Annotated in this window: 187 protein-coding genes, 1 tRNA gene, 1 other RNA gene and 2 pseudogenes (1 of these 191 cut by a window edge); 77 read left to right on the forward strand and 114 right to left on the reverse strand. The window is 63.2% G+C overall.

Going from position 1 to position 206,001, the window contains the following annotated elements:
* The 3 genes from AC0L2R_RS16170 to AC0L2R_RS16180 form a co-directional block, all read right to left on the reverse strand.
* A protein-coding gene (locus AC0L2R_RS16170) for an Hsp33 family molecular chaperone (protein ID WP_473510147.1) crosses the window boundary here: on the reverse strand, positions 1-322 show its start. It extends 689 nt beyond the left edge of the window; only the first 322 of its 1,011 coding nucleotides appear in the window; it begins with the start codon at positions 320-322; its stop codon lies beyond the left edge, outside the window.
* A 162-nt stretch (positions 323-484) separates the two neighbouring features.
* Positions 485-1,396 carry an ornithine carbamoyltransferase gene (gene argF, locus AC0L2R_RS16175; RefSeq protein WP_287140871.1) on the reverse strand — a complete coding sequence of 304 codons (912 nt, stop codon included), beginning with the start codon at positions 1,394-1,396 and terminating at the stop codon, positions 485-487.
* Between the two features lie 16 nt (positions 1,397-1,412).
* Entirely contained in the window at positions 1,413-2,612 is a 1,200-nt protein-coding gene (locus AC0L2R_RS16180; RefSeq protein WP_473510149.1) for an acetylornithine transaminase, read from the reverse strand.
* 355 nt (positions 2,613-2,967) lie between these two features.
* Between AC0L2R_RS16180 and AC0L2R_RS16185 the strand changes: the two genes are divergently transcribed.
* Positions 2,968-3,486 (forward strand): GcrA family cell cycle regulator, encoded by a 519-nt coding sequence (locus tag AC0L2R_RS16185; RefSeq protein ID WP_027155176.1) that lies wholly within the window; start codon positions 2,968-2,970, stop codon positions 3,484-3,486.
* A gap of 119 nt (positions 3,487-3,605) precedes the next feature.
* On the opposite strand, the gene AC0L2R_RS16190 is transcribed toward AC0L2R_RS16185, so the two are convergent.
* From AC0L2R_RS16190 to AC0L2R_RS16200, 3 genes are all read right to left on the reverse strand, one after another.
* Positions 3,606-4,613, reverse strand: coding sequence for a magnesium and cobalt transport protein CorA (locus AC0L2R_RS16190; RefSeq protein ID WP_473510151.1), 1,008 nt, complete (start codon positions 4,611-4,613; stop codon positions 3,606-3,608).
* A 91-nt stretch (positions 4,614-4,704) separates the two neighbouring features.
* Positions 4,705-5,430, reverse strand: a complete 726-nt coding sequence (gene phoU / locus AC0L2R_RS16195) for a phosphate signaling complex protein PhoU (protein WP_027155174.1) — start codon at positions 5,428-5,430, stop codon at positions 4,705-4,707.
* A gap of 202 nt (positions 5,431-5,632) precedes the next feature.
* Positions 5,633-6,904, reverse strand: coding sequence for a sensor histidine kinase (locus AC0L2R_RS16200; RefSeq protein ID WP_473510153.1), 1,272 nt, complete (start codon positions 6,902-6,904; stop codon positions 5,633-5,635).
* Positions 6,905-7,098: 194 nt separating this feature from the next.
* On the opposite strand from AC0L2R_RS16200, the gene ppk2 reads away from it, so the two are divergent.
* The gene (ppk2, locus tag AC0L2R_RS16205; RefSeq protein ID WP_473510155.1) at positions 7,099-8,007 is read left to right on the forward strand and encodes a polyphosphate kinase 2; all 909 of its coding nucleotides are present in this window, start codon (positions 7,099-7,101) and stop codon (positions 8,005-8,007) included.
* A 71-nt stretch (positions 8,008-8,078) separates the two neighbouring features.
* Here the strand turns inward: ppk2 and AC0L2R_RS16210 are convergent, their stop codons facing one another.
* The 3 genes from AC0L2R_RS16210 to AC0L2R_RS16220 all read right to left on the reverse strand — a co-directional run bounded on the left by AC0L2R_RS16210 (position 8,079) and on the right by AC0L2R_RS16220 (position 10,311).
* Positions 8,079-8,825: an enoyl-CoA hydratase-related protein gene (locus tag AC0L2R_RS16210; protein ID WP_084646899.1), complete on the reverse strand. Its 747-nt coding sequence runs from the start codon at positions 8,823-8,825 to the stop codon at positions 8,079-8,081.
* A gap of 15 nt (positions 8,826-8,840) precedes the next feature.
* Complete coding sequence (locus AC0L2R_RS16215; protein ID WP_027155170.1) at positions 8,841-9,479, reverse strand: acyl-homoserine-lactone synthase; 639 nt, start codon at positions 9,477-9,479, stop codon at positions 8,841-8,843.
* Between the two features lie 97 nt (positions 9,480-9,576).
* Positions 9,577-10,311, reverse strand: a complete 735-nt coding sequence (locus AC0L2R_RS16220; protein ID WP_091600335.1) for a helix-turn-helix transcriptional regulator — start codon at positions 10,309-10,311, stop codon at positions 9,577-9,579.
* 291 nt (positions 10,312-10,602) lie between these two features.
* Here AC0L2R_RS16220 and AC0L2R_RS16225 point away from each other — a divergent pair, with 291 nt between their 5' ends.
* On the forward strand, positions 10,603-11,421 hold the full coding sequence (locus AC0L2R_RS16225; RefSeq protein ID WP_473510363.1) for a transporter substrate-binding domain-containing protein: 819 nt from the start codon (positions 10,603-10,605) through the stop codon (positions 11,419-11,421).
* A 64-nt stretch (positions 11,422-11,485) separates the two neighbouring features.
* On the opposite strand, the gene AC0L2R_RS16230 is transcribed toward AC0L2R_RS16225, so the two are convergent.
* Entirely contained in the window at positions 11,486-11,896 is a 411-nt protein-coding gene (locus AC0L2R_RS16230) for a tellurite resistance TerB family protein (protein ID WP_027155168.1), read from the reverse strand.
* Between the two features lie 181 nt (positions 11,897-12,077).
* On the opposite strand from AC0L2R_RS16230, the gene AC0L2R_RS16235 reads away from it, so the two are divergent.
* A complete protein-coding gene (locus AC0L2R_RS16235; RefSeq protein ID WP_473510157.1) occupies positions 12,078-13,727 on the forward strand; it encodes a lysine--tRNA ligase in 1,650 nt (549 codons plus the stop codon).
* Here the strand turns inward: AC0L2R_RS16235 and AC0L2R_RS16240 are convergent.
* From AC0L2R_RS16240 to AC0L2R_RS16270, 7 genes are all read right to left on the reverse strand, one after another.
* Positions 13,690-14,550: a thermonuclease family protein gene (locus tag AC0L2R_RS16240; RefSeq protein ID WP_473510158.1), complete on the reverse strand. Its 861-nt coding sequence runs from the start codon at positions 14,548-14,550 to the stop codon at positions 13,690-13,692. The genes AC0L2R_RS16235 and AC0L2R_RS16240 overlap by 38 nt on opposite strands.
* A gap of 9 nt (positions 14,551-14,559) precedes the next feature.
* Positions 14,560-15,210, reverse strand: a complete 651-nt coding sequence (locus AC0L2R_RS16245; protein ID WP_473510160.1) for a S24 family peptidase — start codon at positions 15,208-15,210, stop codon at positions 14,560-14,562.
* 82 nt (positions 15,211-15,292) lie between these two features.
* Entirely contained in the window at positions 15,293-17,512 is a 2,220-nt protein-coding gene (locus tag AC0L2R_RS16250) for a 3-hydroxyacyl-CoA dehydrogenase NAD-binding domain-containing protein (protein WP_473510162.1), read from the reverse strand.
* Positions 17,513-17,526: 14 nt separating this feature from the next.
* Positions 17,527-18,735 (reverse strand): acetyl-CoA C-acetyltransferase, encoded by a 1,209-nt coding sequence (locus AC0L2R_RS16255; protein ID WP_473510164.1) that lies wholly within the window; start codon positions 18,733-18,735, stop codon positions 17,527-17,529.
* Positions 18,736-18,765: 30 nt separating this feature from the next.
* The gene (locus AC0L2R_RS16260) at positions 18,766-19,935 is read right to left on the reverse strand and encodes an acyl-CoA dehydrogenase family protein (protein WP_128185351.1); all 1,170 of its coding nucleotides are present in this window, start codon (positions 19,933-19,935) and stop codon (positions 18,766-18,768) included.
* Positions 19,936-19,991: 56 nt separating this feature from the next.
* Entirely contained in the window at positions 19,992-21,788 is a 1,797-nt protein-coding gene (locus AC0L2R_RS16265; protein ID WP_473510166.1) for an acyl-CoA dehydrogenase, read from the reverse strand.
* Positions 21,789-22,073: 285 nt separating this feature from the next.
* Complete coding sequence (locus AC0L2R_RS16270) at positions 22,074-22,535, reverse strand: MerR family transcriptional regulator (RefSeq protein WP_023802166.1); 462 nt, start codon at positions 22,533-22,535, stop codon at positions 22,074-22,076.
* Between the two features lie 448 nt (positions 22,536-22,983).
* Between AC0L2R_RS16270 and AC0L2R_RS16275 the strand changes: the two genes are divergently transcribed.
* From AC0L2R_RS16275 to AC0L2R_RS16290, 4 genes are all read left to right on the forward strand, one after another.
* Complete coding sequence (locus AC0L2R_RS16275; RefSeq protein WP_473510168.1) at positions 22,984-26,961, forward strand: peptidoglycan-binding protein; 3,978 nt, start codon at positions 22,984-22,986, stop codon at positions 26,959-26,961.
* A 190-nt stretch (positions 26,962-27,151) separates the two neighbouring features.
* The gene (locus tag AC0L2R_RS16280; RefSeq protein WP_023802164.1) at positions 27,152-28,075 is read left to right on the forward strand and encodes a sulfite exporter TauE/SafE family protein; all 924 of its coding nucleotides are present in this window, start codon (positions 27,152-27,154) and stop codon (positions 28,073-28,075) included.
* A complete protein-coding gene (locus AC0L2R_RS16285) occupies positions 28,075-28,866 on the forward strand; it encodes a TIGR02186 family protein (protein WP_473510170.1) in 792 nt (263 codons plus the stop codon). Before AC0L2R_RS16280 ends, AC0L2R_RS16285 begins: the two co-directional genes overlap by 1 nt.
* Before the next feature lie 108 nt (positions 28,867-28,974).
* Positions 28,975-30,231, forward strand: a complete 1,257-nt coding sequence (locus AC0L2R_RS16290; RefSeq protein WP_473510172.1) for an Hsp70 family protein — start codon at positions 28,975-28,977, stop codon at positions 30,229-30,231.
* Between the two features lie 6 nt (positions 30,232-30,237).
* Here the strand turns inward: AC0L2R_RS16290 and AC0L2R_RS16295 are convergent, their stop codons facing one another.
* The gene (locus tag AC0L2R_RS16295; protein WP_473510174.1) at positions 30,238-31,140 is read right to left on the reverse strand and encodes a LysR substrate-binding domain-containing protein; all 903 of its coding nucleotides are present in this window, start codon (positions 31,138-31,140) and stop codon (positions 30,238-30,240) included.
* Between the two features lie 279 nt (positions 31,141-31,419).
* Between AC0L2R_RS16295 and AC0L2R_RS16300 the strand changes: the two genes are divergently transcribed.
* The 3 genes from AC0L2R_RS16300 to AC0L2R_RS16310 are packed head-to-tail and all read left to right on the forward strand — an operon-like array spanning position 31,420 to position 36,029.
* Positions 31,420-34,353, forward strand: a complete 2,934-nt coding sequence (locus AC0L2R_RS16300; RefSeq protein ID WP_473510175.1) for a molybdopterin oxidoreductase family protein — start codon at positions 31,420-31,422, stop codon at positions 34,351-34,353.
* Positions 34,350-35,084 (forward strand): 4Fe-4S dicluster domain-containing protein, encoded by a 735-nt coding sequence (locus tag AC0L2R_RS16305; RefSeq protein WP_473510177.1) that lies wholly within the window; start codon positions 34,350-34,352, stop codon positions 35,082-35,084. The genes AC0L2R_RS16300 and AC0L2R_RS16305 overlap by 4 nt, the downstream gene beginning before the upstream one ends.
* 9 nt (positions 35,085-35,093) lie before the next feature.
* Complete coding sequence (locus AC0L2R_RS16310; protein ID WP_473510179.1) at positions 35,094-36,029, forward strand: dimethyl sulfoxide reductase anchor subunit family protein; 936 nt, start codon at positions 35,094-35,096, stop codon at positions 36,027-36,029.
* A 6-nt stretch (positions 36,030-36,035) separates the two neighbouring features.
* Here AC0L2R_RS16310 and pdeM read toward each other — a convergent pair whose 3' ends face one another.
* From pdeM to AC0L2R_RS16335, 5 genes are all read right to left on the reverse strand, one after another.
* Positions 36,036-36,752 (reverse strand): ligase-associated DNA damage response endonuclease PdeM, encoded by a 717-nt coding sequence (gene pdeM / locus AC0L2R_RS16315; protein ID WP_473510181.1) that lies wholly within the window; start codon positions 36,750-36,752, stop codon positions 36,036-36,038.
* On the reverse strand, positions 36,749-39,271 hold the full coding sequence (locus AC0L2R_RS16320; protein WP_473510183.1) for a ligase-associated DNA damage response DEXH box helicase: 2,523 nt from the start codon (positions 39,269-39,271) through the stop codon (positions 36,749-36,751). The genes pdeM and AC0L2R_RS16320 overlap by 4 nt, the downstream gene beginning before the upstream one ends.
* A gap of 361 nt (positions 39,272-39,632) precedes the next feature.
* Positions 39,633-40,493: a C40 family peptidase gene (locus tag AC0L2R_RS16325; RefSeq protein WP_473510185.1), complete on the reverse strand. Its 861-nt coding sequence runs from the start codon at positions 40,491-40,493 to the stop codon at positions 39,633-39,635.
* Between the two features lie 32 nt (positions 40,494-40,525).
* Positions 40,526-40,876 (reverse strand): MarR family winged helix-turn-helix transcriptional regulator, encoded by a 351-nt coding sequence (locus AC0L2R_RS16330; RefSeq protein ID WP_023802155.1) that lies wholly within the window; start codon positions 40,874-40,876, stop codon positions 40,526-40,528.
* 66 nt (positions 40,877-40,942) lie between these two features.
* Positions 40,943-42,307 (reverse strand): leucyl aminopeptidase family protein, encoded by a 1,365-nt coding sequence (locus AC0L2R_RS16335; protein WP_473510187.1) that lies wholly within the window; start codon positions 42,305-42,307, stop codon positions 40,943-40,945.
* A gap of 122 nt (positions 42,308-42,429) precedes the next feature.
* Here AC0L2R_RS16335 and AC0L2R_RS16340 point away from each other — a divergent pair, with 122 nt between their 5' ends.
* Complete coding sequence (locus tag AC0L2R_RS16340; protein ID WP_091600344.1) at positions 42,430-43,251, forward strand: tetratricopeptide repeat protein; 822 nt, start codon at positions 42,430-42,432, stop codon at positions 43,249-43,251.
* Between the two features lie 221 nt (positions 43,252-43,472).
* Here AC0L2R_RS16340 and AC0L2R_RS16345 read toward each other — a convergent pair whose 3' ends face one another.
* The 10 genes and pseudogenes from AC0L2R_RS16345 to AC0L2R_RS16390 all read right to left on the reverse strand — a co-directional run.
* A complete protein-coding gene (locus AC0L2R_RS16345) occupies positions 43,473-44,489 on the reverse strand; it encodes a type II secretion system F family protein (protein WP_473510188.1) in 1,017 nt (338 codons plus the stop codon).
* A 12-nt stretch (positions 44,490-44,501) separates the two neighbouring features.
* Entirely contained in the window at positions 44,502-45,515 is a 1,014-nt protein-coding gene (locus AC0L2R_RS16350) for a type II secretion system F family protein (RefSeq protein WP_473490501.1), read from the reverse strand.
* A 29-nt stretch (positions 45,516-45,544) separates the two neighbouring features.
* Positions 45,545-47,059: a CpaF family protein gene (locus AC0L2R_RS16355; RefSeq protein ID WP_473510190.1), complete on the reverse strand. Its 1,515-nt coding sequence runs from the start codon at positions 47,057-47,059 to the stop codon at positions 45,545-45,547.
* 29 nt (positions 47,060-47,088) lie between these two features.
* Positions 47,089-48,372, reverse strand: a complete 1,284-nt coding sequence (locus AC0L2R_RS16360) for a CpaE/TadZ family protein (protein ID WP_208602567.1) — start codon at positions 48,370-48,372, stop codon at positions 47,089-47,091.
* A 49-nt stretch (positions 48,373-48,421) separates the two neighbouring features.
* A complete protein-coding gene (locus AC0L2R_RS16365) occupies positions 48,422-49,159 on the reverse strand; it encodes a CpaD family pilus assembly protein (RefSeq protein WP_473510192.1) in 738 nt (245 codons plus the stop codon).
* 13 nt (positions 49,160-49,172) lie between these two features.
* Positions 49,173-50,690 (reverse strand): type II and III secretion system protein family protein, encoded by a 1,518-nt coding sequence (locus tag AC0L2R_RS16370; RefSeq protein WP_091600309.1) that lies wholly within the window; start codon positions 50,688-50,690, stop codon positions 49,173-49,175.
* Entirely contained in the window at positions 50,687-51,499 is an 813-nt protein-coding gene (cpaB, locus tag AC0L2R_RS16375; protein WP_091600308.1) for a Flp pilus assembly protein CpaB, read from the reverse strand. Before cpaB ends, AC0L2R_RS16370 begins: the two co-directional genes overlap by 4 nt.
* 210 nt (positions 51,500-51,709) lie before the next feature.
* Positions 51,710-52,228: an A24 family peptidase gene (locus AC0L2R_RS16380; RefSeq protein WP_473510194.1), complete on the reverse strand. Its 519-nt coding sequence runs from the start codon at positions 52,226-52,228 to the stop codon at positions 51,710-51,712.
* A 148-nt stretch (positions 52,229-52,376) separates the two neighbouring features.
* Complete coding sequence (locus AC0L2R_RS16385) at positions 52,377-52,559, reverse strand: Flp family type IVb pilin (protein WP_091600306.1); 183 nt, start codon at positions 52,557-52,559, stop codon at positions 52,377-52,379.
* A 337-nt stretch (positions 52,560-52,896) separates the two neighbouring features.
* Positions 52,897-53,148, reverse strand: a pseudogene (locus AC0L2R_RS16390) (GIY-YIG nuclease family protein); the annotation flags it as partial.
* Positions 53,149-53,398: 250 nt separating this feature from the next.
* Here AC0L2R_RS16390 and AC0L2R_RS16395 point away from each other — a divergent pair.
* Positions 53,399-53,654 (forward strand): annotated as a pseudogene (locus tag AC0L2R_RS16395) (transposase); the annotation flags it as partial.
* Positions 53,655-53,825: 171 nt separating this feature from the next.
* Here the strand turns inward: AC0L2R_RS16395 and AC0L2R_RS16400 are convergent.
* Entirely contained in the window at positions 53,826-55,631 is a 1,806-nt protein-coding gene (locus AC0L2R_RS16400) for a GtrA family protein (protein ID WP_473510196.1), read from the reverse strand.
* Positions 55,632-55,759: 128 nt separating this feature from the next.
* Here AC0L2R_RS16400 and AC0L2R_RS16405 point away from each other — a divergent pair, with 128 nt between their 5' ends.
* The 15 genes from AC0L2R_RS16405 to AC0L2R_RS16475 all read left to right on the forward strand — a co-directional run bounded on the left by AC0L2R_RS16405 (position 55,760) and on the right by AC0L2R_RS16475 (position 70,255).
* The gene (locus AC0L2R_RS16405) at positions 55,760-56,746 is read left to right on the forward strand and encodes a glycosyltransferase (protein ID WP_473510198.1); all 987 of its coding nucleotides are present in this window, start codon (positions 55,760-55,762) and stop codon (positions 56,744-56,746) included.
* Between the two features lie 23 nt (positions 56,747-56,769).
* The gene (locus tag AC0L2R_RS16410; RefSeq protein WP_091599960.1) at positions 56,770-57,471 is read left to right on the forward strand and encodes a class I SAM-dependent methyltransferase; all 702 of its coding nucleotides are present in this window, start codon (positions 56,770-56,772) and stop codon (positions 57,469-57,471) included.
* A gap of 4 nt (positions 57,472-57,475) precedes the next feature.
* Positions 57,476-57,835, forward strand: a complete 360-nt coding sequence (locus AC0L2R_RS16415) for a DMT family transporter (protein ID WP_091599962.1) — start codon at positions 57,476-57,478, stop codon at positions 57,833-57,835.
* Between the two features lie 246 nt (positions 57,836-58,081).
* The gene (locus AC0L2R_RS16420) at positions 58,082-58,504 is read left to right on the forward strand and encodes a pilus assembly protein N-terminal domain-containing protein (protein ID WP_473510199.1); all 423 of its coding nucleotides are present in this window, start codon (positions 58,082-58,084) and stop codon (positions 58,502-58,504) included.
* 152 nt (positions 58,505-58,656) lie between these two features.
* On the forward strand, positions 58,657-59,214 hold the full coding sequence (locus tag AC0L2R_RS16425) for a TadE/TadG family type IV pilus assembly protein (RefSeq protein ID WP_023802142.1): 558 nt from the start codon (positions 58,657-58,659) through the stop codon (positions 59,212-59,214).
* Positions 59,215-59,249: 35 nt separating this feature from the next.
* Positions 59,250-59,870 carry a TadE/TadG family type IV pilus assembly protein gene (locus AC0L2R_RS16430; protein ID WP_473510201.1) on the forward strand — a complete coding sequence of 207 codons (621 nt, stop codon included), beginning with the start codon at positions 59,250-59,252 and terminating at the stop codon, positions 59,868-59,870.
* A gap of 229 nt (positions 59,871-60,099) precedes the next feature.
* Positions 60,100-61,332, forward strand: a complete 1,233-nt coding sequence (locus AC0L2R_RS16435) for a phosphopentomutase (RefSeq protein WP_473510203.1) — start codon at positions 60,100-60,102, stop codon at positions 61,330-61,332.
* Positions 61,325-62,233: a bifunctional DNA-formamidopyrimidine glycosylase/DNA-(apurinic or apyrimidinic site) lyase gene (gene mutM, locus AC0L2R_RS16440; RefSeq protein WP_473510205.1), complete on the forward strand. Its 909-nt coding sequence runs from the start codon at positions 61,325-61,327 to the stop codon at positions 62,231-62,233. The genes AC0L2R_RS16435 and mutM overlap by 8 nt, the downstream gene beginning before the upstream one ends.
* 75 nt (positions 62,234-62,308) lie before the next feature.
* Positions 62,309-63,082, forward strand: coding sequence for an enoyl-CoA hydratase (locus AC0L2R_RS16445; protein ID WP_287058618.1), 774 nt, complete (start codon positions 62,309-62,311; stop codon positions 63,080-63,082).
* A 204-nt stretch (positions 63,083-63,286) separates the two neighbouring features.
* Positions 63,287-63,553 (forward strand): 30S ribosomal protein S20, encoded by a 267-nt coding sequence (rpsT, locus tag AC0L2R_RS16450; protein WP_023802137.1) that lies wholly within the window; start codon positions 63,287-63,289, stop codon positions 63,551-63,553.
* Positions 63,554-64,487: 934 nt separating this feature from the next.
* Entirely contained in the window at positions 64,488-65,960 is a 1,473-nt protein-coding gene (gene dnaA / locus AC0L2R_RS16455; RefSeq protein ID WP_023802135.1) for a chromosomal replication initiator protein DnaA, read from the forward strand.
* 333 nt (positions 65,961-66,293) lie between these two features.
* The gene (gene dnaN / locus AC0L2R_RS16460) at positions 66,294-67,412 is read left to right on the forward strand and encodes a DNA polymerase III subunit beta (RefSeq protein ID WP_473510207.1); all 1,119 of its coding nucleotides are present in this window, start codon (positions 66,294-66,296) and stop codon (positions 67,410-67,412) included.
* A gap of 128 nt (positions 67,413-67,540) precedes the next feature.
* A complete protein-coding gene (gene recF / locus AC0L2R_RS16465; RefSeq protein ID WP_473510209.1) occupies positions 67,541-68,695 on the forward strand; it encodes a DNA replication/repair protein RecF in 1,155 nt (384 codons plus the stop codon).
* Between the two features lie 303 nt (positions 68,696-68,998).
* Positions 68,999-69,754, forward strand: coding sequence for a molybdopterin-synthase adenylyltransferase MoeB (locus tag AC0L2R_RS16470; RefSeq protein WP_473510211.1), 756 nt, complete (start codon positions 68,999-69,001; stop codon positions 69,752-69,754).
* An 18-nt stretch (positions 69,755-69,772) separates the two neighbouring features.
* Positions 69,773-70,255 carry a GNAT family N-acetyltransferase gene (locus AC0L2R_RS16475; protein ID WP_473510212.1) on the forward strand — a complete coding sequence of 161 codons (483 nt, stop codon included), beginning with the start codon at positions 69,773-69,775 and terminating at the stop codon, positions 70,253-70,255.
* Between the two features lie 28 nt (positions 70,256-70,283).
* Here AC0L2R_RS16475 and AC0L2R_RS16480 read toward each other — a convergent pair whose 3' ends face one another.
* Positions 70,284-71,285: a 2-hydroxyacid dehydrogenase gene (locus tag AC0L2R_RS16480; RefSeq protein ID WP_023802130.1), complete on the reverse strand. Its 1,002-nt coding sequence runs from the start codon at positions 71,283-71,285 to the stop codon at positions 70,284-70,286.
* A gap of 158 nt (positions 71,286-71,443) precedes the next feature.
* Between AC0L2R_RS16480 and AC0L2R_RS16485 the strand changes: the two genes are divergently transcribed.
* Positions 71,444-72,001, forward strand: coding sequence for an SH3 domain-containing protein (locus tag AC0L2R_RS16485; RefSeq protein WP_027151699.1), 558 nt, complete (start codon positions 71,444-71,446; stop codon positions 71,999-72,001).
* Between the two features lie 70 nt (positions 72,002-72,071).
* Here AC0L2R_RS16485 and irrA read toward each other — a convergent pair whose 3' ends face one another.
* Positions 72,072-72,503: an iron response transcriptional regulator IrrA gene (irrA, locus tag AC0L2R_RS16490; protein WP_023802128.1), complete on the reverse strand. Its 432-nt coding sequence runs from the start codon at positions 72,501-72,503 to the stop codon at positions 72,072-72,074.
* A 242-nt stretch (positions 72,504-72,745) separates the two neighbouring features.
* Here irrA and fabA point away from each other — a divergent pair, with 242 nt between their 5' ends.
* The 3 genes from fabA to fabI all read left to right on the forward strand — a co-directional run bounded on the left by fabA (position 72,746) and on the right by fabI (position 75,438).
* Entirely contained in the window at positions 72,746-73,264 is a 519-nt protein-coding gene (gene fabA, locus AC0L2R_RS16495) for a 3-hydroxyacyl-[acyl-carrier-protein] dehydratase FabA (protein WP_023802127.1), read from the forward strand.
* 128 nt (positions 73,265-73,392) lie between these two features.
* Positions 73,393-74,613 carry a beta-ketoacyl-ACP synthase I gene (gene fabB, locus AC0L2R_RS16500; protein WP_473510213.1) on the forward strand — a complete coding sequence of 407 codons (1,221 nt, stop codon included), beginning with the start codon at positions 73,393-73,395 and terminating at the stop codon, positions 74,611-74,613.
* Between the two features lie 12 nt (positions 74,614-74,625).
* Positions 74,626-75,438, forward strand: a complete 813-nt coding sequence (gene fabI, locus AC0L2R_RS16505) for an enoyl-ACP reductase FabI (protein ID WP_473490519.1) — start codon at positions 74,626-74,628, stop codon at positions 75,436-75,438.
* 143 nt (positions 75,439-75,581) lie between these two features.
* Here fabI and AC0L2R_RS16510 read toward each other — a convergent pair whose 3' ends face one another.
* The 10 genes from AC0L2R_RS16510 to rimP all read right to left on the reverse strand — a co-directional run bounded on the left by AC0L2R_RS16510 (position 75,582) and on the right by rimP (position 87,998).
* A complete protein-coding gene (locus AC0L2R_RS16510) occupies positions 75,582-76,595 on the reverse strand; it encodes a class I SAM-dependent methyltransferase (protein ID WP_473510215.1) in 1,014 nt (337 codons plus the stop codon).
* 91 nt (positions 76,596-76,686) lie between these two features.
* The gene (pnp, locus tag AC0L2R_RS16515; RefSeq protein WP_023802123.1) at positions 76,687-78,834 is read right to left on the reverse strand and encodes a polyribonucleotide nucleotidyltransferase; all 2,148 of its coding nucleotides are present in this window, start codon (positions 78,832-78,834) and stop codon (positions 76,687-76,689) included.
* 406 nt (positions 78,835-79,240) lie between these two features.
* A complete protein-coding gene (gene rpsO, locus AC0L2R_RS16520; protein ID WP_274609416.1) occupies positions 79,241-79,615 on the reverse strand; it encodes a 30S ribosomal protein S15 in 375 nt (124 codons plus the stop codon).
* A 77-nt stretch (positions 79,616-79,692) separates the two neighbouring features.
* A complete protein-coding gene (corA, locus tag AC0L2R_RS16525; RefSeq protein WP_473510217.1) occupies positions 79,693-80,787 on the reverse strand; it encodes a magnesium/cobalt transporter CorA in 1,095 nt (364 codons plus the stop codon).
* Positions 80,788-80,830: 43 nt separating this feature from the next.
* Positions 80,831-81,793, reverse strand: a complete 963-nt coding sequence (gene truB, locus AC0L2R_RS16530) for a tRNA pseudouridine(55) synthase TruB (protein ID WP_473510218.1) — start codon at positions 81,791-81,793, stop codon at positions 80,831-80,833.
* Positions 81,793-82,230, reverse strand: a complete 438-nt coding sequence (rbfA, locus tag AC0L2R_RS16535; protein WP_128169859.1) for a 30S ribosome-binding factor RbfA — start codon at positions 82,228-82,230, stop codon at positions 81,793-81,795. Before rbfA ends, truB begins: the two co-directional genes overlap by 1 nt.
* A gap of 226 nt (positions 82,231-82,456) precedes the next feature.
* Entirely contained in the window at positions 82,457-85,024 is a 2,568-nt protein-coding gene (gene infB / locus AC0L2R_RS16540; protein ID WP_473510220.1) for a translation initiation factor IF-2, read from the reverse strand.
* Positions 85,021-85,671, reverse strand: coding sequence for an RNA-binding protein (locus tag AC0L2R_RS16545; RefSeq protein WP_091599993.1), 651 nt, complete (start codon positions 85,669-85,671; stop codon positions 85,021-85,023). The genes infB and AC0L2R_RS16545 overlap by 4 nt, the downstream gene beginning before the upstream one ends.
* A 38-nt stretch (positions 85,672-85,709) precedes the next feature.
* Positions 85,710-87,305 carry a transcription termination factor NusA gene (nusA, locus tag AC0L2R_RS16550; protein ID WP_023802116.1) on the reverse strand — a complete coding sequence of 532 codons (1,596 nt, stop codon included), beginning with the start codon at positions 87,303-87,305 and terminating at the stop codon, positions 85,710-85,712.
* A gap of 48 nt (positions 87,306-87,353) precedes the next feature.
* Positions 87,354-87,998, reverse strand: a complete 645-nt coding sequence (gene rimP, locus AC0L2R_RS16555) for a ribosome maturation factor RimP (RefSeq protein ID WP_473510223.1) — start codon at positions 87,996-87,998, stop codon at positions 87,354-87,356.
* 321 nt (positions 87,999-88,319) lie between these two features.
* On the opposite strand from rimP, the gene AC0L2R_RS16560 reads away from it, so the two are divergent.
* Positions 88,320-88,484 (forward strand): hypothetical protein, encoded by a 165-nt coding sequence (locus tag AC0L2R_RS16560; protein WP_077377234.1) that lies wholly within the window; start codon positions 88,320-88,322, stop codon positions 88,482-88,484.
* A gap of 81 nt (positions 88,485-88,565) precedes the next feature.
* Here the strand turns inward: AC0L2R_RS16560 and trmB are convergent, their stop codons facing one another.
* The 20 genes from trmB to AC0L2R_RS16660 all read right to left on the reverse strand — a co-directional run bounded on the left by trmB (position 88,566) and on the right by AC0L2R_RS16660 (position 107,220).
* On the reverse strand, positions 88,566-89,267 hold the full coding sequence (gene trmB, locus AC0L2R_RS16565; RefSeq protein ID WP_473510225.1) for a tRNA (guanosine(46)-N7)-methyltransferase TrmB: 702 nt from the start codon (positions 89,265-89,267) through the stop codon (positions 88,566-88,568).
* 26 nt (positions 89,268-89,293) lie between these two features.
* On the reverse strand, positions 89,294-90,607 hold the full coding sequence (metK, locus tag AC0L2R_RS16570; protein WP_473510227.1) for a methionine adenosyltransferase: 1,314 nt from the start codon (positions 90,605-90,607) through the stop codon (positions 89,294-89,296).
* 29 nt (positions 90,608-90,636) lie between these two features.
* Positions 90,637-90,939 (reverse strand): hypothetical protein, encoded by a 303-nt coding sequence (locus tag AC0L2R_RS16575; protein ID WP_473510229.1) that lies wholly within the window; start codon positions 90,937-90,939, stop codon positions 90,637-90,639.
* Positions 90,936-91,355, reverse strand: coding sequence for a helix-turn-helix domain-containing protein (locus AC0L2R_RS16580; protein ID WP_473510231.1), 420 nt, complete (start codon positions 91,353-91,355; stop codon positions 90,936-90,938). The genes AC0L2R_RS16575 and AC0L2R_RS16580 overlap by 4 nt, the downstream gene beginning before the upstream one ends.
* Positions 91,356-91,495: 140 nt before the next feature.
* Positions 91,496-93,088 (reverse strand): apolipoprotein N-acyltransferase, encoded by a 1,593-nt coding sequence (gene lnt, locus AC0L2R_RS16585; RefSeq protein WP_473510233.1) that lies wholly within the window; start codon positions 93,086-93,088, stop codon positions 91,496-91,498.
* Between the two features lie 180 nt (positions 93,089-93,268).
* A complete protein-coding gene (locus AC0L2R_RS16590; RefSeq protein WP_473510235.1) occupies positions 93,269-94,093 on the reverse strand; it encodes an alpha/beta fold hydrolase in 825 nt (274 codons plus the stop codon).
* Between the two features lie 85 nt (positions 94,094-94,178).
* A complete protein-coding gene (locus AC0L2R_RS16595; protein ID WP_473510364.1) occupies positions 94,179-94,664 on the reverse strand; it encodes a VOC family protein in 486 nt (161 codons plus the stop codon).
* 17 nt (positions 94,665-94,681) lie between these two features.
* A complete protein-coding gene (locus AC0L2R_RS16600; RefSeq protein WP_128247969.1) occupies positions 94,682-95,755 on the reverse strand; it encodes a hemolysin family protein in 1,074 nt (357 codons plus the stop codon).
* Positions 95,756-95,782: 27 nt separating this feature from the next.
* Entirely contained in the window at positions 95,783-96,289 is a 507-nt protein-coding gene (gene ybeY, locus AC0L2R_RS16605) for an rRNA maturation RNase YbeY (RefSeq protein WP_473510236.1), read from the reverse strand.
* 76 nt (positions 96,290-96,365) lie between these two features.
* Positions 96,366-97,358, reverse strand: a complete 993-nt coding sequence (locus tag AC0L2R_RS16610) for a PhoH family protein (RefSeq protein WP_287305617.1) — start codon at positions 97,356-97,358, stop codon at positions 96,366-96,368.
* Positions 97,359-97,441: 83 nt separating this feature from the next.
* Positions 97,442-98,851, reverse strand: a complete 1,410-nt coding sequence (gene miaB, locus AC0L2R_RS16615) for a tRNA (N6-isopentenyl adenosine(37)-C2)-methylthiotransferase MiaB (RefSeq protein ID WP_473510238.1) — start codon at positions 98,849-98,851, stop codon at positions 97,442-97,444.
* 99 nt (positions 98,852-98,950) lie between these two features.
* Complete coding sequence (gene olsA, locus AC0L2R_RS16620; protein WP_473510239.1) at positions 98,951-99,751, reverse strand: lyso-ornithine lipid O-acyltransferase; 801 nt, start codon at positions 99,749-99,751, stop codon at positions 98,951-98,953.
* Positions 99,752-99,893: 142 nt separating this feature from the next.
* Positions 99,894-100,388, reverse strand: coding sequence for a ribosomal protein S18-alanine N-acetyltransferase (gene rimI / locus AC0L2R_RS16625; RefSeq protein ID WP_023802102.1), 495 nt, complete (start codon positions 100,386-100,388; stop codon positions 99,894-99,896).
* Entirely contained in the window at positions 100,388-101,077 is a 690-nt protein-coding gene (gene tsaB / locus AC0L2R_RS16630) for a tRNA (adenosine(37)-N6)-threonylcarbamoyltransferase complex dimerization subunit type 1 TsaB (RefSeq protein WP_473510241.1), read from the reverse strand. The genes rimI and tsaB overlap by 1 nt, the downstream gene beginning before the upstream one ends.
* A 181-nt stretch (positions 101,078-101,258) precedes the next feature.
* Complete coding sequence (locus tag AC0L2R_RS16635; protein ID WP_473510366.1) at positions 101,259-102,365, reverse strand: DUF1513 domain-containing protein; 1,107 nt, start codon at positions 102,363-102,365, stop codon at positions 101,259-101,261.
* A 2-nt stretch (positions 102,366-102,367) separates the two neighbouring features.
* Positions 102,368-103,447, reverse strand: coding sequence for an imelysin family protein (locus tag AC0L2R_RS16640; protein ID WP_473510242.1), 1,080 nt, complete (start codon positions 103,445-103,447; stop codon positions 102,368-102,370).
* Complete coding sequence (locus AC0L2R_RS16645) at positions 103,447-105,054, reverse strand: di-heme oxidoreductase family protein (protein ID WP_473510243.1); 1,608 nt, start codon at positions 105,052-105,054, stop codon at positions 103,447-103,449. Before AC0L2R_RS16645 ends, AC0L2R_RS16640 begins: the two co-directional genes overlap by 1 nt.
* 12 nt (positions 105,055-105,066) lie before the next feature.
* Positions 105,067-105,552 (reverse strand): bacterioferritin, encoded by a 486-nt coding sequence (gene bfr, locus AC0L2R_RS16650; protein ID WP_023802097.1) that lies wholly within the window; start codon positions 105,550-105,552, stop codon positions 105,067-105,069.
* Positions 105,518-105,829: a (2Fe-2S)-binding protein gene (locus AC0L2R_RS16655; protein WP_023802096.1), complete on the reverse strand. Its 312-nt coding sequence runs from the start codon at positions 105,827-105,829 to the stop codon at positions 105,518-105,520. The genes bfr and AC0L2R_RS16655 overlap by 35 nt, the downstream gene beginning before the upstream one ends.
* A 98-nt stretch (positions 105,830-105,927) precedes the next feature.
* The gene (locus tag AC0L2R_RS16660; protein ID WP_473510367.1) at positions 105,928-107,220 is read right to left on the reverse strand and encodes an imelysin family protein; all 1,293 of its coding nucleotides are present in this window, start codon (positions 107,218-107,220) and stop codon (positions 105,928-105,930) included.
* A gap of 470 nt (positions 107,221-107,690) precedes the next feature.
* Between AC0L2R_RS16660 and AC0L2R_RS16665 the strand changes: the two genes are divergently transcribed.
* Positions 107,691-108,944, forward strand: coding sequence for an NAD(P)/FAD-dependent oxidoreductase (locus AC0L2R_RS16665; protein ID WP_473510245.1), 1,254 nt, complete (start codon positions 107,691-107,693; stop codon positions 108,942-108,944).
* A 169-nt stretch (positions 108,945-109,113) separates the two neighbouring features.
* Here the strand turns inward: AC0L2R_RS16665 and AC0L2R_RS16670 are convergent, their stop codons facing one another.
* The 12 genes from AC0L2R_RS16670 to ffs all read right to left on the reverse strand — a co-directional run bounded on the left by AC0L2R_RS16670 (position 109,114) and on the right by ffs (position 121,827).
* A complete protein-coding gene (locus tag AC0L2R_RS16670) occupies positions 109,114-110,391 on the reverse strand; it encodes a 4-aminobutyrate--2-oxoglutarate transaminase (RefSeq protein WP_128247975.1) in 1,278 nt (425 codons plus the stop codon).
* Positions 110,392-110,546: 155 nt separating this feature from the next.
* Complete coding sequence (locus tag AC0L2R_RS16675) at positions 110,547-111,296, reverse strand: ABC transporter ATP-binding protein (RefSeq protein WP_473510247.1); 750 nt, start codon at positions 111,294-111,296, stop codon at positions 110,547-110,549.
* A complete protein-coding gene (locus tag AC0L2R_RS16680) occupies positions 111,293-112,126 on the reverse strand; it encodes an ABC transporter ATP-binding protein (protein WP_473510248.1) in 834 nt (277 codons plus the stop codon). Before AC0L2R_RS16680 ends, AC0L2R_RS16675 begins: the two co-directional genes overlap by 4 nt.
* Complete coding sequence (gene nikC, locus AC0L2R_RS16685; protein ID WP_473510250.1) at positions 112,123-113,043, reverse strand: nickel transporter permease; 921 nt, start codon at positions 113,041-113,043, stop codon at positions 112,123-112,125. Before nikC ends, AC0L2R_RS16680 begins: the two co-directional genes overlap by 4 nt.
* A complete protein-coding gene (locus AC0L2R_RS16690; protein ID WP_473510252.1) occupies positions 113,040-114,107 on the reverse strand; it encodes an ABC transporter permease in 1,068 nt (355 codons plus the stop codon). The genes nikC and AC0L2R_RS16690 overlap by 4 nt, the downstream gene beginning before the upstream one ends.
* A gap of 18 nt (positions 114,108-114,125) precedes the next feature.
* Entirely contained in the window at positions 114,126-115,769 is a 1,644-nt protein-coding gene (locus AC0L2R_RS16695; RefSeq protein ID WP_473510254.1) for an ABC transporter substrate-binding protein, read from the reverse strand.
* A 319-nt stretch (positions 115,770-116,088) separates the two neighbouring features.
* Positions 116,089-117,360, reverse strand: coding sequence for a lytic murein transglycosylase (locus tag AC0L2R_RS16700; RefSeq protein WP_473510255.1), 1,272 nt, complete (start codon positions 117,358-117,360; stop codon positions 116,089-116,091).
* A gap of 176 nt (positions 117,361-117,536) precedes the next feature.
* Positions 117,537-118,142, reverse strand: a complete 606-nt coding sequence (gene recR / locus AC0L2R_RS16705) for a recombination mediator RecR (protein ID WP_023802085.1) — start codon at positions 118,140-118,142, stop codon at positions 117,537-117,539.
* A gap of 124 nt (positions 118,143-118,266) precedes the next feature.
* Positions 118,267-119,154 (reverse strand): cell wall hydrolase, encoded by an 888-nt coding sequence (locus tag AC0L2R_RS16710; protein ID WP_473510257.1) that lies wholly within the window; start codon positions 119,152-119,154, stop codon positions 118,267-118,269.
* 238 nt (positions 119,155-119,392) lie between these two features.
* Positions 119,393-119,716, reverse strand: a complete 324-nt coding sequence (locus AC0L2R_RS16715; RefSeq protein WP_065005911.1) for a YbaB/EbfC family nucleoid-associated protein — start codon at positions 119,714-119,716, stop codon at positions 119,393-119,395.
* Positions 119,717-119,810: 94 nt separating this feature from the next.
* Complete coding sequence (locus AC0L2R_RS16720; RefSeq protein ID WP_473510259.1) at positions 119,811-121,625, reverse strand: DNA polymerase III subunit gamma/tau; 1,815 nt, start codon at positions 121,623-121,625, stop codon at positions 119,811-119,813.
* A gap of 105 nt (positions 121,626-121,730) precedes the next feature.
* Positions 121,731-121,827: signal recognition particle sRNA small type (gene ffs, locus AC0L2R_RS16725), an RNA gene on the reverse strand.
* A gap of 365 nt (positions 121,828-122,192) precedes the next feature.
* Between ffs and AC0L2R_RS16730 the strand changes: the two genes are divergently transcribed.
* The 3 genes from AC0L2R_RS16730 to AC0L2R_RS16740 are packed head-to-tail and all read left to right on the forward strand — an operon-like array spanning position 122,193 to position 123,900.
* A complete protein-coding gene (locus AC0L2R_RS16730) occupies positions 122,193-122,612 on the forward strand; it encodes an HIT domain-containing protein (RefSeq protein ID WP_473510261.1) in 420 nt (139 codons plus the stop codon).
* 34 nt (positions 122,613-122,646) lie between these two features.
* Positions 122,647-123,588 (forward strand): NAD(+) diphosphatase, encoded by a 942-nt coding sequence (gene nudC / locus AC0L2R_RS16735; protein WP_473510263.1) that lies wholly within the window; start codon positions 122,647-122,649, stop codon positions 123,586-123,588.
* A gap of 18 nt (positions 123,589-123,606) precedes the next feature.
* On the forward strand, positions 123,607-123,900 hold the full coding sequence (locus tag AC0L2R_RS16740) for a Dabb family protein (protein ID WP_473510265.1): 294 nt from the start codon (positions 123,607-123,609) through the stop codon (positions 123,898-123,900).
* Here the strand turns inward: AC0L2R_RS16740 and AC0L2R_RS16745 are convergent.
* From AC0L2R_RS16745 to AC0L2R_RS16760, 4 genes are all read right to left on the reverse strand, one after another.
* On the reverse strand, positions 123,897-124,547 hold the full coding sequence (locus AC0L2R_RS16745; RefSeq protein ID WP_473510267.1) for a glutathione S-transferase family protein: 651 nt from the start codon (positions 124,545-124,547) through the stop codon (positions 123,897-123,899). The genes AC0L2R_RS16740 and AC0L2R_RS16745 overlap by 4 nt on opposite strands.
* A gap of 93 nt (positions 124,548-124,640) precedes the next feature.
* A complete protein-coding gene (locus AC0L2R_RS16750; protein WP_473510269.1) occupies positions 124,641-125,444 on the reverse strand; it encodes an alpha/beta hydrolase in 804 nt (267 codons plus the stop codon).
* A gap of 44 nt (positions 125,445-125,488) precedes the next feature.
* Positions 125,489-126,352 carry a prephenate dehydratase gene (locus tag AC0L2R_RS16755; protein WP_473510270.1) on the reverse strand — a complete coding sequence of 288 codons (864 nt, stop codon included), beginning with the start codon at positions 126,350-126,352 and terminating at the stop codon, positions 125,489-125,491.
* Between the two features lie 27 nt (positions 126,353-126,379).
* Entirely contained in the window at positions 126,380-127,108 is a 729-nt protein-coding gene (locus tag AC0L2R_RS16760) for a 3-deoxy-manno-octulosonate cytidylyltransferase (protein ID WP_473510272.1), read from the reverse strand.
* A gap of 193 nt (positions 127,109-127,301) precedes the next feature.
* Here AC0L2R_RS16760 and AC0L2R_RS16765 point away from each other — a divergent pair, with 193 nt between their 5' ends.
* The 10 genes from AC0L2R_RS16765 to AC0L2R_RS16810 all read left to right on the forward strand — a co-directional run bounded on the left by AC0L2R_RS16765 (position 127,302) and on the right by AC0L2R_RS16810 (position 137,855).
* The gene (locus AC0L2R_RS16765; protein ID WP_473510274.1) at positions 127,302-127,976 is read left to right on the forward strand and encodes a c-type cytochrome; all 675 of its coding nucleotides are present in this window, start codon (positions 127,302-127,304) and stop codon (positions 127,974-127,976) included.
* A gap of 158 nt (positions 127,977-128,134) precedes the next feature.
* Entirely contained in the window at positions 128,135-130,012 is a 1,878-nt protein-coding gene (locus AC0L2R_RS16770) for an extracellular solute-binding protein (RefSeq protein ID WP_473510276.1), read from the forward strand.
* Positions 130,012-131,898 (forward strand): extracellular solute-binding protein, encoded by a 1,887-nt coding sequence (locus tag AC0L2R_RS16775; RefSeq protein ID WP_473510277.1) that lies wholly within the window; start codon positions 130,012-130,014, stop codon positions 131,896-131,898. Before AC0L2R_RS16770 ends, AC0L2R_RS16775 begins: the two co-directional genes overlap by 1 nt.
* Complete coding sequence (locus AC0L2R_RS16780) at positions 131,885-132,151, forward strand: hypothetical protein (protein WP_473510279.1); 267 nt, start codon at positions 131,885-131,887, stop codon at positions 132,149-132,151. The genes AC0L2R_RS16775 and AC0L2R_RS16780 overlap by 14 nt, the downstream gene beginning before the upstream one ends.
* Positions 132,151-133,245, forward strand: a complete 1,095-nt coding sequence (locus AC0L2R_RS16785) for a microcin C ABC transporter permease YejB (protein WP_473510280.1) — start codon at positions 132,151-132,153, stop codon at positions 133,243-133,245. The genes AC0L2R_RS16780 and AC0L2R_RS16785 overlap by 1 nt, the downstream gene beginning before the upstream one ends.
* Complete coding sequence (locus AC0L2R_RS16790; protein ID WP_473510282.1) at positions 133,245-134,384, forward strand: ABC transporter permease; 1,140 nt, start codon at positions 133,245-133,247, stop codon at positions 134,382-134,384. The genes AC0L2R_RS16785 and AC0L2R_RS16790 overlap by 1 nt, the downstream gene beginning before the upstream one ends.
* Before the next feature lie 139 nt (positions 134,385-134,523).
* Complete coding sequence (locus tag AC0L2R_RS16795) at positions 134,524-134,757, forward strand: hypothetical protein (protein ID WP_236379202.1); 234 nt, start codon at positions 134,524-134,526, stop codon at positions 134,755-134,757.
* Positions 134,757-135,257 (forward strand): type II toxin-antitoxin system VapC family toxin, encoded by a 501-nt coding sequence (locus AC0L2R_RS16800; protein WP_473510284.1) that lies wholly within the window; start codon positions 134,757-134,759, stop codon positions 135,255-135,257. The genes AC0L2R_RS16795 and AC0L2R_RS16800 overlap by 1 nt, the downstream gene beginning before the upstream one ends.
* Complete coding sequence (locus tag AC0L2R_RS16805) at positions 135,254-136,882, forward strand: ABC transporter ATP-binding protein (RefSeq protein ID WP_473510285.1); 1,629 nt, start codon at positions 135,254-135,256, stop codon at positions 136,880-136,882. The genes AC0L2R_RS16800 and AC0L2R_RS16805 overlap by 4 nt, the downstream gene beginning before the upstream one ends.
* Positions 136,883-136,913: 31 nt before the next feature.
* Complete coding sequence (locus AC0L2R_RS16810; RefSeq protein WP_473510287.1) at positions 136,914-137,855, forward strand: 2-hydroxyacid dehydrogenase; 942 nt, start codon at positions 136,914-136,916, stop codon at positions 137,853-137,855.
* Here the strand turns inward: AC0L2R_RS16810 and AC0L2R_RS16815 are convergent.
* Positions 137,852-138,184 carry a hypothetical protein gene (locus tag AC0L2R_RS16815; RefSeq protein WP_027151648.1) on the reverse strand — a complete coding sequence of 111 codons (333 nt, stop codon included), beginning with the start codon at positions 138,182-138,184 and terminating at the stop codon, positions 137,852-137,854. The genes AC0L2R_RS16810 and AC0L2R_RS16815 overlap by 4 nt on opposite strands.
* A 216-nt stretch (positions 138,185-138,400) precedes the next feature.
* Between AC0L2R_RS16815 and AC0L2R_RS16820 the strand changes: the two genes are divergently transcribed.
* Both AC0L2R_RS16820 and AC0L2R_RS16825 read left to right on the forward strand, forming a co-directional pair.
* On the forward strand, positions 138,401-139,411 hold the full coding sequence (locus AC0L2R_RS16820) for a ligase-associated DNA damage response exonuclease (protein WP_473510289.1): 1,011 nt from the start codon (positions 138,401-138,403) through the stop codon (positions 139,409-139,411).
* A 241-nt stretch (positions 139,412-139,652) separates the two neighbouring features.
* Complete coding sequence (locus tag AC0L2R_RS16825) at positions 139,653-141,254, forward strand: cisplatin damage response ATP-dependent DNA ligase (protein WP_473510369.1); 1,602 nt, start codon at positions 139,653-139,655, stop codon at positions 141,252-141,254.
* Between the two features lie 106 nt (positions 141,255-141,360).
* Here the strand turns inward: AC0L2R_RS16825 and AC0L2R_RS16830 are convergent, their stop codons facing one another.
* Positions 141,361-142,593, reverse strand: a complete 1,233-nt coding sequence (locus AC0L2R_RS16830) for a hypothetical protein (protein ID WP_473510291.1) — start codon at positions 142,591-142,593, stop codon at positions 141,361-141,363.
* 338 nt (positions 142,594-142,931) lie between these two features.
* On the opposite strand from AC0L2R_RS16830, the gene AC0L2R_RS16835 reads away from it, so the two are divergent.
* Positions 142,932-143,007: transfer RNA gene (locus AC0L2R_RS16835), tRNA-Thr, on the forward strand.
* 124 nt (positions 143,008-143,131) lie between these two features.
* On the opposite strand, the gene AC0L2R_RS16840 is transcribed toward AC0L2R_RS16835, so the two are convergent.
* Positions 143,132-144,256, reverse strand: coding sequence for a PQQ-dependent sugar dehydrogenase (locus AC0L2R_RS16840; protein WP_473510293.1), 1,125 nt, complete (start codon positions 144,254-144,256; stop codon positions 143,132-143,134).
* Between the two features lie 289 nt (positions 144,257-144,545).
* Here AC0L2R_RS16840 and AC0L2R_RS16845 point away from each other — a divergent pair, with 289 nt between their 5' ends.
* The 3 genes from AC0L2R_RS16845 (at position 144,546) to AC0L2R_RS16855 (ending at position 146,024) form a co-directional block, all read left to right on the forward strand.
* A complete protein-coding gene (locus tag AC0L2R_RS16845) occupies positions 144,546-144,971 on the forward strand; it encodes a globin family protein (protein WP_023802903.1) in 426 nt (141 codons plus the stop codon).
* Positions 144,972-145,036: 65 nt separating this feature from the next.
* Positions 145,037-145,363 (forward strand): hypothetical protein, encoded by a 327-nt coding sequence (locus AC0L2R_RS16850; RefSeq protein WP_027151640.1) that lies wholly within the window; start codon positions 145,037-145,039, stop codon positions 145,361-145,363.
* A 127-nt stretch (positions 145,364-145,490) separates the two neighbouring features.
* Entirely contained in the window at positions 145,491-146,024 is a 534-nt protein-coding gene (locus tag AC0L2R_RS16855) for a DUF2380 domain-containing protein (protein ID WP_473510295.1), read from the forward strand.
* A gap of 75 nt (positions 146,025-146,099) precedes the next feature.
* Here AC0L2R_RS16855 and AC0L2R_RS16860 read toward each other — a convergent pair whose 3' ends face one another.
* The 5 genes from AC0L2R_RS16860 to AC0L2R_RS16880 are packed head-to-tail and all read right to left on the reverse strand — an operon-like array spanning position 146,100 to position 151,382.
* On the reverse strand, positions 146,100-146,930 hold the full coding sequence (locus AC0L2R_RS16860; protein WP_473510297.1) for a dipeptide ABC transporter ATP-binding protein: 831 nt from the start codon (positions 146,928-146,930) through the stop codon (positions 146,100-146,102).
* Complete coding sequence (locus AC0L2R_RS16865; protein WP_287174419.1) at positions 146,927-147,802, reverse strand: ABC transporter ATP-binding protein; 876 nt, start codon at positions 147,800-147,802, stop codon at positions 146,927-146,929. Before AC0L2R_RS16865 ends, AC0L2R_RS16860 begins: the two co-directional genes overlap by 4 nt.
* Positions 147,803-147,804: 2 nt before the next feature.
* The gene (locus tag AC0L2R_RS16870) at positions 147,805-148,722 is read right to left on the reverse strand and encodes an ABC transporter permease subunit (RefSeq protein ID WP_023802898.1); all 918 of its coding nucleotides are present in this window, start codon (positions 148,720-148,722) and stop codon (positions 147,805-147,807) included.
* Position 148,723: 1 nt separating this feature from the next.
* Positions 148,724-149,731 carry an ABC transporter permease subunit gene (locus AC0L2R_RS16875; protein WP_473510299.1) on the reverse strand — a complete coding sequence of 336 codons (1,008 nt, stop codon included), beginning with the start codon at positions 149,729-149,731 and terminating at the stop codon, positions 148,724-148,726.
* Between the two features lie 58 nt (positions 149,732-149,789).
* Positions 149,790-151,382 carry an ABC transporter substrate-binding protein gene (locus tag AC0L2R_RS16880; protein ID WP_473510300.1) on the reverse strand — a complete coding sequence of 531 codons (1,593 nt, stop codon included), beginning with the start codon at positions 151,380-151,382 and terminating at the stop codon, positions 149,790-149,792.
* Between the two features lie 429 nt (positions 151,383-151,811).
* Between AC0L2R_RS16880 and AC0L2R_RS16885 the strand changes: the two genes are divergently transcribed.
* Both AC0L2R_RS16885 and AC0L2R_RS16890 read left to right on the forward strand, forming a co-directional pair.
* A complete protein-coding gene (locus AC0L2R_RS16885; RefSeq protein WP_473510302.1) occupies positions 151,812-153,782 on the forward strand; it encodes a long-chain-fatty-acid--CoA ligase in 1,971 nt (656 codons plus the stop codon).
* A 29-nt stretch (positions 153,783-153,811) separates the two neighbouring features.
* A complete protein-coding gene (locus AC0L2R_RS16890; protein ID WP_473510304.1) occupies positions 153,812-154,573 on the forward strand; it encodes a class I SAM-dependent methyltransferase in 762 nt (253 codons plus the stop codon).
* Here the strand turns inward: AC0L2R_RS16890 and AC0L2R_RS16895 are convergent.
* Both AC0L2R_RS16895 and pgi read right to left on the reverse strand, forming a co-directional pair.
* Positions 154,557-155,279 (reverse strand): HAD family hydrolase, encoded by a 723-nt coding sequence (locus tag AC0L2R_RS16895; protein ID WP_091592927.1) that lies wholly within the window; start codon positions 155,277-155,279, stop codon positions 154,557-154,559. The two genes, AC0L2R_RS16890 and AC0L2R_RS16895, sit on opposite strands and share 17 nt — an antisense overlap.
* 5 nt (positions 155,280-155,284) lie before the next feature.
* Positions 155,285-156,928 carry a glucose-6-phosphate isomerase gene (gene pgi / locus AC0L2R_RS16900; protein WP_473510306.1) on the reverse strand — a complete coding sequence of 548 codons (1,644 nt, stop codon included), beginning with the start codon at positions 156,926-156,928 and terminating at the stop codon, positions 155,285-155,287.
* Between the two features lie 345 nt (positions 156,929-157,273).
* Between pgi and pdxR the strand changes: the two genes are divergently transcribed.
* Positions 157,274-158,767, forward strand: coding sequence for a MocR-like pyridoxine biosynthesis transcription factor PdxR (pdxR, locus tag AC0L2R_RS16905; protein WP_023802891.1), 1,494 nt, complete (start codon positions 157,274-157,276; stop codon positions 158,765-158,767).
* Positions 158,768-158,962: 195 nt separating this feature from the next.
* Positions 158,963-160,552 carry a trimethylamine methyltransferase family protein gene (locus AC0L2R_RS16910; protein ID WP_473510308.1) on the forward strand — a complete coding sequence of 530 codons (1,590 nt, stop codon included), beginning with the start codon at positions 158,963-158,965 and terminating at the stop codon, positions 160,550-160,552.
* Positions 160,553-160,780: 228 nt separating this feature from the next.
* Here AC0L2R_RS16910 and AC0L2R_RS16915 read toward each other — a convergent pair whose 3' ends face one another.
* From AC0L2R_RS16915 to AC0L2R_RS16925, 3 genes are read right to left on the reverse strand one after another with little or no spacing between them, the layout of a single operon-like run.
* Complete coding sequence (locus tag AC0L2R_RS16915; RefSeq protein ID WP_473510309.1) at positions 160,781-161,179, reverse strand: hypothetical protein; 399 nt, start codon at positions 161,177-161,179, stop codon at positions 160,781-160,783.
* Positions 161,180-161,232: 53 nt separating this feature from the next.
* Positions 161,233-162,618 carry a chromate efflux transporter gene (gene chrA / locus AC0L2R_RS16920; RefSeq protein ID WP_473510371.1) on the reverse strand — a complete coding sequence of 462 codons (1,386 nt, stop codon included), beginning with the start codon at positions 162,616-162,618 and terminating at the stop codon, positions 161,233-161,235.
* 5 nt (positions 162,619-162,623) lie between these two features.
* On the reverse strand, positions 162,624-163,436 hold the full coding sequence (locus AC0L2R_RS16925; RefSeq protein ID WP_473510311.1) for a chromate resistance protein ChrB domain-containing protein: 813 nt from the start codon (positions 163,434-163,436) through the stop codon (positions 162,624-162,626).
* Positions 163,437-163,623: 187 nt separating this feature from the next.
* Here AC0L2R_RS16925 and AC0L2R_RS16930 point away from each other — a divergent pair, with 187 nt between their 5' ends.
* A complete protein-coding gene (locus tag AC0L2R_RS16930) occupies positions 163,624-164,043 on the forward strand; it encodes a GFA family protein (protein ID WP_023802886.1) in 420 nt (139 codons plus the stop codon).
* Between the two features lie 180 nt (positions 164,044-164,223).
* On the opposite strand, the gene AC0L2R_RS16935 is transcribed toward AC0L2R_RS16930, so the two are convergent.
* The gene (locus tag AC0L2R_RS16935; RefSeq protein WP_473510312.1) at positions 164,224-166,029 is read right to left on the reverse strand and encodes an IlvD/Edd family dehydratase; all 1,806 of its coding nucleotides are present in this window, start codon (positions 166,027-166,029) and stop codon (positions 164,224-164,226) included.
* Between the two features lie 157 nt (positions 166,030-166,186).
* On the opposite strand from AC0L2R_RS16935, the gene AC0L2R_RS16940 reads away from it, so the two are divergent.
* Complete coding sequence (locus AC0L2R_RS16940) at positions 166,187-166,648, forward strand: SRPBCC family protein (RefSeq protein ID WP_091592917.1); 462 nt, start codon at positions 166,187-166,189, stop codon at positions 166,646-166,648.
* A 141-nt stretch (positions 166,649-166,789) separates the two neighbouring features.
* Here the strand turns inward: AC0L2R_RS16940 and AC0L2R_RS16945 are convergent, their stop codons facing one another.
* Positions 166,790-167,983, reverse strand: coding sequence for an Mrp/NBP35 family ATP-binding protein (locus tag AC0L2R_RS16945; RefSeq protein ID WP_128168292.1), 1,194 nt, complete (start codon positions 167,981-167,983; stop codon positions 166,790-166,792).
* Positions 167,984-168,220: 237 nt separating this feature from the next.
* Here AC0L2R_RS16945 and AC0L2R_RS16950 point away from each other — a divergent pair, with 237 nt between their 5' ends.
* The 7 genes from AC0L2R_RS16950 to AC0L2R_RS16980 all read left to right on the forward strand — a co-directional run bounded on the left by AC0L2R_RS16950 (position 168,221) and on the right by AC0L2R_RS16980 (position 176,081).
* Positions 168,221-168,598, forward strand: coding sequence for a VOC family protein (locus AC0L2R_RS16950; protein WP_091592913.1), 378 nt, complete (start codon positions 168,221-168,223; stop codon positions 168,596-168,598).
* A 97-nt stretch (positions 168,599-168,695) separates the two neighbouring features.
* Positions 168,696-169,595, forward strand: a complete 900-nt coding sequence (locus tag AC0L2R_RS16955) for a LysR family transcriptional regulator (RefSeq protein WP_027151624.1) — start codon at positions 168,696-168,698, stop codon at positions 169,593-169,595.
* A gap of 131 nt (positions 169,596-169,726) precedes the next feature.
* On the forward strand, positions 169,727-170,206 hold the full coding sequence (locus AC0L2R_RS16960; RefSeq protein ID WP_473510314.1) for a formate dehydrogenase subunit gamma: 480 nt from the start codon (positions 169,727-169,729) through the stop codon (positions 170,204-170,206).
* On the forward strand, positions 170,203-171,759 hold the full coding sequence (locus AC0L2R_RS16965; protein WP_473510315.1) for a formate dehydrogenase beta subunit: 1,557 nt from the start codon (positions 170,203-170,205) through the stop codon (positions 171,757-171,759). Before AC0L2R_RS16960 ends, AC0L2R_RS16965 begins: the two co-directional genes overlap by 4 nt.
* A gap of 10 nt (positions 171,760-171,769) precedes the next feature.
* Complete coding sequence (gene fdhF / locus AC0L2R_RS16970; RefSeq protein ID WP_473510317.1) at positions 171,770-174,646, forward strand: formate dehydrogenase subunit alpha; 2,877 nt, start codon at positions 171,770-171,772, stop codon at positions 174,644-174,646.
* A gap of 276 nt (positions 174,647-174,922) precedes the next feature.
* The gene (fdhD, locus tag AC0L2R_RS16975; RefSeq protein ID WP_473510372.1) at positions 174,923-175,750 is read left to right on the forward strand and encodes a formate dehydrogenase accessory sulfurtransferase FdhD; all 828 of its coding nucleotides are present in this window, start codon (positions 174,923-174,925) and stop codon (positions 175,748-175,750) included.
* Positions 175,740-176,081, forward strand: a complete 342-nt coding sequence (locus AC0L2R_RS16980) for a formate dehydrogenase subunit delta (RefSeq protein WP_473510319.1) — start codon at positions 175,740-175,742, stop codon at positions 176,079-176,081. Before fdhD ends, AC0L2R_RS16980 begins: the two co-directional genes overlap by 11 nt.
* A 69-nt stretch (positions 176,082-176,150) precedes the next feature.
* Here AC0L2R_RS16980 and AC0L2R_RS16985 read toward each other — a convergent pair whose 3' ends face one another.
* The 7 genes from AC0L2R_RS16985 to AC0L2R_RS17015 all read right to left on the reverse strand — a co-directional run bounded on the left by AC0L2R_RS16985 (position 176,151) and on the right by AC0L2R_RS17015 (position 183,816).
* Positions 176,151-177,578: a gamma-aminobutyraldehyde dehydrogenase gene (locus AC0L2R_RS16985; protein ID WP_473510320.1), complete on the reverse strand. Its 1,428-nt coding sequence runs from the start codon at positions 177,576-177,578 to the stop codon at positions 176,151-176,153.
* A gap of 29 nt (positions 177,579-177,607) precedes the next feature.
* The gene (locus AC0L2R_RS16990; protein WP_473510322.1) at positions 177,608-178,423 is read right to left on the reverse strand and encodes an ABC transporter permease; all 816 of its coding nucleotides are present in this window, start codon (positions 178,421-178,423) and stop codon (positions 177,608-177,610) included.
* A complete protein-coding gene (locus AC0L2R_RS16995; protein ID WP_473510324.1) occupies positions 178,413-179,378 on the reverse strand; it encodes an ABC transporter permease in 966 nt (321 codons plus the stop codon). The genes AC0L2R_RS16990 and AC0L2R_RS16995 overlap by 11 nt, the downstream gene beginning before the upstream one ends.
* A 94-nt stretch (positions 179,379-179,472) precedes the next feature.
* Positions 179,473-180,471 carry an ABC transporter ATP-binding protein gene (locus AC0L2R_RS17000; RefSeq protein WP_091592894.1) on the reverse strand — a complete coding sequence of 333 codons (999 nt, stop codon included), beginning with the start codon at positions 180,469-180,471 and terminating at the stop codon, positions 179,473-179,475.
* A 191-nt stretch (positions 180,472-180,662) separates the two neighbouring features.
* Positions 180,663-181,814 carry an ABC transporter substrate-binding protein gene (locus AC0L2R_RS17005; protein ID WP_473510326.1) on the reverse strand — a complete coding sequence of 384 codons (1,152 nt, stop codon included), beginning with the start codon at positions 181,812-181,814 and terminating at the stop codon, positions 180,663-180,665.
* 225 nt (positions 181,815-182,039) lie between these two features.
* Complete coding sequence (locus AC0L2R_RS17010) at positions 182,040-182,966, reverse strand: LysR family transcriptional regulator (RefSeq protein WP_023802869.1); 927 nt, start codon at positions 182,964-182,966, stop codon at positions 182,040-182,042.
* A 76-nt stretch (positions 182,967-183,042) separates the two neighbouring features.
* On the reverse strand, positions 183,043-183,816 hold the full coding sequence (locus tag AC0L2R_RS17015; RefSeq protein WP_027151613.1) for a DeoR/GlpR family DNA-binding transcription regulator: 774 nt from the start codon (positions 183,814-183,816) through the stop codon (positions 183,043-183,045).
* 426 nt (positions 183,817-184,242) lie between these two features.
* Between AC0L2R_RS17015 and AC0L2R_RS17020 the strand changes: the two genes are divergently transcribed.
* The gene (locus tag AC0L2R_RS17020) at positions 184,243-185,127 is read left to right on the forward strand and encodes a phosphotransferase (RefSeq protein ID WP_473510328.1); all 885 of its coding nucleotides are present in this window, start codon (positions 184,243-184,245) and stop codon (positions 185,125-185,127) included.
* The gene (locus AC0L2R_RS17025) at positions 185,124-187,577 is read left to right on the forward strand and encodes a GcvT family protein (protein ID WP_473510330.1); all 2,454 of its coding nucleotides are present in this window, start codon (positions 185,124-185,126) and stop codon (positions 187,575-187,577) included. Before AC0L2R_RS17020 ends, AC0L2R_RS17025 begins: the two co-directional genes overlap by 4 nt.
* A gap of 115 nt (positions 187,578-187,692) precedes the next feature.
* On the opposite strand, the gene AC0L2R_RS17030 is transcribed toward AC0L2R_RS17025, so the two are convergent.
* Positions 187,693-188,325 carry a class I SAM-dependent DNA methyltransferase gene (locus AC0L2R_RS17030; protein WP_473510332.1) on the reverse strand — a complete coding sequence of 211 codons (633 nt, stop codon included), beginning with the start codon at positions 188,323-188,325 and terminating at the stop codon, positions 187,693-187,695.
* Positions 188,326-188,484: 159 nt separating this feature from the next.
* Between AC0L2R_RS17030 and AC0L2R_RS17035 the strand changes: the two genes are divergently transcribed.
* Complete coding sequence (locus AC0L2R_RS17035) at positions 188,485-189,387, forward strand: phosphotransferase (RefSeq protein WP_473510333.1); 903 nt, start codon at positions 188,485-188,487, stop codon at positions 189,385-189,387.
* Positions 189,388-189,428: 41 nt separating this feature from the next.
* Here AC0L2R_RS17035 and AC0L2R_RS17040 read toward each other — a convergent pair whose 3' ends face one another.
* The 4 genes from AC0L2R_RS17040 to ilvD form a co-directional block, all read right to left on the reverse strand.
* Entirely contained in the window at positions 189,429-190,349 is a 921-nt protein-coding gene (locus AC0L2R_RS17040; protein WP_473510335.1) for a DMT family transporter, read from the reverse strand.
* A gap of 140 nt (positions 190,350-190,489) precedes the next feature.
* Positions 190,490-190,744, reverse strand: a complete 255-nt coding sequence (locus tag AC0L2R_RS17045; protein WP_023802862.1) for a hypothetical protein — start codon at positions 190,742-190,744, stop codon at positions 190,490-190,492.
* Positions 190,745-190,790: 46 nt separating this feature from the next.
* Positions 190,791-192,101 (reverse strand): amidohydrolase family protein, encoded by a 1,311-nt coding sequence (locus tag AC0L2R_RS17050; protein ID WP_473510336.1) that lies wholly within the window; start codon positions 192,099-192,101, stop codon positions 190,791-190,793.
* Positions 192,102-192,129: 28 nt separating this feature from the next.
* The gene (ilvD, locus tag AC0L2R_RS17055; RefSeq protein ID WP_473510338.1) at positions 192,130-193,974 is read right to left on the reverse strand and encodes a dihydroxy-acid dehydratase; all 1,845 of its coding nucleotides are present in this window, start codon (positions 193,972-193,974) and stop codon (positions 192,130-192,132) included.
* A 277-nt stretch (positions 193,975-194,251) separates the two neighbouring features.
* On the opposite strand from ilvD, the gene AC0L2R_RS17060 reads away from it, so the two are divergent.
* Complete coding sequence (locus tag AC0L2R_RS17060) at positions 194,252-194,725, forward strand: VOC family protein (protein ID WP_292406851.1); 474 nt, start codon at positions 194,252-194,254, stop codon at positions 194,723-194,725.
* Between the two features lie 173 nt (positions 194,726-194,898).
* Here AC0L2R_RS17060 and AC0L2R_RS17065 read toward each other — a convergent pair whose 3' ends face one another.
* Positions 194,899-196,491: a peptide chain release factor 3 gene (locus AC0L2R_RS17065; RefSeq protein WP_473510340.1), complete on the reverse strand. Its 1,593-nt coding sequence runs from the start codon at positions 196,489-196,491 to the stop codon at positions 194,899-194,901.
* Between the two features lie 136 nt (positions 196,492-196,627).
* Between AC0L2R_RS17065 and AC0L2R_RS17070 the strand changes: the two genes are divergently transcribed.
* Positions 196,628-197,704, forward strand: a complete 1,077-nt coding sequence (locus AC0L2R_RS17070) for an NAD(P)/FAD-dependent oxidoreductase (protein ID WP_473510342.1) — start codon at positions 196,628-196,630, stop codon at positions 197,702-197,704.
* Here the strand turns inward: AC0L2R_RS17070 and AC0L2R_RS17075 are convergent.
* From AC0L2R_RS17075 to AC0L2R_RS17085, 3 genes are all read right to left on the reverse strand, one after another.
* Complete coding sequence (locus tag AC0L2R_RS17075; RefSeq protein ID WP_473510343.1) at positions 197,698-199,071, reverse strand: amidase; 1,374 nt, start codon at positions 199,069-199,071, stop codon at positions 197,698-197,700. The genes AC0L2R_RS17070 and AC0L2R_RS17075 overlap by 7 nt on opposite strands.
* A gap of 168 nt (positions 199,072-199,239) precedes the next feature.
* Positions 199,240-200,037, reverse strand: a complete 798-nt coding sequence (locus AC0L2R_RS17080; RefSeq protein WP_473510345.1) for a class II glutamine amidotransferase — start codon at positions 200,035-200,037, stop codon at positions 199,240-199,242.
* Positions 200,038-200,051: 14 nt separating this feature from the next.
* Positions 200,052-200,306: a DUF6356 family protein gene (locus tag AC0L2R_RS17085; RefSeq protein WP_473510346.1), complete on the reverse strand. Its 255-nt coding sequence runs from the start codon at positions 200,304-200,306 to the stop codon at positions 200,052-200,054.
* A 115-nt stretch (positions 200,307-200,421) separates the two neighbouring features.
* Between AC0L2R_RS17085 and AC0L2R_RS17090 the strand changes: the two genes are divergently transcribed.
* From AC0L2R_RS17090 to AC0L2R_RS17115, 6 genes are all read left to right on the forward strand, one after another.
* Positions 200,422-200,892: an Lrp/AsnC family transcriptional regulator gene (locus tag AC0L2R_RS17090; RefSeq protein WP_473510348.1), complete on the forward strand. Its 471-nt coding sequence runs from the start codon at positions 200,422-200,424 to the stop codon at positions 200,890-200,892.
* Between the two features lie 84 nt (positions 200,893-200,976).
* Positions 200,977-201,462, forward strand: a complete 486-nt coding sequence (gene dut / locus AC0L2R_RS17095; protein ID WP_473510350.1) for a dUTP diphosphatase — start codon at positions 200,977-200,979, stop codon at positions 201,460-201,462.
* Positions 201,462-202,118 carry an HAD family hydrolase gene (locus tag AC0L2R_RS17100; RefSeq protein ID WP_287055152.1) on the forward strand — a complete coding sequence of 219 codons (657 nt, stop codon included), beginning with the start codon at positions 201,462-201,464 and terminating at the stop codon, positions 202,116-202,118. Before dut ends, AC0L2R_RS17100 begins: the two co-directional genes overlap by 1 nt.
* An 85-nt stretch (positions 202,119-202,203) precedes the next feature.
* Entirely contained in the window at positions 202,204-203,052 is an 849-nt protein-coding gene (locus AC0L2R_RS17105) for a hypothetical protein (protein WP_473510352.1), read from the forward strand.
* A 69-nt stretch (positions 203,053-203,121) separates the two neighbouring features.
* The gene (locus AC0L2R_RS17110) at positions 203,122-203,925 is read left to right on the forward strand and encodes an isocitrate lyase/PEP mutase family protein (RefSeq protein WP_473510354.1); all 804 of its coding nucleotides are present in this window, start codon (positions 203,122-203,124) and stop codon (positions 203,923-203,925) included.
* A gap of 13 nt (positions 203,926-203,938) precedes the next feature.
* Positions 203,939-204,934 (forward strand): proline racemase family protein, encoded by a 996-nt coding sequence (locus AC0L2R_RS17115; RefSeq protein WP_473510355.1) that lies wholly within the window; start codon positions 203,939-203,941, stop codon positions 204,932-204,934.
* 85 nt (positions 204,935-205,019) lie between these two features.
* Here AC0L2R_RS17115 and AC0L2R_RS17120 read toward each other — a convergent pair whose 3' ends face one another.
* Positions 205,020-205,715 (reverse strand): sulfate transporter family protein, encoded by a 696-nt coding sequence (locus AC0L2R_RS17120; RefSeq protein WP_473510357.1) that lies wholly within the window; start codon positions 205,713-205,715, stop codon positions 205,020-205,022.
* Positions 205,716-206,001 lie beyond the last annotated feature (286 nt).

Raw genomic sequence — 206,001 nt, forward strand, 5'->3', positions numbered from 1 at the left:
CGCGCAGCGCATGCGGCGTGGAAAAATCCGCCACCAGCATGTCGACCGGCCCGTCGGTGCGGGTCTGCAGGATGAACTTGCCTTCGAACTTGAGCGAGGTGCCGAGCAGCACCGTCAGCACGCAGGCTTCCGCCAGCAGGCGGGCGACCGGCTCGGGATAGTCATGACGGCTGAGGATCGCGTCGAGCATCGGCCCGAGCTGGACGGTGCGGCCGCGCACGTCGAGCGGGCCGACCTCGAAGGGCACGACATGATCGTCGCCGGCGTAGCCGAATTCGCCGAGTTTGGGTTGATGTTCAGCCAATTGACGGGTTTCCAACATGACAAAGCTCCGGGGCGCGGCGATGCCGCCCTCCGGGGCGCATGCGTCGAAACGCGCTCGATTTGCGTGATGCGCCTGAGATAGGCATCACGCACTGCCGGATCAAGGCGGCCGGGATCAAGGCGGTCCGGATCAAGGCGGCCGGGATCACAGCGGCCCGGATCAAGCGCCGAGGCACCAGGCCAAAACCGCCTTCTGGGCGTGGAGCCGGTTCTCGGCCTCGTCGAACACCACCGAATGCGGGCCGTCGATGACTTCGTCGGTGACCTCCTCGCCGCGATGCGCCGGCAGGCAGTGCATGAACAACGCGTCGGGCTTTGCCTTCGCCATCAGTGCCGCATTGACCTGATAGGGTGAGAAGACATTGTGGCCGCGAGCACGGTGCTCCTGGCCCATCGACACCCAGCAATCGGTAACGACACAGTCGGCCTCGTTGACGGCCTCCTCGGGCGAGCGGGTGAAGTTCAACTTGCCGCCATGCGCCCTCGACCAGTCGACATGCTTCTGCGCCGGCTCGCTGCCTTCCGGCACGGCGACGTTGAGGTTGAAGCGGAACCGCGCCGAGGCCTCCAGCAGTGAATGCAGCACGTTGTTGCCGTCGCCGGTCCAGGCGATGGTCTTGCCGGCGACCGGGCCGCGATGCTCCTCGAAGGTCATGATGTCGGCCATCAGCTGGCAGGGATGGGTATCGTCGGTCAACCCGTTGATGACGGGGACGGTGGCGTTCTCGGTCAGCTCCAGCAGCCGGTCATGCGACGTGGTGCGGATCATGATCGCATCGACATAGCGCGACAGCACCTTGGCCGTGTCGGCGATGGTTTCGGAGCGGCCGAGCTGCATCTCGGCGCCGGTCAGCATGATGGTCTCGCCGCCGAGCTGGCGCATGCCGACGTCGAAGGACACGCGCGTGCGCGTCGACGGCTTGTCGAAGATCATCGCCAGCACCTTGCCTTCAAGCGGTTTTGTCCGCTCGCCAGCCTTGAGCCTTGCCTTTCGCACGACGGCATCGTCCAGCATAAGGCGCAGATCGCCCTCGGAAACGGCGGAAAGATCGGTGAAATGGCGAAGGCTCATGTGGGTCTTCCGACTGTTATTTCGCCGCAGCCGCGGCGATGGCGTCCGACAGGCCCCGGGCGCCGGCGCGGATGCGGTCGAGCGCCGCATGGATCTCGGCGTCGGTGACGGTGAGCGGCGGCAGCAGGCGAAGAACGTTGTCGCCGGCCGGAACCGCCAGCAGATGCTGGTCGCGCAACGCCATGTTCACCTTGGTGTTGGGCGCGGCGCATTTCAGGCCGAGCATCAGGCCGCTGCCTCTGATGTCTTCGATGACATCGGGAAATTCGTCGGCGACACCCGCCAGCCCCTGCTTCAGCAGCAACGCCTTGCGCTGCACATCCTCCAGAAAGCCGTCTTCCAGCACGACGTCGAGCACGGCGTTGCCGACCGCCATCGCCAGCGGATTGCCGCCGAAAGTGGTGCCGTGCACGCCGGCGGTCATGCCGACGGCGGCCTCGTCGGTGGCGAGGCAGGCGCCCACCGGGAAGCCGCCGCCGATGCCCTTGGCGACAGCCATGATGTCGGGCGTGACGCCAGCCCATTCATGCGCGAACAGTTTTCCGGTGCGGCCGATGCCGCACTGGACCTCGTCGAAGATCAGCAGCAGATCATGCTGTTCGCAGAGTTGCCTCAGCCGCTTCAGCGACTGCGTCGGCACTGGGCGGATACCGCCCTCGCCCTGCACCGGCTCGATCAGGATCGCGGCGGTCTCTGATGTGATCGCCTTTTCGACGGCGTCGATGTCGTCGAAGCCGACCTGGTCGAAACCTTCGACCTTGGGGCCGAAACCTTCCAGGTATTTGTACTGGCCGCCGGCGGCGATGGTCGCCAGCGTGCGGCCATGAAAGGCGCCTTCGAAGGTGATGATGCGAAAGCGCTCGGGATGGCCCTTGACGAAATGGTAGCGCCGCGCCGTCTTGATGGCGCATTCCAGCGCCTCGGCGCCGGAATTGGTGAAGAACACCTTGTCGGCGAAGGTGGCGTCGGCCAGCCGCTCGCCCAGACGGCTCTGCCCCGGAATCTCGTAGAGGTTGGAGACATGCCAGAGCTTGGCCGCCTGCTCGGTGAGTGCCGAGACCAGATGTGGATGGCTGTGGCCCAGCGAATTCACGGCAACGCCGCCGCCAAAATCGAGATATCGCTCGCCCTTGTCGGTGACCAGCCAAGTGCCTTCCCCATGGTCGAAGGCCAGGGGTGCGCGGGTAAAGGTCTCGAAAAGCGCCGAACCGCTCATTATATGCGTCTCCGGAACCGGAAAATCAAAAAGCCGCCAAAGCGGCGGCCTTTGCGGCTTATCGTGTTTTTCGGCCTTGAAGTCAACGAAAACGTCGCGCAAGGACACGCGGCAAGCCTTCCAGCGAGACGCCGGCTCATCAGCGACCGGGCAAGTTGGGGAAAACCGAAAAAACCGATTCGTGTTGGCCCTCGGACTCTTGTCACCGAGTCAGCGCATAAGGTAATTGTAGGTCGAGAAATAACTAGATTTCGTGCGGCGGACCTAATCACCCGATATATGTGGTGTCTGCCCGGCGGAAGCCGGATCGTGGAAGGATTCCGATCGCCGCACATTTCAGCAGGAGCGCGGTCTCATGAATTGGACTGACGAGCGGGTCGAACTTCTTAGAAAATTGTGGTCGGAGGGGCTGAGCGCCAGCCAGATCGCCGCACAGCTTGGGGGTGTCAGCCGCAATGCTGTCATCGGCAAGGTGCATCGGCTGAAACTGTCGGGCCGCGGACGCGCCACTGCCACGCCGGCACGCCAGAAGAAGAGCGTGCAGGGATCGACCGTGCAGAAATCGGTGTCGCGGGCGGCGAGCACTGCGCGGCATATCACCACGTCGATCGGCGCGACCGCGCTGCAGGCGCAATTCGACGCCGTACCGGTGACGCGTCATTATGTCCGTCCGGTCGAGAATGTTGTCGTGCCGATCTCGCGGCATCTGCAGCTCGTCGAATTGACCGAGCGGACATGCAAATGGCCGAATGGCGATCCGCTTTCGGAGGAGTTCCATTTCTGCGGCAACGACGCGGCCGAAACCGGACCCTATTGCAAGTATCACGCCCGCGTTGCGTTTCAGCCCGCTTCGGAGCGGCGGCGGAGCAGATAAGGGAATAAGGGAGTAGGGCAGTATGGGAGTAGGTAAAGATCAGGCTTAGTGAGTGCGACCTTGGCAAGGCAACGCACTACATACTCCCTTACTGCCCTACTCCCTTACTCCCTTCTCTTTCACAGCCAGCCGCTCTTGCGGAAGCGCCAGTAGAGAACCGAGCAGACCAAAATAATCGCTCCCAGAACGACCGGGTAGCCATATTCCATCCTAAGTTCCGGCATGTCGTTGAAGTTCATGCCGTAGATGCCTGCGAGCGCCGTCGGCACCGCCAGGATTGCAGCCCATGAGGCGAGCTTCTTGGTGATCGCCGTTTCCTGGCTCTGGCCAACCAGGAGGCTCGCCTCGAAGGCAAATGCGAGCACCTCCCGCAAGCTGTCGATCTTCTCCTGGACGGTGCGGATGTGGTCGGTGACGTCGCGGAACAGCGGGTGCATGGCCGCATGGATCTGCGGCAGGTCGGCGCTGGTCAACCGGCGGCAGACTTCCACCAGTGGCAGCGCGGCGTTGCGCAGGCGCAAGAGATCGCGGCGCAGCATGTAGAGCCGCTCTATGTCGGAGCCGGCCATCGGCTTCAGCAGAACCCTGTCCTCGATCGCCTCGACCTCGTCCTCGATCTGCTCAAGCACCGGCATGTAGTTGTCGACGATGAAATCGAGAATGGCATAGAGGACGAAATCCTCGCCTTTGGCTAGCGAATGCGGGCAGCTTTCCCAATGCTGGCGAACGGCGGCATAAGAAGTCGACGGACCGTGCCTGACGCTGACGATGTAGCCGGCGCCGACGAACAGATGCGTCTCGCCGAAGGTGACGCGCCTGTCGATCAGTTGAGCCGTGCGGGCAACGATGAACAACGCATCGCCATATTGCTCGATCTTCGGCCGCTGATGCGGATGCTCGGCGTCCTCGATCGCCAGATCGTGCAGGTGGAATTGCGCCTGGACACGAAGCAAGAGGTCGCGGTCCGGTTCCAGCAGGCCGATCCAGACGACATGACCTGGCTTCTTGGCCCATTCGCCGGCTTCCTCGATCGGAATGTCGGCGACACGCCGGCCGGCGGTATAGACGCTGGAAGCGACGATGGCCGATGTCGGCGGGACCGGCGTCAGGTTCCGAACGGTTTCCATCGCTACCTCCTGGAGGCATGGCCTCGGGTCAGGATCAGGAACGTTCGGTAAAGCTTACCCTAAATCAGCAATGGGTTCGAGAGGCAGCCGTTCACTTCGCCGGTAGCGTTGCGGGAAGCACAATCTTGTCTGTCTTGTCGCCCTTCGGCCGCTCGGCCGGCATCTGGTCGCCGGTGACGATGTAGTAGATCGTCTCGGCGATATTGGTGGCGTGGTCGCCGATCCGCTCGATGTTCTTGGCGCAGAACAGCAGGTGCGTGCAGGGCGTGATGTTGCGCGGATCTTCCATCATGTAGGTCAGCAACTCGCGAAACAGCGAGGTGTACACGGCGTCGATCTGATCGTCGCGGTCACGCACGAAGCCGATCTTTTCCACCGAGCGCGACGCATAGACGTCGAGCACTTCCTTGAGCTGCGTCAACGCCAGGTCGGCTAAGGCCGCGATGCCGCGGAACAGGCTGGTCGGCTGGCGCCCTTCTATGACGGCAACCACGCGCTTGGCGACATTCTTGCCGAGGTCGCCGACCCGCTCGAGATCCGCCGAGATGCGGATCGCGCCGACGATCTCGCGCAAATCCGTCGCCATCGGCTGGCGCTTGGCGATGATGATGATCGCCTTGTCGTCGATCTCGCGCTGCCCCTGGTCCAGAACGGCATCGTCGCGGATGACCTTCTGGGCAAGGCCAGGGTCGGCGTTGACCAGGGCCGCAATCGCCTGTTCGACCATGCGTTCGGCATGCCCGCCCATCGCGGCAATGCGCTTCGACAGATATTTCAGCTCCTCGTCATAGGCGCTGACGATGTGCACGGACTGCATGGAGATGCCTTCCAGGGTCTTCTGGTCCGAGTCGTTCCTCGAATCCCCGCTGATACGCTAGCCGGATGACAGAAAAAAGAAACCGTTAGAGCGACGTGCGTCCACTAGGCCACAGAGTAGGCTCTAAAGTCCTGTATCCACGCATCCGGTGGCCCTAAAGTCTTCCGGTACTCGGACCGGCGCGTGCTTAGATAGCGAGGTGTCAGTGCACCGGCAAATGCACCGTGAAAGCTGCGCCGTTGCCGACCTCTGACTTGATCGACAGCCTGGCGTTGTGGCGCGTCAGGATATGCTTGACGATGGACAGGCCAAGGCCGGTGCCCTTCTGGGTCCGGCTGTTTTCGACATCGACGCGGTAGAAACGTTCGGTGATGCGCGGGATGTGCTCCTCGGGAATGCCGGGGCCAAAGTCCCGGATGGCGACGTCGATGCCGGGTTCGGGACCGTCATCGCTGTGGGCAATCGTCACCACGACACGTCCACCCGACTGTCCATATTTGCAGGCGTTTTCCAGCAGATTTTCGAAAACCTGGAAAAGTTCATCGCGATCCCCCGGCACATTGAGTGGTCCTTTCGCGAAATCCCGCTCGATGGCAACGCCGTTTTCCCGCGCAAGCGGACCCAGCGAATCGATGACGCTGTCGAGGGTCTGGCGGAGATCGACCTCGGTTCCCGGCTTCAGATAGGGTTTCATCTCCAGCCGCGAAAGCGACAGCAGGTCGTCGATCAGGCGCGCCATGCGGCCGGTCTGGTTGTGCATGATCTGCAGGAACTGCTCGCGCGCCGCCGGGTCATTGCGGGCCGGGCCGCGCAGCGTCTCGATGAAACCGGAGATCGAGGCGAGCGGAGTTCGCAGCTCATGGCTGGCATTGGCGATGAAGTCGGCCCGCATCCGGTCGATCCGGCGCGCCTCGCTCTGGTCCTTGAAGACCAGCACATAGAGGTCGGTGCCGTGGCCGACCGAAGATGCACTCACGCGATAGGCCCGTTCGACCGGCAGCTTTTCGGTATATTCGACGACGTCCGAAGCGGCGGCGCCCGACAGGATACTGTCCAGCAAGGCCTGCATCTCGGGCGCGCGGAATTTCAGCGACAGCGACATGCCCGGTGCGATGCCGCCGAAGGCGGCGAAGGCGGCGGCGTTGGCATGGACAATCGTCGCGGTGCGATCGAAGATGATCAGCGGATCGGCAACGGCAGCCGCCAGATATTCTCCCGACAGCTGTTGTAGCCCGCCTGCCTCGATCGCCGCGGCATCCTCCGCGGATTGGCGCGCTACGCCGGCCGGCAGCATCGCGGCGGCGAGCAGCAGCACAGCACATGCCAGCAGCACCACATAGAAGGACATGTTTGCGAAACCATAGACCGTCAAGACCGCGACGATGCCGGCCGCAAGCAGCCAGCGGCTGTTCCACAACCGGGTGGCGACGGCTTGCGCCGTGGTTCGCTGTTCTGCGCCGCCCATATCAGCCATTGTCAGCTACTGTCAGCCATTCGCGCCACTGTGCCTCCGTCCCCACCCCCGGCCGGCCGGTTGGAAACTTCCCGCTGACCGGCGCTATCACTAAATCTGCTGCATCGTTCCTTTCGAAAATCGATTCCGATTTTCGGGCCGATGCAGTAAGGCTCCCAATAGCATGAGTCCAGAAGCTGGAAAGGTTCGTCTCGATGAAAAACCCTAGGGAAAATGCCGCCGCGCCTGTTCCAGGTCCGCAAAAGATCCGGATCAACGGCAAGGAGTTCGAGTTCGACATCGAGGATCCCAAGCTTCCTGACTGGATCGAGGACAACAAGCTGACCGCCGGCGGCTACCCCTACGACAAGAAAATGAAAAGCGACGAGTATGACGAGACGCTCGAGCGGCTGCAGATCGAGTTGGTCAAGGCGCAGGCATGGCTGCAATCGACGGGCAAGCGGGTGATGTCGCTGTTCGAAGGACGCGATGCCGCCGGCAAGGGCGGCACGATCTTCGCGCTGCGCCAGTACATGAACCCCAGGACAGCGCGCAACGTGGCGCTGACCAAGCCTAGCCCAACCGAAATCGGGCAATGGTATTTCCAGCGCTATGTCGCGCACTTTCCGACATCCGGCGAGTTCGTCACCTTCGACCGCTCCTGGTACAATCGCGCCGGCGTTGAGCCGGTCATGGGCTTCTGCACGCCGGAGCAGCATCAGAAATTCCTGGACGAGACGCCGTATTTTGAACGGATGATCTGCAACGAGGGCATCCATTTCTTCAAATTCTGGCTGAACATCGGTCGGGAAACACAGCTTGAGCGGTTTCACGATCGCCGCTGGAGTCCTTTGAAGAACTGGAAATTCTCGCCGATCGATATTGCCGGCATCGCCAAATGGGACGATTACACCAAGGCGCGCGATCTCATGTTCGAACGCACCCATAAGGAATTCGCGCCCTGGATCATCATCCAGGCCAACGACAAGCGGCGCGCGCGACTTGCCATCATCCGGCGCATCCTGTTGTCGCTTCCCTATGACGGCCGCGATCTCGACGCCATCGGCAAGGAAGACAAGAAGATCATCGGGGAAGCGCCTTCGTTCCTGGGAAGACAGGCCTGAAGCGCTGCCGCGCGCCCCCAAGGACGCGCGGCACGATTCCGGATATTCCTGTCATTCTGCCGAATGACGTCTCATGCCGCCAGCCGGGCAATCCGCTGCAGCCGCCGCAGTGTGGTATCGTCCTGCAAAGCCTGCTGAAATAGCGAAATCTCCTGGTCGATGCGATCGCAGAGTGCGCCTGTGTCGCCCTTGAGCAGGTCGCGCGTCTGCAGCAGTGCGGCAACCGGCTTCTTGGCGAGTTGCCTGGCTCTGCCAAGTGCGGCTTCCTCGACGTCGCCGACCACGATCTCCGTGACCAGGCCCAGCATCCTGGCGTCCGCGGCACTGAGCGTGTCGCCCAGGCAGAAGAAGCGGAAAGCGCCGGCATAACCGAGTTTCTGCGGCGCCAGGATGCTGGTCGCCGCGTCCGGCACGAGGCCGAAATCGACGAACGGCACCCGGAACGTGCTTTCGTCAGATGCGATCACCATGTCGCAGTGGAACAGGATGGTGCAGCCGACACCGACGGCGTCGCCGTCGACACAGGCAAGGACCGGTTTGGGGAACGTCGCCAACGTGCGGAACATGTCGGTGACGGCAGCGATCAACCGTTGATGCTTGGTGGCGTCGAGGAACTCGGAGAAATCGCCGCCGAGGCAGAAGCAGCCGGCGAGGCCGCGCAGCACCACGACGCGCACATCATCGTCGATTGCAGCTTCGTGGAAGATCCTGGCCAGGCTTTCATAGGCTCGCCCGTCCAGCACCGGCCGGCCGTCATCCGACGACACCGTGACGATCAACGAATGATTGCGGAACTCTGTTTGCGGGTGGATGTTCATGGCTGTCTCCAATTCTCACGAGGCCTGCCTCATTCCGAGCCTGTCGGGATATCCCCTGGCCAGAACCGGCGCGAAATGACTGCGACGCGACCGCACCACCTCAAGCGTGTGCTCGTTGAAGGTGAGCAGTGTGGCGACGACCTGCTGGTTGCCATAGGTGCGCTGGTAGCCAAGCGGTTTCGCCAAGAAGTGCAACTGCAGCGCCCGCAGGACCCACATCGGTTCGAACTCGATGATCACCTGGTTGACATTCCGCTTCAGCCCCCACTCGACGAAGCCGGCAATGAGCTCGGTGCCGACCGTCGAGACGCCGCGCTTGCCGTCACGAAAGCCCGGCGCGACCGCATAGCGGGTCAGTTCCCACACGTTCGGCCCGGATGGCGGCGTGCCTTCAAAGAGGTCCGCCAGCACCTCGGTCAGAAGATGCGCACGCGTTGTCGGCAACATCCGCTGATAACCGGCGAGCTCGCCATTGCGGATGACGAGCTGATGCACCGCCTCGTCATGGTCGAACTGATCGATCTCAAGGCCGTCGGGGCGCTGCAGATCGGTCCACCCCATCTCCTCGACGAAAATCTTGTAGCGTAAGCGATGAACGGCCTCCCAAAGGTCGGGACGTTCCATAAGTTCCTGTGTTGTAAGGGAAAAAAGCATCTGCCGTCTCCTAGGTTCAATAGGAAGATACGGCCGGGCTGTCCCGAGGAAATTACGCGATCACGTAGGCAAGAATTTCTAGGCCGGCACGGCCGAGCTAGCTAATATAGCCGCGCCTTATCGCTTCCGCGACCGCCTGCACCCGGTTGACGGCACCGAGTTTGCTTTTGGCGTTAAGAAGGTGTTTCTCTGATGTGTGTTCCGAAATGCCGAGAATCTGTGAAATCTCCCATTCGGACTTGCCGACGGCGGCCCATTGCATGCATTCGCGCTCACGCGGCGTCAGTTCGACGTGGTGGTCGACGGTCTTGGCCGCCATCGTGTGGATCTGCATGGCGCGGCCAATCGCATAGGTCGCCACCAGCGACACCAGCCCAAAATCGGCGCCCGACAATTCGACGGCCTCGCCGCCCAGCGACACCATGACGATCTGGCCATCGAGCGTGATCAGCGGGAAGGCCAATCCGTCGCGCAGCTTGAATTCGCCGGCGTCGCCCATCACTTCGCCGCTGCTCTTGTCGATGCGGATGCTCTGGGACGCTTCCCGCCACTGGAACGGCGCCTGCAGCTGCTTCATGTGGCTGACAACGGGGTCATGGTCGACATAGTTGCGCGCCACATAGCGCTCCAGCCATTCTCCCGGCCACTCGCAAAGCAGCACATGGTCCTTTTGCTGGCCTCTTGGCGTGCCCGGTTGCGGAACCGTTCCGGCCATCAGCGCCGTCAGGCCGAACTCCGAGGTTATGCCAAGCAGTTTTTCGCAGACCGCGGCCGCCGTATCGGCGTGCTGCAGCTGATCTATGAATTCCAGTGTGCGATCGAAATGGCCCATTGCAACATCTACCCCATGTTGCCTTCCCGCGTTGAGATCAACGGCCCAGTGCTTGACCCGCACTTTGCCCTCGACCCCGGATTACAAACCTGCTCCCCTCAGTTTGCAGCGGCTTGCGGCTACCCTCCAGCCGACCGCCACACATGTTTGCAAGCTCGCCGAAGCATAGCCCTAAATCGGCGTGATGAAATCAAAAACCGTTGTGCCTGTGGCATTTTCGTACCAAAAGCCACATTGGACAGGACAGGGCGGAGCTCGATCGTGGCAATTCGGTGGATGACCATCGTCTTGATGCTGGCAATGACGGGGGCAGCGTGGCTCACGGGAGCGCGTGCCGCGGAGCCGCAAGTGCCGGTGCTGTGGGATGCCAAGGAGCGGCTGCCGAAGCCTGACCTTTCCGCGCTGCCGCGTCTGAGATTCCTGACCACCACCGATTTCCCGCCGTTCAACTTCCTCGACGGGGCGGGCCGCTTGTCCGGCTTCCACGTCGATCTGGCGCGCGCGATCTGCGCCGAACTCGGCATCGCCGAAAAATGCCAGATCCAGGCGCTGCCTTGGGCCGAGCTCGAAGGGGCGCTGCAAAAGGGCGAAGGCGAAGCGATCATTGCCGGCATTGCCGCCACGCCGGAGTCGCGGTCGAAATATGCTTTCTCGCGTTCCTACCTGCAGTTTCCGGCGCGCTTCATCATGCCGAAGGCAAAGGCGCTCACGGAGCCTGTCTTCGACAGACTGCGTGGCAAGCGCGTCGGCGTGGTCGCAGGCTCCGCGCATGAGCGGATGCTGCGCGATTACTTCGGCACCGTCCAGGTCGTTCCTTTCGCGCAGCTGGAAGAGCTCTACGACGGTCTCAAGGCCGGCAAGGTCGACGCCGGCTTCGGCGACGGCATGCGCTTCGCCTTCTGGCTGGGCAGTTCGAATTCCGCAGCCTGCTGCCGCTTTGCCGGCGGTCCCTATCTGGCGCCCGAATATCTGGGGTCGGGCATGGCCATCGCTACCAGGGCCAACGATCCAGCGCTGGCCGCAGCGTTCGACTACGCACTGCAGGAGATTTCGGTGAAGGGCATCTTCGCCGAATTCTATCTGCGCTATTTCCCGGTCAGTTTTTTCTGATCCGGCCCGGTCAGCTTTTTCTGATCCGGCCCGGTCAGCTTTTTCTGATCCGTTGGGGTCTGGATCAAGTCAGCGTGCGCAGGCGAGCCTTGGCAGCACGGGCGATGGCGGCGACGGTGAGCGTGTCGAGATCGAGCTGGCGACGGATAAGCTGCAGCACCCTCACCTCCTCCAGGCGCATTTCGAGGTCGACCGCCGCAACCTCGAAGGCTGCGGCATAGGCGGTGTCAAGCAGGCGCTCGGGCAGTGCTTCAGCGACGTGCGCCAAAACGCCTTCCAACCCGTCCTTTTCGTGCAGCAGCTTCTGGCAGTCCTGGGCGACGCCGACCAGCCGGTCGTGGTCGAAATCCTCGAACACCGGCCATGAGCGGACGACGTCGCCGATCCGCGCCAATTCGACATCGGTCATGTCGCGATCGGACGCGGAGGTTATTACCATCAGATGGATCAGGGCTTCGTGCGGCGGCAATGGCATTTAACAACTCCTCAAACGGGCTCCGAAGTTAGAAACGCGGCACCGACGTCGCAAGGAAAAAGCGCCGCGATCGTTGACGCCCACGGCAGGCACGCCTAGAGACCGGTTGAAACAATCGTCTGGCCCCTTCTTGCGGCCCCTTTTTGCGGCGATGCCGGCGAATAATTTGGAAAACAGTGACATGGCGGGATCAAACATCATCGATCTCAATCCCGAGGTGCTTGCGGCAGCGGCTGAAAGCAAGGCGTGGCCGTTCGAGGAAGCCAGGAAGATCGTCGAGCGCTACAAAGGCACTGACTTTCCCGAGACCGTCCTGTTTGAGACCGGCTACGGTCCGTCGGGGCTGCCGCACATCGGTACTTTCGGCGAGGTCGCACGCACCTCGATGGTGCGCCACGCCTTCCGCGTCCTCACCCGGGACACGGTCAAGACCAAGATCTTGTGCTTTTCCGACGACATGGACGGCATGCGCAAGATTCCGGACAACGTCCCCGATCGCGCCGCACTCGAGCCGCACCTGCACAAGCCGCTCTCGTCCGTCCCCAATCCTTTCGGCGGCGACTATGCGAGCTTCGCAGACCACAACAACGCGATGCTTTGCCGTTTCCTGGACACGTTCGGCTTCGACTATGAGTTCGCCAGCGCGACGGAATACTACAAGGCTGGCCGTTTCGACGACGTCCTGCTGCGCGCTGCCGAACGTTTCGACAAGATCATGGACGTGATGCTGCCGACGCTCGGAGAGGAGCGTCAGGCGACCTACAGTCCGTTCTTGCCGATTTCCCCCAAAAGTGGCCGCGTGCTTTACGTCCCCATGAAGCATGTCGACGCTAAGGCCGGCACGATCACCTTCGACGATGACGGCACCGAAACCACGCTGCCCATAACCGGCGGCAGGGTGAAGCTGCAGTGGAAGCCGGATTTCGGCATGCGCTGGGCGGCGCTCGGCGTCGATTTCGAAATGTTCGGCAAAGACCACCAGACGAATGCGGTGATCTACGACCGTATCTGCAATATCCTGGGCGGGCGCGCTCCCGAGCATTTCGTCTATGAGCTGTTCCTGGACGAGAACGGCCAGAAGATTTCGAAGTCGAAGGGTAACGGACTGACCATAGACGAGTGGCTGACCTACGCGCCGACCGAAAGCCTCGAGCTCTATATGTACCAGCGGCCGAGGCAGGCCAAGAAGCTCTATTTCGACGTCATTCCGAAGGCGGTGGACGAGTATTACGCCTTTCTGTCCGCCTATCGCCGGCAGGAGTGGAAGGAGCGGCTGGGAAATCCCGTCTGGCACATGCATGACGGCAATCCGCCTGTCGTCGACCTGCCGGTGTCGTTCGCGCTGCTGCTCAATCTGGTCAGCGCCTCGAACGCCCAGAACAAGGACGTGCTGTGGGGGTTCATTTTGCGCCACACCTCAGGCGTGACGCCGAAGACCCATCCCGAGCTCGACCGGCTGGCCGAATATGCGATCCGCTATTTCGACGATTTCGTGAAGCCGGCCAAGGTGTACCGGGCCGCCGATGCGGTCGAGCGCGAGGCGCTGACGAAACTGTCCGAAGCGCTCGCCGCATTGCCGACAGATGCCGATGGCGAGGCGATCCAGAATACCGCGCTCAACGTCGCGCGCAAGATCGAGCGCTATCAGGACCATTCGAAGCAGAGCCCGGAAGGCGGGCCAGGCGTCTCCGTCGCCTTCTTCCAGATGATCTACCAGATTTTGATCGGACAGGAGCGCGGCCCGCGCTTCGGTTCCTTCGCCGCACTCTACGGCATCGCAGAAACCCGCGCGCTCATTCAGAAGGCGCTGGCCGGTCAGTTGGCGGCGTAGCCGACGAATCGGTTGGCGGCGTAGCCGCCGCCGAAGGCTCGAGAATCGGCTGCGTCGGCTGCGCTGTGGCCGCAAAGGGGGCTGGCGCCGAAGGCAGGCCGGAGAGACTGGGCGCCGGCCCGAAAATGCCCTTCTTCGCCGTACGCGCCTTCTCGCCGGCCTCGACATAAGGGCCACCTTTGACGGCGCGCGCCCAGCCGTTTTCGATCAACCACTGGCCGACATCCTGGTTGCCGACGCGGCATTCGGCGGTGATCAGGTCGCGGCCGCCCTCGGGTGGCACCGTGCAGACCACCGCCCGACCGCGCAGGAAGGCACGGAACGCCGTTCGCGCCCGGGTGCCACACGTCCAGGACTTGCCGCCGTCGGTGCAAGTTTCGTCCTGCCCGACGATGTCGACCCCGGAAATCGCGACGGAGTAGCCCTTGGCCTCGATCACACCGGCGGCCGATGCAACCGGCTGGAACAGTTTTGTCCCGTTGAAGTCGTCGGGCATTTTCGTTTTGGGCGGCTTGGGCGGTCCGGCCAGCGCCAGCTCACTCAGCGGCGCGCGCGGCTCGACCCGTTCAAGCTCTTCGGGCTGAAGCTGCGGCGGCGCGACGACTTTGGGATCGATGGCCCTGGAATATACCTCCGGCCGTACCACCTTGGGCTGCGGAATCGCTGGTGTGGCGGGCGCTTGGGATTGCGCCGCGATGCCGGCCTGTGCCCGAGCCGCGACGCGCCCATTTTCGTCCTGCAGCACGGCGCGGCCACCGGCGGCAATCACAGCCCCCATTGCCAGGATCGTCAACACCGCGGCGGCTGCATGAACCGGACGCATCGGCGGCCCCTACTGGCTTGCCCAGACAATCCGCGCCACCCATTCGACATCGCGCATCGGGATGTCGCGATCCGGGTGATCGGGATTGAGCGAGACCAGCATGATCGACTTCGCCGTCTGACGGTCCAGCACCTTGGCCATTACCTCGCCAGCATTGGTCTTGACGACGACGCGGTCGCCCTTGCGGGTGGCGGCGCCCGGCTCGACGATCAGCACGTCGCCCTTGCGGTAGAGCGGCAACATGGAATCGCCCTGGACCTGCAGCGCATAGGAGGTATCGGTCGCCCGTGCCGGAAGCTCGATCAGGTCCCAGCCCTGCCCCACGGGAAAGCCGGCATCGTCGAAGAAGCCGCCGGCGCCGGCCTGGGCGAAGCCGAGCAGCGGCACCGAAGATTTCTGTGCCGGCAGAGATCCAGGAACGGTCTTGCCCCGGCCTTCGACCAGTCCGGTGAATTCGTCGAGCGAAGCGCCGGTCGCCTCGATGATCTTGGCCAGCGACTCGGTCGACGGCCAGCGCGGCCGCCCGTCCGAGGACAGCCGCTTCGACTTGTTGAAGGCGGTCGAATCGAGGCCCGCGCGTTTCGCCAGCCCCGACGCCGAGAGCGAATAGCGCTCGGCGAGAGCATCGATGGCGGCCCATACGCGGTCATGCGAGAGCACTTTTGCTCTCCTTCCGAACAGGAAAAAATACCTTCTCCGTTCTAACCGGTGGCCGTGATTTTGTCCACCACCGAAGGCGGCGTCACGCCGCCTTCTTGGCCTCGCTCCTGGCATAGGGATCAAAGCGTTCGTAGAAAGTCTCGCCCTTCTCTGCCATGTCGAGCAGGAGCTTCGGCGCCTTGAACTCGCCGCCGTACTTCTTCTGAAGACCCTTGGCGATCTTGACGAATTTTTTTGCGCCGATGCCGTCGATGTAGGACAGCACGCCGCCGGTAAAGGGCGCGAAGCCGAAGGCGAGGATCGAGCCTACATCGGCCTCGCGCGGGTCGGTGACGATGCCCTCCTCCATCACCCGGGCCGCCTCCAACGCGATGGTGACCAGGAGCCGCTGCTTCAGTTCCCCATAATCGACCTCTTCGGGCGCCAACTGCGGATAGAGATCCTTCAGGTCCGGCCACAGCTTCTTCTTGGCAGGCTTTTGCGGATAATCGTAAAAGCCCTTGCCGTTCTTGCGGCCGAAGCGGCCATACGTGTCGACCAGCGTGTTGATCAGCGCCATCTGCTTCGGGTCGACCGCCTTGTCGCCGACATCGCGCATGGTCTGCTTCATGATCTTCTGCGCGAGGTCGATCGCAGTTTCGTCCGTCAGCGCCAAGGGGCCGACCGGCATGCCGGCGGCCTTCGCCGCATTCTCGATCATCGGCGCCGGAACGCCCTCGATCAGCATCTTGTAGGCTTCCGACATGTAGCGCAGCACGCAGCGGTTGACGTAGAAGCCGCGCGTGTCGTTGACGACGATTGGCGTCTTCTTGATGGCGCGGACGAAGTCGATCGCGGTGGCCAGCGCCCTGTCGCCCGTCTTCTTGCCCAAAATGATTTCGACCAGCATCATCTTGTCGACCGGCGAGAAGAAATGGACGCCGATGAAATTCTTCGGCCGCGCCGAATTCTTCGCCAGCGACGTGATCGGGATGGTGGACGTGTTCGATGCGAAGACCGCCGACGGCTTCAGCACGGCCTCCGCCTTTTCGGTGGCGTCTTTCTTGACGCCCGAATCCTCGAATACCGCCTCGACCACCAGGTCGCAGCCTGTGAGGTCGGCATAGTCCGCCGTCGGCGTGATCAGCGACAGCAGCCTGTCCTTGTCCTCCGGCTTGGCGCGGCCCTTCCTGACCTGATCCGAGATCAGGCTGTCCGAATGCGCCTTGCCCTTGGCGGCAGCGTCCATGTCGCGGTCGAGCAGCACCACCGGAATGCCGGCCTTGGCCGTGACATAGGCGATGCCGGCGCCCATGAAGCCGGCGCCGAGCACGCCGATCTTCTTGAACTTGGTTTCCGGCACGCCGGCCGGGCGACGCGCGCCCTTGTTCAGTTCCTGCAGCGACACGAACAGCGAGCGGATCATCGCCGCCGCTTCCCTGGTCTGCATGATCTCGGTGAAATAACGCTGCTCGATGCGCAAGCCGGTGTCGAACGGCACCAGCAGGCCTTCATAGACGCATTTCAGGATGGCCGCGGCAGCCGGATAGTTGCCATAGGTCTCGCGACGCAGGATGGCGATTGCCGGTGGCCACAGATTGGCGCCGGCCACCGAATAGACCGGGCCGCCGGGCAGCTTGAAGCCCTTCTCGTCCCACGGCGCCACTGGCTTCAAGCCATTTTTGATCATGGCTTTGGCGGTTTCGACCAGCTTCGCCGGTTCGGCAATCTCATGGATCAGGCCCATCGACTTGGCCTTCTGCGGCGACAGCGTCTGACCGGAAGTCAGCATCTGCAGCGCCTGCTGCTGGTCGGTCAGCCGCGGTACGCGCTGAGTGCCGCCGGCACCCGGGAAGATGCCGATCTTCACTTCCGGGAGCGCCATCCTGACCTTGTCGGAATCGGCCGCGACACGGCCATGGCAAGCGAGCGACAGCTCGAACGCGCCGCCCATGCAGGTGCCGTTGATCGCCGATACCCACGGCTTGCCTGAGGTCTCCAGCTTGCGGAACAGGCCGGTCATGTAGCCGGCATTGTCGAACAATGCGTTGGTCGCCTTGTCCAGGTCCTTGGCTTTATCGGCTGCGAACTTCGACAGCATCTTCTGCAGCATGGTGATGTCGGCACCGCCGGAGAACGTGTCCTTGCCGGAGGTGATCACCGCCCCCTTTATCGCCGCATCGCTCGCCACCTTGTCGACGATGGCGTTCAGCTCCAGCATCGCCTCTTCGGTGAAGACGTTCATCGAGCGGTCGGGCATGTCCCAAGTGATCAGCGCGATGCCATCGGCGTCAATGTCGAGGGTGAAATTGGTGTAGCTCATCGGTCTCTCTCCCGTCAGACGCGTTCGATGATCGTTGCGGTGCCCATGCCGGCGCCGATGCAGAGCGTCACCAGCGCGGTGTTCAGGTCGCGGCGCTCCAGTTCGTCCAGCACCGTTCCGAAGATCATTGCACCGGTTGCGCCGAGCGGATGGCCCATGGCGATGGCGCCGCCATTGACGTTGATCCTGTCGTGCGAAATGTCGAAAGCCTGCATGTAGCGCAGCACCACCGAGGCGAACGCCTCGTTGAGCTCGAACAGATCGATGTCCGACAGCTTCATCCTGGCGCGCTTCAGCAGCTTCTCGGTCACGTCGACCGGACCGGTCAGCATCAGCACCGGTTCCGAACCGATATTGGCGAATGCACGGATGCGAGCGCGCGGCTTCAGGTCGAGCGACTTTCCAGCCTTCTTCGAGCCGAGCAGAATGGCCGCCGCGCCGTCGACGATGCCGGACGAATTGCCGGCGTGGTGGACGTGATTGACCTCCTCCACCTCGGGATGCTTCTGCACCGCGACGGCATCGAAGCCACCCATTTCGCCGGGCATGACGAAAGACGGGTTGAGGGCCGCCAGCGATTGCATATCGGTCGAAGGCCGCATGTGCTCGTCATGGTCGAGGATGGTCAGGCCGTTCTGGTCCTTGATCGAGATCACCGAATTCTTGAAGCGGCCTTCGCCCCAGGCTTTGGCGGCACGCTTCTGGCTTTCGACCGCATAGGCGTCGACGTCGTCGCGCGAAAAGCCGTATTTCGTGGCGATCAGATCGGCCGAGATGCCCTGCGGCACAAACCAGCCCGGCAGGCCGACCGAGGGGTCCATGAACCAGGCGCCGCCGGACGCGCCCATGCCGACGCGCGACATCGATTCGACGCCGCCGGCGATGACGATCTCGTCGGCGCCTTGCGCGATCTTGGCGGCGCCGAAATTGATGGCGTCCAGGCCAGAGGCGCAGAAGCGCGAGATCTGCATGCCGGGCGCTTTCGTGTCGTAGCCGGCCTCGAAGGCGGCGGCGCGCGGAATGACAGAGCCCGCCTCGCCGACCGGATCGACGCAGCCGAAGATGATGTCGTCGACGGTGCCGGTGTCCAGCCCATTGCGGTCACGGATCGCCTCAAGCACCTTGGCGCCGAGCCGCACCGCCGGCACCTCGTGCAGCGAGCCATCCTTCTTGCCCCTGCCGCGCGGCGTGCGCACGGCGTCATAGACATAAGCTTCGGCCATTTTCCTGCTCCTTGGTTTGCTGAAAGTCTCTCAGAGAGAGCGCCCGATCAGCAATTTCATGATCTCGTTGGTGCCGCCGTAGATGCGCTGGACGCGGGCGTCGCGGAACATGCGGGCGATCGGATACTCATTCATGTAGCCATAGCCGCCATGCAATTGAAGGCATTCGTCGACGACTTTTCCCTGCAGGTCGGACAGCCAGTATTTGGCCATCGAGGCCGTCACCGGGTCGAGACCACCATCGATATGGCGGGCGACGCAGTCATTGTAGAAGACCCGGCCGATGGTCGCCTCGGTCTTCAGTTCGGCCAGCTTGAACTGGGTGTTCTGGAAATCGATAATCGCCTTGCCGAAGGCCTTGCGCTCCTTGACGTAGTCGATGGTCAACGCCAGCGCCCGTTCGACCATGGCGATGGCGCCAGTGCCGATCTGCAGCCGCTCCTGTGGCAATTGCTGCATCAACTGGACGAAGCCCTGGCCTTCCTCGTGGCCGAGCAGATTGGAAGTCGGCACGCGCATATCATTGAAGAACAGTTCCGACGTGTCGTTGGCCTTGAGCCCGATCTTGTCGAGGTTGCGGCCGCGCTCGAACCCTTCCACCTCGTCGGTCTCGACGACGATCAGCGAGGTGCCCTTGGCGCCCTTCTCCGGATCGGTCTTGGTGACGATTATGATGAAATTGGCGAGCTGGCCGTTGGTTATGAAGGTTTTTGAGCCGTTGACCTTGTACTGGTTGCCGTCCTTTTCGGCGCGCGTCTTGACGCCTTGCAGGTCGGAGCCGGCGCCGGGCTCGGTCATGGCGATGGCGCCGATCAACTCGCCGGTCGCCAGTTTCGGCAGCCACTTCTTCTTCTGCTCCTCCGAGCCGTAGTGGAGGATGTAAGGGGCGACGATCGAATTGTGCAGGCCGATGCCAAAACCGTCGACGCCGACATGGCCGATCGCCTCGATGATGGCGCTCTCATGCGCGAACGTCCCGCCCGAACCGCCATATTCCTCCGGCATCGAGGCACAGAGCAGGCCGGCCGCGCCTGCCTTCAGCCAGCACTCGCGGTCGACCATCTCGTTCTTCTCGAACTCGTCATAGCGCGGCGCGATCTCTTCCGACATGAAGCGGTGCGCCATGTCGTAGAGCATGCCGACCTCGTCCGCCGCCCAGGCAGGTTTGGGAAGGCCGAGGATTTCGGCGGGGTTGGTCATGCTGTTTCTCCCTTGCGCCGACGTCCCCCTCCCCTCGAGGGGAGGGAAAATCGAGCTTAGAACGCTTCCGCCGGCAGTGCCATCAATGTATCGGCGCCGCTGGAGATGCGGGCGAGATGCGCCGACGTTTCCGGCATGATCCGCTCCATGAAGAAGCGCGCCGTCACCAGCTTGCTGTCGTAGAAGGCCGAAGAACCATTGCCGCCATTCGCCAATTTCGCCCCGGCTGCGTTAGCCATCTGCGCCCACATGTAGCCCAGCGCCACCAGGCCGAAGAGGTGCATGTAGTCGGTCGAGGCGGCGCCGGCGTTATCGGGCTTGGCCATGCCGTTCTGCATCAGCCACATCGTCGCCGCCTGCAGATCGTTGAGGCCCTTCTTCAGCGCCTTGGTGAAGGGCGCCATCTTCTCGTCAGTGCGGTTCTCCTCGCAGAATTCGCCGACCTCCCTGAAGAAGGCCTGCACGGCGCGGCCGCCATTCAAGGCCAGCTTGCGGCCGACGAGGTCGAGCGCCTGGATGCCGTTGGCGCCCTCGTAGATCATGGCGATGCGGGCATCGCGCACGAACTGGCTCATGCCGTGCTCTTCGATATAGCCGTGCCCGCCGAACACTTGCTGCGCCATCACCGCGTGGTCGAAACCCTTGTCGGTGAGCACGCCCTTGACCACCGGCGTCATCAGCCCGGTGCAGTCGTCGGCGGCCTGGCGGTCCTTGTCGTCACTGGCGCGGTGGGCGATATCGGACTTGATCGCCGTCCACAGCGCCAGTGCGCGACCGGCCTCGTTGAAGGCCTTCATGGTCATCAGGCTGCGGCGGATATCGGGGTGGACGATGATCGGGTCGGCCTTCTTGTCCGGCGCCTTCGGCCCAGACAGCGAGCGTCCCTGCAGGCGATCCTTGGCATAGGACACAGCGTTCTGGTAGGCGACCTCCGACACAGAAAGCCCCTGCAGGCCGACGCCGAGCCTCGCTTCATTCATCATCGTGAACATGGCTTTAAGCCCGCCATTCGTCTCGCCAAGCAGCGTGCCTTGTGCCTCGTCGTAATTCATGACGCAGGTCGAATTGCCATGGATGCCCATCTTCTCCTCGATCGAGCCGCAGGAGACGGTGTTCTTCTCGCCAGGATTGCCTGATGCATCGAGCTTGAGCTTCGGCACGATGAACAGCGAAATGCCCTTCACGCCTTCCGGCGCGCCGTCGATGCGGGCCAGCACCAGGTGGACGATGTTGTCCGCCATGTCGTGCTCGCCGGCCGATATGAAGATCTTGTGGCCCGAAATCCTGTAGGTGCCGTCGCCGTTGGGAACCGCCCTGGTGCGCAGCAGGCCGAGATCGGTGCCGCAATGCGGCTCGGTCAGGTTCATGGTGCCGGTCCAGACGCCCTCGACCAGCTTCGGCAACCAGAGCGCCTTCTGCTCGTCGGTGCCATGGGTAATGATCGCGGCGATCGCGCCCTGCGTCAGGCCGGGGTACATCATCAGCGACATGTTGGCCGAAATCATATATTCGGAAACAGCGGTATGCACCGCGTAAGGCAGACCCTGGCCACCAAATTCGACGGGTGCGGCCAGCCCCAACCAGCCGCCCTCGCGGTATTGGTCGAAGGCCTCCTTGAAGCCTTTCGGCGTCGTCACCGAACCGTCGCCATGGCGCTCGCAGCCTTCCATGTCGCCGACGCGGTTCAGCGGCTGCATGACATTTTCAGCGAGCTTGGCGCCCTCGGCGAGGATGGCCTCGACCACGTCCGGCGTCGCGTCGGAAAATCCGGGAAGATTGGAATAGCGCTGGTAGCCCAGCACTTCGTTCAGCACAAACAGCGTGTCCTGGACCGGCGCCCTGTAGATCGGCATGCGTTTCCTCCACCATGCGGCCTTGGCCCCGAATCCCCCAATGTGAAGTCAGACGGGCATGCGAACCAATGTTCAGGTCGGAATAGCAAAAGTTGACGTTTGCGTAAACGTCAATTTTTTGATGCGACAAATTATCCCCGCCGCTCGCTCATAGCGTAACGGCGCTGGCCGTAGCCGAACAGATTGAAAAATCCCGACGCAGCCGCCAGACAAACGGAAGAGCCGCGCAGCCAAGCCCCACGCGGCTCTCTCCCAGAAGGCCATTCACCGGAAGCGGGCGAAGAATTACCCGGCGACGCTGGCCTGCGGCGCCGAGCGTTCGCTCAGCATCTGACGCACCGCCGCCATCGAGTTGCTCAACTCGTTGATGGCATCGTCGATCAGAGCCCGCTGCTTCTGCAGGCGGGCAAGCTGCTTCTCCGACTTGTCGAGCGTCAGTCGCAACTGCTTGGTGTTGGAACCGCTGGGGTCGTAGAGGTCCATCATCTGCTTGACGTCGCGCAGCGAGAACCCGACCTTGCGGCCGAGCAGGATCAGCTTCAGCCGCGCCTTGTCGCGACGCGTGTAGAGACGGGTCGAGCCGTCGCGCTGCGGATTGAGAAGGCCCTTGTCCTCGTAGAAACGCAGCGTACGCAGCGTTACTCCGTATTTCTTGGCCATCTCGCCGATGCGGACAAGATCCTCGCCGGCTTTATCGGACATGTCATTGGTATTGGCCGCGGCTTCGCCGGGCGAAACAAGTTTCATGGTCACTGGCTTTCCCCATCTGGTGGCGCCGCGGTCCTGGACCGTGCGTCGCCTGAGTCGAAGCGGGGGCGTGCTTCCACTCGTGGTTTCAACAAACAAAATCGCAAACGGCACAATCTGCACCCTTACGTTTACGTCAATTCTATACCGATAGCCGCCTCACGAAGCAAGGGCGTCGTGCGGGAGGAACTTTTTGCCGCATCCGCCAGCGCACGGCTCGGCCGCGCTTCAGGCGCTCGTCAACATCGTTGTAACTTCTTAAGCTTGGTTAACGCGTTGTTTACCACGTTGGGCGAATTGTGCGCATGTCGGTCACCCGTGTTTATCCTGTAGCGAATTTTTCACGGTTTCGGAGTCCACCGCAGCAAAGCCGCGGCCGCCTTCGTTTCCGGCAGGACTTTGGGAACACTGGTCATAAAGCCAGCAGTGAAACTGAACGGGCGCATCGATGAACAGCAAGCGGTCCTATCTCGATACACTCAACACCGGCCGGCAGCGCAGGCCGCACACCACGCTTGAACAGCTCAACCGTTCCCTGGAAACGCTGGAGCAGCGGCTGGAGCGGACGCGCGAGGACTTGAGCGAACGTCCCGATCCGCGCCGGCTGAGCGCGGAGCCGCGCTATGCCAGCGCCCGGCCCTATGAGGATCCGCGCCCCGCGCAGCCGCCGAAAAGCCCGGCGCCTGCTGCCTTCGACCAGAATTACCAGGCGATCGCCCGCGACATCGACCGCGTGCGCGGCCAGGAAGACGGCGTCGCCGTGGTCGGCAAGATCGCCGGCGAATTGCGCGGCCTGCGCGAGGAACTGCGCCACCAGATGACCGCCGGCCTGCAGCGCGAATTCGAAGCGCTGCGCAACGATATCGAGCGGGCTTTCCAGGCAAGCACCGAGCCGGGTGGCCAATCGGCGGGAGGCAAAGGCAGCGCCGAACTCAGCGTCGAGTTCGAGCGGCTTTCCGGCGCCATCCAGTCCCTGGCCGAAAAGAGCGACGACAGAAGCGTCAACATGCTCCGGCTCGATCTCGAGCAGGTCAAGGCCGCGCTCGACACGTTGGCGCGCGAGGAGAGCGTGCAGGCGGTCGGCCGCCGCTGGGACGAGTTCGACCGCCGCTGGACCGCGTTCGAGGATCGTGTCGATGCCGATCAGCGACAGCGGTCGGACGCACCGGGTCTTTCGATGCTGACCGGACGGCTTGAACAGATCAGCAATGCCGTCAACAATCTGCCGGAATCGCTGTCGCTGCGTTCGCTCGAAGAGAAGGTCCGCACGCTTGCCGGCGCGGTCGAGCATTTCGCCCGCCAGCAGGACAGTCTCGGCAGCAGCACATTGGCAATGATCGACGAGCGGCTGGACGAGATTTCCCGCGCCATCGTCGCCTCGACCGTCGCCGCGCAGGCCAATTCATTCGACCCCGAAGCATTCGAGCGTATCGAGAAGCGGATCGCCTCGCTTGCCGAACAGATCGAGGAAGTGACGCAAGTCCACCCCAGCGGCGAGGTAATCGACCGCCTCAACATGCTGTCGAGCCGGGTCGACGATCTTGCCAGCCGGGCCAATTTGCCTGAGCAGGCGATGGAGCGTCTCGACAAGCAGATCGCGCTTATTGCCGACAAGATCGACCGGGCGCCTGCCATGCCGGACGCCGACTATATCTTCCAGGGACTGGAACAGCGTTTCGACGTGCTGTCCGCCATGATGGAGCGCCGCCAGGGCGACGCGATCGAACAGGGCAACATGCTGTTTCGCGATCTCGAGCGCCGGCTGGACGAAGTTGCCGACAGGCTGGACCAGCGCGTGCCGCAGATCGATGGCGCCGGCATCATGGACGCCCTCGACGCCCGCTTCAGCGCGCTGGCCAAGCGCTTGGAGACGCGCGTTCCCGATCACGCAGGTGAAGCGGCGATCCGTGGTCTGGAAAGCCGGCTCGAAGACATTTCAATCCGGCTGGATTCATCGGCGGCACAAGTCGCCGGCATCGACCCGGCCCTGATCCGCAGCCTGGAAGCGCAGGTCGCGGGCCTGTCGGCGCACCTCTCGAAACCCGGCGCGCCACTGCCGGAATTGGAGGATATCAGCCCTCGGCTCAACGAAATCGAGAAGTCGCTGGCTGGCACCCGCGATTCCATCCTCAGCGCGGCGCGCGAGGCAGCCGAGAGCGCCGTCCGTTCTCTGGCGGGCTCCAGTGCCAACACGGCGGCCGTCTCTGGCCTCGCCCAGGATCTGAAGACGCTCGAAGCACTGACGCGCCGTTCCGACGAGCGCAATTCGAGGACCTTCGAAGCCATCCACGACACGCTGCTCAAGATCGTCGACCGGCTGGGCACGCTAGAAACCGGCGAGCCGGCCGACGCTGTGAGTGAACTTCTGAATACGCAGCCGGCCGAGCCGGACAGCTGGCGCGGCGTGCGATCGTCAAAGATGGCCGTACGTGACGCGCCGTCCATGGACATCGACCAGCCACTGCCGCTGACGGAAGACATGGCCGACCTCGACAGCCATGTCTCTGCCATGATCAGCGATGACTCAAGTTCGCCTAGCGAACCGGGCACGCGTAGCGACCCGGGCACGCGCACGCCGGCCGAAGCCGCAGCGGCCGCGGCCATGGCGGCGCTTGGCGCGGACACGGCAGAAAAAAGCCAGCCGACCGGCGGCCGGAAGTCGATGCTCGGCGGACTGGCGCGCGCCTTCAAGGCCAAGAAGGAGACGATCGTTCCGCCGCTTGCCGGCTCCGCGCCTGATGTCGAGATACCGATTGCCGATCTCGACGAGCCGCTGGACCCGAAGGTTGCCAACCGGCCGCTGGAGCCCGGCTCCGGCCCACCTGACCTCAACGCCATCATGAAGCGCGTGCGCGACGAACGCGGCCCGCCCGGCAGGGCCGGCAATGCCGACGCATCGAAATCCGACTTCATCGCCGCAGCCAGGCGCGCGGCGCAAGCGGCCGCTGCCGAGGCCGACGCTCTCAAGCGGCAATCGACGATGAGGGGGCCGGTGAAGGCGCTCAGGATCGGCGACTTGCTCAAGGCGCGACGCAAGCCGATTCTGATGGCAGCCGCCGCGGTCATGCTGGCGCTCGCCGGCCTGCAATTGGGCAAGGCCTTTGTCTCCGACCCGGTCGAAATGGCCAGCAACGATACGGCGCCGACGGCGGCCGCGCAGCCAGTGGAAACCGCATCGATCGGTACCGTCAACGAGCCGAAGACGGACGCACAAACCGCAGGGGAAAGCGCACCAGGCGGCGCCGTCCGGCAGGCAGAGCCATCCGAATCGGTAGCCGAGGACGACATACCGGCGCAGGCCGCCATCGCCATGCCGTCGGATACCGAAATATCGGCGGATGCCGAAACGCCGATGCACCCAGGGTCCGCGGCCGAGCCTGTTCCTGCGCCAATGGCTTCAACGGCGTCGCCCGATCCGGCGGCGGCGAACATGACAGCGTCGGCACCTGCGGGCTCGACGGCTGCGGACGCCGAACCAATGGCCACCGCCCCGGACGCCACCCCCGCGACCCAGGACATGACCGGCACGGTCACTTCAGCGGATGCTTCGACGGCGGCGGCCACTGCCAAGATTGACATTCCAGCCGATGCCGGCCCGGCTGCCTTGCGTGACGCAGCGGCCGGCGGCGACGCCAAGGCACTGTTCGAGATCGGCTCGCGCTACGCCGAATCGCGCGGTGTCAAGCCAGACATGGCCGCGGCCGCCAAATGGTACGAGAAATCAGCCGAGCTCGGCTTCGCACCGGCGGAATACCGCATCGGCAACTTCTACGAGAAGGGCACCGGCGTCGCGCGCGACGTCAAGAAGGCGAAGACCTGGTACCAGCTCGCCGCTGCGCAGGGCAACGCCAGCGCCATGCACAACCTCGCCGTGCTCTTCGCCATGGCGGCGGACGGCGTGACCGACAATGAATCGGCCGCGCACTGGTTCCAGGCCGCCGCCGATCTCGGCGTCAAGGACAGCCAGTTCAATCTCGGCATCCTGGCGGCGAAGGGCGTCGGCATGAAGCAGAATCTCGAAGAGTCCTACAAATGGTTCGCGCTCGTCGCCAAGACCGGCGACAAGGATGCGGCGGCAAAGCGCGACGAGATCGCCAAGGCGCTCAGGCCCGAGCAGCTCGAACGCGCACGTGCCGCCACGGAGCTGTGGAAGTCAAAGCCGGTCGATCCTGCGGCCAATTCGGCCGATATTCCCGAATCGTGGCAGGACGGCACGCCGCAGACGACCGCCAGCGTCGACATGAAGAAGGTCGTTCAGAACATCCAGCGCATTCTCAACAAGAACGGCTATGAGGCCGGCAATGACGACGGCGTGATGGGCCAGAAAACCAAGGATGCCATCATGGCTTTCCAGACCGACAACGACCTGAAGCCTACCGGCACGGTCGACGAAAAGCTGGTCAAGGCGCTGCTTGCGCGCAAATAACGTCAGATGCGTCGTTTCCGCGACGCCTTTGCCACACATTCGCCTGTTAACTGATTGAGTTGTTTTTTGTTTCGGCGACGTCGCGAGGTTTGACTTCGCCGCGCGGCCGGCGCAAGAACGAGACAGCTTTTTGGCGCGAATGCCCGCAACGGTTGCATTCGTCGAGAGGCAAACTGATCGAGACTGACGGGTGGGCATCTATCTCCCGATCGCGGAAATTTCCGTCAACATCTTCGTGCTGCTGGCCATGGGCGCGGCGGTGGGTTTCCTCTCGGGCATGTTCGGAGTGGGCGGCGGCTTCCTGATCACGCCGCTGCTGATCTTCTACAACATACCGCCGGCGATCGCAGTCGCCACCGGCGCCAACCAGGTCATCGCCTCCTCCTTCTCCGGCGCATTGTCGCACGTGAAGCGCGGCACGCTCGACTTCAAGCTCGGTGGTGTGCTTTTGGCCGGCGGCATCGTCGGCTCGACCGGCGGCATCTTCGTCTTTGGCTTCTTGCGCCGGCTCGGCCAGCTCGACCTGTTCATCTCGCTGCTCTACGTCGTGCTGCTCGGCACCGTCGGCGGGCTGATGCTGGTCGAGAGCGTCAATGCGCTGCGCGCCACGCGCAGCGGCGCGGCACCGGTGCTGAAGAAATCCGGCCAGCACAACTGGATCCACCGCTTGCCGCTGAAGATGCGGTTCAGGGCCTCGAAGCTTTTCGTCAGCGTCATCCCGGTGCTCGGCCTCGGCGCCGGCATCGGTTTCCTGTCGTCGATCATGGGCGTCGGCGGCGGCTTCATCATGGTGCCGGCGCTGATCTATCTCTTGAAAGTGCCGACCAACGTCGTCGTCGGCACCTCGCTGTTCCAGATCATCTTCACCTCGGCCTACACCACGCTGGTCCATGCCACCACCAACCAGACGGTCGACGTCATGCTCGCCTTCTTGTTGATGGCGGGCGGCGTCGCCGGCGCGCAATACGGCGCCAAGGCCGGCCAAAGGCTGCGCGGCGAGCAGCTCAGGGCGCTGCTGGCACTGCTGGTGCTGGCGGTTGCCATCCGGCTCGCCATCGATCTGTTCGTGACGCCGCCCAGCCTCTATTCGCTGTCCGGCGCGGATCCGACCTGATGGCGGGTTTTAGGACGTTCCTGGCCGTTGCCTCGCTGTCGCTGTTCGCCGCCTCGTCACCGGCAAGAACGCAGACGCCGGTTACCGAAAACATCCAGATCGGCCTGTCCACCGACCATGTCTCGATCACCGCCGGCTTTTCCGGCGCCGACCTCACCATCTTCGGCTCATTGGAAAATGCCGACCCGCGTGTCGCGCGCCAGGGGCGCTACGACATCGTCGTCGTGCTTGAGGGTCCGGCCCGGAAGGTCGTCGTGCGCCGCAAGGACCGGGTGCTCGGCATCTGGATCAATCTGGAGTCCGAGACCTTCAAGAATGTGCCGGTGTCCTATTCGGTGGCGACGACGCGGCCGCTGCAGGACGTCACCGATCCCAACAGCTACAAGCAACTGTCGCTCGGCGCCGCCAACATCTACATGCAGCCGGCCGACGCTGGCGACAGTCCGGCGACCATCCAGGAATTCACCGCGGCACTGCGCGAGCGAAAGACGGCGACCGGCCTCTACAGCGTGAATGTCGGCGGCGTGCAGTTCCTGTCGCAGAACCTGTTCCGCGCCACCGTCAGGCTCGCCCCCAATGTTCCGGTCGGCACCCACAAGGCCCGCGCGTTCCTGTTCAAGAGCGGCCTGTTCATCAAGGAAAGCTCCGCCCAGCTCGAAATCCGCAAATCCGGTTTCGAACAGTCGATCTTCCGCGTCGCCCACGATTATTCTTTCCTGTATGGCGTCTTCGCGGTGTCGTTGGCCATGCTGACAGGCTGGCTCGGAAGGCTCGTCTTCCGGAAGGATTAAACTCTTTTCAAAGGCGGTTCCCCTTTTTACGCTCGTGGGTTAGACCGCGACCCCGGCCCGGCCGAACACCGGCTGTCGCTCCCCAAATCAAAAATACAGGACTTTGCGATGCGACCAGCATTCGGCGGTATCGACTTCGGCACTTCGAATTCCACCGTCGGCGTGATCAGGGACGGGCAGCCGCAACTGGTGGCGCTGGAAGACGGCGAGGTGACCCTGCCCAGCGCGGTGTTCTTCAATTTCGAGGACAACCGCACCTACTTTGGGCGCCGCGCCATCGCCAACTATACCGACAGCATCGAGGGTCGCCTGATGCGCTCGCTGAAGAGCGTACTCGGCGGTACGCTGGTCCATGAAAAGACGCGCATCAAAACCCGATCGATCGCCTTCACCGAGATCATCGGTCTGTTCGTCGGCCACCTCAGGAAAAGGCTGGAAGAGGATGCGGACGATACGGTTGAAAGCGTGGTGCTCGGTCGTCCCGTGCAGTTCGTCGACGATGATGCCGAGGCCGATGCCAAGGCCGAAGGTGAACTCGAAAACGCGGCCCGCAGCCAGGGCTTCAAGCATATCGCCTTCCAGTTCGAGCCGATCGCGGCGGCGCTCGACTACGAGCAGAAGGTGACGCGCGAAGAACTGGCGCTGATCGTCGACATGGGCGGCGGCACGTCCGACTTCTCGATCGTGCGGGTCTCGCCGCAGCGCGCCCGCTCCCTTGATCGCAAGGACGACATCCTGGCGAGCCGAGGCATCCACATCGGCGGCACCGACTTCGACCGGCTGTTGAGCATCGCCCATGTGATGCCGCAACTCGGCTACCTCTCGCCGACCAAGGACGGCAAGCGCAACTTGCCGGCCAGCTACTTCATCGACCTGGCGACATGGCAGCGCATCAATCTGGTCTACACCGCCCGCGCGATGACGCATCTGCGCCAGATCCGCTACGAGGCGGAACGCGCCGACCTGGTCGACCGCTTCATCGACATCGTCGAGCATCGTTACGGGCACGCGCTGGCCGCTTTGGTCGAGAGGGCCAAGATCGAGCTGACGGAGCAACCGTCCGCCGAGGTGATGGTCGCGCTGACGGGAGCGAAGTTTGCGACCGAAATTACGCGCGCCGGGATCGACGACACGATCGCCAAGGATATCGAACGGGTGGCCGCGACGGTTGGTGAGACGATCCGCGACGCGCAGGTGAAACCCTCCGACATCCCCGCGGTGTTCCTGACCGGCGGATCGACCGCCATCCCGCTGGCAAGGCAGCAGATACTGGCCCTGGTGCCGCAGGCATCGGTCATCGAAGGTGATATGTTCGGCTCAGTCGGGCTTGGGCTGGCGCTCGATGCGCAGCGGAAATTCGGCTGACCCGGCTTACCCGCGGACGGTCTCGCCGGCCCTCGCGCCCAGATGCGCCTTGAGCGCCATCTGGGCCAGACTTGCCTGCCGGTCACGATGCGTGATCATGGCGAAATCGCGCTTTGGCAGATCGATCGGCACGGCTCGCAGGCTGCCCTCGGCGACCGCGCGTTCGACAACGAGCTCCGAAATGATGGTGGCGCCGGCGCCGGCCTCGACCGCCTGACGGACCGCCTCGTTGCTCGGCAGCACCAGGAATATCCGCAGGTCCGCGAACGAGATCCCTTCGCGGCGGGCAAGATCTTCCAGCACCTCGCGCGTGCCCGATCCGCCTTCCCTGATGATCCAGCGGAGTTCCCTGATATCGGGATGCCCGCGCGAGACTTCGGCGATCTCGGCATGCGAATGCGCCACGACCAGCATCAGGCGATCGACATCGACCTTGGCGCGCCGCAATATGTCCGATTCAGTGCGCCCCTCGACCAGGCCAAAATCAGCCGTACCGTCGAGTACGGTGGTCTCAACCTGCCTGGTGTTGCCGATGGTCACGCTCAGCCTGACGGCGGGATAGGCCTCGTGGAAGGAGGCCAGCCGGCGCGGCAGCCAGTAGCTGGCGATGGTCTGGCTGGCGGCGATGGAAAGGCTGCCGGTGATCGTCTGCGAGACGTGCTCCAGCACGTCGTGGGCGGCAGCCGCCCGTTCGAGCACGGCCTTCGCCTCGGGCAGAAACCTGCGCCCGGTCTGCGCCAGTTCGATGTTGCGACCGACCCGGTTGAACAGCTGGACGCCATGCTGCTGTTCGAGCGAGCGGATGGCGGCCGAGGCGGCCGATTGGGAAATACCCAGCAGTTCGGCCGCCTTGGTCATGTGCCCCCGTTCGGCGACGGCAACGAATATCCGCAGTTGGTCCAGGGTCATGCGGAGAATTAAGAAACAATTTCGATTGGAATTACAAGAGCAACTTGTTAGACGGATCGATTGCTTTGTTCTAATTTTCCCGGCGGAGTTGGAAAAAAATCGCGGCCAACCTGCAACGGGTAGAAAAGTGATCGGGCGGTTCAAATCCTTGTTTGCCCATTGGACCCGCGGTCTGCGGCGTCGGCTTGCCGGCGACCGTTATCATCCGGAAGAACACTACATGCGCGGCCCCGGGCCGAAGACGAGAGCCAAATTCGCAGACCGCAAAAGCCCCGAATCATGAACCACGGACCGCTGCGCGGCGCCAATTCCGCACCGTCCCAACGGTCGCTTGCCGACACCCGCGCGCCCCACGAGGGTGACGGCGTCGATACCTCGCCTGACGTCTCAGACAGCATCGCCAAGACCACCTGCTACATGTGCGCCTGCCGCTGCGGCATCGACGTCCACATCAAGGACGGCAAGGTCCGCTACATCAACGGCAACAAGGACCATCCGGTCAATCGCGGCGTGCTGTGCGGCAAAGGCAGCGCCGGCATCATGCAGCACTACAGTCCGGCCAGGTTGAAGAAACCATTGCTGCGCAGCGGTCCGCGCGGCTCGGGAGAGTTTCGCGAGATCGAGTGGGAGGAGGCCTTCTCGATCGCGACGGAACGGCTTTCGAAAATCCGCCGCACCGATCCGAAGAAACTCGCCTTCTTCACCGGGCGCGACCAGTCGCAATCGTTGACCGGCTGGTGGGCGAGCCAGTTCGGCACGCCGAATTTCGCCGCCCATGGCGGCTTCTGCTCGGTCAACATGGCGGCCGGCGGGCTCTATACGATCGGCGGCTCGTTCTGGGAGTTCGGCGAACCCGACTGGGACAACACCAAATACTTCATGCTGTTCGGCGTCGCCGAGGACCATGATTCCAATCCGATCAAGATCGGCCTTGGCAAGCTCAAGGCGCGCGGCGCCAAGGTGGTCTCGATCAATCCGTGCCGCACCGGCTACAACGCCATTGCCGATGACTGGATCGGCATCCGGCCCGGCACCGACGGCCTGTTCGTATTTGCTCTCATTCATGAGCTGCTGAAGGCCGGCCGCGTCGATCTCGATTATTTGCTGCGCTACACCAACGCCCATGTCCTCGTCATCCAGGAGCCGGGTGCAGCAGATGACGGGCTGTTCGCACGCGACAGCGGCGGCAATCCGCTGGCCTGGGACAGGCTGGCCAAAGTCTCCGTCAGCGCCACCGATAATAGTGCAAAACCGGCGTTGACCGGCAACTTCCAGGTCGATGGCCGCCGCTGCGTGCCGGTCTTCCAGCTCGTTGCCGACCGCTATCTGCAGAAGAGCTATTCTGCCGATGCGGTCGCCGAACGCTGCGGCGTTACCGCCGACACCATCCGCCGCATCGCCGCCGAACTGGCGCATGTCGCCTTCGAGCAGGCGATCGAACTGCCGGTGGCGTGGACCGACTGGGCCGGCCGCCGGCATGAGACGATCAAGGGCCGGCCGGTGTCGATGCACGCGATGCGCGGCATCTCGGCCCATTCGAACGGTTTTCACACCTGCCGCGCCATCCACCTGCTCCAAGTACTCCTAGGTACGGTGGACGTGCCCGGCGGGTTTCGCTTCAAGCCACCTTATCCGCGGTCGGCGCCGCCGGGGCCGAAGCCGGCGGGCAAGGACGTCAGGCCGATGACGTCGCTCGAAGGCATGCCGCTCGGTTTCGTCTGCGGCCCGGACGATCTGCTGGTCGATGACGTCGGCACGCCGATCCGTATCGACAAGGCCTATTCCTGGGATGCGCCGCTGGCAGCACACGGGCTCATGCACACGGTCATCCGTAACGCCTGGGCCGGCGACCCCTACAGGATCGATACGCTGTTGATGTACATGTCCAACATGGCCTGGAACTCGTCGATGAATACCGTCGAGACGATGGCGATGCTGACCGATATGGATGCGTCAGGCGAGTACAGGATCCCGTTCATCATCTATTCCGACGCCTATTATTCCGAGACCGTGCCGTTCGCCGATCTCGTGCTTCCCGACACGACCTATCTCGAGCGTCATGACTGCATCAGCCTGCTCGACCGGCCGATCAGCCACGCCGATGGACCGGGTGACGCCATCCGTCATCCGGTTGTCGAGCCGGACCGCGACGTGCGGGCGTTCCAGACGGTGCTGATCGAGCTCGGCGCGCGGCTCGGCCTGCCCGGCTTCGTCGCCGACGACGGCTCGGCCAAATACCGCGACTATGCCGATTACATCGTCAATCATGAGCGCAGGCCAGGCATCGGCCCGCTCGCCGGCTGGCGCGGCAAGGACGGAATTTTGATCGGCAAGGGCGATGCCAATCCCGACCAGCTTCGGCGCTACATCGACAATGGCGGCTTCTGGCACCACGATTTTGCCGACGACCAGCGCTACTACAAGATGGCCAACCGATCCTACCTCGAGTTTGCCGAGACCATGGGTTTCATCCCGAAGGCCGAGCCGATCGTGTTCCAGCTCTATTCCGAGCCGATGCAGCGGTTTCGCCTCGCCGCGCGCGGCCATGGCAGGGTGCTGCCGCCGGAGGCGGAGCGCAGCCGCATCGAAACCTATATGGACCCGCTGCCGTTCTGGTACACGCCCTTCGAGGAGGCGGTTGTCGACGTTGAGAAATACCCTCTGCATGCGCTGACGCAGCGGCCGATGCACATGTATCATTCCTGGGGCTCGCAGAACGCCTGGCTCAGACAGATCACCAGCCAGAACCGGCTGTTCGTGCACAGCCGAACCGCCGCCGGCTTCGGGCTTGCCGATGACGACTGGGTTTGGATCGAGAGCATCAACGGCAGGGTCAAGGGACAGATCAAGCTGGTCGACGGGGTCAACGCCGACACGGTGTGGACCTGGAACGCGATCGGCAAGCGGCGCGGCAGCTGGGGCCTGAAGGACGACGCGGCCGAATCCAACCGCGGCTTCCTGCTCAACCACATCATCGGCGACCAGACTTCTGCCGATGCGAACGGCAAGTGCTACTCGAATTCCGATCCGGTGACCGGCCAGGCGGCATGGTTCGACCTGCGCGTCCGCATCGTCAAATGCGCGGCTGAAGAAGCCGGCTTCACCGAGCCGCAGTTCGAGCGCTTCCGGCAGCCACCGCATTTCGAGCCCTCGCCCGACAAGCTCAGTTTCGGCGCTGAATTCCGCCGGGCAAGAGAGGCTTCCAGATCATGACCTGCCTTCCCGCCCATACCGACAAGAAGCTCGGCCTGGTCATCGACCTCGACACCTGCGTCGGTTGCCAAGCCTGCGTTACCGCCTGCAAGGAATGGAACACCGGCGGTCACATGGCGCCGCTGACCGACATCGATCCCTATGGCGGCGATGCCGACGGGGTCTGGTTCAACCGCGTGCACAGCTATGAGCACATGACGGAGATGGGTGGGCGCACGGTCAATTTCCCACGCTCCTGCCTGCATTGCGAGACACCGGCCTGCGTCACCGTCTGCCCGACCGGCGCCTCCTACAAACGGGCCTCGGACGGCATCGTGCTGGTCGACGAAGACAAGTGCATCGGCTGCAAATTGTGCAGCTGGGCCTGCCCCTATGGCGCGCGTGAGTTCGATACCGATGTCGGCGTGATGAAGAAGTGCACGCTGTGCGTCGACCGCATCTACAACGACAATCTGGCGGAAGAAGACCGCGTGCCGGCCTGCGTCGCCGCCTGTCCGACCAGCGCGCGGCACTTTGGCGATCTCGGCGACCCGGCATCGGCGATCTCGCAACTGGTGGCCGAACGCGGCGGCGTCGACCTGATGCCCGAACTCGGCTATCACCCGACCAACAAATATTTGCCGCCGCGCGCCCACACGCCGCGCGCTGCATCGGTGCCGGCGCCGAGGCTCGAACTGTTGCGGGTTGAAGGCGGTTTCCTCGGCTGGGTCGATCGCATGCTTTCGCATTGATCAGCATCCATGCATCCAGCCTTCTCCGTCGTCTTCTTCACCACTGCCACGGGCGCCGGTTACGGCCTGCTCGCGCTGCTCGGCGTGCTGGCCGGACAAGGATTTGTCCCGCCTGATTTCTGGCTCGGCCTCGTCGGCATGGGGCTGGCGCTCGGCCTGATCTCGGCCGGCCTGCTGTCGTCGGCCGGCCATCTCGGCCGACCGGAACGCGCCTGGAGAGCATTCTCGCAATGGCGCAGCTCATGGCTGTCGCGCGAAGGCGTTGCCTCGGTCGCGACCTTCGTGCCGGCGGGATTGTTCGCCTTCGGCTGGCTGTTCCTCGGCCGCACAAACGGCTGGGTGGCCGTCGCCGGGCTGCTGGCTGCGGTCGGCGCGGTCGCCACCGTCTGCACCACCGGCATGATCTATGCCTCGCTGAAGCCGATCGCCCAGTGGCACAGCCGCTTCACTTTGCCCGGCTACCTGATCTTTTCGGCGATGAGCGGCAGCGTGCTTCTCAACGCGCTGCTGCAGGGCTTCGCCCTCGGCTCGACTATCGTTCTGACAGGTTGCGTACTGCTGACCTTGCTCGGCTGGGGCTGGAAGCTGGTAAATTGGCGCTACAATGACAGGCTGGAAATCCCGACCAACGCCAACACCGCTACCGGACTTGCCGGCGGTACGGTGCGGTCGCTGGAATGGCCGCACACCGAAGAAAACTACCTGCTCAAGGAGATGGGCTTTCGCATCGCCCGCAAGCACAAGGCGCGGCTGCGCCAGATCACGCAAGTGCTGGCCTTCGCTCTGCCCGTCTTGCTGCTGATTGCCGCATTCGCCTTGCCATGGCCCTATGCGGCGGTGCTGTCGGCACTCGCCACATCAGCCCAATTCGCCGGCATGCTGGTCGAACGCTGGCTGTTCTTCGCCGAAGCGAAACACACCGTCACCCTCTACTACGGCAGGTAGAGCAGCTCAGCCCGGCCGCAGCATCGCGTGGGAAATCGCAAAAATGCGCTCGGTGCCGAGCATATAGGCCATCAGCGTCTCGCGGCGGAACAGCCCGGCATAGGCGCGGTCGAGCACATTGAGCGAGCCGGTATAGGCGCCGAAGGCCGGCATGATCATGCGGCCGCCGTCGCCGGCAAAGCAGCGCCGTCGCACCGAGCGGCCCTGCTGCACGATGCGGGCGCAAGGGTGCAGATGACCTGATACCTCGCCTTCCACTCTCACCGCCGAAGGCTCGTGCCGGAATACGAGAGAGCCTATGGCCAGCTCGCGCACCGTCTCGCCGGGCAAGTCGGCCGGCGCATCCGGGTCATGATTGCCGGCAACCCAGAACCAGTCGCGACCGGCCATCAGCGCTTCCAGCCGTTCGCGAAAGCTCGCATGCATGCGCGCGGCGCCGCCGCCGTCATGAAAGCTGTCGCCGAGGCTGATGACGATCGCCGGCTGATAATCGGCAATCACCGCCTGCAACCGCAGCAACGTCGCACCGGTATCATAAGGCGGGATCAACGTACCGCGCCGTGCCAGCGACGAACCCTTTTCCAGATGCAGGTCGGACACGGTCAGAAGCCGAAGCTCGGGAAAATAAAGCACGCCGCGGCGATCGCAGATCGCACGCTCGCCGGCGATGCCGACAGGATCGGCATCCGCCAGGAGCGCCGTCATGGCGAGTGCGAATGTCATTTCGTCCCCATGGCCTCCTCGACCAGCGTTGCCGCATCCATCAGCAGCGTATCATCGGCCTCGCCATGCACCGGCATCTTGCCGATCTCGAGCATGATAGGGACGGCGAGCGGCGAAATCTGCTCGAGGTCTTTATGCACGATTCGTCCCTGGATACGCGAGAGCATCTCGGCAAGTCTGCTGACATCCAGCAGACCCGTGGCCGCGTCGGCACGCGTCGCCTGCAGCAGGATGTGGTCGGGCTCATGGCTGCGCAGAACGTCGTAGATGAGGTCGGTCGAGACGGTGACCTGACGGCCGCTCTTCTCCTGGCCCGGATGACGTTTTTCGATCAGTCCGGAGATGAGCGCGCAATTGCGAAAGGTGCGCTTCAAAAGCCAGCTGCCGGCCAGCCAGGCTTCGAGATCGTCGCCCAGCATGTCCTGGTCGAAAAGCGCGGCCAGCGACGGTTTCTTCGCCCGCAACATCCTGCCCATATCGGCCAGCGACCAGATGGCAAGCGCATAGTCGGTGGCGACGAAGCCGAGCGGCCTGGCTCCCGCCCGGTCGAGGCGGCGGGTGAGCAGCATGCCAAGCGTCTGGTGCGCCAGCCTGCCCTCGAACGGGTAGGCCACCAGATAGTAGCGGTTGCCGCGCGGAAAGGTCTCGATCAGCAGGTCGTCGCGCTTCGGCAGCACCGATTTGTCGGCCTGGAAGCGCAGCCAGTCGGCGACCTGTTCCGGCAGCTTCTTCCAGCGCTGCGGGTCGTCCAGCATGATGCGGACCTGTTCGGCGAGGTAAGTCGAAAGCGGGAATTTGCCGCCGCCATAATAGGGCACCTTGGCGTCACTGCCGGGCGCATTCGACACGAAGCATTCATTGTCGCGGATGCCCTCGAAGCGCAGCACCTTGCCGGCGAACATGAAGGTGTCGCCATGCGTCAGCGTTTCGAGGAACGCCTCCTCGATCTTGCCGAGAACCCGACCGCCGCGCGAGGCAGAGCCTTTGCTGCCGGCCTTGACATAACGCACGTTGAGCGCCGGCACCTCGATGATGGTGCCGACATTCAGCCGGTACTGCTGGGCGATGCGAGGATTGGACACGCGCCACAACCCGTCCTTGTTCAGGCGGATGCGGGCGTAGCGCTCGTAGTTCTTCAGCGCATAGCCGCCGGTGGCGACGAAGTCGACGACACGGTCGAACGTCGGCCGGTCGAGTTCGGCATAGGGCGCGGCGGTTCGCACCTCCTCGAACAGCGCATCGGCATGAAAAGGCGCGCCGCAGGCGCAACCCAGGACATGCTGCGCCAGCACGTCGAGCCCGCCATTGACCAGCGGCGGCGTGTCCTGGGCGCCGAGATAATTGGCGTCGAGCGCCGCCCGGCATTCCAGCACCTCGAAGCGGTTGGCCGGAATCAGGATCGCCTTCGACGGCTCATCCATGCGGTGGTTGGCGCGGCCGATGCGCTGCGCCAGCCGGCTCGCACCTTTGGGAGCGCCGACATGCACGACCAGGTCGACATCGCCCCAGTCGATGCCGAGGTCGAGCGTCGACGTGGCGACGATGGCACGCAAGGCATTCTCGCCCATGGCTTTTTCGACGCGCCGGCGCTGGGCGACATCGAGCGAGCCGTGATGCAGCGCGATCGGCAAAGTGTCCTCATTGACCCGCCACAATTCCTGGAACAGCAGTTCGGCCTGGCTGCGCGTGTTGACGAACAGCAAGGTCGTCTTGTGTCGCTTGATCTCGCTATAAATCTCCGGTGTCGCGTAGCGGGCCGAATGTCCGGCCCACGGCACGTGCTGTTCCGAGTCGAGGATGGAGATGTCGGGCTTGGCGCCTCCGGTGACGACGATCAATTCGGCCATGCCACCGGGTGGATTCTGGCTGACCAGCCAGCGCCGCAATTCGTCCGGCTCGGCGACCGTCGCCGACAGGCCGATCGTCTGCAAGCCGGGAACAAGGGATCGCAGCCGGGCCAGCCCGAGCGACAGGAGATGTCCGCGCTTCGACGTCACCAAGGAATGCAGTTCGTCGAGCACGACATAGCGCAGATCCTCGAAGAAGCGCCTGGCGTCGGGCGCAGCAATCAGCAGCGCCAGTTGCTCGGGCGTCGTCAGAAGGATGTCGGGCGGGGCCAGCTTCTGCCGCTGGCGCTTGTGCGCGGGCGTGTCGCCGGTGCGCGTCTCGATGGTGAGAGATAGGCCGATCTCTTCCACCGGCCTGCCGAGATTGCGCTCGATGTCGACGGCCAGTGCTTTCAGCGGCGAGATGTACAGCGTATGGATGCCGCGACGCGCCTGCCCTGGCTTTCTCCCTGGCCGCCCGGCCAACTCGGTCAGTGAAGGCAGAAATCCGGCCAGCGTCTTGCCGGCGCCGGTCGGCGCGATCAGCAGAACCGATTGCCCGGCCTGGGCAGTCGCCAGCAATTCTATCTGGTGGGCGCGCGGCGACCAGCCTCTTTGCGCGAACCATTTGAGGAATGGCTCGGGCAAGCGCACGGCGGCATTCTGTTCGGCGAGGCGCGGCTGCTCTGTCACCCGCCAGAGGTAGCGCGGCGCCGTGCAATCGCCAAGCAGAATCGGAACAAAAGGTGATCGTGCGTTTTTCCTTCCCCCCTTGTGGGGGAAGGTGGATTGGCGCGTTAGCGCCAAGACGGATGAGGGGTGTTGGAAGGAATGAGGCGTTGGCGATCCCTGGAACACCCCTCATCCGGCCGCTTCGCGGCCACCTTCTCCCACAAGGGGAGAAGGAAGAACCGCGCCAGGTGGATTGCCGCGAAGCGGCAAGACGAATGGGGCGTGCTGGAAGAAATGAGGCGTTGGCGTTCCCTGGAACACCCCTCATCCGGCCGCTGCGCGGCCACCTTCTCCCACAAGGGGAGAAGGATGAGCGCTTACCTTAAGGCCGCCTAAACCCTGTCGGACCGCCATAGAGATAGCCGATGCGGGCGACGGCCTGCCTGAACCCTTCACGCGAGACCAGCATGGTGTGGCCGTTGGCGTGGATCATCGTTTCCGGGTCGGTCATGACAGCGACATGGCCTTTCCAGAACACCAGGTCGCCGCGCCGCAACCCGGCAAGATCCGGACCCGGGTCGAGCGGCTCGCCGATGGTCGCCGCCTGCATGTCGGAATCGCGCAGCACTTGCCTGCCGGTCATGTGCATCGCCAGTTGCAAGAGGCCGGAGCAATCGATGCCGAAGCCGGAGGCGCCGCCCCACAGATAGGGGGTGCCGAGAAAAGTCTCCGCGACTGCGACATAGTCGGCAGCCGGCTCTCCTAGAGGCCTGAGATGGCCTGAGATGACTGCCTCGCCGGACGGCAGCAACGCATAAAGCGTGCCGCGCGTTTCTGCCGCGCCGGTCACCGTCAGCGCCGATCCCATCGACAGTTGCCCGCTCAGCGGAAGCCGCAAATCAGGTCCCGGATAGAGGAAGGTGCGCGGCACCGAGACGACATGGGTGGGCGCATGGTCCCGTCCGCCCAGCACGGTGTCGGCGACATAGCCGACATAGCCGTCGCGCTCCGACTGGATCCAGGCCCAGCCCTCGGCATCTTCGAAGACGAGGACGTCGTCACCGAACAGGGCTTGCGTGTTGACGCCGGCATCCGGCCGCGGCGCCTTGCGGATATCGGCCACTGCGGCTGAAATCCGCGCTGGCCGCCCGGCGACAAAGCGATCGGCGGCGACCTCGCCCTCCAGCCTGGCATCGGCGAGATCGGAACGGAAGGCGTGAAGGCGGGCATCCCTGGCGGTCAAATCGGCAACTCGGTGTCAGAAGGGCGGTTCGGTCAGATGGGCAATTCCTGGGCTCTGGCGATGATAACATCGCCGAAGCGCTCGACAAAGAGAGCACCTTCCACGGTTCGCTTGACCAGCACGTTGCGCTTGTCGAGCTCATCGCGATGGCGCGAAACCAGCTTCATTGCGCCCATCGTGTCGAGCGCCCGGGTGATCACTGGCTTGGTGACATTGAGCCGCGCGGCGAGCCCGCGCACCGTATGCGGCGGTGGATCGAGATAGATCGTGAACAGGATCGCCGTCTGGCGCATGGTGAGGTCCGGCGCATCGTCGCGCACCTGGTACAGCATCACCTGCTGCCACAGTCGCAAGGCCTGACTCGGGCGCATCGAAATCGACATCCGGCCACAATGACGGCAAATTGTTTCGGTTCCGTTTCAGTCACGAGAATGTCCTGCACCGCACCGTCAGGCGTAGCGTTTCGAGATCACCCTTTCCAGCGCGCGGATGCCTTGCGCCTCGCCGCCGGCGAGACCGTACGGACGATCGGACGGGTTCCAGGCGAAGATGTCGAAATGCGCCCAGGCGGCGGTCTTCTCGACGAAGCGCTTCAGGAAAAGCGCCGCGGTGATCGAGCCGGCGAAACTGTCTGACGTGACATTGTTGATGTCGGCGATCTTCGACGACAGCTTTGCGCCATAGGGTTTCCACAGCGGCATGCGCCACAGTGGATCCTCGACTGCGACGGAGGCCGCAGCCAGGTCGGAGGCCAGCGCTTCATCGGCGGTGTAGAACGGTGGCAGATCGGGACCGAGCGCGACGCGAGCAGCCCCGGTCAAGGTCGCCATGTCGATCAGCAGGTGCGGCTCGTCGTCGTCTGCCAGAGCCAAGGCGTCCGCCAGCACCAGCCGTCCCTCGGCGTCGGTGTTGCCGATCTCGACGGTGATGCCCTTGCGGCTCACCAGCACGTCGCCGGGCCGGAAGGCGTTGCCGGCAATCGAATTTTCGACCGCCGGGATCAGCACACGCAGCCGGACCTTCAGCCCGGCGGCCATGATCATCGAGGCGAGGCCCAACACGTTGGCCGCGCCGCCCATGTCCTTTTTCATCAAAAGCATGCCCGAGGACGGCTTGATGTCGAGACCCCCGGTGTCGAAGCAGACGCCCTTGCCGACCAGCGTCACCTTCGGGGCGTTCTCCGGTCCCCAGATCATGTCGATCAGCCGCGGTGCGCCTGTTGAAGCGCGGCCGACCGCATGGATCATCGGGAAATTCTTCTTGACCAGGTCGTCGCCCCTGGTCACCGACACTTCGGCGTCGTACGTCCCGGCCAGCGTCCGAACTGCCTTCTCCAGCTCGTCAGGTCCCATGTCGCTGGTCGGCGTGTTGACCAGATCGCGCGTTAGGAAAACGCCCTCGGCGATGCGGCGAACGTAAGCCCCTTCAGCGCCGGGCGGCAGCGAAAAACGCAGCGTCTTGCCAGGCTTTTTGCCGTAGCGGGTGAAGACATAGCCGCCGAGCGCCAATGCGATGGCCGCGATTTCCGGCTCGGCCAGTGTGGAGGCGAAATGCCAATCGCCTGCGGGCAAGGCTCTCGCCAGCGCTCCGATGGCAAGCGCGCCTTCGCCGTCGCCCGTGCCGAACAGGGCGCCGGCAAGCGCGCCGTTTTCGTCGGGCAGGATCAGCGTCCGGCCGGCCTGACCGGAAAAGCCGTTGGCCCTCGCCCAGGCGCGCGAGGAGGAGGCAAGCCCTGCCGCATCCAGTCGATCCTTCGCCACCAGATACACCGGCAAAGTGGTCTTCAGTTTTCCCTCGATGAGTTCGACTGGCATTCGATGATCTCCGGCTTCCGAGTCGGCGCTTTTTAACGATCCGTTAGGGTTAACAGAATATTTCTGCGGGAGGGAAGATGGCCACGTAAAAGCCAATTTGACGAATGGAGGCCCTGGTGCAGATGCCGACCAACCGCATGACCAACGCCACGGCCAAGCGGCTGATCACCACGGCGTTCATAATAGCGCTCGCGGCCAGCGTTGCAGGCTGCGGGACCAGCAAGCTGACGACCGGCTCGATCGGACGCCCCAGCGGCAAACCCTTGGAAACCATGTCGGCCGGCGAGTTGCACAAGGCGACGATCGCGCTGGGTCAGTCCTACGCCAAGAACCCAAACGACAAGCGGATCGCGACGAATTACGCCGCGGCGCTGCAAATGGATGGCGACGCCGACCAGTCGCTCGCCGTGATGCGCAAACTGGCGATCGCGCTGCCGAAGGACCGCGACGTGCTCGCCGCCTATGGCAAGGCACTTGCCGCCAACGGGCAGTTCGAGCCGGCGCTCGATGCGGTGCGCCGCGCGCAGACACCGGAATATCCCGACTGGAAGCTGGTGTCGGCGGAAGCCGCTATTCTCGACCAGCTTGGCCAGAGAGACGGGGCGCGCCAGAATTACCGCAAGGCGCTTGACCTCAAGCCGAACGAACCTTCGATCCTTTCCAATCTCGGCATGTCCTATGTGCTGGAAGGTGATCTGCGCACGGCTGAAACCTATATGCGCTCGGCGGCCCAGCAGCCGAATGCCGACAGCCGCGTCCGCCAGAACCTGGCGTTGGTCGTCGGCCTGCAGGGCCGCTTCGACGAGGCCGAGACGATCGCCTCGCAGGAACTGTCGCCCGAACAGGCGCAGGCGAACGTGACTTACCTTCGCCAGATGCTCGCCCAGCAGAACGCCTGGAGCCAGCTCAAGGACCAGGACAAGACAAAGCCCGCCACCAACTGACGGCGCAACGCCATACATATCGATGTTGGCGCTGCCCCTCATTGCCCTGCCGGGCATTTCTCCCCGTAAACAGGGAGAAAGAAGCTGACTGACCATCGGCGCCCTTCCTGCAACGCTTGTCGTTGGCGAAACCGTCGATGACCCGGCTTTCTCCCCGTCACTATACGGGGAGAAATGCCCGGCAGGGCAATGAGGGGCAGCGCCGGCCTGTCAAGAATGCGTTACTGGCTGCTCGACGCCGGCTGGTCGCCGAAAATGCCGCGCTCGCTGACCTGGATGCCGGCGGGACCCAGAATGATGGCGAACAGCACCGGCAGGAAGAACAGGATCATCGGCACGGTGAGCTTCGGCGGCAAGGCCGCGGCCTTCTTCTCGGCGGCGTTCATGCGCATGTCGCGGCTTTCGCCGGCAAGCACGCGCAGTGCGTGCGCCACCGGCGTGCCGTAGCGCTCGGCCTGGACCAGCGCCTGCGACACCGACTTGACCGATTCCAGGCCGGTGCGGCTTGCAAGATTCTCGTAGGCCTGCTTGCGTTCCTGCAAGTAGGAAAGCTCGGCATTGGTCAGGATGAACTCTTCGGCAAGCGCCACCGACTGCGCGCCGATCTCGTCGGCGACCTTACGAAACGCCGCCTCCACCGACATGCCGGATTCGACGCAGATCAGCATCAGATCGAGCGCGTCCGGCCACGCCATCTGTATCGACTGCTTGCGCTTGGTGGCGCGGTTGTTGACATAGAGCACCGGCGCGTAAAAACCGGCATAGGCGACGACGATACAGACGAACAACTTGATGAGAGGCGGCTGCTCCGGCAACCCGCCGAGCACGAACAGATAGATCGCAGCCAGGGCAAAGCCGACAAATGGCAGGATCAGACGGAAGAAAAGGAAACGCGTCAACGGATTCTGCCCGCGGAAGCCAGCCACCTTGAGTTTCTGCAAGGTGCCTTCATCGGCAAGGGCGCGCCTGAGGTCCAGCCGGTCGACAATATTGCGCATGCCGATCGACTGTTGCTCGCGCAGGCCCTTGCGGCGGCGATCGGCATCGAGGGCAAGCCGCGCACGCTGCTTGGCGCGCAGTTCGTCGCGCTCCAGCGCCACCGATTTCATGCGCGCCTTGAGCTGGTTTCCGCCAAAGGCAGGCAGCAGCGTGAACACGGTGGCAAACACCGCAATGCCGACCAGCAGGGCAATCAGAAATGCCGGATCGGTAAGGGTTTTGACGACGTTCTCGGTCATGCGCTCGAAATCCTAAACCTCGAAGTTCATCATCTTGCGCATCACCAGGATGCCGATCGACATCCAGACCGCGGAGCAGCCGAGGATCAGATTGCCGACGCTGGTGGTGAACAAAGGCATGATGTAGTTCGGGCTGGTCAGGTAGACGAGACAGGCGACGACGAAGGGCAAGGCGCCGATGATCACCGCTGACGCCTTCGCTTCCATCGACAGCGCCTGGACCTTGGCCTTCATCTTCTTGCGGTCGCGAAGCACCCGCGAAAGATTGCCCAGAGCCTCGGAAAGATTGCCGCCGGCCTGGGACTGGATCTGGATGACGATGCCGAAGAAGCTCGCCTCGGTGCACGGCATCGTCTCGGCCATGCGCATGCTGGCGTCGGGGATCGACAGGCCCATCTGCTGCGAATCGATGATGCGGCGGAACTCGGTCTTCACCGGTTCGGGCGATTCATTGGCGATCAGGCGGACGGCGTCGTTCAGCGGCAGGCCGGATTTGACCGCACGCACGATGATGTCGAGCGCGTTCGGAAATTCGTTGAGGAACGCCTTGACCCGGCGGGCGCGGCTAAACGAAACGAACCAGCGTGGCAGGCCGAGGCCACCGACCAGCAGCGCACCCGGCAAGACATACAAAGGCGCACCGGCGAAATAGGCAAGAAACGTCAGGACGACGCCGCAAACCGCCGAGTAGAGATAGAAGCGCTCGAGCGAGACCTTCATGCCTGCCTGACGGATCTGGGCCTTCAGGGGCGGCTTTTTGGCGAGGCTCTGGCTGGTTTTGTGCTTCTGTTCGAGGTCCTTCAGTGAATCCTGAACCGATTTGCGCCGCTTGGCCGCTTCCGCCACGCGATCGCGCGAAGCCTTGACGACGGCACCATCCGTCTCGGCGGTCTTGATCGTTTCAAGCCGCCTGCCGACCTGCTTTTCGGTGCTGATCCGGTTGAACAGAAAAGCATAGGCGACCGCGCCGGCGCTGAAGCCGGCGAGCACGATAAATGCCAACACGGTGCCGTCAATTCCAAACATCGGCCTTGGCCCCTACGCCTCCAAATGGATCAGTCAGCGCGTTTCTCCATCGCCTCGAGCGCATTGGCGAGGCGCTGTTCCTCGCCATAGTAGCGGGCGCGCTCCCAGAAATGCGGACGACCGATGCCTGTCGAAACGTGCTCGCCCAGCAGCCTGCCGTTCGCGTCCTCGCCTTTGATGTTGTAGAGAACGATGTCCTGCGTGATGATGACGTCGCCCTCCATTCCGATCACCTCGGTGATATGGGTGATGCGCCGCGATCCGTCGCGCAGGCGTGCGGCCTGGATGATCACGTCGACGGAACCGACCACGATTTCACGCACGGTTTTCTGCGGCAGCGTGTAACCGCCCATCGCGATCATCGATTCGATGCGGTTCAGGCATTCGCGCGGGCTGTTCGAGTGGATCGTGCCCATCGAGCCGTCATGGCCGGTGTTCATCGCCTGCAGAAGATCGAACACTTCAGGTCCGCGCACTTCGCCGACGATGATGCGCTCGGGCCGCATGCGCAGGCAGTTCTTGACCAGATCACGCATGGTCACCTCGCCCTCGCCCTCGAGGTTGGGCGGGCGGGTTTCCAGACGCACCACATGCGGCTGCTGCAGTTGCAGCTCGGCCGAGTCCTCGCAGGTGATGACGCGCTCATCGCGGTCGATATAGTTGGTCAGGCAATTGAGCAGCGTCGTCTTGCCCGAACCGGTACCGCCTGAAATGACGATGTTGCAGCGGACGCGGCCAATGATCTTGAGAATCTCGGCGCCGGGCGGCGAAATGGCGCCGAACTTGACCAACTGGTCGAGTGTCAGCTTGTCCTTCTTGAACTTGCGGATGGTGAGAGCGGCGCCGTCGATGGCGAGCGGCGGCGCGATGACGTTGACGCGGGAGCCGTCGGGAAGGCGCGCGTCGCAGATCGGGCTCGATTCATCGACGCGGCGGCCAACCTGGCTGACGATGCGCTGACAGATGTTGAGGAGCTGCTGGTTATCGCGAAAACGGATGCCGGTCTGCTCGACCTTGCCGTTGACCTCGATATAGACGTCCTTGGAGCCGTTGACCATGATGTCGGCAATGTCGTCGCGAGCGAGCAACGGCTCCAGTGGCCCGTAACCGAGCACGTCATTGCAGATGTCCTCGAGCAGTTCTTCCTGCTCGGCGATCGACATCGCGAAATTCTTGATCGCGATGATGTCGTTGACGATGTCGCGGATTTCCTCGCGCGCGCTTTCGGGATCGAGCTTGGCGAGCTGCGACAGGTCGATGGTGTCGATGAGCGCGGCAAAGACCTGGCTCTTGGTGTCGTAGTAGGTTTCGCTCTTTTGGCGCTGGAGCTTTTTCGGCTCCGGCGCCAATGGCGGCGCCTCGACAGCACGGCGTGCGGGCGGCGCGGCAGACACGCCAGGCGTGCCGGATGACGGCGGCGGTGCGGGTTTGGCGAGAACCGCCGTTTCCGCAGGTTTTGCCGCCGGCGCGGCAGGCGCAGGTGCCGGCTGACGGAATTCCGGGGTGAACCGGCTGCCGTCGTCGCTGCCTCTTTTACCAAACATGATCGATTACCAATTCCGCTCCGGAAGCATCACTTCTTGCCGCGCGAGAGCTTGCCAAGGAGATTGCCGAGGCCCGCTTTCTTTCTTGCCTTGATTTCGCTGCGCCCGGTCAGCACATGCGCAATCTCGTTGATAATGCCGACAACCGGGTTCCTGGCATCCATTTCGCCGAGCATGCGCCCGTTGTTGGCGGCGTTTCCGAACAGCAGCGGCTCGAAAGCAATGACCGACATCGGCGACAGGCCGAGCGAATCGGCGAAGTCGGACGACGAAATCTCCGGGCGCTTCGGCACTCCGGCCTGGTTGATGATCAGCTTCGGCGGCGGATCGTTCGGGCGAAGCCGCTTGAACATGTCGGCCAGATTCTTGGTGTTGCGCAGATTGGCCAGCTCCGGCGTCGCCGTGATCACGATCTCGTCGGCTTTGACCAGTATGTTCTTCGTCCAGCCCGTCCAGACGTGCGGAACATCGAGCACCAGCAGCGGCACGCTGCGCTGCGCCGTGTCGATAAGCTGGGTGAAAGCCTCCGGGTCGAAATCGTAGACCCGATCGAGCGTTGAAGGCGCTGCAAGCAGCGACAGGTGCTCGGCGCACTGGGCAAGCAGCCGATCGAGATAGACCTCGTCGAGGCGCTCCGGTGAGAAAACGGCTTCGGCAATGCCTTGCGCCGGATCCTGATCGAAATTGATGTTGGCGGTTCCGAAAGCCAGGTCGAGGTCGGCGACAACCACTTCCGACTTGAACAGCGACGACATCGCCCAGGCCACATTATGGGCAATGGTCGAGGAGCCGACGCCACCCTTGGCGCCGATAAAGGCGATCGAGCGGCCGATCGGCTCGGCTTCCGGATCAACGAAAATCGTCGAAATCACGCTGACGATATCGGCCATCGATACCGGCGCGATGACATATTCGGAAATGCCGGAGCGGATGAGCTCGCGATAGAGCCCGACATCGTTGTAGTGGCCGATGACCACGACCTTCGAGGTCGGATCGCAGTATTCGGAGAGCTGCGTGAGCTGCTCGAGCAATTGCTTCGGCTCGCTGCGCGATTCCAGCAGGATCAGGTTCGGCGTCGGCGCCGATTGGTAGAACTCGATGGCGGTGGCGATGCCGCCCATATGGACCTTCAGATGGGCCTTGGCCATGCGGCGATCCTCGCCGGCGCGCTCGATCGGATTAGCAACGCCCTCGGTCTCGCAAAATGCCTGGATCGAGATGCGCGGAATCGGCCGCAGCGCCTGCATGGCGGCGACATCCTGCTGCGAGCTTTCGCCGCCGTCTAACCCCGTGTCGTAGGCAAGATTGCTCATTGTCATTTCTTTCCGTGACTTGTCTTCCCGTGACTGGCGCGGCTCAAGCTCAATACTCGACTTCCGAATTGCCGAGGAACTCGTCCGAAATGCCTCGCTCGCGGTAGACGTCGATCACCCCGCTGCGATTTTCTGCGTCGATAACGGATTGCTTGCGGGGCCCGAGCAGATCGGTAGGGTTTGCGATCTGGGCGGCAAGATTGTTCTGATACGAGCAGCCGAAATCGGCATAGTGCTTGTTTTCCGAGGTTTGCAGCAGGTCTTCGGGCCAGCGTCCGCATCTGCCGGTCTGCGCCTTCACCGTGACATAGGCGACGCGGATCGGCGCGGACGCTTCGGGCGAAGCCGACTGGTAGGTGGTGATGACGATCCGGCTGCGGCTGATGCCGCTGGCAATCGCAAGCCTGGCGAAATCGCGACCGGCCGCGGTCGCGGCGATCTCGTTCGCCGAACCGCTCGGGATCGAGATCGTCAAGGTCGGAGCGGCGCTCTTGTCATAGCCATCCAGGAAGCCGAGAAGCGTGTCGCGCTGCGACCCGGTCATGCCGCGATCGCCGGCGCCGACCGGAAGGTCGATCTTCTGGTTTTTCTCGGCAATGACGATCGGATGGTTGGTGCGATAGTCGTCCGGAACAGCGCCGACCGTGATGCTGTCCCGGTTGGCGCAGCCCGCCAGCATTGCGGCGACCGCAACCGCCAGGAGCGGAACGACCGGCTGGCTGATCCGCGACCGGCCGGACCGCATCGCTGCGATGATTGTCCTTGGCTTCAATGCTGACCGAGACATGTCCGCTTCCCCCTTACTTGTAGATGAAGCCGACGACGCCGTGGTAACGGCCGTTGGGCTTGTCGGTCTGCATGGTGCCGTAGACGCGATTGACACGGCCAAGGAACATGCCAGCGCCATCGCTGGCGGCGTTGAAATTGTCGTCCGGCTTGGCAAGGGCGTTGCGCGTCACCGGCTTCACCAGATAGGGCGTAATGATGATGACCAGCTCGGTCTCGTTGCGGACGAAATCCCGGCTGCGGAACAGCGTGCCGAGCACCGGAATCTTGGTCAGCCCAGGCAGGCCGTTGACGGCTTGCCTGATGTCATCCCGTACCAGGCCGGCGATCATCATCGAGCCGCCGGAAGGCAGCTCCACCGTGGTGTCGGCCAAGCGTTTACGGAGCGACAGGACGTTCGTGCCGGGGCTTGTTACACCCTCGGATAAGGATACCGATGCCTCGGTCGTCGGCTCGGAAACCGACGTCCTGACCTTCAGGCTGATGCGGCCGGGAGACAGCACCACCGGCTGGAATTCCAGGCCAATGCCGTATTCGAGCTTCTCGATGTCATACGTCTTCACACCGGTCTGGTTATCGTCGGACACAGCTTGGGAAACGCCGGTCACCATATTGTACTCGCCGCCGACCTTGAAGGTCGCCTTCTCGCCGGATACAGCCGTCAACGTCGGCTCGGCCAGGGTTTTCATGACGCCTGACTGCTCCATGGCGTTGATATAGGCGTCCAGCGTCGAGGTGCCGATAGCCAGGCCAGAGTTCGACAGCGACTTGCCCAGGCCGGTGAAATTGTCGCTCAACGCGCTCCAACTGATGCCATTGCTGCTGCCGCTGCCGATCAGGTTGACGCCGAGCTGCTTCATCACCGAGCGGCTGACTTCGGCCACCGTCACTTTCAGCGTCACCTGGTCGTCGCCGATGATCTGCAGCAGGTTGACGATCTGGCTGACGCGACGCTCGGAATCCGGATTGTCGATGTCGACACCGGCTTCGGCCGAGCCGCCGGAGGCGGTCTGCGAATACTGTCCCGTGGTCGCTTCACCGCCGGACACGAAGATGGTGGCCAGCTGTTCCGCGCGCTTGGCATCCAGCGGAGTGTCCACGGTTCCGGTCAGGACGACGTTGTCGTTCAGCAATTCGACCGTGATGCTCGATGACGGTATGAAGCGCCTGATATAGTCTTCCAGTCCGGCGACGTCGCGTTCGACCGCCAGGTCGAGGCTGACAATCTGTTCGCCATTAGGGCCGAAGACGAAGATGTTGGTGTCGCCGACCGCCTTTCCGAAGAGATAGATGCGCCTGGCGGTGCGGGTCACCGCATCGGCGACCGCCGGGTTGGCGACGAGAATATCGTAGGCATCGCTCGGCAGGTCGATGACCACCGATTTATTGAGACCGAGCTTGACGCGCTGGGTGGCGGTCGAAGCCGACACCTCGGCGCCTGCCGCATTCGCCTCGATGAGGCCATGTGCATTCGTTCCAAGCAGGAACAGGCCGAGAGCCGCAGCCAGTGTGACCGGAGCGTTTAACCTCATTGCCTTGCTCCCACTTCGGAAACTTCGCCCGACTTGATCAGGCGCACTGTTCCGCGCCGGCCATTGCCGGAAACGAGATAGTCGGCCTCGCCCAGATTCTTCTCCTGGGTGTCGGTGATCGACCGCAGCGCCAATGTCAGGCGATCCGCCATCTGCTGGGCGACGGTGATGATTTCCGCCTGCTGCGGTGTCAGTTCCAGCGTCGCGGTCTGGCCGACCCTGGTCCGCTTGCCTTCCTCGTCCTCCTGGATGGTCTGGTCGATCGCCAGGACGCGAATGTTCTTGAGGATGGTCTCGGTGGTAAAGCCGCTGCCGCCGGCTGCCGGATCGGCCCTGCGGGTCATGATGACGTCGACGAAATCATTGGGAAGAATGAAGCCGCCGGCCGACGTGTCGGCCGATACGGCTGTGGCGACGGCCCGCATGCCGGAGGGCAGGATCGACGACATGAAGCTCTGTCCCTCGCCGATCAGCTTGGAGCGCCGCAACGGCTCACCGGCATACATCGCCACACGGGCGACGCCGCCTTTCAGCTTCTCCAGCGCATCGGGCTCCGCGGCGCGGGTTATGAAATTCGCGTTGATGCCGTCGGCCGGCCAGGACTGCCAACTGATGTTGTTCTCCAGCGGACTGCCCATCGGAACGTCGCCGGACAGGACAAGCACGTCCTGCAGCGCGATTGCCGGCGCCTGGGGGCCGGAATCGACGATTTGAGGCGGCGGCGTCGCCACCATGTTTTTTGCGACATATCCTGCGCCACCCGCCGCGGCGACCGCCACGCCCAGAATGATCAGTCGGGATGCTGGCATCTGTCCGAACCTCGTCCTTGGCAAACAAACTAGCCAAGCCGGACCATGCAGCGGCAATCGTCAAAACAAGGTTAATTTAATACTTACGATCGTGATTAATTTAAGGTTTACATAAATTTGAGGCATCGGTCCGGACCGCAAAAAAGGCGGCCAAAGCCGCCTGTTTAAACGCCAAATCGAATGTGAAAGGCAGGCCTGACGCGGGAAGAATCAGGCCGCCAGGCTTGCGAGCGCCCATGCCATCAACGGGGAAGCCGGAAAGGTGAGCAGGCCGCCAATGCCAAGCGCAATGCCATAGGGAACGCCTGATGTCTCGTCGGCGAAATGGCGTAAAAACGGATTGTGGCTTGTGACGGCCGCAAGCGGCGATTTCCGATAGACGAGGATGGCGAGCGTCAGCAGGCCACCGATGACGGTCGAAACCAGGAGGTATTCGACGAGGTGGATGTTCAGCCCCATCCAGACGGCGCTGGCGGCCAGCAGCTTGGCGTCGCCGCCGCCCATGCCGCCGAGCGCGAACAGCCCGAAGGTCACGGCGAGGACCAGGCCGCCGGCGGCAAAATGCCAGCCATAGCTTGCCCAGTCCATGCCAGTCAGCGGCGCGACCAGGGCGAAGACGGCGACAAGCAGCACCGGCACGCGATTGGCGATCGTCATCGACAGCATGTCGGAGATCGCGGCAAAAAGCATGCAGAACGGAAAGACAACGAAGATCAGGGCTTCAAGCATGGGCGCGGCGCCTGTGGTCGAACTGTGCCTGGCCCCAGCCTAGGCATGTCCGACTAACGATTGGTGAGGCCGAAATTTCAAATGGTCCGATACGATTAGATAAGGGCCGCCAGTGCGGCGGCCCTTATCTGGAAACAGCTGAACGCAGTTAGGGGGCGACGGGGGCGTTGGTCACCGCGTTTCCGATAACGTTGAACTTGGTGTTCAGGGCAGTGCCGAGCTGGCCGGCGCCGACCATGATGGCGAGCGCGATGAGAGCGGCGATTAGACCGTATTCGATAGCGGTCGCGCCGGATTCGTCTTTCACAAAACGTGCAATAAGATTAGACATTCGAGAGCTCCTACTCCAGGTGTTACAGCACTTCCGTCAACTTCTCTGTTGGTTGATCGGATGCTGACAATCTATCGAGAAGCTCTTTCGATCGACTTAATAAACAGCCTTACCGATTCCTTTCCGGCTTCGATGACATTGCGTGGTTAACCGCAGACTAAGTGACGCCTATGGACCCGACAGGCGCGGCAGGCTGCGAAAGGCGCAATTTAGCGACCTGGTTCCTCGACACAGTGATGTTGACGATCGGTGATCGGCAGCGAACGTCGATAAATCCCGTCTTTGAGACTAGCGGATGCATCCCCCCTTCGTCATCCCAGAGCGAAGCGACGCGGCGCCACCCCGTTCCGCGAAAAAGCTCGAACCATTCTGGATTGGCCTTCTCGATCAGCTCGATCTTCCACTGGCGCGGCCAGCGCTACAGCGACTTCTCGCGCCGGATGGAGTCGCGAATGTCGAAATGTTCCTCGTACCAGACCAGGCGCTGCACGCCGTAGCGGCTGGTGAAGCGCGAGCCTTCGCCGGATTTGTGCTCCGGCATACGGCGGCCAAGATCGTGCTTCTGGCTCGCGGTCATATAGCCGGTCATGGACAAAGGGTAGCTCGGACCGTTGCGGATGCAAGTGCCGTTCTGGGCCGCTGCATTCTTCGGCTGATGTCACGGCATGGATCCCAGGGTCTGCGCTGCGTCGCTTCGCTCCTTGCTCCGCCCTAGGATGACGAAGACATGGTGGCTTGTGGCTAACCCGGATATCTCACACAGTTGAAGTGCATCGGGGCTGCGAATCAGAGAAAATTGTTTTGCGACAACAGCTTAGCTTTGATCGCGAGGCGCCCCGATGCAAACAGAGTGTAGCGCAGAACAGTTTGATTTTGCACCCGTCGAAAGGCGCGCGGTTGTGGCTGTTTTTGACGGCGGGACGATCACTTCGGATGCCGGCGCGCTTCTGCTGGGGCTGACGGACCGGGCGATCGGACTGGTCGGCCGCTTTGCCCGTTGCTTCACGGACGCGCGCAACGGGGACTTGATCGAGCATGAAGTGGAAGACACTGGTTGGCCAGCGCATCTTCGCCATGGCGCTCGGCTATGAAGACCAAGCAAGATCAGTGCTTTCGCTGCGGTCCGGGCCGTGAGCGAAGGACGGCTGCATCAAAATTCCTGTGTACGCGCAAAATACGGGATGATCGTGGCAGCAAAACATTGATGAAACGTATCGGCACCACTTGCCGAATCGATGATCGTTCGATTGGCGCGCGGCTGCCGGTTCAGTGAACCCGGTAGAGGACGAGTGGCTGGTCCAGCGTCTCCGATATCGGCTCAAGCCAGGACGGAGCGTCCCCCTTGACGATATCCGCCATCAGGCCGTTGGGCGCCCAATCCACCAGCGACCCGGTCTCGTCATTTCCGGGACAGAAGGCGAGCAGTCCGATCTTCTCGCGTCGCATGACTGCATGCGCCTGATCAGGCGTTCCCATGAAGGCATCGAGCACCGCGATATTGCCAGCATTGTTGCGGTGATAAGGCCCTGCGAGAACCCGGTGAGGCGTCGTCGCGATCATCGGTGCGCCAAGGTTCGAGATCGTCAGCACCGTGGTCAGCGGCTGTTGGGCCAGCAAGGCATAAGTTGCATCGGCGGTACAGGACAGTTTGCCCTTGCCGGCGGTTGTGGCGCCAGCGTTCTGCCTCGGCGCGATGGCATTGGCGATCGCATGCGAACCGGCGCTCCATACCAGCGTCAGCGAAATCAGCCAGGCGAAGACCATTTTGAGCGTCGCCTTGGCGGTGCGCCCCTGCGCATCGCGCCTCGCGGCCGCCACCATTGCGGCAAGCGGGATGATGGCGAACGGCAGCGAGAAACTCGTACCGCGTATCTGCCAGACGCTGACGGCGGTGGCTGCCACCAGGAAGCCGAGAAGCATCACTTCAGGCCGTCGCACGCCGTGCCGCAGCGTCGCCGTGACAAGTATCCCCACAGCAATGGCCGGCGTCGCATAATTCTGGGCGACATTCTCGGGTTGCAACGCGACTATGTTCCATAGCGGTTGCGCCTCGGCCACAGAATTCAGCCAAAAATCGCGCATCCTTGGATCGAGTCCGACAAAAGGGTCGCCCAAGCATTGCGGGGCGATCAGGATCGCGGCGGCGCCGACGGCGATCGCCAGGATCAGGAGACCGGCAAGCCGCGCCGGCGTCCCCTTCGAAATAGTGACGGTGGCAGTGGCGGCAAGCCCGAGCCCGCCCAGCAGGGCGACCACAGCCAGCCGTGCCGAATAGGCGTCGCACTGCGCGATCCACCATGACGATGGCGGCACGGTCGCAACGAGCGCGAGAGCGGCCGCGCCGGCGAAGCCAAGGCCGAAACCGATCGCATCGCCGGGACCGTCCTTGCGTGAAAACAACAGCGCCGCCGCCACGCAAGCGCCTGCCACCGCGACATAAGGCGCGGTCTCCATGCCGATCGCCAGCATCAGGGCAGCGCAAACGCCGCTGCCCGCTGCCCTGCGCCATCCGGGCGCCAGCAGCAGCTTCACCATGGCCAGGGCGAACACGACCTGGAGGTTGTGATGGTCCAGCGCCCGCGCGGTAAACAGGCCCATGGCATTCAGCGTTATGGCGCCGATCACCAGCGCCGGAAGCATTGTGTGCGGACCGGCCAGCAACCGCGCCGCCCGGACGATGAGAAACAGCGCCGCGATGCTGAGCAAGGCCGGCCAAAGTATCTCGGCAACCACCTCGCCCGCGGCCATGCTGCCGGTCAGCGCCGCCACTGCCAAAACGATCGCCGCAATCGGCACGTCGACGATGCGCGACCAGTGCATGACGAAGCCGCCGTCCGGCCCCATGCGGTACTGGTGGAGGTCGAACCACGATTGTCCGCCCAGCCAGTCGCGGATCTGCGCCAGCCGCATCATGCTGTCGTTATCGCCGCCAGAATCGAACAATGTCGGGAAACCGGTCGCGGCCTGCGCACCGACCATCACCAGCGCCGCGAGCAGGCTCGTGGCGAGGTCGGCCTTCCAACCTTCAAGACGCGACGGCCGCGCGATAGCGAGCGTGGTGGCGTTGGACATGTCGATGGTTCCGGTGAATTCGTCCCAACTTAAACCTAGCCTTAACGGCTTCAATAAATAGTAAACCTCCAGGTGCGGAGCGGACGCGGACCGGTCGCGGCCCCATTCCACCCCGCCGGAGTTCCACGATGCCACACAGCACGCGTCCCGACCTGACAATCGCGATCCTGATTCCTTGCTACAATGAGGAACAAACCATTGGCGACGTCGTGCGTCGCTTTCGCGAGACGCTGCCGGCCGCAACAGTCTACGTCTACGACAACAATTCGCGCGATCTCACCGCGCTCAAGGCGCGCTCCGCCGGCGCCATCGTGATCCGCGAAGCGCGGCAAGGAAAAGGCAATGTCGTACGGCGCATGTTCGCCGATATAGACGCCGATATCTATCTCATGGCCGATGGCGATGGCACCTATGCGCCGGAAGACACGCCGCTTCTCATCAACACGCTGATCACCGAGCGCTGCGACATGGTGGTCGGCACGCGTCGCGGCGTGACCGCGGATGCTGGCCGATCCGGACATGCCTTCGGAAACCGCATCTTCAACAGCCTCTACAAACGCCTTTTCGGACGCGACTTTACCGATATCTTCTCCGGCTATCGCGCTTTTACGCGACGTTTTGTGAAGAGCTTTCCGGCCGTCTCCGGCGGATTCGAGATCGAGACGGAAATGTCCGTCCACGCCTCGCAGCTCAAACTGCCGGTCGCCGAAATCCTGCTCGACTATGGCCGCCGGCCGGAAGGGTCGTCGTCGAAACTGTCCACCGTCCGCGATGGCGCCAAAATCCTGCTGATGTTCGCGATGCTGATGAAGGAGACACAGCCTTTCCGTTTCTTCGGAGCCATCGCCGCCGTACTCCTGGTTGCCAGCCTGATCCTGATGGCGCCGGTGTTGGTCGAATATTTCGAGACCGGCCTGGTCCCGCGCATGCCGACCTGGGTGCTGTCCATCGGCTTGCTGCTGCTCTCGATACTGATGGCCGTGACCGGGCTCATTCTCGACTCGGTGTCGCGCGGCCGGGCGGAACAGAAGCGTATCTTTTATCTCTCCCTTCCGAATTTCGGCGCGGGCAAAGCCGACGCGATCATCGGCGCCAGCCGCCGCGACGTAGCCTGACGTCCACCATCGGAGCCGCACCCATGAATAGAGAAACCACAAACCGCATCCGCTTCGTCCTCGAGGATGTGCTGCCGCCGATCGTGCGGGACTCCGCCCTGTTCCGGGGCGTCGCCAGTATGGCCTGGGGCGGCCACATCACCCGGCTTGCGGCCTTCCGTGAGCGTGCGCCGTTCCTGACGGCCGATGAATACGAAACGCTCTATCGCGAGCATCCGCGCGTGCATGAGGGCACGGACAATTCCGAAGCCTGCATCGAGCGCATCATCGCCGACACGGTCGGCGACAGCGTCTGCGATGTCGGCTGCGGCACGGGCGTATTGATCAAGCGCATCCGCGAGGCGCGGGATGGCGCCGGCCATTATACCGGCGTCGACTTCGTGGTGGCGGACGCGGCGGCGATCCCCGGCGTCGACTACGTTGCCGCTCGTATAGAATATCTGCCCTTTCCAGATGCGGCCTTCGACACGGTCATCTGCACGCATGTCATCGAACACGTTCTGGAATACCGGCAGGCGATCGCCGAACTGCGCCGCATCTGCCGCACGCGCCTGATCATCGTCGTGCCGCGCGAGCGCGAATACCGCTATTCGTTCAACCCGCATTTCAACTTCTTCCCCTACACGCATTCCTTCCTGCGGGCCGTGCATCCGGTGCCGCGGAATCATGCGTGCGTGGATATCGGCCGCGATATCTATTACTCGGAAGACCGGCTGGAAGCCTGAAGCCGTGGGAGTCTATTCGTTTCCCGTTCTCGCAGGGCTCGTGCTGACGCCTCTGCTGATCTCGGCGGGTCAGGTGCTGTTCAAACTGACCAGCGCGCGGGCCGGCGGCACGGACGTTCCGAGTGTGCTCGCGCTGTTCGCCGACCCTTACCTGATCGCCGCCTTCGCCATATACGGCTTTGGCACCATCGTCTGGATCTATGTGCTGAAATCCGTTCCGCTGACGGTCGCCTATCCGTTCATGGCGCTGACCTTTTGCGCCGTGCCGCTGCTCGCCTGGTCGCTGCTCGGCGAACAACTCAGCCTGCGCTACGGGCTCGGTGCCGCGCTGATCATCGCCGGACTGCTCGTCGTCAACGGTTGATGCCCCTTTAGCTAATCCCCAGCGTCAGACATGGCGGCTGCAGGCCGGCCGGCAGCGCGACCGTCAGTCAAAGAACCTAATTCCCTGTGCAGAGGAACTAGGAGAGGGCGGGCCGCTCCTGGCGATCCCAGCTCCCAGGCGATCAAACTGCCGAGCCGACATCTTCACAGCTCCCCTCCGCTTAACCCTTGCTTCACCAATCTCGTTCATGTTCCGTTGAGCAAATTGCCGCCGTGGAGCGCTTCAATGACCGGGCCGAGATCGTCCTTTCCGTTTGCCGCGCTGCTTGCCGCCACCGCCTTCGTCGTGACGGCTAAGGCCGGCGCCGGCATCGAGGTCACCATGAACCAGGCGAAGATCGTCAAATTGTCGCGCGCTGCCGATACGATCGTCGTCGGCAATCCGGCGATCGCCGACGCCTCGGTGCAGGATGCTTCGACGATCGTGCTGACGGGCAAGGGCTTCGGCGTCACCAATCTCGTCGTCCTCGATCAGGAGGGCCGTCCGATCGTCGACGAGCAGATCACCGTCGTGCGACAGGACGCGTCCTCGGTGCGCATCTATCGACGCGCCGAAATACAGACCATGTCGTGCACGCCGTATTGCGAAAGCTCATATAAAAGCGAGGCGGAGAAGACCTCGGAAGCCGAGATGAGCGCCGGCCAGTAAGCGACCCGACTGTTTCGTCTCGCTGAAAAATCCGCTTCGGTTATCGGCCTGTTAAAACCTCCCCTTCGAATTTAACGATCATCAAAACCGCACTTCAATGGGTTTGCGCTAATGTTGCCCGACACCCCCTAAGGGATCGGCAGGCACGGGACATGAGCAAAGCAGGACGATCAAGCCTTTCAGCGCGCTTCCTTGGCGACCGGCGCGGCAGCACCGCTTTGGAGTTCGCGATGCTTGCGGTGCCATTTGCGCTCCTCGTCTTTGCCATACTGGAGAGCTGCATTTCATTTGCCGGGCAAGAGGTGATGGCCAATATCACCGACGATGTCGCGCGCCAGCTGCGGACTGGCCAGATAAGGCAGGCCAACGTGACCGAGGCGACGCTGAAGTCCATGATTTGCAGCCGGCTGGAGATCATGGTCGCCAAGGACTGCCCGGGATTGGAAGTGGATCTGCGCGCGTATCCGAGCTTCGCCGCTGCGGCCCAGGCGGGCTTCAATATCCAAGACGGCGAAATCGCGTTGACCGGCACGACCCCCTCGACTTTTACGGTATCCCCGGGCTTGGCTGAATCGATAAACATGCTGCGGGTTTTTTACAAATGGCCCGTCATGACCGATTTCATGGCCAAGTCGATGGCCAATCTGAAAGACGGCAACACGCTGCATTTCGCATCGATGACCTGGAAGAACGAGCCGTTCGACGACTGAAAATGCAAACCGCTGCGTGGGAAAAGGACGATAGCATGGGGCGTGCGGGGGCACATATGAGGACCGCTGGGATCTGCGCGAAAGCCATACGGTTCTGCCGTGATCGCCGCGGTGTCGCGGCGGTTGAGTTTGCCTTCATCGTGCCTGTCCTGCTGATGATGTACTTCTTGACCATGGAAGCCTCGCAAGCCATCGAGACCAACAAGAAGGTCAGTCGCATCGGCAGCATGGTGGCGGATCTCGTCACCCAGCAGCAGACCGTCACGCCAGCCGAACTCGATGCGATCATGCAGATCGGCAACTCCACCCTTCAGCCGTACAACCGATCGGACCCGGAAATCATCATCACCGCAATAGAGGTCACGAACGAACCGACGCCGCGGGTGCTGGTCGCCTGGTCACGCAAGATGGTCGGCGACGCCTTCAGTGCCGGCGCCGCCAAGGAATCCATCACCACGGTTCCACCGCAGCTTGGGGTCAAGGGCACGTTTCTCGTTCGCGTCGAAAGCAATCTCGCATACGAGCCGATCATCACCTGGTCGGCGGACAGTGAAAAGCGGCTTGGCTTCAGTTCGGCTTTCAACTCGATATCGATGGGCGAAACCTATTTTCTCAGGCCGCGCAGGAGCCCGACCATTACCTGCGACACCTGCTGAAACGGCGGCGCCCGATCGCCATTGCTATCGGCCCGACAGCACGATGGCTGAGGATGCCTTGCATGTCGCATGTGAGTTCCCTCTCGTTTTCGTCGATCCACGCCGATGCCGGCGACAATTCCACCATCGCGCCCGGATGTGCACACAGCCGTCTGGTTCCGAATTGCCAATGGCGGCGCGGCCGCCTATGTCTGGGCGGACAGACAAACGATAATAATGATCCCCTGCAATGGCGCGCGCCTTCCTTTTTGTTCTCGATTCCTTCGGCATCGGCGGCGCGGCCGACGCAGAGCGCTATGGCGACACCGGTTCCAACACGTTCGGACACATCGCTCGAGCCTGCGCGGAAGGCCGGGCGGATCGCGAGGGGCTGCGCAAAGGCCCGCTTTTCGTACCCAACATGCTCTCGCTCGGCCTGGCGCACGCGGCGAAAACCGCGACAGGATTCTGCTTCGACAGCGGCGGCCTGCTTGCCTCCGCCTTCCACGGCGCGGCGCAGGAGATTTCCAGCGGCAAGGACACGCCGTCAGGCCATTGGGAAATCGCCGCCTTGCCGGTCCGCTTCGACTGGGGCTATTTCCCGGACACGGTTCCCGCCTTTCCAGCCGACCTGACCGAAGCGATCATTCGCGAAGGAGAGGTGCCGGGCATTCTCGGCAATTGCCATGCTCCGGGCACCGAGATCATCGAGCGGTACGGCGAGGAACATGTCCGCACCGGCAAGCCGATCTGCTACACTTCGGTCGACTCCGTCCTGCAGATCGCCGCGCATGAAGTTCACTTCGGCCTGGAGCGGCTCTACGAATTCTGCAAGGTGGTGCGCAGGCTGGTCGATCCCCTGAACATCGGACGGGTGATCGCGCGGCCTTTCATTGGCGAAACCGCCGCCAGCTTCGCACGGACGCACAACCGCCGGGACTATTCGGTGCCGCCGCCCGAACCGACCCTGCTCGACCGGCTGACGGCGCGCGGCAGCCGGGTCATCGCGGTCGGCAAGATCGGCGACATCTTCGCCCATCGCGGCATTTCGGAAGTGCGCAAGGCCGCCGGCAACATGGCGATGTTCGACAAGGCGCTCGGCGCGATGGATGACGCGGGCGACGGCGACCTCGTCTTCGCCAATTTCGTCGATTTCGACACCGAGTTCGGCCATCGGCGCGACGTTGCCGGCTATGCCGCCGCGCTCGAGGCCTTCGACCGGCGGCTGCCGGAGGCGCTTGCACGGCTGAGGGAAGGCGACCTTCTCATCCTCACGGCCGACCATGGCAACGATCCGACCTGGCACGGCACCGATCATACGCGCGAACGCATTCCGGTGATCGGAAGCGGACCAGGCTTTGGCGGCGACATTGGGTTGAGAGCGACGTTCGCCGACATCGGTGAAACCGTCGCCGAGCATCTTGGGTTGGCACGCGGCCGTCACGGCACCTCCTTCTACACAGCGATAGGCGGCCATGCCTGAGTTGCCTGAGGTCGAAACGGTGCGGCGGGGCCTGCAGCCGGTTCTGGAAGGCGCCCGCATCGCCCGCGTCGAGGCGCGCCGGCCCGACCTGCGCTTTCCGTTTCCCGAAAAATTCCTGGAGAGGCTGACCGGCAAGACGATTACGGCGCTCGGCCGCCGGGCCAAATACCTGACGATGCACCTGGAAGGCGGTCCGGTGCTGATCTGCCATCTCGGCATGTCGGGCTCGTTCCGCATCGAAACCTCCGATGGCAGCGGACTACCCGACAGCAGCGAAATGCCGGGCGCGTTTTATCATGAGCGCCCGAAGAGCGCGGTGCACGACCATGTTGTCTTCCATATCGTCTCCCCCCAAGGCGCCCGGTCCCGGGTGACCTTCAACGATCCGCGCCGTTTCGGCTTCATGCTGTTTTCGGAAGGGACGCCTGACACGCATCCGATGCTGGCGGGGCTTGGCGTCGAGCCGACAGGCAATGCGTTGGACGGCGAGCTGCTCGCCTCGCTGCTGAAAGGCCGGAAGTCGCCGCTAAAGGCAGCACTTCTCGACCAGCGGCTGATCGCTGGGCTCGGCAATATCTATGTGTCGGAGGCGTTGTGGCGCGCCGGCCTGTCGCCGTTGCGCGAGGCAGGCACCATCGCAAAGCCTGGAAAGAAGGCCAAACAGCAGCGCGACGCCCTGGCCGAAGCAATCCGCGCGGTGATCGCCGATGCGATCGCCGCCGGCGGATCGTCGCTGCGCGACTATGTGCAGACCGACGGGTCCCTGGGCTATTTCCAGCATTCGTTCGCGGTCTATGATCGCGAGGGCGAGCCCTGCTCCAAGCACGGCTGCAGCGGCCATGTAGAACGCATCGTGCAAAGCGGGCGTTCCACGTTCTATTGCCGGAGCTGTCAGTTGTGACTTAGGGGGTGTAAGCCAGGTGCCAGGGTGAACGATGCCTGATGCAAGGAGATGACCGAGTGAGGAGATACAGTCATGGCCTATGAAACGATTATCGTCGAAACCCGCGGCAAGGTCGGGCTGATCACGCTGAACCGGCCGAAGGCGCTCAATGCGCTGAACTCGCAGGTCCTGGCGGACGTGGTCGCGGCCGTGAACGGCTTCTGCGCGAATGCCGACATCGGCGCGATGGTCATCACCGGCTCCGAAAAAGCCTTCGCGGCAGGTGCGGACATCAAGGAAATGCAGGCGATCTCCTTTGTCGACGCGTATGTGCAGGATTTCTTTATCGGCTGGGAAGAGCTCACCCGAGTGCGCAAGCCCGTCATCGCGGCGGTGGCCGGCTATGCGCTCGGCGGCGGCTGCGAACTTGCGATGATGTGCGATTTCATCATCGCCGCCGACAACGCCAGGTTCGGCCAGCCCGAGATCACGCTCGGCGTCATGCCGGGCATGGGCGGATCGCAGCGCCTGACCCGTTTCGTCGGCAAGTCGAAGGCGATGGACATGTGCCTGACCGGACGGATGATGGATGCGGCGGAAGCCGAGCGTTGCGGCCTGGTGTCGCGTGTCGTGCCCGCCGGCGAATTGCTCGAGGAGGCGTTAAAGGCGGCGGCCAAGATAGCCGATTTTTCGCTGCCGTCGGTGATGATGGCGAAAGAGGCCGTCAACCGCGCCTATGAAACGACACTGGCCGAGGGGCTGCGGTTCGAGCGCCGGCTGTTTCACTCACTGTTTGCACTCGATGACCAGAAGGAAGGCATGGCGGCCTTTGTCGAGAAGCGGAAGCCAAATTTCTCGAACCGGTAGCCAAATTTCTCGAACTGGTAGATGGCGACAACATCAGCCGGGAGCGAGCGACAGCAGCGGCCCAAAAAGAAGGCGAAGCAGCGTTGACGCGCCGGAAAAGCTGAACTATAAGCCGCACCAACCGAGGCGGCCCTGTGGCTGCCCGTTTGTTTTTTGCGCCTTGCGGCATCCCGCATGCGCCCACCAGATCAGAAGAGAGGCATCATGGCCAATACCTCCTCGGCCAAAAAGGCAACGCGCAAGATCGCCCGCCGCACGGCGATCAACAAGAACCGCCGCTCGCGCGTGCGGACCTACATCCGCCAGGTCGAAGAGGCGCTCGCCTCGGGCGACAAGGCGGCCGCGCAGGCTGCTTTCAAGGTGGCTGAGCCGGAATTGATGCGCGCCGCGAGCAAGGGCGTGGTGCACAAGAATACGGCATCCCGCAAGGTGTCGCGCCTGGCCCAGCGCCTCAAGGTGTTGTCGGCCTAACCCGGATATCCGGGCTGATATACCTTTACTAAACTTGTCCTTTTCAGACCCGGCCGCTCGTGCCGGGTTTTTTCGTTTGCCGGCAAGTACTTAAAAAGAAAGCCCGCAAGCAACACCCCGCACGATTTCGAAGTTCGAATTGCTTTGCCGGCATATACCTGCCGGCTGACAGGCGCAGCCGCTGAAAGCGTTCACGGCGAAAATATCAACTGTCGAAAATCACCTTTATTTTTCAAACGGTTGCGGACGGTCATCCACAGCTTGTTCACATCGGGTGCGAGGGATGGGGGACAATTGCCTGTCAAGAAAATTATTTGATAAAATTTCGCGCGACGCGGCCTTTTTCACATTCGCCGGAAAAGGGTTTGAATCACAATGGGTTTGTCAAAACAAGCCAGTGCAACGCAGGCTCCGAACACGTTTGCGCTAACCACATTCCTTAAAAATCCGTTAGTCGTGGCCTTGCCCTATCCACAGCGATTTCGCTAAGGTCTGTCTATCGAGAGGGACGGGCCGTTGGCCCTTAACCCAGCCTGAATCGGCCAGCACAAAATGGCAGAATTCATGACGCGGATCATCTCCGCGTACGGGTTTGGTTTGCCTTTTCGATACGGTAGGGGAATGGCGTAATTGTACATGGCAGATCAATGACGCGCCGGCGTTTCGCCGGGCGGAATTGTATTGCCCTGACATGACCAAAGCGGGCTGGCTCCGAGGAGCCGGCGCCGGTTCCCCGACAATGAGGCGACATCAGCTGCCGGCGGCGGCGATGGTGTCGCTGTGAGGACACGGTCGCCGGAAACATGGATGCAGGAGGCGCATTCCCGGCGGAAAAAGGTACAAAAGGACAAGGAACTCGATCATGCAGAGCGGCATCGAAAGGGAGCTTACGGGCGACCTCCCATTCCCTGGGACCTTAACCGGAGGGGACGCTATGTCGGCTTCCATCGACGCGGAACAAAAGTTCGACCGGGTCAAGGCCCAGTTGAAGGCGCGTCTGGGAACCGAAGTCTATTCGAGCTGGTTCGGGCGCATGAAGGTCGCCGAGGCGTCCCGGGGCATTGTCCGCATCTCGGTGCCCACCGCCTTCCTGCGCTCGTGGATCAACGGCCACTACCTCGACCTCATCGCCGAGCTGTGGAAACACGAGGATCCTGAAATCCTCAAGATCGAGATCGTCGTGCGCACCGCTACCCGCCCGGGGCGCAACGGCGTCGAACCCGAAGTGGCGCCGGCGCGCAAGATGACCAGGCAGGCGCAAACGGCGCTGGCCGCGGGAACAGCGGCCCCCGGCAGGGTGGAGCGGGTACCGGCACCTCGCCCGGGAATGCCTGCCGAGACCGAGTTCCGGCACAATGTGCTCGGTTCGCCGCTTGACCCGCGCTACACGTTCGGCTCCTTCATCGAAGGACCGTCGAACCGGGTGGCCTTCGCCGCCGCCAAGGCGGTGGCGGAATCGCAGTCGAGCGCGGTGCGCTTCAATCCGCTGTTTCTGCACGCGACGGTGGGGCTGGGCAAGACGCACCTGCTGCAGGCGATCGCGGCGGAATCGCTGAAGCAGAATCCGAAATCGCGCGTCGTCTATCTCACGGCCGAATATTTCATGTGGCGGTTTGCCACCGCGATCCGCGACAACAACGCGCTGACGCTGAAGGAGCAATTGCGCGACATCGACCTCCTCATCATCGACGACATGCAGTTCCTGCAAGGCAAGTCGATCCAGCATGAATTCTGCCATCTGATCAACATGCTGCTCGACAGCGCCAAGCAGGTGGTGGTCGCCGCCGACCGGCCGCCGTCGGAACTGGAATCGCTGGAGCCCCGCGTCCGCTCGCGCCTCAACGGCGGCGTCGCCCTCGAAATGTCGGCGCCGGATTTCGCCATGCGGATCGGCATGCTCAAGTTGCGCCTTGCCACCGCCAAGGCCGACGATCAATCGCTCGACATCTCGGAGGAGATCCTCAACCATGTCGCCCGCACGGTGACCGGCAGCGGGCGTGAACTCGAAGGTGCGTTCAACCAGCTTCTGTTCCGCCAGTCGTTCGAACCGCAGATCACCATCGACCGCATCGACGAGATCCTCGGCCACATCTATCGTTCGGGCGAGCCGAAGCGGGTGCGCATCGAGGACATCCAGCGCATCGTCGCGCGCCACTACAATGTGTCGAAGACGGAACTTCTGTCCAACCGGCGCACCCGCACCATCGTCAAGCCGCGGCAGGTCGCCATGTACCTGTCGAAGGTGATGACACCGCGCTCCTTGCCGGAGATCGGGCGGCGTTTCGGTGGCCGCGATCACACGACGGTACTGCATGCCGTGCGCAAGATCGAGGATCTTTCAGGCGTCGACAACACGCTGGCGCAGGAGCTCGAATTGCTGAGAAGACTGATCAACGACCAGGCCTGACCAGCCCGAAAAACAAAAGCGTGTCGCGTCTGGATGGCCGCGACGCGCTCGTTATCTTCGTCCTTATGCACGTCGTTGCCGCAGAACCGCTGCGCACCCTCGGGCCTGACCCGGGCCTGACCCGAGGGCATACTTTTGGGCGACGAGCATTGGCTTGCGGGCTTCGCCGGTTTTATCCCAAGAAAGCCCGCGTAACCGGCCCGAACCGTCAGCGCGGGCTTGCGTTCACCGGTTTTTTCCTGTCAGTTTGTGCAGATTCTGACCTGTTCAGACCTTTCGCGGGTTGTCGCTTGCCGGAGACCCGCTCATTCATTCAAGCGAGCCTGTTTCGTCATGCGTGTTATCCTGGAACGGTCAAATCTCCTGAAGTCGCTCAACCACGTTCATCGCGTGGTCGAGCGGCGCAACACCATACCGATCCTGTCGAACGTGCTGCTGAGCGCCGAAGGCGCCACCCTTGAAATGAAGGCGACCGACCTCGACCTGGAAGTGACCGAAGCCACGCCCGCCAAGGTCGAGCGCAGCGGGGCGACGACGGTTCCGGCGCACCTGCTCTACGACATCGTGCGCAAGCTCGCCGACGGCGCCGAGGTCATGCTGAAGACCGACGAGGACGGCAACGCCATGACGGTGACCTCGGGCCGCTCGAGCTTCCGCCTCCAGTGCCTGCCGCAATCCGATTTCCCGGAGCTTTCGGCCGGATCGTTCTCGCATATCTTCCGGCTCGATTCGGTCGCGCTCAAGGGCCTGATCGAGAAGACCCAATTCGCCATCTCCACCGAAGAGACGCGCTACTACCTGAACGGCATCTACCTGCACACGCATGACGCCGACGGCAAGCTGAAGCTGCGCTCGGTAGCGACCGACGGCCATCGGCTGGCGCGCGCCGAGATCGACGCGCCGGCGGGATCGGAAGGCATGCCGGGCATCATCATTCCGCGCAAGACGGTCAGCGAACTGCAAAAGCTCGTCGATGACCCTGATATCGCGGTGACCACCGAATTGTCCGACACCAAGATCCGCTTCACCATCGGCAGTGTCGTCTTGACCTCGAAGCTGATCGACGGCACCTTCCCGGACTATCAGCGGGTGATCCCGACCGGCAACGACAAGAAGCTGATCATCGACCGCCAGAGTTTCGCCGCGGCCGTCGACCGCGTCTCGACCATTTCGTCCGAACGCGGCCGGGCGGTGAAGCTTTCGATTGGAGAAGGCCAGGTCACGCTTGCTGTCAACAATCCGGATTCGGGCAGCGCCACCGAAGAACTGGCCGCGGATTATTCGTCCGACGCGATCGAAATCGGCTTCAACGCCAAATATCTGCTCGACGTCGCCGCCCAGTTGACCGGCACCGAGGCAAAATTCATGCTGGCGGATGCCGGCTCGCCAACGCTGATCCACGACATGGCCGACGAAACCACGCTCTACGTGCTGATGCCGATGCGGGTCTGATGCATGTCGCGCAAAAGTGTGCAGCGTTTTTGCGATAACGATATGCATAAAACAACAACCTAAAGCGCGTCGCATGAGGCCGGTCAAACGCGGCGCGCTTTAGGCCGGAACGAGGCCATCTTGCTGTCATGACCGGAGTTGCGAAGCAGCCTGAGCACGACCAGCAGACTTATATAAGTAAGCTGTCACTTACCAATTTCCGCAATTACACAACACTGTCGATCGATCTCGATCCCGGCCCGGTGGTCTTTTCCGGTGACAATGGCGCCGGCAAAACCAATCTGCTGGAGGCGATTTCCCTGTTGACGCCGGGGCGCGGCCTGCGCCGTGCGCCTTATGCCGACGTGGCGCGCGAAGGCGGCGACGGCGGCTTTGCCATCCATGCCCGGCTCGATGGGCCGGACGGCCCGGTCGAGATCGGCACCGGCATCGCAGGCGGCGATGCCGCCGAGAGCGGCCGGCGGGTGCGGATCAACGGCGCGGCGGCGCGCTCGGCGGAGGACATGCTGGAATGGCTGCGCGTCGTCTGGCTGACACCGGCGATGGATGCATTGTTCACCGGGCCGGCCGCAGATCGGCGGCGCCTTCTCGACCGGCAGGTGCTGGCGATCGATCCGGGCCACGGCCAGCGCGCGCTCGACTACGAAAAAGCGATGCGCGGCCGCAATCGACTGCTTGCCGAAGGCTCGCGCGATGGCGCCTGGTTCGATGCGATCGAGACGCAAATGGCCGAAACCGGTGTGGCAATTGCCGCGGCGCGTGCCGAACTGGTGCGCCTGCTCACCGCCATGATCGGCAGACTGCCAAGCTCCGGTCCGTTTCCGCAAGCCGACATCGGCCTGTCCGGCGCGCTGGAAAGCGAGGTCACAACCAGCGCGGCTGTCGATGTCGAGGAGCGGTTCCGCCGCGCGCTTGCCGAAGGCCGCGATCGCGACCGCGCCGCCGGGCGCACGCTCGACGGGCCGCACCGGTCGGATCTCGTTGTACGGCACCGGCCAAAGGCGATGCCGGCCGAACTCTGCTCGACCGGCGAGCAGAAGGCGCTGCTGGTCGGCATGGTCCTGTCGCACGCCCGGCTGACCGGCGAGATGTCGGGCATGACGCCGATCCTGCTGCTCGACGAAATCGCCGCCCATCTCGACGCGGGCCGACGCGCCGCGCTGTTCTCGATCCTCGAAGAGCTGAATTGCCAGGCTTTCATGACCGGGACCGATGCGGCGCTGTTTTCCAGTCTCAACGGACGCGCGCAGTTTTTGACCGTCGATCATGGCACGGTTCGGTGAATGGTGAATGGTGAATTGTGAATGGTGAATGGTGAATGGTGAATGGTGAATGGTAGTGAGAGCGCCATTATTTCACTAATCACTAGTCACTACTGAGTGGTCGCTATTCACTATTCACTATTCACTATTCACTATTCACTATTCACTATTCACTATTCACTATTCACTATTCACTATTCACCATTCACTATTCACCATTCACACTATTCAACTGCAGCGCACCCCGATGGGCAAGCCGATGGCAGGCTTTGGCAACGTGCATTACCGCCTGACAAGATTTTTCTCCCGCTATATGGTCCGGCGATGATCACCACCGCGCTCACCAACGAAGAACTCGAACGCTACGCCCGCCACATCGTGCTGCCCGAGATCGGCGGCGCCGGCCAGCAGCGACTGAAGCGGGCTCGGGTCCTGGTCGTCGGCGCCGGCGGGCTGGGAGCGCCGGTGCTTGAATATCTTGCCGCAGCCGGCGTCGGCACGCTCGGCATCGTCGACGACGACAGCGTCTCGCTGTCGAACCTGCAAAGGCAGGTGATCCACGGCACCGGCGCTGTCGGCATGGCGAAGACCGACAGTGCCAAGGCGGCGATCGCCCGCATCAACCCCAACGTCGCCGTGGAACTGCACAATCTCAGGCTGACGGCGGACAACGCCCCTGCCCTAGTCGCCCGATATGACATCGTCGTCGACGGCTCCGACAATTTCGAAACCCGTTATGCGGTGGCCGACGCCTGCGCTGCGGAAAAGCGGCCGCTGGTCCATGCCGCCGTCGGCCGCTTCGACGGCTCGGTGACCGTGCTGAAACCGTTCGAGACCGGCACGGATGGCAGGCCGAATCCGAGTTATCGCGATCTTTTCCCGGAACCACCGCCGGCCGGCCTGGTGCCATCCTGCGCCGTGGCCGGCGTGCTCGGCGTGCTGACCGGCGTCGTCGGCACGCTGCAGGCCATGGAGGCGATCAAGCTGATCGCCGGCATCGGCGAACCGCTGGTCGGCCGGCTGCTGCTTTACGATGCATTGGCCGCCCGCTTCGACACGATCCGCTACAAGAGCAGCTAGAACAAGAGCAGCTAGATTTTGGACAGCCCGGATTCCGTCGCGCAGCTTCCGGCCGATTTCGACCGTTGGGACGAGGTGTTGGCGCTGATTATGCGCGCCTTCGCTGCCATGGATGGCGTCATCGATCCGCCATCCTCGGCGCATCGGCTCACGGTCGAAAATCTCCGGGACAAGGCCCGGCAGGAGACGGGCTTTGCGGCGCTGAAGGACGGCAGGATTGTCGGCTGCGTTTTTGTCCTTGAGCGGGCCAGAGATTTCTATGTCGGAAAGCTCGCGGTCGAACCGGATTTTCGGGGACAAGGCATCGCCAGGCGGCTGATGCAAGCTGTCGAGAATTTTGCCCGCAACCGCGGCAAGCCTGCGATCGAGCTTCAGACGCGGATCGAATTGACCGCGAATCACGCGGCCTTTGCCCGCCTCGGCTTTCGCGAAACGGAACGGACGGCGCACAGTGGCTATGACCGACCGACCTCGATCACCATGCGCAAGGTTCTTTCGTAAGCCTACGCTAACTTACTATGGCAGCCGGTCACGTCCGCAGCGGCAGCACGCGATCCGGCGGCCGATGGCCATCGAAGAAGGCGCGGATGTTGATGATCACCTTCTCGCCCATGTCGATCCGGCCTTCGAGCGTCGCCGACCCCATATGCGGCAACAGCACGACCTTGCCCTTGGCGGCGAGCTTCAGCAATTTGCTGTTCAGCGCCGGCTCATGCTCGTAGACATCGAGCCCGGCGCCGGCAATCTTGCCGTCCTGGATCAGCTTGACCAGAGAGTCCTCGTCGATGATGTCGCCGCGCGCCGTGTTGACGATGTAAGCGGACGGTTGCAGAAGCGCCAGCCGCCGCGCCGAAAGCAGATGGAAGGTCGCCGGCGTCGACGGACAATTGACCGATATGATGTCCATGCGGGCAAGCATCTGGTCGAGGCTTTCCCAATAGGTCGCCTCCAGCTCATCCTCGACCGCGGCAAGCACGCGATGGCGGTTGTGATAGTGGATCGACAGGCCAAAGGCCTTGGCCCGCCGGGCGACGGCGGTGCCGATGCGGCCCATGCCGACAATGCCGAGGCGTTTGCCCCAGATACGCCGGCCGAGCATCCAGGTCGGCGACCAGCCGGCCCATTTCTTGTCGCCGGTCAGCACATTGGCGCCTTCCGCCAGCCGCCGCGGCACCGCCAGCATCAGCGCCATGGTCATGTCGGCGGTATCTTCGGTCAAAACGTTCGGCGTGTTGGTGACGGTAATGCCCTTCTTCGCTGCTGCTGACACGTCGATCTTGTCGACGCCGTTGCCGAAATTGGCGATCAGCTTGAGGTTGTCGCCGGCCTGGGCGATCAGGGCTGCGTCGATTTGATCGGTTATGGTCGGCACCAGCACGTCGGCTTCCTTGACCGCCGCGACCAGTTCCGGCTGCGTCATCGGCCGGTCTTCGACATTCAGCCGGGCGTCGAACAGCTCACGCATGCGGGTCTCGACCGGGTCGGGCAGCTTGCGCGTGATGACGACGAGGGGCCTTTTTCTGCCTACCATTGTTTCCTCGAACCCGACCTCGTTGAGACCTCTTTAACCAAGACAGGCGAAACTGCAGGCCGGTCGCGGTGCCAGTTCTCCATGTAACAAGAGGTTCCGCCGAAGACAAAGAAAAAGGGGCGCCAGGGCCGATGAGCCGGTGCCGAAAGGGAACGAAAGTGTCTGGTTTCGCGTCGCTCCGCCTGGCCCTCAGCGCAGCATTTCTCGGCGCTCTGCTTTATTCCCCGGATGTGGCGGCACAGAATGCGGCAGCACCGACCCAGAGCGTCACGCTCGGGCCGAGCGGCCTGCCGCTGCCGCGCTTCGTCAGCCTGAAAGCCGGCCGCGTCAACTCCCGCGTCGGACCAGGCGTCAACTATTCCGTCGACTGGATGTATATGAAGCCCGGCCTGCCGATGGAGATCATCCAGGAATTCGACACCTGGCGTCGGGTGCGCGATGCCGACGGCTCGGAAGGCTGGATCAACCAGTCGCTGCTTTCAGGTCGCCGCACGGCGATCGTAGCACCCTGGCAGCGCGGCAAAGATGCCCGAATCAACCTGCTCGACGACCCGCAAAAGGATGCCGGCATCGTCGCAATCGTCGAGCCGGGCGCCATGGGCACGATCAAGTCCTGTGACGGCCAGTGGTGCGAAATGACCTTCAGTGGCCACACCGGCTGGCTCGCCCAGTCGCTGGTCTGGGGCGCCTATCCCGGCGAACGGGTCAAGGACTGACTCTTCTTGCCGGTCGAGTCCGGAGGCCGATACCGGCGAAACGGTATCTCACGGCCTTATGACGAGCCGATCACTCGCAGCGTTTGGGGCGCAGCCTCACCACGATATCGACATTGGCGATCTCCATGCCCTCCGGCGGCTCCGGCAGGTTGGAAACCGTGACAGGACCGCTGGCGATGTCAAAAATCCTGTTTTCGCCCTCAATGTAGAAATGATGGTGATCGGAGGTGTTGGTGTCGAAGTAGGTCTTCGACCCCTCGACGGCCAGGATGCGCAGAAGGCCCGCCTGGGTGAATTGATGAAGGGCGTTGTAGACGGTGGCGAGCGATACCGGCACGCCGGCGGCGATCGCCTCCTCGTGCAGTTCCTCGGCCGACAGATGGCGGTCGCCTTTGGCAAAAAGCAGATCGGCCAGCGCAATGCGCTGACGCGTCGGCCTCAGGCCAGCTTCGCGAACCCGCTTGTCCACAGCGACATTTTCCTTCCGGCAGCCCAGATCCATCTATCCGTCCAAGCTCAAGTTTCGCCTCAAGAGCTGCCCAGAACGGCAAAAAACGAACATTGACCGAACCTGGACATAACCCGACATATATTCTGTCGGCCGAATACGATCAATAGCGCGCATTGACCCCGGCAGGCGGGCAGGTTAAGCGCAAACGCCGGTTTCCGGCCGGAAATAGATTGTGTTAGGAACCAACGACAAGGGCGCGCTACCGCCCGGACGATTATTGGGGACGGAGACTGATGGCGGTTTCGAAATCCAGCTACGATTACGAGGAACTGCTTGCCTGCGCCCGCGGCGAGCTGTTCGGACCTGGAAACGCCCAGCTGCCCTATCCGCCGATGCTGATGTTCGACCGCATCACCGAAATCAGCGAGACCGGCGGCGCCTTCGACAAGGGCTTCATCCGCGCCGAGTTCGACATCAAGCCGGACCTGTGGTTTTTCGCCTGCCACTTCATCGGCAACCCGATCATGCCGGGATGCCTGGGCCTCGACGCCATGTGGCAATTGACGGGATTCTACCTCGGCTGGCTCGGCGAGCCGGGCAAGGGCATGGCGCTGTCGACCGGCGAAGTGAAATTCAAAGGCATGGTGACGCCGTCGGTCAAGAAGGTAGAATATGGCGTGGATTTCAAGCGCGTGATGCGCGGCCGGCTGGTGCTGGGTATCGCCGATGGCTGGCTGAAGGCGGATGGCGAACCCATATACGCAGCAACGGATCTCAAGGTGGGTCTGTCCAAGCAATCGGCCGCCGCCTGACCGGCGCCTGCGCAGCGCGGCAAGTCCGCGGGAGGCGCAAAGGAAGCTGTAGAACTTAATTTGCGCATCCTTGTCCGGCAGGTTTCGGTCCGGCAGGTTTCGGGTTCATGCGCTGGAAGGAGTTGCGAATGAGACGGGTCGTAGTGACAGGCCTCGGCATCGTGTCGTCGATCGGCAACAATGCCAACGAGGTGCAGGCCTCGCTGCATGATGCCAGATCCGGCATCAGCTTCTCCGATTCCTTCGCCGAACACGGCTTCCGCTGCCAGGTCTGGGGAGCGCCGACGCTCGACCCCGCCGCGCTGATCGATCGCCGCGCCATGCGCTTCCTATCGCAAGGTGCGGCCTGGAACCATGTCGCCATGGACCAGGCGATCGTGGACGCTGGACTTGGCGAGAACGAGATCACCAATGAGCGCACCGGCATCGTCATGGGATCGGGCGGACCATCGACCAGAACCATCGTCGAGGCCGCTGAAACCACGCTCAAGAACGGCAGCCCCAAGCGCATCGGCCCGTTCGCGGTGCCGAAGGCGATGTCGTCGACCGCTTCGGCGACGCTCGCCACCTGGTTCAAGATCCACGGCGTCAATTATTCGATCTCTTCGGCCTGCTCGACCTCGGCGCATTGCATCGGCAATGGCTACGAACTGATCCAGTGGGGCAAGCAGGACATGGTCTTCGCTGGCGGCCATGAGGACCTCGACTGGACGATGTCGGACCTGTTCGATGCGATGGGCGCCATGTCCTCCAAGTTCAACGACCGGGCATCGGCTGCCTCGCGCGCCTATGACGTCGATCGCGACGGCTTCGTCATTGCCGGCGGCGCCGGCGTGCTGGTGCTGGAAGAGCTCGAGCATGCCAAGGCGCGCGGCGCCAAGATCTACGCCGAGGTCGTCGGCTATGGCGCGACCTCCGACGGCTTCGACATGGTGGCGCCCTCGGGCGAAGGCGCGGTGCGCTGCATGCGGCAGGCGCTGGCGACAGTCTCTTCGCCGGTCGACTACATCAACACGCACGGCACCTCGACGCCGGTCGGCGACTCCAGGGAAATGGGCGCGATCCGCGAGGTGTTCGGCGAAAACATGCCGTTCATCACCTCGACGAAATCGCTGACCGGCCACTCGCTGGGTGCGGCCGGCGTGCAGGAATCGATCTACTCGATCCTGATGATGCAAGGCGGCTTCATCGGCGAGAGCGCCCACATCGAGCAGCTCGATCCGGAATTCGAGGGTATGCCGATCGTGAGAGAGCGCATCGACGATGCCAGGATCGACACCGTCCTGTCCAACTCGTTCGGTTTCGGCGGCACCAACGCAACGCTGATTTTCCAGCGCTATTCCGCATAAGGACAGCCGACCATGGACGGATTGATGAAGGGCAAGCGCGGGCTTGTCATGGGTGTCGCCAACGACCATTCGATCGCCTGGGGCATCGCCCGGAAACTGTCCGAACATGGGGCGGAACTCGCCTTCACCTATCAGGGCGAAGCCTTCGGGCGCCGGGTCAAGCCGCTCGCCGACAAGCTCGGCTCCTCGCTGGTCGTGCCTTGCGACGTCGAGGACAGCGCATCGGTTGCCGCTACCTTCGAGACCTTGGGCGAGGCCTGGGGCGGCCTGGACTTCGTCGTCCACGCCATCGGCTTTTCCGACAAGAACGAGCTGAAAGGCCTTTACGCCGACACCAGCCGCGAAAATTTCGTCCGCACTATGGTCATCTCCTGCTATTCCTTCACCGAGGTCGCCCGTCATGCGGCCGCGCTGATGAGGGACGGCGGCTCGATGATCACGCTGACCTATGCCGGTTCGGTCCGCGTCATGCCGAACTACAACGTCATGGGAGTCGCCAAGGCCGGGCTTGAAGCCAGCGTCCGCTATCTCGCCAACGACTACGGCCCGCGCGGCATCAGGGTGAACGGCATATCCGCCGGACCGGTGCGGACACTGGCCGGCGCCGGGATTTCCGACGCACGCCACATGTTTTCCTACCAGCAGCGCAACTCGCCGCTGCGCCGCACAGTGACCATCGACGAAGTCGGTGGTTCCGCGCTCTATCTGCTGTCCGACCTGTCGTCGGGCGTCACCGGCGAAATCCACTATGTCGATTCCGGCTACCACATCGTATCGATGCCGGCGCTCGACGAGCTGAAGCGGACCGACAGCGGACGAGAGTAATTTCGGCCGCAGAAGATGCCTTAAAGCGCGTCGCGTTTGAATGGATTCATGCGACGCGCTTTAAGTTCTTGTTTATGCATGTCGTTATCGCAAAACCGCTGCGCACTTTTGCGCGACATGCATTGGTCCCGTCAACTCCGCCTTCAGCGGCGCGCCGCGAAAACCTTGAACATGCCGTCGCGGGCAATCTCGGCATGGCTGGAGAAGGCGGCCGCCAGCACCGGCTCGTAGGGAAGCTGGCGGTTCGCCACCACGAACAGCCGACCGCCCGGCTTCAGCGCCTTTGCCGCGGCGCGGATCATGCCGGCGCCGATCTCGGGCTCGGCCGCCCGGCTGCGATGGAAGGGCGGGTTCATGGCGATGGCGCCATAGCGCCGCTCGACCGGCTCGCTCAAAAGATCGATCCAGAAGAAACCGGGTTCCGCCGCTGTGTTGCCGATATTGAATTTCGCCGCCTCCAGCGCATCGAACTCGGCCTCGTAGAGATCGAGCGCCGATATGCCAGGTGAGCGGGCGGCGACCTCGGCCGCCACATAGCCCCAGCCGGCGCAGAAATCGGCAACGCTGCCACGCAGGTCGCCGGGCAGATTGTCGACCAGCAATCTCGAACCTGCATCGATCATGTCGAAAGAAAACATGCCTGGTGCGGTGCGGAACCGATCCTCGACCAGAAGGGCTGGATTGGCGGCGCGAAGTGCCGCTGCGACCGCGGCATCGGCAGGTCGATGAAACCAGAAGGCGATGCCGTGATGTTTCGGCAAATGGCCATCGAGCGGCACAAGCTCGTCGATGCGCTTGCGCAGGCTGGCAATGCCAGCGTCCTTGGCGCCGGCAGCGACAATCGACCCGCCCGGCCTCACACGCTCGACCGCCTCGGCGATGCGCAATTCGTTTTGCCCGCGATGACGGCCGGCAAGCACCAGTGCCGCATCGAAACCTTCGCCCTCCAGGCGCGGCGTGACGGTGAAACCGGCCGCCTGCAGCGCGCGATAATGCGGCCGGAAGCCTTGCACCAGATGCAGTGCTGCATCAAAACCTTCGGGCAGGCGGAAGCCCGGCTCAGCGCCCAGAAAGAGGACACGCTCGCCCTTACGCGGCAAGGAAACAGCCTCCGCCTCGAACGGATGGAACAGTGTCTTCAGCGGCTCAGCGGACATTTTTCGATCTCGAAGTGCAGCTGGCTTGACCAGAAAATGAAAGCGGGCGCGGCCTGTCGGCGCGCCCGTTTCGATTGTTCGGTCAGATCGCTCAGGCGGCGTCTTCTTCGCCGTCGGCCTTTTTGTCACGGGCGATTTCCTTGCCGGTGGCCTGGTCGACGACCTTCATCGACAGGCGGACCTTGCCGCGCTCGTCGAAGCCCATCAGCTTGACCCAGACCTTGTCGCCTTCCTTGACGACGTCCGAAGTCTTGGCGACGCGATCATTGGCAAGCTGCGAGATGTGGACGAGGCCGTCACGCGGACCGAAGAAGTTGACGAAAGCGCCGAAGTCGGCGGTCTTGACGACCGTGCCCTCGTAGATTTCGCCGACTTCCGGCTCGGCGACGATGGTGTGGATCCACTTCTTCGCCGCCTCGATCTCCTTGGCGTTGGACGAAGCGATCTTGACCGTGCCGTCGTCCTCGATGTTGATCTTGGCGCCGGTCTTTTCGACGATCTCGCGGATGACCTTGCCGCCCGAGCCGATCACGTCGCGGATCTTGTCGGTCGGGATGTGCATGACCTCGATGCGCGGCGCGAATTCGCCGAGTTCGGAGCGCGCGCCGGACAGCGCATGGCCCATTTCGCCGAGGATATGCTGGCGGCCGTCCTTGGCCTGATCCAGCGCGATCTTCATGATCTCCTCGGTGATGCCCTCGATCTTGATGTCCATCTGCAGCGAGGTGATGCCGTTGGCGGTGCCGGCAACCTTGAAGTCCATGTCGCCGAGATGGTCCTCGTCGCCGAGGATGTCGGAGAGCACCGCGAAGCGCTCGCCTTCCTTGATCAGACCCATGGCGATGCCGGCGACCGGCTTGGCCAGCGGCACACCGGCATCCATCAGCGCCAGCGAGGTGCCGCAGACGGTAGCCATCGACGACGAGCCGTTGGACTCGGTGATCTCCGAGACGACGCGCAGCGTGTAGGGGAACTGGTCCGATGTCGGCAGCATCGGGCGGATCGCGCGCCAGGCGAGCTTGCCGTGGCCGATTTCGCGGCGGCCGGGCGACCCCATGCGACCGGTTTCACCGACCGAATAGGGAGGGAAGTTGTAGTGAAGGAGGAACTTTTCCTTGTACATGCCGGTCAGCGAATCGACATACTGCTCGTCCTCCCCGGTGCCGAGCGTGGCGACGACCAGCGCCTGGGTCTCGCCGCGGGTGAACAGCGCCGAGCCGTGGGTGCGCGGCAGGACGCCGACTTCGGAGACGATCTTGCGAACCGTCTTCAGATCGCGGCCGTCGATGCGCGAACCGGTGTCGAGGATGTTCCAGCGCACGACCTTGGCCTGGAGCTCCTTGAACACGGTGCCGATCTGCTCGGACGTATACTTGGCTTCTTCGCCTTCTGCGGGTGCGAACGCAGCCTTGACCTTCGCCTTGACGGCGTCGACAGCGGCATAGCGCTTCTGCTTGTCAGTGATCTTGTAGGCATCGCGAAGCTCGCCTTCGACGATCTTCAGCATCTCGGCTTCAAGCGCCGAATAATCCGGCGCGGTGAAGTCACGCGGATCCTTGGCGGCGACTTCTGCCAGCTTGATGATGGCGTCGATCACCGGCTGGAAGCCGCGATGGCCGAACATGACGGCGCCGAGCATCAGATCCTCGCCGAGTTCCTTGGCTTCGGACTCGACCATCAGCACGGCGTCGGAGGTGCCGGCGACGATCAGGTCAAGCTTGGATTCCTGCATCTCGTCGACATGCGGATTGAGCACATATTCGCCGTTGATGTAGCCGACGCGGGCGCCGCCGATCGGACCCATGAAAGGGACGCCGGACAGCGTCAAAGCCGCCGAGGTGGCGACGATCGACAGGATGTCCGGGTCGTTTTCGAGATCATGCTGGACGACGGTGACAACGATCTGCGTGTCGTTCTTGTAACCGTCAGCGAAGAGTGGGCGGATCGGACGGTCGATGAGACGGGAAACCAGCGTTTCCTTTTCGCTCGGACGGCCTTCGCGCTTGAAATAGCCGCCCGGGATCTTGCCGGCGGCATAGGTCTTTTCCTGGTAGTTGACAGTCAGCGGGAAGAAATCGAGGCCGGGTTTTGGTTCCTTCATCGAAACGACGGTGGCGAGAACCTTGGTTTCGCCGTAGGTGGCGAGCACCGCGCCGTCAGCCTGGCGCGCAATCTTGCCGGTTTCGAGGATGAGCGGACGGCCGCCCCATTCGATTTCCACTTTGTGGTGATTGAACATGTCTTGTCCTTCATATCCGGAAAGGGCCGCGCCATTTCATCGTGCGCGAGTGCCCCTTTCCCTTGGCTTCGTTTCTCGGGCAGCCACGGGCAAGACAACGGGAAGCTCGGGTAAATCCGGCGCGGGTGCCGCGCGAGCGTCCTGCAATCCTGCCCCATGACCGTCCATGGGCGGTTTCGAATGGCCCTGTGCTATATCGAAACCGGGTCTGGCCAATCGATCCGACTGGCCTTGCGCATGACCCGAAAACCGCGGCTCTCGGAAATGCCTTGCGCAAACTCAAAGTTTCAGAGCGTCCCATGTGCGCGTCCAAATCGAAGCGCGGCGCTCTACTTCCTTCATTGGAGCAATGGACTGCTCCAATGCGCGACCGGCGGGCTCTCGAAAGAACCCGCCGGTCAATTCGTCAACGGCGCAGACCGAGCTTCTCGATCAGCGTCTGATAGCGCGCGTCGTCCTTGCGCTTGAGATAATCAAGCAGGCTGCGGCGCTGGGAGACGAGAGCGAGCAGACCACGGCGGGAATGGTTATCCTTCTTGTGGTCCTTGAAATGGTCGGTCAGGTTCTTGATGCGCTCGGAAAGGATGGCCACCTGGACTTCCGGAGACCCGGTATCGCCCTTGGCGGTTGCGAATTCACCCATCAATTCCTTCTTGCGCTCGGCAGTAATCGACATCGTGTTTTTCCTTATCTGTTTGAGGAAACGGGACGCCCTCGGCCGGGATGTCGTCCAGCAGGGGCCGGTACAAGCAACGTGGCATTGCACGATGCTGCGGCGCATATAGTGCAATTCAGGCAAAAACACCAGCCCAATTCACAAGCCGGCTTTTTGCTGCACAAACGAAGATTTCGCCTCGGCTAAAGCCACTTCTTCCATCTGAAGAAGGCGACAAGCCCGAGCGCGACAACGGCCATGAACACCAGCGCTGCCGGATAGCCGTATTGGGCCTTCAGCTCCGGCATGTTCCATGGCGAGGCTTCGGGATCGAAGTTCATGCCCCACACGCCAGCGAGAAAGGTGAGCGGGATGAAGATCACCGAGACGATCGTCAGATAGCTGATGACGTCGCTGGTGCGTGCCTGACTCAGCGACAGATGCATCTCGATCAGACCGGTCAGCATGTCGCGCTGGGTTTCGACCAGTTCGATGAGCCGAAGCGAGTGATCGAGCGTGTCGTTCAGGAAGATCTTGGTCTCGGGCTTGACGTAGGGCACGTCGTTGCGGATCAGCGTCGCCAGCGCGTCGCGCATCGGCCAAAGCACCCCCTTCAGCACGTTGGCGTCGCGCCGCAACTCGTGAAGCCGCCGCATCTGGTGCCTGTCCGCCGCGCGCAGCATCTGGTCCTCGATGCTGTCGACCAAGTCGCCGGCGGTCTCGATCGGCGGGAAATAACTGTCGACAATGGCGTCGATCAGCGCATAGGCGAGATAGTCGGCGCCGCGTGAGCGCAGCCGGTTGGGCATCGAGCTTTCGATGCGCTTGCGCACGGGATCGAACGGATCGCCTTCGCGCTCCTGGAAGGTGACGACGAAGTTCCTGCCGAAGAAGACCGCGATCTGCTCGTAGCGATGCGCGGTGACGTCGTCGATCATCCTGACGACGACGAAGGCATGGTCCTCGAAGAAGTCCACCTTCGGCCGCTGGCCGGTGTTGACGACGTCTTCCAGCGCCAGCGGATGCAGGCTGAAAATCCGGCCGATCTCCTCGATCAGCGGGATGTTGGCGAGACCGGTGCAATCGAGCCAGATGACCGGCCATGCGTTGCAATGAGCATTCAGGTCGTTGATGCTGGCATCTTCGATTGTCTCGAATTTGTCGGGCGACATCAGTGTCAGTCGCAGTTCGCTGCGCCGCGCCGCAGGGTCGGCGATCAGTGTGCCTGGTGATGCGCCGATCGGCGGCCGCCGTTCTGTCACCGGCGCCCGCTTCCTGATCGTCTCGGCCTTTGCCATGTGCCCCTCGAATGTACCTCTGATCGAGATTAGACGAGGGGGCTCAGCCGGCAAAGACCCGCTTCGGCTTGAACATGCCTTGCTCGATGGCGCCGATGGCGACCAGCTTGCCGCGCGCCGTGGCGCAGGCTTCCTCGGCTTCCACCGGCGCGTCGCGGCCACGGATGATGACCGGGTTGCCGAGGCGGATTTTTGTTGCCGCGTCGTCGCTGATCGCGATCTGCGGCAGGCAGTCGAGCGCGGCTGACGTGTCGACCAGAAACGCGTCGATGGCGTCGAAGTCGACCGGCACCGTGTCCGCTGAATCCGAACCCTCATCGGGCTGTCCGCCGAATCGGGCGGCTTCCAGCTCGGCGATGGTGACGAAGTCTTCCTGCGTGAACGGCTCGACCTCGATCCGGCGCAGTTCGGCGATGTGACCGAAACAGCCGAGATCGCGGCCCATGTCGCGGGCCAGCGAGCGGACATAGGTGCCCTTGCCGCATTCGACCTCGAAAATGGTGCTGTCAGCACTGTGCTCGATCAGGTCGAGGCGGCCGATCTCGACTTCCCGCGCCGGAATGTCGACCGTCGCGCCGTCGCGGGCAAGATCATAGGCGCGCTCGCCTGCGATCTTGATGGCCGAAAATTGCGGCGGCGTCTGCATGATGACGCCGGTGTATTTCGGCATCAGCAAAAGCACATCGGCTTCAGCCGGACGCTGGTCGGAGCTTTTCGTCACCGGCCCTTCGAGGTCATCGGTCGAACGCTCCTCACCCCAGGCAACCGTGAAGCGGTAGACCTTGGCGCCATCCTGGACATAGGGGACGGTCTTGGTCGCTTCGCCGAGCGCGATCGGCAGCATGCCGGAAGCGAGCGGGTCGAGCGTGCCGGCATGGCCGGCCTTTTCAGCCTGGAACAGCCATTTGATCTTGGAGACGGCTTCGGTCGAACCCATGCCGACGGGTTTGTCCAGCACCAGCCAGCCGGAGATCGGCCGACCCTTCTTCTTGCCGCGACGCGCCACTATTTTTCGTCCTTGTCGTTGTCTTTGTTCTGGTCGCCGATCTGGGCGTCTGGGCCGAGATCGCGCGCCACTTCGGGCGAGTGCAACAATTCGTTGATCTTCTGGAAATTGTCGTAGCTGGTGTCGAGCCGGAAGCGGAATTCCGGCATGTACTTCATCTGCCGGAGCGCGCCGGAAACACGGCCGCGCACGAATTTCGCATGCTTGTTGAGCGCCTCGACCACCGCATCGGCATCACTGGCGCCAAGCGGCGAGACGAAAGCGGTGGCGATCTTCAGATCGGGCGACATGCGCACCTCCGAGACCGAAACCACCGAATTCTCGATCAGCGGATCGAGGATCTCGCCACGTTGCAAGGTTTCCGACAGCGCATGCCGCACCTGCTCGCCGACGCGAAGCATGCGCTGGGATGGACCTGACGTGGTTGAACGGGGCATTTTTCTCTATCCTGAAATCGTGAGGCACGGGATGGGACCGCGCCGCATGTCTCATATGCTTTAAAGCCTGATCCATCCCGATAGAAATCGGGATGGATCAGGCTCTATTTTTTGTTGACCATGATCTTCTCCGAAAACCGGATACCACTTTTCGGGATCATGGTTTAGGCGGCAGCCTTTCGACCACCGCCCGGTCTGTAAATGCTCGAACTCAAGTTGCTCGAACTCAGAGCGTCCTGGTCACCATCTCGACGCGGAAGCACTCGATGACGTCGCCGACGCGCATGTCTTCGTAGTTCTGGAACGCCATGCCGCATTCCTGGCCACCCGGAACCTCCGCAACTTCGTCCTTGAAGCGCTTCAGCGTCTTCAGCGTGCCTTCGTGGATGACGACGTTGTCGCGGATCAGGCGAACGCCCGCACCGCGCTCGACCTTGCCTTCGGTGACACGGCAGCCGGCGATCTTGCCGACCTTGGTGATGTCGAAGATCTCGAGGATCTCGGCATTGCCGATGAAGGTCTCGCGACGCTCCGGCGACAGCAGGCCGGACAGCGCCGCCTTCACGTCATCCACGAGGTTGTAGATGATCGAGTAATAGCGGATCTCGATGCCTGCAGCCGCAGCCGCCGCACGCGCCTGCACATTGGCGCGAACGTTGAAGCCGATGATTGCGGCGCCCGAGGTTTCCGCCAGCGAGACATCGCTTTCGGTGATGCCGCCGGCGCCCGCATGAACGATGCGCGCACGCACCTCATCGGTGCCGAGCTTGTCCAGCGCCGCGCTGATCGCCTCGATCGAGCCCTGCACGTCGCCCTTGATGACCAGCGGGAATTCCTTCAGCCCGCTCGTCTGCAATTGCGACATCATCTGTTCGAGCGAACCACGCTGCCCGGCATGCTTGGCCACCGCCTTCTCACGCGCCAGACGCTGGCGATATTCGGTGATCTCGCGGGCGCGGGCCTCGTTGTTGACGACGGCGAAGCGGTCGCCGGCCTGCGGGGTTCCCTGCAGTCCGAGCACTTCCACGGGCATCGCCGGCGGCGCTTCCTTGATCTGCCCGCCGCGGTCGTTGACCAGCGCGCGCACCCGGCCCCATTCGTTACCGGCAACAAGGATGTCGCCAGGCATCAGCGTGCCGGTCTGGACCAGCACCGTGGCGACGGGGCCGCGGCCCTTGTCGAGTTGGGCTTCGATGACGACGCCCTCGGCGGTGCGGTCCGGATTGGCCTTCAGGTCGAGGATTTCGGCCTGCAGCAGGATCGCTTCGAGTAGCTTGTCGAGATTGGTGCCCTTGGTCGCCGACACTTCGACGTCCAGCACCTCGCCGCCCATCGATTCGACGAAGACTTCGTGGCGCAGCAGTTCCGAGCGCACCTTCTGCGGGTCGGCGTCATGCTTGTCGATCTTGTTGATCGCCACAATGATCGGAACGCCGGCCGCCTTGGCATGGCTGATCGATTCGATCGTCTGCGGCATCACGCTGTCGTCGGCCGCCACTACCAGGATGGCGATGTCGGTCGCCTGAGCGCCACGGGCGCGCATCGCCGTGAAGGCGGCGTGGCCAGGCGTGTCGATGAAGGTGATCTTGTTACCGTTCTTCTCGACCTGATAGGCGCCGATATGCTGGGTGATGCCGCCGGCCTCGCCGGACACAACATTGGCATTGCGGATGGCATCGAGCAGCGACGTCTTGCCGTGATCGACATGGCCCATGATGGTCACCACCGGCGGACGCGGCTCGAGATCCTCGGGACGATCGGCGATGTTGAAGAGGCCTTCCTCGATGTCGGACTCGGCGACGCGGCGAACCGTGTGGCCGAATTCGGTAGCGACCAGTTCGGCCGTGTCGGCGTCGATGACGTCGCCCGGCTTCAGGATCTGGCCCTGTTTCATGAAGAACTTGACCACATCGACGGCGCGCTCGGACATGCGCTGCGCCAGTTCCTGGATGGTGATGGTTTCGGGAAGTATCACTTCGCGCATGACTTTCTCGCGCGGTTCGTTATGCAGCGCGCGCTTGAATTTCTCCTGGCGCCGACGCATCGACGACAGCGAACGCGCACGCGCATCCTCATCGGAAAGTGCGGCATTCAGCGTCAGCTTGCCGCGGCGGCGATCTTCCTCGCCCTTGGTCGGCTTGGCGGGACGCGCCACTTCCGGCGTGACCGGACGGCGCACCGGGGCACCGGCGCCGGTCCGCTTCGGCTTGATGTCCTCGTCGTCGACTGTCGCCAGTTCGGCGGTGAGCGGCGCGCGGCGGCGCGCCTCTTCCTCGGCACGCCGGCGGGACTCGGCCTCGGCCTGCAGCCGGGCTTCTTCCTCGGCTTGGCGGCGCGCGGATTCCTCGCGCTCGCGACGGCGGCGCTCTTCATCCTCGGCGCGGCGCTTGGCCTCGTCGATGGCGCGCTGGCGATCCTCGACGTCGCGCACCTTCGAACCCTCCAGAGCCCGGCGGCGCGCCTCCATCTCATCGCGCGACAATTGGTTCAGCACCATGCCGCCGCGTTCGACCGGCGGCGGAGGCGGCGGCGCCTTGGGCGCTTCCTGCACAACCGGCGCTGCCGCGGCCGGTGGCTTCGGCGTGAAGACGGACACAGGGGCAGCAGCCGGCTCCGGCTTGTCACCGGGCAGCGAGAACTTGCGCTTCTTGGTCTCGACCACGACCGCCTTGGTGCGGCCATGCGAGAAGCTCTGGCGCACGGTGCCCTGTTCCGTACCGGGGCGCTTCAGCGTCAAAGTCTTCTTCGGCGTAACACTCAACGTCTTGTCGTCGCCCGATTTCGTATCGCTCATTCCATATCCTCTGCGGCATCATCTTCGTCAGCAACGGCCGCAAGCATTGCCAGATCGTCCGGGGAACCGCCCCGATACCGGTCGAGCGCAACCATGCGCTTCTGGACCGCCCTGCCCGCGTCTCCCGCGAGAACGGCAGCATGTATCACATTTGTACCCCCCAATGCCAAGCTCAACTCGGCCTCGGAGAAAAGTTTGTAGGCAAGGATGGCGGGGCCACCGAGGTGGACGGTTGCCCGTCGCGCCTGGCTGATCTTGCGGACGCCGTCATCTGACGCCTCGGTCGCATGCAACACGAAAAGCGCCAGCCCGCCACGCACCGCGCTCTCAACCTTGGTGGCGCCGAGCGCGATCGCGCCTGCCTTGCGGGCAAGACCGAGCATGCCCAGAGCGTATCTGGAAAGCAGCCCGTCGACCATGTCGCCGAGGTCGGTCGGCACGGTCACCTGCGCCTTGAAGGCGCGAGCGAACAGGTTTTTCGCTGCCGCCTTGTCGATATGTAGGCGGTCGGCAGTCACCCAGCAACCGCGTCCGGGCAGGTTTTTCTTGATATCCGGAACGACGGCCGAATCCGGGCCGACGACGAAACGGATCAGTTCATCCGGTTCGGCCTGTTTGCGCGTGACGATGCAAGTGCGATCGTTCATCTCGTCCAAGGGCGGCTTGTGTGCGATGCGGTTTCACCTCACGCACCAACGGCTTCGTCAGCCGGCACGTCTTCGGCTGCAAGCTCGTCTTCGGTTATCCAGCCGGCCTTGAGGCGGGCAGCCAGAACCATCTGTTCAGCATCGGCCCGCGACACGCCGTGATTGGCGAGCACGCCCGGGAATACCTTCGTCTCGCCGTCCTTGCGTTCCTTCCAACCGGTCAGATCATCGGCCGCATAGCCGGCGAAATCCTCGATCGTCTTCACGCCGTCCTCGCCGAGCGTCACCATCATGGCGGTGGTCACGCCTGGAATCTCACGCAACTCGTCCTTGACGCCGAGCGCCTTGCGCTTCTCGTCATGCTCGGCTTCGATCTTCTCCAGATATTCGCGGGCGCGAGCCTGGATTTCCGAGGCGGTGTCCTCGTCGAAGCCGTCGATCGACGCGATCTCGTCGGCATCGACATAGGCGACTTCCTCGACGCTGGTGAAGCCTTCGGAGGCGAGCACCTGGCCGACCATCTCGTCGACGTTGAGCGCATCCATGAACAGAGCCGAGCGTTCGACGAACTCCTTCTGGCGGCGTTCGCTCTCTTCCTGCTCGGTCAGGATGTCGATATCCCAGCCGGTGAGCTGCGAGGCGAGCCGGACGTTCTGGCCGCGGCGGCCGATGGCCAGCGACAGCTGGTCGTCCGGCACCACGACCTCGATGCGTTCGGCGTCCTCGTCGAGCACGACCTTGGCGACTTCCGCCGGCTGCAGCGCGTTGACGATGAAGGAAGCGGCCGAAGGCGACCACGGAATGATGTCGATCTTCTCGCCCTGCAATTCGCCGACCACCGCCTGAACGCGGCTGCCGCGCATGCCGACGCAGGCGCCAACCGGATCGATGGAACTGTCACGCGAGATGACGGCGATCTTGGCGCGCGAACCTGGATCGCGGGCGACCGACTTGATCTCGATGATGCCGTCGTAGATTTCCGGCACTTCCATGGTGAACAGCTTCGCCATGAACTGCGGATGGGTGCGAGACAGGAATATCTGCGGACCGCGCTGCTCGCGACGCACGTCATAGACATAGGCGCGGACGCGATCGCCATATTTGTAATTTTCGCGTGGGATCAGCTCGTCGCGACGGATGATCGCCTCACCGCGGCCGAGATCGACGATGACGTTGCCGTATTCGACGCGTTTGACAGTACCGTTGACGATCTCGCCGATACGGTCCTTGTACTCGTCGTACTGGCGGTCACGCTCGGCCTCGCGCACCTTCTGCACGATGACCTGCTTGGCGGACTGGGCGGCGATGCGGCCGAAATCCATCGGCGGCAGCTGTTCGGCAATGAAGTCGCCGAGCTGGGCGTCGGGATTGCGCTCACGCGCCGAGGATATGGCGATCTGCGTCGCATAGTCATCGACCTTCTCGACCACTTCCATCAGCCGCTGCAGCTTCATCTCGCCGGTATTCGGATTGATGTCGGCACGGATGTTGGTTTCCTGGCCATAGCGCGAGCGCGCCGCCTTCTGGATCGCATCGGCCATGGCGGCGATGACGATCGACTTGTCGATCGACTTCTCACGCGCGACCGCATCGGCGATCTGCAGCAGTTCAAGCCTGTTGGCGCTTACAACCATCTTTTTTCTCCCGAGCTTGTTGCCGAGGTTTTGCGCCCGGCAGCCCAATCACATTTCCTGTTCGGTTTCATCTTCCGCGCCCGCTTCCACGCCCTCTGGCGCGTCTTCGGGCTCGCCGCGGCGCTTCTTGGCTTCCTTGCGCGCCCTGTTGTCCTTCGACAGTGCGTCGCGGATAAGGTCGTCGGTCAGGATCAGCCGTGCTTCGGCAATCGCATCGTAGGGCACACGCACCGTCGGCTGTTCGCCATAAGCCGCCTTGTCGCGCTCGATCAGCACGCCGTCCGCGTCGCTCTCGGCGATTTTGCCCTTGAAGCGCTTGCGGTCGGCGACGAGGACCGAGGTTTCCATCTTCACCAGATGACCCGTCCAGGTCGCGAAATCCGACTTGCGGACCAGCGGCCGATCGATTCCCGGCGACGACACTTCGAGATGATACGCCTTTTCGATCGGATCATCGACATCGAGCGCCGGCGACACTGCCCGGCTGACCTCTTCGCAATCCTCGACGGTCATGGTGCCGTCCTCGCGTTCGGCCATGATCTGCAGCGTCAGCCCGTTCTGGCCCGTCAGATGCACCCTGACAAGGCGGAAGCCAATGGTACGCAGAACCGGCTGCACGATCAGCGCGATGCGCGCATCGATGCCGCTTTCGCGGATGATGCGGTCGTCGCTGTCGGGTACCGTTGCCGTCATTCTATTCCTGTCGCTTCGTCGGCGGCCGGAAGGTAACAAAAAAGAGCGGGACCGGGTGGACCCACTCTTCGCCATACCGACCAAGAATTTGAGGCTGATATAGACGATCGCAGCCGTCGTTTCAAGTCCGCATGCAGTCCGTGTCGCTAAGCAGATGAATTGTCCGCATGCAGGGTGGGCGAAACTGTCGGGGGCGGCAGCGTTGCACAGGGCGCATGACGGCCATGCGCCAACGTCCCTGTGATATCAGGCAGTACGCGCCTATCTTTGTTGCGTTGCACAAAATCAATCACGCATTGCAGCAGGCGAAAGGGCATAATCATGACCAACCGCAAGGTTTTCTCGGCTATCGGCGATTTCTTCACCGTGTTCGGCAGCGCCGTCGCCGCTTCGCACGCCGTCGAAGCCGGCCGCAAGCCGCGCGCGCACGATCTGCGCAATCTCGGCATGGATCCGGCCGCCTTCAACAAGATCGGCCGCTTCTAAGTCCGGCGACGCAGGGACGAGGACATCTCTGGTCCTCGTCGACGTCAAAGCGCGCCTAGGCGCGCTTTGAATAGGACTATCTTATCTTCGGACGAAGGTGAGGTAGGCTGGCCGCCGGCCTTCGCGAACGGCCTTCGCCTCGTAGCGTGTACCCGGCCAACCCTTATAGGGCCGCTGCCAGTCGGCTGCCTCTTCAGCCTGCCACGCAAACGCTTCATGTGCCCGGCAGTGCAGCAGCGTCCAGTTCACATAGCTATCGATATCGGACGCAAAGCGGAATGTTCCGCCTGACTTCAGCACGCGCGCGAAACGGTCGAGATTGACCGGACTGACGAAGCGGCGCTTCCAGTGTTTCTTCTTCGGCCAGGGATCGGGATAGAGAAGGTCGATGCCGCCGAGCGAGGCTTGCGGGAGCCAGTCGAGCAGGCGCGTGGCGTCGTCGTCATAGACCCGAAGATTGGCAAGCGGCCGTTCCCTGACCGCCATCATCATCTTGGCCATGCCGTTGACGAAAGGCTCGACGCCGACAAAACCGGTCTCAGGAGCCGCCGTCGCCCGATGCAGCAGGTGCTCGCCGCCACCAAAACCAATTTCGAGATGAATGGCGCGGACATCGGCTTCGAACAGGCTGCGCAAGTCGGCCGGCGGTCCGGCCGTCAGATCAAGCCGGTAAGTGCTAAAACCGCTTTCCAGTGCCGCTGCCTGCTGCGGACGGATGGCCTTGCCGCGCCGGCGACCGAAAAATGCTTCGGTCGCACGGCTTGGCCGGTCTTTCGGATCCATGTCTTCCGGATCTATGGACGCCGCGGCTAGGCCGCGACTGCTTCGGCAGGCGCTTCGGCGAGTGCGTCCTTGAGAGCCTTGGCGAGGTCGGTCTTTTCCCAGGAGAAGGACCCGTCGCGGCCGGCCTTGCGGCCGAAATGACCATAAGACGACGTCTTGGCATAAATCGGCTTGTTGAGATCGAGATGGCGACGGATGCCGGACGGCGACAGATCCATCACGGTGCGCAGCGCCTGCTCGAGCTTTGCCTCATCGACCCTGCCGGTGCCGTGCAGGTCGACATAGACCGACAGCGGCTGGGCCACGCCTATGGCGTAGGAAAGCTGGATGGTGCAGCGATCGGCGAGCTTCGCCGCCACCACGTTCTTGGCGAGGTAGCGGGCCGCATAGGCCGCGGAACGGTCGACCTTGGTGGTGTCCTTGCCGGAAAAAGCCCCGCCGCCATGAGGCGCAGCACCGCCGTAAGTATCGACGATGATCTTGCGCCCGGTCAGGCCGGCGTCGCCGTCGGGCCCGCCGATGACGAACTTGCCTGTCGGGTTGATGTACCAGTTGCAGCTGTCGGCGATCTTCAGGTCGCCCAGCGCCTCGCGAATATAGGGTTCGACGACGTTGCGAACCTTCTTCGAATCCCAGCTGGCGTCGAGATGCTGGGTGGACAGCACGATCTGCGTCACTTCCGCCGCCTTGCCGTCGATATAGCGGACGGTGACCTGGCTCTTGGCGTCCGGCCCGAGCCGGCCGGCATCGCCGTTGCCTTCATGGCGCGCGGCGGCCAGCAGTTCGAGGATCTTGTGGCTGTAGTAGATCGGCGCCGGCATCAGATCCGGGGTCTCGCGGCAGGCATAGCCGAACATGATGCCCTGGTCGCCGGCCCCTTCCTCGCCTTGCCGGTCGGAGGCATTGTCGACGCCCTGGCCGATATCCGGCGACTGGCCATGCAGCAGAACCTCGATCTTTGCCGTCTTCCAGTGGAAACCGGCCTGTTCATAGCCGATTTCGCGGATCGCCTTGCGGGCGGCCGACTTGAACTTCGCCGGATTGACGAGCGGATGACCGGCGGTATCCATCAGGATGTTGCCGGCCTTGTCCTTCTTGAGCAGGGTCTCGGGGACGCGCACCTCGCCAGCGATGATGACGCGATTCGTGGTCGCCAGCGTTTCGCAGGCGACGCGGACCTTCCAGGGGTCCATGCCGGTCTTTCTGGCCTCGCGATAGACCAGATCGACGATCTCGTCGGAGATACGGTCGCAGACCTTGTCGGGATGACCCTCGGCAACGGATTCCGAGGTGAATAGATAGTTTTGCCGCGTCACGGGTGTCCCCTCTTGAAAAATCATCGGCACGCTGCCGATTGGCGCGCCACGTGTTAGCTGTGCCGGGCAGCGCTCGTCAAGCGGTGGGTGCCATTATCTTGTACCACTTTGACCGCCGGCAGGATGCCGCCAGCCTGCCTGGCTCCAGCACGTGCTTTAGCTTCAGCACGTCGTTGAGAAAGACTTTGAGCATGGCTGTCGAGCAAAATCGATCCGCTCTCCTGCATGCCTGCGGGATGTAAATTCCACGATGCGCGAGATCGCAAGAAATTGCCTGCCCGCAATGACGGCTTCGCTTTGTTCGTCTTTTCAAACGGCTGCCCAATCAATCGACCCAGACCAATCTGCGTAATCAATCGACTGCGTCGGAGGAAAGGGCCTTCACAAGCTCGATAACCTTGCGGCGTATCTTCACGTCGGTGATCTTGACGAAGGCCCGGTTGAGTTGAAGACCTTCAGGACTGCCGCAGAATTCGACGGCAGAAGCCATTGATGCATCCTCGGCAAATCCGCGGTTGCCCACGGTCTCCTGGCCCGGCGCGTCCTCGAAAAAGAAAGCGACGGGCACACCCAGTATCGAGGCGATTGCCTGCAAACGGCTGGCGCCAACACGATTGGTACCCTTTTCGTATTTCTGTATCTGCTGAAACGTTATACCGAGGTTCTCGCCCAGCTTTTCCTGGCTCATTCCCAACATATTGCGACGAAGCCTGATGCGACTTCCGACATGGATGTCGATAGGATTCGGCTTCTTCTTGTTTTCTTCTGCCATTTTTTCCTCGCCGAATTTTTCCGGCTTTTTGTGTTTTTTCTGCCCAAAACGAAGCCGGCGGCCAGTGCCCCAACAGAACCGACGTGCTGACTTCGAGAAATTTCAGGCGGTTACAGTATGAGTTTCTAATGTGTCGACTGTCAATTCGCCCGTAGCCGTTGCCTTACATTCATTGTGAAAGCGGCGAGAGCGAACAGCAACATGATCATCAGTCCATTAATGCGTCTTTGGCTGGAAGAAACGATGGCTCGATTGGAAATCGGCACGTGGACATCGATGGCTCCGCGGGCGTCGATTGCCAGCGCGTCGAGGATGTGTCCGCGCGGATCGACGACAGCGGAAATGCCGTTATTGGCTGCACGCAACAATGGCACCCCGTTCTCCACCGCACGAATCTGCGCCTGCCTGAAATGCTGGTACGGACCCGGCGTGTCACCGAACCACGCGTCGTTCGTGACATTCACAATAAGCTCAGCTGACGTTGCGTCAACCGCCACCAGATCGGGAAAGATGACTTCGTAGCAAATGAACGGAAGCACGCGGATGCCGCCGGGCAACGCGATCGGGTGCCGCTCATTGCCCGCCGCGTAGGTTGTCGGCCCGGCGACGAGTTGTTTGAGCCCCAAGCGGCCAAGCAGGTCGGCAAAAGGCAGATATTCGCCAAAGGGCACCAGATGAACCTTGTCGACTGCATCGGCGATTTGACCCTTGTCGTCGATCGCCACCACCGAATTGTAGTACCGCCTGTCGGCATCATCCGCCGACCCGCCTTCCTCCCGGACGACGCCGGCGATCAGCGTCTGGCCGCCGCCAAGCATCTCTCCCAGCGCGGTCAGCGCATCGGGACGTTCGGCGAAAAAAAACGGCACGGAGGTTTCCGGCCACAGGATCAATTGCGGCTTGGCATGACCAGTCTCTGGCGCCTTGGCCGAAAGCCCCATCAGTGTAGCGAAAATCCGGTCGGGCACTGAAGGGTCCCACTTTTCGCTGAGGTCGACGGCCGGCTGCACGATGCGGACGTCGATTGCGCGGGTTGCGGGTTCGACCTTGGCAGCAAGCCTGACATAGCCGAAGCCGACATGGGCCGCGACGAGAACGGCAGCCAGTGCACCCCCAAGGCGGATATGCCGGCGCGCCGCAAGCAGGGCCGGCAAGGCAAAGACGAAGACCGCCAGCGCGTTGATGCCGACCATGCCGGTCACCGACACGCTCTGCATAAGCAAGGGCACCGGCATCGCCGCGTAGCCGACGGCATTCCAGGGAAAGCCGGTGAACAGAAAGTCGCGCAGCCATTCCGCCAGGCCGAAGCCGAAGGCAAGGGCGGCGATGCGGCCGATGTCGTTGCTCCACAGCAGCCGGGCAACCGCTGTCGCGAAGCCATAGAAAAAGGCGAGCGCCAGCGGAATTCCGACCACTGCGAAGGGAAGCGCCCAGGCGAAACTGTCGGCCTCGACCAGGAGTGCTGAGCCGATCCACCACAATCCGGCGAGAAAATAGCCGAAGCCGAACCACCAGCCGACGGCGAAGGCCGGCCGCAAATGCCGGAACCAGCCATCGGAGGCTTCGCCGGTTGCGCCGTCGAGGAGCCAGACCAGCAGCGGAAACGAAACGAAACAGACGGCGAAGAAATCGTAAGGCGCCTGGGCAAGAACCGCCAGCGCACCGGCAAGAAACGCCACAAGCGCGCGGCGCCAGCCCCACAGCAGAATTATCCGGCCGGCCAGGCGCTTCATCGATGCTTCCGAGTCGTGCGAATCACGGCAGAAGATTTATCAGGCCGCAGTCCACGCTCCAAACGGCCATGCTTCAGCCAGGCTGCCGGATTAGGTCTGCTGGATAGGTGGGGCGACTGACGCCGGCAAGATAAGTGTCGCATGTGAATTGTCGCGCAGACCGCTCGTGCCGGTGTATCACTATAATGCGCGCGATAGAAAAGCGTTCAGCCGCTCCAGCACGAGATCCGGGGCTTCGAGCTGAGGCAAGTGACCGACGCCGGGTAATGTTTCAAACGATGCCTGCGGGATCAGCGCATGAAGCGCTTTGCCTCGCTCCAGCGGGATCCATGGATCGTCCTTGCCCCAAATTATCTTTACCGGACACCTGATATCCCCGAACGCCTGCTCGACTTCGGCGGTATATTTTTCGTCGGCTTGCGCGAATTGCCGATAGAAGCTTCCGCGTCCCTCTTCGGCAAGCCACGGCTCGACAAGCTTCTCGAAATCTCCGGGCGCGATGTCATTTACGATCGCCCCCTTGATATATGCTTCCACCACCGCTCTGTGGATATGCGGCGGCAGGCCCAGAAAGGCATCCACATGGCGACCGACATGATCGAAGAACGCCGATCCCCAAGGGCGCATAGCGACGACATTCATCAGGACATACCGCTCGAAGTCGCAGCCATGCAGCAAATGCGCCCGTAGCGTCGTCGCTCCGCCGAAATCATGGGCAACAACGATGGGCTGCTCCAGGTCCCAATGCGCGAGCATCTCGGCGAATACTTCTCCTTGCACGTCGAGTGAGGTGCGTTGCTCCGCGCCTTTGTCCGATCGCCCGTATCCGGGCATATCGTACCAGTGGACACGATACCGCCTTGCAAGATCTGGAATAATCCGATGCCATGAGAACGAAGACCACGGCCAGCCGTGCGCCAGCACAAGTGCGGGTCCGCTACCAAATTGACCCGCTGCCACAGCGCCCGCGGATGTTTCCACGGTCTCATCGAGCTTCCACGACATCAGACATTCTCCTAGTACTCAGGACAGCGTCCGAATGGTTCGCAAACCATGTAGTTCGAGACCGCTTCCCACCCATTGCTGAAATTCAGCCCGAGGATTCTAGTCGGTGCCAGCCTTCAATCTGCAGATCGCCCAGCCGTTCAGCCTCCTCGCGTGGAACAAAGCGTACGGTCTGGGAAAATGTCCAGACGTGACCTTCAGGATCGCGCGCCCTGTACTGCCGTTCACCGTAAAACTGGTCAGCCGGCTCCTGGACGATCTCGGCTCCCGCCGCCCTTGCACGATCGCAGTGGGAATCTAGGCCGTCCTTGAGGCGCACATAAACCGACTGCGTGTTCTTGCCGGCGACCGACGCGGGACTGGCTACATGGTCGGCCCATTCGGAATCGACGATGATATAGCCGTCACCGAACCGCATCTCGGAATGGACGAGCCTGCCATCAGCGTCGCTGACCACCATGCTCGGCTCGAAGCCGAAAGCCTTTTCAAGCCAGATCAAGGCGGCGCGCGGATTCCTGTAGAATATGCCGGAGCCCAAGGTTGAGCGCTTGAACGGATCGTCGACCGTCATCGGGCGAGCGGCGTCTTTCACGCCTGCTCGGCACGGACGGCGCGCCGGCGGCGCTCGCCCTTCTGGGTCTCCACGATGCGCACCCGCTTGACGCGGCGTGGATCGGCGTCGAGCACATGGAATTCGAAGCCGGGGATGGCCTGCACCACTTCGCCGCGGGCCGGGACCCGGCCAAGCGTGTTGAAGATCATGCCGCCGATCGTGTCGACATATTCGCCATGCTCGCCGGCGGCAAAATCCTCGCCGATCATCTTGGCGACATCGTCGATCTCGGCCTTGCCGTCGACGACGAACACGCCCTCGCCGGTCTGGGTGATCATCGGCTCGTCCTCGTCGTGCTCGTCCTCGATGTCGCCGACCACCATCTCGACGATATCCTCGAGCGAGACCAGACCATCGGTGCCGCCATATTCGTCGATGACCAGCGCCATCTGGGTGCGCATCGCCTGCATGCGCCCCATCAGGTCGGAGGCGAGCATCGACGGCGGCACGAAAAGCACCGGGCGGATCAGGGTCAGGTCGCCGATGGTGCGCGTGAGATCGACCTTGGCGAGATCGAGAAGCGTGGCAGGGGCGGCTTTCCTGGTCGTCCTGCTCTTTCTGACGCGGGCCAGCTTGGTGATGTGAGCGAGCACGTCGCGGATGTGGACCATGCCACGCGGGTCGTCGAGCGTCTCCGAATAGACCGGCATGCGGGAATGGCCGGACTGCTCGAACAGTCCCAGAAGATCGCCCAGGTTCGTCGTGATCTCGACCGCCTCGATGTCGGCGCGCGGCACCATGACATCCTCGACGCGAACCTCGCGCAGGCGCAGAATGTTGTTGAGCATGGCCCGTTCGCCGGGCGAAAAGGCGCCGGCATCGCTCGCCGTTTCGGCAAGCGCGTCGGCGATCTCCTCGCGCAGGCTGGTGCCGTTGCGCTGCCTGAACAGGCCGAGCACGCGATCGAACAGGGAAGGACCGGCAGGCGATGGCTCGCTGGCGAAGCTGCCGGTCGTGGTACTCGGACTAGAGTCCTCTTCCGTCTGTTCGGATGGCTTGGTCGCACTGCCGGCGTCTGGGTGGGCGGCAGTCTCTGGTTTGTCGTTCATCGTCGTCCGGTCATTTGATCTTTTTAGTTACGCGTAGGGATCGGGAATGGCAAGCCTTGCAAGTGCTGCGCGTTCGACGGCTTCCATTTCTTCGGCCTCGGCGTCGGTCTCGTGATCGTAGCCCAGCAAATGCAGCAGACCGTGGATGACGAGATGGGTGATATGGTTGTCGACAGGCTTGTCTTCCAGTGCGGCTTCGCGCGCAACCGTCTCGGCGGCCAGCACAATGTCGCCCAGCATGGGCGGAAGCGGACCGCCCTTGGCGAGCGGAAAAGCCGGGAAAGACAGGACGTTGGTCGGTTTGTCCTTGCCGCGCCATCCCGCATTGAGACTGCGGATGTGGGCATCGTCAGAAAAAACGATGCTGAGCTCGGAACGGCCGGCCGCGCCGGTTTCGGCAAACGCGGCGGCAACGGCGCGATCGACCAGCCGCGTCAGCGCGGCCTCATCGGGCCAGTCGCCCGCTTCGACTGCTATATCGATGTCGACGGGGACCGGAAGATCCCCGCCTACAGATTCTTTGTCCTCAGCCATAAGGCTGCATCTTCGTGTTTTCTTGTTTGAGCATCGGATTGCCCCAAAACCGGTTCCCCCTTTTGGGTCCGATGCTCTAGCCTTCGGCGCCCAGGCCCCGGGCCAGCTTGCCGTCGCGGTCGTAGGCCTTGACGATCTCGGCGACCAGCGGATGCCTGACGACGTCGCCTTCGTTGAAGCGCACCGTCACCATGCCGGTGACGCCGTCGAGGATCCTGAGCGCCTCGACCAGACCGGATTTGGTGTTTTGCGGCAGGTCGATCTGGGTCGGATCGCCGGTGACGATCATGCGCGAATTCTCGCCGAGACGGGTCAGGAACATCTTCATCTGCATCGGCGTGGTGTTCTGCGCCTCGTCGAGGATGACGGCGGAGTGCGCCAGCGTGCGGCCGCGCATGAAGGCCAGCGGCGCGATCTCGATCACCTCGGCGGCAATCGCCCGCTCGACCTTGTCGGCCGGCATCATCTCGTAAAGCGCGTCATAGAGCGGCCGCAGATAGGGATCGACCTTCTCCTTCATGTCGCCGGGCAGGAAGCCGAGCCGCTCGCCGGCCTCGACGGCAGGCCGCGACAGCACGATGCGCTCGACCATGCCACGTTCGAGCAGCATCGCCGCATGCGCCACCGCCAGGAAGGTTTTTCCAGTGCCAGCCGGGCCGATGCCGAAGACGAGCTCGGACCGCTCCAGCGCGCGCATATAGGCGTCCTGGTTGAGCGAGCGGGCATAGATCGTCTTCTTGCGCGTCGATATCTGGGCGGCTGACACCTTGCCCTTGCGCTCCAGCGTCGGCAGCGTCAGCTGGTCGTCGGCGGCGATCGCCATGCGCACGGCACCGTCGACGTCCGACTGGCCGATGTCAGCGCCTTTCTGGAGAATGCCGTAGAGATTATCCAGGGCGCGGCGCGCCTGCTCGGCGGCCGAGGCGGAGCCCTTGATGGTCAGCTGGTTGCCGCGTGAGCGGATATCGACGCCAAGCTTCTGCTCGAGCCTGGCCAGATTCTCGTCGAACTGGCCATAAAGGGCGCTGGCAAGCTTGTTGTTGTCGAAAGTCAGAACGATGTGCGCCATATCCGAAGCCCCCGATGGTAGGTTCTGGGGCAGGTTCTTCACTTCCGCAGCGCTCAACCGTCTCTCCTCATCTGCCGAGACCTTCAGGCCAATTCGGCGAACAGGCTGTTGTAACCCGTCTTCGTGATTCGTACCTGGATAATCTCACCGATTTCGCCGGACTTTTCATCAACAATAACCGGCTGCAGCCACGGTGAGCGGCCGACCTTCTGGCCGGCCTGACGGCCCGGCTTCTCGATCAGCGTGTCGATGGTGCTGCCGACCAGGCTGGCGCCGAACTCCTGCTGCTGGGTCAGCAACAGCGCCTGCAGTCGCTGCAGGCGCTCGTCCTTGACCGCTTCCGGCACATGATCGGCCATTTCCGCGCCCGGCGTGCCGGGGCGCGGCGAATATTTGAACGAGAAGGCCGAGGCATAGTTCACCTGGCGGACAAGGTCCATCGTCGCCTCGAAATCCGCATCCGACTCGCCGGGAAAGCCGACAATGAAGTCGCCCGAAAGCGCGATATCGCTCCGTGCGGCGCGGATCCGGTCGAGCAGCGTCAGATAGTCTTTTGCCGTATGCCTGCGGTTCATCGCCTTGAGGATGCGGTCGGAGCCGGATTGCACAGGCAAATGCAGATAGGGCATCAGCGCCGGCAAGTCACGGTGAGCGGCGATCAATTCGTCGTCCATGTCGCGCGGGTGGCTGGTGGTGTAGCGCAACCGCGCCAGCCCGGGAATCTCGGCCAGCCGGAACAGCAAGCGGCCAAGACCCCATTCCTCGGCCTTTTCACCTTCGCCGTGCCAGGCATTGACGTTCTGGCCAAGCAGCGTCACCTCGCGCACGCCGGCTTGCGCCAGCCGTTCGGCCTCGGCGACGATCTGCGCCACCGGCCGCGACACTTCCGAGCCTCTGGTATAGGGCACGACGCAGAAGGTGCAGAACTTGTCGCAGCCTTCCTGCACGGTCAGGAACGCGGTGACGCCGCGCCTGATGATCTCGGCGCGCTTCGGCTGCGGCAGATGCTCGAACTTGTCCTCGATGGCGTAGTCGGTCTCGACGATCTTTTCGCCGCCGCGCACCCGTGCCAGCACGTCGGGCAGCCGATGATAGGTCTGCGGGCCGATGACCAGATCGACGGCCGGCGAGCGGCGGATGATCTCGGAGCCCTCCGCCTGCGCCACGCAGCCGGCGACGCCGACCAGCATCTCGCGGCCGGCCCGCGCCCGTTCGGCCTTCATCTCACGAATGCGGCCGAGTTCGGAATAGACCTTTTCGGCGGCTTTCTCGCGGATATGGCAGGTGTTGAGCAGCACCAGATCGGCCTCGCCGATCGCATCCGTCGCAGTATAGCCGTCCGCGGCCAGCGCGTCGGTCATACGCTGCGAATCGTAGACGTTCATCTGACAGCCATAGGTCTTGATGAAGACCTTCCGGCTCGCGGCAGGCGGCGCGACCGCAGTTTCGGTCGCAGTATCGATGTCGTCCCGTTCGATCGTGTTCAATTCCATCTGGCGGCTTCTAACGCCTTTCCCCGACAAAAAACAGACGATTCTGCCTTACAGCGCCGCGCCTCCTTTGGACGCGCAAAGCGCTGGAGCTTTTCCGTCTTACCGGCTCGGCCGCGGATCGGCGAGCGCCGCCTGCACCATATCACGCACCTGACTTTCCATCAGCCTGGCCGTTTCCTTGCGGCTGGAGCCCTTGGAGAAGGCGACCGGCTCGCCGAAATGCACTTCGACATCGAGCCCGCCCTCCGCCATCAGCACCTTGAGATGCGGCATCAAATTCTCGTCGCCGATCCAGGCGGCAATCGGCCGGTGCCTGCGGCCGAGCGGCACGCCGTGCAGGCGCGTATAGACGATCGCCACCGGCTGGATGAAGACCTTTTCGGCCGCCCCTTCCGAAATCGCCATCGAGGCGGCGCCGAACAGCGTACTCTTGAACGGCAAGATCATGTTGCCGTCGCTGGTCGAACCTTCGGCAAACAGCACCATGGCGTCGCCCTTGGCCATGCGGCTGGCGATCTCGCTCGCCTGGTCGCCCGACGAACGTTTGCGCTCGCGCTCGATGAAAACGGTGCGCTGCAGCTTCGACAACATGCCGATCAACGGCCAGCCGGCCATGTCGGCCCTGGCGATGAACGTCACGTCGGCCATCGACCCCAGCACCATGATGTCGGTCCATGAAACGTGGTTCGACGCAACCAGTAACGGGCGCTGATTGGACAAGGTCCCCTTGACGTGGATGCGCGTGCCGAGCGCCCGGATGATGAGCCGGTGCCAGATCTTCAGGATGAACGTCTCGCGCCACAGGCCGGTCTTCATCGACAGGATCTGCAACGGCACGAGGATCAACGAGCCTGCGACAACGAGGCCCAGCGCCAGGAAAATCCTGATTTTTCCGATCATCCGCTCTTGGCCCTGTCCGAGTTCTGGCTAGAGCGACGCGTCCAACTGGACGTCCAAGCACGCTCTAGCGCTTTTTAATCTGCGCATCTCAACCTGCGCATCGTACTTTCCGAGAATCGGTTCCGATTTGCGGGCCGATGCGCTAGCGAAGATCGCGGCGCATGACAAGCGCTCCGGTCGGGCCGTGCTCGGGCGATCTGTAGTAGTTGGCACGTTTGCCGACCTCGCGGAATCCCAGCCGCCGATAGAGCGCGATCGCGGCGACGTTGGTCTCGTCGACCTCGAGGAAAAGCGCCTCGGCGCGTTGCGCATGCAGTTCGCGCAGCACCGCATCCATCAATTGCCAGCCAAGCCCCTGGCGGCGATGGGAGCGCGCCACCGCGACAGTCAGGACCTCTCCTTCGCCGGCCGCCAGGCGCGCCAGCACGAAACCGACCGGCGGCTTGGCACCCTGGCCGGTCTCGCGCGCGGCATAGCCGAACACCGTGTCCTGCTCGATCAATGCGGCGAATTCGTCATCGCTCCACGGCCGGACGAAATCCTCGCGATGCAGCACCGACAGGGCCGCACTGTCGGCGACCGTCAGCGGCTCGAGCGCAAAGTCCCTGCGGCGCGGCTGGAGGAAAGGAATGCGCATCAGTTTTTCTTCCCAGCTTTCTTCCTGGACAGGATAAACCCGGCCTGCGGCTTGGCGTCCGCCCCGCGCAAATAAAGCGGTTTCGGCTTTTCGCCTTCACCCTTGGCAGCGGCCAGCCGGGCATAGATTGCGATATCCGTAGTGGCGCTTGTCGGGCCGACGTCGAAGGCGCGCCCGGCCGATGCAGCAATTTGCGTGGCCGCGGTGCCGGCCAGAACCGGAAACCCGTCAACCGCCATGGCGGCGGCTTGCGAAAGCGTGGCCACCGCGGGACCATAAATCAAAACGGATGCTTCGTCGTAAAGCGCTGCATGGATCTCCTCGCGGCCGGCGTCGAGCGCGGCCAGCACGGCGCGGCCGGGAAATGTCTCTTTCGCCTGCGCCGCCAGCGCTTCCAGCGTCGTCACCCCGATTGCCGGGATTTTCAGCGCCAGCGCCAGGCCCCGCGCCGCCGAGACGCCGACGCGCAGGCCGGTGAAGGAGCCCGGGCCGGTGGAGACAGCGATGGCGCCAAGGCCGGCATAGTCGGCGCCGCCGGTCGTCAACGCCTCTTCGATCACAGCCATCAGATGTTCGGCATGGCCCTTGCCGAGATCGAGCACCGAGCGGCCGAGTTCCTTCCCGGCCGCCGCGTCGTAGACACAGGCGGCGCAGAGATTGGCGGCACAATCGATGGCAAGCAACTTCATGAGACGGCCGGTTGGCAGCGCCCGCTTGGGGCACAGGGGGTTCGAAAGACAATTTCCCTGTGCCTGCCATGGCTCGTCCCTGCAAGGGGATAATGCATAAATCGTTTGGCGGCTTCGCTTCGACCTCGCCCAAAAAGAGGTAACTCTCGGCGACCACAACCGTCAATGAACCAGTGCCGCACTATGCGGCCTGGTCGATGCGCAGCATGTGATTGTCCCAGACATAGTCCGGCTCGGACCGTGTCGCGCCGCCGGCTTGGGCTATCTGTCCCGTGCCGGTCGTCGCCATGAAGCTCGCCCGGTCGGGCGCCACGCCGCAGACCTCGGCCAGTGCGCTGGTGGTGACGATCCGGCCGCTGGCCGCATCGATCACCGCGAGCGAGTTGCCTTCCGGCGAGGACACCGCGACGGTACCGGCAGCAGGGTTGGCGGCGACCGAGCCGATGTAGTTCCTGAAGCCGGACAGCACGTCCTGCGGCATGTCGAGCAGTTGCAGATCCTTGCCGCGTGCGGCGCGGCCGACCAGCAGCGGACGATCGCTGCCCGGCCCCCTGTACTGGCAGCCGAACCAGACCGCGCCGGATTTGTCGGTATCCATGTGCCGGATCGAAAGCTGGTGCAGCGCCGGCGGCAATTCGTGCTTTTCGACAAGGTCGCTGGTAAGGCGGTCGACCAGCACATAGGATGGCTTCATCGTCGCGATGTTGAGCTCGGCACGGCCATAATCCGGATGCGTCTCGATGCCGCCATTGGCGACGGCAATCGTCCTGCCGTCGCCGAGCAGCAGAAGCTCGTGCGGACCCATGCCATAGGTCGGGAACTCGCCAACGCGCTTGAATTTCGCACGCGTGTCATAGACGCCGACCACGCCGGCGGCATTGTCGAAATCGTTCTCGGTGGCGTAGAGCAGCGCACCGTCGGTCGAAAACACGCCGTGGCCGAAGAAATGGCGACCACTGATGCTGGCAATGGTCAGCGGCTCGTCGCGGCCGGTATGGTCGAACACAACCGCGAAAGTGCCGGGCTGCCTGGCAAAGACCACCGAGCGCTTCGACAGCGGATCGAATGTGACGTCGTGACCGCGGGCGGGCAGGTCGAGGGCATGCAGCACCTTGCCGGCCTCGGACAGGATCGCCGCGCCATAGCTGCCGTCGCGCTTGACGAACGCGGTGGCGAAGACGGCGTCCGTGCTAAGCGTCTTCGCCCATGCCGAAGGCGCCATCGCGGCAACAAAGCCAACGCCTGCGGCCCTGAGGAAATCACGACGATCGATCAGCGGCGTCTTCAGGATTAGTCTCCGTCGAGCGACGAGAAACCGGCGGTCAGGCCGAATTCGGCGGTAAGCCTGGTGCCAATCAGGGTCGAGAGGCTGGATGTCACCAGCGAGAAGTGGTCGAGCCTCTGGCGCAGCGCCGGATCGGCAAGCGCCTTGTCGATCGGGCCTCTGATGGCGGTGGCGTCGGCGGCGCCGTTGACGAGCTGGATGTGGATCGATTCCGCCATCCAGCGCGCATCGGGCGACAGCGCGTCGCCAAGCTGCGAAGCCTGGAACAGAGCGTCCATCCCCGAAAGATTTCCGGTCAGCGAACGCGCGGTGTTTTGTGAACGCCAGTAGATCGCCTGTTTCGGCTTGTCGGCCTGCGGGCTACTGCCCAGAAAACCTTTCAGGCGCACGTCACGGACCATCTCCAGTTCGTTGATGAAGACGCCGACCAGTTCGGTCACCGCTTCCGTGCCGTCGCGGTAGAGTGCGTTCTGCGGCCCCGGATTGGCCCAAAGTGCTGCAAAGCCGTCGGGCTTGTTCCAGGCGTCGCTGACCTCGGCGGCAATGGTTTCGATGTTGCCGGCGACGGCCGCGCCGTAAGCGCAGCGATAGGGATCGTCCCTGCCGGCGAGCCGCTCGGCGCCGTCGCCGTAAAGCACGAATTCCAGCGCGCCGAGCCCTTGCATGGCGACGCTCTTTTTCGCCAGATGGGCCGGATCGGCGGCGGTCCGGTCTTTACTGGCCAACGCCGCCTGCACCTGCCTCAGGCCGATGCTCTTGCGGTCCGGCCAAAACAGCATGCGTTCCAGCCGGTTGTTCTGCGTGATCGGTCCGATGCGGATGATCTCGACGACCGACCAGGCATCCACGGTGCCGGAGAATTCGGCGCGCGCCGCATCGAGATGGTCCTGCGAAGGCGCGTCGCACAGCGTCCGCACTGCCTTGCTCAGGCTGTCGGCATGGTCTTGCAGGCGTGCATAGGCCGGGCGGACAAAGCCGTCGATCGCTCGCTGGATCACGTCGGAAGCCTTCACCGCTGCGGACGCCGGCAATGAGCCGGCGAGGACCAGCGGGAGAACCAGGACAAACGCCAGACGCTTCGACATCACAACGACTCCAGGAATTTGACCAATGCGGCGCGATCGGGCGCGGCGGCGGCGGCGAAGCGGTCGCGCGCCTTCTGCCCCTCGCCGCCATGCCACAGGATCGCCTCGGTCAGGGTGCGCGCCCGCCCGTCGTGCAGGAAGAAGTTGTTGCCGTTGACGGTCTGGGTAAGACCGATGCCCCACAGTGGCGGCGTGCGCCATTCGCTCCCGCTGGCATCGCCCACCGCTTGCCCGTCGGCGAGGCCCGGCCCCATGTCGTGCAGCAGAAAATCGGAATAGGGCCAGATCAGCTGGAAGGCCTGCGCCTTGTTGGGCGTGCCGCGGCGGGTGACGAATTTCGGCGTATGGCAGGCAATGCAGCCCATGTCGTAGAACAGCTTCTTGCCGGCCAGCACATCGGGCTTGTCGAGATCGCGCCGCGCCGGCACGGCGAGGTTTTGCGAATAGAAGGTGACCAGGTCCATGACCGGCGGCGGCGCCTCGACTGGGCCAAGGCGCTCCTGGACGCCGTTGGCCATGGCAAGGCAGTTCTTTTCGGCCGCGGTGCAATCGCCCCAGTGGTTCGGCACTTCCGGCGTCGAAATGCCGATGTCGCCGGCGAATGCGTCCGCCGCCTGCTGGCGGATCGAAGGGGTCTGCGCCTTCCAGCCAAAGCGGCCGAGCGTCGGCTCGCCGCTGTGGCCGTCGCGCACAATATTGGGCTTTCCGGAGATGCCGTCACTGTTGCGATCGTCCGGATCGGCACTGGCGAGAATGTCGGCCGGCGCGATTTGCTCGACCAGGCCGAGGCCGATCATCGGCGGCGTCAAGCGCGGCGAAAGCGTGGTGTGCGGATCGAGCGGCCCGTTGGCAAGATCATCGACCGAATAGCTCGGCTTGCGCAGCCAAACCACGGTGCCGTCCGGCAGCGCGACTTTTTGCTCCTGGTAGACGACACGCATCCTGCCTTCGCCGCGAAGGCCCGGAACGGCCAGTTCCTGCAATTGCGAGCCGTAGACCGGATCGGGGAAGTTGAGCACCTTGCGGGCGGCGAGCGCTGCATCCTCCTCCTCGGTGCTCGCCTGCCGCGCCAGCCGCAGGAACATCGAGGTGGTGCCGCTGTCGGCTTGCGGCGGATGACCGCGACCGTCCTTCAGATGGCAATTCTGGCACGCCCGCTCGTTGAACAGCGGACCAAGCCCGTCCGATGCCTGCGTCGACGAGGGCGATGACACCCAGTTCTTGCGGAAAAGAGCATTGCCGAGCTTGAAGGTGCCTTGTTCCTCGAAAGTGATATTGGCGGAGGATTGCGAGAAAGCGTCCTTGTTGGCGCCTTTCAGCGACGTGCCGGCGCCACCCTGCATCGGCTCGAACTGCTCGGGCTTGGAGAAATCCCTGGTCGGCCTGGTGATGGCAATGACGCGCGCCAGATCCTTCGGCGTCAGATCGGCACGGCCGGTGGCGAGACCCGCCGGTTCGGGCGCGCCGGCCAGCGCCGTGGCGGTCAGCGCGACCACTACGGCAGGCGAAAGCCCACGAAGCCAGCTGTATCGCGGGTTGTGGTGGGACGACAGGCCGCAATCCTCGGCCCGCCGCAAGCGGCGCAAGTAGTCTAAGCGGCGCCGCATTCCGGCATGTCCCTAATCCGCCTCGTCGGCCGATGCGGCGTTGAGCTGGCCGTATTTTTCCTCGCCGATCGAGGCGAGCAGGTCGAGCTGCGTCTCGAGGAAGTCGATGTGACCTTCCTCGTCGGACAACAAATCCTCGAACAGCTTCATCGTCACATAGTCACCTGCTTCGTCACAAATCTCGCGCGACCGTTTGTAGGCAGTGCGCGCGTCATACTCGCCGGCAAGATCCGATTCGAGCACTTCCTTGACATTCTGTCCGATGCGCAGCGGCGCTACCGACTGCAGGTTCGGATGGCCTTCAAGGAAGATGATGCGGGCCACGAGCCGGTCGGCATGGTGCATCTCCTCGATCGATTCCGCGCGTTCCTTCTTTGCCAGCTTGGCGTATCCCCAGTCTTCCAGCAGGCGGAAATGCACCCAGTACTGATTGACTGCTCCAAGTTCCAGAAACAGAGCCTCGTTAAGCCGCTCTATGATCTGTTGTTCGCCTTTCATGGGTTCTGCTCCCGTATTGGACGCGCAGGCCTCTGACGCGATCCAGGTGTGAAACGACATCCACGCCGCTCGCCTCCGAGCGGGCGTGGTAATTTTCGGTTACCCGAATGATCGTTTCGACCACATTTGGGAAGCAGCCGCAACAGCGACCACGCTTCTGCATGGCATGATAGATCTTCGCCGGCACGATAAGCTGCCAAGGGTCCTGATCCAGCAGCCCGACGATCGTCTGCTCAATCTCCTTCTCGGTGATGATGTTGCAATGGCAGATCAGCATTATTTGCTCTGTGTGGCTGACGGCGCGTGCTCGGCGCCATGTGGCTTATTTTCTTAGTGGAGCCTGGGCTTTCGGTTCGGGCTCCGGGCATCGACGCCTTACTGAAACACCTTGTCCGGCGCATCGAGGCTGTCCGAGCCCTCGAAGGCGATGGCATTGAGTTTCAGGGTGCCGACGGCGCGTTCGATCGACTTGGTCTGGTCGACCAGCGAGTCGATCGCCGCCTGCACGGTGGCGTTGCCTTGCGTACTGCCTTCGCCGATCTGCTGGTCATAGGCCTCGCCGCCAAGCGCCCGCGCCTTGATCGCTTCCATCTTGGCGACGGTGACATCAAGCTTGTCCGACAGTTCCTTGTCGACCGCCGGATCGGCCTCCTTGACCATGTCGGATACCGACGGTCCTTTGACGACGGTGCCGTCGAGGCGGGTGTAGTTGCCCTTATAGGCGGCGCGAATGCCGACGGCATCGTAGAGATGGGAATCGTAGGTGTTGTCGGAGAAGCAGTCATGCTCCTCTTCCGGGTCGTGCAGCAGCAGGCCGAGCTTCATGCGCTCGCCGGCGAGTTCGCCGTAGGACAGCGAGCCCATGCCGGTGAGGATGGTCGAGATGCCGGCTTTCGGCTCGCCATCGACAAGGTTCTTGCGGGCGGCGCCGCCTTCCTTCCAGTCGTTGACCATGTCCTGCAGATCGGAAACCAGAAGCTCGCTCGCCGACTTCAGGTACTGCGCGCGACGATCGCAATTGCCGCCGGTGCAGTTGGCGAGGTCGTAGTCGGTATAGGGCCGTTCGCCAGCGCCCGGGCCGGTGCCGTGCAGGTCCTGGCCCCACAGCAGGAATTCGATGGCGTGATAACCGGTCGCCACATTGGCCTCGATGCCGCCGGCCTCCTGCAGCGTGCCGGAGAGGAACTCGGGAGTAAGATTGGTGGCGTCGATCTTCTTGCCGTCGATCTCGATCGACTTGTTGGCGATCACATTGGCGGTATACAGTGCATTCGCGTCCGACTCGGTGCCGTAGTTCTCGGCGACATAATCGATCAGGCCTTCGTCCAGCGGCCAGGCGTTCACCTTGCCTTCCCAGTCGTCGACGATGGCGTTGCCGAAGCGATAGACTTCGGTCTGCTGATAGGGAACGCGCGACGCTTTCCAGGCCTCGCGGGCGGCGGTGAGCGTTTCCACCGAAGGCTTGGCGAGCAGCGCGTCGACAGCCTTGCCGAGCGCCTGCGCCGTGGTCAGCGAATCCTCATATTTGGCGAGCGCAATATCGGAATAGGTCTTGATGACCGCCTTGGCATCGGTTTCCGCCTTGGCCGGCAGCACGAATATCGCCGCCGTCAAGACCACCGTGGCGCCGATCGCTGCAAGCCTGCTGCCATATCGCGCCGTGATCATCGCTCTCATGATTGTCTTCTCCCTCGGGAATTCAGTGAAAATGCCGGCGCCAAAGGCGCGTCGGCAGGCAATCGGCGCCAAGGCAGGTCCATGCCATTGAGCGAGATACAGGCCGCGGCATAGCGCGGTTTGCGGAAGAAAGACATCGAAATGCCTCCAATCGAAAGGGTTCAAGGCCCAGACATCAAAGGGATGCGCTTGACGCGCACGCTTCCATAAAGCGATGAAGGTGCCGGAAGTCAACCAATTTCAGAGAGAAAAGCCAATTGAAACAACAGTTTAGAATTATTCTAAACTGCAAGTATCAACTTTAGCCGTATTGCCGCGCCGCCGTCGAACGAACGATTGACAGACCGCCATTCCGGGTGCGACCCGCAAGGGTGGTCTTGCGGCGGCGTCAGACAATCGCCACTTGGCGAGACGTCCTAGACTTGGATAACGCCTAGGAGAGATGAGGAATTGGGGCTGCGATGAAAAACGGTGTGGTCATTGTCGGTGCGGGTCATGCGGGCGTGCAAGCGGCCGCCAGCCTGCGCGAGGACGGCTACGACGAACCCGTGATCCTCATCAGCGATGAGGACGAACTGCCCTACCACAAGCCGCCGCTATCGAAGACCTTCATCAAGGATCAGGAGGCCAAACCGCAGCCGCTGCGCGGCGAGGCTTTTTATACCGGCAGCGCGATCAACTACCGGCCGGGCGTCCGCATCGATCGCATCGATGCCGGCGGCCGCAGGCTGGAGCTATCGGATGGCGGCACACTGCCGTTCGACCGGCTGATCCTGGCGACCGGTTCGCGGCCGCGCATGCTGTCGCTGCCGGGTTCGGATTTTTCGGGCGTGGTGTCGCTGCGCTCGCTCGCCGACGCGCGCCTGATCCGCGAATTGAGCGCGCAGAGCGAGGATGTCGTCATCCTCGGCGGCGGCTTCATCGGGCTGGAGATCGCCGCGACGCTCACAGCGGCCGGCCGCAAGGTCATCGTGGTCGAGGCGGTCGACCGGCTGCTCGGCCGGGCGGTGGCGCCGATCATCGCGCGCCACGTGCGGCAGCGGCTGGAAGCGACCGGCGTGCGCATTCTCACCGGCACCACGATTGCACGGCTCGAAGCCGAGAACGGCCATGTCTCGGCGGCAATCACCGCATCCGGCGATCGGCTGCCGGCGCAGATGGTCATCATCGGCATCGGCGTCGTGCCGAATGTCGAACTGGCGCAAGCCGCCGGCATCACTATCGCCAACGGCATCCGCGTCGACCAGCAGATGCGCACGTCGGTGCCCGAAATCCTCGCCATTGGCGATGCCGCTTCCTACCGGCACTGGCTCACCGGCGGCGATGTGCGGCTGGAATCGGTGCAGAATGCGACCGACCAGGCGCGTCTTGCAGCACGCACCGTTCTCGGCCATGCGGACGCCTTTGCGGCGGTGCCGTGGTTCTGGTCCGACATCGGTGACATCAAGCTGCAGATGGTCGGCCTGATTTCGGGCGGCGACAGCCATGTCGTGCTCGGCGACGTAAACGAGAACCGGTTCTCCATCTACCACTATGCTGGGAATCGTCTGCTCGGCATCGAATCGGTCAACCGGCCTGGCGACCACATGCTTGGCCGCAAGATGCTCGGCGCCGGCTTTTCGCCGACGCCGCAGACGGTTGCGACGGGACCGGACGGATTGAAGGCGGCGCTCGCCGCTTTCCAGCAGGTAGAGCCCGTCCGCGCCGCTGAATAAGGATGTGTTGATATCCTTCCCTTCTCCCCTTGTGGGAGAAGGTGGCCTCGCGAAGCGAGGTCGGATGAGGGGTGTTCCAGCTTGGCACTCCGTCCAACACCCCTCAACCGTCTCGGCGCTGCGCGCCGATCCACCTTCTCCCACAAGGGGAGAAGGGAGAAAGATCCGCTCAGGCGGCGCGGACCTCGCGGATCGAGCTTTCCAGGATGTCGAGCGCTTCGTTCATGACGCCGTCCTGGATGGTGATTGGCGCGAGGAAGCGGATGACGTTGCCGTAGACGCCGCAGGTGAGCAGGATCAGGCCCTTGTCGAGCGCCTTCAGCCGGACCGCATTGGCGATCTCGGCCGACGGCAGGCCCTTCTTCACATCGTTGAACTCGACAGCGTTCATGAAGCCCGGGCCTCTGATATCGACGATCTCCGGCGTGTCGTCGCGGATCGATTGCAGCCGCTGCTTCAGCCGGTTGCCCAGCGTGTTGGCGCGGTCGCAGAGCTTTTCCTCTTCGATCACGTCGAGCACGGCATGCGCCGCGGCAACGCCGATCGGGCTGCCGCCATAGGTGCCGCCAAGCCCGCCGGGGCTGGGCGCATCCATAATCTCGGCGCGGCCGGTGACCGCCGACAGCGGGAAGCCGCCGGCAAGGCTCTTGGCCATGGTGGTGATGTCGGGCGCCACTTCGTGATGATCCATGGCGAACATCTTTCCGGTGCGGGCAAAACCGGTCTGCACCTCGTCGGCGATCAACAGCATGCCGTGCTGGTCGCAGATCTTGCGCAGCGCCGTCATGAAGTCGCGCGGCGCCTCGTAAAATCCGCCCTCGCCCTGCACCGGCTCGACGATGATGGCGGCGACGCGGGCCGGATCGACATCGGCCTTGAACAGCCGGTCGAGCGCGGCCAGCGAATCGGCGACCGTGATCCCATGCAGCGCCACCGGGAACGGCGCGTGGAAAACATCGGCCGGCATGGCGCCGAAGCCGACCTTATAGGGCACAACCTTGCCGGTCAGCGCCATGCCCATGAAGGTGCGGCCATGGAAGCCGCCGGCAAAGGCAATGACCGCCGGACGGCCGGTTGCGTTGCGGGCGATCTTGATGGCGTTCTCCACCGCTTCGGCACCGGTGGTGACGAAAATCGTCTTCTTGTCGAATTTTCCCGGCAGCAAGCCGTTCAGCCGTTCGGCCAGCCTGACATAGCTCTCATAGGGCACCACCTGGTGGCAGGTATGGGTGAAGCGGTCGAGCTGCGCCTTGACCGCCTCGATCACCTTGGGATGGCGGTGGCCGGTGTTGACGACGGCGATGCCGGACGAGAAATCGATGTAGCGACGGCCCTCGACATCCCAGATTTCCGAGTTCTCGGCGCGGTCGGCATAAATCTGCGTGGTCATGCCGACGCCGCGCGAGATCGACTGGTTCTTGCGTTCGGAAATGGCTGAGTTCTTCATGATGTTCCCTCACCGGGCCGACGCCCGTTCTCGTTTGGATGACTGCCGGGAACTGTTCTGGCCTTATTTCATGTTTTCCTCAAGTTGGCACCGCCACCAGGCGATTGGGCCTGCCGCCGCTAAGGTCGCATTCCTTCGCGGACAGCTGATTTGACTCACGCCGTCCGCACAAACCCCTCGCTCGCCCTGAGCAAATTGCGCGTGTAATCCTTGCTGACGCGGCGCTCGACGAGGTCATCAGCGGTGAGGTGCTCGACCGCCTCGCCGTTCTGCATCACCATCAGCCGCTCGCACATATGGGTGATGATGGCGAGGTCGTGGCTGACCATCAGGAAGGTCAGCTTGCGCCGCCGCCGGATGTCTTCCAACAGGTTGAGCACCTCCGCCTGCACGGAAGCGTCGAGCGCCGAGGTCGGCTCGTCGAGCAGCAGGATCGCCGGTTCGAGGATCAGCGCCCGCGCAATCGCCACCCGCTGGCGCTGGCCACCCGACAATTGATGCGAATAGCGGAAGCGGAAGCCGGTGCCGAGCCCGACCTCGTCGAGCGCCCGCTGGATGCGCTTCTCGCCATCGGCAAAGCCGTGGATGGCGAGCGGCTCCTGCAGCAGGCGGTCGACGGTCTGGCGCGGATGCAGCGAGCCGTAGGGGTCCTGGAAGACCATCTGCACCTCGCGATAGAAGGCCTTGTCGCGGCGCTTGCCGAGTTTTTTCCCGTTGACGGTGATGCTGCCCGAAGCGGCCGGCGCGAGGCCGGCAATCGCGCGCAACAGCGTCGATTTGCCGGAGCCGGATTCGCCGACCAGGCCGAAGGATTCGCCGGATTGCACCTCGAGGCTGACACCCTTCAGCGCGCGAAAGCGGTCGAAGACCACCTCCAGCCTGTCGGCGGAAAGTGCTGCCGTCATGCCGCCCACTCCGGCTTGCGGTCGAGCACCGGCAGCGGGTGGCGGTCGGCGCCGATCTTGGGCATGCAGTTGAGCAGGCCGCGCGTATAGGGATGCTGGGCGCGGCCGAGCTCCGACGCCTTGAGCTGTTCGACCACCCTGCCGGCATACATGACGATCACCCGGTCGCAGAAGGACGAGACCAGGCGCAGATCGTGCGAGATGAAGATCAGCCCCATGCCGCGCTCGCTGACCAGCCTGTCGAGGATGCCGAGGACGTCGAGCTGAACGGTGACGTCGAGCGCCGAGGTCGGTTCGTCGGCGATCATCATCTCCGGCCCGGCAATCAGCATCATGGCGATCATGGCGCGCTGGCCCATGCCGCCCGACACCTCGTGCGGATGCAGGTCGAAGACACGGGCGGGGTCACGGATCTGCACCGCCTCCAGCATGGCAAGCGCGCGATCGCGGGCTTCGGCCTTGCCGACCTTCTCATGCGTGCGCAGCGTCTCGACGATCTGGCGGCCGATGCTCATCACCGGGTCGAGCGAGTATTTTGGATCCTGCAGGATCATGGCGATGCGCTTGCCGCGGAGCGCCCGGCGGTCGCGGGGCGAGGCGGCGAGCAGGTCGATGCCGTCGAAGGCAAGTTTCCTGGCCGTGACCTCGGCCTGCGGCGGGGTCAGGCCCATGATGGCGCGGCCGGTCTGCGACTTGCCGGAACCGCTCTCGCCGACGATGCCGAGCCGTTCGCGGCCGAGCGAAAAGGAAACGCCGCGCACCGCCTCGATGCGGCCGGTGCGCGTCGGGAAGGTGACGCGCAGATCGTCGACCTCGAGAAGCGTGCTCATTGGTCACCACTGCGCGGGTCGAGCGCGTCTCGCAGGCCGTCGCCGAGCAGGTTGAAGCCGAGGCTGACGATGAGGATGGCAAAGCCCGGTGCACCGGCCACCCACCATTGGTCGAGCACGAAGCGGCGGCCCGACGCGATCATCGCGCCCCATTCCGGCAGCGGCGGTTGCGCGCCGAGGCCGAGGAAGCCGAGACCGGCGGCGGTCAGGATGATGCCGGCCATGTCGAGCGTCACCCTGACGATCAGCGACGAGATGCAGAGCGGCATGATATGGCGCAGCACGATGCGGAACGGCGAGGCGCCCATCAATTGCACCGCCTTGATGTAATCCGAATTGCGCACGGTGAGCGTTTCGGCACGCGCGATACGGGCGTAGGGCGGCCATGAGGTGACGGCGATGGCGAGCACCGCATTCTCGATGCCAGGGCCAAGTGCGGCGACGAAGGCCAGCGCCAGGATCAGCTTCGGAAAGGCGAGAAAGATGTCGGTGATACGCATCAGGATCGCATCGATCCATCCGCCGGCATAACCGGCGACGGTGCCGACCAGCAGGCCGATAGGAGCGGCGATGACTGCGACGAGAATGACGACGTAAAGCGTCCATCGCGAGCCGAAGATGACGCGCGAAAGGATGTCGCGGCCAAGGTCGTCGGTGCCGAACCAGTGCTCGGCACTTGGCGCCAGCAGCCGCGAGCCCTTGAGGTCGCCGAATGTCGGCGAATAGGGCGCCAGCACATTGGCAAAGGCGGCGACCACCAGCAAAGCGATGATGATGAGCAGGCCGAGAAACGCCAGCCGGTTGGCTGAAAAGCGCCGCCACGCGACATAGGCGCGGCCGAGCCTGGCCTGCATGCGCGACGCCGGCCGCTCGCTGAGCAGCCAGTCGCGGCGGCTCTGGATTGCTTCAGCGCTCATCGTACCTTGGTCCTTGGGTCGAGCACCCGGTAGAGCAGGTCGGACAGGAGATTGATGCCGATGAACACCGAGCCGATGATGATGGTGCCACCGAGCACGGCGTTCATGTCGGCGTTCTGCAGGGAATTGGTGATGTAGAGGCCGATACCCGGCCAGGAAAACACGGTCTCGGTGAGCACCGAGCCTTCGAGCAGACCGGCATAGGAGAGTGCGATCACGGTGACCATCGGCACCGCCGCGTTGCGCAGCGCGTGGCCCCAGATGATGCGCGTTTCCGACAGGCCCTTGGCGCGCGCCGCGACGATATATTCCTGGGCAAGCTCGTTCAGCATGAACGATCGCGTCATCCGGCTGATATAGGCGAGCGAGAAATAGCCAAGCAGCGAGGCCGGCAGGATGATGTGGCGGAAGGCATCGCGAAACACATCCCACTGCCGCTGCCACAGCGCATCCAGGAGATAAAAGCCGGTGATCGGGGTGAAGGTGTATTCGTAGACGATGTCGAGGCGGCCGGGAAAAGCCACCCATTGCAGCCTGGCGTAGAACAGCACGAGCGCCAGCAGTCCCAGCCAGAAGATCGGCACGGAGTAGCCGACCAGTCCGATGATGCGGACAATCTGATCGATGATGCTGCCGCGCCGGACCGCGGCCAGCACGCCGAGCGGCACACCAAGCAAAGCACCGATCAGCGTTCCCAGCGTCGCCAGCTCGATCGTCGCCGGAAAGGCGCGGCGGATGTCGGTCATGACAGGATTGGTGGTCAGCACCGAGGTGCCGAAATTGCCGTTCAGGGCATTCTTCACATAGATGTAGAACTGCTCGATCAGCGGCAGGTCGAGCCCCATCTCGCGGCGCGTCCGCTCGACGACATTGGCCGGCGCCCGGTCGCCGAGCACCGCCAGCACCGGGTCGATCGGGATGACCCGGCCGATGAAGAAGGTCACCGCGAGAAGACCGAGATAGGTGGTTATCGCGGTGACCAGGAAACGGGCGATCGACGAGGCGACAGCGACAGCACGGGCGCTGCCGCGCCCTGCCGTCGCTTCGCTTTCAACAGTACTCACGCGGCGCGTCCGCCGGCGTCACTCCTTGGAGATCTGGCTGACGAAATTGGTGTCGAAGCTCGGGCCGAGCGCAAAACCCTTGAGGTTCTTGCGCAGGCCGGCCACTTCCAGCTGCTGGTGGACGATGATGAAAGGACTGGCTTCGAGAACCTTCCTCTGCAGATCCTGGTACATTGCGGCGCGCTTGGCCGGGTCCTTCTCGAGCAGGGCCGCCTCGGTTTCCTTGCTCAATTCCGGAATGTCCCAGGCGTTGCGCCACGCCAACGTCTTGGTCTTGCCTTCATCCGAATTGTCGGGGTTGCTGGCGAAGGTCTGGGCATTGGAGTTCGGATCGAAATAATCCTGACCCCACTGGCCGATATAGATATCGTGGTTGCGGGCGCGGTACTTGGTCAGCGTCTGTTTGCCGTCGCCGGGAATGATCTCCAGCTTGACGCCGGCCTGGCCGAGCGTCTGCTGGAACGATTCCGCCATGCCGGTCACCGGCTGGGTGTTGCGTACGTCCATGGTGACGCTGAAGCCGTCGGCCAAGCCGGCCTTGGCGAGCAGTTCCTTGGCCTTGGCGAGGTCGAATTTGAACGGATTTTCGTCCAGCTCGCCAAGCACGCCTTTTGGCAGGAAGGTCTGGTGGATCTCGCCGATGCCCTTGAGGATGGTCGAGCTCAAGGCATCATAGTCGACGAGATATTTGAAGGCCTGGCGAACCTCCGGCTTGGCGAGGTTCGGGTTCTTCTGATTGAGGCTGATGTAGAAGACCGTGCCCTTCGGCGCGCTGGTGGTGGTGAGATCGGCGTTCTTGGCGATGGCGTCGAGGTCGTTCGGCTCGAGATTGCGGGCAACGTCGATGTCGCCGGCCTCCAGCGCCAGGCGCTGGCCCGAGCTTTCCTTCATGTTGCGATAGATGACGCGGGCGAGCTTGGCCTTTTCGCCGTGGTAATTGTCGTTGCGCTCCATGACGACGACCTCGTTGGCCCGCCATTCGCGCAGCTTGAAGGCGCCGGAGCCGGCATAGCCGGTCTTCAGCCAGGCGTTGCCGAAGTCGTTGTCGTATTTGTAGTCATCGCTGGGCGTCACCGCGGCGGCATGCTCCTTGACCAGCTTGCTGTCGACAACCGAGGCGACGGTTGCCGACAGGCAGTTCAGGACGAAGCTCGGCGCATAGGCCTTGTCGACGGTGAACTGGAACGTCGTGTCATCGATGGCCTTGGCTTTCTCGGTGACGTTGTCGCCATTGATGCCGAACTGGCCGATGATGAAGGCCGGGCTCTTGTCGAGCTTGATGGCGCGCTCGAACGAATAGGCGACATCAGCCGCGGTGATCGGATTGCCCGATGCAAATTTCAGCCCGGGCTTGAGCTTGAAAGTGTAGGTCAGGCCGTCGTCGGAGACAGTCCAGCTTTCGGCGAGATCGCCCTTGACATTGGACGTGTCGCTCAAGTCGAGGCGGACAAGCAGGTCGTAGGTGTTGCCGGTGACCTCGGCGGTCGACAGCTCGAACGCCTCGCCCGGATCCATCGAGATGATGTCGTCGATGGCGAAACCCTCGACCAGCGTGTCGGCCGGCGTGACAGCAAGGGCAGGCGCACCGGCCAGAAGCAGCGCGGACATGGCTGCGCCGGCAAGCAGGACGCGGGAGCGTAGGGCAAACTTTTCCATCATCATTTTTAACTGTTCCCTGTTTTGTTGACCTGAGTTCCCGGCTCAGGGTTTTGGCATTTACTTGACACATCGGCCCGAAAATCGGAATCGATTTTCGGAAAGCACGATGTGTAGTTCAAAGTTTTAGAGCGTCCCTTGCGCGTCCAACGGACGCGCGGCGCTCTAATCGGACGGTGACCCTGAACCGGCGTCTAGGTGATTTTTATCCAGTTCGGCCTCACCATATCCGGCGGTTTCAGGCGCGGCAACGAGCATTTGCAAAGCTGTTTGTTGGACCAGATCAGGCAAGCAACCACCGCCGAAAACGACACCCGGAGTGCAGCTATTTCAACGCGGTGACCAGGTCGGCGTCGGGAAAACAGGTGGCGGCGCGACCGTTCTTCGCCTGCCATTTGCCGATCGACCGGCGCGTCTTGAAACCGGGCAGGCCATCGGCGCTGCCGACGTCGTAGCCCTCGGCCTCCAGCGCCCGCTGCAAGGTGGCGATGTCGGACCTGTGGAGCCCGCCGACCGCACGCCAGCGCCCCGAAAAATTGCTGTCGCCGTTGGCGATGCGGTCAGCGCCGTGGCCGATAAACAGGGCGTAGAGATCGCTGGTGTTGTATTGCTTCAGGACGTAGAAATTGGGCGTGACGATGAAGGCTGGACCGCTGCGCCCGGCCGGCATCAGAAGAAAGCCTTCGGCCTTCAATTCGCGCGCCGGGAACGGTCTTGCCGCGATGCGCTTGATGCCCAGATCAGCCCACTCGGAAATCCTCTTGCCCTGGTCCGGGCCTTCGAGCGAACAGGAGACCGCTTCCGGCACCGTCACCTCAAAACCCCAGCCGCGGCCCTTCACCCAGCCATAATGGACGAGGTAGTTGGCGATCGAGGCCAGCGTGTCCGGCACCGAGTTCCAAATGTCGACCCGATCGTCGCCATCGAAGTCGACGGCATGTTTGAGGAACGAACTCGGCATGAACTGCGGCTGGCCGAGTGCGCCGGCCCATGACGATTTCATCGCGCCGACCGGGGCCAGCCCGCGCTCGACGATCTCGAGCGCCGCCATAAGCTCGGTACGGAAGAAATCCTTCCTGGTCGCCATGAAGGCCTTGGTCCCCAGCACTTCGAAGGCGTCGTAAGGCATTTTCGCCGCGCCAAAGCCGCTCTCGCGGCCCCAGATCGCCAGCAGCACCTCGCCCGGCACGCCGTAGCGCTTCTCGATCGCGGCAATGGTCCTGGCATTGGCCGCCTTGCGGGTGCGCCCACCAGCGGTCACGGCGCGAACCGTCTTTTCGGCGAAATAGGCGCCGGGCGAATCGAACTCGGCCTGATGCTGCTTTTGCGGCGTCGTCGCTTTTTTGCCCGGCATTACCAGGTCGGGCAGTTTGAGGTTCGGTTTGATGCCGTCGAAGGCGGCGTCGAAGGTTTTTCTGGAGATGCCGTTGGCGTTGGCTTCGGGCCAGAGGTCGTTGTTGAGCCAGGCGCGGAACTGGGTGTCGAGTTTTGTGGCGGAGGCGGGGGTGGAAATCAAAAGTCCGGTTAGCGCGACCAGAAAAATCGCCAGTCCGCGAAGTCCGCGTTCTGTGGCGCCCCCCTCTGTCCTGCCGGACATCTCCCCCACTCGGGGGGAGATTGGCAGCTTTGACCACGGCGCTTTTCCTCCAACGCTGGAGGTTTGCGAAAGCCGGGATGACAGCCAATCTCCCCCCAAGTGGGGGAGATGTCCGGCAGGACAGAGGGGGGCGCCACAGAACGCAATCATCTCAAGAATACCTCCCCCCAATCGCCTCAAAACGCCGTCCGCGAGCGCAGCGCGGCGGCCAGCGTGCCTTCGTCGAGATAGTCGAGTTCGCCGCCGACCGGGACGCCATGCGCCAGCCGCGTCACCTTGATATCGAAGCCGGACAATTGATCGGTGAGATAATGCGCGGTGGTCTGGCCCTCGACGGTGGCGTTGACGGCAAGGATCACCTCCTTGACCTCGCCGCCGGCGACGCGGTCGACCAGCGAGCGGATGTTGAGCTGCTCGGGGCCGATGCCGTCGAGCGGCGACAGCGAGCCGCCGAGCACGTGATAGCGGACATTCATGGCGGCCGCCCGCTCCAGCGCCCACAGGTCGGCCACGTCCTCGACGACGATGAGCGTGCCGGCGTCGCGGCGCGGATCGGTGCAGATCATGCAGGGGTCGGACGTATCGACATTGCCGCAGGTCGAGCAGATGCGCACCTTGTCGACCGCCTCGCTCATGGCGGCGGCGAGCGGCGACAGCAACTGCTCCTTCTTCTTGATGAGGTGAAGCGCTGCCCGCCTGGCCGAACGGGGCCCAAGCCCCGGCACCTTGGCCAGGAGCTGGATCAGGCGTTCGATCTCGGGACCGGCGATTCGCTTCGACATCGCATCGGTTTAGGATTTTTCAATGGGTTTTGGAACTGTCCTGCGGCGCGTGTCCTTCGAACGCAACGACGCTGCTGCGGGACAATCGCGTCGGCTTGCGTTGCCGACGTCGACTATCAATAGCTCAGTAGGCTTGCAGCGGCCTGCCCTGGCCGGCGATCATCGCGCCGATGGCATCGGTGTTCTCGGGTGTCGATTCAAACGACATCGTCGGCTCGGCCGGCGCCGCCGAAAATGACGTAGCCGGTTGCGCACCGGCGGTGCTGCCGAAACGGGCGGCGTCCGGCTCCTGCATCGCCACAAAGGTCACCTTCTCCGGTGTTGCCTTCCCTGAAGTAGCCTTTGCCGGCTGCGATGCGATCGCCGTCACATAGGTCACCTTGCTGGGCGCCGCCTTGGCGGCCGGCGCAGCAGAGGCCATGAGCGTCACCGGTGCGGCGCGCGACCGCCGCGGCGTCGCCTGCGCCACCGCGACGGTTGGCTCGTCCGGCAGTGGTTTCCAGTTGCGGCCGCGCTTTTCGTAGAAGGCGTTGCCGCCGGCGACCATGGTGTAGTGCATGTTCTTGTAGGGGAAACGCAGGCCGGCGGTGTGAAAGAACATCGAGTTCTTCAGCTTGGTCTTGCGCTCGCCCTTGAGCACCGCCTCGGCGGCTTCCTCGACATCGGGCATCGCCTTCGAATTCATCGGCCGTGTCATCACGCCCGGCGCGAACTGGCCGCGTTCGCCGACCACCTGGCAGATGGTGTTGCCGTGCTTGCCGGAGCGCAGCCGGTTCATCACCACCGTGCCGACGGCAATCATGCCGTCGCGGCTCGACCGGTTGGATTCGAAGAACATCGCGCGCTGGAGGCACTCCTTGTCCTTCGCTGTGTGATTGTAGGGCCGGGACCTAGCGGTATCGGTCAGGCTGGCCACGGACAGGCCGTGCGTGGTCTGACTGCAGGCGGCCAAAAACAGCGGAGAGGTGATGACGCCGAGCAGCAACGGCGTCTTCCATCGGGTCACGATCAAAGATATCCCCTCATTCTGTCGCCAGCCCGCCCCTGGTTGCGGCAAGAATGAGACACTTTCGGGCAAAAAGATGGCTAAAGCGTTATTAAGTGAGCGGAGTTGCCTAATGGACACAGCTGGCCGCGTTGACCGCTGCGCTCTTCGGCCATTGTAACGGCATGACCTTCGAGCGTCGCAGCCTTCGCAGCGTGGCCGGCCGGGCCAAAGCCATGGGCTCGCTCGACCGGCATACAGCACCTTAGAACGGCAGCTTCATTCCCGGCGGTATCGGCAGTCCGGCGGTCAGCGCCTGGGTCTTTTCCTGCATCATCTGCTCGACCTTGGCCCTGGCGTCATTGTGGGCGGCGAGGAGCAGATCCTCCAGAATCTCGACCTCGTCCTCCTTGAACAGCGATGGGTCGATTTTCAGCGCCTTCATCTCGAATTTGCCGGTCAGCGTCACGCTGACCAAGCCGCCGCCGGCCTGTCCGGTGGCTTCCAAGGTGGCGATCTCGTCCTGCATGGCCTGGAACTTGGCCTGCATTTCTTTCGCCTTGCCCATCAGGCCGAGAAGATCTTTCATCGCGTTGTCCTCTACGATTGATTTGTTTCTTGTTTAAGCACGATCTTCTCCGAAAACCGGCTCTCAATTTTTTGCTTCGCTGACCTTCGGTTGCTCAGGTTTCGTCTTCGTCGGTGGCCGGCTCGATCGGAACCTCTGCCTCCGCCGCATCGGCTTCCGGTGCGTCGGGAATACGCACGTCGATGATCTTGGCGCCGGGAAACCGCGCCAGGATGGCGGCGACGGTCGGGTCGCTCTTGGCATCGAGGAGGGCGTTTTCGCGTTTGGTCGATTCCATCTCGGCCAGCGTCTGGCCGCCCGCTTCCTTCGACAGCGACACCAGCCAGTTGCGGCCGGTCCAGGCGCGCAATTTGGCGGTCAGATCATTGAGCAGCATCTTCGGCGCGTCATCGGTCAGGCTGACGTCGATACGGCCCGGCTCGATGCGCACCAGGCGCACGCAGCGCTTGACCAGCACCTTGAAAGCGATGTCGCGCTGGGCGTCGGCAAGGGCGACGATGTCGGCCAGCGATTTAACCGGCACTGGCGGCGCATCGGCGACCGGCTCCGGCGCCGGAACGAAAGGCGCAGGCATCGGCTCGGGTTCGACCAGCCGCATCGTCTGGGCGCCGCCATTGGCCGTCGGCATCCGCGCCTGCGCCACGGCGCTGGCGCCACCATTACCCGGATTTGCTGGGCCAGAGCTTGCGGGCGCACCATTCGAGCGTGGCGCGCCATTCGGCACCGACGCTGCGCTCTCCAGCGATTTCAGCGCCTCGTCCAGCGTCGGCAGGTCGGCGGCATGCGCCAGCCGGATCAGCACCATTTCGGCGGCGCTGACCGGCCGGTTGGAGGACTGCACCTCGGGAATGCCTTTCAACAGCATTTGCCAGGTCCGCGACAGCACCCTGACCGACAGCGCCTTGGCGAAATCGGCGCCGCGCCGGCGCTCGTCCTCCGACAGCGAGGCGTCCTCGAGGGCTGTCGGCACGAAGCGCAGCCGGGTGACGAGATGGTTGAACTCGGCCAGGTCGGTCAGCACAGCGGCCGGATCGGCGCCGGTGTCGTACTGGTTGCGGAATTCGGCCAGTGCGGCCGCCACATCGCCCTTCATCACATGTTCGAACAGGTCGACGATGCGGGCGCGGTCGGCCAGCCCGAGCATGGCGCGCACCGCTTCGGCGCTGACCGCGCCGCTGCCATGGGCGATCGCCTGGTCGAGAATGGACAGCGAATCGCGCGCCGAGCCCTCGGCCGCGCGGGCGATCATCGCCAGCGCGTCGTCATCGACCGCGATGCCTTCCTTTCCGGCGATCGAGGAGAGGTGCGCGACCAATGTGCCGGCATCGATACGCCTGAGATCGAAGCGCTGGCAACGCGACAGAACGGTGATCGGAACTTTTCTGATTTCGGTGGTGGCGAAGATGAATTTGACGTGCGGCGGCGGCTCTTCCAGCGTCTTCAGCAGGCCGTTGAAGGCCTGCGTCGAGAGCATGTGCACTTCGTCGATGATGTAGACCTTGTAGCGCGCCGACACCGGCGCATAACGCACGCGCTCGATGATGTCCCTGATGTCGTCGATGCCGGTGTGCGAGGCGGCGTCCATCTCGATGACGTCGACATGGCGGCCTTCCATAATCGCCTGGCAATGCTCGCCCGGCACGGCAAGATCGACCGAAGGCTGGTCGACATCAGATGTTTTGTAGTTCAGGGCCCGCGCGAGAATGCGCGCCGTCGTCGTCTTGCCGACACCGCGCACGCCGGTCAGCATCCAGGCCTGGGCGATGCGGCCGGTGGCGAAAGCGTTGGTGAGGGTGCGGACCATCGGCTCCTGGCCGATCAGTTCGGAGAAATTGGCGGGACGGTATTTGCGCGCCAGAACGCGGTAGGCGGCGGCCTTTTCCGTTCCCGAATTTCCGGCTTCGCTCATTCGCCCGTAAAGCTCCAAGGGCCGCGGCTCAAGGCGGCCGATTTCTGCGCATAGTTTCGCCCGCAGGGCTTGGCGCCGTCAATATCGCGGGAGAAAGGCGAAGAGGTGGGAGGCTGGAACAATGACCCGTTCCGGGCTCGTTAGGGCTGCTTCCTTCCGGACCTGACCCGGTTGGCGAGTGGACCGTCCACCACCAACCTCCCGCTTCCCATATCGGCAATCCGGCGATGAAATGCAAGGGCGCAGTGACGGGCGGCGAAACCAGAAAATAAAAAACCGCCTCGGAGGCGGATCGCTGGCGCGATTAAGCACCATGTTGAAACTACTGGCATAGCGGCCGGCACAAAGCAAGAACAGATGAGCGAAAGCCATGGCCGGCAGACCAGAGGGGGCGCGAGATGGTGGCTTCATTCCAGCCCAAAGTCTTGGCAGGCCATACCCTGAGTTCTTCGCCGGACCATCATCGCCACGATCGGCCTTGATTCGCTTGCCGCCCTCTTGCGGGCTAACGGCAGCCGCTCTAGCGTCCATGAAGTAAAAAATACTACAAAAGTGAAGGAAACGCCGATGTCGCCGGGCCTCGAGGCCGGATTCACGCTGGATGCTCGTCTGGAGGCCGACAGCGAGCAGTTGATGTGGCTCGGCCTGTGCGAGTTGCGCGTGATGAACGACCGCCGCTGGCCGTGGCTGCTTCTGGTGCCGCAACGGCCGGGCGCGGAGGAAATCCATGATTTGACGCCGCTCGACCAGGCGATGCTGACCTTCGAGACCAATATGGTGGCGCAGGCGCTGAAAAGCGTGACCGGCTGCACCAAGATAAATAGCGGCGCACTTGGCAACATCGTCCGCCAGTTGCATGTCCATGTCCTTGCGCGCTCGGAAGGAGATCCCGGCTGGCCGGGCCCGGTGTGGGGGCACGGCATGCGCGAGCCCTACGAGCGCTCGGACCTGCGCCGGTTTGCGCAGAAGATAAAGGCGGCGCTATAAGCCTTTCCCATGTCCATCCTGAAGTTGGGTCTCGATGAGCTTCCGCCTGTTTGACGCGCCCTTGCGCGAGCCGAGCCAGTTCGTCGGCTTTGCCGGCAACATGATCGACCGGCAATCGGAAAACCGCGCCGACGATTCCGTCGAAAAGGCGCTCGCCGATCCTTCAGCCAGGCTTTTGCTGATGCATGGCGGGCGGCTCTACCTGAAGCTCATTGGTGGCGGCTTCGACCCCTGGTTCGGCGCCGAGGAAAGCCAGCCGCTCGAGGCGTTGCTCGACCGTGGCGTCCTGCTCGGTTTTTCCGACAGCGGCCCGGTGCTCGCCGTGCCGGCCGGGCTCGATCCCGAACAACTGCCGGAGACGATCAAGGCCATCGACTATCGCTCGGTCTACATGCAGGGGCTGATCGACGAGGCGGCGGCCGGCGCGATGGCGCAAGGAGCAGCGCTGCTCGCCTGGCATGCCAGCCACCGCTTCTGCAGCAAATGCGGCGCCGAAGCCGCGATGCGGGCCGGCGGCTACAAGCGGCTTTGCCCGGCCTGCGCCACCGAGCATTTTCCGCGAACCGACCCGGTGGCGATCATGCTGACGGCGACGCGGGAAAAATGCCTGCTCGGTCGCGGCCGGCATTTCGCGCCCGGCATGTATTCGGCGCTTGCCGGCTTCATCGAACCTGGCGAGACGATCGAGGCGGCGGTGCGCCGCGAAACGCTGGAGGAAGCCGGTATCCGGCTTGGCCGCGTCGTCTATCACGCCAGCCAGCCCTGGCCGTTTCCCTATTCGCTGATGATCGGCTGCTTCGGCGAGCCGCTCAACGACGACATCCAGGCCGACCTCAACGAGTTGGAAGACTGCCGCTGGTTCTTTCGCGACGAGGTGCTGTCGATGCTGGCCCGCGAGCATCCGGGCGGCCTGGTCACGCCGCCGAAGGGGGCGATCGCCTACAACCTCATCCGCGCCTGGGCCGACAGCGCATAGCCTGCAGGGGAAGCAAAAATGATCCGTCATACAGTGGTGTTCAGGCTGAGGCACAAGGAGAACTCGGCCGAGGAGGCAAAATTTCTGGCAGACGCCAAAATACTGGCGGCGATACCGGGCGTCGAGAAATTCGAGCAGTTGCGGCAGGTCAGCCCGAAGAACGATTATCGCTTCGGCTTCTCGATGGAGTTCGCCGACCAGGCTGCCTATTCCGGCTACAACGACCATCCCGATCACGTCGCCTTCGTCCGCGACCGCTGGATCCCGGAAGTCGCGGCGTTTTTGGAGATCGACTACGCGCCGCTGAGCTAAGTTGGTGACTTGCCGGTGAAAACCGCCAGCTGAGCGGCGAAAGCACGCTTGTAGGCGGGCCGGGCTTCGCCGCGGGCGACATAGGCGGAGAGATTCGGATATTCGTCCAGTATACCCGACCCGCTCAACCTTAGCAGCACGTGCACCATCATCAGGTCCCCGGCGCTGAACGCGCCATCGAGCCAGTCGGCATCGCCAAGACGACCGGAAAGCTCGCCCAGCCGGTCACGGATGCGATCTTCGACCATAGGCAGGCGCTGTTCGTGCCAGGTCTCGTCGCGCTCCAGGAGCACGGCGGTTTGGCGTTCAAGGATCGGCGGCTCCACGGTGTTTAGCGCGGCAAACATCCATGAGATTGCGCGCGCCCTGGCATTCGCCTCGTCTGGCAGCAGGCCCGCATGGCGCTCGGCGATATGGAACACGATCGCCCCCGACTCGAACAGCGCGAGATCGCCTTCTTCAAAGGTCGGAATCTGCCCGAAAGGATGAAGCGCGAGATGCGCGGGTTCCTTCATCGCTTTGAACGAAACGAGACGAACCTTGTAGGGCGGGCCGACTTCTTCAAGCGCCCAGCGAACACGCATGTCGCGCGCCAGTCCCCTGCCGCGATCGGGCGACCGTTCAAAGGCAGTGATGGTGGGGGTCATGGGCAGGCCTTCATCTCGTCGTCTCCCTTCTTCAGATTGCGGCAAGCAAAGGACGAATGTCGCGCCGGAATTCCGACATCTGCGAATTGTTTTTCAATCGCGCGTGACCGCCGCAACGGAGGCGCGTAGCGCTCCGGCGAAGTCGGGATGGCCATAGAGGTCGTTGTGGCCAGCCGCTATGGCGATGTGGCTGCGCAGGTCACGGGCAGCCTCGCGCAGAGGTGCCGAACGCGCCGCAGGTACGATGGTGTCATTCTCGGCGGTGATGACGGCCGTGGGCACATCGAGGTTGCGCAGCGTTTCTGCCGTCTCCATGCGGTGCCGCAGCAAGAGGCGCACCGGCAGCCAGGGATAGTGGTGAGCGGCGAGTTCTCTGAGCGAATCGAAGGGGGTCACCGTGACGATACCGCGCAACGGCCGGGCCGTCGCCAGATCGGCCGCAACCGCAGCGCCGATGCTAAGGCCGATGGCGACGATGCCGGCTTTGGCATCGCTGGCCAGCTGGTCATGGGCGCGTCGGGCGTCCTCGAACAGGGCGGCGGCCGACGGGCTGCCGCTGCTCGGCGCATAGCCGCGGTAGTGCAGCGCAGCGACCTCGTGTTCGGGAAATAACTGGTGCAGCATGAGGGCAAGTGCGTCGGCGTTCCAGGCGTTGCCGGCGAACCCCAGCAGCAGCGGGCGTGGCTCGGCCGGCGCCTGCCTTGCCGGCAGGCGGACCAGAACGACGCGCTCGCCATCCCCCGTCGCCAGTTCGACATGGCGGGCCCCAGCCGGCAGATCGGGTCCGAACCCCGCAAGGCCGGCCGGAAAAATCAGCCAGGACTGGAGCGCATACACGACGGCAACAATCACCGCATACAATCCAGCGACCGCGAGCGTCAGTTTCAAAAGCCACATCGCAGGAATGTCGCCCGATGCTCGTCACCTGGCAAGGCGCTGCGCTAGTCCGCCACCTTCCATTGCTCGCGCGACTGGCTGGCCGGGTAGACGCCCAGAATCCGCATTTCGCGCGAGAAGAAGGCAAGCTCGTCGAGCGCCAGTTTTACCAGCGGATCGTCGGGATGACCCTCGATGTCGGCATAGAACAGGGTCGCCGTGAATGCGCCGAGCTGGTAGCTCTCCAGCTTGGTCATGTTGACGCCGTTGGTGGCGAAGCCGCCCATCGCCTTGTAGAGCGCGGCCGGCACGTTGCGGACGCGGAAGATGAACGTCGTCATCATCCTGGCCTCGGCCGAGGGACGTTCGGCCCACTGCCTGTTCCTGGTCAGCACGACGAACCGGGTGACGTTGCTGTCGGTATCCTCGACATTCTGCTCGATGATGTCGAGCCCGTAGAGCGTCGAAGCCAGCGCCGGCGCCAACGCGGCCATGGTGCGGTCCTTCAGCTCGGCAACCAGCTTGGCGGCGCCCGCCGTGTCGCCGGCGACCACCGGCTTCCAGCCGTTCTTGCGGATATACTTGCGGCACTGGCCGAGCGCGTGGATGTGGCTGTGCACGGTCTTGATCTCGTCGCGCCTGACGCCCGGCAGAACCATCAGCTGGAAATGGATCGGCAGGAAATATTCGCCGACGATGTGCAGCTTCGATTCCGGCAGGAGATGATGGATGTCGGCGACGCGCCCGGCAATCGTGTTTTCGATCGGGATCATGGCGAGGTCGGCCTTGCCGGTCTCGACCGCATTGAAAGCGTCCTCGAAGGTCGGACACGGCAACGGCTCCATATCAGGGAACATGTTGCGGCAGGCGGTGTCGGAATTGGCGCCCGGCTCGCCCTGGAAGGCTATTCTGTTGGTTTTCTCAGGCATGCCAAATGTCTCAGGTGTCCAGATGTCTCAGGTTGAAAGGACGGTTCTGGCGCGTTCGAGATCGTCCGGCGTGTCGACGCCGAACGGCGCCGACTGCACGATCTCGGCGTCGATGCGCATGCCGGCCTCCAGCGCCCGCAACTGCTCGAGCTTCTCGCGCCGTTCCAGCGGCGACGGCTGCAGCGCGACGAACCGCTCGAGCGCTGAGCGGCGATAGGCATAGAGGCCGATGTGATGATAGAGCGGCCCCTCGCCCCAGGGTGCGGTGGCGCGGGTGAAATAGAGCGCCCGCAACCGTGTCTCCGACAGCGACGAGCCGACGATCTTGACGACATTCGGGTTGGTCTTTTCCTCGTCGCGGACGATCTCGATGCCAAGCGTGGCGATGTCGACCGTCGCATCCTCGAAAGGCTTCAGTGCAGCCTTGATGATGTCGGGATCGATGGTCGGCAGGTCGCCCTGCACATTGACGATCGTTTCGACCTTGCGCCCGGGATCCAGCGTGGCCAGCGCCTCGAAGATGCGGTCGGAGCCCGATTCATGGCCGACGCGCGTCATCACCGCCTCGAAACCGTGCGTCCGCACCGCCTCCGCCACGCTGTCAGTATCGGTGGCGACCACCACCCGGCCGAGCCCCGCCTCGGCGGCGCGGCGGGCGACATGGACGATCATCGGAACGCCGGCGATGTCGGCCAGCGGCTTGCCCGGCAGGCGGGTCGAGGCCATGCGGGCCGGGATGAGGATGAGCGTGGACATCGGGTGATGAAGCATCCGAAAAAGAGGAAGGGAAAAGTGGCAAAAGGTCTCACTGGAAGCGCCCTTATAGGTGTTGCAACGCCAGAGCAAAAGACCTAGTTTCCGCCCGATTTGACCGCCTCGCGGGGTGGTTCACGATTACCGACGGACGGAGTGGACGGATCGGTCCGCCGGAAAAGGGAGCCTGGGGCGTATGGACTCTTTCGAAATCAACAAGCTGATCGGCGGCCTGCTCGGAACCGTGTTCGTCGTCTTCTCGGTCGGCATCATATCCGACGCGCTGTTCGCCTCCCCAGCACCGGAAAAACCCGGCTACGCCATCGAGGCGACCGAGGAGCCTGCCGAGGGCGGCCCGGCAGCCCCCGCCGAAGCCAAGCCGATCGCCGACCTCCTGGCCAACGCCAATGTCGAGGCGGGTGCGTCCGTGTTCAAGAAGTGCCAAGCCTGCCACACCGGTGAAAAAGGCGGACCGAACAAGGTCGGCCCCGATCTGTGGGACATCGTCGACCGTCCCATCGCCGAACATGCGGGCTTCGCCTATTCGGCGGGGATGAAGGAGTTTTCCAAGGGCGGCGCGGAAAAATGGACCTACGACCACCTCAATGACTTTCTGCTTTCGCCGAAGAAGCTGGTGAAGGGCACGGCGATGGGCTTCGCCGGCCTGCCGAAAGACGAGGACCGTGCCAACGTCATCGCCTATCTGCGCACGCTGTCGGACAGTCCGAAGCCGCTGCCGACACCCGGCGCTTCGGCCGAAAATGCAGCCGCGCCCGCCGAAGGCGCGGCACCGGCCAAGCCGGCAGAGGGTGAAGCACCGGCCGCCCCAGCTCCGGCCCCTGCTGCTCCCGCACCGGCTCCGGCGCAATAACGCAATTGTCATGGACAAATTCTTAGAAAAGCCGGGTTCAGCCCGGCTTTTTCAATTGGAAAAGCGCGTGTGCGGCGACAAAGCCGGCCTGTCGCGGTTTTCATGAGCGTCAAATGAACTAGATTGTCCGCTAGCAGCTATCGCACAGAGGAGAAGGCATGACGGTTGGCCGAACGTTTCTCAGATCGATGCTGGTTGTGGCAGCTTTTGCCGGCGGCCCGCAGGCAGCCTTGGCGGACGAATGGCGCACCACCTCGTCGCTGATCGGCGACTCCAAATATGGCGACAACTTCCAGCACTATGATTACGTCAATCCGAACGCGCCGAAGGGCGGCACGCTGAATTCGGTGGTGCTCGGCACATTCGACAGCTTCAATCCCTATATCGTCCAGGGTTCCGCCGCGGCTGGCTTCGCCCCGTTCGGCGGCGGATTGCTCTACGACACGCTGATGGAGCAGGCGACCGACGAAGGCAGCGTCAGCCATCCGCTGATCGCCGACGCCTACAAACATCCGGACGACTATTCGTCGGCAACATACCGCCTCGACCCGCGGGCCAAGTGGCATGACGGCAAGCCGATCACCACCGACGATGTAATCTGGTCGTTTCAGGTGCTGAAGGCCAACAGCCCGATGTACAGCCGCTATTTCGAGAATGTCACCGATGCGGTCGCGGTTTCCGACCGCGAGGTAGAATTCCATTTCGACCAGAAGGGCAACCGGGAACTGCCCAAGATTCTCGGCGATCTCGTCGTGCTGCCGAAGCACTGGTGGGAAGGCACCGACGCCACCGGCAAGAAACGCGACGTGACCAGGCCGACGCAGGAGCCGCCGCTCGGCTCGGCCGCCTACAAGATCGCCAGCTTCAAGCCGGGCTCTGAAATCATCTGGCAGAGGGTTCCAGACTACTGGGCTGCCAAACTGCCGGTGAAGATCGGCCGCGAGAATTTCGACAGGCAGCGTTTCAGCTACTTTCTCGACGACAATGCCGCCTGGCAAGCCTTCACCAAGGGCGGACTGCATGACATCAGGCCAGAAAACAGTTCGAGGCGCTGGAACACCGCCTATAATTTCCCGGCGGTCCAGGCAGGCGACGTCATCAAGCAGGAATTCAAGACCGCCTCGCCCGAACCGATGCAGGCCTTCATGCTCAACACGAGGCGTCCGCTGTTTGGGGATCGTCTGGTGCGCGCCGCGCTGACTTACCCGCTCGACTTCGAGGCCATGAACCGTACCTTGTTCTTCGGTTCCAACACCCGTACCAGCAGTTACTTCCAAGGCACCGAACTGGCATCGAGCGGCCTGCCGCAAGGCAAGGAACTGGAAATCCTCAAGCCATATCGCGACAAGCTGCCGCCCGAAGTCTTCACCCAGGAATTCAAGCTGCCGGTCTACGATTCGCCGCAGGCGGAACGCAAGTATCTCAAGACTGCGGTCGATCTCTTCGCCAAGGCGGGCTGGGTGATCAAGGGCGGCAAGATGGTCAATGCCAAGACAGGCGAGCCGTTCAAGTTCGAAATCCTCGGCTGGAACGATACCGACCAGGTCCTTTCCAGTCCCTATATCGCCAATCTGCGCAAGATCGGCGTCGACGCCACGCTGCGGCTGATCGACCAGACCCAATACATCAACCGCGTCAACAATTTCGATTTCGACGTCACCATAGCGCAGTTGGGGCAGTCGGATTCGCCTGGCAACGAGCAGCGTGACTTCTGGAGCTCCAAGTCCGCAGATACGCCTGGATCGCGCAACTACGCCGGCATCAAGAATCCGGTCGTCGATGCGCTGGTCGACCGCGTCATCTTCGCGACCGACCGTGACGATCTGGTTGCTGCCACCCATGCGCTCGACCGGGTGCTGCTGTGGAATTACTATGTCGTGCCGCAACACCATCGGTCGGCGGTCTGGATAGCGTACTGGAACAAGTTCGGCATCCCGGAAAAGCAGCCGGCCTATAGCGGCGTCGACCAGAATTCCTGGTGGATCGATGCGGACAAGGAAAAGGCGCTGGCAGCAAAATACAAGAGTGGCAATTGATGGCGGCGCTCCCCCGCCGCGTCTCGCTGGCCCGCCGCGACTTTCTGGCCTTGGGCGTCGCGGCCACGACGGCAGCGCTGTTGCCCGGCCGCGCCTTCGCCGCCATCCCGACGGGGGTCAAGCTGCATGGTCTGTCGGCCTTCGGCGACCTCAAATATTCCCCAGGTTTCACGCATTTCGACTATGTCAATCCGGACGCGCCCAAGGGCGGCCAGATGAATTTCGCACCGCCGAACTCCACCTTCAATCAGAGCTTCCTGACGTTCAACACGCTGAATTCGCTGGTGTTGAGAGGGGAATCGCCGCCGCGCACCGAACTCTGTTTCGATTCGCTGATGGCTAGCGCACTCGATGAGCCGGATGCGGTCTATGGCCGGCTTGCCGAGTCGGTTACCTTGTCGCCGGACCGCAATGGCTTCCGCTTCAGCCTGCGACCGCAAGCACGCTTCCACGACGGCTCGCCAATGACCGCGGAGGACGTCGCCTTCGCATTGAAGCTTTACAAGGACAAGGGCCATCCGAACCTCTCCCAGGCGTTGCGGCATATGACGGAAGCGGTTGCGGCCGATCCGGTTACCGTGGACCTCACCTTCAACGGCAAACAATCCGCGCAGAATATCCTTGCGATCGTCGCCATGCCGATCGTGTCCAAAGCCTTTTATACGGTCAATGATTTCGATGCCTCGACGATGACACCGCCGCTCGGCTCCGGACCTTACAAAATAGGGCGCGTGGCGGCCGGACAGACCGTCGAATATGAGCGCGTCGCCGACTATTGGGGCAGGGATCTGGCCGTGAACCGCGGCGTCTATAATTTCGACCGCATCCGCATCGATTTTTACATCAATCGCCAGGCAGCGTTTGAAGCCCTGAAGAAGGGGGACACGCATTTTCGCGAAGAATTTACCTCGCGGGTATGGGCAACCGGTTACGACTTTCCGGCACTGAAGGACGGCCGGGTCGTCAAACGCGAATTTCCCGGCGAGAAAACGCCATCCATGCAGGCTGTCGCGCTGAACCAGCGTCGTCCGCAATTCCGCGATGTGCGCGTCAGACGCGCGATCGCCAATTGCTTCGATTTCGAATGGACCAAGCGGGTTCTGTTTTACGGCGCCTACGAGCGCTCGCAATCGAATTTCGAGCGGTCGGATTACAAGGCCGAGGGCCTGCCCTCGCCCAAGGAATTGGCCCTGCTGGAGCCGTTCCGAGCCGAGTTGCCGCCGGAAACCTTCGGCGAAGCGGTGATGCAGCCTGTCTCCGACGGTTCGGGCCACGACCGCAAGCTGCTGCGCGCGGCTTCGAGACTGCTTGCCGAAGCCGGCTGGAAGCGGGCGGGCAATTTCGTTGTCAATGAAAAGGGCGAGCCGCTGCGAGTGGAAATGCTGGCCGAGGACGACGGCATCGTTCGGCTTTTGTCGCCGTGGGCCGAGAACATGAAAACGATCGGCATCGACGCTTCGATCCGGCAGGTCGATTCGACGCAATATGAACAGCGGCAGAGCAATTTCGATTTCGATTTCACCCTGCTCGCCTGGTCGATCGGGGCGACGCCGACTGCCGACGGCCTGGAGATACTCTACGATTCGCGGATGGCGAAAACGCCGGGGATGCGCAATTATCCCGGCACGGAAAGCAAGGCCATCGATGCGCTGATCGAGGCAGCCGGCAAGGCGCAGAGCCGGATCGAACTGATCACGGCGCTCAAAGCGCTCGATCGGGTCTTGCGCGCGCGGCTAGACTGGATTCCAACATATTATCTCGCGAATCACCGAGTCGCCTATTGGGACATGTTCGGCTTTCCCGAGCAGAAGCCCGATTTCGGCTTTCCGGTCGAGGCGCTGTGGTGGTTCGACAAGGACAAGGCGGCAAAGATTGGCAAAGGGTGAATTTCCTGCAGGCGTCGGCGCCGCCCCTCACCTGCCTGCCGGCATCCTCTCCCCGTATAGTGACGGGGAGAGGGGCGCCTTCATCGATGATTTCGCCAATCACAAGCGAGGCAATAAAGGCGCCGAGATTGCGGCCAGCCCATTTCTCCCCGTCACTATACGGGGAGAAATGTCCGGCAGGACAATGAGGGGCGGCGCTGCCGTCGACGATTGGTCTGAAGCAGTGCTCTTCCTCGAGATGGACAATTTCTGATGGGCGCCTATATCCTGCGCCGCATCCTGCTAATGATCCCGACCCTGTTCGGCATCATGGCAGTGTCTTTCGCCGTCATCCAGTTCGCGCCGGGCGGGCCGGTCGAGCAGGTCATCGCCAGGCTGACCAACCAGGGCGGCAGCGATCGCCTTGGCGGCGGCGGCGGTGACGCCGGCGCCAGCAATTTCGACGTAGCCGGCGATGCCGGTTCGAGATATCGCGGCGCGCAAGGGCTCGACCCCGAATTCATCGCCAAGCTGGAAAAGCAGTTCGGTTTCGACAAGCCACCGCTAGAGCGCTTCGGCATGATGCTGTGGAACTACATCCGGTTCGATTTCGGCGACAGCTATTTCCGTGACATTTCAGTGATCGATCTGATCCTGGAGAAGATGCCGGTGTCGATCTCGATCGGGTTGTGGATCACGCTGCTGTCCTACCTGATCTCGATCCCGCTCGGCATCCGCAAGGCCGTCAAGGACGGCACGGCATTCGACGTATGGACCAGCGGCATCGTCATTGTCGGCTACGCCATTCCGGGCTTCCTGTTCGGCATCCTGCTGATGGTGCTGTTTGCCGGCGGATCGTTCTACGACTGGTTTCCGCTGCGCGGCATCACCTCCGACAATTGGGACCAGCTGTCTTGGCCGGCGCGGATCGTCGACTATCTCTGGCACATGACCTTGCCGCTGACGGCGCTGGTGCTGTCGGCCTTCGCCACAACGACGCTTTTGACCAAGAATTCTTTCCTCGAGGAAATCCGCAAGCAGTATGTGGTGACCGCCCGCGCCAAGGGCCTGTCGGAACGGCAAGTTCTCTACGGCCACGTCTTCCGCAACGCCATGCTGATCGTGGTCGCCGGCTTTCCCGGCGCCTTCATCTCGGCCTTCTTCACCGGCTCGCTGCTGATCGAGAACATCTTTTCGCTCGACGGCCTCGGCCTGCTCGGTTTCAGGTCGGTGGTCGAGCGCGACTATCCGGTGGTGTTCGCCAATCTCTACATCTTCTCGCTGCTTGGTCTGATCGTCGGGCTGCTGTCCGACCTGATCTATACCTGGGTCGACCCGCGCATCGACTTCGAGCGGAGAGACGTCTGATGGCCGGGGCCGCAGCCGAAACGGCGCCGGAGCGGATCGCACGGCCCTGGCTGTCGCCGCTCAACCAGCGGCGGCTGCAGAATTTCAGGGCCAACCGGCGCGGCTACTGGTCGTTGTGGATCTTCCTCGTGCTTTTCGTGCTGTCGCTGTTTTCCGAATGGATCGCCAACGACAAGCCGGTCCTCGTCTCCTACAAGGGCGAAATCCTGTTTCCGGTCGTGGTCGCTTATCCCGAAGAGAAGTTCGGCGGCTTTTATGCGGTCACCGACTATCGCGACCCGGTCATCCAGGACGAGATCAATGCTCATGGCTGGATGATCTGGCCGCCCGTCCGCTACTCCTACCGGACGGTCAACAATGCCATTCCCGAGGCCGCACCAACCAAGCCGTCCTGGCTCTATGACACCAAGACACGTTGCAACCAGTATCCGCAAGGTGCGGCCGACCCCAATTGCGTCGTCGGCAACTGGAACTGGCTGGGCACCGACGACCAGGCCCGCGACGTGCTGGCGCGCGTCATCTATGGATTCAGGGTCTCGGTGCTGTTCGGCCTGATCCTCACCGCCGGCTCGGCGGTGATCGGCGTGACGGCCGGCGCATTGCAGGGTTATTTCGGCGGCTGGACCGACCTTCTGTTCCAGCGCTTCATAGAAATCTGGTCGGCGATCCCGGTGCTTTATCTGCTCCTCATCGTCGCCGCCATCCTGCCGCCCGGCTTCTTCATCCTGCTCGGGCTGATGCTGCTGTTCTCCTGGGTGGCGCTGGTCGGCGTGGTGCGGGCCGAGTTCCTGCGCGCCCGCAACTTCGAATATGTCAACGCCGCGCGCGCGCTGGGCGTACCCAACGGTACTATCATGTTCCGGCATCTGTTGCCCAACGCCATGGTGGCGACGCTGACCTTCCTGCCCTTCCTGCTCAGCGGCTCGATCTCGACGCTGACCTCGCTCGACTACCTTGGCTTCGGCCTGCCGCCCGGCTCGGCCTCGCTGGGCGAGCTCCTCAAGCAGGCGCAGCGCAACCTCAACGCGCCATGGCTGGGCATCTCCGGCTTTGTCGTCATCTCGCTGATGCTGTCGCTGCTGGTCTTCGTCGGCGAAGCGACCCGCGACGCCTTCGATCCGCGCAAGACGTTCAGATGAGGGCGATGCAGGCTGGCATTTGACATGTTATGTTTCGGAAATGGCAATCCCGACAAAAAGCGGACGTACCTCAAGGAACCGGCGGCTTTGACGGTGAGTTGGCGTCCGTTCAGTCCGTCAATCCGCAGAGGAAAGGGTCATGAATAGGGTCATCCTTGAACACTACCCGGCATCGAAGCTCCCGGATGAACTACGAAAGGGCATAGCTCCGAGCGCCTCGGTCAAAGTGACAGTGGAGGAAGAGGCCAACAGGCCGCTTGGCCGCGAACAATTGCTTGAACTCATGCGGAATGCCCAGGCCAACGCGCCGGGAACAAGCCTCGACGAGGCTGTCGCGCGTGTTCGTGCCCTCCGCGATGAGTGGGAGGATTGATGGCTTCAGTCCGGCTTTATGTCGATACCAACATTTTCATCTATGCCTTTGAAAACAATGATGCCCTTGCAAAAAAACTGCTTCAGCTCATTTCACTGAACGAGGGCAGAAAGCAGCCGTTCCTGGCGACAAGTGATCTCGTGCTCGCAGAGTTGATGGTCGATCCCCTGAGAAAGAACAATGAGCGACTGATCGAACTCTACGACAGTATTTCAATCGGCAATGCCTTCATCTCAATTGGGACGATAACTCGCGAGGTCCTCTGGCACGCAGCACAGTTGCGTTCGGAATTCCTTTCCTTGAGATTACCGGACGCGATCCATCTTTCCACAGCGATGCACTTCGGTTGCACACAATTTCTGACCGCGGATACGAGATTGAAAGAGACCTATTCCATCGCACCAAATCGTCTCGTTCCCCCTCGAATGGCAGCCAAAATTTCGGTCATACGACCGGAAATTTCCGCCTTGGACAGGGTTGTAGCGGAAGTTGAGCGATGACCGCCCCTCTCCTTTCCGTGCAAGACCTCAGCGTTGGCTTCGCGCAGGAAGGCCGCCGGTCGATGGCCGTCGACCACATCTCCTTCGACATCGCCAAGGGCGAGACGGTGGCGCTGGTCGGCGAATCCGGCTCCGGCAAGTCGGTCTCGGCGCTGTCGGTGCTGAAGCTGCTGCCCTATCCGGCCGCCAGCCATCCGTCGGGAAAAATCCTGTTCCAGGGCGCCGATCTGCTCGCTGCCGACGAGAAGGCATTGCGCCGGGTGCGCGGCAACAAGATCACCATGATCTTCCAGGAGCCGATGACCTCGCTCAACCCGCTGCACACGATCGAGCAGCAGATCGTCGAGGTGCTGACGCTGCACCAGGGCCTGGGTGACCGCCAAGCCAAGGCGCGCACTCTGGAGCTGCTCAACGAGGTCGGCATCCGCGAGCCGGAGAAGCGGCTCGACGCTTATCCGCACCAGCTTTCCGGCGGTCAGCGCCAGCGCGTCATGATCGCCATGGCGCTGGCCAACGAGCCGGAACTGCTGATCGCCGACGAGCCGACGACCGCACTCGACGTCACTGTGCAGGCGCAGATCCTCGAGCTGCTCGCGGAGTTGAAGAGCCGCAAAGGCATGTCGATGCTGTTCATCACCCACGACCTCGGCATCGTCAGAAAGATCGCCGACCGGGTCTGCGTGATGACCAAGGGCAAGATCGTCGAAACCGGGCCGACGAAAGAAATCTTCGCCAACCCGCAGCACAGCTATACGCGGCATTTGCTTGCCGCCGAACCCAAGGGCAAGCCGCCCGCCGCCAACGCTGCTGCCAGGCCAGTGATGACCGGCCAGGACATAAAAGTCTGGTTTCCGATCAAGAAAGGCTTTTTCCGGCGCACCGTCGACAATGTGAAGGCGGTCGACGGCATCGACGTCACCGTGCGCGCCGGCCAGACGCTCGGCGTCGTCGGCGAATCCGGCTCGGGCAAGACGACGCTCGGCCTGGCGCTGGCCAGGATGATCTCGTCGACCGGGACCATTCAGTTCGATGGGCGCGATATCAACGAGCTGTCATTCAACGCCATGCGGCCGCTGCGGCGCGAGTTGCAGATCGTCTTCCAGGATCCGTTCGGGTCGTTGAGTCCGCGCATGTCGGTCTCCGAGATCATCGAGGAAGGGCTGAAGATCCACGAGCCGAAACTGTCGCCCGATGAGCGCGACAATCGCATTGTCGATGTGCTCGGTGAAGTCGGGCTCGATCCCGCCACGCGCAATCGCTATCCGCACGAGTTTTCCGGCGGCCAGCGCCAACGCATCGCCATCGCCCGCGCCATGGTGCTCAACCCGCGCTTCGTCATGCTGGACGAGCCGACCTCGGCGCTCGATATGAGCGTGCAGGCGCAGGTGGTCGACCTTCTGCGCAGTCTGCAGGCGAAGCACGACCTCGCCTATCTGTTCATCAGCCACGACCTGAAGGTCATCCGTGCGCTTGCCAACGACGTCATCGTCATGCGCAATGGCAGGATCGTCGAGGCCGGCCCGTCCGAACAGATTTTCGAACGGCCGCAGACCGACTATACCAAGGCGCTGATCTCGGCCGCATTCAGGATCGAAACGGCGCCGGTCGGCATCGTCAGCGAGTAGGCTGTACCGCATAAAGGAAAAAGAACCCGCCATGGAAAAAGGCCGTGTCCTGCTTGCCCTCACCGGTATCCATCCGGGCCGTTGGCGCGAGCTCTTGGCGGCCGAACGCGAGGTGGTGCTCGAGCCGGAAGGCGCCAGCGATGCTTCGATCACCTATGCGGTGGTTTGGAAGCAGCGGCCGAACCTTCTGTCGTCCCTGCCCAATCTGCGCGCTGTCTTTTCGATCGGCGCCGGCGTCGACCACATCTTCGCCGATCCCACTTTGCCCGACGTGCCGATCGTCAAGGTCGTGGCCGACAATTTGACCCAGTACATGACCGAATATGTCGTCTGGCGGGTGCTCGATCACCATCGGCAGGGCCTGCTTTACCGGTCGCAGCAGCAAAGGAAGATCTGGCACGAGTCGCCGCAGCGGCCGGCCGGCGACATCTCCATCGGCATCATGGGGCTCGGCACGCTTGGCCGCGCGGCGGCGTCGGTGCTTTTGTCACTCGGCTTTGCGGTCAATGGCTGGTCGCGCAGCGACAGGCCGGTGAAAGGCGTTTCGACCTATGCCGGCGAGGCCGGATTGATCCCCTTCCTCAACGCCACCGATATCCTGGTGGTGCTGTTGCCGCTTACGCCGCAGACGCAAGGCATCATCAATTACGGCGTGCTGAAGGAGTTGAGAAAACGCAACGGCCTCGGCGGCTCAGTGCTGATCAACGCCGGGCGCGGCAAGTTGCAGAAGGACGCCGACATTCTGCGTGCGCTGGAGGACGGCACGCTCAAGGAGGCGAGCCTCGACGTGTTCGAGGTCGAGCCGCTGCCGAAGACCAGCCGGCTGTGGAACCACCCGAAGGTGTTCGTGACGCCGCATGCGGCGGCGACCTCCGATCCCCTGCATCTGGTGCCGATCATGCTGCGCCAGATGGCCGCCTTCGAGCGCGGCGAGAAGCTCGAGAACGTCGTCGATCGCAACGCCGGGTATTAACCCGGCTTGCCGCATTCGCGGCGGGCGATCGACCGGTTCATGGCGTCGATCCGGCCGCTTGCCTGTTCGACGTCGCGCTGGGCCTTGGAACGGGCGTCCGGCGTGAACGGGCCGAGGCCCACCCCGGGATCGGAGAAGGACGGCTTGGCATCCAGTGGAAGGCGATATTGCTGCGCCAGCCGGTTTCGTTGCGCTAGCAATTGATCGCAAGGCACGCTGTCATATTGCAGCGAGGACTGGACATTCGCGTCCTGTCGCTCGGCAATCGAGGTGCCGACGCAACCGGCTATTGCCAGGCAAGATGCCAAGACCACCAAGTTCCAGCGCATGCAACGTCCTCCGTGTCAGTGTCCTGCCCTTTCGGGCACGCGAATCGGACTTTTTCGCAGCCGCCGCCACGTGTGGCGCAGGTGAACGAAAAGGGTCGCCGGACAAGGCCTGATGCGATTTCGTGATGGAGATCCCGCCGGCAGTTGCCTGTATGCCGAGTCAGCAGTCACTTGCAACAGGCTTCCCGCGCCGGAATTAGCAACTATCTTGGAGCCATGCGCGCCAGCGACCTGCTTCATCCCCGGCCCGAGGGCCTCTATTGCCCGCCCGGCGATTTCTTCATCGATCCGGTGCGGCCGGTCAACCGGGCGCTGATCACACACGGCCATTCCGACCATGCCCGTTCCGGCCACCGCTCGGTGCTGGCTACACAACAGACGCTGGACATCATGCGGCTGCGCTACGGCGAGGGTTTTGCCGGGACGACGCAAGCGGCAGCACTTGGCGAGGCGATTGCGCTGAACGGCGTCACCGTAACCTTCCATCCGGCCGGCCATGTGCTGGGCTCGGCGCAGATCGAGGTCGTGCATCAGGGCTCATGCATCGTCGCTTCGGGCGACTACAAGCGCCAGAGGGACGCGACTTGCGAGCCGTTCGAACCGGTCAAGTGCGACGTGTTCATCACCGAGGCGACTTTCGGCCTGCCGGTGTTCCGTCATCCGCCCGATACCGAAGAGATCGCCCGGCTGCTGAAATCGACGGCGCAGTTTCCCGAACGCGCGCATCTGGTCGGCGCCTATGCGCTTGGCAAGGCGCAGCGCGTCATGCGCTTGCTGCGCGACGCCGGCTACGACAGGCCGATCTATATCCACGGCGCGCTGGCCAAGCTCAGCGACTACTATCAGAGCCAGGGCATCGAGCTCGGGACGTTGGAGCCGGCGACCGTCGAAAGCAGTGGCAAGGAGGATTTCACCGGCGCCATCGTCGTCGGCCCGCCATCGGCGTTCGCCGACCGCTGGGCGCGGCGCTTTCCCGATCCGATCTCGTGCTTTGCCTCCGGCTGGATGCGCATCCGCCAGCGCGCCAAGCAGGGCGGCGTCGAGCTGCCGCTGATCGTTTCCGACCATGCCGACTGGGACGAACTGACCGCCACGATAAGGGAAACCGGCGCGGAGGAAATCTGGGTGACGCATGGCCGCGAGGAGGCCCTGGTGCGCTGGTGCGAACTCGAGGGGATCGCTGCCAGGCCGCTGCATCTCGTCGGCTATGAGGATGAGGGCGATTGATGGCAATTATTGATCCATCAAATGCCGGCGCCGCGATCCTTCACACCCCCCTCTGGCCTGCCGGCCATCTCCCCCGCAAGGGGGGAGATCGGATGTCGCCACTGGTTTCGCCAATCTCCAACGTTGGAGGAATGAGCGCGGGGCCGAAGCTGCCAATCTCCCCCCTTGCGGGGGAGATGGCCGGCAGGCCAGAGGGGGGTGGCGTGGAGTGCAAACTCATCTTATTGGCGCGGCCCGCATTATGAACCGCTTCGCCGAACTCCTCGACCGCCTCGTGCTGACGCCGTCGCGCAACGGCAAGCTGACGCTGCTGAGCGATTATTTCCGCAGCGTCGAGGATCCGGATCGCGGCCTGGCGCTGGCTGCCATCACCGGCGACCTGACCATCGCGGCGGTCAAGCCGGCGATGCTGCGCGCGCTGGTCATGGAGCGCATGGACCCGGTGCTGTTCGGCTATTCCTACGACTATGTCGGCGACCTGGCGGAGACGGTGTCGCTGGTCTGGCCGCAATCGTCGGCGGATATCGCCAACCATGAGCCGACGCTCGCCGAGGTCGTCGCGAAATTGCAGGCGGCGAGCCGTTCCGACGGGCCGACGGTGCTGGCCCGGCTGCTCGACAGCGGCAGCGTCTCGGCGCGCTTCGCCATCATCAAGCTGGTCACCGGCGGCCTGCGCATCGGCGTTTCGGCGCGATTGGCCAAGCAGGCGCTGGCCGACCTCGGCAAGGTCGACGTCGCCGAGATTGAAGAACTCTGGCATGGGTTGGCGCCGCCCTATGCCGAGCTGTTCGCCTGGCTGGAGGGCAAGGCAGAAAAACCCAAAAAGACAGCGCTGGCGCTGTTCCGGCCGGTGATGCTGTCCAACCCGATCGGTGACGGCGACCTCGAAAAGCTCGATCCCGCCGACTATGCCGCCGAGTGGAAATGGGACGGCATCCGCGTCCAGGCGGTATCGGAAGGCGGTGTTCGCCGGCTCTACTCGCGCACCGGCGACGATGTCTCCCGGGCTTTTCCTGACCTCGCAGAAGCGATGGATTTCTCCGCCACCCTCGACGGCGAGCTTCTGGTCGGCGATCCCCGGCAGGCGACCGGCACGTTCTCGGACCTGCAGCAGCGGCTGAACCGCAAGAGCGTGACACCGAAGATCCAGCAGCAATACCCGGCCTTCATGCGCTGCTACGACGTGCTTCAGATCGGCGACGAGGACTTGCGCATGCACCCTTTCCGCGACCGGCGCGGCCACCTCGAAGCCTTCGTGCAGACGCTCGATCCGAGCCGCTTCGATCTTTCGCCGCTGGTCGAATTCACCGACTGGGAGGCGCTGGAGGAATTGCGCCGCAAGCCGCTGCATCCGGTCATCGAAGGCGTGATGCTGAAGCGCTGGGATTCGCCCTATCTCACCGGCCGGCCGAAAGGCCCATGGTTCAAATGGAAGCGCGATCCGCACACAATTGACGCCGTGCTGATGTATGCCCAGCGCGGCCACGGCAAGCGTTCGAGTTTCTATTCCGATTACACGTTCGGCGTCTGGTCCGGCCCGGAAGGATCGGAGGAACTGGTGCCGGTGGGGAAAGCCTATTTCGGCTTCACCGACGAGGAACTGAGGCAGATCGACAAATATGTCCGCGACAACACGATCGAGCGCTTCGGCCCGGTCCGCTCGGTGCGGGCCGACCGCAGACAAGGCCTGGTGATGGAGGTGGCGTTCGAAGGGCTCAACCGCTCGACACGGCACAAATCCGGTGTCGCCATGCGCTTTCCGCGCATTTCGCGGCTGCGCTGGGACAAGCCAGCGGCCGAAGCCGACCGCATCGAGACGCTGCAGGCGCTGCTCGATAGTTAGAGCGACGTGCGTCCAATTGGACGCACAAAGTACGCTCTAACAGTTATAATCAACGCATCGTGCTTTCCGAAAATCGATTCCGATTTTCGGGCCGATGCGTTGAGCTCTACGGAACAATCGCGACGCGGATCTCGTAGATGTCGACCGACTTGCCCTGCTTGTCGAAGTCGGAATTGATGGCGATGGTGCCGGCAGCGCCCGGACGTTTGTCGGGAAACCGCACATCGAAGAGGTATTCGTTGCGCTCGTGGCCGACCGCGTAGCGCTTGCGGCCGCAGTCGCCGAGTTCGCCGAAATTGCAGTCGACGGAGATCTGCGTCTCCTGGCCCTCCTCGGAGCGGGCGATGATGTCGAACGTGGCGTGCTTGCCGGCGAGTTTGTCCAAGACGCCTTGCTCGACGTCGAAGCTGATCGCCGAACCGGAGGCGCCCGACCGGATGCGCAGGAAAGAACCGCTGTCGTCCTGCATGACTTCGGCCTTGGCATCCGAAGGCGCGCTGACAAGTGTCGGGTCGCTCGGTGAAAACACATTGATCCAGTCGCGCGCCTCATCCGCCGCGCCGGCGTTCAGCGGCGGGGCGGTGTCGCCTGGCGGCGTGAAATCATCGTCTTCCACCGTCGGTGGCGTTTGCGGCGGGGCGGTGTCGAGTTCGGCCGCCGACTTGAAGACGCCGGTCTGGGCAGCGAAATAGAGGCCGATGCCGGCGGCTGCAAGCAGCGTCACGCCGAGGAAGATCGCGGTGAGAGGCAGGCGGGGACCTCTCACCCGCCTGTCGTCGCGGTCGGGCATCACCTCTGCGTCGCCGTCCCCGGCCGATTGGGGGGACGACAAGTCGATCTCCGGCGCATCGGGAAAAGCCGCTTCGGGCATGATGTCGGGAACGACCGGCAAGACGCGCGAGCGCGGCGCATCGGAAGCTGGGGGTGCGTCGGAAGCAGGAGGCGCGACCGATGCAGGAGGCTCAGCCGGACCGTCGACAACGACCTCAGGCGGCGGCGCTGGTTCAGCGTCGGCGCCGGCATGCGGTTCGGCATCGGCCTCGGGTTCGGCATCGGCTTCGCTGCCAGCCGGCTGCTCCGCAGCCGGTGCTGCAGCGTCGTCATCGGTCGGACGGCCGACAGCGGGAACCGCCGGCAGGAATTCGGATTCGATTTCGGTTATCTTGGCCTGCACCGCCTTGCGGCGCTTGATGGCGACTTCCACCGTCACGTTCGGGTTGGCCTGCAGGGCACGATCAAGCGCGGCGAAGGCCGATCGGTACACCCGCTCGCGAAACGCGCGGTCTTCGGCATTGCCTTTCTCGAAGGCATTCCGGATCGCTTTTTCGATCGCGTCCAACGGGGACCCCCTGCACGTATGGTCACATTGTCATGATCGTTAGCCGCAGGCGACCGATCAATCAACGGGCCAGCGGCCGCATTCTGCCTTGGCGATGCATCGAAAGCCGATTTCGGCGGTTTTCGGTAAAAGAATCAACATTTTTCGCCGGTTTCCCGATGCATCGCCAACACGACAAGCACAACCTGGCGTTGAGGCTTCGCGCAACCGCATGGCCGGTCGGAGGGGGGGTCGCTTATAGGCCCGGGATGAGCCGACACGAATTGCCAAGTCCCATCTTGAATTTGTGGCGGGTTGCGTCTATCACCCAGCGCATCTTGGAGGCCTTGGCTTCCCGGGCCGCTTTAGCTCAGTTGGTAGAGCACATCATTCGTAATGATGGGGTCAGGTGTTCGAGTCACCTAAGCGGCACCACTAATCTCCTGATATCATTTCTCTTCTGTCGTATCGAAACGCAACGTTTCGAATGATTTAAAAGTGTGGCAAAAAGTGCGGCAGCGATGATGTTCGGCCCTTTCCCAAGCGCCACCGCGCGGCATCACTGCGACGCTGCCGGCGTCAGTCGCAATATCTTTCCGGCTGGTTCGTCGGTCAACGCCATGACCGCGCCGTCGGGAGCCTGCACCACGTCCCGGATACGCCTGCCGAGAGCGACGACTTCCTCGCCAGCGACCTGCTTTCCATCGATCCTGACACGAACGATGCCTTCCGCCGACAGTCCGCCAATCAACAGGTCGCCGCGCCAATCGGCAAACATGTCGCCGGTGTAGAAAATCATGCCGGAAGGCGAGATGACGGGTGTCCAGCTATGGATGGAGTCGGCAAACTCCGGCCGCGTCGACGGTTCGGGGATGCGTTCGCCCGAATAGTGCCGGCCCCAACTGACCACGGGCCAGCCGTGATTCCTGCCCGCTTGCGGAATGTTCAGCTCATCGCCGCCGAGCGGTCCCATTTCCGCCGTCCAGAGCACGCCGGTTTCGGGATGGAGCGCAGCACTTTGCACATTGCGATGGCCGTAGGACCAGATCTCGTCGGCGCCGTTCTTGCCGACGAAGGGATTGTCGTCAGGCACGGAACCATCGGGGTTGATGCGGACGATCGTGCCGAGATGATTGTTCGGGTCCTGCGCCTCTCGCATCTTGCCGCGCTCACCGAGCGTGACGAAGAGCTTGCCATCCGGCGCGAATACCAGGCGGGAGCCGTAGTGCAGCCGGCTGGACACGGCTGGTTCCTGCCGGAAGATCACTTCGAAGTTCGAAAGCGCGCTGCCGTTCTCGTCCAGGCGTCCACGGCCGACCGAGGTAGCCGCGCCGCCGCCGCGTTCCTCCGAATAGGAGAGATAGACCGTCCGGTTGTCGGCAAAGTCCGGATCGAGCGCCACATCCAGCAGACCGCCTTGTCCGCTGGCAAGGACGTCCGGCACACCGTCGATCGGGTCGGAAACGGCCCCGTCGCTCGAGACGAGCCGCAGGCGCCCCGGACGCTCGGTGACCAGCAACGCGCCGTCGGGCAGGTAGGTCGCGCCCCAGGGATGCTCGAGCCCTTCGGCAAAGGTCTCGACCGCAACGCGGCCTGTTTCGCTCTCGCTGCTGTCCTGCGCGAGCGTGGTCGAGGGCGCACCGAAGGCGAGAAGAAAAGACGAAGCAATGAATATCCGCAGCATGATTTCTCCATCCGAACGGAGGCATAGGGACCGGCTCCCCGATATAATGACCGACTGCCGATGCAGTTCCAAGCTCGCGCCGCGCCCCAGGTTTTCAGCTATGGCCAGGTCGAGGTCGGCGAGAGTTCGGCCTGGCACTCTCGGCGTGCCTCTAGATAAAGAAGACAAATGAGCGCGAACTGAAAACCAATTGAGACACAACTGAAACACATCCAGGCGCAGGCGACATGCATGCGAAACGCTTTGGGGCGATGGTCGCCGCAAGAGCAGGAACGCAGGAGCGTCGCCGATGACACCCGACCAGACCAGACTTGTCCAGGACAGTTTTCGCGAGATCGTGCCGATCCGCGTGGCCGCCGCCGCGCTGTTCTACGAGCGCCTGTTCGCGATCGACGCGGATCTTCGCGCGCTGTTTCCGGTGACAGACATGACCAAGCAAGGCGCCAAGCTGATAGCGAGCCTCGGCTTCGTCGTGCATGGACTGGACCGAGCCGACACCATCCTGCCGACGGTGCGCGTGCTCGCCAGGCGTCACGTGACTTACGGTGTCGAGGAGCGTCATTACCCGATCGTCGGGCAAGCGCTCATCGAGACGCTGGCGGCCGGCCTCGGCACGGCTTTTACGCCGGCTGTCCGCGAGGCTTGGGAGGCGGCCTACGGGTTGCTCGCCAGCGTAATGATCGCGGCTGCCCGTGAGGATCAGCTCGCCGCGTAATTTTTGGGGATGCAGCCGCAGGCGACCACCCACCCAAACGACAATTCCAAATGGAGAGAAACACGATGTTCAGATACACAGCACTTGCGGCGCTTTGCGTCGTGGCAGGTTCCGCTTCTGCCGGCGAACTCACCGCCCGTCAGGGTGGGACCGTCGATCTCGGCAATTTTCATGGCGTCGTCTACTACACGGAGGCGGATGACGGCTACCGGGTGGTCACCACGATGGCGGCGGGCGAAGAAAACCTGCCAGTACGCTTCGTCGCGACCCTCAGCGAGGGCCAGGCGTTCGTGATCTCGGTCCCGGGCGCGTTGGCAGGGGCCGGCCAGGCACTCGAAATCTCGCGCGCCAAAGGCAAGCTGGTTGTCGCGGAGGTGGAGTCCACCCAGTAACGGGTTGAAAGTTGACGTCGCGACGCAACCGGGTAGTCTGCGCCCGCTTCCGCGTCTTCCAACAGCGCGAAGAGACAAATCGGCACCGTCATTGGGATGGGTATCGTCCTAACCTCGGAGAAACGAGATGCTCAAGGTGCAAAGTGCGGAAGTTCGATTTCGACTTTTTGAGTGTGGACATTTTTTCCTGATCCTGATGGGCGCTGGTCTACTTGCGCCGGCCGCTTTTGCCGATGTCGTCGAGCCAGCGACCCTCGCCGTCGCGGATTTCGAGTTCAGGGATACATCAGGCGAAGTCAGGGACCAGACCGCCGAACACGAAGCGCGACTGAAGGCATTTGGCGTTGCGTTGCAGGATGGCCTTTCTGAGAAGATCAAGCTCGTCGCGTTACCCTGTCAGGCAGAACAGTGCACCATCAAGGACCCCGGCCTTGTCGATCTCTCGAAACAGGCAAAAACAGCCAGCGCGAAATATCTCCTGATCGGTCAGGTGCACAAGATGAGCACGCTGGTCGGCTGGGTGAAGTTTGCGGTCTTGGATTTGAACGGCAACAAACCTGTCTGCGATCGATACCTGACTTACCGGGGAGATACCGACGAAGCATGGCGGCGAGCAGCAGAGTTCACCGCGCGTGACGTCGAGAAGCACTGCATTCCGTAGGTATAGCGGTCGCTGGAGCCTTTGATCAGCCGGTGCCCTGAACCTTAGCATGGGCTGGGTACCGCAATTGCGGCGTCAGGCGGCCTTCTTCTTCGCCAGCCTCGCTTTAATGCTGGCGACGTCGGCGCGCGGCGTCGCCGCGAACAGCGTCTTGGTGTAGCTGTGCTTGGGGTCGGCAAAGACCTCGTCGCGCGAGCCGTATTCGACGGCCTCGCCGTAATACATGACCATCACCTCGTCGGCGATGTAGCGCACCACCGACAGGTCGTGGCTGATGAAGACATAGGTCAGCTCGAACTCGTCCTGCAGGTCGGCGAGCAGGTTGAGCACCTGCGCCTGCACCGACAGATCGAGCGCCGAGACCGGTTCGTCGAGCACCAAAAGGCTCGGATTGAGCATCAGCGCGCGGGCAATGGCGATGCGCTGGCGCTGGCCGCCCGAGAACATGTGCGGGTAACGGTTGTAATGCTCCGGTCCGAGGCCGACCTTCTTCAGCATCTTCATGGCGAGATCGCGCCGTTCGTCGGCTGGCGTGTCGGTGTTGATGAGCAGCGGCTCGCCCAACACGTCGCCGATCTTCTGGCGCGGATTGAGCGAACCGTAAGGGTTCTGGAAGACGATCTGCACCTTGCGGCGCATCTCCTTCGTCAGCCCATTCCTGGCGATGTCGACCTTGTTGCCGTCGATGAAGAGCTCGCCCGCCGTCGCCGGATCGATCAGGGTTATGATACGGGCGAGCGTTGACTTGCCGCAGCCGCTTTCGCCGACGATCGCCAGCGTCTTGCCCTTGTCGACGCTGAACGAAACGCCCTTGACCGCATGCACCGTGCGCGAGGGGCGAAACAGGCCGCCGCCGACATGATAGTCGCGCACGATGTTCTTGCCTTCGAGAACCGTCGCGCTCATGACGCGGCTCCCGTTGCAGTCCCGCTCCCAGCAGCAGAGGGGGCCGGTTCGAACAGCATGTCGGAAATGGTCGGCAGCCTGTCGCCGACGGCGTTTTCCGGCAGCGCCGACAGCAGCGCGCGGGTGTAGTTGCTCTTCGGCTGCTCGAACAGTGACAGAACGTCGGCCTCTTCCATCTTGCGGCCTTTGTACTGGACGATGACGCGGTCGGCGGTCTCGGCCACGACGCCCATATTGTGGGTGATCATGATCAGCCCCATGCCGTATTTGGCCTGCAAGCCGACCAAAAGATCGAGGATCTGCTTCTGGATGGTGACGTCGAGCGCGGTGGTCGGCTCGTCGGCGATCAGCAGCTTGGGATTGCAGGCGATCGCGATCGCGATCATGACGCGCTGGCACTGGCCGCCCGACATCTGGTGCGGGAATGAGTTCAGCCGCTCTTCCGGATCGGCGATGCCGACCAGCTTCATCAGCTCGATGGCGCGGGCCCGACGCTGGGCGCGGTCCATGCCCAAATGGAAGCGCAGCACCTCCTCGATCTGGAAGCCGGCGGTGAAGCATGGATTGAGGCTGGCGATCGGCTCCTGGAAGATCATCGAGATGTCCTTGCCGACGATCTTGCGGCGCTCGGACGGGCTGAGCTCAAGCAGGTCGACGCCGTCGAAGGCCATGCGATCGGCCTTTACCGTCGCCGTGTTCGGCAACAGCCCCATCACCGCCAGCATCGCCACCGATTTGCCGGAGCCGGATTCGCCGACGATCGCCAGCACCTCGCGCGGCTCGATCGACAGGTCGATGCCTTGCACGGCCATGAACGGTCCGGCGGCGGTATCAAACGACACGGTGAGGTTCTTGATGTCGAGAAGAGGCATGGTCACGACCTCTTCAGCTTGGGGTCGAAGGCATCGCGCAGGCCATCGCCGATCAGGTTGATGGCGAGCACCGTGATCAGGATGGCAAGGCCGGGGAAGGTCACCACCCATGGCGCGCGCAGGATGAACTCGCGCGCCGTGGCCAGCATGGTGCCCCATTCCGGGGTTGGCGGCTGCGCGCCGACGCCAAGGAAGCCAAGAGCCGCGGCCTCGAGAATGGCGTTGGAGAAGGACAGCGTCGCCTGCACGATCAGCGGCGCCATGCAGTTCGGCAGGATCGTCTTCACCATCAGCCTGAGATGGCTGGCACCGGCCACCTTGGCTGAGATCACATATTCGCGGTTCTTTTCGGCCATCACCGCCGCACGGGTGAGCCGCGCGAAATGCGGCTGCAGCACCAGCGCGATCGCCAGCATGGCGTTGAACAGGCCGGGTCCGAGGATCGCCACCAGAACGAGGGCAAGCAGCAGCGACGGGAAGGCCAGGATGACGTCCATGACGCGCATGATCAGCGTATCGACCCAGCCGCGGAAATAGCCGGCGAGCACGCCGAGGACGATACCGCTGGTCAGCGAGAAAACAACGACGACCAGACCGATGAACAGCGAGAACCGCGCCCCGAAAATCAGCCGCGAAAGCATGTCGCGGCCAACGGCGTCGGTGCCGAGCAGGAACGTCGATCTGCCGCCCTCCTGCCAGGCCGGCGGCGCCAGCAGCGCATCGCGAAACTGTTCGTCAGGCGAATGCGGCGCGACCAACGGCGCGAAGATCGCCACCAGCACCAGCGCAGTGAACACGACCAGGCCGATGACGGCGCCGGTGTTCATCGAGTAGTAATGCCAGAACTCGGTGAAGGCGCGTTGCCGGCCGCCGGTCGGAATGGAGGCGGCGGTGGCTTCTGCCGTGGTTTGGTCGGTCATCTCACTGCACCCGGATACGTGGGTTGATGACGGCGTAGAGCACGTCGACGATCAGGTTCACCGCCATGACGATCAGCGCGATGATCAGCAAGCCGCTCTGGACGACCACATAGTCGCGCTTGGCGATCGCGTCGATCATCCACTTGCCGATACCGGGCCAGGAAAAGATCGTTTCGGTCAGGATGGCGCCCGCCATCAGCGTGCCGACCTGCAGGCCGACGGTGGTGACGACGGGGATCAGCGCATTGCGAAAAGCGTGGAGCCCGATGACGCGACGCGGCGCCAGGCCCTTGGCGCGGGCGGTGCGGACGTAGTCTTCGCCCAGCACCTCCAGCATCGCCGACCGCGTCTGGCGCGCTATGACGGCGAGCGGGATTGTCGCCAGCACGATCGCCGGCAGGACAAGATGACTGGCGGCGGACCTGAAAGCGCCGCTTTTGCCGGAGATCAGGCTGTCGATCAGCATGAACCCCGTCGTCGGCTTGAAGAAATATTGAAGGCCGATGCGGCCGGAAACCGGCGTCCAGCCGAGATAGCCGGAGAAGAAGATGATGAGCAGCAGTCCCCACCAGAAGATCGGCATCGAATAGCCGGTCAGCGCCACGCCCATCGTCGCCTGGTCGAACCAGGATCCGCGCTTGACCGCGGCGAAGATGCCGGCGGGAATGCCGATGAGCACGGCGATGATCAGCGCGATCGTCGCCAGTTCCAGCGTCGCCGGAAACAGCGCCTGGAATTCACCGAGCACCGGCCGCTTGGTGGCGAGCGATATGCCGAAGTCGCCGGTCAGGACCCTGCCGATATACTCCAGATACTGGACGACATAAGGCCGGTTGTAGCCAAACCGCTCGACAAGCTCGGCGTAGCGTTCCGGGCTGACGCCGCGCTCGCCGGCCAGGGCCGTGATCGGGTCGCCCGGCAGAAGCCGGACGAAAGCGAACGCCGCCAGCGATATGCCGAACACGGTCGGGATGATCAAGGCGAGCTTGTGGAGGAGATAGCGGAGCATCTTGCTTCATAGAACGGCGGCGCTTTAAGTCCAGCGTCGCCGTTCTATTTCTCAGCAGTTATTCGGCGACGTCGACGCCGTCAAACCGATGAATGCCGAGCGGATCCATGACGAAGCCCGAAACCTTCTTGTTCATCGGCATGAAGACCTTGGAATGGGCGATAGTCAGCCACGGCGCCTCACGCTTGAACACGACCTGAGCCTCCTCGTAGATCTTGGTGCGCTCGGCGACATCCGTGGTCGCCTTGCCCTTCTGCAACAGGGCTTCGAACTCCTGGTTGCACCAGATCGCATAGTTGGACTGGCCGATGGCATCGCAGCCGAGCAGGAACAGGAAATTGTCCGGGTCGCCATTGTCGCCGGTCCAGCCGAGCTGGAAGGCGCCGTCACGGTCCTTCTGCTTGCCGCGTTCGCGATACTCGGTCCATTCGTAGCTGACGATCTCGGCCTTCACGCCGATCTTGGCGTAGTCGGCCTGGATCAGTTCCGCGACCCGTTGGGCATTCGGATTGTACGGGCGGCTGACCGGCATTGCCCAGATCTTCATCGACAGATCCGTGACGCCGGCATCAGTCAGCATCTTCTTGGCCGCGTCCGGATCGTACGGATCGTCCTTGACCTCCTTGTTATAGGACCACATCGTCGGCGGGATCGGGTTTATCGCCGCCTGGCCAGCGCCCTGATAGACCGCATCGAGAATGGCCTGCTTGTTGACGGCCATGTTGAGGGCCTTGCGGACCTCGACCTTGTCGAAGGGCGCCTGCGTCGTGTTGTAGGCCATGTAGCCGATGTTCAGGCCTTCCTGCTCGTCGACCTTGAGGTTCGGGTCGGCCTTCAGGCCGGCAATGTCGGCCGGCGCCGGGTACGACATGATATCGCACTCGCCCGCCTTCAGCTTCTGCGCGCGCACGGCCGGATCGGTGGTGATGGCGAAGATCAGATCGTCGATCTTCTGGCGGCCGCCATAGTAGCCGTCCCATGCCGCATAGCGAATGACCGCGTCGACCTGGTAGTCGACGAACTGGAACGGACCGGTGCCGATCGGCTTCTGGGTGAATTGCTGCCTGGTGCCGGCCTTGTCGAGTTGGTCGGCATATTCCTTGGAGACGATCGAAGCGAAATCCATGCCGAGATCCGGCAGGAAAGCGACCTCAGGCTTGTTCAGCACGAATTTCACCGTCAGGTCGTCGACCTTGACGATCTCCTTGAGAAGATCCGGGAAGCCCATGCCGGCAAAATACTCCCAGCCGGTGCCTGCCAGATAGTCGAACCACGGGTTTTCCTTCTTCCACTGGCGTTCGAAGGAGAAGATCACGTCGTCGGCGTTGAGATCGCGCGTCGGCGTGAAGTAGTCGGTGGTCTGGAACTTCACGCCCGGCCGAAGCTTGAACGTGTATTCGAGACCGTCGTCGGAAACCGTCCAGCTCTCGGCGAGGCCAGGCGTGATGGTGGTCTTGCCGTGTTCGAACTCGACCAGGCGCGAATAGATGGTGCGCGACGACGCGTCGAAGTCGTTGCCACCGCTCCACGGCGACGGGTCGAAGCCGGCCGGCGACGCCTCCGAGCAGTAGACCAACTGCTTGGCATTGGCCATGCCGCCGAGGACGCTTGCGGCCAGCAACGCGGCCGCAAAAGTCAGTTTCTTTTTCATGGAGGACTCCCTGATGTTCTTCCAAGCCCCTCTATCAGGCTCGCGAAGCGCGCATATAAGCACCGTTTTTCCGGCTTTGGAACACCCCGTTTGCCTACCCCATGGGAAGCAGAATTTCTTTCTGCGCACTCGCCAAAAAGGAGAAGGAAATGTCAATTACCGCCTATCACGGTAATGTTAACGACTGCATTTTTTTATTGATCTTCAACCCGGCGTTGGTGAGGAAACTACGACCTTCGGCTGGTCGTTGCCGCGGACGATTTCTTCCCACCTTGCCGCAGGGGCAGACTTGCACGGCTGCCGATAGTCGCAATACATAGATGACAGGCTGGATTTCCTGGATGCCGGCAGCAGCGGAGGACGTCTCTGTCATTCGGAGGCGACACGGCGAGCAGGCAGAGACAATAAGAACAATCGAGGGAGGGACGAGTGGCAAAAACACCAAGGACGACGGCACCAGCGACAGCCAAGGCCAAACCTGCTGCGCAACCGGCTAGCCCCGACAAGCCCCCGACAAGCCAAGGGCCAAAGGCGCCGACGGCCAAAACCAAGCCGAAGGCGGCCGCGGTGTCCACCAAGACCAATGTATCCGCGAAGACCAATGTATCGCCGAAGCCTGGCGCAAAGCCCGCCGCCGTCAAACCGGCGGCGAAGGCGGCACCGACAGCGGCTGCATCGGCGTCAAACCCAGGTCCGGCCACAAGGCTGCCGAATGTGGTTGCCGCCGGATTTCCGGAAAAACCCTGGCTCAAAAGCTATCCAAAAGTCGTTCCGGCCGAGATCGGCGCTCTGCCCTTCGGCTCCATCGGCGATCTGCTCGCCGACGTCTGCAAGCAGTACGCCAGCCGGCCCGCCTTTACCTGCATGGGCAAGACCATCACCTATGCGGAAGTCGAGCGGCAATCGGCCGCCTTCGGCGCCTATCTGCAATCGACGGGACTGCCGAAAGGCGCACGCGTGGCGCTGATGATGCCGAACGTGCTGCAATATCCGGTGGCGATGATGGCAGTGCTGCGCGCCGGCTATGTCGTGGTCAACGTCAACCCGCTCTACACGCCGCGCGAGCTGGAACATCAGCTCAAGGATTCCGGCGCGCAAGCCATCGTCATTCTCGAGAATTTCGCCAACACCTTGCAGGCGGTGATCGCTAAAACGGCGGTCAAGCATGTCGTGGTCGCGGCGATGGGCGACATGCTTGGCGGCCTGAAGGGGACGATCGTCAATCTCGTCGTGCGCCGCGTGAAGAAGATGGTGCCGGCCTGGTCGCTGCCGGGCCATGTCAAGTTCAATGCCGCGTTGAAGGCAGCCGCCGGCATGAATTTCAAGCCGGTGCATGTCGCTGCCGACGACGTCGCCTTCCTGCAATATACCGGCGGCACCACCGGCATCTCGAAGGGCGCGGTGCTGCTGCACAGCAACGTGCTGGCCAACGTCGCGCAGAACGCGCTGTGGATCGAGGACGCCTTCACGGTCAAGCCCAAGCCGGCGCATCTCAACTTCATCTGCGCGCTGCCGCTCTATCATATCTTCGCGCTGACGGTGAACGCGCTGATGGGCATGCAACTGGGTGGCCAGAACATACTCATTCCCAATCCGCGCGACATTCCCGGCTTCGTCAAGCAACTCGGCAAATACCCGATCCACATCTTTCCAGGCCTCAACACGCTGTTCAACGCGCTGCTCAACAATGAGGATTTCCGCAAGCTCGACTTCAAGCCGCTGATCCTGACGCTGGGTGGCGGCATGGCGGTGCAGAAGGGTGTCGCCGAACGCTGGAAGGCGTTGACCGGCTGCCCGGTCACCGAGGGCTACGGGCTTTCGGAAACCTCGCCGGTGGCAACCGCCAACACATTCAGCGACGGCAACTTCACCGGCACGATCGGCCTGCCGCTGCCCTCGACCGAGATCGCCATCCGCGACGAAGACGGCAATGATTTGCCGCCCGGCGAAGTCGGCGAGATCTGCATCCGCGGACCGCAGGTGATGGCCGGTTACTGGAACCGGCCGGACGAGACCGCCAAGGTGATGACCAAGGACGGTTTCTTCAAGTCGGGCGACATGGGCTTCATGGACGAGCGCGGCTACACCAAGATCGTCGACCGCAAGAAAGACATGATCCTTGTGTCCGGCTTCAACGTCTATCCGAACGAACTCGAGGAAGTGGTGGCGCTGCATCCGGGCGTGCTCGAAGTGGCCGCGATCGGCGTGCCGGACGAGCATTCAGGCGAAGTGCCGAAGCTGTTCGTCGTCAAGAAGGACCCGTTGCTGACCGCAGAGGTGCTGACTGTGTATTGCCGCGAGAACCTGACCGGTTACAAGCGGCCAAAATACATCGAGTTTCGGACCGAACTGCCGAAGACGCCGGTCGGCAAGATCCTGCGGCGGGCATTGCGGGAATAGGAAGAATTTGGGCGGGAATAGGGACAATTTTGGCCGATAGCCTTACTGTCGATGACGCGGCGGATACGCTTTCCCGTCCCGATCCGCTAACGTTCATCAAGGCGAACATGCGTATCGCCCCTGTTGCCGCGCTTCCCGAAATCCGGCTTTATGCAGCCCATCCAGCGAGCGGACTGTGGCGGCTGACACGTCCACAAGGACGAGCAGCCGAGCCGGAAGAAGAAGCAAACGAAGCCGACGAGGATGGCCCCGAGCCGCAGCCTCCTTACTGGGCCTATGCCTGGGCCGGCGGCGCCGTGCTTGCCCGCTACATCCTCGATCGACCGGAGACCGTGGCTGGGCTTCGCGTGCTCGATCTCGGCGCCGGGTCTGGCCTCGTCGGTATCGCCGCGGCAAGGGCCGGCGCCAGCGCAGTGATTGCATCCGAGATCGACCGCAACGGCGTCGCCGCGCTCGGTCTCAATGCGGCGGCGAACGGCGTCGAAATCACGGTCGTCGGCGAGGACATCACCGCTGGTCCGCCGCCGCCCGTGGACGTCGTGGCAGCCGGCGACTTGTTTTACCGGCAAGATCTCGCCGATCGGGTCATCCCCTTCCTAGACCGCTGCCTGGCCGCCGGCATCAACGTGCTGATCGGCGACCCGGGCCGCGCCTACTTGCCCCGCTCGCGGCTTCACCTTCTGGCCGAATACCAGGTGCCGGATGTCGGCCAAGGCACGGCGACGAAGCCGAGCGGCGTCTTCTCGTTCGAGCCGGAGCAACTCAGAGGCGAGTTCAGATCGTCTCCTTGACCCTTGCCGAAAGAAAGTCGGGCAGATCGGCAACCGAATCCAGAATGACGTCGGCGATCTGCGACAGCGATTCCCGCGTGCCGGTGCCGGAAAGCACGCCGATCGCCAGACCGCAGCCGCCGGCCCGCGCCATCTCCAGATCGTGGCGATTGTCGCCGACCACGGCAATCGCGGCAGGCCTCAGGCCGGTCAGGTCCGAGAAGGCGAGGATCGTGTCGGGCGCCGGTTTCGGATTGGCCACCGCGTCGTAACCATAGGCGGCGTCGAACAGCTGCGCGACGCCCAGCGTGAGCAATGTCTTCTCCGCGCCAGTGGTCGAATCGTTGGTGGCGACGCCGAGCCGGTAGGATTTCCTGTGAAGAACGCCAAGCGTCTCGACGATGCCCGGCAGCGCTACCGCCATCGACGAACCCTGCACCGATGTGATCTCGTTGAAGCGGGCGACGGCAAGCATCTGGTCTTCATCCGACAGTCGCGGAAACCAAAGCTCAACGACATCCATGTTGGTGCCGGAGGCAAAGATGGAATCGGGCTTGAAGCGTTTGGTGGCGAAATCGTAGCCCGCCGCGGCAAGCAGCCTGTCGGCCTTCCAGCGGTCGCCCTCCGCCGCATCCATCGCCATGAAATCGGCAACGCCGAGCCACGTCGCGTTGAAGTCGACAAGGGTGCCGTCCTTGTCGAACAATATTCCCTTGATCTCGGCCAAGCCGCTTACTCCGATCCGCGCAATCGATGGATGTGTCCCACCAGTCCGGCAGTCGAAGCGTCCCGCTTTGCGGCATTCTCCTTGCCTTCCACGACAGGCAGTAGCCCGGTCGCCAGTTCCTTGCCCAACTCGACGCCCCATTGGTCGAAGGAATTGATGTTGAAGAGCGTGCCCTCGACGAAGACGCGGTGCTCATAGAGCGCGATCAGCCGTCCGAACGTATGCGGATCGAGTTGTCTGTAGAGGATCGTCACCGAGGGCCGGTTGCCGGAGAAGACGCGATGCGGGGCGATCCTGTCGACCTCGGTGGGCGCCATGCCCTTTGCCAGCATCTGCGCACGCGCTTCCTCCAGCGTGCGACCCTTCATGAACGCCTCCGACTGCGCCAGGCAGTTGGCGAGCAACAGGTCGTGGTGATGCTTGAGATCCGGCTCATAGCCGATGGCTGCGGCGAGGAATTCGACCGGAATGAAATCGGTGCCCTGGTGCAGCAGCTGGAAGAAGGCGTGCTGGCCATTGGTGCCCGGCTCGCCCCAGACCAGCGGGCCGGTCGGCGTGGTGACAGCGCCGCCGTCGAGGGTGACGCTCTTGCCGTTCGATTCCATATCGAGCTGCTGCAGATAGGCCGGCAGCCTGGACAGGCGCTGGTCGTAGGGAATGACGGCGCGGGCGGGGTATTGGCAGATCACCCGATGCCACCAGCCGATCAGCCCCATCAGCGCCGGCAGGTTGCTGGCCAGCGGCGCCGTCTGGAAATGTTCGTCCATCGCATGCGCGCCATCGAGAAAGGCGCGAAAATTCTTCGGGCCGACGGCGATCATCACCGGCAGGCCGATCGCGCCCCACACCGAATAGCGTCCGCCGACCCAGTCCCAGAAGCCGAAGACGCGGTCGGACGCAATGCCGAACTTGGCCACCAGGTCGAGCGCCGTCGAGACGGCGGCGAAATGCTTGCCGACCGCTTCCTTGCCGAGCGCCTTCTGCACCCATTCGCGCGCCGTCTCGGCATTGGTCATCGTCTCGATCGTGGTGAAGGTCTTGGAAGCAACGATGAACAGCGTGGTTTCGGCGGAGAGGCCCTTCAGCGTGTCGTGGATATGGGCGCCATCGATGTTCGACACGTAATGCGTGCGCGGCCCGTCGTGATAGGGCGCCAGCGCCAGCGTCGCCATGGCCGGGCCAAGGTCGGACCCGCCGATGCCGATGTTGACGATGTCGGTGATCTTCTTGCCGGTGGCGCCGGCCGCCTTGCCGGAGCGCACGGCATCGGCGAAGCCGCCCATCGCATCGAGCACGGCGACAACCTCCGCCTTCACGTCCTGGCCGTCGAGCACGATGCCCTTGCCGTTCAGGTTGCGAAGCGCGGTGTGCAGCACGGCGCGGCCTTCGGTGACGTTGATCTTCTTGCCCGAGAACATCGCAGCGCGCCGGCCTTCGAGATCGGCGGCTGCCGCCAGCTTCTCGAGCAGATCCATCGTCTGCGCATCGACCGCGCATTTCGACCAGTCGAGCAGCAGGTCGCCGTCGGTGGCGGAGAATTTTTCGAAGCGCTGCGGATCGGCGGCGAAGGCCTCGCGCATGCTGCCCGATTTGGCCGCACGGTGATCGCGCAGGGCGTCGAGCTGTTTCTGAAAGGACGATTGATCCACTGCCTCACTCCGAGCCTTGAATTGCCAACATAACAGACCGGGTGTTTCCGGCGCGTGTCGTCGCGGCGAACTATCTAGCCGAAATCCACTGGTTTCAATGCGCCGCGATGACGCGTTGCGTCAGGCGGCGATGACGCAAGGCGTCACGCTGGGGATGCCGCGTGGCGTCACCAGCGGGATGACGCTTTGCGTCACCAGCGGGATGACGCGCTGCGTCACCCTTGGGAAGGATCACTGGCGTAAATCCCAGCGATCAGAAAAATTGATTGGCGCAACTCCTTGTGCCACCGGTACATTCGACTGGTCCAGCCAGATGAAAAAGGCTGGCCATCGAGGAACATCCCCATGCCACAGCGAAACGACACGGCCATATGGTCCGGCCTGTTCCGGATTTCGGCGGAATCCGGCCAGACCCTGCAGGCGCAGATCCGCCAAGCGATCGTCGCCGCCATCCTCGACCGGCAAATCGCCGCTTCGATGCCGCTTCCGTCCTGCCGGATCCTGGCCGAGAAACTCGGCGTGGCGCGCGGCACCGTGGTGCTGGCCTTCCAGCAGCTCGTCGACCAGGGTTTTCTGGTGGCGCGCGAACGGCGCGGCCATTTCGTCAATCCGGACGTGCTGGCGACGCCTGCCAAACCGCACCAGAAGGCGCCAGACCAGGCCAATGAGATCGACTGGAAGGCGCGCCGGCAGATCGCGGCCAGCGACATGCCGCCGCCGGCCAAGCACGACAACTGGATCAAGTCGTCCTACCCCTTCGTCTACGGCCAGTTCGATCCGGCACTGTTCCCGACCGCCGAGTGGCGCGAGTGCAACCGCATGGCGCTCGCCGTGCTCGAGATCCGCAATTGGGCGTCCGACATGGTTGACCGCGACGATCCGCTTTTGATCGAGCAGATCCAGGCGCGGCTGTTGCCGCGGCGCGGCATCTTCGCCAATCCCGATGAGATCATCGTCACGCTCGGCGCGCAGAACGCGCTCTACATGCTGGCGACATTGCTGATGACCAAGGGCTCCAAGGTGGCCATGGAAGACCCCGGCTATCCCGACGCACGCTCGATCTTCCGGCTGGCGGGTGCCGACGTCGCACCGGTCCCGGTCGACCATTCCGGCATTGTAACCGCTTCTATTCCCAACGATTCCGGGTTCGTCTTCGTGACGCCCAGCCACCATTGCCCGACCATGGTGCCGCTGTCGGCGGAGCGCCGGCAGGATTTGCTGGCGCGCGCCAACCGCCACAACCAGATCATCATCGAGGACGGCTATGACAGCCAGCTTCTTGACGAAGCGCCGCAGCAGGCGCTGAAGAGCCTCGACCGTTCCGGCCGCGTCATCTATGTCGGCTCGATGTCGAAGACGCTGGCTCCGGGCCTTAGGCTCGGCTACATCGTCGCCTCGGCCGGGCTGATCTCCGAGCTTCGCGCGCTGCGCCGCTTCATGCTGCGTCATCCGCCGGCCAACAACCAGCGCGCGGTCGCGCTGTTCCTGTCGCTTGGCCATCACGAGGCGCTGGTGCGGCGGCTGTCGAGCGCCTTCGACGAACGGCGCAAGCGTCTGATCCATGCGATTTCCGCCTTCCTGCCGGAGTGGCGCTCGACCGATTCCGCCGGCGGCGCGTCGCTCTGGCTCGAGGGGCCGCGCGGCACCGATTCGCGCGGGCTGGCCGAGGCCGCCGCCTCGCGCAGCGTCATCATCGAGCCCGGCGACCGTTTCTTCGACCGCACCGAAAAGCCGTCGCGCTTCATGCGGCTGGGCATCTCCTCGATTGCGCTGCAGCACATCGAGCCCGGCATCCGCGAACTGGCGACGGCGGCCGGGCGCAGGCCGGCCGCGGCTTGAAGCCTCGGCCTGGCCGGCACCGGCCACCGTTGTTTAGCCCCCTGGCATATGCGACGGAACCCTCTGGCTCATAGGCTGTGCCAATGCCGACGGCATAGTTCGAGGGATAAGGGGACGAAGCGGACGATGGTGGACCAACCACCTGGTGGACCAACCACCGCCGCCCGCTTCGCAGTTAAAGGTGGAGTGCCTCCCATGTCAGTGGCTGTTGAGAAGCCGGACACGCCCTCGGACCAGCGTTCGCGGCGTTCCGGCGGGCGCGAAGCGCGTCGCGCCATGCGGGCAGCGCCCCTTGCCGACGATATCAAACCGGTGCGCGCCGGCCTCGAAGGCGGAAGCTACGGGCCACTCAGCGAAAACGACCGCGAGCGCATTCACGAAGCGGTGCTGACGCTGCTTGAAACGGTCGGCTTCGCCAATGCCATCCCATCCTGCATCGAGGCGCTGACCAGGGCCGGCGCCACGCTCGGCGAGGACGGCCGCATCCGTTTTCCGCGCGCACTCGTCCTCGACACCATCAGACGAGCGGCACGCCATTTCACCCTGCATGGCCAGGATCCCAAGCACGACATGCTGATCCAGGGCAAGCGCGTGCATTACGGCACGGCGGGCGCCGCGGTGCATCTGGTCGACGTCGAGAAGCGCTGTTATCGCGAGTCGCTGCTGCAGGACATCTATGACGCGGCGCGCATCGTCGAAGGGCTCGACAACATCCATTTCTTCCAGCGGCCGATGGTGCCGCGCGATATTCCCGATCCGCTCGACATGGATTTCAACACGCTTTACGCCTGCGTGATGGGCACGTCGAAGCATGTCGGCACATCCTTCACGGTGCGCGAGAACGTCAAGCCGGCGCTCGACATGCTCTATGCGATTGCCGGCGGCGAAGAGAATTTTCGCGCTCGGCCTTTCGTCTCCAATTCGAACTGTTTTGTCGTGCCGCCGATGAAGTTTGCCGAGGATGCCTGCGGCGTGCTTGAGGCCTGCGTCGAAGGCGGCATTCCGATCCTGCTGCTGTCGGCCGGCCAGGCGGGCGCCACGGCGCCGGCGGCGATCGCCGGTGCGGTGGTGCAAGCGGTGGCCGAGGTGCTCGCCGGCCTCGTCTATGTCAACGCCATCAAACCCGGGCATCCGGCGATCTTCGGCACCTGGCCGTTCGTCTCCGACCTCAGGACCGGCGCCATGTCCGGCGGCTCGGCCGAGCAAGCGGTGCTGACCGCTGCCTGCGCCCAGATGGCGCAATTCTACGACCTGCCCGGCGGTTCGGCCGCCGGCATGACGGATTCGAAACTGCCCGACATTCAGTCCGGTTACGAAAAGGGCATCACCGATGTGATGGCCGGCCTTGCCGGCCTCAACCTCGTCTACGAATCGGCCGGCATGCACGCCTCGCTGCTCGGCTTTTGCCTGGAAAGCCTGATCATCGACAACGACATGCTCGGCCATTGCCTGCGCTGCGTGCGCGGCATCGAGGTGACCGATGAGTCGCTGTCGATAGACACCATTGCCGAGGTCTGCCTGAAGGGGCCGGGTCATTACCTCGGCAACGAGCAGACGCTGCGGCTGATGCAGACGGAATATTTCTATCCGGCGGTCGGCGACCGCTTTTCGCCGAAGGAGTGGAACGAGAAAGGCAGGCCCGACATCCTGCAGCGGGCGATCATCGAGAAGAACCGCATCCTCGCCGAGCGCTTCCCGCGCCACGTGCCGAAGCCGGTCGACGACAAGTTGCGTGCCCGCTTCGGCAATCTTATCCAGCTGCCGCGCAGCGGCATGGGCGGCTGAAGACGGTTCCCGTCAAAACGGTCAGAGCCTAATCCATCCCGACCATTCGTCATCCTAGGGTCTGCGCCGCGTCGCTTCGCTCCTTGCTTCGCCCTGGGATGACGAAGACACGGGGGGCTTACGGCTAATCGCAAACCCTCGAGATTGGCACGAGGAGATCGGTCGGCGGCAACCATCACAGCCTCCTTTCAGGCTCAGTCAAAGAACCAAATCCTCTGTGCAGAGGAATCAGTCGGCGCTCAACCCGTAGCGGTCGACGACCTCGCCACTGATCAGCCTGGCATGCAGCGTCATCAGTATGATTTGCGCATCGAAGCTGTCGCCGGCCTCAAGTGCCGCCTCGAGCCGGCGCTCCGCATCCAGCCTATGTCGAACACCGTTGGATTGCTCGAAAGCTTCCGGCCCGGCAATACAATAGCCAAGCAGCTGCGCCACCGGCGGGTAGGCTTGTGGCGGCGGCTCGTCGGGCCAGTGGTCCTTCATCAGATTGACGATGGTGAGCTTTGCTCCTTCCGGCACAAGGGCGGGATGAAGGTCGACGTCGCGTAACGCGGCGTCGAGTTGCCTGAGGTCGCCTGAACGGCCGAACATTCCAAGGAAGCCCAGGGAGGAGCGTCGTCTCGCCATGATGTTCCTATCCGAATGCCCGAAACAGCAGCTAAGCCCGCCGCAGGCAGCCGCTAACCGCTCGCTGCCAGCAACAAAACACCGGCGAGGGCCGATCCCGCCAGCGTCGGCAGCATGCCGATCTTCAGCTTCAGGATGGCGATCATTGCAGCACACGACAGCAGCGCCGCACCCCAGTCGATGGACGAGAACACCGGCACGTCCATGCCAAGCCCGACTTTGCGCACCTCGCCGAAAATGACGTGCAAGCCGAACCACAAAGCGAGGTTCATGATGACGCCGACGACGGCAGCGGTGATCGCGCCCAGCGCCGCCGACAGCGCCTTGTTGCCGCGCAGCGATTCGATATAGGGCGCGCCGAGGAATATCCAGAAGAAGCAAGGCGTGAACGTCGCCCACAGGGTGAGCATCGCGCCAAGCGATCCGGCAAGCAGCGGGCTCAACGATCCGGATTGGCGGAACGCGGCCAGAAAGCCGACGAACTGCAGGACCAGAATGAGCGGGCCGGGCGTGGTTTCGGCAAGCCCGAGGCCATCGACCATTTCACCGGGAGCGAGCCAGCCGAACGACTCGACCGCCGCCTGCGCGACATAGGCAAGGACCGCGTAGGCGCCGCCGAAGGTGACGACCGCCATGACGCTGAAGAAGCCGCCGATCTGCGTCCACACGCTGGCAGACCCGGTAAAAGCCCAGATCAGCAGCACCGGCCCGAGCCAGATCGGCAGCCAGATCGCGACGGTGCGCGGCGCATGCCATCGCGTCGGCCTGACGTGGGCCAGTTCGCCGCGCTCGAACATCAGGTCGACCGCGCCCTTGGTGTCGGGAACCGCGTCCTTGCCGTGCGCCGCGCCGGAAAAAAGCGCCGGCGCAACACGATTGCCAATCCAGCCCGCCAGGCCGGCAAGCAGGATGATGAGCGGAAACGGCATGTTCAATGCATAGATGGCGATGAAGGCGGCGAGCGCGATCGAAACCATGACCCGGTTCTTCAGGGCACGACGTCCGATCCGGATCATCGCCTCGATCACGATGGCGAGCACGGCCGCCTTTACCCCGAAAAACAGCGCCTCGACGAGCGGAGCGTCGCCATACAGCGCATAGAGGATGCTCAAGGTGAGCATCACAAGCGCGCCCGGCGCGACGAACAGGATGCCGGCGACCAGGCCGCCGATCGTCCGGTGCAGCAGCCAGCCGATATAGATGGCGAGTTGCTGGGCTTCAGGGCCGGGCAGCAGCATGCAGTAGTTCAACGCATGCAGGAAACGTTGCTCGCCGATCCAACGCCGTTCCTCGACCAATTCCCTGTGCATGAGCGCGATCTGGCCGGCCGGCCCGCCGAAGCTGAGCAGGCCGATTTTCGCCCAGAGTTTTACGCCTTCGCGGAAGGATGGCGCTGCCGGCACGTCGACGATCTCGATCGTTTTGCCGGAAGTCCCCATTTCGCTCATGACGGCTTGCCTGGCCAGTTGTGCGTCTCCTCGGTGGCGTCGCGGCACCATCGGAAAAACGCGTCGTAGAGCAGCATGCCTGCCTCCAGCTGTTCCAGGTCGTCGCGAAACATCCGCGACAGGCCAAGCGAGGCGGCCAGGAATCCGGCTGCCTGGGGAACCAGATCGAGGCGTGCGGTATCGGCTGCGCGCACGATCATGGCCAGGCGGTCGAGCGCCTCGGATTCGAGCCCGAACTCTTCGATCATCGTGTCGAAGGTGCAGCGTTCGCCCCGGTGAGTCCAGAACACATTGTCGATGTCGAAAGGCACGGCCTGAAAGCGGTCCGCAACGGCCGACACTTCGGCCGCCTCGACAAACAGGAAGACCGCGCTCGGATCGACAAAACGCCTGATCAGCCAGGGGCAAGCGATGCGATCGACCTTCGGGCGGCTCCGCGTCACCCACACGGTGCGGCCCCTTTCGTCGCGGGTTGGTATCTTGCCGGCATCGATCAAAGGCCCCTTGGCATCGCGCCAGGCCTCGAACCCGCCTTCGAGGGATTCGGCGGCAATGCCTTCATGCCGCAGCCATGCGGCCACGCCTTGCGAGAGCTTTTGCCCTTTTTGGCAGACCACCGTCACTCGGCTGCCGGCGAATTCGGATGCCCAGGTCGAGACGGTTTTGAAATCACGCCGGTTTGAGGCCGGCAGCAGGCGCGGATCGGCGCTGTAATCCTCTTCGATGCGAATATCGATGATCGCGGGCGCGCCCGGCAGACCAATCAGACGGGACAGTTGCGATACGGTGATAGCGGTTGTCGACGGCATGGCGTCCACCTCCTTGAGAGAGAAGCTTGGACGCGAACGTTGGGCTGACGCCTCACGGGGTCGTCGCGATGCACCCCTTGCCATGATCGTGGATTTGTCGCGCCCGCTTGTCAAGCGCCATGCCTGGAGCAAAGGATGCTCTGGCTCCGGCGGGCGGCGGAGCCAGGACATGTTTGGGAGGAAACCCATGAAAAAGACCTATCACGGCAGCTGCCATTGCGGTGCAGTGCGTTTCGAAGCCGAAATCGACCTCGCTGAGGGCATCCGCAAATGCAATTGCAGCTTCTGCTGGAAACTCGGCTACCGGAAATCCTTCGCCGCCTATGAGGCCGTGCGGGTGACGGACGGCCGCGACCGGATGCGGGAGTACAAGGCGACGCCGTCGAACTGGCCGGAAGGCGACATCAACCACTATATGTGCCCGAACTGCGGCGCGAATTTTCTCTCGCGCGGCTATCTCGATTTCATGGGCGGGAATTTCTGGGCGGTGAACGTCGCCTGCCTCGACGACGTCACCGAAGAGGAACTCGCCGCAGCCCCAATCGTCTATGAGGACGGCAAGCACGACAGGCAGGACCAGACGCCTGAGATTGTTGGCTATTTATAGGCGCTTGGGTGCGGCTTGGCGCTCTTCCTTCTCCCCTTGTGGGAGAAGGTGGATCGGCGCGCAGCGACGAGCCGGATGAGGGGTGCTGGACGGAGTGCGTCGGTGCCAAGCTGGAGCACCCCTCATCCGTCGCCTTCGGCGACACCTTCTCCCACAAGGGGAGAAGGCAAAAAAGAACGTTCAGTGATTGTCCCGCGGCACGCCTGCGGTGTGCGCCACATCCTGGTATTTCACCGCGGGCTTCAGCACCATTCCTTCGGAGAACTGGTCGACCATGCCGCGCTGGATCTCCTGCCATGGGGTCTGGTGCCTGGGGTAGCGATAGCCGCCACTGTTCTGCAACTCGGCGCGCCGGCGCGTAATCTCGTCATCGGTGACGAGAATGTCGGCAGTGCCCTTGCGCAGGTCGATGCGGACGCGGTCGCCGGTCTTCAACAGCGCCAGCCCGCCGCCTATGGCGGCTTCGGGCGAGGCGTTGAGGATCGACGGCGAGCCCGAGGTGCCCGACTGGCGGCCGTCGCCGATGCAGGCCAGCGCATGGATGCCCTTCTTGATGAGATGGGCCGGCGGCTGCATGTTGACGACTTCGGCGCCGCCGGGATAACCGATCGGGCCGGCGCCGCGCATGAACAGGATGGTGTGCTCGTCGATGCCCTGCGCCGGATCGTCGATGCAAGCGTGGTAGTCTTCGGGCCCGTCGAAGACCATGGCGTTGCCCTCGAAGGCCTCGGGGTCGTTCGGGTTCGACAGATAGCGCTCGCGGAATTCGGGCGAGATGCCGCTGGTCTTCATGATCGCCGAATCGAACAGATTACCCCTAAGATTGATGAAGCCGGCATTGGCCTTCAGCGGCTCGGCGACGGTACGGATAACATCGAGATTCTCGTTGACGGCCGCGCTGCAATTGGCGCCGATCGTCTTGCCGTTGACCGTCATGGCGTCGGGATGAGGCAGCAGCCCGGCCTTCATCAGTTCGGCCACCACTGCGGGCACACCGCCGGCATGATGATAATCTTCGCCGAGATATTCGCCCGACGGCTGCAGATTGACGATGAGCGGCACTTTCAGGCCGACCGTCTGCCAGTCGTCATTGTCGAGCGGCACGCCGAGATGGCGGGCGATGGCGTTGAGGTGGATCGGCGCGTTGGTCGAGCCGCCGATGGCCGAGTTGACGACGATGGCGTTCTCGAAGGCCTGCCGGGTCATGACGTCGGAGGGTTTTAGATCCTCATGCACCATGTCGACGATGCGCTTTCCCGTCTCATAGGCGATCTGGCCGCGCTCGCGGTAGGGCGCCGGAATGGCGGCCGAGCCCGGCAGCTGCATGCCGAGCGCCTCGGCCAGCGAGTTCATGGTGGTGGCGGTGCCCATTGTATTGCAATAGCCGGTGGACGGCGCCGAGGAGGCGACGATGTCCATGAACTCGTCATAGCCGATCTCGCCGGCCGACAGACGCTGGCGCGATTCCCAGACGATGGTGCCGGAGCCGGTGCGCTTGCCCTTGTGCCAGCCGTTGAGCATCGGGCCGACAGACAGCGCGATAGCCGGAATGTTGACGGTGGCAGCGGCCATCAGCAGGGCCGGCGTCGTCTTGTCGCAGCCGATGGTGAGCACGACGCCGTCGAGCGGATAGCCGTAGAGCACCTCGACCAGGCCAAGATAGGCGAGGTTGCGGTCGAGTGCGGCGGTCGGGCGTTTGCCCGTCTCCTGGATCGGGTGGCACGGGAACTCGAAAGGGATGCCGCCCATCGACACGATGCCCTCGCGCACGCGCTTGGCCAGTTCGAGATGATGGCGGTTGCAGGGCGAAAGATCCGAGCCGGTCTGGGCGATGCCGATCAGCGGCTTGCCCGACATCAGTTCGGCACGCGTCAGCCCGTAATTCAGGTAGCGCTCGAGGTAAAGCGCCGTCATCCCCGGATTGTCGGGATTGTCGAACCACTCCTGCGAGCGAAATTTCTTTTTCTGCGTGGGGGCGCCGGCCATCATGGTCTCCGTATTTGTATGACAAATCGATATGACAACGCGCGAGAGCAGGCAAGAGGCACGCGCCATCCGATTCCGGACTTTGGTGCGATAGACATGCGTTTACCCCCACGCTAGATCGGATCGGGGCTTGTCAATTCATATCCGGGAGATTTTGATGGCTTTGGTTATCGAAGGCGAGGAACGCATCGCCGCACCCCTGCAAAAGGTGTGGGAGGCGCTGAACGACCCGGACGTTCTGAGGCAGACCATTCCGGGCTGCCAGAGCCTCGAGAAGAAGTCGGACACCGAGATGGCGGCGACCGTGGTGGTCAAGATCGGCCCGATCAAGGCGACGTTCAACGGCGAGGTGACGCTCAGGAATCTCAACCCGCCGCATTCCTACACCATCCAGGGCGAGGGCAAGGGCGGCATCGCCGGCTTCGCCAAAGGCGGCGCCGATGTGACGCTGACCGCCGATGGCCCGGAGGCGACGATCCTCAGATATGCGGCCAAGGCCGATGTCGGCGGCAAGATCGCCCAGCTCGGCAGCCGTCTGATCGAATCGACATCGAAGAAACTGGCCGGACAGTTTTTTTCGAGTTTTGGCGAGAAAGTTGGCGGCTCCCCTCCCCCTTGAGGGGAGGGTGCCGCGCGAAGCGCGGCGGGAGGGGTCGCCTCAACCGCCTCAACCGACAACTGGCATTGACCAAAAAAGGTGGAGTGCGTCGCCACCGACCCCACCCGGCCCTGCGGGCCACCCTCCCCTCAAGGGGGAGGATCACTCAAACACGATGTTCGGCACGGCGGCTTCGGCCGCGCCGCGTTCTTCTTTGACCCTGCCCCAGACGTTCGCGGCGATGTCGCGGTAGATCTTGGCCTCGGCGCTATCGGGCTTCGAGACCACCACCGGTGTGCCGGCATCCGAGCTTTCGCGGATGCCCATTTCGAGCGGCACTTCGCCGAGGAAGGAGACGCCGAGACGCTCGGCCTCGCGGCGCGCGCCGCCATGGCCGAAGATGTCGTAGCGCTTGCCGGTGTCGGGGGCGAGGAAATAGCTCATATTCTCGACGATGCCCAACACCGGCACGTCGACCTTCCTGAACATATTGAGGCCTTTTCGCGCATCGATCAGGGCCAGATCCTGCGGCGTCGAGACGATAACGGCGCCGGCCAACGGCACCTGCTGGGCCATGGTCAGCTGCGCGTCGCCGGTGCCGGGCGGCATGTCGACGACGAGCACGTCGAGCGGACCCCACTCGACCTCGCGCAGCATTTGCGTCAAAGCCGACATCACCATCGGCCCGCGCCAGATCATCGGCGTCTCCTCGTCGACGAGGAAGCCCATCGACATGACCTTCAGGCCGTAATTCTCCATCGGCTTCAGGACCTTGCCGTCGACGGTCTGCGGCCGGCCATGGATGTTGAGCAGCCGCGGCATCGACGGGCCGTAGATGTCGGCGTCGAGCACGCCGACCCTCAGGCCGTTGGCGGCGAGGCCAAGCGCGATGTTGACGGCAGTAGTCGACTTGCCGACGCCGCCCTTGCCGGAAGCGACAGCGATGATCGCCTCGATGCCGGGCACGCCGCGCTTGCCCTGACTGTGCGAGGCCGGAGCGTGCGGAGCCGGACGTGGCGCGGCAGCGGGTGCGGCCGGCGGTACGGGCCTGGTGGCAGGCCTTTGCGGAACCGGAGCCTCCATGCCGCCACCCTTCTTTTCCGCCGTCAGGGCGACCACGGCGCCGGCGACACCCGGGATCGCCTTGACGACACGCTCGGCGGCGGCACGCAGCGGCTCCATCTCCTGGGCCCGGGCAGCCGGCACGGTGATCGAAAAGAACACCTTGGCATCGGCAATGAAAATCTCGGAGACCATCCCGAGGTCGACGATGTTGCCGGTGAAGTCCGGTCCGTTGACCGTCTTCAGGCGCTCGATGACGATTTCCTTGGTGACGTTTTCCTGGACGGCGGGCATCAGCTTTTCCTCTGCTTTTACGCCTGAGATAGTGCAGTTCCCGAACAGAACCAAGCGGCGGAACGACACGCACGGGCGTGGCTGCAAAGACTTGCGTCTGTTTGTCGGTCCTGCAGAGGACGAAACGTCTTTAGGGAAGAGGCACGCCGATCGCACAGGCTGCGGTCGCCGGAAGACGAAGCAGCCCTATCTTTGCAGGCTTCGGACGTGCTCGCCCGCAAGCAAAGGAGACCAATCATGCTCGCAAACAGCAACGCAACGGCCAATCTCGCGGTGAAGGACCTGGCCAAGGCCAAGGCCTTCTATGAAGACGTTCTGGGGCTGACGGAGGTTCACAACGAGGGGGACGAACTGATCGTCTACAAATGCGGCGACACCAGCATCAATGTCTATCGCTCGCAATTCGCCGGAACCAACAAGGCGACGGCGGTGACCTGGATGGTCGGCGACGAGATCGACACCATCGTCAAGGCGCTGAAATCGAAAGGCGTTGTCTTCGAGCACTACGAGATGCCGGGCCTGAAGCTGGAAGGCGACATCCACGTCGGCTACGGCATGAAGGTCGCATGGTTCAAGGATCCTGACGGCAACATTCTTAACCTGGTCGACAGGTAGGCCTGGACGGCGGCGAAGCTTCGGCCGCAATGAGGATTCGCCACGCAAAAACAGCATGCATCTGGCGCAGCCTCACTCGGCCGGGTAGCGTCCGCTCATGATCGACAAGCTGGAATTCTTCATCGCGCTGGCCAGGGAGGAGCATTTCGGCCGGGCGGCGGAGGTGTGCGGCGTCACCCAGCCGACGCTTTCGGCCGGTATCAAGCAGCTGGAAGGCCAGCTCGGCGTGATGCTGGTTCTGCGTGGCTCGCGCTTCCAGGGGCTGACGCCGGAGGGAGAACAGGTGCTGGCGTGGGCGCGCCGCATCGTCGGCGATACCCGCACCATGCGCGAAGAGATGCGGGCGGCGCGTCACGGCCTTTCGGGGCGCATCCGCATCGCCGCCATTCCGACGGCGCTGGCCATGGTGGCGCGGCTGACGACACCTTTTCGGGCAAAGCATCCCGGCGTCACCTTCTCGGTGCTGTCGCGCACCTCGATCGAGGTGCTGTCGTTGCTCGGCAATTTCGACATCGACGCCGGCATCACCTATCTCGACAACGAGCCGCTGGGGCGGGTGACCAGCGTGCCGCTCTATGACGAGCGCTATCAGCTGATCACCGCGATCGGAAATCCCTATTCCGACCGCGACAAAGTGACATGGGCGGAGCTCAGCCAGCTGCCGCTCTGCCTGTTGACGCCGGACATGCAGAACCGCCGCATCATCGACCAGCATTTGGCCGAAGCCGGCACGCAGGTGCGGCCGACACTCGAATCCAATTCGATGATCGTGCTGTTCTCGCATATCCGTACCGGAAAATGGTCGTCGATCATGCCGCTCAACCTCTCGGAAACATTCGGCTTTTCCGAGCCGATCCGGGCCATTCCGATCGTCGAGCCGGACGCCAGCCACACCGTCGGGCTGGTGGCGACGCTGCGCGAGCCGCACACCCCGCTGGTCTCGGCGCTGCTGGACGAGGCAATGGCGCTGGCAGACGATTTCCGCGCCCGCCACTGAGCTAGAGATTGCAGGCTGGACGGCAGCGATAGAAGATTTCTATCGAGCAACGGATCAGCTTTATTGATTTAGCGGGTTTCCTCCGATTTCCTAGGCACTTAGCGGATTACTACGACCAGGGAGGGCGCTGCATGATCATGCAGCCTGCAAGTACCGAGATCGCGTCGCGCACGGCGGCGATCGTTCAGGAGTTGAAGGGCCTCGAAGGTCCGCTGTTGCCGATCCTCCACGGCATCCAGGAAGAGTTTGGCCATGTGCCGCAGGACGCGCTGCCGGTCATCGCCGAAGCGCTGAACATCTCCAAGGCGGAGGTGCACGGCATCGTCACCTTCTACCACGATTACCGCAGCCGCCCGGCCGGCCGGCATGTGCTGAAGCTCTGCCAGGCCGAAGCCTGCCAGTCGATGGGCTCGGACGCGATTGCCGCCAAGCTCAAGCAATTGCTGGGCATCGGCTTCCACGAGACGGCCCGCGACGGTTCGGTGACGCTGGAACCGGTCTATTGCCTCGGCCTTTGCGCCTGCGCGCCATCGGCGATGCTGGACGGCGAGGTGATTGGCCGGCTCGATGACGAAAAGCTCCACGAGATCGTTGCCGAGGTGCGCTCATGACCCCGCGTATTTACATTCCCGGCGATTCCGGCGCGCTGGCGCTCGGTGCGGAAAAGGTCGCCAAGGCGATTGAGAAGGAATTGGCGGATCGCGGCATCGAGGCCAAGATCGTGCGCAACGGCTCGCGCGGCGCCTATTTCCTCGAGCCGATGGTCGAGGTGGCGACAGACAAGGGCCGCGTCGCCTACGGGCCGGTGAAGCCTTCCGATGTCAAAGGCCTGTTCGACAGCGGCTTTCTCAGCGGCGGTCACCACAAGCGCTGGCTGGGCGCGCCCGACAAGATCCCGTTCCTGGCCAGGCAGACGCGGCTGACCTTCGCACGCTGCGGCGTCATCAATCCACTGTCGCTCGATCACTACAAGGCGCATGGCGGACTGAAGGGGCTGCAGAACGCCGTGGCGATGGCTCCGGCCGACATCGTCAAGCAGGTCACCGAGTCGGGCCTGCGGGGTCGCGGCGGCGCCGGCTTCCCGACCGGCATCAAGTGGAAGACGGTGCTCGATACGACCGCCGACAAAAAGTACATCGTCTGCAATGCCGACGAGGGCGACAGCGCCACCTTCGCCGACCGCATGATCATGGAGGGCGACCCCTTCGTGCTGATCGAAGGCATGGCAATCGCCGGTGTCGCCACCGGCGCGACCAAGGGCTTTGTCTATATCCGCTCGGAATATCCGCATGCGGTGGCGATGATGCAGAAGGCGGTCGAGGCTGCCCGCCAGGCCGGCCTGCTCGGCCTCAACGTGCTGGGCTCGCCCAACGCCTTCGACATGGAAATCCGCGTCGGCGCCGGCGCCTATGTCTGCGGCGAGGAAACCTCGCTGCTCAACAGCCTCGAAGGCAAGCGCGGCGTCGTTCGCGCCAAGCCGCCGCTGCCGGCCATCCAGGGCCTGTTCGGCAAGCCGACGGTGATCAACAACGTCATCTCGCTGGCCTCGGTGCCTGTGATCATGGACAAGGGTGCTGCCTTCTACAAGGATTTCGGAATGGGCCGCTCGCGCGGCACCATTCCGATCCAGATCGCCGGCAATGTCAGATATGGCGGCCTGTTCGAGGCGGCGTTCGGCATGACGCTTGGCGAGATCGTCGACGACATCGGCGGCGGCACGGCGACTGGACGGCCGGTCAAGGCGGTGCAGGTCGGCGGGCCGCTCGGCGCTTATTTTCCGCGCAGCCTGTTCGACACGCCGTTCGACTACGAAGCCTTCGCCGCCAAGGACGGGCTGATCGGCCATGCCGGCATCACCGTGTTCGATGACACCGCCGACATGCTGAAGCAGGCACGCTTTGCCATGGAGTTTTGCGCCATCGAGAGCTGCGGCAAGTGCACGCCGTGCCGCATCGGCTCAACACGCGGCGTCGAGACGATCGACAAGATCGCCAGGGGTATCGAGCCGGAAAAACAGATCGAGCTGGTGACGGACCTCTGCAACACGATGAAGTTCGGTTCGCTCTGCGCGCTGGGTGGCTTCACGCCTTATCCGGTGATGAGCGCAATCAACCACTTCCGCGAAGATTTCAAGCCGGTGCCAGTCGCCGAAGCAGCAGAATAGGAACCTCGCGATGGGTCTCATTCAGGAAATCGACTACGGCACGCCGGCCTCGACATCCGAGAAGCAGGTGACGCTGACGGTCGACGGCTTCACCGTCACCGTGCCGGAAGGCACCTCGATTATGCGCGCCTCGATGGAGGCCGGCATTGCCATCCCAAAACTTTGCGCCACCGACATGGTCGACGCCTTCGGCTCCTGCCGGCTCTGCCTGGTCGAGATCGACGGCCGCAACGGCACGCCCTCCTCCTGCACGACGCCGGTGGCGCCGGGCATGGTCGTGCACACCCAGACCGGTCGGCTGAAGGACATCCGCCGCGGCGTGATGGAGCTCTACATTTCCGACCATCCGCTCGACTGCCTGACCTGTGCGGCCAATGGCGACTGCGAATTGCAGACGCAGGCCGGCGTCGTCGGCCTGCGTGACGTGCGCTACGGCTATGAGGGCGACAACCACGTCTTCAAGAAGAACGACGGCGCCGAAAACTTCAAATGGATGGCGAAGGACGAGTCCAACCCATACTTCACCTATGATCCATCGAAATGCATCGTCTGCTCGCGCTGTGTGCGCGCCTGCGAGGAGGTGCAAGGCACATTCGCGCTGACCATCGAAGGCCGCGGCTTCGAAAGCCGTGTGTCGCCCGGCATGCACCAGCTTTTCATCGACAGCGAGTGCGTGTCCTGCGGCGCCTGTGTGCAGGCCTGCCCGACGGCGACGCTTTCCGAGAAATCGGTGATCAAGATCGGCCAGCCCGAGCATTCGGTCGTCACCACCTGCGCCTATTGCGGCGTCGGCTGCTCGTTCAAGGCCGAAATGCGCGGCGACGAGCTGGTGCGCATGGTGCCCTACAAGGACGGCAAGGCGAACCGTGGCCATAGCTGCGTCAAGGGCCGTTTTGCCTACGGCTACTCGACCCACAAGGAGCGCATCCTCAATCCAATGATCCGCGAAAAGGTCACCGATCCATGGCGCGAGGTGTCGTGGGAGGAAGCGCTGACCCACACCGCCAACGAGTTCCGCCGCATCCAGTACCAGTATGGCCGCACCTCGATCGGCGGCATCACCTCGTCGCGCTGCACGAATGAGGAAACCTATCTGGTGCAGAAGCTGATCCGCCAGGGTTTCCGCAACAACAATGTCGATACCTGCGCCCGCGTCTGCCATTCGCCGACCGGCTATGGCCTTGGCCAGACTTTCGGCACCTCGGCAGGCACCCAGGATTTCGATTCGATCGAGCAGACCGATGTGGTGATGATCATCGGCGCCAATCCGACCGACGCACATCCGGTGTTTGCGTCGCGCATGAAGAAGCGGTTGCGCAAGGGCGCCAAGCTGATCGTGCTCGACCCGCGCCGCACCGACATCGTGCGCTCGGCACACATCGAGGCGCAGCATCATCTGCCGCTGAAGCCGGGCACCAATGTCGCCGTGGTCACCGCGCTTGCCCATGTCATCGTCACCGAAGGCCTGTTCGACGAGGCCTTCATCCGCGAACGCTGCGACTGGGACGAGTTCCAGGATTGGGCGTCGTTCGTGGCGCTGCCGGAAAACAGCCCTGAGGTGGTCGGCCAGCTCGCCAATGTCGATCCAGAAGAGATCCGCAGCGCCGCACGGCTGTTTGCCACCGGCGGCAATGGCGCGATCTATTACGGCCTCGGCGTGACCGAGCACAGCCAGGGCTCGACCACCGTCATCGCCATCGCCAATCTTGCCATGGCGACCGGCAATATCGGCCGGCCGGGCGTCGGCGTGAACCCGCTGCGCGGCCAGAACAATGTCCAGGGCTCCTGCGACATGGGCTCGTTCCCGCATGAGCTGCCCGGCTATCGCCACGTCTCCGGCGACGCGGTGCGCGATATCTATGAAAGCCTGTGGGGGGTCAAACTCGACGACGAGCCCGGCCTGCGCATCCCCAACATGCTGGACGCCGCCGTCGACGGCTCGTTCAAGGGCCTCTATGTGCAGGGCGAGGACATTTTGCAGTCGGATCCCGACACCAAGCATGTCGCCGCAGGCCTTGCGGCGATGGAATGCGTCGTCGTCCACGATCTCTTCCTCAACGAGACCGCCAACTACGCGCATGTCTTCCTGCCCGGCTCGACCTTCCTCGAGAAGGACGGCACCTTCACCAATGCCGAACGCCGCATCAACCGCGTGCGCAAGGTGATGGCGCCGAAGAACGGGCTGGCCGACTGGGAAGTGACGCAGAAGCTCGCACAGGCGATGGGTCTTGCCTGGAATTACCAGCATCCGTCCGAAATCATGGATGAGATCGCCAGGACGACGCCAAGCTTCGCCAAGGTCTCCTACGACTATCTGGAAAAGATAGGCTCGGTGCAGTGGCCGTGCAACGAGCAGGCGCCGGAAGGCACGCCGATCATGCATATCAGCGGCTTCGTGCGTGGCAAGGGCAAGTTCATCCGCACCGAATATGTGGCGACCGACGAGAGGACGGGACCGCGCTTCCCGCTGCTGCTGACCACCGGCCGCATCCTGTCGCAGTACAATGTCGGCGCGCAGACCAGGCGTACCGACAATGTCATGTGGCACAGCGAGGACCGTCTCGAGATCCACCCGCATGACGCCGAAAACCGCGGCCTGCGCGACGGCGACTGGGTCCGCCTGACCAGCCGCTCCGGCGAGACGACGCTGCGCGCGCTGATCACCGACAAGGTGTCGCCTGGCGTGGTCTATACGACGTTCCACCACCCCGACACGCAGGCCAACGTGATCACCACCGACTTCTCCGACTGGGCGACCAACTGCCCGGAATACAAGGTGACGGCGGTGCAGGTCGGCGCGTCCAACGGGCCGTCGGAATGGCAGCTCGACTATGACGAGCAGGCCCGCAACAGCCGTCGCATCGCGACGCTGGAAGCAGCGGAGTAATCGTGCCGAGGCATTCGACCGAAAGCGCTTCAATCTTGACGGTTGGTCGACCCCCACTCCGTCGAGCTTCGCTCGACACCTCTCCCCCGATCGACGGGGGAGAGGAAAGCGCGCGAACTCCAGGCTCCCTTCCTCTCCCTCCGGAGGGGGGAGAGGTGGCGCTGCGAAGCAGCGACGGAGTGGGGGATGGCCTGGGAGAGCAACTGCCAATTGAAGCAAGAAGTCTTCGACGCTTCCTAAGTAAAATGGCCGGCAGGCCAAAGGGGGTGCCGCGTGATGCCTAAACGTTGCGGTATCACCCAAATTTCCCGCCTCGCCCACCGCGCCGGCAGCAGTGCGGCCGCCAACCGGATGGTGCCGGAAGAGACGCCGGTGGCGTTCTCCTTCGCCGGCACCACTCACGCGGTGATGATGGCAAGTCCGGCCGATTTCGAGGATTTCGCGCTCGGCTTCTCGCTGACCGAAGGCATCATCGCCGACGGCCGGGAAATCGAGGCGATCGAGGTCGAGGATCACGGCGCCGGCATCGACATCCAGATCAGGCTGAAGGACCAGGCCAATACGCGCTTCGAGGCGCGGCGCCGACGGCTGGCCGGCCCGGTCGGCTGCGGGCTATGCGGCATCGAGTCGATCGAGGAGGCGATGCGCTCGGTCGAGGCGGTCGGTTCGTCAAGACTTACACTTGACAGCGACGACATCGTCCGTTCCGTCAGGCTTTTGTCGAAAGCACAGCCGCTGCATGCCGAGACCGGTGCGGTCCATGCCGCCGGCTTTTATATCCCAGGCAAGGGCATCGTCATGGCGCGCGAGGATGTCGGCCGTCACAATGCGCTCGACAAGCTGGCCGGGGCGCTCGCCAAAGCCGGCATCGATGGCTCCTTGGGTGCCGTCGTGGTGACATCGCGCGTTTCGGTCGAGATGGTGCAGAAGACGACGGCGATCGGCGCTGCGTTCATCATTGCCGTTTCGGCGCCGACGGCACTTGCCATCCGCACCGCCGGGGACGCCGGCATGACGCTGGTGGCTTTGGTGCGCGGCGATGATTTCGATATTTTCACCCACCCCGAGCGGGTGGCTTCCGGAGTTGCCAAGCATGTCGCATGACGAAGGCCACATCATGAGCACCAGCGAAAAGCTGGTCCGCATGGCCAACCAGATTGCCGCCTTTTTTCACTCCAAGCCGCGCGAGGAAGGCATTGCCGGCGTCGCCGAGCACATCAACAAGTTCTGGGAGCCGAGGATGCGGCGGCAATTGTTCGAAATGCTGGACAATGGTGGCGAAGGCTTCAACGAGCTCGTCGTGGCCTCCTCGGCAAGGATCAAGCGGCCGGCCGCACCTGAAGCAGCGGGCTTAGGCGCCGATGCCGGGGGCGTCGCTTCCGGCGGCAAAGGCCCTGGGGCCGGTGAGTCGAATATCCCCGCTTCGCAGAAGTAGGCCCGGCGCTGCCCCTCATCCGGCCCTTCGGGCCACCTTCTCCCCGTCAACGGGGAGAAGGAAAAGGCGCTACCCGTGCGCAACCATCACATGGCGGACAGCGGTATAATCCTCCAGGGCATAGAGCGACATGTCCTTGCCGTATCCGGACTGCTTCAGCCCGCCATGCGGCATCTCGTTGGTCAGCATGAAGTGGGTGTTGATCCAGGTGCAGCCATATTGCAGCCGGGCGGCCGTCGCCATGGCGCGCGAGATATCCTTGGTCCACACCGAGGACGCAAGGCCATAATCGCTGTCATTGGCCCAGCTCACCGCCTCGTCGACCTCGGCAAAGCGGGTGACGGAGACAACCGGCCCGAACACTTCGCGGCGCACGATCTCGTCCTCCTGCAGCGCGCCGGCGACGACGGTCGGCTGATAGAAGAAGCCGGTGCCCTCGCCCGGCTTGCCGCCGGTGGTGATCTCGATGTGCTTAAGCTCCGAGGCGCGCTCGACGAAGCTCGAGACGCGGTCGCGCTGGCGGCGTGAGATCAACGGTCCGATCTCGTTTTCGGTGTCGTCGGGGCGGTTGTATTTGATGGTCGAGACGGCGGAGGAAAGGTCGGCGACGAGCTTGTCGTAGATCTTCTTGCCGGCATAGATGCGGCAGGCGGCGGTGCAGTCCTGGCCGGCATTGTAATAGCCGAAGGCGCGCAGGCCGTTGACCACCGCGCCGAGATCGGCGTCGTCGAAGACGATGACCGGAGCCTTGCCGCCTAGTTCGAGATGCGTGCGCTTGACCGATTTGGCGGCGGCCTGCAGCACCTTCTTGCCGGTGGCGACATCGCCGGTGATCGAGATCATATTGATTTTCGGGTGGTTGATCAGCGTGTTGCCGACGCTGTCGCCTCTGCCGAGCACGACGTTGACGACGCCCTCGGGCAGTATCTCGGCAAGGATTTTTACCAGCTTCAGCGCTGTCAGCGGCGTCTGCTCGGACGGCTTGAAGACGACCGTGTTGCCGCCGGCAATCGCCGGCGCCAGCTTCCAGGCCATCATCATCAGTGGGTAGTTCCACGGCGCGATCGAGGCGACGACGCCGATGGCGTCGCGGCGGACCATCGAAGTGTGGCCGGGAATGTATTCACCGGCGACCTGGCCGGGCATCGAGCGGACAGCGCCGGCAAAGAAGCGGTAGCAGTCGACGATCGCCGGGATTTCGTCGTTGAGCACGGCATTGATCGGCTTGCCGCAATTGAGCGCCTCGAGGGCGGCGAAATCTTGTGCCGCGGCCTCGATGCGATCGGCGATCTTCAGGAGATAACCTGAGCGCTGCGCGGGCGTGGTGCGCGACCAGGTGACGAAGGCTTTTTCGGCCGCCAGCACCGCCGCCTCGATCTGCGCCTGGCTGGCTTCAGGCAGGTTGAGGATAGTCGCCCCGGTCTTCGGATTGAGGATCGGCTCCTCGGTCTCGGTGCCCTTCTCGAATTTCGAGCCGATCAGCATCTTTGTGTCCATGGCAGTCTCTCCCTTATGGATTCTTGACGTCATTTGACCGAACCGGCGATCTGGTCGCCGTCGCGGGTCAGGTAATAGGCGACGAGGATGGGCAGCAGCGTCACCAGCACGACGACCATGGCCACGACATTGGTGACCGGGCGCTGGCGCGGACGGATCAATTCCTCCAGCATCCAGATCGGCAGCGTCTGCTGCTGGCCGGCGGTGAAGGTGGTGACGATGACCTCGTCGAACGACAGCGCAAAGCCAAGCATGCCGCCGGCAAGCAGCGCGGTGGCGATGTTGGGCAGCACGACATGCCGAAACGTCTGGAAGCCGTCGGCGCCGAGGTCCATCGACGCCTCGATCATCGAGCCGGAGGTGCGGCGAAAGCGGGCGACGGCGTTGTTGTAGACGACGACGACACAGAAGGTGGCGTGGCCGAGCACGATCGTCCAGAACGAGAACGGAATCTCGGCCAGCGAAAAGGCCGAACGCAGCGCGATGCCGGTGATGATGCCGGGCAGCGCGATCGGCAGGATGACCAGCAGCGAGATGGTTTCGCGGCCAAAGAACCGTGTTCGCGAAACGGCGGCCGCGCAGAGCGTGCCAAGCACCAGGGCGAGGAGTGTCGAGATAGCGGCGACACGGACCGACAGCGACAGCGCTTCCCACACGTCCGGGCGGTTCCAGGTGACGGCGAACCATTGCATGGTCAGCCCCGGCGGCGGCCAGGCGAAGCTCTTTTCCTCGGTCGTGAAGGCATAGACGAAGATCAGGAGGATCGGCAGATGCAGGAACAGCAGGCCGCAGGCGGCGGCGACCTTCAGGCCGAGAGGGGCGGTTGGTGAACCATCAGAGCGCATCGAAGGCCCCCATGCGCTTGGCGCCCCAGAGGTAGAAGCCCATGATGACGATCGGCACCACGGTGAAGGCGGCTGCGAGCGGGATGTTGCCGGCGGTGCCCTGCTGCGAATAGACGGCCTGGCCGATGAACAGCCGCGAGGTGCCGATGATCTGCGGGATGATGTAGTCGCCCAGCGTCAGCGAGAAGGTGAAGATCGAGCCGGCGACGATGCCCGGCAGCGCCAGCGGGAACAGCACGTTGCGGAAGGTCTGGCCGGGCGAGGCGCCGAGATCGGACGAGGCCTCGACCAGATTGCCCGGCACGCGCTCGAGCGCCGCCTGCACCGGCAGGATCATGAACGGCAGCCAGACGTAGACGAAGACGATGAAGGTGCCGGTGGACGACACCGACAGCGAGTTGCCGCCGACGACCGGCAGCGACAGCCAGCCGTCGAGCAGCCATAGCAGATGCAGCTTGGCGAGCAGCCAGGTGAGGATGCCTTCCTTGGCGAGAATGAGCTTCCAGGCGTAGATCTTGACCAGATAGCTCGACCACAGCGGCAGCATGATGCCGAGATAGAACAGCGCCTTCCAGCGGCCGCGCGCATAGCGCGCCGCGTAAAAGGCGATGGGAAAGGCGATGATCGCCGAGACGAACGTGACCAGGGCCGCCATCGTCACCGTGCGCAGGATGATGTCGAGATTGGCGGCCTGCAGCAGGTCGCCATAGGTCTTCAGCGTGAACTGCCGGTTGATGAGGCCGGAGAATTCGTCGATCGAGAAAAAACTCTGCAAGAGCAGCGCGAACAGCGAGCCGACATAGACGATGCCAAGCCACAGCACCGGCGGCAGCAGCATCAACAGCAGCAGCAGCTTCGGCTTGCGCCAGAGCAGGTCGGACAGCGCGCCGCGCACGCCGCCGGCGCGAGGCAGGACGGCTGGGGCAGGTTTTGCCTGGGTCGCGGTCAGAGTCATGGTTTCTTCGACCGGCCGCGATCCTTCGCGCCCCCCTCTGTCCTGCCGTGAAGCGCCTTGCCGCGGCTATTAGCGACAGTTGCCGACAGCGCCATCATCCCGGCTCGTCCATCAGATGCAAATGCTCGCGGTTGAAGGTGAGCACGACCGCCTCGCCTTCCCTGGGCAATTTCGCACCGGCCGGCACAATGGCATGCAATCTCAACCCGTCGGCGTCGAGCGCCAGTCTGGTCGTGGCGCCGAGATAATTGGTCGAGACAAGACGGGCGGCAACGCCGTCGCCCTTCGCCGCCCGGCCGATGCGAATGGATTCAGGGCGCAGGCTGCCCCAGCGATGCTGGCCGGAATAGCGCTGGACGAAATCCGGCGGCAGCACATTGGACGAGCCGACGAAATCGGCGACGAAGCGCGTCTTCGGCCGCTGGTAGATGTCCTCCGGCGTGCCGATCTGCATGATCTTGCCGTCGTTGAAGACGGCGACGCGGTCGGCCATCGACAGCGCCTCGCCCTGGTCGTGGGTGACGAAGACGAAGGTGATGCCGAGCGCCTTCTGCAGCGACTTCAGCTCCTCCTGCATGTTTTCGCGCAGCTTGAGGTCGAGCGCGCCAAGCGGCTCGTCGAGCAGAAGCACCTTCGGCTGGTTGACCAGCGCGCGGGCGAGCGCGACGCGCTGGCGCTGTCCGCCGGAAAGCTGGCTCGGGCGGCGGGCGCCGTAGCCGGGAAGCCGGACCAGCGACAATGCTTCCTCGGCGGCCTTCTGCCTCTCCAGCTTGCCGACACCCTTGACCATCAGCCCGTAGGCGACGTTGTCGAGCACGTTCAGATGCGGAAACAGCGCGTAGTCCTGGAAGACGGTGTTGACGTTGCGGCGATAGGGCGGAACGCCTTCGGCGCGTTCGCCAAAGATGGAGATCGAGCCCGATGTCGGCTGCTCAAAGCCGGCGATCAAGCGCAGGCAGGTCGTCTTGCCGGAACCCGAAGGTCCAAGCATGGCGAAGAACTCGCCCGGCACGATGTCGAGATCGACCATGTCGACGGCGCGCACGCTGCCGAAATGGCGCGAGACTTTTTGGAAGGAAACGGCTGATGTCATGGAGCTGTCCTGATCTGCCAGGCTCGTCAATTCAGGCGACAGCGCTGACCCTCATCCGCCTGCCGGCACCTTCTCCCCGTAGGGACGTGGAGAAGGGGCTAGCCGCAACGCTCGCGATCCCTCTCCCCGTTGTTCACGGGGAGGGGGTAAGGGTGAGGGGCAGCGCCACTGGCGAGCAATGCGAAACGAACTCACCGTCCGCCGATGACGCCGATATAGTCCGACACCCAGCGATAGTAAGGCACGCACTGGTCCTGGGTGGCGCATTTCGACACCGGCGTCTTCCAGAACTTGATCTTTTCGAAATTGTCGTAGCCGTTGGTCTTGCAGCCTTCGTCGCCGAGCAATTCGTTGCCCTTGCAGGCAGCCGGCACCACCGGCAGCGAACCGAACCAGGCGGAGACGTCGCCCTGCACTTTCGGTGACAGCGAGTGCTCCATCCACATATAGGCGCAGTTCGGGTGGGCTGCGTCGGCTGCCAGCATGGTCGTGTCGGCCCAGCCGGTGACGCCTTCCTGGGGTATGGTCGAAGCGACCGGCTTCTTGGCAGCAACCAGCGTGTTGACCTGATAGGGCCATGAACCGGAGGCAACGACGCCTTCGTTCTGGAAGTCGTCGACCTGGATGGCGGCGTCATGCCAGTAGCGTCCGACCAGCGTGCGCTGGACGCGCAGCAGATCGAGGGCGGCCTTGTACTGGTCTTCGGTCAGCTCGTAGGGATCCTTGATGCCGAGCTCCGGCTTGTGGAACATCAGATAGTTGGCCGCATCGGCGATGTGGATCGGCCCGTCATAGGCCTGGACGCGGCCCTTGTTCGGCTTGCCGTCGGGCAAGGTCATCTCCTCGAAGACGACGTTCCAGCTCTTCGGCGCTTCCTTGAACACCTCGGTATTGTACATCAGCACGTTCGGCCCCCACTGGTAGGGGGCGCCGTAGGGGACGCCGCCGACCGTGAACCACGGCGCATCCTTCAGCCGGTCGTCGACCGTGTTCCAGCTCGGGATGAGATCGGTGTTGATCGGCTGGACCCGCTTGCCGGCGACAAGGCGCAACGACGCGTCGCCCGAGGCAGTAACAAGGTCGAATCCGCCCTCATTCATCAGCGCGACCATCTCGTCGGAGGTGTTGGCGGTCTTGATATTGACCTTGCAGCCTGTGTTCTTCTCGAAAGACGTGACCCAATCATAGTTCTTGTCGGTTTCGCCGCGTTCGATGTAGCCGGGCCAGGCAACAATGTTGACCTGGCCTTCGCCCTTGCCAAGTTCCTTAACCTGGGCGATCGCCTGGCCGGAGAAGGCCAGCGCGACCGTCAATGCAGTGCATGACTTCAGGAATGAATTCATCGTCGATCTCCCATTTGAGGGGCCGCACTCTCGCATCGGCCCGAAAATCGGATTGATTTTCGGAAGCACGATGCGAAAACTAAAAGTGTTAGAGCGTACTTTGTGCGTCCAATTGGACGCACGTCGCTCTAACGGCGGCTTTGCTCCCTGATCATGAAGGTGCTGTGAAATTTCCGGTTTCGCAAATTCATTTGTCAGAAAGGCGATATCGGTTTTTCCGATAGATCAGCGGCCGTTCTTGTCCGGCCGCTGACGAACCATGCGCTGCGACTGGGCAAGCCCGATGAAGTCGCGCGCGGCCTGTGGCAGGCCGGAGCCGCGCCGCCAGACCGTGCCGACTTGGACAACGGGCAACGAGCCCGAAATATCGCGCGATTCGATGCGGTCGCCTTCAAGCGACCATGGCCGGTAGACGAGGTCGGGCAGCAGCGCCACGCCGGCGCCGGTGGCGACGAGGCTGCGCACCGCTTCGACCGAGCGGGTGCGGAAGGCGACATGCGGCTTGGCGGCGATCGCCGCCAGCAATTTTCCGGTATTCTCTTCGATCTCGTCGACGGTCAGCATGATCAGCGGCTCCGACGCGATATCGCTGATGCCGATGATGTCGGCGCTGGACAGCGGATGGCCAAGCGGCAGCCATAGCCGGTAGGGCGAGACTTCGAGAATTTCCGATTGCAGGGCGGTGCGGTCGCGCAGGTTCGATGTGACCATGACGGCGATGTCGAGCTTGCCGCCGACCAGCAGATGTTCGAGGTAGTCGCCATTGTCCTCGATGGCCGAGATCTCGACGCCCGGATAGGCGCGACGATAGCGGGCGAGAAGGTCGGACAGGACATAGCCGGCGACCAGCGAGGTGACGCCGAGTTGCAGCCGGCCGCCAGCCGCCGCTTGCTCGCCGGAGAAGGCGCGGCGCGCATCGGAAACATCGGCAAGGATCTTTGTCGCGTGGCGCAGGAACTGGTGGCCCTTGTGGGTGATGTTTAGGCCGCGCGGATGGCGCTCGAACAGTTCGACGCCGAGATCGCCTTCGAGCTCCTTGATCGCCTCGGTGACCGACGATTGCGAGATGGACAGGTTTTGGGCGGCGCCAGACACGGTGCCTTGCTCGGCGACGGCGATGAAGAACTGCAATTGGCGGATGGTGAAGGCCATGGCCGGACTAAACACCGGGACGGCAAGGAAGAAAAGCCGCCGATCCCAGGCTCACCGCATTACTGCTCTGGCCAGGTCAGGTCCCGCTTTCGCTGCCGGCAATACTGAGCCGTGCGCCAGCCTGGGCAAGGGCTGCGGCGATGGCGTGCGGCGGCGGCCGATCGGTGACGAGCTCGGAAAAACCGTCGAGGCCGCAGACTTGAACCAGGCCCTGGCGGCCGAACTTGGTGTGGTCGGTGATGACAAGCGAGCGCTGGCCGCGCGACAGCACCATGCGGGCGAATTCCGCCTCGTCCAGATCATAGTCCATCACGCCGGTGACGGCATCGACCGCGCCGGTGGAGATCACAGCGTGGCTGACGGAAAAGCGGCTGACGAATGCAATGGCCGAGACGCCGAAGGCAGCGCCCGAATCGCTGCGCAGTTCCCCGCCGGCCATGTAGACCTTGTTGCCGTTGACGGTGGCCAGCGTGCGGGCGATGTCGGAGGAGTTGGTGACCACCGTCAACCGCCGGTGACCGAGCAGTTCGCGGGCCAGGAAAGAGGTCGTGGTGCCGGTGTCGAGCATGATCGCTTCGCCGTCGCGGATGGTGGCGGCAACCATGCGGGCGATGGCGCGCTTGGCATCGGCATTCTCGCGCATACGCCGCTCGAACGGCGCCTCGCCGGCCATCGACGGCAGGCCGACGGCGCCATGCATCTTCAGGATCGAACCGTCACTGGTCAGCGGCTTGACGTCGCGGCGCACGGTCTCCAGCGAGACGCCCAGCCGGTCGGCCAGGCTGGCGATGGTGACGGTGCCTTCCTCATGGAGGAGACGCAGGATCTCGCCATGCCGCTTCGAGGGCATCGGTCTCACCCAATCGATTTGTTGCGCTACTGACCGCTTCTAAGGCAAATCGGCCACAGTTTACAAGAAATCCTTGTGATTTCGGGCAAAAAGCCACAAGTTGTCGTTGACAAGCCGGATCACATGGCGCGACACTGGCTTGTGACAGGCTTCGGAACTGCCACGGGAGAACGATGGCAGAGCCGCACCAAAATTCGCCTGCCCGAACGTCCGGGAAATCGTCTGACGTAAGGGAAAAGGACTTTTTTGAATCCGCGGGGGCGGATGCCGGAGTCAAAGAACCCGGCACTGGGGCTCGTCGGTGCGGTGCGGGATACCGATCCCGGGATCCCGCACCGACGAGGACTTCGCATTGCTCCCTCCTGCCGGCCGCCCTCTTTGCGTCGCCCGCGACGCCTTGAACCCCGCGCAACGAGGGATTCACCCGTGACCGCCGAGGACCGCATCCGCGCCCTGCCCTGCTGGACCGGCAGCATCGAGATCGCGCCGCTGCCAGGCGGCCTGAGCAACGCCAACTATCTGGTCAAGGACGCCGCCGGCCGGCATGTCGTGCGCTTTGGCCAGGACTTTCCATTCCATCATGTCTTTCGCGAGCGCGAGGTGATGACCGCGCGCGCGGCGCACGCCGCCGGCTTCGCGCCTGCGGTCCGCCATTCCGAGCCCGGCATCCTGGTAACGGAATTTCTCGGCGCCAAGACTTTTGTCGCCGAGGACGTCCGCGCCAATATCGACCGCGTCGCCGCCCTGATGCGCGGCTTCCATCGCGAGATGCCCAATCATGTCTCCGGCGCCGGCTTCATGTTCTGGGTATTCCATGTCATCCGCGACTATGCGCGCACGCTGGAGGAAGCCGACAGCCGCATGCGAAGCGAGTTGCCGCGGCTGCTGACGCTTGCAGACGAGCTCGAACAGGCGCAGAAATTGCTGCCGATCGTCTTCGGTCATAATGACCTTCTGCCGGCTAATATTCTCGATGACGGCCACAGGCTGTGGCTGATCGATTTCGAATATGCCGGCTTCAACACGGCGATGTTCGACCTCGCCGGCGTCGCCTCGAACGCCACCATGAACGACGAGGAGTCCTTCGCCTTCCTGACCGCCTATTTCATGAAGGAGCCGGACGAGGCGATCCGCCGCTCGCATGCGGCCATGCAATGCGCATCGCTGCTGCGCGAGGCGATGTGGAGCATGGTTTCCGAACTTTATCTCGACGCGCCCGGCATCGACTACGTTGCCTATACCGACGAAAACCTGACGCGGCTCGATGCCGCGCTGGAAAACTACAGAACAAAGTACGGACAGATATCATGACCTTGCCCGCCCACGCCGAGATCGTCGTCATCGGCGGCGGCATAATCGGCTGTTCGACGGCTTATCATCTGGCGCGTGACCACAAGGCCGATGTCGTGCTCCTGGAACAGGGCAAACTGACTTCGGGCTCGACATGGCATGCCGCGGGGCTGGTCGGTCAATTGCGGTCTTCGGCCTCGATCACCCGCGTGCTCAAATATTCGGTCGATCTCTACAAGGGGCTGGAAGCCGAAACCGGGCTGGCCACCGGCTGGAAGATGACCGGATGCCTCAGGCTCGCCACCAATGCCGACCGCTGGATCGAGTACAAGAGGCTGGCGACGACGGCGAAGAGCTTCGGCATGGACATGCAGTTGCTGTCACCGGCCGAGGTTAAGGCGATGTGGCCGCTGCTGGCAACCGGCGATCTCGTCGGCGCCAACTGGCTGCCGACCGACGGCCAGGCAAACCCTTCCGACATCACGCAGTCGCTGGCCAAAGGCGCGCGCATGCATGGCGCCAGGCTGTTCGAGGATGTCCGCGTCACCGGCTTCGACATGCAGGATGGCCGCATCACAACGGTAAAGACCAACAGGGGCGATATCGCCTGCGACAAGGTGGTGAACTGTGCCGGGCAATGGGCGCGGCAGGTGGGAGCGCTAGCCGGCATCAACGTGCCGCTGCAGCCGGTGAAGCACCAGTACATCGTCACCGAAAGAATAGACGGGGTGGCGACCGATGCGCCGACGATCCGCGACCCCGACCGCCGCATTTATTTCAAGGAGGAGGTCGGCGGGCTGGTGATGGGCGGCTATGAGCCGAACCCGCAAGCCTGGACGACCGATCTTCCTGGCGGCGATGTCCCTGACGACTGGCAGTTCCGGCTGTTCGACGACGATTACGATCATTTCGAGCAGCATATGAACCAGGCGATCACGCGGGTTCCGGCGCTCGAAACCGTCGGCGTCAAGCAGATGATCAACGGGCCGGAGAGCTTCACGCCGGACGGCAATTTCATTCTTGGCGTGGCACCCGAATGCGCCAACATGTTCGTCGGCGCCGGCTTCAACGCCTTCGGCATCGCGGCAGGCGGCGGCGCCGGCTGGGTGCTGGCGCAGTGGGTCGTCGACGGCGAGGCGCCACTCGACCTGTGGGTGGTCGATATCAGGCGCTTTTCCGACCTGCACCGCGACCGGCAATGGGTCCGCGACCGCACGCTGGAAGCCTATGGCAAGCACTATACGATCGGCTTCCCGCATGAAGAGTATGCCACGGGCCGGCCACGGATCGTGTCGCCACTCTATGAACGGCTGCAAAAGCACCGCGCCGTGTTCGGCTCCAAGCTCGGTTGGGAGCGGCCGAACTGGTTTGCGCCCGAAGGCGTCGAGCCGAAGGACATCTATTCGATGGGCCGGCAGAACTGGTTTTCGCCAGTCGGCGACGAGCACCGGCACGTGCGCGAACACGTCGGCATCTTCGACCAATCGTCCTTCGCCAAATACGAAATGACCGGTGCGGATGCGCTGAAGGCGCTCGACTGGATCTGCGCCAACGACGTCGCCAAGCCGGTCGGCCGGCTGACCTACACGCAGCTTCTCAACACGCGCGGCGGCATCGAGGCCGACCTGACCGTGGCGCGGCTCGGCGAAGACCGATTCTACGTCGTCACCGGCACCGGCTTTAGGACGCATGACTTCTCGTGGATCGGCGACCATGTCGGCAACGAGCTCGACGTGACGCTCACCGATGTCACCGAGGATTTCGGCACGCTGTCGCTGATGGGGCCGCGGGCCCGCGACGTGCTGGCTGCGGTGACCGATGCGGACGTGTCGAACACCGCTTTCCCGTTCGGACACGTGCGGGAAATCTCCATCGCCGGCACCACAGTTAGGGCGCTGCGCGTCACCTATGTCGGCGAGCTCGGCTGGGAGCTTCATGTGCCGATCGCGGCGACGGGCGAAATCTTCGACGCGCTGATGGCGGCGGGCGAGGAGCACAGCATCCGCCCGGTCGGCTACAGGGCGCTGGAATCGCTGCGGCTGGAAAAAGGCTACCGCGCCTGGGGCTCCGACATCACGCCCAACGACACGCCGCAGGAGGCCGGCCTTGGCTGGGCGGTGAAGCTTCGCAAGAACACAGATTTTCTCGGGCGGCGGGCGCTGGAAGAGATCGGCGGCGCGGTTCTGAAAAAACGCTTTGCCGGCTTCACCGTCGACGATTGCGAGATCGTGCTGCTCGGGCGCGAAACGATCCTGCGCAACAGCGAGCCGGTCGGCTACCTGACCAGCGGCGGCTATGGCTACACGGTCGGAAAGAACATCGGCTACGGCTATGTGCGCAACGCCGACGGCGTCAGCGACGATTTCCTCACCTGCGGCGACTACGAGCTGGTGGTGGCTATGCAGCGGACGCCGGCAAAAATCCATCTCGAGCCGCTTTACGACCCGGCCGGAGGAAGGATCAGAGCCTAAAGCGCGTCGCGTCTGAACGGATTCATGCGAGGCGCTTTAAGTTCTTGTTTCTATGCATGTCGTTATCGCAAAACCGCTGCTCACTTTTACGCGACATGCATAGGAGCGGGGATGGTCAGTTCACGCGCAGAACGAGACCGCGGCTGGGCACGGTGTCGGCCTCGCCCGGCATGGAGACATAGGGCGATGTCTCCTCGGCGCGCGTGACGACGCCCTTCGCCTCGAGGTCGGCTATCCCTGCGGAAAAGCCGGCGTCCCACAGGGTGTTCTTGACCGTCAGCACGATTATCCCGCCCGGCCGGCAGATGCGGATCAGTTCGTCCAGCCCCTCAGCGCCGACATGGCCCGAGGTGAAGACGCCGGCCGATATGATGCCGGCATAGGCATCATCCGCGAAGGGCAGCGGGCCGCCGAGCGCAAAGCAGTGAAGCGCCGAATAGACGCCCTTGCGCGCTGCCTGGGCCAGCATGCCTTCGGAAATGTCGAGCGCCTCGACCTGCGGATAGCCCGCGATCTTCAGCCACTCGCCGATGAGCCCGGTGCCGGCACCGGCATCGAGGAGCGGTGCCGCGCCGCGCGGCAGGTGGCGGGCAAGCAGGGCAAGGCAGATGGTCGGATGGCGATAACCGGCCGCCGACATGTCGGCGTCGTAGGTGTCGGACCAGCGGTCGTAGAGCGCCGCCACCTCCTCTGGCCGCTTCGCTGCATAGGCCGCGGCGAGCGCGCCTTTGTTTTTCCTGTCCGCCATTACAGTCTCGTCCGCAAATCACAGCGCCGCAGCGTTCTTAGCGCGTCCTACGGGGAACGCACGGCGCTGGAGTGAACCGCATGCAAGCGATGATAGCCAAACGGCGAAATTTGTGGAACCGTCGTCACCACAAATAGACGCGAAAAGAGGGCAGAAGCGATGGTGGACGAGGAAGCACGCGCGGCGCTTGCAGCCATTCCGGCGCTGGCCGGCTACGAGGGACCGCTGGAGCGGCTGGGTGGCCTCACCAACCTCGTCTTCAGGGCTGGAGATGCCTGCCTGCGGATTCCCGGCAAGGGCACGCAGGAGTATATCAACCGCGCCAACGAGGCGGTGGCGGCGCGGGAGGCAGCGATGGCCGGCGTCAGCCCCGAGCTGCTGCATGTCGACGGCGAGACAGGCGTGATGGTGACGCGCTTCATCGCGGGCGCCGAGACGATGTCGCCGGATAAATTCAAGACCCGGCCGGGCAGTCCGGCGCGTGCCGGCAAAGCCTTCCGCAGATTACATACATCCGGCGCGGTGTTTCCCTTCCGCTTCGAGCTGTTTGCGATGATCGACGACTACCTGAAGGTGCTGTCGACCAAGGACGTCGCCCTGCCTGCCGGTTACCACGACGTCGTTATCGAGGCGGAAACGGTGCGCTCGGCGCTTGCCGCGCATCCCCTGCCTCTCGTCGCCTGCCACTGCGATCCGCTGTGCGAAAATTTTCTCGATACGGGCGACAGGATGTGGATCGTCGACTGGGAATATTCCGGCATGAACGACCCGCTTTGGGATCTCGGCGACCTCAGCGTCGAAGGCCAGTTTGATACGGCGCAGGAGGACGAGATGATGGGCGCCTATTTCGGTGGCGAGCCGACGCCGGCGGCGCGCGGCCGCATCGTCATCTACAAGGCGATGTGCGATCTCTTGTGGACGCTGTGGGGACTGATCCAGCTTGCCAACAGCAATCCGGCCGACGATTTCCGCGCCTATGCCGACGGTCGCTTTTCACGCTGCAGGGCGCTGATGGAGACGGCCGACTTCTCAACGCATCTGGCGGCGGTGCGCGCCGGTTAAGTGCCAAAACTCTGAACCTTGAGGCACCAGAAATCTGGACCCTAGTTGACACCTTTCGGCACGTTTTCGGGCGGCACCGTGTCGACCACTTTCTGGCGATGGAAGATGAACAGGCCGGCCAGCACGATGATGCCCGAGCCGATCAGGATGCGCGGGCCGGGCATGTCGCCGAAGAAGGCCAGCCCGAAGATGACGGCCCATAGCAGCAGGCTGTAATGCAGCGGCGCCAGCGTCGACGCCGGCGCCAGCTTCAGCGCCCTGGTGATCATAAGATGCGCGCCGCAGGAGACGATGCCAAGAAGCAGCATGGCGCCGAAATCGAGCGAGGACGGCGTCTGCCAGTTGCCGATGGTGAGAAACCCGCCGACCACCAACGTGCCGATGGTTTGCCAGGTAACGAGCGAGGTGTCGCTGGTGCCGCGCAACCGCCGGTTGAGAATGATGGCGAAGGCGAATGAAATGCTTCCGGCCAGCGCGAAGGTCGACGACAGCGAAAACGCGGCCGAGGAAGGTTCGAGCATGATCAGCACACCGCAGAACCCGACCAGAATCGCCATCCAGCGGCGCCAGCCGACCTTTTCACCAAGCAACAGGTGGGACAGCGCCGCCACGTAGATCGGCCCTGCCATGTAGAAGCTCATGACGTCGGCGAGCGGCAGATAGACGACGGCGGCGTAGAACAGCGCCGTGTCAAGCGTCGTCATGACGACGCGCACGACCTGCAGTTCCAGGCGCTCCATGCGGAACAGCCTGGCCGCGCCTTGACGCGCGATCATCGGACCGAGCACGAAAAAGGCGCCGATGGAACGGATCAGCACGACCTGACCGACGGAAAAGCTGGCGACCAGCCATTTACCCATCGCATCGTTCAACGCAAACAGGAAATCGCCGGCCAGCATCAGCAGAATGCCAGCCAAAAGCACGTTCCTGATCGTCGAATTCTGGGCTGTTGGCTCTGCCATGCCGATGTCGCTTCCTCCTGCATGAAAGCCCGGTGAGCAGCGTCGTAGACGCAAGCAGCCGCTTTGACGAGCGGAAATCGGGAAGCCGGCCAGACCAGGGACCGGAAAACGGCTGGGCCTGTACGGACGATCGCAACGGCCTACTTTGGCCGTGGCCGAATGATAACCGGACGATAGATCACCGGCCGATCCCAGGGATCGAAGACCGACGCACTTCTGAGTTCGGCGCGGCGCGCCAGATCGATGCGCTGCAGACATTCGGCGAAGGCATCATTCTTCCTGACGAAACCGTAGGAACGGCATTTCGCCTCGTCAGCGGCACGACGGTCTTCGGCCGTCATGCAGCCTGCACAGGTCGCCGCCAACACGACCACCATCGCCGCCTTGTGCCACATGACATCCTCCTCGGCATAAAACTGGAGGTTGATTGTAGACTTGCGGTCAGGACCTATCAATCTGATCGATGGAGTTTTGAGACCGGCGATGCCTGCGGTTCACTGTTGCCGGCCGTCCGGCGATCGAGAGCCGTGTTTCCTGCCTGGCCCGCTCGGCCACCACCTTGCCCCTGGCGATGACACAGAGTCGCTCGGGACGCAGGCGCAAGGCCTCGACCGGATCGCCGGCATCGAGGACGACGAGGCTGGCGCGCTTGCCGACCGACAGGCCGAAATGGTCGAGGCCCATGATGGCGGCGTTGACGTTGGTGACCATGTCGAAGCAGCGCGCCATGTCGGCCGGGCTCGACATCTGGGCGACGTGAAGGCCCATGAAGGCGACGTCGAGCATGTCGGCGGTGCCCAGCGAATACCAGGGGTCGAGCACGCAATCCTGACCCCAGCCGACGCGGATACCGTGGGCAAGCATTTCCTTGACCCGCGTCAGGCCGCGGCGTTTGGGGAATGTGTCGTGGCGGCCCTGCAGCATGATGTTGATCAGCGGATTGGGGATCGCCGAGACGCCTGCCTCTGATATCAGCGGCAACAGCTTCGAGACATAGTAATTGTCCATCGAGTGCATCGACGTAAGATGCGAGCCGGCGACCCTGCCCTGCAGGCCGAGGCGTTGCGTCTCATAGGCCAGTTGTTCGATATGGCGCGACAGCGGATCATCGGTCTCGTCGCAATGCAGGTCGACCATGAGGCCGCGTTCTGCCGCGATTTCGCACAGTTCCGTCACCGAACGCGTGCCGTCGGCCACGGTGCGCTCGAAATGCGGAATACCGCCGACGATGTCGACACCCATGTCGAGCGCGCGGATGGTGTTATCGCGCGCCGTCGGCGAGCGATAAAACCCATCCTGCGGGAAGGCGACCAGTTGCAGGTCGATATAGGGCGCGACGGTCTTCTTCACATCGAGCAGGGCTTCGACCGCCAGCAGCCTGGTATCGCAGACATCGACATGGCTGCGGATGGCGAGCAGGCCCATGGACACCGCCCAGTCGCAATAGGCGAGCGCGCGGTCGCGCACCGCTTCGTGCGTCAACAGCGGCTTCAGTTCGCCCCACAGCGAGATGCCTTCGAGCAGCGTGCCCGACACGTTGATGCGCGGGATGCCTAGCGAGAGCGTGGCGTCCATGTGAAAATGCGGATCGACGAAGGGCGGCGAGATCAGATTGCCATGGGCATCAATCGCCGTGCCCGCGCCAGCGTTCAGCTCCGGCTCGATGGCCGCGATCGTCTCGCCGATGATGCCGATATCGGCGATCCTGCCGTCGGGCAGCGTGCCGCCGCGGACGATAAGGTCGAAATCCATCTACCGTCATCCCTTTGAAGAAGCGAACCTATTCCGGCACATACCTTACCGCACCCTTTGCAGCACTGGTCGCCATCGAGGCGTAGGCGCGCAAGGCCATCGTCACCTTGCGCTTGCGCTTTTCCTCGGGCTTCCAGGCGGCGGCTCCCTTGGCCTCCATCGCGGCGCGGCGGGCGGCCAGTTCGGCATCGTCGACGGCAAGCCGGATGGTGCGGTTCGGGATATCGATCTCGATCGTATCGCCCTCATGCACCAGCCCGATCAGCCCGCCTTCCGCCGCCTCGGGAGAAGCATGGCCTATCGACAGGCCGGAGGTGCCGCCGGAGAAGCGGCCATCGGTGACCAGCGCGCAGGCCTTGCCGAGGCCCTTCGACTTCAAATAGCTGGTCGGATAGAGCATTTCCTGCATGCCGGGGCCGCCGCGCGGCCCTTCGTAGCGGATGACGACGACATCGCCGGCCTTGATCTCGTTGGACAGGATCGCCTTGACGCTGGCGTCCTGGCTTTCGAACACCCTGGCCGGGCCGGTGAATTTCAGGATCGATTCATCGACGCCCGCGGTCTTCACGATACAGCCGTCGAGCGCCAGGTTGCCTTTCAGCACGGCAAGGCCACCATCCTTGGAAAAAGGATATTGGGCTGAGCGGATGACACCCTTCTCCCGATCGAGATCGAGTTCGTCCCAGCGGCGATCCTGGCTGAAGGCGACCTGCGTCGGCACGCCGCCAGGGGCCGCCAGAAAGAAGTCGCGGACATTTTGGCTTGACGTGCGCGAGATATCCCAATGGTCGAGCGCTTCGCCGAGGCTTGCGGTGTGCACGGTCGGCAGGTCGCGGTTGATCAGTCCGGCGCTATCGAGCTGGCCGAGGATCGCCATGATGCCGCCGGCGCGGTGGACGTCTTCCATGTGCACATCCGCCTTGGCGGGGGCAACCTTGCATAGCACCGGCACCTTGCGTGACAGCGCGTCAATGTCGTCCTGACCGAAATCGATCTCGCCCTCATGCGCGGCAGCCAGGATGTGCAGCACGGTGTTGGTCGAGCCGCCCATGGCGATGTCGAGCGTCATGGCGTTCTCGAAGGCACCCTTCGAAGCGATGCTGCGCGGCAGCGCGGTGTCGTCGTCCTGCTCGTAGTAGCGCTGGGCGAGATCGACGATCAGGTGGCCGGCCTCGACGAACAGCCGCCTGCGGTCGACGTGCGTCGCCAGCGTCGAACCGTTGCCGGGCAGCGAAAGGCCGAGCGCCTCGGTCAGGCAATTCATCGAATTGGCGGTGAACATGCCCGAGCAGGAGCCGCAGGTCGGGCAGGCAGAGCGCTCGATGGTCTTGACGTCCTCGTCGGAGATCTTGTCGTCGGCAGCCGCGACCATGGCGTCCACCAGATCGAGCGCCTGCGTCTTGCCGGCAAGCACCACCTTGCCGGCTTCCATCGGGCCGCCGGAGACGAAGACGGTCGGGATATTGAGACGCAGCGACGCCATCAGCATGCCCGGCGTGATCTTGTCGCAATTCGAGATGCAGACCATGGCGTCGGCGCAGTGGGCGTTGACCATGTATTCGACCGAGTCGGCGATCAGCTCGCGCGAAGGCAGCGAATAGAGCATGCCGTCATGACCCATGGCGATGCCGTCGTCGACAGCGATGGTGTTGAACTCTTTCGCAACGCCGCCGGCCTTCTCGATCTCGCGGGCGACCAGCTGGCCGAGATCCTTGAGATGGACGTGGCCCGGAACGAACTGGGTGAAGGAATTGACGACAGCGATGATGGGCTTGCCGAAATCGGAATCCTTCATGCCGGTGGCGCGCCACAGGCCGCGGGCGCCGGCCATGTTACGGCCATGGGTGGTGGTGCGGGAACGGTAGGCGGGCATTAAACTGTCCTTGCTGTCTGCGTGGCGTCCGAACAGGCGCGGAAAACCGGAATTGAGCGGCGTTATACACGCCACCGTCTGGTCTGGCCACGGTTTTGCGATGCGCCGGGATCTTGAGCCAAAGACGGCAAGCCGGTCCAGGCAGTAAAAAAGTCAGAGGTGCTGTCGGATCGTGTTTTGTTTGAGCGTCCTTGGGCAGACGGCGGCGACCGGCATCAATCGCCAGCCGGCCGTTGGACGCGTGAAAACAAGCCAAAACAGCCCGAGGAGCAAGAAAATGCAAAAGATCACCCCCTGCCTGTGGTTCGACGACCAGGCCGAGGAGGCCATGAACCATTACATCTCCATCTTCAAGAACTCGAAGGTGCTGAGTGTGATGCGCTGGCCCAAGGGCAGCGGCGATAATGAGGGCAAGGTGCTGGTGACCTATTTCGAGCTCGACGGCGTGCAGTTCCAGGCGCTCAACGGCGGGCCGCAATTCAAGTTCACCGAGGCAGTCTCGCTGTCCATCGACTGCAAGACGCAGGAGGAGGTCGACTATTTCTGGGACAGGCTCATCGAGGGCGGTGGCGAGCCCAGCCAGTGCAGCTGGCTGAAGGACAAATTCGGCGTCTCCTGGCAGGTCGTGCCGGAGCAATTGCCGAGGCTGCTGCAGGACCCCGACACCGAAAAGGCCGGCCGCGTCATGCAGGCGATGATGCAAATGTCCAAGATCGACATCGCCAAGATCGAGGAGGCAGCCAGGGGGTGAGGAGCCGACCGATCTTCCCTTCTCCCCTTGTGGGAGAAGGTGGATCGGCGCGCAGCGCCGAGACGGTTGAGGGGTGTTGGACAGAACGAGGCGTCGGCGTTCCCTGGAACACCCCTCATCCGTCGCCTTCGGCGACACCTTCTCCCACAAGGGGAGAAGGGAAAACCAACAGGTCAAGCCGCCTTGTCGCGGACCTGGTAGTCCTTGACCGCCGCAAAACGGATCGCCTTCCAGCGCTCGGCCTCGTAGTTGAGCGAAAAGGCGTGCTGGGCAAGGAACACCGGATCGTGGTCGAGGTCGCGGGCAATGTCGCCGCGATGCGCCTCGATGAAGCGATGAACCTCGGCCTTGTCGTCGGCCGATATCCAGCGGCAGACGGAAAAGCGCGACATCTCGAAATCGACCGGCAGCGTGTATTCGATATTCAGCCGCTCCTTCAGCACGTCAAGCTGCAGCGCACCGACGACGCCGACGATTGCCGGCGAGCCGTCTTCTGGCGAGAACAGTTGCACGACGCCTTCCTCGGCCATCTGGTGCAGCGCCTCCTTCAGCTTCTTGGCCTTCATCGCGTCGCCGAGCCGGACGCGGCGCAGGATTTCCGGCGCGAAATTCGGCACGCCGCGGAACAGGATCTCCTCGCCCTCGGTCAGCGTATCGCCGATGCGCAGCGTGCCGTGGTTGGGGATGCCGACGACGTCGCCGGCAAAGGCCTCGTCGGCGGTGACGCGGGTGCGGGCGAAGAAAAATTGCGGCGCCGACAGGCTCATCGGTTTTCCCGTGCGCACCAGCTTGGCTTTCATGCCGCGCTCGAGCTTGCCCGAGCAGACGCGGACGAAGGCGATGCGGTCGCGGTGGTTGGGATCCATGTTGGCCTGGATCTTGAAGACGAAGGAGGTCATCCTATCCTCGGTCGCCTCGACTTTGCGGCTATCGGCTTCCTGCGCGCGTGGCGGCGGCCCGTAGGCACCAAGCGCCTCGATCAGGTCGCGGACGCCGTAATTGCGCAGCGCCGAACCGAAATAAACCGGCGTCAGATGGCCCTCGCGAAACGCACCGATGTCGAGCGGGCGGCAGGCTTCGCGCGCCAGCTCCAGCTCCTCGATGAAAGCCTCGCGCTCGTTCTCCGGCAACAGGCCGGCGACGCGGTTGGAGTCGGGACCATTGACCGGCGTGCGTTCTTTCTCGGCGTCGCCCTTGCGCACCGCGTTCAGCGCCAGATGATAGGTGCCGGAAAAGGTTTTGCCGCGGCCGATCGGCCAGGTGATCGGTGCGGTGTCCAGCGCCAGCTTCTGCTCGATCTCATCGAGTATCTCGAACGGGTCGCGGCTTTCGCGGTCCATCTTGTTGACGAAGGTGATGATCGGGATGTCGCGAAGCCGGCAGACCTCGAACAGTTTTAGCGTGCGCGGCTCTATACCCTTGGCGGCGTCGATGACCATGACCGCCGCATCGACCGCCGACAGCGTGCGATAGGTATCGTCGGCGAAATCCTCGTGACCGGGCGTATCGAGCAGGTTGAAGACATTGTCCTCATACTCGAAGGTCATCACCGAGGTGACGACCGAAATGCCGCGCTCGCGCTCGATCTTCATCCAGTCCGACCGGGTCTGGATGCGATCCTTCTTGGCCTTGACCTCGCCGGCAAGCTGGATGGCACCGCCGAACAAAAGCAGCTTTTCGGTCAGCGTCGTCTTGCCGGCGTCCGGATGCGCGATGATCGCGAAAGTGCGGCGGCGCGCCACCGCGTTCGTGATGTCTTCAGCCAATTTGTGGAATCCCATGTGGTGCGCGGGCTTCTAGCAGCGCTTTTGCAGCCTGTCGAACAATTTTGGGCGGTTGCCCGGCCTTGAGATAGGTCCGCCGCAATGGCATCAACAGAGGCGGTTCGATAAAGGTCCATCCATGAGCGCAGCCAAGCACGTCATTGTCGTCGGCGCCGGCATCATCGGTGCGTCCATCGCCTGGCATCTGGCGAAGGCTGGCGCGAACGTGACGATCGTTGCCGACAGCGGTGCGGGCGGCGTCGCCACGCCGAATTCCTTTGCCTGGATCAATGCCAGTTGGGGCAATCCAGAGCCGTATTTCCGGCTGCGTACCCGTTCGATGGCCGAATGGACGCGGCTTGCCCATGACGTGCCCGGCATTCCACTCGCCTGGTGCGGCGGCCTGTGCTGGGACCTGCCGCCGGCCGAGCTTGAGGCCTATGCCGCCGAGCATTCCGCCTGGGGCTACGGGATCGAGCGCGTCGACCGCGTGGGAGCCGCACGTATAGAGCCCAATTTGACCGAGCTTTCCGACTTCGCCCTTCACGTCGCTGAGGAGGGCGTGGCCGAACCGGTCGCGGCCACGCAGACGCTGCTGGCCGACGCCGAGCGACTTGGCGCGCGGGTGATTACCGGCACGACAGTCACCGCGCTGATACAGACCAAAGGCAGGATTAGCGGCGTCGATACGTCAGGCGGACGGATTGTCGCCGACGAGTTGGTGATCGCGGCCGGCGCCGGCTCTGCGGCAATTGCGGCAACGGCCGGGCTAAAACTGCCGATTGAGACGCCGCCCGGCCTGATCGTCCATTCACGCCCGTACGAAAAGCTGCTCAACGGCCTGGTGATCGGCGACCGGCTGCACATGCGCCAGACTGCCGAGGGCCGCATCATCGCCGGCTCGGATTTCGGCGGCGCCGATCCGGGCATGGATGCCGAAGCCACAGCCCGCGACCTGTTTGCGGCGATGAAGAGCATGCTGCGCGGCGCCGACCGGCTGGAACTGGATTTTCACACCGTCGGCTATCGGCCGACGCCGATCGACGGCTTTCCGATCATCGGACGGGCTCAAAGCGTGAGCAGCCTCTATGTCGCGGTCATGCATTCCGGCATCACGCTGGCGCCTGCCGTCGGCCTGTTCGCCGGCCGGGAAATACTGGACGACGCGCGCGATCCGCTACTTGAGCCCTATAGGCTAACGCGGTTTGCTCAATAGCCGGGCGGACGGCGAAAACCGCCGCTCAGCGGCGCTATTGCCCTGGCGATGCCAAGCAGCCGCGATTCTGACCAGCGACGGCCGACCAGCTGCAGGCCGATGGGCAGGCCGTCGCGGTCCTGCTCGCAGGGCATCGACAGTGCCGGGTGGCCGCTGTAGTTGAACACCGCGCCATAGGCTGGCAGCAGCCAGTAGCTCTGCTCCCTGTCATCGACCTTGATTGGTGTTCCCGGCTCGCAATGCGGAAAGGCCGTGGTCATGGCGACGGGACAAAGCAAGACATCGCAACCTTCGAAAAACCGGTCCCAGGCAAGGATTGACTGGTCGCGGTGGGCGAGCGCTTCGAACCAGCGCGAGACCGGTGTCGGTTCTTCTGGCGGCTTCGGCTGCGCAGCCTCCAGCATCATGCTGATCAGCGCGCCGCCTTGCGTCAGATCGTCATGCAGGCCGAGCGTCGGCAGTCTTGCTTCCTCGACGACTGCCCCCGCAGACTTGAGTTGCTCGGCCAGACTTTCGACCGCGGCCCTGATCTCGCCGGCTACCGGAAAACCCGGAAAGGCCGGCGCGAAAGCGATGCGCAGGGTCTTGAGATTGACCTCAGGCATGTCCTCGACCAGCACCGGGGCAAGGTCGGTGTCGCTGCCATCCGGTCCTGCAATGATCCTCAGGATCAGCGCCAGATCTTCGACGTTGCGGGCCAGCGGACCGATGCAGGACATCAGCCGTACGCCGCGCGGCACGCCACCGGGATCGGGAAAGGCGCCGGCCAAGGAGACGCGATGCTCGGTCGGCTTGAGGCCGTAGACGCCGCAGAAGGCTGCCGGCAGGCGGATCGAATCCTGCATGTCGGTGCCGAGTTCGAATGGCGTCATGCCCGCGCAAAGTGCTGCCGCCGCTCCCCCGCTGGAACCGCCGGCGGTGCGCGATAGATCCCACGGATTACTGGTGCGGCCGAACAGCGGGTTGTTCGACTGCCAGTCGCCCAGCATCGTTGCGACATTTGTCTTGCCGACGAGCACGCCGCCGGCCGCCTTCAACCTGAGAACGACCGGGCTGTCTTTTCTCGCCACATAGTCGGCAAAAGGCGGGAAGCCGACCGTCGTCTTCATCCCCAGTGTTTCGTGAGTGTCCTTCAGCGTGAACGGCACGCCGTGCAGCGGCCCGAGAGCGTCGCCGCGCGCCTGCGCTTCGTCGGCCTTCTTCGCGCGAGCGCGAGCCCCTTCCCTGTCGAGCGTGACGACCGCGTTGACCGCCTCATTATGCCTGTCGATCTCAGCCAAATGCGCGTCCAGCGCTTCCACGGCGGAAATCCTGCGGTCGAGGATCGCGGCAGCCAAGTCTCTGGTGGAGGAAAAGACGAGGTCCATGACCAATGCTCCGGCTTGCTAGCGGCGCCAGCCTCACCAAATGGCGGACTACGGCGCGTCTTCAAGCCGAGTTCAGCATTCGAGGACAGGTGGTGCTTGATCGGAATTGCGCTGCGAGGGTCTGTTGAGGGGGCGCTGTCCCGCGATGTTGCCGCGATAGCGAGGGAGCTACACGGCCAGCGCCAGTCTTGCCGGTTCCGGCGCAAATGGACGAGTGGTCATGCCGTCTCTGGTAATGGTGACGAAGCTAGAGGGCGGGATCGGCTGCCAGTCGCCGCCATCACGGTCGAAAGGCTCCGACATCAGGCATCGCCCGCCGTTGCGGAAGACGGAGGTGTAGAGCGTCGGCGCGTGGGCATCGGTCGCATAGCGCACCGCATGGAGCGATTCGCCGTCCGACAAGGCGGCGGTAAGTCTCAGCGCCGGTTCGAAGCCGGCGCGGCGCGAGGCGTCGATCACCCGCGCCGTAGCGCGCGACACCGCGCCTTGCGGATCGCCCGCCAGACCCTCGTCGATCATCAGGAGAAAGAAAAGTTCGGAATCGGTGGTGCCCTCGCGGCGATCGAAGACATCGTCGGAGAGCGCGTTTTCCAGTGCGCGGCGGATTCTTTCGAAGCCGCCGATCTGGCCGTTGTGCATGAACGACCAGCGGCCGGCAGTGAAGGGATGACAGTTCATGCGGCTGGTGGCGCCGCCGGTCGAGGCGCGCACATGGGCCAGGAACAGGCTGGACCTGATCTGCCGGCACAGGCTCTTCAGATTGGGATCGGACCAGGCCGGCAGGATGTCGCGATACAGGCCCGGTTCGGGCCGGTCGCCGTACCAGGCGAGACCAAAGCCATCGCCATTGGTCGGCGACTTGGCTTCCTGGGCGCAATGACTCTGGGCGATCAGCGAATGGCAGGGCGCCGTGACGATGTCTTCCAGGAAAACCGCTTCGCCAAGGTAGGCCGCCCACCGGCACATCGCTCAATCTTCCCTCAGGCGCGATCCATGCGAGCCGCAGGCTCCTTGATCGCGTGTGTGCCTCTGTTGTGCGTGCGCTCATAGAGCTCGCGGACGATTCGGCTGGCCGTAGTCTCACACAGAAATGGCAAGAAAGCGTGAATGAGTGCGGCGAACGCTGCCATGAACAGACGCGAGCAGAACCACGCCGCGAAGGCCATATGGCTGAAATAGGTCTCGCCCACCTTGGCCGGGTGAGAGGTAAAGAGCCTTGCAAGCCGTGTCGTCATGGTGATCCCTCCTGGCTGGGTAAGCCCCCGATGCTGAGTATTCTGGCACGAGCTTCTGGTTCATCGGTCCCAAATCATCCTTGTGTTTGGCCAAATAATGGGACAAGCATCCCACATGGCTCTGGAGATCGATGAGATCGACCGAAGATTGCTGGCCGAACTGCAACGCGACGGCACGCTGTCGGTCGACCAATTGTCGCAAAGGGTGTCGCTGTCGCGCAACGCCTGCTGGCGCCGGGTCAAGCGGCTCGAGGAAGACGGCGTCATCACCGGCCGGGTGGCGCTGGTCGATGCCGACAAGCTTGGCCTTGGCCTTTCGGTGTTCATCCTGGTCCGGACCTCCAATCATGATCCCGACTGGCTGCAAAAATTTCGGGCGGCAGTGGGCGGCTTTCCCGAGATCACCGGCGTCTACCGCATGTCCGGCGACCTCGACTATGTCTTGCGCGCCCGCGTCGCCGACGTGAAGGCGTATGACCGGCTCTATCAGCGGCTTATCGCCAAGGTGGCGCTGTCGGATGTTTCGGCCTCCTTCGTCATGGAGGAGATCAAGGAGACGACCATCGTCCCCGTAGAACTGCGCTGAAACGGAACTGCGCTGAAAGAAAGCCGTTGATAGTCTGGCCGCCGAGTTGACTGAATCGGCGTTGATAGCGATAGGATCAGCCTCATGCGCGCAGCCCTCTACACTTCCTCCGTCATCGGTCCGGCCGTCGGCTTCATCAGGCTGCCGCACGGTGAAGGCCTGCCGCTTCCCGCCTATGAAAGCCCGGGCGCCGCCGGCATGGATCTGCGCGCCGCGGTGCCGGACGACCGGCCGCTGCTGATCCTGCCGGGAAAACGCGCGCTGGTGCCGACCGGACTGATCCTGGAGATCCCTGAGGGGGTGGAAGGCCAGGTCCGGCCACGCTCGGGCCTCGCCTTCAAGCACGGGCTTACCTGCCTCAACACGCCGGGCACCATCGACAGCGACTATCGCGGCGAGGTCAAGGTGCTGCTGATCAATCTTGGCGACGAGGATTTCGCGGTGACGCGCGGCATGCGGATCGCGCAGATCGTCTTCGCCCCGGTGACGCAGGCGATGGTCGATGAGCGCAGCTTGGCCGGCGGAACGACGCGCGGCTCCGGCGGCTTCGGATCGACCGGCACGGCCTGATGTCGCTACCCAAACTCGTCATCTTCGATTGCGACGGGGTTCTGGTCGACACCGAAAACCTAGCCAATCGGCGCCTTGCCGAATGGCTCAGCGCCGCCGGATACCCGGCAAGCTTCGAATATTGCCGCAAGAACTTCTCCGGTCGCGCCATGGTCTCGGTGCAGAAGGAAGTCGAGGCGACCGGCGCCAGCCTCGGCGCCGATTTCGTCGACCGTTGGAATGCCGGACTGCCGGACCTGTTCGCGCATGGCGTCGAAGCCGTCCCCTATGTCAGGCAGTTCATCGAAGCCGTGCACGCTGCCGGGATCGCAACTTGCGTCGCTTCGTCGGCGCGGGTGAGTAAAATGCACATCACGCTCGGCCAGACCGGGCTGCTGCCGCTGTTCGAGCATGCACTGTTCAGCTCGACCATGGTTTCGCGCGGCAAGCCGTTTCCCGACCTGTTCCTGCATGCCGCAAGCACGATGGGCTTCGCGCCCGCCGACTGCATCGTCATCGAGGACAGCGTCGCCGGGACATTAGCCGGCATTGCCGCCGGCATGCGCGTATTTTCCTACTACGGCGACCCGCATTCCGACCGCGACGGCCTGACCGAGGCCGGCGGCATCCTGTTTGACGACATGCGCGAGCTGGCCGGGCTGGTGCCGATCCCCTGATCTGGTCTTCAGGTTTTTATCCGGCTGGACGCGCCAGGCGCCCATGCTAGCTTGCCAATGTTCGACAGTGGGAGGCGCCCAGCCTATGAACTCGATCCTGTTTCGCTTCACCCTCGCCTGCTTGCTGCTGCCGTGTCTGTGGGCCGCGGCCGGCGCGCAGGGCGTCAGCTTCCCGGACCTTGGCAGCGCCGTTCCCGGCCACGAGGACACGACCTATCTCGACCTCGCCAGGATGGTCATTCCCGATCTGGCGGCGGACAAGGACGGCTTCTACCGTGGTTCCATGCCGATCGAGATGCGCCATATCGAAGGTGGGGATAGCGGTGGCGTGCCACCCGAAACGTCGGGCTTTTCCGATGCTGGCGTGCTCCAGATCAGGGCCGGCGGCAAGGAGCGGCTGGCCATGCTGTTCGACCTCGGCAGTTCCTCCGACAGCGCTGAGGGCTTTGCGGTGCTGGCGCTTTACGATCTTGCCGGCAAGCCGAGACTGCTCGACGCTGTCAATGTCGCCGTCGACCGGAGCACCTATCTCCGCGCTCCGGGCAAGCTGCCGATCGGGCCCGGCGATGACGCCATCATCACCCTGAGCACGCATTTCAATTCGAGCCAGGGCTATGTGAGCACGCCGCTGATCCTGGTCCGCGACGACAGGTTCGAGCTGATCGACATGATCTATACGTTCGACGAGTCCCTGTGTGCCTACAGGCGCACGCAGGAGTTGGGGTTTCAGACCGTTGCGGAAGGCCAGCCCTATGCGGCCATCAAGGCGACGGTGACCGATGCCACCGTGCCGAATGGCGAAAGTTGCGACGATCCGGCGCCCGAGGCTTCCTCGCGCGACATCTCCGTCACCTACCATTGGGACGGGACCGCATACGTCAAGGGGTCCGACGCACTGGACAAATTGGCAGGAGAGAACGCCAATCGCTTCTGACCCATTCGCATTCGTTTGCCCGGCGGGCAGTGGCGGGATAAAATGCGCTTCGCACTCTGGGGAGCATCCATGGACAAGGGCAAAATCTTTCGCGACCTGCACAGTTCGATCTTCGTCATGCCCAACCCCTGGGACGTCGGCACGACGAAACTGCTGGCCTCCTTCGGTTTCAAGGCGTTGGCGACGACCAGCGCCGGCTTTGCCTTTTCGCGCGGCCTGCCCGATGGCGCGGTGACCTTCGAGGCGATGATCCACCACTGCCGCGACGTGACCGCGGCGACCGGCCTGCCGGTCTCGGCCGACCTCGAGAAGGGCAAGGGCGACAGCGCGACAAGTGCCGCGGAAACTATCTTCGCAGCCGAAGCGGCAGGCCTCGCCGGCTGCTCGATCGAGGACCACACCGGCGAGCCCGACAAGCCGATTTATGAATTTTCGCATGCCGTCGAGCGCGTCGCCGCTGCAGCGGAGGCGGCACGGGCGCTGAAGCACGACTTCGTCTTCACCGCGCGGGCCGAGAATTTTCTGTGGGGCAGGCCAGACATCGACGACACGATCAAGCGGCTGCAGGCCTTCGAGAAGGCCGGCGCCGACGTGCTCTACGCGCCAGGCCTCGGCGATGTCGAGACGGTGCAAACCGTCTGCTCGGCGCTGACCAAGCCGGTCAACGTCATGGTGAGGCCCGGCTTCACCGTCGCCGATCTTGCCCTGGCAGGGGTCAAGCGCATTTCGCTCGGGCCCTGGCTGACCAATTACGCCTTCGGCATGCTGGAAACGGCGGCACGTGAGATCCAGCAGGACGGCACCTTCGGCTTCACCCGCACCGCCATGCCGTTCGGCAAGCTGCAGGCGTTGTTTGCCAAATCTTCAGCTTAGATTGGCCCAACGCATGAAGCTCAGCGTCGTCGACATGCACACCGGCGGCGAGCCGCTGCGGATCGTCACCGGTGGTTATCCCAGGATTCCTGCAGGCACGATCCTGGAAAAACGCGCCTATGTGCGCGATCACCTCGATCATCTCAGGAAGATCCTGATGTTCGAGCCGCGCGGCCATCACGACATGTATGGCGCGCTACTGGTGGAACCCGATCTGCCCGGCGCCGACTTGGCCGTGCTGTTTATGCACAATGAGGGCTATTCGACGATGTGCGGCCACGCCATCGTCGCGCTCGGCCGCTACGCCGTCGACGAGGGACTGGTGGCGCGGCAGGAGCCGCTGACGACAGTCAAAATCGAGGCGCCGTGCGGACTGGTCGTCGCCTCGGTCGAGGTGCAAGATGGCAAGGCCGGTGCTGTATCGTTCGAAAGCGTGCCGGCCTTTCTGTTCGCCCGCAACCAGCAGATCGAATTGCCGGGCTTCGGGGCAATCAGCTTCGACATCGCCTATGGCGGCGCCTTCTATGCGCTCGCCGATTGCCGCCAGTTCGGGCTGGAGTTCGGCAAGAACCGCGTGCGCGATTTCGTCGATGCGGCGACGGCGCTGACGGAGAGGCTGAAGAAAGTATTCCCGCTGTCGCATCCGGACCATGCCGACCTTGCCTTTCTCTACGGCACCATCCTGACCGACGGACAGGACGCATATGCCGATAGCCCGACCAAAAACATCTGCGTCTTCGCCGACGCCGAGGTCGACCGTTCGCCAACCGGATCGGGCGTCGCCGCGCGGCTGACGGCAATGCATGCCAAGGGCGAAATCGCCGGTCAGACGCGGCTGTTCGAGAGTGTTGCAGGCTCGCGCTTTTCCGGCAGCGTGGCGAGGACCGCGAAAGCCGGGCCGCATGACGCCATCATCGCCCGCGTCGGCGGCCGCGCCTTCTACAGCGGCCGGGCCGAATTCATCGTCGAACCCGACGACGAGTTGGGACGTGGTTTTCTTTTGCGTTAGCGCCGAACCCAACAAAACGGAACGGAGCGTAACGTTTGGCTACAACCGCCATTCGCAAGCCTGCATCACCAGAACATCAGCACTCCTAAGCCGCTTCGCGCGCCGAGATAGCCTTGTGCAAATGCACCATCATGGCGGCGGCGAACAGCGGCGTCAAAAGGTTGAGCAGCGGCACCGCGAGGAAGGCAGCGACAACCAGCCCGGCGAGAAACACCGTGACGGCATGTTTTTTGCGCAATGCCCGGGCCTCGGCCTCCGGGCGAAAGCGCATGGCGGCGAATTCGAAGAATTCGCGTCCCAGCAGATAGCCGTTGACGATGAAGAAGGCAGCGATGTTGATGCCCGGCACCAGCAGCAGCAGCAAGGCCACGATGTTGCCGAGGATGACGACGCCGAAGAATCTTATCGCCAGCACCAGCGAGCGCAGCGCCGGCGTCGCGCGGCCGGGCGGGTCATTGGGATAGTCGGTGCGCTCGACCAGTTCGGCGGCGTCGTCGAGGAACAGGCCGGCGATGATCGCCGTCACCGGCGCGATCAGCAGCGCCAGACCGAGCGCCAGACCGATCCCGGCGACGATGACGCCCAGCCATCCGGCCCAGGACGGCAGGGCGGGCAGCCATGCGTCGATCCATGGCCAGGCCAGCCATTCGAACAGGGCCTCGATGGCGAACCAAAGCGCGGCGAGCGCCAGCAAGGTCAGGCCCAACGTTTTTACGAACACCGAGCGGAATTCGGGCGAGAACAGCTGGCTGGCGGCGGCGCGGGCGGCGCTGGAGATCACGGCGTTTCCAATTCCAAGTTGAACATCTGCGAAATAGGCGGAGACACGACAAGTCGCAAGCACAACCAAGGGGCGCAACCCAAGGGCACAACCAAGTGCGGCGTCACGCCATTTAAAAAATCACGGCCTAGGCAAAGCCGCATCAAATCGCTAGACCCGCCCGCGGCCGGCATGCCAGAAAGCCGGTGGTTTTTCGCGGAGACATGATTGATGCCGAACTATGACGTGCTTTGTATCGGTAATGCCATTGTCGACATCATCGCCCAGTGCGACGAGGCATTCCTTG

Source organism: Mesorhizobium sp. WSM4820 (genome assembly GCF_055811075.1).

Excerpts from the sequence above, each read along its gene's own strand:
- argF (WP_287140871.1), bottom strand. The coding sequence starts at position 1,396 with ATGAGCCTTCGCCATTTCACCGATCTTTCCGCCGTTTCCGAGGGCGAT.
- AC0L2R_RS16180 (WP_473510149.1), bottom strand. The coding sequence starts at position 2,612 with ATGAGCGGTTCGGCGCTTTTCGAGACCTTTACCCGCGCACCCCTGGCC.
- AC0L2R_RS16185 (WP_027155176.1), top strand. The coding sequence starts at position 2,968 with ATGAATTGGACTGACGAGCGGGTCGAACTTCTTAGAAAATTGTGGTCG.
- AC0L2R_RS16190 (WP_473510151.1), bottom strand. The coding sequence starts at position 4,613 with ATGGAAACCGTTCGGAACCTGACGCCGGTCCCGCCGACATCGGCCATC.
- phoU (WP_027155174.1), bottom strand. The coding sequence starts at position 5,430 with ATGCAGTCCGTGCACATCGTCAGCGCCTATGACGAGGAGCTGAAATAT.
- AC0L2R_RS16200 (WP_473510153.1), bottom strand. The coding sequence starts at position 6,904 with ATGGCTGATATGGGCGGCGCAGAACAGCGAACCACGGCGCAAGCCGTC.
- ppk2 (WP_473510155.1), top strand. The coding sequence starts at position 7,099 with ATGAAAAACCCTAGGGAAAATGCCGCCGCGCCTGTTCCAGGTCCGCAA.
- AC0L2R_RS16210 (WP_084646899.1), bottom strand. The coding sequence starts at position 8,825 with ATGAACATCCACCCGCAAACAGAGTTCCGCAATCATTCGTTGATCGTC.
- AC0L2R_RS16215 (WP_027155170.1), bottom strand. The coding sequence starts at position 9,479 with ATGCTTTTTTCCCTTACAACACAGGAACTTATGGAACGTCCCGACCTT.
- AC0L2R_RS16220 (WP_091600335.1), bottom strand. The coding sequence starts at position 10,311 with ATGGGCCATTTCGATCGCACACTGGAATTCATAGATCAGCTGCAGCAC.
- AC0L2R_RS16225 (WP_473510363.1), top strand. The coding sequence starts at position 10,603 with ATGCTGGCAATGACGGGGGCAGCGTGGCTCACGGGAGCGCGTGCCGCG.
- AC0L2R_RS16230 (WP_027155168.1), bottom strand. The coding sequence starts at position 11,896 with ATGCCATTGCCGCCGCACGAAGCCCTGATCCATCTGATGGTAATAACC.
- AC0L2R_RS16235 (WP_473510157.1), top strand. The coding sequence starts at position 12,078 with ATGGCGGGATCAAACATCATCGATCTCAATCCCGAGGTGCTTGCGGCA.
- AC0L2R_RS16240 (WP_473510158.1), bottom strand. The coding sequence starts at position 14,550 with ATGCGTCCGGTTCATGCAGCCGCCGCGGTGTTGACGATCCTGGCAATG.
- AC0L2R_RS16250 (WP_473510162.1), bottom strand. The coding sequence starts at position 17,512 with ATGAGCTACACCAATTTCACCCTCGACATTGACGCCGATGGCATCGCG.
- AC0L2R_RS16255 (WP_473510164.1), bottom strand. The coding sequence starts at position 18,735 with ATGGCCGAAGCTTATGTCTATGACGCCGTGCGCACGCCGCGCGGCAGG.
- AC0L2R_RS16260 (WP_128185351.1), bottom strand. The coding sequence starts at position 19,935 with ATGACCAACCCCGCCGAAATCCTCGGCCTTCCCAAACCTGCCTGGGCG.
- AC0L2R_RS16265 (WP_473510166.1), bottom strand. The coding sequence starts at position 21,788 with ATGCCGATCTACAGGGCGCCGGTCCAGGACACGCTGTTTGTGCTGAAC.
- AC0L2R_RS16270 (WP_023802166.1), bottom strand. The coding sequence starts at position 22,535 with ATGAAACTTGTTTCGCCCGGCGAAGCCGCGGCCAATACCAATGACATG.
- AC0L2R_RS16275 (WP_473510168.1), top strand. The coding sequence starts at position 22,984 with ATGAACAGCAAGCGGTCCTATCTCGATACACTCAACACCGGCCGGCAG.
- AC0L2R_RS16285 (WP_473510170.1), top strand. The coding sequence starts at position 28,075 with ATGGCGGGTTTTAGGACGTTCCTGGCCGTTGCCTCGCTGTCGCTGTTC.
- AC0L2R_RS16290 (WP_473510172.1), top strand. The coding sequence starts at position 28,975 with ATGCGACCAGCATTCGGCGGTATCGACTTCGGCACTTCGAATTCCACC.
- AC0L2R_RS16295 (WP_473510174.1), bottom strand. The coding sequence starts at position 31,140 with ATGACCCTGGACCAACTGCGGATATTCGTTGCCGTCGCCGAACGGGGG.
- AC0L2R_RS16300 (WP_473510175.1), top strand. The coding sequence starts at position 31,420 with ATGAACCACGGACCGCTGCGCGGCGCCAATTCCGCACCGTCCCAACGG.
- AC0L2R_RS16305 (WP_473510177.1), top strand. The coding sequence starts at position 34,350 with ATGACCTGCCTTCCCGCCCATACCGACAAGAAGCTCGGCCTGGTCATC.
- AC0L2R_RS16310 (WP_473510179.1), top strand. The coding sequence starts at position 35,094 with ATGCATCCAGCCTTCTCCGTCGTCTTCTTCACCACTGCCACGGGCGCC.
- pdeM (WP_473510181.1), bottom strand. The coding sequence starts at position 36,752 with ATGACATTCGCACTCGCCATGACGGCGCTCCTGGCGGATGCCGATCCT.
- AC0L2R_RS16330 (WP_023802155.1), bottom strand. The coding sequence starts at position 40,876 with ATGTCGATTTCGATGCGCCCGAGTCAGGCCTTGCGACTGTGGCAGCAG.
- AC0L2R_RS16335 (WP_473510187.1), bottom strand. The coding sequence starts at position 42,307 with ATGCCAGTCGAACTCATCGAGGGAAAACTGAAGACCACTTTGCCGGTG.
- AC0L2R_RS16340 (WP_091600344.1), top strand. The coding sequence starts at position 42,430 with ATGCCGACCAACCGCATGACCAACGCCACGGCCAAGCGGCTGATCACC.
- AC0L2R_RS16345 (WP_473510188.1), bottom strand. The coding sequence starts at position 44,489 with ATGACCGAGAACGTCGTCAAAACCCTTACCGATCCGGCATTTCTGATT.
- AC0L2R_RS16350 (WP_473490501.1), bottom strand. The coding sequence starts at position 45,515 with ATGTTTGGAATTGACGGCACCGTGTTGGCATTTATCGTGCTCGCCGGC.
- AC0L2R_RS16355 (WP_473510190.1), bottom strand. The coding sequence starts at position 47,059 with ATGTTTGGTAAAAGAGGCAGCGACGACGGCAGCCGGTTCACCCCGGAA.
- AC0L2R_RS16360 (WP_208602567.1), bottom strand. The coding sequence starts at position 48,372 with ATGAGCAATCTTGCCTACGACACGGGGTTAGACGGCGGCGAAAGCTCG.
- AC0L2R_RS16365 (WP_473510192.1), bottom strand. The coding sequence starts at position 49,159 with ATGTCTCGGTCAGCATTGAAGCCAAGGACAATCATCGCAGCGATGCGG.
- AC0L2R_RS16370 (WP_091600309.1), bottom strand. The coding sequence starts at position 50,690 with ATGAGGTTAAACGCTCCGGTCACACTGGCTGCGGCTCTCGGCCTGTTC.
- cpaB (WP_091600308.1), bottom strand. The coding sequence starts at position 51,499 with ATGCCAGCATCCCGACTGATCATTCTGGGCGTGGCGGTCGCCGCGGCG.
- AC0L2R_RS16380 (WP_473510194.1), bottom strand. The coding sequence starts at position 52,228 with ATGCTTGAAGCCCTGATCTTCGTTGTCTTTCCGTTCTGCATGCTTTTT.
- AC0L2R_RS16385 (WP_091600306.1), bottom strand. The coding sequence starts at position 52,559 with ATGTCTAATCTTATTGCACGTTTTGTGAAAGACGAATCCGGCGCGACC.
- AC0L2R_RS16400 (WP_473510196.1), bottom strand. The coding sequence starts at position 55,631 with ATGTCCAACGCCACCACGCTCGCTATCGCGCGGCCGTCGCGTCTTGAA.
- AC0L2R_RS16405 (WP_473510198.1), top strand. The coding sequence starts at position 55,760 with ATGCCACACAGCACGCGTCCCGACCTGACAATCGCGATCCTGATTCCT.
- AC0L2R_RS16410 (WP_091599960.1), top strand. The coding sequence starts at position 56,770 with ATGAATAGAGAAACCACAAACCGCATCCGCTTCGTCCTCGAGGATGTG.
- AC0L2R_RS16420 (WP_473510199.1), top strand. The coding sequence starts at position 58,082 with ATGACCGGGCCGAGATCGTCCTTTCCGTTTGCCGCGCTGCTTGCCGCC.
- AC0L2R_RS16425 (WP_023802142.1), top strand. The coding sequence starts at position 58,657 with ATGAGCAAAGCAGGACGATCAAGCCTTTCAGCGCGCTTCCTTGGCGAC.
- AC0L2R_RS16430 (WP_473510201.1), top strand. The coding sequence starts at position 59,250 with ATGGGGCGTGCGGGGGCACATATGAGGACCGCTGGGATCTGCGCGAAA.
- AC0L2R_RS16435 (WP_473510203.1), top strand. The coding sequence starts at position 60,100 with ATGGCGCGCGCCTTCCTTTTTGTTCTCGATTCCTTCGGCATCGGCGGC.
- mutM (WP_473510205.1), top strand. The coding sequence starts at position 61,325 with ATGCCTGAGTTGCCTGAGGTCGAAACGGTGCGGCGGGGCCTGCAGCCG.
- AC0L2R_RS16445 (WP_287058618.1), top strand. The coding sequence starts at position 62,309 with ATGGCCTATGAAACGATTATCGTCGAAACCCGCGGCAAGGTCGGGCTG.
- rpsT (WP_023802137.1), top strand. The coding sequence starts at position 63,287 with ATGGCCAATACCTCCTCGGCCAAAAAGGCAACGCGCAAGATCGCCCGC.
- dnaA (WP_023802135.1), top strand. The coding sequence starts at position 64,488 with ATGTCGGCTTCCATCGACGCGGAACAAAAGTTCGACCGGGTCAAGGCC.
- dnaN (WP_473510207.1), top strand. The coding sequence starts at position 66,294 with ATGCGTGTTATCCTGGAACGGTCAAATCTCCTGAAGTCGCTCAACCAC.
- recF (WP_473510209.1), top strand. The coding sequence starts at position 67,541 with ATGACCGGAGTTGCGAAGCAGCCTGAGCACGACCAGCAGACTTATATA.
- AC0L2R_RS16470 (WP_473510211.1), top strand. The coding sequence starts at position 68,999 with ATGATCACCACCGCGCTCACCAACGAAGAACTCGAACGCTACGCCCGC.
- AC0L2R_RS16480 (WP_023802130.1), bottom strand. The coding sequence starts at position 71,285 with ATGGTAGGCAGAAAAAGGCCCCTCGTCGTCATCACGCGCAAGCTGCCC.
- irrA (WP_023802128.1), bottom strand. The coding sequence starts at position 72,503 with ATGGATCTGGGCTGCCGGAAGGAAAATGTCGCTGTGGACAAGCGGGTT.
- fabA (WP_023802127.1), top strand. The coding sequence starts at position 72,746 with ATGGCGGTTTCGAAATCCAGCTACGATTACGAGGAACTGCTTGCCTGC.
- fabB (WP_473510213.1), top strand. The coding sequence starts at position 73,393 with ATGAGACGGGTCGTAGTGACAGGCCTCGGCATCGTGTCGTCGATCGGC.
- fabI (WP_473490519.1), top strand. The coding sequence starts at position 74,626 with ATGGACGGATTGATGAAGGGCAAGCGCGGGCTTGTCATGGGTGTCGCC.
- AC0L2R_RS16510 (WP_473510215.1), bottom strand. The coding sequence starts at position 76,595 with ATGTCCGCTGAGCCGCTGAAGACACTGTTCCATCCGTTCGAGGCGGAG.
- pnp (WP_023802123.1), bottom strand. The coding sequence starts at position 78,834 with ATGTTCAATCACCACAAAGTGGAAATCGAATGGGGCGGCCGTCCGCTC.
- rpsO (WP_274609416.1), bottom strand. The coding sequence starts at position 79,615 with ATGCGCCGCAGCATCGTGCAATGCCACGTTGCTTGTACCGGCCCCTGC.
- corA (WP_473510217.1), bottom strand. The coding sequence starts at position 80,787 with ATGGCAAAGGCCGAGACGATCAGGAAGCGGGCGCCGGTGACAGAACGG.
- rbfA (WP_128169859.1), bottom strand. The coding sequence starts at position 82,230 with ATGCCCCGTTCAACCACGTCAGGTCCATCCCAGCGCATGCTTCGCGTC.
- infB (WP_473510220.1), bottom strand. The coding sequence starts at position 85,024 with ATGAGCGATACGAAATCGGGCGACGACAAGACGTTGAGTGTTACGCCG.
- AC0L2R_RS16545 (WP_091599993.1), bottom strand. The coding sequence starts at position 85,671 with ATGAACGATCGCACTTGCATCGTCACGCGCAAACAGGCCGAACCGGAT.
- nusA (WP_023802116.1), bottom strand. The coding sequence starts at position 87,305 with ATGGTTGTAAGCGCCAACAGGCTTGAACTGCTGCAGATCGCCGATGCG.
- rimP (WP_473510223.1), bottom strand. The coding sequence starts at position 87,998 with ATGACGGCAACGGTACCCGACAGCGACGACCGCATCATCCGCGAAAGC.
- AC0L2R_RS16560 (WP_077377234.1), top strand. The coding sequence starts at position 88,320 with ATGACCAACCGCAAGGTTTTCTCGGCTATCGGCGATTTCTTCACCGTG.
- trmB (WP_473510225.1), bottom strand. The coding sequence starts at position 89,267 with ATGGATCCGAAAGACCGGCCAAGCCGTGCGACCGAAGCATTTTTCGGT.
- metK (WP_473510227.1), bottom strand. The coding sequence starts at position 90,607 with ATGATTTTTCAAGAGGGGACACCCGTGACGCGGCAAAACTATCTATTC.
- AC0L2R_RS16580 (WP_473510231.1), bottom strand. The coding sequence starts at position 91,355 with ATGGCAGAAGAAAACAAGAAGAAGCCGAATCCTATCGACATCCATGTC.
- lnt (WP_473510233.1), bottom strand. The coding sequence starts at position 93,088 with ATGAAGCGCCTGGCCGGCCGGATAATTCTGCTGTGGGGCTGGCGCCGC.
- AC0L2R_RS16590 (WP_473510235.1), bottom strand. The coding sequence starts at position 94,093 with ATGTCGTGGAAGCTCGATGAGACCGTGGAAACATCCGCGGGCGCTGTG.
- AC0L2R_RS16595 (WP_473510364.1), bottom strand. The coding sequence starts at position 94,664 with ATGACGGTCGACGATCCGTTCAAGCGCTCAACCTTGGGCTCCGGCATA.
- AC0L2R_RS16600 (WP_128247969.1), bottom strand. The coding sequence starts at position 95,755 with ATGAACGACAAACCAGAGACTGCCGCCCACCCAGACGCCGGCAGTGCG.
- ybeY (WP_473510236.1), bottom strand. The coding sequence starts at position 96,289 with ATGGCTGAGGACAAAGAATCTGTAGGCGGGGATCTTCCGGTCCCCGTC.
- AC0L2R_RS16610 (WP_287305617.1), bottom strand. The coding sequence starts at position 97,358 with ATGGCGCACATCGTTCTGACTTTCGACAACAACAAGCTTGCCAGCGCC.
- miaB (WP_473510238.1), bottom strand. The coding sequence starts at position 98,851 with ATGGAATTGAACACGATCGAACGGGACGACATCGATACTGCGACCGAA.
- olsA (WP_473510239.1), bottom strand. The coding sequence starts at position 99,751 with ATGATCGGAAAAATCAGGATTTTCCTGGCGCTGGGCCTCGTTGTCGCA.
- rimI (WP_023802102.1), bottom strand. The coding sequence starts at position 100,388 with ATGCGCATTCCTTTCCTCCAGCCGCGCCGCAGGGACTTTGCGCTCGAG.
- tsaB (WP_473510241.1), bottom strand. The coding sequence starts at position 101,077 with ATGAAGTTGCTTGCCATCGATTGTGCCGCCAATCTCTGCGCCGCCTGT.
- AC0L2R_RS16640 (WP_473510242.1), bottom strand. The coding sequence starts at position 103,447 with ATGTCGAAGCGTCTGGCGTTTGTCCTGGTTCTCCCGCTGGTCCTCGCC.
- AC0L2R_RS16645 (WP_473510243.1), bottom strand. The coding sequence starts at position 105,054 with ATGCGGCGCCGCTTAGACTACTTGCGCCGCTTGCGGCGGGCCGAGGAT.
- bfr (WP_023802097.1), bottom strand. The coding sequence starts at position 105,552 with ATGAAAGGCGAACAACAGATCATAGAGCGGCTTAACGAGGCTCTGTTT.
- AC0L2R_RS16655 (WP_023802096.1), bottom strand. The coding sequence starts at position 105,829 with ATGCTGATCTGCCATTGCAACATCATCACCGAGAAGGAGATTGAGCAG.
- AC0L2R_RS16660 (WP_473510367.1), bottom strand. The coding sequence starts at position 107,220 with ATGATCACGGCGCGATATGGCAGCAGGCTTGCAGCGATCGGCGCCACG.
- AC0L2R_RS16665 (WP_473510245.1), top strand. The coding sequence starts at position 107,691 with ATGAAAAACGGTGTGGTCATTGTCGGTGCGGGTCATGCGGGCGTGCAA.
- AC0L2R_RS16670 (WP_128247975.1), bottom strand. The coding sequence starts at position 110,391 with ATGAAGAACTCAGCCATTTCCGAACGCAAGAACCAGTCGATCTCGCGC.
- AC0L2R_RS16675 (WP_473510247.1), bottom strand. The coding sequence starts at position 111,296 with ATGACGGCAGCACTTTCCGCCGACAGGCTGGAGGTGGTCTTCGACCGC.
- AC0L2R_RS16680 (WP_473510248.1), bottom strand. The coding sequence starts at position 112,126 with ATGAGCACGCTTCTCGAGGTCGACGATCTGCGCGTCACCTTCCCGACG.
- nikC (WP_473510250.1), bottom strand. The coding sequence starts at position 113,043 with ATGAGCGCTGAAGCAATCCAGAGCCGCCGCGACTGGCTGCTCAGCGAG.
- AC0L2R_RS16695 (WP_473510254.1), bottom strand. The coding sequence starts at position 115,769 with ATGATGATGGAAAAGTTTGCCCTACGCTCCCGCGTCCTGCTTGCCGGC.
- AC0L2R_RS16700 (WP_473510255.1), bottom strand. The coding sequence starts at position 117,360 with ATGTCCGGCAGGACAGAGGGGGGCGCCACAGAACGCGGACTTCGCGGA.
- recR (WP_023802085.1), bottom strand. The coding sequence starts at position 118,142 with ATGTCGAAGCGAATCGCCGGTCCCGAGATCGAACGCCTGATCCAGCTC.
- AC0L2R_RS16715 (WP_065005911.1), bottom strand. The coding sequence starts at position 119,716 with ATGAAAGATCTTCTCGGCCTGATGGGCAAGGCGAAAGAAATGCAGGCC.
- AC0L2R_RS16720 (WP_473510259.1), bottom strand. The coding sequence starts at position 121,625 with ATGAGCGAAGCCGGAAATTCGGGAACGGAAAAGGCCGCCGCCTACCGC.
- AC0L2R_RS16730 (WP_473510261.1), top strand. The coding sequence starts at position 122,193 with ATGTCGCCGGGCCTCGAGGCCGGATTCACGCTGGATGCTCGTCTGGAG.
- nudC (WP_473510263.1), top strand. The coding sequence starts at position 122,647 with ATGAGCTTCCGCCTGTTTGACGCGCCCTTGCGCGAGCCGAGCCAGTTC.
- AC0L2R_RS16740 (WP_473510265.1), top strand. The coding sequence starts at position 123,607 with ATGATCCGTCATACAGTGGTGTTCAGGCTGAGGCACAAGGAGAACTCG.
- AC0L2R_RS16745 (WP_473510267.1), bottom strand. The coding sequence starts at position 124,547 with ATGACCCCCACCATCACTGCCTTTGAACGGTCGCCCGATCGCGGCAGG.
- AC0L2R_RS16750 (WP_473510269.1), bottom strand. The coding sequence starts at position 125,444 with ATGTGGCTTTTGAAACTGACGCTCGCGGTCGCTGGATTGTATGCGGTG.
- AC0L2R_RS16755 (WP_473510270.1), bottom strand. The coding sequence starts at position 126,352 with ATGCCTGAGAAAACCAACAGAATAGCCTTCCAGGGCGAGCCGGGCGCC.
- AC0L2R_RS16760 (WP_473510272.1), bottom strand. The coding sequence starts at position 127,108 with ATGTCCACGCTCATCCTCATCCCGGCCCGCATGGCCTCGACCCGCCTG.
- AC0L2R_RS16765 (WP_473510274.1), top strand. The coding sequence starts at position 127,302 with ATGGACTCTTTCGAAATCAACAAGCTGATCGGCGGCCTGCTCGGAACC.
- AC0L2R_RS16770 (WP_473510276.1), top strand. The coding sequence starts at position 128,135 with ATGACGGTTGGCCGAACGTTTCTCAGATCGATGCTGGTTGTGGCAGCT.
- AC0L2R_RS16775 (WP_473510277.1), top strand. The coding sequence starts at position 130,012 with ATGGCGGCGCTCCCCCGCCGCGTCTCGCTGGCCCGCCGCGACTTTCTG.
- AC0L2R_RS16785 (WP_473510280.1), top strand. The coding sequence starts at position 132,151 with ATGGGCGCCTATATCCTGCGCCGCATCCTGCTAATGATCCCGACCCTG.
- AC0L2R_RS16790 (WP_473510282.1), top strand. The coding sequence starts at position 133,245 with ATGGCCGGGGCCGCAGCCGAAACGGCGCCGGAGCGGATCGCACGGCCC.
- AC0L2R_RS16795 (WP_236379202.1), top strand. The coding sequence starts at position 134,524 with ATGAATAGGGTCATCCTTGAACACTACCCGGCATCGAAGCTCCCGGAT.
- AC0L2R_RS16800 (WP_473510284.1), top strand. The coding sequence starts at position 134,757 with ATGGCTTCAGTCCGGCTTTATGTCGATACCAACATTTTCATCTATGCC.
- AC0L2R_RS16805 (WP_473510285.1), top strand. The coding sequence starts at position 135,254 with ATGACCGCCCCTCTCCTTTCCGTGCAAGACCTCAGCGTTGGCTTCGCG.
- AC0L2R_RS16810 (WP_473510287.1), top strand. The coding sequence starts at position 136,914 with ATGGAAAAAGGCCGTGTCCTGCTTGCCCTCACCGGTATCCATCCGGGC.
- AC0L2R_RS16815 (WP_027151648.1), bottom strand. The coding sequence starts at position 138,184 with ATGCGCTGGAACTTGGTGGTCTTGGCATCTTGCCTGGCAATAGCCGGT.
- AC0L2R_RS16820 (WP_473510289.1), top strand. The coding sequence starts at position 138,401 with ATGCGCGCCAGCGACCTGCTTCATCCCCGGCCCGAGGGCCTCTATTGC.
- AC0L2R_RS16825 (WP_473510369.1), top strand. The coding sequence starts at position 139,653 with ATGAACCGCTTCGCCGAACTCCTCGACCGCCTCGTGCTGACGCCGTCG.
- AC0L2R_RS16840 (WP_473510293.1), bottom strand. The coding sequence starts at position 144,256 with ATGCTGCGGATATTCATTGCTTCGTCTTTTCTTCTCGCCTTCGGTGCG.
- AC0L2R_RS16845 (WP_023802903.1), top strand. The coding sequence starts at position 144,546 with ATGACACCCGACCAGACCAGACTTGTCCAGGACAGTTTTCGCGAGATC.
- AC0L2R_RS16850 (WP_027151640.1), top strand. The coding sequence starts at position 145,037 with ATGTTCAGATACACAGCACTTGCGGCGCTTTGCGTCGTGGCAGGTTCC.
- AC0L2R_RS16855 (WP_473510295.1), top strand. The coding sequence starts at position 145,491 with ATGCTCAAGGTGCAAAGTGCGGAAGTTCGATTTCGACTTTTTGAGTGT.
- AC0L2R_RS16860 (WP_473510297.1), bottom strand. The coding sequence starts at position 146,930 with ATGAGCGCGACGGTTCTCGAAGGCAAGAACATCGTGCGCGACTATCAT.
- AC0L2R_RS16865 (WP_287174419.1), bottom strand. The coding sequence starts at position 147,802 with ATGCCTCTTCTCGACATCAAGAACCTCACCGTGTCGTTTGATACCGCC.
- AC0L2R_RS16870 (WP_023802898.1), bottom strand. The coding sequence starts at position 148,722 with ATGACCGACCAAACCACGGCAGAAGCCACCGCCGCCTCCATTCCGACC.
- AC0L2R_RS16875 (WP_473510299.1), bottom strand. The coding sequence starts at position 149,731 with ATGCTCCGCTATCTCCTCCACAAGCTCGCCTTGATCATCCCGACCGTG.
- AC0L2R_RS16880 (WP_473510300.1), bottom strand. The coding sequence starts at position 151,382 with ATGAAAAAGAAACTGACTTTTGCGGCCGCGTTGCTGGCCGCAAGCGTC.
- pdxR (WP_023802891.1), top strand. The coding sequence starts at position 157,274 with ATGCCACAGCGAAACGACACGGCCATATGGTCCGGCCTGTTCCGGATT.
- AC0L2R_RS16910 (WP_473510308.1), top strand. The coding sequence starts at position 158,963 with ATGTCAGTGGCTGTTGAGAAGCCGGACACGCCCTCGGACCAGCGTTCG.
- AC0L2R_RS16915 (WP_473510309.1), bottom strand. The coding sequence starts at position 161,179 with ATGGCGAGACGACGCTCCTCCCTGGGCTTCCTTGGAATGTTCGGCCGT.
- chrA (WP_473510371.1), bottom strand. The coding sequence starts at position 162,618 with ATGGGGACTTCCGGCAAAACGATCGAGATCGTCGACGTGCCGGCAGCG.
- AC0L2R_RS16925 (WP_473510311.1), bottom strand. The coding sequence starts at position 163,436 with ATGCCGTCGACAACCGCTATCACCGTATCGCAACTGTCCCGTCTGATT.
- AC0L2R_RS16930 (WP_023802886.1), top strand. The coding sequence starts at position 163,624 with ATGAAAAAGACCTATCACGGCAGCTGCCATTGCGGTGCAGTGCGTTTC.
- AC0L2R_RS16935 (WP_473510312.1), bottom strand. The coding sequence starts at position 166,029 with ATGGCCGGCGCCCCCACGCAGAAAAAGAAATTTCGCTCGCAGGAGTGG.
- AC0L2R_RS16940 (WP_091592917.1), top strand. The coding sequence starts at position 166,187 with ATGGCTTTGGTTATCGAAGGCGAGGAACGCATCGCCGCACCCCTGCAA.
- AC0L2R_RS16945 (WP_128168292.1), bottom strand. The coding sequence starts at position 167,983 with ATGCCCGCCGTCCAGGAAAACGTCACCAAGGAAATCGTCATCGAGCGC.
- AC0L2R_RS16950 (WP_091592913.1), top strand. The coding sequence starts at position 168,221 with ATGCTCGCAAACAGCAACGCAACGGCCAATCTCGCGGTGAAGGACCTG.
- AC0L2R_RS16955 (WP_027151624.1), top strand. The coding sequence starts at position 168,696 with ATGATCGACAAGCTGGAATTCTTCATCGCGCTGGCCAGGGAGGAGCAT.
- AC0L2R_RS16960 (WP_473510314.1), top strand. The coding sequence starts at position 169,727 with ATGATCATGCAGCCTGCAAGTACCGAGATCGCGTCGCGCACGGCGGCG.
- AC0L2R_RS16965 (WP_473510315.1), top strand. The coding sequence starts at position 170,203 with ATGACCCCGCGTATTTACATTCCCGGCGATTCCGGCGCGCTGGCGCTC.
- fdhF (WP_473510317.1), top strand. The coding sequence starts at position 171,770 with ATGGGTCTCATTCAGGAAATCGACTACGGCACGCCGGCCTCGACATCC.
- fdhD (WP_473510372.1), top strand. The coding sequence starts at position 174,923 with ATGCCTAAACGTTGCGGTATCACCCAAATTTCCCGCCTCGCCCACCGC.
- AC0L2R_RS16980 (WP_473510319.1), top strand. The coding sequence starts at position 175,740 with ATGTCGCATGACGAAGGCCACATCATGAGCACCAGCGAAAAGCTGGTC.
- AC0L2R_RS16985 (WP_473510320.1), bottom strand. The coding sequence starts at position 177,578 with ATGGACACAAAGATGCTGATCGGCTCGAAATTCGAGAAGGGCACCGAG.
- AC0L2R_RS16990 (WP_473510322.1), bottom strand. The coding sequence starts at position 178,423 with ATGCGCTCTGATGGTTCACCAACCGCCCCTCTCGGCCTGAAGGTCGCC.
- AC0L2R_RS16995 (WP_473510324.1), bottom strand. The coding sequence starts at position 179,378 with ATGACTCTGACCGCGACCCAGGCAAAACCTGCCCCAGCCGTCCTGCCT.
- AC0L2R_RS17000 (WP_091592894.1), bottom strand. The coding sequence starts at position 180,471 with ATGACATCAGCCGTTTCCTTCCAAAAAGTCTCGCGCCATTTCGGCAGC.
- AC0L2R_RS17005 (WP_473510326.1), bottom strand. The coding sequence starts at position 181,814 with ATGAATTCATTCCTGAAGTCATGCACTGCATTGACGGTCGCGCTGGCC.
- AC0L2R_RS17010 (WP_023802869.1), bottom strand. The coding sequence starts at position 182,966 with ATGGCCTTCACCATCCGCCAATTGCAGTTCTTCATCGCCGTCGCCGAG.
- AC0L2R_RS17015 (WP_027151613.1), bottom strand. The coding sequence starts at position 183,816 with ATGCCCTCGAAGCGGCATGGCGAGATCCTGCGTCTCCTCCATGAGGAA.
- AC0L2R_RS17025 (WP_473510330.1), top strand. The coding sequence starts at position 185,124 with ATGACCTTGCCCGCCCACGCCGAGATCGTCGTCATCGGCGGCGGCATA.
- AC0L2R_RS17030 (WP_473510332.1), bottom strand. The coding sequence starts at position 188,325 with ATGGCGGACAGGAAAAACAAAGGCGCGCTCGCCGCGGCCTATGCAGCG.
- AC0L2R_RS17035 (WP_473510333.1), top strand. The coding sequence starts at position 188,485 with ATGGTGGACGAGGAAGCACGCGCGGCGCTTGCAGCCATTCCGGCGCTG.
- AC0L2R_RS17040 (WP_473510335.1), bottom strand. The coding sequence starts at position 190,349 with ATGGCAGAGCCAACAGCCCAGAATTCGACGATCAGGAACGTGCTTTTG.
- AC0L2R_RS17045 (WP_023802862.1), bottom strand. The coding sequence starts at position 190,744 with ATGTGGCACAAGGCGGCGATGGTGGTCGTGTTGGCGGCGACCTGTGCA.
- AC0L2R_RS17050 (WP_473510336.1), bottom strand. The coding sequence starts at position 192,101 with ATGGATTTCGACCTTATCGTCCGCGGCGGCACGCTGCCCGACGGCAGG.
- ilvD (WP_473510338.1), bottom strand. The coding sequence starts at position 193,974 with ATGCCCGCCTACCGTTCCCGCACCACCACCCATGGCCGTAACATGGCC.
- AC0L2R_RS17060 (WP_292406851.1), top strand. The coding sequence starts at position 194,252 with ATGCAAAAGATCACCCCCTGCCTGTGGTTCGACGACCAGGCCGAGGAG.
- AC0L2R_RS17070 (WP_473510342.1), top strand. The coding sequence starts at position 196,628 with ATGAGCGCAGCCAAGCACGTCATTGTCGTCGGCGCCGGCATCATCGGT.
- AC0L2R_RS17075 (WP_473510343.1), bottom strand. The coding sequence starts at position 199,071 with ATGGACCTCGTCTTTTCCTCCACCAGAGACTTGGCTGCCGCGATCCTC.
- AC0L2R_RS17080 (WP_473510345.1), bottom strand. The coding sequence starts at position 200,037 with ATGTGCCGGTGGGCGGCCTACCTTGGCGAAGCGGTTTTCCTGGAAGAC.
- AC0L2R_RS17085 (WP_473510346.1), bottom strand. The coding sequence starts at position 200,306 with ATGACGACACGGCTTGCAAGGCTCTTTACCTCTCACCCGGCCAAGGTG.
- AC0L2R_RS17090 (WP_473510348.1), top strand. The coding sequence starts at position 200,422 with ATGGCTCTGGAGATCGATGAGATCGACCGAAGATTGCTGGCCGAACTG.
- dut (WP_473510350.1), top strand. The coding sequence starts at position 200,977 with ATGCGCGCAGCCCTCTACACTTCCTCCGTCATCGGTCCGGCCGTCGGC.
- AC0L2R_RS17100 (WP_287055152.1), top strand. The coding sequence starts at position 201,462 with ATGTCGCTACCCAAACTCGTCATCTTCGATTGCGACGGGGTTCTGGTC.
- AC0L2R_RS17105 (WP_473510352.1), top strand. The coding sequence starts at position 202,204 with ATGAACTCGATCCTGTTTCGCTTCACCCTCGCCTGCTTGCTGCTGCCG.
- AC0L2R_RS17110 (WP_473510354.1), top strand. The coding sequence starts at position 203,122 with ATGGACAAGGGCAAAATCTTTCGCGACCTGCACAGTTCGATCTTCGTC.
- AC0L2R_RS17115 (WP_473510355.1), top strand. The coding sequence starts at position 203,939 with ATGAAGCTCAGCGTCGTCGACATGCACACCGGCGGCGAGCCGCTGCGG.